The organism is Alkalinema sp. FACHB-956 (genome assembly GCF_014697025.1).
Taxonomy (GTDB): Bacteria; Cyanobacteriota; Cyanobacteriia; order Leptolyngbyales; family Leptolyngbyaceae; genus Alkalinema.
The window spans coordinates 576409-807094 of record NZ_JACJRC010000001.1 but is presented as its reverse complement, the minus strand read 5'-3'; the positions used below and the strand labels follow the sequence as shown (position 1 = coordinate 807094).

Annotated in this window: 163 protein-coding genes, 1 tRNA gene and 1 pseudogene (2 of these 165 running past the window's edge); 89 read left to right on the top strand and 76 right to left on the bottom strand. The window is 51.2% G+C overall.

Annotated features, from left to right (window positions below):
* A protein-coding gene (locus H6G21_RS03190) for a serine/threonine-protein kinase (RefSeq protein WP_190570341.1) crosses the window boundary here: on the top strand, positions 1-98 show its 3' end. The gene continues 1537 nt to the left of window position 1, outside the view; the window shows 98 of its 1635 coding nt (coding positions 1538-1635); its start codon lies beyond the left edge, outside the window; it ends in the stop codon at positions 96-98.
* Between the two features lie 161 nt (positions 99-259).
* Here H6G21_RS03190 and H6G21_RS03185 read toward each other — a convergent pair whose 3' ends face one another.
* The 4 genes from H6G21_RS03185 to H6G21_RS03170 all read right to left on the bottom strand — a co-directional run bounded on the left by H6G21_RS03185 (position 260) and on the right by H6G21_RS03170 (position 3829).
* Positions 260-751, bottom strand: a complete 492-nt coding sequence (locus H6G21_RS03185; protein ID WP_190570339.1) for a hypothetical protein — start codon at positions 749-751, stop codon at positions 260-262.
* A gap of 65 nt (positions 752-816) precedes the next feature.
* Positions 817-2202: a DUF4335 domain-containing protein gene (locus H6G21_RS03180; RefSeq protein WP_190570337.1), complete on the bottom strand. Its 1386-nt coding sequence runs from the start codon at positions 2200-2202 to the stop codon at positions 817-819.
* Positions 2203-2204: 2 nt separating this feature from the next.
* Positions 2205-2828, bottom strand: a complete 624-nt coding sequence (locus H6G21_RS03175) for a DUF3038 domain-containing protein (RefSeq protein ID WP_190570532.1) — start codon at positions 2826-2828, stop codon at positions 2205-2207.
* A gap of 308 nt (positions 2829-3136) precedes the next feature.
* Positions 3137-3829, bottom strand: a complete 693-nt coding sequence (locus tag H6G21_RS03170; RefSeq protein WP_347277967.1) for a diacylglycerol/polyprenol kinase family protein — start codon at positions 3827-3829, stop codon at positions 3137-3139.
* A 138-nt stretch (positions 3830-3967) separates the two neighbouring features.
* Here H6G21_RS03170 and H6G21_RS03165 point away from each other — a divergent pair, with 138 nt between their 5' ends.
* Positions 3968-4894 (top strand): TIGR01777 family oxidoreductase, encoded by a 927-nt coding sequence (locus tag H6G21_RS03165; protein ID WP_190570335.1) that lies wholly within the window; start codon positions 3968-3970, stop codon positions 4892-4894.
* A 96-nt stretch (positions 4895-4990) separates the two neighbouring features.
* Here the strand turns inward: H6G21_RS03165 and H6G21_RS03160 are convergent, their stop codons facing one another.
* Positions 4991-5236, bottom strand: a complete 246-nt coding sequence (locus H6G21_RS03160; RefSeq protein WP_190570333.1) for a hypothetical protein — start codon at positions 5234-5236, stop codon at positions 4991-4993.
* 242 nt (positions 5237-5478) lie between these two features.
* Here H6G21_RS03160 and H6G21_RS03155 point away from each other — a divergent pair, with 242 nt between their 5' ends.
* Entirely contained in the window at positions 5479-9933 is a 4455-nt protein-coding gene (locus H6G21_RS03155) for a S8 family serine peptidase (protein WP_190570331.1), read from the top strand.
* Positions 9934-10059: 126 nt separating this feature from the next.
* On the opposite strand, the gene H6G21_RS03150 is transcribed toward H6G21_RS03155, so the two are convergent.
* Positions 10060-10479: a tetratricopeptide repeat protein gene (locus H6G21_RS03150; RefSeq protein ID WP_190570329.1), complete on the bottom strand. Its 420-nt coding sequence runs from the start codon at positions 10477-10479 to the stop codon at positions 10060-10062.
* A 46-nt stretch (positions 10480-10525) separates the two neighbouring features.
* Here H6G21_RS03150 and H6G21_RS25935 point away from each other — a divergent pair, with 46 nt between their 5' ends.
* On the top strand, positions 10526-10651 hold the full coding sequence (locus tag H6G21_RS25935; RefSeq protein ID WP_277875230.1) for a hypothetical protein: 126 nt from the start codon (positions 10526-10528) through the stop codon (positions 10649-10651).
* A gap of 49 nt (positions 10652-10700) precedes the next feature.
* Here H6G21_RS25935 and H6G21_RS03145 read toward each other — a convergent pair whose 3' ends face one another.
* Positions 10701-11054 (bottom strand): iron-sulfur cluster assembly accessory protein, encoded by a 354-nt coding sequence (locus H6G21_RS03145; protein WP_190570327.1) that lies wholly within the window; start codon positions 11052-11054, stop codon positions 10701-10703.
* A 456-nt stretch (positions 11055-11510) separates the two neighbouring features.
* Here H6G21_RS03145 and H6G21_RS03140 point away from each other — a divergent pair, with 456 nt between their 5' ends.
* Positions 11511-13133, top strand: coding sequence for a hypothetical protein (locus H6G21_RS03140; protein ID WP_190570325.1), 1623 nt, complete (start codon positions 11511-11513; stop codon positions 13131-13133).
* Positions 13134-13287: 154 nt separating this feature from the next.
* Positions 13288-14484, top strand: a complete 1197-nt coding sequence (locus tag H6G21_RS03135) for a Coenzyme F420 hydrogenase/dehydrogenase, beta subunit C-terminal domain (protein ID WP_190570323.1) — start codon at positions 13288-13290, stop codon at positions 14482-14484.
* Positions 14485-14504: 20 nt separating this feature from the next.
* Here H6G21_RS03135 and H6G21_RS03130 read toward each other — a convergent pair whose 3' ends face one another.
* The 7 genes from H6G21_RS03130 to H6G21_RS03100 form a co-directional block, all read right to left on the bottom strand.
* The gene (locus tag H6G21_RS03130) at positions 14505-15080 is read right to left on the bottom strand and encodes a Uma2 family endonuclease (protein ID WP_190570528.1); all 576 of its coding nucleotides are present in this window, start codon (positions 15078-15080) and stop codon (positions 14505-14507) included.
* Positions 15081-15196: 116 nt separating this feature from the next.
* Complete coding sequence (locus H6G21_RS03125; protein ID WP_190570321.1) at positions 15197-15985, bottom strand: hypothetical protein; 789 nt, start codon at positions 15983-15985, stop codon at positions 15197-15199.
* An 85-nt stretch (positions 15986-16070) separates the two neighbouring features.
* Complete coding sequence (locus H6G21_RS03120; protein WP_190570319.1) at positions 16071-16625, bottom strand: NADAR family protein; 555 nt, start codon at positions 16623-16625, stop codon at positions 16071-16073.
* 122 nt (positions 16626-16747) lie between these two features.
* Entirely contained in the window at positions 16748-18691 is a 1944-nt protein-coding gene (locus H6G21_RS03115; RefSeq protein ID WP_190570316.1) for a response regulator, read from the bottom strand.
* Positions 18692-18717: 26 nt separating this feature from the next.
* Positions 18718-19167, bottom strand: a complete 450-nt coding sequence (locus tag H6G21_RS03110; RefSeq protein WP_190570314.1) for a response regulator — start codon at positions 19165-19167, stop codon at positions 18718-18720.
* Positions 19164-20633, bottom strand: a complete 1470-nt coding sequence (locus H6G21_RS03105; RefSeq protein ID WP_190570312.1) for a GAF domain-containing protein — start codon at positions 20631-20633, stop codon at positions 19164-19166. Before H6G21_RS03105 ends, H6G21_RS03110 begins: the two co-directional genes overlap by 4 nt.
* A 349-nt stretch (positions 20634-20982) precedes the next feature.
* The gene (locus H6G21_RS03100) at positions 20983-21846 is read right to left on the bottom strand and encodes a fructosamine kinase family protein (RefSeq protein WP_190570311.1); all 864 of its coding nucleotides are present in this window, start codon (positions 21844-21846) and stop codon (positions 20983-20985) included.
* 119 nt (positions 21847-21965) lie between these two features.
* On the opposite strand from H6G21_RS03100, the gene H6G21_RS03095 reads away from it, so the two are divergent.
* Together H6G21_RS03095 and H6G21_RS03090 are read left to right on the top strand one after the other, a co-directional pair.
* Entirely contained in the window at positions 21966-22487 is a 522-nt protein-coding gene (locus tag H6G21_RS03095; protein ID WP_190570309.1) for a hypothetical protein, read from the top strand.
* 153 nt (positions 22488-22640) lie between these two features.
* Positions 22641-23069 (top strand): hypothetical protein, encoded by a 429-nt coding sequence (locus H6G21_RS03090; protein ID WP_199306971.1) that lies wholly within the window; start codon positions 22641-22643, stop codon positions 23067-23069.
* A gap of 80 nt (positions 23070-23149) precedes the next feature.
* Here the strand turns inward: H6G21_RS03090 and H6G21_RS03085 are convergent, their stop codons facing one another.
* A complete protein-coding gene (locus tag H6G21_RS03085; protein WP_190570307.1) occupies positions 23150-23368 on the bottom strand; it encodes a hypothetical protein in 219 nt (72 codons plus the stop codon).
* A 631-nt stretch (positions 23369-23999) separates the two neighbouring features.
* On the opposite strand from H6G21_RS03085, the gene H6G21_RS03080 reads away from it, so the two are divergent.
* The 3 genes from H6G21_RS03080 (at position 24000) to H6G21_RS03070 (ending at position 26203) form a co-directional block, all read left to right on the top strand.
* Positions 24000-24545 (top strand): DM13 domain-containing protein, encoded by a 546-nt coding sequence (locus tag H6G21_RS03080; RefSeq protein ID WP_190570305.1) that lies wholly within the window; start codon positions 24000-24002, stop codon positions 24543-24545.
* A gap of 232 nt (positions 24546-24777) precedes the next feature.
* Complete coding sequence (locus H6G21_RS03075) at positions 24778-25548, top strand: glucose 1-dehydrogenase (RefSeq protein WP_190570303.1); 771 nt, start codon at positions 24778-24780, stop codon at positions 25546-25548.
* 160 nt (positions 25549-25708) lie between these two features.
* Complete coding sequence (locus tag H6G21_RS03070; RefSeq protein ID WP_190570301.1) at positions 25709-26203, top strand: quercetin 2,3-dioxygenase; 495 nt, start codon at positions 25709-25711, stop codon at positions 26201-26203.
* Positions 26204-26260: 57 nt separating this feature from the next.
* Here H6G21_RS03070 and H6G21_RS03065 read toward each other — a convergent pair whose 3' ends face one another.
* The 3 genes from H6G21_RS03065 to H6G21_RS03055 all read right to left on the bottom strand — a co-directional run bounded on the left by H6G21_RS03065 (position 26261) and on the right by H6G21_RS03055 (position 32437).
* Positions 26261-28840 (bottom strand): adenylate/guanylate cyclase domain-containing protein, encoded by a 2580-nt coding sequence (locus H6G21_RS03065; RefSeq protein WP_190570299.1) that lies wholly within the window; start codon positions 28838-28840, stop codon positions 26261-26263.
* Between the two features lie 114 nt (positions 28841-28954).
* A complete protein-coding gene (locus tag H6G21_RS03060) occupies positions 28955-31480 on the bottom strand; it encodes an S-layer family protein (protein ID WP_190570297.1) in 2526 nt (841 codons plus the stop codon).
* A 174-nt stretch (positions 31481-31654) separates the two neighbouring features.
* Positions 31655-32437, bottom strand: a complete 783-nt coding sequence (locus tag H6G21_RS03055; RefSeq protein WP_190570295.1) for a DUF928 domain-containing protein — start codon at positions 32435-32437, stop codon at positions 31655-31657.
* Positions 32438-32847: 410 nt separating this feature from the next.
* Between H6G21_RS03055 and H6G21_RS03050 the strand changes: the two genes are divergently transcribed.
* Complete coding sequence (locus H6G21_RS03050; RefSeq protein ID WP_190570292.1) at positions 32848-38634, top strand: CHAT domain-containing protein; 5787 nt, start codon at positions 32848-32850, stop codon at positions 38632-38634.
* A gap of 98 nt (positions 38635-38732) precedes the next feature.
* On the opposite strand, the gene murI is transcribed toward H6G21_RS03050, so the two are convergent.
* From murI to H6G21_RS03030, 4 genes are all read right to left on the bottom strand, one after another.
* Positions 38733-39596, bottom strand: a complete 864-nt coding sequence (murI, locus tag H6G21_RS03045) for a glutamate racemase (RefSeq protein WP_190570525.1) — start codon at positions 39594-39596, stop codon at positions 38733-38735.
* Between the two features lie 79 nt (positions 39597-39675).
* Positions 39676-41496, bottom strand: coding sequence for an N-acetylmuramoyl-L-alanine amidase (locus H6G21_RS03040; RefSeq protein WP_190570290.1), 1821 nt, complete (start codon positions 41494-41496; stop codon positions 39676-39678).
* 385 nt (positions 41497-41881) lie between these two features.
* A complete protein-coding gene (locus tag H6G21_RS03035) occupies positions 41882-43240 on the bottom strand; it encodes a cation:proton antiporter (protein WP_347277970.1) in 1359 nt (452 codons plus the stop codon).
* Positions 43241-43624: 384 nt separating this feature from the next.
* A complete protein-coding gene (locus H6G21_RS03030) occupies positions 43625-44437 on the bottom strand; it encodes a carbon-nitrogen hydrolase family protein (RefSeq protein ID WP_190570285.1) in 813 nt (270 codons plus the stop codon).
* Positions 44438-44876: 439 nt separating this feature from the next.
* On the opposite strand from H6G21_RS03030, the gene H6G21_RS03025 reads away from it, so the two are divergent.
* The 4 genes from H6G21_RS03025 to H6G21_RS03010 all read left to right on the top strand — a co-directional run bounded on the left by H6G21_RS03025 (position 44877) and on the right by H6G21_RS03010 (position 48324).
* Positions 44877-45362 carry a hypothetical protein gene (locus H6G21_RS03025; RefSeq protein WP_190570544.1) on the top strand — a complete coding sequence of 162 codons (486 nt, stop codon included), beginning with the start codon at positions 44877-44879 and terminating at the stop codon, positions 45360-45362.
* 60 nt (positions 45363-45422) lie between these two features.
* Positions 45423-47480 carry a P-loop NTPase fold protein gene (locus tag H6G21_RS03020; RefSeq protein WP_190570283.1) on the top strand — a complete coding sequence of 686 codons (2058 nt, stop codon included), beginning with the start codon at positions 45423-45425 and terminating at the stop codon, positions 47478-47480.
* 33 nt (positions 47481-47513) lie between these two features.
* Complete coding sequence (locus H6G21_RS03015; protein ID WP_190570281.1) at positions 47514-47735, top strand: hypothetical protein; 222 nt, start codon at positions 47514-47516, stop codon at positions 47733-47735.
* 160 nt (positions 47736-47895) lie between these two features.
* The gene (locus H6G21_RS03010) at positions 47896-48324 is read left to right on the top strand and encodes a hypothetical protein (protein WP_190570279.1); all 429 of its coding nucleotides are present in this window, start codon (positions 47896-47898) and stop codon (positions 48322-48324) included.
* Between the two features lie 144 nt (positions 48325-48468).
* Here H6G21_RS03010 and H6G21_RS03005 read toward each other — a convergent pair whose 3' ends face one another.
* Positions 48469-48657 (bottom strand): hypothetical protein, encoded by a 189-nt coding sequence (locus H6G21_RS03005; RefSeq protein WP_190570277.1) that lies wholly within the window; start codon positions 48655-48657, stop codon positions 48469-48471.
* Between the two features lie 127 nt (positions 48658-48784).
* Here H6G21_RS03005 and H6G21_RS03000 point away from each other — a divergent pair, with 127 nt between their 5' ends.
* From H6G21_RS03000 to H6G21_RS02990, 3 genes are read left to right on the top strand one after another with little or no spacing between them, the layout of a single operon-like run.
* On the top strand, positions 48785-51124 hold the full coding sequence (locus H6G21_RS03000; RefSeq protein ID WP_190570275.1) for a tetratricopeptide repeat protein: 2340 nt from the start codon (positions 48785-48787) through the stop codon (positions 51122-51124).
* Positions 51125-51168: 44 nt separating this feature from the next.
* Positions 51169-51435 (top strand): DUF4258 domain-containing protein, encoded by a 267-nt coding sequence (locus H6G21_RS02995; protein ID WP_190570272.1) that lies wholly within the window; start codon positions 51169-51171, stop codon positions 51433-51435.
* Positions 51425-51625, top strand: coding sequence for a DUF2283 domain-containing protein (locus H6G21_RS02990; RefSeq protein ID WP_190570270.1), 201 nt, complete (start codon positions 51425-51427; stop codon positions 51623-51625). The genes H6G21_RS02995 and H6G21_RS02990 overlap by 11 nt, the downstream gene beginning before the upstream one ends.
* Before the next feature lie 64 nt (positions 51626-51689).
* On the opposite strand, the gene H6G21_RS02985 is transcribed toward H6G21_RS02990, so the two are convergent.
* Positions 51690-52640, bottom strand: coding sequence for a bifunctional riboflavin kinase/FAD synthetase (locus tag H6G21_RS02985; RefSeq protein WP_190570268.1), 951 nt, complete (start codon positions 52638-52640; stop codon positions 51690-51692).
* 202 nt (positions 52641-52842) lie between these two features.
* Complete coding sequence (gene surE, locus H6G21_RS02980; RefSeq protein ID WP_190570266.1) at positions 52843-53628, bottom strand: 5'/3'-nucleotidase SurE; 786 nt, start codon at positions 53626-53628, stop codon at positions 52843-52845.
* 190 nt (positions 53629-53818) lie between these two features.
* On the opposite strand from surE, the gene pheS reads away from it, so the two are divergent.
* Complete coding sequence (pheS, locus tag H6G21_RS02975; protein ID WP_190570264.1) at positions 53819-54826, top strand: phenylalanine--tRNA ligase subunit alpha; 1008 nt, start codon at positions 53819-53821, stop codon at positions 54824-54826.
* A 329-nt stretch (positions 54827-55155) separates the two neighbouring features.
* Here pheS and trpB read toward each other — a convergent pair whose 3' ends face one another.
* Complete coding sequence (gene trpB, locus H6G21_RS02970) at positions 55156-56415, bottom strand: tryptophan synthase subunit beta (RefSeq protein WP_347277966.1); 1260 nt, start codon at positions 56413-56415, stop codon at positions 55156-55158.
* Between the two features lie 139 nt (positions 56416-56554).
* Between trpB and H6G21_RS02965 the strand changes: the two genes are divergently transcribed.
* The 5 genes from H6G21_RS02965 (at position 56555) to H6G21_RS02945 (ending at position 62016) form a co-directional block, all read left to right on the top strand.
* Positions 56555-56896 (top strand): translation initiation factor, encoded by a 342-nt coding sequence (locus H6G21_RS02965; RefSeq protein ID WP_190570260.1) that lies wholly within the window; start codon positions 56555-56557, stop codon positions 56894-56896.
* A gap of 146 nt (positions 56897-57042) precedes the next feature.
* On the top strand, positions 57043-58236 hold the full coding sequence (locus H6G21_RS02960) for an MFS transporter (protein WP_190570258.1): 1194 nt from the start codon (positions 57043-57045) through the stop codon (positions 58234-58236).
* Between the two features lie 95 nt (positions 58237-58331).
* Positions 58332-58880, top strand: coding sequence for a hypothetical protein (locus H6G21_RS02955; RefSeq protein ID WP_190570256.1), 549 nt, complete (start codon positions 58332-58334; stop codon positions 58878-58880).
* A 407-nt stretch (positions 58881-59287) separates the two neighbouring features.
* Positions 59288-59506, top strand: a complete 219-nt coding sequence (locus H6G21_RS02950) for a hypothetical protein (protein WP_190570254.1) — start codon at positions 59288-59290, stop codon at positions 59504-59506.
* Positions 59507-60135: 629 nt separating this feature from the next.
* On the top strand, positions 60136-62016 hold the full coding sequence (locus H6G21_RS02945) for a tetratricopeptide repeat protein (RefSeq protein ID WP_190570252.1): 1881 nt from the start codon (positions 60136-60138) through the stop codon (positions 62014-62016).
* Positions 62017-62514: 498 nt separating this feature from the next.
* On the opposite strand, the gene H6G21_RS02935 is transcribed toward H6G21_RS02945, so the two are convergent.
* From H6G21_RS02935 to H6G21_RS02915, 5 genes are all read right to left on the bottom strand, one after another.
* Positions 62515-63873, bottom strand: a complete 1359-nt coding sequence (locus H6G21_RS02935; RefSeq protein ID WP_190570248.1) for a recombinase family protein — start codon at positions 63871-63873, stop codon at positions 62515-62517.
* Between the two features lie 57 nt (positions 63874-63930).
* Positions 63931-64158, bottom strand: a complete 228-nt coding sequence (locus H6G21_RS02930; protein ID WP_190570246.1) for a type II toxin-antitoxin system VapB family antitoxin — start codon at positions 64156-64158, stop codon at positions 63931-63933.
* Positions 64159-64263: 105 nt separating this feature from the next.
* Entirely contained in the window at positions 64264-64653 is a 390-nt protein-coding gene (locus H6G21_RS02925; protein WP_190570523.1) for a VOC family protein, read from the bottom strand.
* 474 nt (positions 64654-65127) lie between these two features.
* Complete coding sequence (locus H6G21_RS02920; RefSeq protein ID WP_190570244.1) at positions 65128-65271, bottom strand: high light inducible protein; 144 nt, start codon at positions 65269-65271, stop codon at positions 65128-65130.
* Positions 65272-65443: 172 nt separating this feature from the next.
* Complete coding sequence (locus H6G21_RS02915) at positions 65444-67984, bottom strand: ATP-binding protein (RefSeq protein ID WP_190570241.1); 2541 nt, start codon at positions 67982-67984, stop codon at positions 65444-65446.
* A 1141-nt stretch (positions 67985-69125) separates the two neighbouring features.
* On the opposite strand from H6G21_RS02915, the gene H6G21_RS02910 reads away from it, so the two are divergent.
* From H6G21_RS02910 to H6G21_RS02875, 8 genes are all read left to right on the top strand, one after another.
* A complete protein-coding gene (locus tag H6G21_RS02910; protein WP_190570239.1) occupies positions 69126-70115 on the top strand; it encodes a DUF11 domain-containing protein in 990 nt (329 codons plus the stop codon).
* The gene (locus H6G21_RS02905; protein ID WP_190570237.1) at positions 70115-73780 is read left to right on the top strand and encodes an Ig-like domain-containing protein; all 3666 of its coding nucleotides are present in this window, start codon (positions 70115-70117) and stop codon (positions 73778-73780) included. Before H6G21_RS02910 ends, H6G21_RS02905 begins: the two co-directional genes overlap by 1 nt.
* Positions 73777-75870, top strand: a complete 2094-nt coding sequence (locus H6G21_RS02900; protein WP_190570235.1) for an OmpA family protein — start codon at positions 73777-73779, stop codon at positions 75868-75870. Before H6G21_RS02905 ends, H6G21_RS02900 begins: the two co-directional genes overlap by 4 nt.
* Before the next feature lie 40 nt (positions 75871-75910).
* Positions 75911-77557: a hypothetical protein gene (locus H6G21_RS02895; RefSeq protein ID WP_190570234.1), complete on the top strand. Its 1647-nt coding sequence runs from the start codon at positions 75911-75913 to the stop codon at positions 77555-77557.
* 160 nt (positions 77558-77717) lie between these two features.
* Positions 77718-78356 carry a pseudouridine synthase gene (locus H6G21_RS02890; RefSeq protein WP_190570232.1) on the top strand — a complete coding sequence of 213 codons (639 nt, stop codon included), beginning with the start codon at positions 77718-77720 and terminating at the stop codon, positions 78354-78356.
* 115 nt (positions 78357-78471) lie between these two features.
* A complete protein-coding gene (locus H6G21_RS02885; RefSeq protein WP_190570229.1) occupies positions 78472-83973 on the top strand; it encodes an ATP-binding sensor histidine kinase in 5502 nt (1833 codons plus the stop codon).
* A gap of 211 nt (positions 83974-84184) precedes the next feature.
* Positions 84185-89605: an ATP-binding sensor histidine kinase gene (locus tag H6G21_RS02880; protein WP_190570227.1), complete on the top strand. Its 5421-nt coding sequence runs from the start codon at positions 84185-84187 to the stop codon at positions 89603-89605.
* A gap of 307 nt (positions 89606-89912) precedes the next feature.
* Positions 89913-91718 (top strand): DUF3365 domain-containing protein, encoded by a 1806-nt coding sequence (locus H6G21_RS02875; protein WP_190570225.1) that lies wholly within the window; start codon positions 89913-89915, stop codon positions 91716-91718.
* Positions 91719-91758: 40 nt separating this feature from the next.
* Here H6G21_RS02875 and H6G21_RS02870 read toward each other — a convergent pair whose 3' ends face one another.
* Both H6G21_RS02870 and nrdR read right to left on the bottom strand, forming a co-directional pair.
* Positions 91759-93462: a hypothetical protein gene (locus tag H6G21_RS02870; protein WP_190570223.1), complete on the bottom strand. Its 1704-nt coding sequence runs from the start codon at positions 93460-93462 to the stop codon at positions 91759-91761.
* Between the two features lie 480 nt (positions 93463-93942).
* Positions 93943-94410: a transcriptional regulator NrdR gene (gene nrdR, locus H6G21_RS02865; protein ID WP_190570221.1), complete on the bottom strand. Its 468-nt coding sequence runs from the start codon at positions 94408-94410 to the stop codon at positions 93943-93945.
* A gap of 803 nt (positions 94411-95213) precedes the next feature.
* Here nrdR and H6G21_RS02860 point away from each other — a divergent pair.
* The 17 genes from H6G21_RS02860 to H6G21_RS02780 all read left to right on the top strand — a co-directional run bounded on the left by H6G21_RS02860 (position 95214) and on the right by H6G21_RS02780 (position 118522).
* Positions 95214-98672 carry a response regulator gene (locus tag H6G21_RS02860; protein ID WP_190570218.1) on the top strand — a complete coding sequence of 1153 codons (3459 nt, stop codon included), beginning with the start codon at positions 95214-95216 and terminating at the stop codon, positions 98670-98672.
* A 115-nt stretch (positions 98673-98787) separates the two neighbouring features.
* Entirely contained in the window at positions 98788-99822 is a 1035-nt protein-coding gene (locus H6G21_RS02855) for a hypothetical protein (protein ID WP_190570216.1), read from the top strand.
* Between the two features lie 36 nt (positions 99823-99858).
* Positions 99859-99929, top strand: a tRNA-Gly gene (locus H6G21_RS02850).
* A gap of 191 nt (positions 99930-100120) precedes the next feature.
* Positions 100121-100459 (top strand): CU044_2847 family protein, encoded by a 339-nt coding sequence (locus H6G21_RS02845; RefSeq protein ID WP_190570214.1) that lies wholly within the window; start codon positions 100121-100123, stop codon positions 100457-100459.
* A gap of 30 nt (positions 100460-100489) precedes the next feature.
* The gene (locus H6G21_RS02840) at positions 100490-102280 is read left to right on the top strand and encodes a trypsin-like peptidase domain-containing protein (RefSeq protein WP_190570213.1); all 1791 of its coding nucleotides are present in this window, start codon (positions 100490-100492) and stop codon (positions 102278-102280) included.
* Positions 102280-103287 (top strand): MoxR family ATPase, encoded by a 1008-nt coding sequence (locus tag H6G21_RS02835; RefSeq protein ID WP_190570521.1) that lies wholly within the window; start codon positions 102280-102282, stop codon positions 103285-103287. Before H6G21_RS02840 ends, H6G21_RS02835 begins: the two co-directional genes overlap by 1 nt.
* Positions 103288-103293: 6 nt before the next feature.
* A complete protein-coding gene (locus H6G21_RS25570; RefSeq protein ID WP_242041597.1) occupies positions 103294-106080 on the top strand; it encodes a formylglycine-generating enzyme family protein in 2787 nt (928 codons plus the stop codon).
* 87 nt (positions 106081-106167) lie between these two features.
* Complete coding sequence (locus tag H6G21_RS02825; RefSeq protein ID WP_190570212.1) at positions 106168-107475, top strand: SUMF1/EgtB/PvdO family nonheme iron enzyme; 1308 nt, start codon at positions 106168-106170, stop codon at positions 107473-107475.
* Positions 107476-107508: 33 nt separating this feature from the next.
* Positions 107509-108357 (top strand): formylglycine-generating enzyme family protein, encoded by an 849-nt coding sequence (locus tag H6G21_RS02820; RefSeq protein WP_190570210.1) that lies wholly within the window; start codon positions 107509-107511, stop codon positions 108355-108357.
* A gap of 533 nt (positions 108358-108890) precedes the next feature.
* Positions 108891-111803 carry a caspase family protein gene (locus H6G21_RS02815; RefSeq protein ID WP_190570208.1) on the top strand — a complete coding sequence of 971 codons (2913 nt, stop codon included), beginning with the start codon at positions 108891-108893 and terminating at the stop codon, positions 111801-111803.
* Positions 111804-112116: 313 nt separating this feature from the next.
* Positions 112117-113706 carry an S-layer homology domain-containing protein gene (locus tag H6G21_RS02810; protein WP_190570206.1) on the top strand — a complete coding sequence of 530 codons (1590 nt, stop codon included), beginning with the start codon at positions 112117-112119 and terminating at the stop codon, positions 113704-113706.
* 11 nt (positions 113707-113717) lie between these two features.
* The gene (locus H6G21_RS02805; protein WP_190570204.1) at positions 113718-114104 is read left to right on the top strand and encodes a hypothetical protein; all 387 of its coding nucleotides are present in this window, start codon (positions 113718-113720) and stop codon (positions 114102-114104) included.
* On the top strand, positions 114104-115012 hold the full coding sequence (locus tag H6G21_RS02800; RefSeq protein WP_190570202.1) for a hypothetical protein: 909 nt from the start codon (positions 114104-114106) through the stop codon (positions 115010-115012). Before H6G21_RS02805 ends, H6G21_RS02800 begins: the two co-directional genes overlap by 1 nt.
* A gap of 100 nt (positions 115013-115112) precedes the next feature.
* Positions 115113-115877: a tetratricopeptide repeat protein gene (locus H6G21_RS02795; protein WP_190570200.1), complete on the top strand. Its 765-nt coding sequence runs from the start codon at positions 115113-115115 to the stop codon at positions 115875-115877.
* 51 nt (positions 115878-115928) lie between these two features.
* Positions 115929-116129, top strand: a complete 201-nt coding sequence (locus H6G21_RS02790) for a hypothetical protein (RefSeq protein ID WP_190570543.1) — start codon at positions 115929-115931, stop codon at positions 116127-116129.
* Positions 116130-116390: 261 nt separating this feature from the next.
* Positions 116391-117299 carry a MoxR family ATPase gene (locus H6G21_RS02785; RefSeq protein ID WP_190570198.1) on the top strand — a complete coding sequence of 303 codons (909 nt, stop codon included), beginning with the start codon at positions 116391-116393 and terminating at the stop codon, positions 117297-117299.
* A 620-nt stretch (positions 117300-117919) separates the two neighbouring features.
* Positions 117920-118522: a PEP-CTERM sorting domain-containing protein gene (locus H6G21_RS02780; protein WP_190570196.1), complete on the top strand. Its 603-nt coding sequence runs from the start codon at positions 117920-117922 to the stop codon at positions 118520-118522.
* 158 nt (positions 118523-118680) lie between these two features.
* On the opposite strand, the gene H6G21_RS02775 is transcribed toward H6G21_RS02780, so the two are convergent.
* Positions 118681-121482: an SMC family ATPase gene (locus tag H6G21_RS02775; RefSeq protein ID WP_242041596.1), complete on the bottom strand. Its 2802-nt coding sequence runs from the start codon at positions 121480-121482 to the stop codon at positions 118681-118683.
* 208 nt (positions 121483-121690) lie between these two features.
* Here H6G21_RS02775 and H6G21_RS02770 point away from each other — a divergent pair, with 208 nt between their 5' ends.
* Positions 121691-122290, top strand: a complete 600-nt coding sequence (locus H6G21_RS02770) for a hypothetical protein (protein WP_190570194.1) — start codon at positions 121691-121693, stop codon at positions 122288-122290.
* 4 nt (positions 122291-122294) lie between these two features.
* On the opposite strand, the gene H6G21_RS02765 is transcribed toward H6G21_RS02770, so the two are convergent.
* Positions 122295-122699, bottom strand: coding sequence for a hypothetical protein (locus tag H6G21_RS02765; RefSeq protein ID WP_190570192.1), 405 nt, complete (start codon positions 122697-122699; stop codon positions 122295-122297).
* 5 nt (positions 122700-122704) lie between these two features.
* The gene (gene hisIE, locus H6G21_RS02760; protein WP_190570517.1) at positions 122705-123352 is read right to left on the bottom strand and encodes a bifunctional phosphoribosyl-AMP cyclohydrolase/phosphoribosyl-ATP diphosphatase HisIE; all 648 of its coding nucleotides are present in this window, start codon (positions 123350-123352) and stop codon (positions 122705-122707) included.
* A gap of 101 nt (positions 123353-123453) precedes the next feature.
* Here hisIE and H6G21_RS02755 point away from each other — a divergent pair, with 101 nt between their 5' ends.
* From H6G21_RS02755 to H6G21_RS02720, 8 genes are all read left to right on the top strand, one after another.
* Complete coding sequence (locus H6G21_RS02755) at positions 123454-124416, top strand: Dam family site-specific DNA-(adenine-N6)-methyltransferase (protein WP_190570190.1); 963 nt, start codon at positions 123454-123456, stop codon at positions 124414-124416.
* Between the two features lie 45 nt (positions 124417-124461).
* Positions 124462-125763 (top strand): glutamate-1-semialdehyde 2,1-aminomutase, encoded by a 1302-nt coding sequence (hemL, locus tag H6G21_RS02750; protein WP_190570188.1) that lies wholly within the window; start codon positions 124462-124464, stop codon positions 125761-125763.
* Positions 125764-125895: 132 nt separating this feature from the next.
* On the top strand, positions 125896-126681 hold the full coding sequence (locus tag H6G21_RS02745) for a DUF928 domain-containing protein (protein ID WP_190570185.1): 786 nt from the start codon (positions 125896-125898) through the stop codon (positions 126679-126681).
* A gap of 19 nt (positions 126682-126700) precedes the next feature.
* Complete coding sequence (locus H6G21_RS02740; RefSeq protein ID WP_190570183.1) at positions 126701-128311, top strand: filamentous hemagglutinin N-terminal domain-containing protein; 1611 nt, start codon at positions 126701-126703, stop codon at positions 128309-128311.
* 3 nt (positions 128312-128314) lie between these two features.
* The gene (locus tag H6G21_RS02735; protein WP_190570181.1) at positions 128315-130675 is read left to right on the top strand and encodes a CHAT domain-containing tetratricopeptide repeat protein; all 2361 of its coding nucleotides are present in this window, start codon (positions 128315-128317) and stop codon (positions 130673-130675) included.
* A 107-nt stretch (positions 130676-130782) separates the two neighbouring features.
* Positions 130783-131325: a hypothetical protein gene (locus H6G21_RS02730; RefSeq protein ID WP_190570179.1), complete on the top strand. Its 543-nt coding sequence runs from the start codon at positions 130783-130785 to the stop codon at positions 131323-131325.
* A 114-nt stretch (positions 131326-131439) separates the two neighbouring features.
* Positions 131440-133542 (top strand): C2 family cysteine protease, encoded by a 2103-nt coding sequence (locus H6G21_RS02725; protein ID WP_190570177.1) that lies wholly within the window; start codon positions 131440-131442, stop codon positions 133540-133542.
* A 248-nt stretch (positions 133543-133790) separates the two neighbouring features.
* Entirely contained in the window at positions 133791-133982 is a 192-nt protein-coding gene (locus H6G21_RS02720; protein ID WP_190570175.1) for a hypothetical protein, read from the top strand.
* Here H6G21_RS02720 and H6G21_RS02715 read toward each other — a convergent pair.
* Positions 133979-134710 (bottom strand): HEAT repeat domain-containing protein, encoded by a 732-nt coding sequence (locus H6G21_RS02715; RefSeq protein WP_190570173.1) that lies wholly within the window; start codon positions 134708-134710, stop codon positions 133979-133981. The genes H6G21_RS02720 and H6G21_RS02715 overlap by 4 nt on opposite strands.
* 331 nt (positions 134711-135041) lie before the next feature.
* On the opposite strand from H6G21_RS02715, the gene H6G21_RS02710 reads away from it, so the two are divergent.
* Positions 135042-135629, top strand: a complete 588-nt coding sequence (locus tag H6G21_RS02710) for a hypothetical protein (protein WP_190570171.1) — start codon at positions 135042-135044, stop codon at positions 135627-135629.
* Positions 135630-135645: 16 nt separating this feature from the next.
* On the opposite strand, the gene H6G21_RS02705 is transcribed toward H6G21_RS02710, so the two are convergent.
* The 5 genes from H6G21_RS02705 to H6G21_RS02685 form a co-directional block, all read right to left on the bottom strand.
* The gene (locus H6G21_RS02705; protein ID WP_190570169.1) at positions 135646-138141 is read right to left on the bottom strand and encodes a CHASE2 domain-containing protein; all 2496 of its coding nucleotides are present in this window, start codon (positions 138139-138141) and stop codon (positions 135646-135648) included.
* Positions 138142-138173: 32 nt separating this feature from the next.
* Positions 138174-139163 carry a DUF1822 family protein gene (locus H6G21_RS02700; protein WP_190570167.1) on the bottom strand — a complete coding sequence of 330 codons (990 nt, stop codon included), beginning with the start codon at positions 139161-139163 and terminating at the stop codon, positions 138174-138176.
* 73 nt (positions 139164-139236) lie between these two features.
* On the bottom strand, positions 139237-139887 hold the full coding sequence (locus H6G21_RS02695) for a sigma-70 family RNA polymerase sigma factor (protein WP_190570165.1): 651 nt from the start codon (positions 139885-139887) through the stop codon (positions 139237-139239).
* Between the two features lie 252 nt (positions 139888-140139).
* Positions 140140-142053: an ATP-binding protein gene (locus H6G21_RS02690; RefSeq protein ID WP_190570164.1), complete on the bottom strand. Its 1914-nt coding sequence runs from the start codon at positions 142051-142053 to the stop codon at positions 140140-140142.
* 81 nt (positions 142054-142134) lie between these two features.
* On the bottom strand, positions 142135-143007 hold the full coding sequence (locus tag H6G21_RS02685; RefSeq protein WP_199306968.1) for a phosphate ABC transporter substrate-binding protein: 873 nt from the start codon (positions 143005-143007) through the stop codon (positions 142135-142137).
* Positions 143008-143653: 646 nt separating this feature from the next.
* Here H6G21_RS02685 and H6G21_RS02680 point away from each other — a divergent pair.
* From H6G21_RS02680 to H6G21_RS02670, 3 genes are all read left to right on the top strand, one after another.
* Positions 143654-144445, top strand: a complete 792-nt coding sequence (locus tag H6G21_RS02680; RefSeq protein ID WP_190570160.1) for a response regulator — start codon at positions 143654-143656, stop codon at positions 144443-144445.
* Positions 144446-144468: 23 nt separating this feature from the next.
* Complete coding sequence (locus tag H6G21_RS02675; RefSeq protein WP_190570158.1) at positions 144469-147339, top strand: response regulator; 2871 nt, start codon at positions 144469-144471, stop codon at positions 147337-147339.
* 330 nt (positions 147340-147669) lie between these two features.
* The gene (locus H6G21_RS02670; RefSeq protein ID WP_190570156.1) at positions 147670-149121 is read left to right on the top strand and encodes a response regulator; all 1452 of its coding nucleotides are present in this window, start codon (positions 147670-147672) and stop codon (positions 149119-149121) included.
* Positions 149122-149314: 193 nt separating this feature from the next.
* On the opposite strand, the gene H6G21_RS02665 is transcribed toward H6G21_RS02670, so the two are convergent.
* Positions 149315-150607, bottom strand: coding sequence for a glutamyl-tRNA reductase (locus H6G21_RS02665; protein WP_190570154.1), 1293 nt, complete (start codon positions 150605-150607; stop codon positions 149315-149317).
* Positions 150608-150803: 196 nt separating this feature from the next.
* Positions 150804-151844: a class II fructose-bisphosphatase gene (gene glpX / locus H6G21_RS02660; protein ID WP_190570516.1), complete on the bottom strand. Its 1041-nt coding sequence runs from the start codon at positions 151842-151844 to the stop codon at positions 150804-150806.
* Between the two features lie 377 nt (positions 151845-152221).
* On the opposite strand from glpX, the gene H6G21_RS02655 reads away from it, so the two are divergent.
* The 11 genes from H6G21_RS02655 (at position 152222) to H6G21_RS02605 (ending at position 166497) form a co-directional block, all read left to right on the top strand.
* Positions 152222-153109 (top strand): hypothetical protein, encoded by an 888-nt coding sequence (locus H6G21_RS02655; RefSeq protein WP_190570151.1) that lies wholly within the window; start codon positions 152222-152224, stop codon positions 153107-153109.
* A 411-nt stretch (positions 153110-153520) separates the two neighbouring features.
* Positions 153521-154669 (top strand): acyltransferase, encoded by a 1149-nt coding sequence (locus tag H6G21_RS02650; RefSeq protein WP_190570149.1) that lies wholly within the window; start codon positions 153521-153523, stop codon positions 154667-154669.
* 331 nt (positions 154670-155000) lie between these two features.
* Positions 155001-155396, top strand: coding sequence for a universal stress protein (locus tag H6G21_RS02645; protein WP_190570147.1), 396 nt, complete (start codon positions 155001-155003; stop codon positions 155394-155396).
* Positions 155397-155715: 319 nt separating this feature from the next.
* Positions 155716-156654 (top strand): RluA family pseudouridine synthase, encoded by a 939-nt coding sequence (locus H6G21_RS02640; RefSeq protein WP_190570146.1) that lies wholly within the window; start codon positions 155716-155718, stop codon positions 156652-156654.
* 510 nt (positions 156655-157164) lie between these two features.
* Positions 157165-158460 carry a hypothetical protein gene (locus H6G21_RS02635; RefSeq protein WP_190570144.1) on the top strand — a complete coding sequence of 432 codons (1296 nt, stop codon included), beginning with the start codon at positions 157165-157167 and terminating at the stop codon, positions 158458-158460.
* Between the two features lie 173 nt (positions 158461-158633).
* Entirely contained in the window at positions 158634-160109 is a 1476-nt protein-coding gene (gene zds, locus H6G21_RS02630; RefSeq protein WP_190570142.1) for a 9,9'-di-cis-zeta-carotene desaturase, read from the top strand.
* A 208-nt stretch (positions 160110-160317) separates the two neighbouring features.
* A complete protein-coding gene (locus H6G21_RS02625; protein WP_190570140.1) occupies positions 160318-160767 on the top strand; it encodes an SRPBCC family protein in 450 nt (149 codons plus the stop codon).
* Positions 160768-160857: 90 nt separating this feature from the next.
* The gene (locus H6G21_RS02620) at positions 160858-163011 is read left to right on the top strand and encodes a hypothetical protein (RefSeq protein WP_190570138.1); all 2154 of its coding nucleotides are present in this window, start codon (positions 160858-160860) and stop codon (positions 163009-163011) included.
* Positions 163012-163138: 127 nt separating this feature from the next.
* The gene (locus tag H6G21_RS02615; protein ID WP_190570136.1) at positions 163139-163807 is read left to right on the top strand and encodes a cofactor assembly of complex C subunit B; all 669 of its coding nucleotides are present in this window, start codon (positions 163139-163141) and stop codon (positions 163805-163807) included.
* Entirely contained in the window at positions 163791-165881 is a 2091-nt protein-coding gene (locus tag H6G21_RS02610; RefSeq protein WP_190570134.1) for a hypothetical protein, read from the top strand. The genes H6G21_RS02615 and H6G21_RS02610 overlap by 17 nt, the downstream gene beginning before the upstream one ends.
* 106 nt (positions 165882-165987) lie before the next feature.
* Positions 165988-166497 (top strand): DUF456 family protein, encoded by a 510-nt coding sequence (locus H6G21_RS02605; protein WP_190570132.1) that lies wholly within the window; start codon positions 165988-165990, stop codon positions 166495-166497.
* 87 nt (positions 166498-166584) lie between these two features.
* Here H6G21_RS02605 and H6G21_RS26150 read toward each other — a convergent pair whose 3' ends face one another.
* Both H6G21_RS26150 and H6G21_RS26145 read right to left on the bottom strand, forming a co-directional pair.
* Entirely contained in the window at positions 166585-166950 is a 366-nt protein-coding gene (locus H6G21_RS26150; protein WP_347277969.1) for a DUF952 domain-containing protein, read from the bottom strand.
* Positions 166930-167358, bottom strand: a pseudogene (locus tag H6G21_RS26145) (VOC family protein); the annotation flags it as partial. The gene H6G21_RS26150 and the pseudogene H6G21_RS26145, both read right to left, overlap by 21 nt.
* Positions 167359-167493: 135 nt before the next feature.
* On the opposite strand from H6G21_RS26145, the gene H6G21_RS02595 reads away from it, so the two are divergent.
* Positions 167494-170724 carry an ATP-binding protein gene (locus tag H6G21_RS02595; protein ID WP_190570128.1) on the top strand — a complete coding sequence of 1077 codons (3231 nt, stop codon included), beginning with the start codon at positions 167494-167496 and terminating at the stop codon, positions 170722-170724.
* Between the two features lie 391 nt (positions 170725-171115).
* Positions 171116-171334, top strand: a complete 219-nt coding sequence (locus tag H6G21_RS02590; protein WP_190570126.1) for a hypothetical protein — start codon at positions 171116-171118, stop codon at positions 171332-171334.
* A gap of 150 nt (positions 171335-171484) precedes the next feature.
* Here the strand turns inward: H6G21_RS02590 and H6G21_RS02585 are convergent, their stop codons facing one another.
* The 11 genes from H6G21_RS02585 to H6G21_RS02535 all read right to left on the bottom strand — a co-directional run bounded on the left by H6G21_RS02585 (position 171485) and on the right by H6G21_RS02535 (position 187073).
* Positions 171485-174298: a PAS domain S-box protein gene (locus H6G21_RS02585; RefSeq protein WP_190570124.1), complete on the bottom strand. Its 2814-nt coding sequence runs from the start codon at positions 174296-174298 to the stop codon at positions 171485-171487.
* A gap of 430 nt (positions 174299-174728) precedes the next feature.
* Entirely contained in the window at positions 174729-177416 is a 2688-nt protein-coding gene (clpB, locus tag H6G21_RS02580; protein WP_190570122.1) for an ATP-dependent chaperone ClpB, read from the bottom strand.
* 155 nt (positions 177417-177571) lie between these two features.
* Positions 177572-179308: an iron uptake porin gene (locus tag H6G21_RS02575; protein ID WP_190570120.1), complete on the bottom strand. Its 1737-nt coding sequence runs from the start codon at positions 179306-179308 to the stop codon at positions 177572-177574.
* Between the two features lie 333 nt (positions 179309-179641).
* Entirely contained in the window at positions 179642-180208 is a 567-nt protein-coding gene (locus H6G21_RS02570) for an SgcJ/EcaC family oxidoreductase (protein WP_190570118.1), read from the bottom strand.
* A 231-nt stretch (positions 180209-180439) separates the two neighbouring features.
* On the bottom strand, positions 180440-180877 hold the full coding sequence (locus tag H6G21_RS02565) for an NUDIX domain-containing protein (RefSeq protein ID WP_190570116.1): 438 nt from the start codon (positions 180875-180877) through the stop codon (positions 180440-180442).
* Positions 180878-180910: 33 nt separating this feature from the next.
* Positions 180911-181549, bottom strand: coding sequence for a Uma2 family endonuclease (locus H6G21_RS02560; protein ID WP_190570115.1), 639 nt, complete (start codon positions 181547-181549; stop codon positions 180911-180913).
* Between the two features lie 1003 nt (positions 181550-182552).
* Positions 182553-183968, bottom strand: a complete 1416-nt coding sequence (locus H6G21_RS02555) for a hypothetical protein (protein WP_190570113.1) — start codon at positions 183966-183968, stop codon at positions 182553-182555.
* Positions 183969-184013: 45 nt separating this feature from the next.
* On the bottom strand, positions 184014-185957 hold the full coding sequence (locus tag H6G21_RS02550; RefSeq protein WP_190570111.1) for a ribulose bisphosphate carboxylase small subunit: 1944 nt from the start codon (positions 185955-185957) through the stop codon (positions 184014-184016).
* A gap of 106 nt (positions 185958-186063) precedes the next feature.
* Entirely contained in the window at positions 186064-186363 is a 300-nt protein-coding gene (locus H6G21_RS02545) for a EutN/CcmL family microcompartment protein (protein WP_190570109.1), read from the bottom strand.
* Positions 186364-186370: 7 nt separating this feature from the next.
* The gene (locus H6G21_RS02540) at positions 186371-186712 is read right to left on the bottom strand and encodes a carbon dioxide-concentrating mechanism protein CcmK (RefSeq protein ID WP_017290237.1); all 342 of its coding nucleotides are present in this window, start codon (positions 186710-186712) and stop codon (positions 186371-186373) included.
* A 184-nt stretch (positions 186713-186896) separates the two neighbouring features.
* On the bottom strand, positions 186897-187073 hold the full coding sequence (locus tag H6G21_RS02535; RefSeq protein WP_190570107.1) for a hypothetical protein: 177 nt from the start codon (positions 187071-187073) through the stop codon (positions 186897-186899).
* Positions 187074-187426: 353 nt separating this feature from the next.
* On the opposite strand from H6G21_RS02535, the gene H6G21_RS02530 reads away from it, so the two are divergent.
* The 4 genes from H6G21_RS02530 to H6G21_RS02515 all read left to right on the top strand — a co-directional run bounded on the left by H6G21_RS02530 (position 187427) and on the right by H6G21_RS02515 (position 193014).
* Entirely contained in the window at positions 187427-189292 is a 1866-nt protein-coding gene (locus H6G21_RS02530; protein ID WP_190570105.1) for an NAD(P)H-quinone oxidoreductase subunit F, read from the top strand.
* A gap of 88 nt (positions 189293-189380) precedes the next feature.
* Complete coding sequence (locus tag H6G21_RS02525; protein WP_190570103.1) at positions 189381-190904, top strand: NADH-quinone oxidoreductase subunit M; 1524 nt, start codon at positions 189381-189383, stop codon at positions 190902-190904.
* Between the two features lie 74 nt (positions 190905-190978).
* Positions 190979-192115 (top strand): CO2 hydration protein, encoded by a 1137-nt coding sequence (locus H6G21_RS02520; protein ID WP_190570101.1) that lies wholly within the window; start codon positions 190979-190981, stop codon positions 192113-192115.
* A 113-nt stretch (positions 192116-192228) separates the two neighbouring features.
* A complete protein-coding gene (locus H6G21_RS02515; protein WP_190570099.1) occupies positions 192229-193014 on the top strand; it encodes a DUF4058 family protein in 786 nt (261 codons plus the stop codon).
* A 22-nt stretch (positions 193015-193036) separates the two neighbouring features.
* Here the strand turns inward: H6G21_RS02515 and H6G21_RS02510 are convergent, their stop codons facing one another.
* The 3 genes from H6G21_RS02510 to H6G21_RS02500 form a co-directional block, all read right to left on the bottom strand.
* Positions 193037-193273 (bottom strand): 2Fe-2S iron-sulfur cluster-binding protein, encoded by a 237-nt coding sequence (locus H6G21_RS02510; protein WP_190570097.1) that lies wholly within the window; start codon positions 193271-193273, stop codon positions 193037-193039.
* Positions 193274-193578: 305 nt separating this feature from the next.
* Positions 193579-195051, bottom strand: a complete 1473-nt coding sequence (cobQ, locus tag H6G21_RS02505) for a cobyric acid synthase CobQ (RefSeq protein ID WP_190570095.1) — start codon at positions 195049-195051, stop codon at positions 193579-193581.
* A 76-nt stretch (positions 195052-195127) separates the two neighbouring features.
* The gene (locus H6G21_RS02500) at positions 195128-195532 is read right to left on the bottom strand and encodes an Npun_F0494 family protein (protein ID WP_190570092.1); all 405 of its coding nucleotides are present in this window, start codon (positions 195530-195532) and stop codon (positions 195128-195130) included.
* A 379-nt stretch (positions 195533-195911) separates the two neighbouring features.
* Between H6G21_RS02500 and H6G21_RS02495 the strand changes: the two genes are divergently transcribed.
* Together H6G21_RS02495 and sds are read left to right on the top strand one after the other, a co-directional pair.
* Positions 195912-197006, top strand: a complete 1095-nt coding sequence (locus H6G21_RS02495) for an S-layer homology domain-containing protein (protein WP_190570090.1) — start codon at positions 195912-195914, stop codon at positions 197004-197006.
* A 1115-nt stretch (positions 197007-198121) separates the two neighbouring features.
* Positions 198122-199093, top strand: a complete 972-nt coding sequence (sds, locus tag H6G21_RS02490) for a solanesyl diphosphate synthase (protein ID WP_190570088.1) — start codon at positions 198122-198124, stop codon at positions 199091-199093.
* Between the two features lie 28 nt (positions 199094-199121).
* On the opposite strand, the gene H6G21_RS02485 is transcribed toward sds, so the two are convergent.
* Together H6G21_RS02485 and H6G21_RS02480 are read right to left on the bottom strand one after the other, a co-directional pair.
* Positions 199122-199817, bottom strand: coding sequence for a 2,3-bisphosphoglycerate-dependent phosphoglycerate mutase (locus H6G21_RS02485; protein WP_190570086.1), 696 nt, complete (start codon positions 199815-199817; stop codon positions 199122-199124).
* A 124-nt stretch (positions 199818-199941) separates the two neighbouring features.
* Entirely contained in the window at positions 199942-200553 is a 612-nt protein-coding gene (locus tag H6G21_RS02480) for a Uma2 family endonuclease (protein ID WP_242041595.1), read from the bottom strand.
* 237 nt (positions 200554-200790) lie between these two features.
* On the opposite strand from H6G21_RS02480, the gene mfd reads away from it, so the two are divergent.
* The 3 genes from mfd to H6G21_RS02465 all read left to right on the top strand — a co-directional run bounded on the left by mfd (position 200791) and on the right by H6G21_RS02465 (position 209346).
* Positions 200791-204336, top strand: a complete 3546-nt coding sequence (gene mfd / locus H6G21_RS02475; protein WP_190570084.1) for a transcription-repair coupling factor — start codon at positions 200791-200793, stop codon at positions 204334-204336.
* Between the two features lie 240 nt (positions 204337-204576).
* Positions 204577-208137 carry an AAA-like domain-containing protein gene (locus tag H6G21_RS02470; protein WP_190570082.1) on the top strand — a complete coding sequence of 1187 codons (3561 nt, stop codon included), beginning with the start codon at positions 204577-204579 and terminating at the stop codon, positions 208135-208137.
* 102 nt (positions 208138-208239) lie between these two features.
* The gene (locus H6G21_RS02465; RefSeq protein ID WP_190570080.1) at positions 208240-209346 is read left to right on the top strand and encodes a tetratricopeptide repeat protein; all 1107 of its coding nucleotides are present in this window, start codon (positions 208240-208242) and stop codon (positions 209344-209346) included.
* Between the two features lie 75 nt (positions 209347-209421).
* Here H6G21_RS02465 and purE read toward each other — a convergent pair whose 3' ends face one another.
* The 6 genes from purE to H6G21_RS02435 form a co-directional block, all read right to left on the bottom strand.
* Complete coding sequence (gene purE, locus H6G21_RS02460) at positions 209422-209943, bottom strand: 5-(carboxyamino)imidazole ribonucleotide mutase (protein ID WP_190570514.1); 522 nt, start codon at positions 209941-209943, stop codon at positions 209422-209424.
* Between the two features lie 237 nt (positions 209944-210180).
* Positions 210181-210639, bottom strand: a complete 459-nt coding sequence (gene rplI, locus H6G21_RS02455) for a 50S ribosomal protein L9 (RefSeq protein WP_190570078.1) — start codon at positions 210637-210639, stop codon at positions 210181-210183.
* 160 nt (positions 210640-210799) lie between these two features.
* Positions 210800-211609 (bottom strand): inositol monophosphatase family protein, encoded by an 810-nt coding sequence (locus H6G21_RS02450; protein ID WP_190570076.1) that lies wholly within the window; start codon positions 211607-211609, stop codon positions 210800-210802.
* A 261-nt stretch (positions 211610-211870) separates the two neighbouring features.
* Positions 211871-212986, bottom strand: a complete 1116-nt coding sequence (locus H6G21_RS02445; protein ID WP_242041594.1) for a Tat pathway signal protein — start codon at positions 212984-212986, stop codon at positions 211871-211873.
* Between the two features lie 742 nt (positions 212987-213728).
* The gene (locus tag H6G21_RS02440) at positions 213729-214325 is read right to left on the bottom strand and encodes a DUF6151 family protein (RefSeq protein WP_242041593.1); all 597 of its coding nucleotides are present in this window, start codon (positions 214323-214325) and stop codon (positions 213729-213731) included.
* Positions 214326-214390: 65 nt separating this feature from the next.
* On the bottom strand, positions 214391-215122 hold the full coding sequence (locus H6G21_RS02435; RefSeq protein ID WP_190570072.1) for a class I SAM-dependent methyltransferase: 732 nt from the start codon (positions 215120-215122) through the stop codon (positions 214391-214393).
* Between the two features lie 447 nt (positions 215123-215569).
* On the opposite strand from H6G21_RS02435, the gene H6G21_RS02430 reads away from it, so the two are divergent.
* Positions 215570-222466 carry a PAS domain S-box protein gene (locus H6G21_RS02430; protein ID WP_190570070.1) on the top strand — a complete coding sequence of 2299 codons (6897 nt, stop codon included), beginning with the start codon at positions 215570-215572 and terminating at the stop codon, positions 222464-222466.
* 28 nt (positions 222467-222494) lie between these two features.
* On the opposite strand, the gene H6G21_RS02425 is transcribed toward H6G21_RS02430, so the two are convergent.
* Positions 222495-223661, bottom strand: coding sequence for an AI-2E family transporter (locus tag H6G21_RS02425; RefSeq protein WP_242041592.1), 1167 nt, complete (start codon positions 223659-223661; stop codon positions 222495-222497).
* Positions 223662-223855: 194 nt separating this feature from the next.
* On the opposite strand from H6G21_RS02425, the gene H6G21_RS02420 reads away from it, so the two are divergent.
* The gene (locus H6G21_RS02420; RefSeq protein ID WP_190570068.1) at positions 223856-224215 is read left to right on the top strand and encodes a hypothetical protein; all 360 of its coding nucleotides are present in this window, start codon (positions 223856-223858) and stop codon (positions 224213-224215) included.
* 56 nt (positions 224216-224271) lie between these two features.
* On the opposite strand, the gene H6G21_RS02415 is transcribed toward H6G21_RS02420, so the two are convergent.
* The 3 genes from H6G21_RS02415 to H6G21_RS02405 all read right to left on the bottom strand — a co-directional run bounded on the left by H6G21_RS02415 (position 224272) and on the right by H6G21_RS02405 (position 226509).
* Positions 224272-225333: a hypothetical protein gene (locus H6G21_RS02415; RefSeq protein ID WP_190570066.1), complete on the bottom strand. Its 1062-nt coding sequence runs from the start codon at positions 225331-225333 to the stop codon at positions 224272-224274.
* A gap of 184 nt (positions 225334-225517) precedes the next feature.
* Positions 225518-225946, bottom strand: a complete 429-nt coding sequence (locus H6G21_RS02410) for a VOC family protein (RefSeq protein WP_190570064.1) — start codon at positions 225944-225946, stop codon at positions 225518-225520.
* A 53-nt stretch (positions 225947-225999) separates the two neighbouring features.
* A complete protein-coding gene (locus tag H6G21_RS02405) occupies positions 226000-226509 on the bottom strand; it encodes a TIGR02652 family protein (protein WP_190570510.1) in 510 nt (169 codons plus the stop codon).
* A 155-nt stretch (positions 226510-226664) separates the two neighbouring features.
* Between H6G21_RS02405 and H6G21_RS02400 the strand changes: the two genes are divergently transcribed.
* Together H6G21_RS02400 and H6G21_RS02395 are read left to right on the top strand one after the other, a co-directional pair.
* On the top strand, positions 226665-227198 hold the full coding sequence (locus H6G21_RS02400; protein WP_347277965.1) for a gamma carbonic anhydrase family protein: 534 nt from the start codon (positions 226665-226667) through the stop codon (positions 227196-227198).
* Between the two features lie 192 nt (positions 227199-227390).
* Positions 227391-227516 carry a photosystem II protein Y gene (locus H6G21_RS02395; protein ID WP_190570062.1) on the top strand — a complete coding sequence of 42 codons (126 nt, stop codon included), beginning with the start codon at positions 227391-227393 and terminating at the stop codon, positions 227514-227516.
* Between the two features lie 119 nt (positions 227517-227635).
* Here H6G21_RS02395 and H6G21_RS02390 read toward each other — a convergent pair whose 3' ends face one another.
* The 4 genes from H6G21_RS02390 to H6G21_RS02375 all read right to left on the bottom strand — a co-directional run.
* Complete coding sequence (locus tag H6G21_RS02390) at positions 227636-228208, bottom strand: Uma2 family endonuclease (RefSeq protein ID WP_190570060.1); 573 nt, start codon at positions 228206-228208, stop codon at positions 227636-227638.
* Between the two features lie 75 nt (positions 228209-228283).
* Positions 228284-228859 (bottom strand): Uma2 family endonuclease, encoded by a 576-nt coding sequence (locus H6G21_RS02385; RefSeq protein WP_190570058.1) that lies wholly within the window; start codon positions 228857-228859, stop codon positions 228284-228286.
* 25 nt (positions 228860-228884) lie between these two features.
* Complete coding sequence (locus H6G21_RS02380; RefSeq protein ID WP_242041591.1) at positions 228885-230537, bottom strand: glycosyltransferase family 39 protein; 1653 nt, start codon at positions 230535-230537, stop codon at positions 228885-228887.
* Positions 230538-230664: 127 nt separating this feature from the next.
* A protein-coding gene (locus H6G21_RS02375; protein WP_199306966.1) for a glycosyltransferase family 39 protein crosses the window boundary here: on the bottom strand, positions 230665-230686 show its end. 1760 nt of this gene lie beyond the right edge of the window; only the last 22 of its 1782 coding nucleotides appear in the window; its start codon lies beyond the right edge, outside the window — the gene reads right to left on this strand; the stop codon is at positions 230665-230667.

Genomic DNA, 230686 nt, shown 5'->3' with positions numbered 1-230686 from the left:
GCAAACCAACTACTGGCACAAAACAGGCGGTTAGACAAGTTGCTATCAAGCAAAGCAGCCTGGATCAAAACCGTAATCCTGGGTTAGGCGCGCAGTAGTTAACTGCATCATCATCCAATACACCGTCATTCACTGCACCATCAGCCAATACGCAGTCAACCAATACGCAGTCAACCCAGCATATTCAAGTTCAAGTCAGCTAATTTTCAAGTCAACTTTCATTAGAGTCCGCTGCGATTCCATTCAGTCAACCGTTCAGTCAACCATCGTCAGCTAGCTTGGGACACCTAAGCGCAATTGCTTGGGGATCAAGACTGAGCTGCACCCGATCGCCATAGCTCAAATCGGGGATCAATGGAGCCACAACCTCCAAAATAGAAGCATCCTGAAAGTGATCGAGCTTCGTTTCGGGATGGGGATAGTAAACCCAGCCAAGATAAGTCATGTCTCCAGCCATAATCCCACAATGGCAGAAGGAGAAGGTTTCGCTGGCAAAACCTTCAACCCATTGCACATTGGGAAACGTATAAATAGGTTGCAGAATTTCAAAGGTATGGGGCGCGATCGACACATTTAACGTCCCCAGAAAGCAATTGGATAAGTCCAACCCCCGTGCTTGAAAAAACGGCAGTTGTAACTGGAGGGTTCCAGCGGGATAGGGACTGGTAGGAGAACGTCCAGACGCCACTTGATAACCTGGCACGATCGTCCCTTGCACCGTAAAACATTGGCTGGCAGCAAAGTCCACCATGGTTGCTTGTTCCGCAAAGGTTGCTTGTTCCGCAAATCCTGATGACTGGATCAGAATTGTTAGGATTAGGGTTGTTGTTTGATCGCGCTAACTTTGCCGTTGGGCTCCAATCGCAGAAAAATAGTACTGTTCTTCCCATCAGCCGATGCAGGGGTAATCGGTTCTCCTTCAACCAACCCTGTGCGATCGCGATAGGTTGTAGCCGCTTCATTGCGTGGGGTCACCGATTTCAGTTCTCCCGACGGATAGATCTCAAGAACGTATTCCAAGCCTTCGGATAATCCTTCGGGGGGCTTCCAGCGATTTTGTACATATTTTTCCACAGCCTCCGCTTGGGAAGTGTCCAACACCGGAGCCGATGGAGCCGACTTGCGCGCCGCAGACACAGACGGTTGACTGGTCGCAGCAGCCTCGTCACCACTAGCCGTGGCGTTATTAGAACCAATTTGATCCACAAGCGACGGGACTGGCGCTTCTTTCACCTGGGGTGGCTGTTTTGCGGCCTGACCTGCATTAGGCACATTCTCTAATCTGGCATTCGCAGAGGCCGGTGGATTTTGGCTGACGATAACCTGTCCCGGTGCCGGGTTATTGCCATTTCCTACGTTACTAGGAGAGTTCCCTGGAGGGGTTCCCGTTGCACCCGTGGGGGGAGCGGTGGAGGTGATGACTGGCGGAGGGGGGGAGCCGGGGTTAAGGGTTGTATTAGGGGGTAAAGCACCTGGAGGAGACAGTAGAGGCGAAGACGCGGGTGGGGGTTGCAGCGCGAGGCGCTGATCGCTACTGCTAGCAGGTTGGCTGGCGGTCTGGGGATTATTGTTCGATCGATTCAACCCGTTGAGCAGCGAGGCCGACAGCCCCACGGTGACGAGCGCAACCGCAGCCACTCGGCCCCAAGCCGCTGGAGACTGCACCCAAGCCGGTTGATTGAGGGTGGGCAGCGCGGTAACATCAGCGGCATATTCATCTAAGGCCGTAGCTAAGTCGGCCAATTGGGTAGAGGTGAGATGAATTTCCGGGCCAGATTGGTCATTGGCCAAAACCCCGAGGCTGAGCGTATGGGCTAGGAGTCCTTTAGGCTGTAGGGCAATGCCGTAGGAATTCGTCGGTGCAGCCAGGGTCGTAGTGAGGGGTTCGATCGTGGCAACCAGACCTGCGCCGGAACCGATCGCCTGGGGCAGTAACTCACTGGACTGGTTCAGAAAATTCTGTACATAGGTCGCTACGACATCGGCCAAGGCTTCCAGATGAACCCGATCGCCCCGCAGAATGACCCACTGATCTTCACTGACGCGGGGATCATCGAAGCTCAACTGAAACCGCACATTTTTCAACGCGGTATTGCCAATCCACCGGGACAGGGGCGAGGTCTTCGCGGCAATTTCCAGCGTACAGGTGGGCGGCGTGTACTTGCGCAGAACAGTGCTGTTAGGGGGGGCTTGGGTCATCATGGTTAGGAAGCTGAAGTCGGACGGTGGGTCGAACGATGGACCAGGGAGCGATCGAGCAAGGCCGACCACAGACGGCGAGCCCCTTGGTTGCCACCGTAAAACATTAAATCAATCAGGAGCTTGAGGGCGAGGTGCGTCAGAATCTCTGGGGAGGCGTCATCCCCCTCATCCATCCGTTCCTGGTAAGTATTTTGGAACGTGTCTAAGTAGTCGCCTAATAAAGAAGCCTGATGGGGGGGCTTATTTTGCTCAGTCAACTGTTCTAACAGAGCAACGGCGCGGCGGATGAGTTCTTGGTGTTGTTTGGCGAGATGGCAACTGATTAAAACCAATGCACGGGCTTCTTCGACATCCAGCTTTTTGCGCCCACCTTGGCCTTTGCGCAGGGGACTGGCCTGTCGCAGCCGCCACAGAGCCACCCGATCGGCCACTACAGATTCCAGGCCGAGTTGGGTCGCCGATTGCAGCATGGCTTCGGAGCCAATCCCAGCGATCGCTTCGAGGGCCAAGAGCACGAGATCCAACTGGGCCTTAATATTGTCAAGCTGTTCTGGATCCGGGGGCTGGGGCAGAGACAGTTCTGCAAAGGAGGGGGCAGCGGTGATGGGAATGACGGTGGAGTTCATAGGCGGCACAGGATACACATTCGAATGCCCAGGGTCGATAGGTTGTGGACTCATGACGCAGTGGAAAAGTTTCTTGAAGAACCGTTCATTCTTGGACTGCCTAACCAGCCAGCCCCTCAATTTGCCCCTGAGTTGGCCATTGGAGCAGGTACTCCGTCAGACTTCCGCCGGAATGCCTTCAGGGTATCATTTCCGAGGCTGCGCGTGGGACAGGCAAAGGAAATCCAACAAAATTAGTCCAACAAAATTAGTCCAGCAAAGCTAGTCCAGCAAACCGCCCAGCAAGGAGTCCAGCATTAGCTCAGCAATTACCCCAAAATCAGACTGATGGCATAGGCGACGGTAGCACTGCCGATCGGAACCGTGACATTATCCAGCCCCAGCTTGGAAAAGGCTTCTAACCCTGTGGCCACGATCGCGACTAAAACAGCAGAAATGAGCAATGGACTGAGGGGCGTTCCCACCGCAGCCAGTACGAGCAGGGTCGTAACGGCACTCATCAGCGCCATGGTGAGGGATCCTTCCCAACTTTTTTTCATTCCCCAAAGTTTGTAGGGGTGGGTGCCGAATTGGCGACCGATTAACCCTGCGAGTCCATCGCCCCAGGTCATGATGAGAATGCCGAGGACAGCGAACTCGGGCAAATTTTGTGGCCAAAACCAAGCGGCCAAGAGGCCAATACTGGTGGCATAGAAGAATGTGCCCAAACTTTTTCGCCCCACGCTATCAATGCTAGGCAATAACGGATAGAAAAAAGAGGCTAGGGCGATCGCGCCGAACAGAACCGCCGCCGCTAAAATCACCCAGGTGGGCAGCGCCATCCACCAAGCCAGCAGAATAATGTTGCCCGTGCCAATGTGAACCACCTTGCGCACGATTTCACTATCAGCACGGGTGAATTGTTTCACCAATGTGGCAGCTATGCCCACCAAACCCAGCCAAAGTGCTGCGATCGCGACTTTTTCCCCCAGGGTTTCAATTGATGCGAACCACTGAATCACCGCGTTTCTGACCTCCTTGCTCCCAGTTGGGTGGATGATCTGTTCCACAATCCTTTTTCACAATACTAGACAGACTGGATCGGTTCGCAGGAATTCATCCCGTAAGATGAACGGTGGAGATGATTGAGCAACACCACCATGAAAGTAGCTGTAACGGGTGCCACGGGGTTTGTCGGCAGTCGATTAGTCGAACAATTGCACATGGAAGGCCATGAGGTGATTGTTTTAACCCGCAATGCAGAGCAAGCCAAACAACGATTTCCTAACTCGGTTTTTACCAGGGTGACCGTGGTGGCCTATAACCCCAGGGAAGCCGGAGACTGGCAAGCTGTCATTTCTGGCTGCGATGGGATCGTGAATTTGGCTGGAGAACCGATCGCGGAACATCGCTGGACTCCGGAGCATAAGCAATTGCTGTTAGACAGCCGTATCCTCACGACGCAGCATTTAGTAGACGCCATTCACCAAGCAACCTCTAAGCCATCGGTGTTGGTAAATGCCTCGGCGATCGGGTTCTATGGCACGAGCGAAACTGCCAGCTTTGATGAAACCAGTCCGGCGGGTAACGATTTTCTAGCAGAGATTTGCCAGAAGTGGGAGGCAGCAGCGCAGGGGGTGACGGCGAGCGGCACTCGGCTGGTGATCTTACGGCTCGGTATCGTCTTGGGCATGGGTGGGGCTCTCGGCAAAATGCTGCCCCCCTTTCGTATGTTTGCAGGCGGACCGATCGGGTCGGGGCGGCAGTGGTTTTCCTGGATTCATCGGGATGATGTGGTAGCTCTCATCATGCAGGCATTAACCCAGCCAGAAATGCAGGGCATTTACAATGCAACGGCCCCCAATCCTGTACGCATGGAAGACCTCTGTCAGACCCTAGGGCAGGTACTCCAGCGCCCCTCCTGGTTACCAGTCCCCAGTTTTGCCTTGGAAGCCATGTTGGGAGAGGGGGCCAAGGTTGTTCTAGAAGGACAGCAGGTTTTGCCGAAGCAGACCTTAGCCAGTGGATTTCAATATACCTATCCCACAGTGAAACCCGCCCTGGAGCAGGTGTTAGCAGCGGGGTAGATCTATGAAGTAGGTCAGTGGAATAGGTCGGCGTCCTTGTTTGCGTGATTTTGACCGATCGTGCGTTTCCCCTAGGGGTACGATCGGTCAAGTGGGCTAAGCGTCTGGCTTCAGCTTGTGGGTAATCCAATTCACCACCCCGATCAGAATCGCCCCAGCCATCAGTAAACCCAGCGCAGGTTGCATGACTGGCTCCCAGAGGGAATACCAGAGATCAAAGCCAAGGTTGATTTGGTTATTGCGACCAATCAAGGCAACGACAAACCAGAAGAAACAGAAAAGCACGAAAAACAAATCTAACATCAAGATAAAGTTGAGGCTTCTAATCAGTTGATCTTTCATAGCGTAGGTTTGATCGGTTTGCGATGAGGCCGTGTCGGAGAATTTTCATCCTGGAATTTACAACTTGAGTTCACAGCAGGAACATAAAATCGTGAAAAAGTGGTGATTTTTCCTCCTATTTTACTATGAGTATTCCTGGTTTTCATGAACCGTCACCTGGGGAGTTTCAGTAAAAGCACTGCGGAAACTGACTCTTGATTTCGCTCAGAGTTAAGGTAGCCCTTTCTAGCCTCAGTTGAGATATGTTGACAGATAACGCAGGCAATACGTTAAGCACAGCGCGAGTGCTCCCAGTCAACAGCGGTAGCCATCGTCAAAGTCTTAGCGATCGTGTAGATAGTAGTGATTTATTTGATTACTACCAATTTCAACTGAGCATTAGAACTAGCATTAGTGCTTCGATTAATAGCATCACCGCAGATGTCAATCTTGACCTGCTCCAGAGTGACGGGACTGTTTTGCGATCGAGTCGTAATAGTCAGACGGCTGCAGAACTCTTAACCGTTACCTTAGAACCTGGTACTTACTACTTACAAGTCACCCCCAATGCCTCTGACAATACGGAAAGTAACTATACGCTGAATTTGTGGAGCAATAGCAATCCTCAAACTGAAATTCTCTGGCGACACCAAACCGTAGGAGCCAATGTCGGATGGCAGATGGCAGGCAACACTGTCGTTGGGGGAACTGCCTTAATGACGATCGCAGATCCAAACTGGCAACTAGTGGGATCAAGTGATTTCAATCGCGATGGACTATTGGATTATCTCTGGCGAAATCAGGTGTCTGGAATGACCCTCATTTGGCAGATGAGCGCTAACGGGAAAACTGATGTGATGTTGCCCACCGTCGATTCAGGCTGGCAAATTGCGACTCTCTGCGATCTGAATAACGATGGGGAAACCGACATTATTTGGCGACACAAGCATGTGGGTGTCAATGCCGTTTGGTACATGAACGGAACCACACCAATCGGAGGCGCAAACTTAATCACTGTTGCCGATCTCAACTGGCAAATTGCAGGTGGTGGCGATTTTAATACTGATGGTCGAACGGATTTATTGTGGCGACATTCTGTGAGTGGAACCAATGCCGTTTGGTTGATGGATAATGCCAAGTGGATGAATAGTGTTTATCTAGCGCCCGTCGCCGATAGTAATTGGGGAATTGCAGGAATTGGTGATTTTAATACTGATGGAAAGTCCGATCTCCTCTGGCGACACAGGACGGCAGGCATCAATCAGATTTGGTTCATGAATGGAACTGCGATCGCAGGTTCAACGTTACTGCCAACGGTGGACAATGGATGGCAGATCGCCGCTGTCACCCAGCGCAGAGCCGATCCAACCGTCGTTGACCTACCCGGAAATACCCTGAGTACGGCTTTTGATCTAGGCAACTTACAAGGCTTTAATGCTGAAGCGGGAAAAGGTCACTGGCAAGTCAGCGATCGGGTAGATGCAGCAGACAGGATCGATTTCTATCGCTTCAGTCTGAACCAAGTTACGGATGTGAATCTATCGATCAATTCCCAGGTTGGCCTGGAAATTTTAGATCAAGCTGGCAATACGATCGGACGATCGAGGGTTGCTAGTAACGACCTCTCCACTTGGGCCCAACGATTAACGGTGGGTAACTACTACCTCAAGGTCAGTTATACCGACAAGCCAAGCCCCTATACCCTCGTGCTATTGGCGCAGGAACGGCCAGCTACTCAATACTCATTTATTTATTACACAAATGGGTTTGACAATAGCGCAGATAGCTATAGCGGCTATGTATATGGTTATTCCAATCAATACCAAGTCAATACTTATTACGATTTCACACCCCAAACGAACGAAATCGCTTCAAACGGACGGTATTACATTACCAGCGCCATCACTGAAGGAACGGCTGCTGATTTAGGCAAAGTCATTGTCACCAGCTATTACGATCGGGAAACCAACCAAACGCTCTCCCCCTTCAGTGGCAGTGGCAGCAATTTTCTGGGAAGTGAGAGTGGTTACCTCACCAGCACGATGAAGCCAGAAGAAAAATTTGGTCAAGATTACTATGTGGCTGACTTTCCTTATTTAAGAAACGCTCAGTTGGGTGGACTAACTAATATATTTTTAGGAAATGCTTACACTCTGACTTGGGACGACAACCTGAGTGACAATGTTAAAGTTGAACTCCTATATCGGAATTCCCTAGGTCAAGATCAAGTCTACACCACGGTTAGTCTCTTGACGGAAAGCGATGGTATTTACAGTTGGGTCCCTGCTTTCAACCTACCCACTAGCAATATCTATCGTCTTCGGATTAGCAGTTTGAGCAATCCAAATTTATTCACACAAACGAATACTTTTACCACTACAACTAATATTTACAAATATAGTTTTAGCTACTTTTACAATGGAATTAGCAACAGTTCTGATTACTATACAGGATGGGTTTACGGAGATGCTGGGAAATATACCGTTGGCAATTTTGTCGATCCAAATCCTGGCTTGAATGAAACCGGAGCCAATGGCCGCTATCAAATTACCAACGCTGTCCTCGTGGGCAGTAGTCTTAATGCGATCGCCCAAGAACGGGGCAAAGTCTACATCGATCGCTACTACGATGTCGATGCCAGTGGCCAATCCTACGTGACCTATCACTTTGCCCGTAATTTAGCTTCCGGGACGAATGATCTAGGTACGGAACAGGATTTTATTAATGGCTATCTCAACGATAGTGACTATGACCTAAGCGGAGAAGGGAAGGAATTTGATGCCTTGCCCGATTTACGGGGTCAAACTTTCGATGTTGTACCGACGAGTGGAATTGCAGGCAATAGTGTGCAGGTGAATTTCCAAATTGCCAATCTCCAGCGGATGCGATCGGGGGCGTTCCGCACCTCCTTCTATCTCTCCACCGATGCGACAATAACCGCTAGTGATTACCTATTGGGCTCCCAGGAAATTTCCAGTCTCAGCAGCCTCACAGGCACGGGGCTGTTGAGCCAGATCCTGACCTTGCCCAGTGCGACTCATCCCGTTTGGCTCACTAGTGGAACCTACTACCTTGGGATGATCATCGATAGTACCAATGTCATCTCAGAAGCCCGCGAGACGAATAATGCTAACCAGGGCCAAGGTCAGGATTGGGATAGTCTCAATATTACGCTGCCCTCTATCTTCACCAACTTTGCAGTAACCGATGCATCGGGTGATGGGTCTGCCAATGTGGTATTCCAGCAGGGAGCCTTACAAGTGAGTTGGAATAGCAGTGGAGTCATTTCGAATACGAAACTCTACGCCCGATCGAATGCGACTGGAATCACTATCTTGCTAGGTAACATCACAAATGGGGGATTATTCAATCTGAATGGCATAAACCTAGCCGCTGGGAACTATTGGATCTATGCAGAAGGAACCGACAGCACAGGCAGTCTTACCCGATCGAGTGAATCCCTTCTAGAATTGCTTGCCTTTAGTTCGGCTAACAGCCAAAGTGTTGTGTTTGGTGATTTTAAAAACAATACCCACAGCTTTTCTGGAATGACCAAGGGTTCGGTATTCCTAGGCCGTGGCGGCAAAGATACTTTGAGTTTTCAGAATATTAGTTCTAACGATGTGACATTTCACGCAAATACCCGATCGATTTTTGGGGGGACGACCTTTGACTGGATACGCGTGAATTCCACGGGCTCTGAAGTCTACTTCCAAGGCTATGAAACCCTACAATTTAGCGATCGTAGCATTTCCCTAGGAATCACCCCCAATGATCCATCCTTTAGCCAACAATGGAACCTTCAAATGATGAATGTTTCCGGCGCTTGGCGATTTACGACAGGTTCAACAGATATTTTATTAGGGGTAGCGGACAGTGGATTAGCAATTGATACCAACAACAATCCCACCAATAATGATCTCAATGGAGGCCGAACCCTAACTAGTTCCAATGACTATGATGCAGACTGGGAAGGCCATGGAACTAAGGTTGCGACCATTTTGGCAGCGGATACCAATGATGGGGTTGGGATTGCTGGAATCAACTGGAATAGCGCAATTTACATTTCTCGCGTCTTTGGCAGCAATGCCATGGGCTTTGCCCAAGCGGCCCTGGAACAAATCCAATACGCCCAAGCCCAAGGCAAGAAGCTCGTAATTAACATCAGCGGGGAATACACTGAAAATTATATTGATACAGAGTTAGCACAGTTAATGCAACAGTATGCCGATACGGTGCTATTTGTAATTGCTTCGGGGAATTCCGCCTATCATCCCGTCAGTGAGGTTTCGCAACCAGCCACTTTTGCAGGCAGTTATGGCAATGTGATGGCGATCGGGGCGGCAGGAGGCAGCAATGGTACAAGCCTCGATCGCCATTGGTATTCGCAGTACGGGCCGGAACTTACCTTAGTCGCGACTTCCGGCATTCTGGCAACTAACATTAACGGTAGCCAAGAAACCGTGTGGGGGACCTCCTTTGCCACCCCCAGCGCTGCGGGTGTGGCATCGCTGGTTTGGAGCGTGAACAATGGGCTAACCGCTGCAACCGTGCGAGATATTTTGCAGGCCACGGCCTATCGGCAGTTTACGGCCTATAACGTCAATGAATATGGGGCTGGTATGCTGGACGCAGAGGCCGCCGTGCGGCGGGCAGACGCCTTGGCCCGAAATTCAGCCCTTGCCACCCTCTACACCCACCACGGTTTGTTCACATAAATCCAGCAAATTCTCAAAAAAATTAGAGGGCAACTCTACCCGTCGCCCCCGATCGCTCTCCTCGAACGCTGTCCTATTCACAATCCTGCAACGGATTGAAGGACGACTATTCCGTTTGAAGGACGACTATTCCGTCAGCCACTGCTTGACGCGCTCCATACTTTTCCAGTTAGGCTTGCGGGTCAGACCATCCTCAATGTTGTTCATGACCTCGTCCTGCAACTCTGAAACCGCCATACAGATTTGCTGGGCAATTTCCACGTGGGGCCGCACACCTGCCTTCTTCGTGTCCAGCATCGCTAGGGCCAAGTTAATTCGTGCTTGGGGATCCTGGGGATTGAGCTTCACAGCCTTTTGGGCAGTGGTCAGGGCAGCGGCGGGTTTATCTGCCAAGAGATACAACCAGGACAGACAAGTCCAAGCAGCACTCGCTTTTTTGGAGCGATCGCAGACTTCTTGGAACACCGGAATCAGCGTTTCTACCGATTCACCCGCTTTGTATCGTTCCAAGCCACTATCGAACAGTTCTTCAACGGTTTGAGTCATAAATTCAGCGTCGTCTAACCCTTTCTAGTTCAGTCCTCTGGGAGTAATGACCACAATCGCGACGGTTCCCCACACAATCCAGTTCCCCATGCAATCTGAGAGTCAACCTGTAGATATTAGCTTGGGACGGGATCCGGGATCAATGGACTTTTGGGAAGCGATCGAACTCTAGCGAACTCTCGAAGATTCGCCAGAGCAGGCCGCACGCTGAAGCGATCGCCTTAAGCCGAGAAGGATTTGCCACACCCACAGGTCTGGTTTGCATTTGGATTCGTAAACTGGAACCCACCGCCAATCAAGGCATTGCTGTAATCCAGCACAAGGCCGTAGATATAGAGCAAGCTCTTGGGATCACAAACCACTTTGAAGCCGTCGTAGTCGTAAACCTCATCCTCGGGGCGGATATTACCCACCTCTTCAAAGTCCATGGTGTAGGACATGCCCGAACAGCCGCCTCCCCGCACACCAACCCGCAGGCAAAGGTCTTTTCCCTGTTGATCCCGCAGCATTTTGACTTGATTGATGGCAGATTCAGTCATCTGAATGCCCTTTTGGGATTGTGTCGCTTGTGTCATGGGCTATTTTGCTCCCTTAGCGGTCTCTAACTGGCCCGATCGCAGCTTGAGCTTGCACCTGGAAACTAAACTTCCTGGCTTGGAATTGTCTCCTTGCGAGTGCCAAGTACTCGGGCCTTGCTAGCATTCTATCCTAGGGATTTAGTCGATCGTCGATTCGCATTCTCTATCGAGGCAAGCGAAAGATGGAATGATACCCAGAAAATTGCGTGATTTGGGTCGAGGGCATTGTTCCAATCTGTTATGAAATCTTTCTATTCCTAGAATGAAATGTACCAGCCGAGGGGCCAAGAAGTAAGATATAGGCTACTGTCTATCTTTTCTGAGTCCCGATCTCAGAAAAGCATGGTTGAGTGAAGAGGCATCCGCCAACAGACCTGTTAAGGATCGTGTTGTTGTGATGATTGTGTTCCCGCCACTGTTTGATCCCTTGTATATTCCTTGGATTTGGACTCTATGACTGCTTTGAATCATGCCACTCAACGACGGCTGCTCAATTTGCCGCAGATTCCAAGCGTCTGGGAAGGCGATCGTCGTTCACTGAGCACAGCAGAATTGAGTCTACTCTCCTCGGACAGCGCTTCGATGGGTGGTGGCCGTGCCGAGGGAGATTGTGTGCTTTGGGTGGATGGATCCCAAGGCATTGTTCGGGCGATGGATATGGTTGCCCCCACAGCAGGGCCTGAAACCGTTGTCCGCACGCTACTACGGGCGATCGAATATCCCCACAGTCCCGCCCAACCCGCACGGCCTCAAAAAATTGTGGTGCGCGATCGGGAAATGCAATTCTATCTTCGGGGAATTTTGCAGGAACTCGACATTGCTTTGGAATATGTGCCTGACTTACCGCTGATCGATGAAATCTTCCAAAGCTTCCAAACAGCCATGGTGGGCAAGCCCCCCAACTTACCGCCACAATTTGCCGAGGAATTAGTCAACAAAGCCCAACAGCTGTGGAACGATGCCCCTTGGAGCTTGCTGGGCGATCACCAAATCCTCGCGATCGAACTGAACCATTGGGATTTGGGCACCGTCTATGCCTCCATCATGGGGATGCTGGGCATGGAGTTTGGCATTTTGCTCTATCGATCGTTGGATTCTCTGCAACGCTTTCGGCAGCGGGTTCTGGATGATGACTCCATGGAACGGATGGAGGAAGCCTTTCTCAGTCAAGATTGCCTATTCCTCACCTACGAAGCGGAAGGCGGACGGGATTTTTCACCCCCAACCATGCTGCGCGTCTTGCCCCCGGTGGAAGATTACGAACCCGTCTTTGGCAGCCTCCATCCCCTGGAAGGCTTGCGATCGGCCCTCTATGAGGAAGAAGCCCAAGCCTTTGCCGTTGTGCTAGAGGCCCTGCATTGCTTTTTTGAGCAACATCACTCCAAATTTGCGGATGGGCAGTTCCCAGAAGTCTCCAGTCGCTATGACATTCCCGTCCCAGGGGTACCCGAGAGCCCCCTGTCGATCCAAGTATCCACCTTGCCGGATCTCGCAGAAGAACTGTTTGCGATGGCTGAGGATGAATCGGATCTACCCATGATTCGTGATGATTTAATCCCCGAAAATGCCTTTTTGAGTCTGGGGGTGATGCCCTGGGATACGCTGAAAATGGTGCGATCGCAGGTGAAGTATCACCAAATGGCAGACATTCCAGAAGCGGGGGAAGGGTTACCCGTCGTGTTGGTGCAAACTTCCCAGCCCAAGGCCAAGGCCCTGATTCAGGAACTGCAAACCTCCGGCGGATTGCGAGGGATTGGCTTTAACCCCGGTGCCGATTCCATGATGGGGGAGCAGTATGACTTAGGACTACTACAAACTGAAGATGAGACGCTGTTCCTGTTTGGTGAGTTTGGTGACAGCGATCCAGTCCATATCCAAGCCCGCAAAAAGTGGGATCAACGGTGCAAGAAAACCAAAGGATACTGCGGCCTATTGGTTGCTAAGGGGGTCACAGGCAGCAGCAAAGGCCAACCCAAAATTACGGATATGGTCGGTTTGTTCGAAGTCCATGCCCTTTCCGCTAGTGATCTGGGGCTGGGCGTGCTGGAACGGCAATTTTTGGCGGATTGGTTGTAGACGCGATGCTTGTAGACGCGATGCTTGTAGACGCGGATTGATTGTAGCCCCATTGAGTGGAGACAAGCCGGTAGGAATGCCAGGGAGGACGGGTTTTACGGTATTGTGAAACATGTATTGTCAATTTCACTGCTGTTTCTAGCCCCGTTTTCCCATGACCCTGGCGCAACCTCACAAAAAAGCAAAGGCTCTCAAACCCAATAGCCGCCGTCCTGCCAAGGATTTATGTAGTGAGTGTGGTCTATGCGATACCTCATACATTCACTATGTTAAGGATGCCTGTGCCTTTTTGAACCAGCAGTTCGATCGTTTGGAAGCCTTGGTGCATGGGCGCAGTCGCAACCTCGAGTCCGATCGTGAGTTGTACTTTGGGGTGCATCAGGACATGATGCAGGCGCGGAAAACGGAACCCATTCCTGGGGCGCAGTGGACGGGCATTGTCAGCACGATCGCGATCGAAATGTTGACCCAAGGCAAGGTGGAAGGGGTGGTCTGTGTGCAGAGTTCACCGGACGATCGGTTTACCCCCGTCCCCATCATTGCCAAAACACCAGAGGAAATTCTAGCGGCACGGGTGAATAAACCAACCCTATCGCCCAATTTAAACATTCTGGATTTGGTAGAGCAATCGGGATTAAAACGCTTACTCGTCATTGGTGTGGGCTGCCAAATTCAGGCATTGCGAGCCGTTCAGGATAAGATTGGCCTGGAAAAATTGTACGTTCTGGGAACGCCTTGCACCGATAACGTGAGTCGGGCAGGGTTGCAGAAATTTTTGGAAACCACCAGCCGATCGCCCCAAACGGTGGTGTATTACGAATTCATGCAGGATTTCAATGTCCATTTCAAATACGAAGATGGTTCCACGGAATTGGTGCCGTTCTTTGGACTGAACACGAAGGAGTTAAAGGATGTCTTTGCGCCCTCCTGTTTAAGCTGCTTTGACTATACCAATGCCCTTGCTGATTTAGTTGTGGGGTATATGGGTGGGGAATTTGGGTGGCAATGGATTGTGGTCAGAAATGAAACGGGACAGGAAATGCTGGATATGGTGCAAAACCACATTGAAACCAAACCCGTCATTTCCAAGGGCGATCGTAAAGCTGCCGTCCAGCAAGGCATTTCCGCCTATGACCAAGCGATGACATTGCCGATGTGGGTCGCCAAGTTAATGGGCGTCGTGATTGAAAAAGTGGGGCCGAAGGGTTTGGAATATGCCCGCTTTTCGATCGACTCTCACTTCACCCGCAATTACCTATTTGTCAAACGGAACTATCCTAAAAAGCTAGACCAGCATGTGCCCGAGTTTGCCAAGCGTATTGTCGCCCAGTACAAGCTACCCAAATCCTAAGTTTCAACGTCTAGCCGCATTTACTGGAACAGCATAGCAACACTCGTACTAAATCCTGGCAACAGGGGAGATGTCAACGTATCGTTCGCTAACAGGGTCGTCTCCAGTTGCAGCATTCCCTCACGGTGACGGTAAACTGCGATCGCCTGCTGCTGCCAGTCCGCAATCCAATATTCCTGTACTCCATGGCGGGAATAGAGTTTCAGTTTCAGTTCCCGATCGCGCTGCTGATTTTGTTCACCGGGGGAGAGAATTTCGATGATCAATTCCGGGGCAACGATGAGGTGTCCAGACTCGTCTAATCCGTTGGCTAAGCGATCGTGACTGATCCATACCACATCTGGAATCACAGCATCGGTCGGAGTAAAAATCACCCCTGGAACTTGATAGGGTTTTCCCAATTGGGTTTTACGCGACCAAGCTTCTAACTCAAAGTGAAAATTTCCGCTAGCACCTTGATGCTGAATGTGGGGAGCACGGGTCACGTAGAGTTCTCCATCAATGATTTCATGGCGTACCCAGCCACCGTCATCGGGCATGATGGTGAGGTCACGAGTTGTCCACTTGAGCGCATTAGGAACCGTGTTGGAAACCATGATTGGGCACCAGGGTAGACCGCTGAGCAGGCATTGCAGAGCTTCACTTGATTGTAAGCGATCGCTTTCAGTGAGGCGACTACCGTGAGAGGCCATCATGAGCAATCAACACTCGGCTATCGAGGCTCAGACTCGATGAATTGCAGAATTTTTTTGGCCCAACGCTGACGGGAGTAGCGAAAACTGAACATCGGGTACAAGGGGCAAAAGCGCACACATCCTCCCCCCTGCAACGTAATCATGACCCAATGCTTTTGATTGCCCCAGGTAACGCCCATTTCCTGTACGTGCACATGGCGAATTTGATTGAGGGCCCGATCGAAGGTTTGAACCCCAAACACACTATATTTTTTCAGCGTCAGGCGTCCTGTCCGGCGATCGAGATGCAACCGTTCCAGCCGACCAAAGATCGCCACAACGCCACTCCCCAAGGCCAAAAAGAGAAGACCCCCGATCCGGAACTGGAGTCGCTGATCGTCCTGTATCGTCAGGTTGGACTGAGTTGAATGGTGCAAAAATGACTGAATTTGGTTGACCTGCTTTTCTAAATACGCGGTATCCGTTGAACTTAAGGACAAAAATGCTTGGGGATCTGACTGCGTAATTAAGTAAATTTGGTAAATCGGTGCACCTTTCACGGTACCGGACTGGGTAAAACTGGCCCCTTGAATTTGGGCTAGAAGCCAATGGTTTTGTCGATCGGCTTCAAAGCTGTGATAGGTGGATACACATGATCCCTGGGTCGGTTGGCTCAGGTTACGGGTGCAGTGCAAGGTAACCCATGGCCCTTCTAGCAATATCCCAAACATCAGCCCCAGCGCGAGAATTAAGGCCGCAAATAGCATCGATCCCCAAGGGATAAACCATAGGGTTAGTTGCTTAGAGGGGCGTTGCAAAAAAGCCATAATCACTTAGGGAAGCGTGTCTACTCAGTGGGGGGAATCGCGATCTGGGGTGAAACAAGATCTGGGGTGAACCGCGATCGACGCCTTAGGATGCCCGAAGTTGCTCCCGAACTTGCATGAGCGCGAACCCCAACAGATTGAGTCCCGGCCACTTGCCAGGATGGGAGGCATCGGGGGAATGACGATCGAGGCCAATACCCCAAATCGCATCCAATGGACTGGCTTCGACCAGAATACGATCGCCCGTTTGCAAGAGGAACGTTTTTAACGCATCATGCTGGCTGAATTTGTGATAGTTACCGCGTATGACGATCGCACTTCGGTGCTGTTTCCAGAGATCGTCATTGAATCCTTTCGCGTTACGACCCAGGTCTTTTGCTTGCTTGGGATGGGTTGCCGCAATAATCAATTCAGCAGTTACATCATCCCCAAAGAGGCGCGCTTTTTCGGCCATCATGTAATGCTCAGCGGTCGCGTAGGTAACATCATCCACGACAAACGGCGATTGCTCCCACCACTGGCTAAAGCAGGATTGGGTAATGCTACCATCGGCAGCAGGATGGTGGCCCCAGAAGAAGAGGTATTTGTAGAATTGACCGCTTTCGATCGCGGCTATCAGTTGTTCTTTAGTTGTGAGCATAGAAGTTTTGCCGATAGAAGTCTTGGAGATAGAAGTTTTACAGATAGAAGTCTTGGAGATAGAAGTTTTACAGATAGAAATCCTAGAAATAAAAGCATTAGAGGATATGGAAAGTTCAGCAATTAACTTGCAATACATTTTTGTATAGTCTTTAGCAATTCCTGAGCTGTATAGGGTTTGGATAAAAATGCCTTAACACCCAGTTGATTTAATTCAGCAATTTGGCTGTCCGGAACCAAACCACTCATTGCAATCACATTCACATTGGGATTGATGGCATGCAGCATACGAATTGCAGTCAACCCATCCATGACTGGCATCATAATATCCATTAAGACCAACTGAATTTCCTGTTGATGTTTTTCATAGAGCGCGATCGCTTCCATTCCATCCTGTGCAATTAAAGTACGGTAATGGGAATCTTCCAATGTGGTTTTCGTGACTTGGCGAATCAGCGGTTCGTCTTCTACAACTAAAATTAGCTTTCCATTGCCTTCTAAGGTTGCCCATTCCTGAGGGGTCGTACTGCCAAGCGTCACGGTTTCCTTAATCGCAGGTAAATAGACGGAAAATTGTGATCCTTGCCCTACTTGGCTTTGGACTTGGATAAAGCCCCCGTGACTTTTAACAATGCCCAACACGATCGAGAGTCCTAAGCCGGTGCCTTTGCCCACTTCTTTGGTCGTAAAAAACGGATCAAAAATACGCTCTAGCAACTCTGGGGGAATTCCCACCCCCGTATCGATTATCTGAATCATGACATAGGCACCCGGATGAGCCTCTAGGTTAGATCGCACAAAGGCTTCATCAATTTCAACATTATCGACCACTAAGGTCAGTCTCCCGCCCTGGGGCATACTATCCCGAGCATTGACACAGAGATTCATCAAAACCTGGTGGATTTGGGTGACGTCCGCAGAAACTAACCAGAGGTGATCTGCCAGAAGTTCAATCTGAAGTTCAAGGTTTTTGGGAAAGGTTTGGCGAATAACTCGGCTAATCTCGGTTAACAGATGACGTAATTGCAGCGGCACCCGTACCCCTTCTTCCCCTCGAGCAAAGGCAAGCACCTGCCGGACTAAATCCGCACCCCGCCTTGCACTGTCTTCCACAATATCCAAGAGTTGCTGCGTTCGTTCATCAAGGTTAGGAAATTTTAAATGCAACAACTGCGCGATCGCTAAAATGGGCGTCAGAATGTTATTAAAGTCATGGGCAATGCCACTGGCTAAGGTGCCTAAACTTTCTAACCGTTGAGAACGGCGCAGGGCTTCTTCGGCGAGCTTACGATCGGTGATATCTTCGGCAATGCCCACCAGACGATAGGCTTCCCCGTGGGCATTATTAATGGGAAAACCGCGATCGCGAATCCAGTGAATCGTACCATCGGGATGCAGAATCCGATATTCCTCATCGTAGGTACCCGCAAGGGATCGAGTAAAAAACTGGGTTTGAATCCGATAGCGATCTTCCGGATGGATAGCCGCTAACCAGTCCAAAAAGTCTACGCCCCCATCTGGCTGACAGGGTTTTCCCCAAATCCGACGATAATTAGGACTGACATAGAGAAATTGCTGTCCCACAGGATCAGCCATCCAAAAGACACTTTCGACAATATTCTCTGCCAATTGCCGAAATCGCTCTTCACTTTCTCGCAGCGCCTGTTCTGCACTGTGGCGTTTCTGCCGTTCTACGGCTTCCCGCAGTTCCCGCTCTACAGCTGGAATCAGGCGAGCTAAGTTGCCCTTCGTGATGTAATCGTGGGCTCCTGCCTTCATGGCCGCCACCGCCGTTTCTTCTCCAATGGTGCCGGAGACGATAATGAAGGGTAAATCCTGCTGGCGTTGTTGCAACAGCTTGAGGGCATCGGGGGCACTAAACTGCGGTAGGGTATAGTCCGCAATCACGAGATCCCAAGGCTGTAGATCCAGGATAGTCTGCATCTCTTCCGCAGTCTCCACCCGCACAGAATCTACCCTATACCCACCCCGTCGCAACTCACGCAGGAGCAATACGGTATCATCCTCTGAATCCTCGACGACCAGAACCCGCAAGTGGGAACTCATGATGAACGACCTCTCCTTGGCTCATTCTAATTAGGTGGCGGCTCATTCATTAGCAACCAGTACATGCCCAATTGCCGAATAGCCTCGGAAAATTGCACAAAATCCACAGGTTTTCGGATGTAACTATTGCAGCCCAAGCTATAGCTATTGAGTAAGTCTTGCTCTTCGCTGGAGGTCGTTAGAACAACAACGGGTAACAGTTTGGTGCGATCGTCCTCGCGCAACCGCCGGAGGACTTCTAATCCATTAATGCGGGGCAATTTGAGATCCAGCAAAATGACGGTGGGTTTGATATTAACATCCCGGCCTTCATAGAGGCCCGTCCCAAACAAATAATCCAGGGCCTCTACACCATCATGGGCCACAACAATTTCATTACTGATATGGTGACGCTTTAAGGCACGGATTGCTAAAGCTTCATCATCAGGGTTGTCTTCCACCAGTAGAATTACTTTCTGTCCTGCACCACCACTCATGATTCCTCGATCCCTTCCATTAAGGTGAAATAAAAAGTCGCGCCTTGATTGAGGTGTCCTTCGGCCCAGACCCTACCGCCATGGCGACGCACCACTCGCTGAACCGTCGCCAATCCGACCCCATTCCCCGGAAATTCATTGATTCTGTGCAGCCGTTGAAAGGGTTGAAATAACTTATCCACGTATACCATATCAAACCCAACCCCATTGTCCCGCACGAAATAGACCAGTTGTTCGGGGGAAGTTGAGTCAATTGCCCAATTCAACTCAGGACGATTGACCTCTGCAAGGCGCATTGCCCCAAATTCGATGAGAGCTTGGGGTTGCTTGGAGGTAAATTTCCAGGCATTACTCAACAGGTTTTCCATCATCACCCGTAGTAATAGAGGATCTCCCTGCGTCACCACATTGGATTGAATCACACAGTTGATCGATCGTGACGGATCAATCTGCTGCAAGTCCCAACAGAGCTGATTGGCTAAGTAACTCAGGTCTACGGCATCCCGGCGCAGATCACTGCGGGTAACGCGCGATAGCATCAGGAGATCATCAATCAACTGCCCCATGCGTTGGCTAGCTGCACGAATCCGCTGCAAATAGTCCCGCCCATTGGAGTCCAAGTGCTCTAAACAATCTTCGAGTAAGGCTTGGCTGAATCCATCAATGCTGCGCAGGGGGGCGCGCAGGTCGTGGGAAACAGAATAGCTAAAGGCTTCCAATTCTTTGTTGACGGCCTTGAGTTCGACAATGGCTTGGCGCAATTCTTGATTCAGATTGTGGGCGCGTTGTTCCGCCTGTTGCCGATCGAGGATTTCCCTGCGCAACTCAACCATTAATTCTGCGTGGTACAGTGCGACCCCTAAATGGCCCGCAATTTGGGTCACAAATTCAATTTCCGTCGGATCCCATTGGCGTGGCCCACGGCAGTGATGAATACAAAGCAGTCCCCACAAATTCTGTCCTAGCAAAAGCGGCACCACTAAATTGGCCCGCACCTGAAATTGCGCGAGGACTTGAATATGACAATCACTCAATCCGGCATCGTAAATATCGGCAACGGCTTGGATGCGTCCGGCTTGATAGTGAACCGCAAACTGATCCCCAAAGCAATGGTCATGCACGGGTTCCGCGATCGCCGAAGAAAATTCCGGATCCACATCCTCTGACACAAATTCACCATCATCCCAGCCGGAGTCAGGATGGAAGCGAAACATGCCGACCCGATCGACGGCTAGCAATTGGCGAATTTCGATCGCGGTGGCTTGGAAAATTTCTTCTAGGTCGATCGGTTCCCGCAACCGAGTAATGACATGCAAGAGAGCCTTGTGACGCTCTAGTTGAAAATCAGCATTTCTCGCAGCTTCCTCCAGGGGGTGCAGTTCTTGGAGCAGCATTTGTTGACAGTTTTCAAATGCTGCCTCATCTCGGCAGTAAGTGCGGATTTTGTCCCAGAAGGCTGCATCCATGTACCATCCAACTCCTATCCTGTATGCTTGTTCGCTGAGAACCTGTCGTCAGTGAGCGACAATTAATTCTTACCTTTTACGAGAGGTTGGCCATAGGTGGACTTTAATGTGATTTAACAGAGATTGGTTACATATCGCAATAATACTTATTACATTCCGCAATAATCGTTGATTATTCGCAGGATGATCGGTGAGTATTTGCACACATTGATCGTAAAGTATCTCTAACTCTCCTCAAGCCATTCTTAAATAGTTTTTAAAATAGCTTTTACATCAGGTCTTCGATCGTGGTACTCGATCGACTAGTTGACTCAGGGGCGAACGGACTATCTAGGACGGGATGGGGTCTTTAGCGAATCAGTTGCGCAATCATACGATCGGCTTGCCCAGCATAGCTTCCACCGAACAAATTGAAATGGTTCAGCACATGGTAAAGGTTATAGAGAATTTTGCGAGATTCATAACCGGAGTCCAGGGGATAAACTTCGTGGTAGCCCTGGTAAAATTCCGCTGAGAACCCGCCAAACAGTTCGGTCATGGCCAAGTCCACTTCCCGATCGCCCCAGTAGGTTGCGGGATCAAAAATCACCGGTTCGCCTTCAGCGGTGACAGCGGCGTTGCCGCCCCAGAGATCACCATGGACGAGGGATGGATGGGGATGATGGTCGGCTAGGATTGCAGGAATTCGGTCTAGCAGGCGATCGCCCTGGGAAAAATAGCCGCCCCGCCGCCGCCCCAGTTCTAATTGGTAGCCAATGCGGTACTGTTGCCAAAAGGTAATCCAATCTGTGGTCCAGGGATTTTTTTGAGGAGTGGAGCCAATCGTGTTGTCGCGTTCCCAGCCAAAGGCCGTGGCTTGGCGGAATTGATGTAAGCGGGCTAACTGCCGCCCCATTTCCCGATCGGCAGACCGACTGCTGCGCCCTAGATCTAACCATTCCAAAACGAGGTAGCAAGCGGATTCTGCAACGCCAGAACAAATGGGTTTAGGAACACGAATGGTATGGGTTTCGAACATCTGTTGCAGGCCGAGGGCTTCCGCCTCAAACATCGCTATTTGCTCAGCACGGTTCAACTTGACAAAGTAGGAACGATCGCGGCTAACCAATCGATAGCCTTGGTTGATACATCCGCCCCCCACCGATCGCAGATCGACCAGTTCAAAGGGTTGGCCCGTGACTTGATGAATGTGCTGGCAGATGGGTTCCCACATGCGATCGGACTCCTTCCTCGTCTCCTTTTACCCGCAGTTACTAGATTAGCGCTTCCTGGCAACTGGAGAATCAAACGATGGTAGGATTTTGGCAGATCTCCTGCCTACCCGATTGATCTATGCTGACTTCGATCGTGACCTATGTTAGCCACCATGGTATTTTGATTGCAAATTCTGGCATTCCGCTGTTTAGTCAGAGTGTTTTTTACCAAGTTTTTCTGTTGATTCCAATCATCGCGATCGAGGCATTCATCCATCACCAGAAACTTTCTATCAGCATTCGCAGATCTGCTTGGCTAGCATTTTATACCAATATTATTTCTACATTGCTCGGAGGAATCCTGGTGATCATTCCGTTTGGTGCATTTTTAGGCCAGAGCCTATTGGGATCTTCGGTGCCCGTGCAACCGGGAGCCTTTCCCTTCCTGCCATTGGAAATTATGGTGACGCTGATTCCGATGTATGTTTTTTCGGCAGTGGTGGAAGGTTGGGTTGGGTCGTTGAGTCTCAAAAAAATCGATCGTCTCGATCGCAAAATGATACGCCGTTCCTTTTGGCTAGCCAATGCCTTTACCTATGGCATGTTGGAGGTATTAGCGATCGCGCAGTTGGTCAAGGGGTATTTAGAAGGGCGGGGCTAGACGGTTTAGCGATGATCAAGAAAGTCAGGAGAGAAGTAGAGAGGCATCGATCGCAGAGTTAGCATTTAACCTTAAAGAGAGATTAGAATTGAGGCATGGGTTGAATTCACCCTGAATAACATCTGCCGCATAACATCTTGGGAGGCCGAACTGATGGCAATTAGCTTACATAATTTTGAGTGGGAACAAGTGCGGTTGGTGCAGGTAGAAACGCAGCCGCATCATATTGCAGGCGTTCTCAGCGAAATTCGTGACGTATTGGAAGAGTCGGATTGTGAGTGGGATGATATCTATTCTGCTTATTACGATTGTGATGAGGATGAGACAACAACTTTCTATGAGGGCGAAAGTGCCGAGGAGGGAAGTCCTGGGATTTGGACCTATGTTGTGTATGAATGTGAAGCAGGGGAGGAAACCGTTATCACGAACGCGGACATCAATACAAGCCAACCTGCATTGCAATTACAAAAGATTATTGCAGATGTAATGGCTACTAGTACGCTAAGTGATGCAGAGCAAGTACAAAAATTAACCGCGATCGCGCAGGCCAATGGCATTGCCCCAGAGATTTTGATTCCCTAAGCTCATCGTCTCGGCTAAAAACCGGGATTTTTAGAAAATCCCGGTTTTTGTTAACCCTCGGGATCACCGATCGATCGCACTTACTCCAACGCCCGATCGCGCTGCATCTTGCTGACGTATTGCCAATCCGAACCGGGCACCGGCACCGGGGGACTCCAGCGAATTCGTTCAGAAAAACGCAACACCTGCAACTGGTTAATGGTGGACTGGACTTCCTCGCGGGTGCCGAGGAGGTAGAATTGCAGCGGTTTACGGGAGTCCTCGATCGCGCGATCGAGATCGTCAAAACCAATAAACATGGGGATTTCTCCTGGTTGTAGAGTCGGGAAGAAATCCCAAAAATTAAAGCCACCCTCTTTGCAGGACAAGTAGGGTGGCCCGATCGAATGTTACAATCCGTGTCAGACCGCCTTGCTGGTCTCGTCAGCTTGGGGGTTTAGCTGCCTTACGTTGTTGGTCGCAACTGGGGCAGCGCCTTAATTTTCGGGAGATAAGCTGATTGATTGACCTACGGTCGATCTTTGACCAACGGGGTGTTGAAACACGGTGGTACTCAGCTATGAGAAACAACCCTACAAATAAACTCGGGTTCTGTCAACCGTAGTCAGACATTTCGCAATGGTGTAAATCGGCAACATTATTTTCTACAGCTTGCTTCTCTCCAGCCAGCGATCGAGGCAACGCGCTCTCGATGAGAATTCCCTGAGAACCTCATAAATTTTTCCAGTGAAAATATGAAAAATAGGATGGCGATTCCTTAGGCTGCCATCATTTTTCCAGTTTTCCTAGCCATCATAATCAATGCATCCTCCTGATAAGTTTCATGCTGAAGATTTCCTGTTATCCATTGCTGCAATGAATTATTTTAGTAATGGTTGACCTTCCATGATTAGTTACATATTTTCCATTACAGCCAAAGACACCGTGATCATGAAATCTACACTTTTAGCAATTCTGTGCCTCACGCCCTTACTCATCCTAGGTTGCACCAGCCAAAGCCCCACCAGCACAACCTCGCCCCAAAATCGTAGCGAAGCCAGCCCGATCGATGGGGCAACTTCAGCCCCAGCAACCCCAACCCCCTCGACTAAAACCACAGCACAACCCGCTGCCACAAAACCGATTAAATCCGGGAGTTTCGTTTCCGGGGAACATGAAACGAAAGGCAGCCTTCAAATCCTGAAGCAGAACGGGCAGAGCACCTTAGTTTTAGATCAGACCTTTAAAACTTCAGAACTAGGCCCCGATCTCGTCGTGGCATTCCATCGCTCTAACAACGTCCTCGGCTCCACCAAACCGCCCGCCTACCCACTGAAAGAAGGCGACTACGTTGTCCTTGCACCCTTACAAAAATTTTCCGGTTCTCAACAATACGCCATTCCTAACAACATTAATCTCGCAGACTATTCATCGATCGTGATTTGGTGTCGTAAATTCAATGCAACCTTTGGCGTCGCTCAACTCACTCCTGGGTAAATTGTCCTCACAGCATCTGTTACAGCTTCCTCATCTGGAATTACAAGGAATCCAGGATTACCGCTCCTATTCATCCTTTATAGAGATCTTTCGTCTGCGTTTTGCCTGCCTTTAGGTCATTTCTTTAGCGTCCTAACTGTTGTTCGATCGCACATATCCATGCAGTTGTGCAAGACATTGCAGTTATGCAAGACATTGCAGTTGTGCAAGACATTCAAGCTAGGAGATTCCCATGAAACTCGCGGGCAAAGTTGCATTAGTCACGGGTGGCGATCAGGGCATTGGTCAAGCGATCGTGCTTCGACTCGCCGCAGAAGGCGCTAATGTGGTCATCGACTACCGTTCCGATCCAGAGGATGCTGAGAAAATCCTGGCTCAAATCGCAGCCCTGGGCCATCCCCCCGCCCATCTCGTGCAAGCTGATGTCAGTAAACTAGCCGACATCGATCGGATGGTTGCCGAAAGCGTTGACCATTTTGGCAAGCTGGATATTCTCGTTAACAATGCGGGCATTGAACGCCAAGCTGCTTTTTGGGAAGTCACTGAATCTGATTATGATGCTGTCCTTAATACCAATCTCAAAGGTGTTTTCTTTACAACCCAAGCGGTTGTCAAACATTTACTCACCACCCAACGTCCCGGTAAAATTATCAACATTAGTTCCGTTCACGAAGAGCTTTCCTTTCCCAATTACGCTCCCTACTGCGCCAGCAAAGGCGGCCTACGCATGTTAACCCGCACCCTAGCGACGGAACTCGGCCCCCACGGTATCACCATTAACAACGTAGCCCCCGGCGCGATCGCCACACCCATCAACGAAGCGACACTGAAGGATCCCGAAAAAGCCCAAGCCCTGCACCAAAATATTCCGATCGGGCGGGTGGGCCACCCCCAGGATGTCGCATCTTTAGTCGCATTTCTAGCCTCCGACGAAGCCAATTACATTACAGGCAGTACTTTTGTCGTTGATGGTGGCTTACTGCGGCATTACCAAGAACATTAAGCCCTGCATCATTCATGATTTTATTGATTGCTCCTTCAGTCCATTCTCAGGTGGCTATCATTTTCCCATGGGTTAATTGTGGGGAGTCCAATCCTCTGCATAACTCCGATTCCCCGCTGGCATACGTTCCTTACAGTTTTACGTCCCAGGAGAATACCCCATGGCCCCCCACTTGCAAGCGATCGTTCAACAAGAGATCGTTCAACAACCTGACCAAGGCGATGCCTACTGGGTTTTAGGCGACTTATATCGCTACAAGGCCCGCAGCGAAGACACCAACCACGCCTACGCCCTGCTGGAAATCACCATGCAGCCCCACAGCGCCGTCCCGCCCCATTGCCACAGCCACGAAGACGAATCCTTCTACGTGCTCTCGGGGGCCATGGAGTTCCGTTTGGGCGATCGAGTGATTGCCGCTCCCACTGGTACCTTTGTCCATCTCCCCAAGGGGCAAGTCCACCAATTTAGTAACGTGGGTTCCGAGCCTGCCACTTGCCTCTGTTGGGTCACTCCCGGCGGTTTAGAAAAATTCTGGGTAGAAATTGGCGTCCCAGTGGACAAAAATCAACCCCCGGAAGTCACGCCTGCGGATATTGAAAAGGTACTCGCGATCGCGCCACGCTATGGCCTGGAAGTGATTCCCCCTAGCAGCTAGATGGGTAGATGGGTAGGTGGGTGGAGGAGTCAGAGTGATTTCTGATTAGCCAATCTCCTAAGCAGAGGGCGCAGAGGTCGTTGGATCAGAAGAGATCGGGATAGCGGCTGCTTCTGAGGGATACTTCCGGGCACGGCGATCGCTGCGGAGTGCTTGTAGCAAAGTTTCAGCCGTGGGGGGGACGCGGGTAAATCGGAGGTAGAAACCCACTTCACTCCCGTTCGGTTTTTGAATGACCTTCGCATAAATTTCCTGGGGTTCACCCATTCCCTCTACCACGATCGCTGCGGATGGTATTTCCATTGCCGATTCCACCATAGCGGAAGAGACTGGTTGATCGTCTGACCGATGATCGTCGGTTTTACGATCGTCTGCTCTACGATTGGCTACCCTGCGATCGGGTTGATCATCTGGCAATTGACGATGGTGATCCTCCGCTCGGCGATCGTCGGCTCTACGATCATCCCTCCGGCGATCGTTTGTCTTGGGGAACCAGAGCAACAGTTTCAAATTCGTCAACGGCGCAGGGCGATGGTCACAGAGAATTTCCGCCCCATTCGCCGACAACCGCACTAATTTGCCCCAAAACTGTTCCTCCGACAAATGCTTCCCTTCCAACACCGCATACTGCAAGGGCAACGGATGCTTCAATTCAATAAAACTTTCCTGCTCTTCCCGTAGCTTCAAATTGTACGGCCCCGCCAACCCACTCACCTCATACAGCGTCACCGGAGCCGAGACGCCCTTCATCTGCGCTTGGGATTGACCATTTAAAGTCGCGATCGCCTGTACCTCGGCCCACGTACTTTCGGAAATTAAAATCTGTCCCCCCACCGTAAACGACTCAATCCGCGCCGCTACGTTCACATGACTCCCGATCGCGGTGTATTTCGTATGTTCCTCCGAGCCAATATTGCCGACCACCACTTCCCCGGTATTCACCCCAATGCCCATTTGCAGCGGCGGCAAATTCAGGGTTTGGCTCTGCTGATTCACCGCATCCATAGCCAACTGCATCGCCAACGCACAGGCCACTGCCCGTTCCCCATCATCGGGTCGCTGGATCGGGGCTCCAAAAAACACGACAATCCCATCCCCCGTCAGATCGTTAATCGTGCCCCCGTAGCGCTGGATAATCTTGGTCATAAAACCCAGGTACAGGTTGAGCAACTTGACCACCTGTTCCGGCGGCAACTGCTCCGAGAGGCTGGTAAAACCCCGAATATCGGACATCAGCGTCGTCACTTTGCGCTTTTCCCCCACCAGGGTCAATCCCTCGGGCGTTTCCAGCAAACTCGCCACCACCTCATCGGTCAAATAGCGGCCTAGGGTTTTTCGCATTTCCGCCGCCGTTTGTGCCAGATAGCCCGTCACTACGATCGCCGACCAGCCCAAACTCAGCAGCGCCGGAGCCACCGGAATCCACCACCCCAAGGTAAACGCACCATAGGTGCCCACCACCAAGCCCGCCGCCATCACCACCAAGCTCACCGGAATTTTGAGGGATTGCCACGCTTGGCTGAGGGGACTGTGGAGGCTGGCGAGGGTTTGGGACGCTTGCAACGATCGCTGTTGCCAGACCAGCAGCGCCCCGACGATCGCCCACCCCGCAATCCACAGCATTTCCCCCAGTTCCGACCAGGTTTTAAACAGCGGGCGTTGGTTCAGGGCGGAACTGAGGAGTTGACTGGTAAGATTGGCGTGGATTTCGACCCCCGGTGTGGGTTTGGTCAGTTGCATGAGCTGCACACTGTAGGGCGTGTAAAACGTGTCCCGCAAACTTTCCGCCATCGGGCCGACTAGGATAATGCGATCGCGGCCCCATTGGGCAGGCATTTGGCCGTCTAGCACCTGCTCCACCGACAGGGTAGAAAAATTGCCGCGCGGCCCCCGGTAGTTAATGAGTGTTTGAAACCCCTGGGCATTGGCTCGCACATAGCCACCGTCATTGGCTTCCACGGGCGTCAACAGCGCCTGACCCAGTTGAATGCGATCGTCCGGTGTGGCTTGGGGGGCAATGCCTTCGCGATCGAGGTAAAACATCGCCATGGCCATGGACAACGTGGGCACATTATTCTGCTCGCGATCTTCCAGGAACAGCAGGCCGCGCCGCAGCTTGCCATCACTATCCATCACCACATCATTGGCCGCCACTTGGCCCAGCTTTTTCAACGTGGGTGGAGGGGCGACCGCACCCAGGGGATCGGTGCCACCAATTTTCTGAATCCCCACGAGATTCGGCGTCGATTCAAACACCTTCGTCAATTGGGCGTAGCCCTGGCCCACGGGTAAATCGCGGTATAAGTCCAAACCGATCGCCCGAGGTTGCTGTTGCCGTACTCGATCGAGCACCTTGGCCAACACGTCATCGGGCAGCGGCCAACCATATTTCTGTAAATCCGATTCCTGAATGCCGACAATCACAATGCGATCGTCCGGGGGTTCGGGAGTACGCATGCGCATGTATTGGTCAAAGGCGGCCCATTCCAGCCCCTGCATCAACCCCGTCAGCCGTACTGCAATCACCACGCCGGTCACGCTGGGAGCCGCAATCAGCACACCCCGCCACTTCCACAATCGCTGCTTCCACGATGATTGTGATAGGGTCGATCGTCCGAATTTCCACAGCGTTCCCATGGTGGATATTACTCAGTAAAGGATCAATAAGAAACCGTCAAAACTCACTTCAGTCAAAACTCACTTTAGTCAAAACTCACTTTAGTCAAAACTCACTTCAGCACATGACGCAAGCTATCTCGACGCGAGGGCACAAGAAGCTGGTATCGCAGAAGGGGATGAGTTGGCAGCGACCAATTCAACCGTCCCTGTTTGGGGATTGCGATACCAAGCCGTCGCTTGCACGATCGCGGGGGTCGGGGTCGGCGTTTGCGCGATCGTGCCTGACGGGGAGGGCGATCGGAGATCAACCCAAGGATGAATGGGACTGGGCATGCGCTGCATCGGATTGACGGGCACACCGCCGCGTCCCGTGATCACAAAACGACTGCTTGCATTCGTCGGACATCCCGCTGCAATGGTCTGACTCGCATCGGTCAGGGTTGCGGGGAGTTCAACTAAGCCAGCATTGGGATCAACCCCAATATTGTTAATTTGCACGGTTCCATTGACATTGAATTGTGAGCTTGCCGTGATGTCATTCGTTAGATCCGTTCTCGGAACCAACGTATCGCGAAATTCTAACCCGATGATTCCTTGAGTTGCGATCGTGATATTTCCCCCCCGACCTTTAAAGGCATTAGCAATGATGTCACTATTGTCTAACCCAACCATAATCGGTGCTTGGATCGTCACGTTACCACCATCGCCACCGCCCCCGGCTGTCGCTGCAATCACACTCCCCTGCCGCAGGACTAACGTATGGGTTTTCAGAACAATATCCCCACCTTTTCCCGTTAACGTAGTCGCGATGAGATTCCCTTGATGATTCAGCCAAATCTCTCCCGCATTGACTTCCAAACTACCGGCTTTGCCATTGCCCTCATTGCGTACCGTCACAGTTGCGCCATCCGTAATTCTCAGGCTAGGGGTATTGAGAATTACGCTACCCGACTCCCCTTGCGACAGGAGATTCAGCGGTAATCCCAAAAATTGTTTGATCGCTTTATCATCCGTGATCGCCGATCGAATCTCAGTCGGGTTCGGTGCATTGGCCCCTTGTCCATTGACATGGATAGATTCCGAGGCATTCACCACAATACTCCCCGCATTGCCCGTCCCCCGACCCACCACCGAGAGCAGTCCTCCCGCTTTTACGGCTAAAGTGCGAGTGTTGATCAGAATGCTGCCCGCCGCCCCTGGGCCATTACTGGACGCCGATAACGCACTCGCCAGAAAACTAGGGACACCCGTCGTCATCCCGATCACTTCAACGGTGTCCGCATTCACCATTAAATTGCCGCCCGTTCCACGGCCAAAGGTTGCAACAGCGACATTAGCACCATCGAGCACGGCCACTTTTTGAGAGGAAAGCGTCACGTTGCCAGAGTTACCATGGCCAAAGGTGAGGGATCCCAACGTTGAGAAAACCCTTGCATCCAGCAAGGACACGCCACTCACCTGAATTAACTCGCGGGCCTGAACCTGAACATTCCCCGCTGCCGCAGAGCTAAAGGTTCTACTGACCAGAACAGCCCCTCCTTCAATCCCAAGTTGGGGCGTGGCAATGAACAGGTTGCTACTGGAACCTGCACTTAACGTTTCCGCCACGAGGCCACTGCGAATTTGTAGATTTGGGGTTGTCCCTTGCAGTTGCAACGCCTCAGACGCCTGAATGCGGATCGTTCCAGCGGCCTGGGGACCCCGATTTTGGCTCCAAATGAATGATCCGCCATCGAAACGGATGTGCTGCCCTTGCACCTGCACCGCCCCCGCACTGGCTCCGCTGACATTGATGAGCGATCGTTGGGAGAGTTGAATATCTTGAAACTTGGCGTTGGTGGGATAGGTGAAGGTGAATCCGGATGCACTGGGCACTAGGTTGACCTGAGTGTCACGCACACTACCTAGCTCAATTTGCCCCTGGGGAGCCGTGAGAATGCCGCCGGTGAAGACCAGGGAACCCCCAACTAGGGCTAAGGTCTTGCCGGATTGAACTTGTAAACCAGAGGAGGATGGGCCACCAATAATTGGTGCAGAAATGGGGTTTTTGGCGGTGAGGGTATGGCCGTTACCTTGAACTTGTATGGCACCAGGGTCACTGCCCAACTGCACCCCGATCGGTGCACTCATGGTTAGCAAAGGCGGATTGCTAGGATTCCCCGCGCTAAAGACTGCACCATCGGCAAACTGGATCGACTGCGCCGTGGTGCCGACAAAGGAACCGCCAATATTTAACGCCGCATTGGGCCCGAACAAAATCCCCGCCGGATTGAGCAGAAACAGATTAGCGCTGCCATTGGCCTGAATGATGCCATCAATGGTGGAAACCGTGCCCCCAGTGACGCGGCTGAAGATGTTTTGAACCGTCGGGGCATTGTTGAAAATTACAGATCCCCCCGTGGGCAGGGAGAATTCCTGGAAGCTGTGGAAGAGGTTGTTGCCGGAAGGGGTGCCGTTGTCGATCGTGAAACGATTCCCCGATCGCGTCACCAGGGTGTTCACCGTACCATCGGACACCACCGCCTGAGCGTGGACGGGCGCGACCTGCAAACTGTTGGGCAGAACGGTTTCAACAACGGTTCCCACGACGGCCAGTCCGATCGCACTCCCCCCGATCGCACTCCAACGGATGCCCCCTAACAACCACTTACACTTCATAAATCCTCATTACCAGCAAAAGTAGAGTCAATTCCCTGGGATAGCACCGTTTTGATATAGATTTCTATTGCGATCGCGTCACTACAGACTTCTTCTGCCACAGACTTCCTCTGTCACAGACTTCCTCTGTCACAGACTTCCTCTGTCACAGACTCCCTTTGCCACAGACTTCCTCTACTGTGCCTGACAGCATTGGGCAAAGGGCGCTTGGCTCAACTTTTCTAGCCCCGCCGATCGCAAGACACTTTCCCATTGCGTGCGCAGTTCTGCATTATTGGGTTGTTGCTGTTGCAGTTCTGCCAGACTGGTGAGCGTTTCCTGCCACAGCCCCGCTTCCGCATAGAGATAGGGTCGCCGTTGGGGATTGGCCTGGGGCAAATTCGTCGTTAACTGAGTTGGCAGATTCACCCGTTCTACCCAGCCGAGCGCTGTGATATCCGCCGATCGATCCTCTTGATCGCACACCAGTGACACCTTCCAGCGATAGGTCTGATTCACGGCCAGTTCCGGGATATCTGCGCCGATCGGTTGCAAGCGCACAACCCCTGCCGTCGCCGGAGCGGGAAACACCTGTTTGTAAAGGCGCTTGTTGCCGTCTTGGGTTTCAACCATCAGTTCGATCGTCTTAGCTGTAGACGCAGGCACATAGACAAACAGCGTCGGTTGCGCCGCTGTGGTCATGCCAAAGTTGCCCGTAGGCATCAGCGCCGCCAAAGTCTCCTTGGGTTGACTGACGCAGCTATTGCCCCGGCTAGCCGCACCGTTGGTGACCGGAGGCGTGCCCCGGCGGGGAGCTTTGAAGGTCAGGGGCGAGGCATGGAGGGGAAGGGGCGTACTGACGCCCAGGAGAGCCAGGGTAGACAGCGCCGCGATCGCAAAACGGGTGGTTCGGTAGAGTCGGCTTGGGCAGAATCGGGTTTGGCGGAATCGGGTTTGGCGGAGCGGGGATGAATTCATAGGATCAAACATTGCAACAACGGAGGAGAGCGACCCTTCCACGGTAGCGGTTGAGACGTATCGCCAAACCAGTATTCCCACGGTTTTGACCCTGGGAACAAAGCAGCAACATCGGTAAATTTCGACCCCTTTTCAACAATTTCACGGGGAAGATTACTCAGTTTCCGTGATCTCTATCGTTGACAAACCCAGGAAAATCTTGGATCAAGCCTAGCCCTCCCACGGGGCTCCGAAATCCGCCCCCGGACACCGCGTTACTCCCAAGGTCGATCGAGGCATTCTAAAGGAGCGATCGTCTCTAGAGATGCCCCTAGTGCCACCGCCATCTACCCAAACCCGGATCCTTGCAGAGAGCCATTTTTATGACGTCAGAGGTTAGTTCACGAACAGTCTTTAGGTTCAGTACAGGGGTGCCCCGGCGCATTCTGGTAATGGCTCTGACGATCGCGGCCTGTCAGGTATCCCCGCTGCAAGAAGCGGCCCAGGGACAGACGATCGCTCCCCGCATGGTTCCTGCAAATGATGGCACAGGCACGATCCTTCAACGGCAGGGCGATCGCATTGACATCACGGGGGGTCAACTGTCGGGAGATGGCACCAACCTTTTCCATAGCTTCCAGCGCTTTGGTTTAAATGCCAGCGAAACTGCCAATTTTCTCGCCAATCCCACCCTGCATAACATCCTGACCCGTGTGACTGGGGGCGATCCCTCCCGCATCGATGGCTTACTCAAGGTCACCGGGGGCAATGCCAATCTGTTTCTGATTAATCCAGCGGGGATTGTCTTCGGCTCCAATGCACGCTTAGATGTTCCTGGCGCATTTACAGCCACCACCGCGACGGGAATCGGGTTTGGCAATACGGGATTGAATGCCGGATTTAATCCTGAATTTAAAAGCTTACAAACTAACGATTACGCCAACCTCAACGGCAACCCTAGCAGCTTGATCTTCAGCATTAGTCAACCGGGCGCGATCGTCAATGCGGGGAATCTGGCGGTCAATGCGGGACAAGCCCTCGGGCTAATCGGCGGAACGGTCTTCAGCAGTGGCACGCTTTCGGCTCCGGGCGGCCAAGTGACGATCGCCTCTGTAGCGGGCAATCAGGTACTGCGGCTCAATGCTCCGGGCAGTTTGTTGGGTTTCGAGCTACAACCCCTCGCATCAACCCCGATCGCCTTCACCCCAGCCACCCTACCGCAGTTACTCACGGGCGGTGATATCCAGCAGGCCACGGGCGTCACGCTGCAAGCCGATGGGTCGGTTAAACTGAGTCATCTCAATCAAGCGATCGCGCCCGGTGATGTGGTTGTCAAACAACTTAACGCTGGTCAAGCAACGGTTACGGCAACGAATCAGTTAACGCTTCCGGATAGCCAATTACACACGAGTGGGGACTTAATTCTTCACGCAAAAAACAGCGTAGTAGCCAGAGATACGGCCCCCTATTCCTTTCTCGCTAATGCGGGGGGGGATTTAACGATTCAGGGCGATCGGGGCGTCGATCTCTGGGTGCTGAACTCCTCCGGAAATAATCAATTCCCCATTCAAAGTGGCGGTAATCTTAATTTAGTCAGTGATGGCATCATTTCCACCGATGCCCATTTCCAAGCGGGGAAAGACTTCTCAATTCGCAGGCTAGATAGTTCCTTAGCCAATTTTCTGAGTTTGAATGATCCCATTATCAATGTGGGCGGGAGTTATGGCGTTGGGGATTACATCGGAGCCTCTCTGCAAGTGACTGCGGGTGGCGATATTACCTATAACAACGTCACCATTAACGCGATCGATCCCAGCGTTCATCCCACCAACCCTGCTTTCTTCCTCAATGCAGGCGGCACGATCGCGGGAACGGGGTTAGTCACGACCACCTTAAATAATCTCCTCGTTGATTTCCAAGCCACAGGGGTCATCTCCACCCAAGGCATTAATAGTAAAGGCGGCAGCATCACCCTATCCGGGGCCTCTATCACCGCCAGCGCGCCCTACGATACGACCAATGCTGGCAATGCTAGTGGCAATATCAACCTCACAGCCACCAGCGGCGATCTGAACCTGGGACTGCTACGCGCCTCGGCCACGGGCAGTGTTGGACTCGTTGGCCCTGGCGGATCGGTCAACCTAACAGCCACCACGGGTAACATCACCGCCAACCAGATTCAAGCCTTTTCCCGCAATGTCGGGAGCGGTAATTCTAGCAATGGCGGGACTATCAGTATTAATGCTGCCAATGGATTCATTTTCACTTCAGGACTAGACTCCTTTTCTGAAACAACTAATGGAAATGCAGGGAATGGTGGCGCAATCACTTTAAATGCATTCAATTCAATTACGATAGATAGCGGTGGAATTAATACCCGATCGGCCAGTGCAGGAACCGGAACTGCTAGTAATGGTGGCATAATCACTGCAACGAACAGCAATGGCAATATTGCGATTGTGGGGAATTCAGTACTTTCGGTAGCTCGATCGTTTGCCGGTTCCGCTGGTTCCGGGGGTGCGATTAATATCGCCGCTGGCAATGGGGATGTGGTGATTGATCCAGGGGTAGCGGGACAGGTTGCCAGTCATGCAGCGGTTGAAAACGGTTCGGGGGTCAGCGCTGGCAATGGCGGTAATATCACGCTTTCTGGCAACAATGTCACCATTCAAGGGGTTGGATTACTCAGTGGGTCGGAAATTCAACGACGATCGACACTCACCTCTGGGAACACAGGCAATGGCGGTAATATTACTGTCAATGCAAGCAATACCGCCACTTTGCCTGGGCAGTTCCGCAGCGAATCCGTCACCCCCGTAGGCACCGCAGGTAATGGCGGCAATATTAATGTTAGCGCTGGTAATTTACTGCAATTAACCGCAGTCACCCCCAATGCCATTACCGCACTCTCTTCTGGCAATCTGAGTGCTGGGAGTGGCGGAACGATCGCACTGTCTGCGCCCACGATCGGCATTGCGCCCGGTGCCGCTACCCCCGGCAATCCCCTACGCTTCAATGCCCCCACCCAAATCAATCGTGACACCAGCACCGAAATTCCGTTTCCCCTCAGCAATCCCCTGTCTAGCAATGCGGTAACGATGACCGGCAATCTAGGCTCCGGCGTAGAGTTTATGGAAGTCTCTTCCAGCGCAGGCACAGTGACATTCAATGGCGATTTGAACCTCGCTAGTTTGAAAGTCAACGATCGGCAGTCCACGGCCTTTTACGGCAATCACCAAATTGGCAGTCTGGACTTAGTCGGTGGAGCAACAACATTACTCAACGGCAGCATTACCACGAACGCTCCCCTGACGTTGCGCAGTAATGTAGTTGTCCAGGGCAACTCATTTCTTAACAGTAACAGTAATGCCATTTTATTCAACGGTACGATCGAAGGACAGACACCAGATACCAATAGTTTGACGATCGATGCAGGCAGTGCACCGATTACGATTAATCAACCGATCGGTGCAACAACTTCCCTGGGCCAATTGGTCTTGCAAACTAGCGGACTGACGCAACTGAACAACACGATTCGCGCTGAAAGCCTCATCACCCAAGGCAGCGGTAGTACGGAAATTAACGGTAATATCACCACGACCAATTCCCAAACCTATTCAGAAACTGTCCAGATTAGCAATCCCAATCTCATCTTGACTAGTACCAATAACGGGGACATTAGTTTTGATGTCAATGTCCAAGCGATCGGGGATCTCACCGTTAACACGGGTGGTAACAGTAAATTCTTCGGAACGGTGAATGCCAGGAGTCTCACCACGGATAGCGCTGGCGTCACACAACTCTACAGCGATGTCACCACGACCCAAAACCAACTCTACGGCGATACCTTGCAAATTGGACTCCCCGCCGTCAATCTTCAATCCCTCAATGGTTCCTTGACTTTTGGGAGTACGATCGATGGGCGATTCGGCCAGAGAGCACCTGCGATCTTCACTGCCCAGGCTCCCAACGGAAGTCTAAGTTTTGCAGGAAGTCTGGGCGGCATCAGTCCACTACGATCGGTGACATTACTCGCAGGTCAGTCTCTCAACCTTGGACAATCGATCGTCACCACCGGGGGAGAGGTCAACCTAGCCGGGAGTCAAGTGACCACCCGCGACATTACCACCAACGGTGGAAATATTCTCATCAACAGTGGAAGTACAATTAACACACAAGCCGGAACTTTAAACACAACACCCAGCTTTGGAAGTGGAGGTAATGTCACATTAAATGCTCCCGGCGATATTACTACCGGAAATATTCAAACCAGTGCCAATGCAACGGCAGGTAATATTCAGGTAACCAGTGCCAATGGCATCATTACTAGCGGTGATTTAACTGCCACGGGGGCAGTCACTGGGGGCAACGTTACGGTGAATGCCCGGACTAGCATGAGCCTAGGCGCGATCGACACTCACTCCGACTTCGGCAATGGCGGCAATGTCCTCCTCGATCCGATTAATGATGTGGTAGTGAGATTCATCAATGCCCAAGGCCAGCAGAACGGCGGGACGGTAGACATTACCACCGGGCGATTTTTTAGGGCGACGGATAGCTTTGTCGATCGTAATGGGTTTACCGCCAGCATTTCCACCGCCGCTGACACCCTTCCCGGCACCATCACCCTGCGCCACTACGGCGGCTATGTCAGCACACCGTTTGAGATTGGTAATCCGGCCATTAACGGCACCGCAGGCGAAATTACGATGGGGCTGGATAATCGGTTAGAAATTGGCCAGTCTTTCCCCTATTTCTATACCCAGGGTGTGGGCAGCAATCTGATTCAACTCATTACTGCCAATGCCCCGATCGTGATCCCGATCGAATCCCCCCAACCCAACCTGAATCCCCCCAACAACTTCTCCTTACCGCTCTTAGAGCGTCCACCCAAGCCCCCAGAGTTTGTTCAACGGCCCATGGATGCCACCCCACCACCGATGTATTTAGATCCGGGCATTGGCAACCTGGAAGCACGGTTTAGCCGAGCGGTGCAGAATTACTACGGCCAAGCCAGCAAGCCGAATTTTCAGAATCTCGATGATATGCAAAGCCTCGCCCAAAACATTGAGAAGGAAACGGGGGCCAAGCCTGCTTTTGTTTACATTAGTTTTCTACCGGATCTCAGTCATTGCACAAATTTAGGGGGAAGTGAACAATGCTCTGGAAAACAGGAAACGGATAACTTAGAAATCATTGCTGTAACCGCCAAGGGAAATCCTATCCGCAAAGTTCTTTACAACGTGACCCGTCAGGAAGTCCTCCAGGTTGCCAAAGCTTTCAGATCCACTGTGACCGATCGGGATAGCAACGATTACCTCAAACCCGGACAACAGTTATACCAATGGTTTGTGGCTCCAATGGAAGCGGAGTTCCAGCAGCGGAACATTAACAACCTCCTGTTCATGATGGATTCTGGGCTGCGATCGCTCCCCCTCTCAGCCCTGTACGACGGCAAAGGGTTCTTGGTGGAACGCTACAGCGTTGGCATGACGCCTAGCCTCTCCCTCATGGATACGCGCTATCGGGATATTAAAGGCAGCAAGCTGTTTGCCATGGGGGCATCCCAATTTACCGATCAACCGGCCTTGCCTGCGGTACCTGTAGAACTCAGTTTAATTAGTCAGGAATGGCAAAACGGCCAAGTGGCACTGAACGATCAGTTTACGATCTCCAATCTGATGGAACAACGGAGCCGCAACGCCTTTGGCATCTTGCATTTAGCCACCCATGGAGAATTTCGTCCCGGACAACCCCAGCAATCCTATATCCAATTCTGGAATCATAAATTACAACTTAACCAAATTCGCGATCTGAAACTCCATGACCCACCCTTGGAATTATTGGTGCTGAGTGCCTGTCGCATGGCTGTTGGCGATGATGAAGCAGAATTAGGCTTTGCGGGACTGGCGACCCAAGCAGGGGTGAAATCCGCCCTGGCTAGCCTCTGGTATGTAGATGATGAAGGCACCTTAGCCTTGATGACGGAAGTCTATCGGCAATTGGAACAGCCGCAGGTCAAGATTAAAGCCGAAGCCCTCCGGCAATCCCAAATGGCGTTGATTCGGGGCGATGTGCGGATTAACCAAGGCGCATTGTATACGCCTGTGTTTGATAAACCGATTCCGCTACCCCCCAATGTGGGGCAAGGGGTCGATCGCACCTTCAAGCATCCTTACTATTGGGCGGCCTTCACCCTCGTGGGGAATCCTTGGTAAATCCAGCGGGTACATCAACGGGTACATCAACGAGTACATCAATCAGAGGGGGAGATTCCTGGGTTGAAATCCCCCTGATTAGGTTGAGGGGCACGGGACTAGGCCGCTTGGGCCGCTTCCATAAGTTCCGGGAGGGAAACATGCTGCACCGTCGGCGTAAAGCCTAGCCACTGGCGCGATAGTCTCACAAACGGAGCGGGATCGCCACTGACATAGAACTGCGTGGGCAACGCCGCATGGAGATTGCGCAGGTTCAAGCGTTCGAGTTCTTCCCCGGCAACTTTGGCCGTATGCACCGCTGGATCAACCAACTGCACGGTACTGGGCAGGATCGATCGCAGCACCGGCGCAAGGTGGGGGTAGTGGGTGCAACCATAGACCAGGGTATCAATCTGGTTTTGAATCAAGGGTTCTAGGTAACCCTGGGCCACGGCATAGGTTTCCGGATCCTGGACTCGGTTGGCCTCAATCAGCGGCACAAACTCCGGACAGCCCACCTGCCACACTGCTGCGTTGGGATCGGCATCCACGATCGCCGATCGATAGGCATTACTTTTCGCAGTGGCGGGCGTTGCAATCACCCCAATGCGCTGTCCCACCTGCGCGGCGGCTTGGGCACCGGGCTGGATCACCCCCAGGATGGGAATGTTGTACTGCGATCGCACTTCCTGCAAAGCCAGCGCCGAACTGGTATTGCAGGCCATGATCACCATCTTGACCCCACGCCCCAGCATCCAGTTCAAAATTTCATGGACAAACTGGAGAATTTCCTCTCGGCTGCGGGTGCCGTAGGGCAAACGGGCCGTATCCCCAAAGTACAAAACCGACTCATGGGGTAACTGACGGTAAATCTCCCGCAAAACCGTCAAGCCCCCCACACCACTGTCAAACACCCCGATCGGCAGGTTGCTCTGGTGGCCCAGCGCTAACAGAGATGCCGCAGGGTCAAAGGCTGAATTCAGGCTCCTCACACACAATCCTCACACACGGTACCGATAGTTATATCAGGGGAATGGTTTCTTGAAAATGGCGAACCCATCCCTAGCCACCACCTCGAATGTAGAGCAGAATACCACGGGCAATTCCTTCTGCCATCTGCCGCCGATAGCCCGAAGTGGCCAAGCGGGAGGCATCCTCCTGCCCGGTGACAAATCCCGTTTCCACCAACACCGAAGGCATACTGGTCCTGCGAATCACGTAGAAACGCGCCTTCCGCACGCCGCGATCGCGCGCGCCCGTGACCTCGATCACACTGCGGTGAATCGACTGCGCTAGCCCCAGCCCACTGTCGTAGTAGTAGGTTTCCAAACCACTGATATCGGGGCGGCTCATGCTGATGGCATTGGCGTGGATGCTGACAAACACCGTGGCGCGAACCTGCTCCGCAATGTCCACCCGAGGTTGCAAATCCAAGTCAATATCATCCTGGCGGGTCATCACCACCGAGACACCCTGTTGCTGTAGGATGCCCGCCACCTGACGACTAATATCCAGGACGATTTCCTTTTCCTGGATGCCGCCGATGCCAACGGCACCGGGATCGGGGCCGCCATGGCCGGGATCAATGACCACCACCACTTGCCCTGCCGGAACCCGAGGAATGGTGGGGGTGGGCACTTGCTTCGGGGGCGGGACGGGGATTTGGGTGCCGGGATTGGAGGGCATGGGGGGCACCGTGGACAGGCCACGCCGCAGTTGTAACGTCACGGTTTGGGCGTTGGGCTGGTTCAGTTCACCAATCTGGATGCCAGCCGCTGGGGTAACCAAAATGGAACTCGTCTGGGCGTTGTCCTGCCGCAGTCTAATCTGCATGACAGGGCTGTTGACCGCTAATCGTGGCCCCCGCACATTGCGATCGAACTGGCTGCTGGGAATGAGAATGCGGTAGGCTCCGGTGAGGCGATCCCAGGTTCCCGTATAGGTCAGGCGCTGGTTGGCCCGAACAACGATGCGATCGCCTTCTAAATCCACGGCCTGAATCGTCGCGAGGCTGGTGGATCGGGGTTCCTGGGCTTCGTCGCGGGGTCGGGGATTATTGGTACCGATTGGCCCACTGTCCGGTAGTTTGGGAATCACGACCACCCCGCCCAAGTTGCTGTAGCTGGCCTGCCAATCGGCTCCATCGGGCTGCACATTCAGCACCAAGCGAGCGATCGGGGGATTGCCGGACAGTTGGCTGATCTGGGCGCGACTGACGCCCCGCTGATTGACGATCAGATCCCGAGGGCTGAGGCTGGGGGACAGACTCGTGGCGGGCAGATCGACATAGACTTGCCGACGATCGTTGCTGCGGGTGACCTGGGGCAGGGGCGGTGTGCCCGTGGTGCGCAGGTAAAAGCCATCGCCCGTGATGCGTACCGATTGCACCTGGGTGCGGGCAATGCTGGGCAAGGGAGACTGGCTGGGTGGGCTGCTTTGGGTCGGCGGCAGGTTAATCGTATTGGAAGCTTCGGTGCCGACAAATCTCACTGGAGGCAGCTTCACCCGCCATTGGCGCGGTGTCACGCCTTCAAAAATGACCTGGGTGGGATCGATCGAATAGCCAGGAACCAATTCCAAGACAATCCGCGCGGTCTGAGGATCAAACTGGCCGACCCGCAGGGACTGGACTCCCTGTTGGCCCGTCACGGGTTCGATTAATTGCTTGCGACCAAACACCGTCCCTGGGAGATCGATCACCAAGCGGCCTGGGTTGGTAATAAATTGCGCACGGGGCTGCACGCCATCCTCAGTACTAAACTCCAGTTGGCTGCTGCGAACATCAAACCGCCATTGCAAAAGCCGTCCGGCCTGGGCTGGGAGGGCTGAGATCAGAAAAGAGAAGACTGCTAGCAAAAAGTAGAAAGAGATCTTACGCTTCATGGTGCTTCGAGCAGAGGTCTGCGGAGAAAACCAACACGAGAGAAAACGGGAAAGATTGAATGACGAATGATGAAAAGCAATAGGAGAATAGCGAAACTTAGTAGATGGCTGGGATGATCGATGGTCTGGGTGTACCCCCTAGCAGGTATCACGAGGGATCAAAACCGTGGTACACGTTATCACAATTTCTGAAGAATCGCCCGTTGCCAACCAGCCAGGTTTGCGCCCAGCTCGCTATCCTCTTTCCCAACCAAATCGAGCTTTCTGGACGGTTCGTCCGGAGGAATGGGCCGAAAACGTCCTAAAAAAATCGCGTCGAATGCACTCATGGCTCTGCGACGCGATCGTAGAAATTGATGTTTCCAAAGTTGGGATAAAGATTGGGCTAGTCAGCTTGACTGGTGAGTTCTGGCGTTAGGCTGCTGGCAAACACGAGGCGCAACAGGGGCGGAGCCAGGAAGGTGGTCAAAATCACCATGACGATGATAGCCGCTTGTAAGGACGCATTCAGGACGCCGCTGCTGGCCCCGTAGGCGGCAAAGACTAGGCCCACTTCGCCTCGGGGAATCATGCCGACGCCGATCGCCAGTCGATTGATGCCCGGTTGCCCAAAGACGGTAAAGCCGGTGACAACCTTACCGACGATCGCGACGACGATCAGAAAGGCGGCAATAATTAAGCCTTCTCGGTTGCTGGGGTTAAAGGGATTCAGGACGCTGACATCGGTTCTGGCTCCGACGACAACGAAGAAGACGGGCACCAGCATATCGGCGATCGGGATGACCTGTTCTTCCAATTCCTTGCGGCGATCGGTTTCGGCCAGAATCAACCCGGCGATGAACGCGCCTAGGATGGCTTCCAGTTGGATGACTGCGCCAATGTAGGACAGGGTGAAGGCAAAGATGAGAGAACTGATCAGCAGTTGGCCTCGGGTCTTGAGGTTGGCTACGAGGGACAGGAAGAAGGGCATGAACAGCCGTCCGGCCCAGACGCCACCCACCAGGAAAACGGCGGCACTGACGATCAGATAGATAACGTTGCTGATTTGAATTTCGCCCGTTTTGACCAGACCGCCAACGACGGCTAGGACGATAATGCCGAGGACATCATCCATGACTGCCGCACCGACGATGATTTGGCCTTCCCGCGAGGTGAGACGCCCCAGTTCGGATAGCACTTTGGCGGTGATGCCGATGCTGGTGGCGGTGAGGGCGGCTCCGGCAAAGATGGCGGGAATGGCCGCGACGCCGAAGAAGCTCATCAAGCCTGCGGTGCCGAGGCCAAAGGGGACGACAACGCCGACGACCGCGACGATCGTGGCCTGAACCCCGACCTTGAGCAGTTCCTTGAGGTTAGATTCGAGGCCAATTTCGAAAAGTAGGATGACGACGCCCAGTTCCGACAGGACGGAAATGACTTCGCTTTGGGCTTCGAAGGTGGCTTGCAGTTCCGGCAGGCTCATTGCCGTAGAGCCTTGGAGCAGTTGCATGATCAGCGACATGCTGGCGTCGATGCCTTGGCCGGGGAAGATCAGCAAATGCAGGGCGGAGATGCCCACGAGCACTCCAGCGACTAATTCGCCGAGGACGGGTGGCAGGTTAATGCGATCGCAGATTTCGCCGCCGAGTTTGCTGGCCAGATAGATGACCACGAGGCTCAGTAAAACGGCTGCCAGGACTAAGGAGGGATCCGCAGAGGCAGATTCAGTCACGGTTTCCGCGAGGGCTGGTGCGGTGGATTGCACGGCGGCCAGCAGGGACGAGGGTAACCCATCTTGCGCAAAACCCACTTGCGCAAAACCCAGTGTGGGTTGACTTGAAGGTTGACTAAGGAGATTCAATAAAGGACTTGCTGTTGGCATGATCACACCAATGTCACACAACCGAGTCTGAACACCCTAGTATGGCTAAATTTTGGGGTGGGAACAAATTTAAAGAGGGCAGATCCCCCCTTGGCCTCTTTCAAGATCCGCCTTAACAAGGCAGATCCCCCCTACCCCCCCTTAAAAAGGGGGGAACTGGAAAAGGGGCGAAAAACGATGATATTGGTTCAAAAATCAACCATTCTCTCAAAGTCCCTCTTTTGTAGCTCTGCTTCCCGAAGGGTAGGGGGATTTAGGGGGATCGACTTACACGAAGACGCGGTGTTGTAGGGAGGGCATTTGTCGGCGGACTTGCTGGATGCGGGTGGGGTTGATTTCCGCGATCGCGAAGCCGGGTTCGGTGCCTGCGTCGGAGAGGACGGTGCCCCAGGGGTCGATGATGAGGGCGTGGCCGTGGGATTGGCGGATGCTGTTGTGCCAGCCGGTTTGGGCGGGGGCGATGATGTAGCAGGTGTTTTCGATCGCGCGGGCTTGTAGCAGGACTTGCCAGTGGTCTTTTCCGGTGTAGGCGGTGAAGGCGGCGGGGACGAAGATGACATCTGCGCCTTTTTGGGAGAGGTGGCGGAAGAGTTCTGGGAAGCGAACGTCGTAGCAGATGGAGAGGCCGAGGTTGCCGAAGTCTTTGGAGGGGTAGATGGCGGGCAATTTGGTGCCGGGGACGACGGTGGCGGATTCGAGGTAGGTGTTGCCGTCGGGGACGTTGACGTCGAAGAGGTGGGCTTTTTCGTAGCGGGCAGCTTCTTGGCCGTCGATATCAACGAGGAGGGCGGTGTTGTAGACTTTGCCGTCGCCTGCGGAAACGGGGTAGCCGCCGCCAAGGATGGTGACTTGGTAGCGCTGCGCCATGATTTTGAGGAATTTTTCGCTTTCGGTGGCGATCGCTTCGGCTTGGTCGATTTTGGCGGCTTCGTCTCCGAGGAAGGAAAAGTTTTCGGGGAGGCCAATGAGTTCTGCGCCGCGTCGCACTGCGAGGTCGATGAGTTCTTCAGCCTGGGCCAGATTCTTTTTCAGATCGGGCACACTGGTCATTTGAATGGCAGCCGCTAGGTAGGATTTCATGGAGTTTGTCTGCGATCGCACGAATTACGTCAATGGGAGTGAGGGTCAGTAGGTCGAATAGTTCGTCGCTAGGGTGGGTTGGATCCCCCTAAATCCCCCTTAATAAGGGGGACTTTGAAGCTTTTGTTTCCCTTGTTCTAATTCCCCCTTTTTTAAGGGGAGTTAGGGGGGATCGAATTTTACGGCAGATAGGGGGATCTCAATCCACTTGGCGATCTACTGAGGTTGCAATGAACCTTATCTAGTATCCCCTCAAAGTGAACCGGGAATGCAGGGTTCTGGGGGAAGGGATCGCTGGGTTAACGCTTCTGGGAGGAAAACGCTATGATCTGTCCAAGTTCTTCGGTGGCTGGGTCTGGGTGGGTGAGGTTTGCCTGGATGGCTGCGGGGGGGCTGGGGTTTGAATTTTTATGGGTCATTCCGATCGAAGGGTAGGGATATGAGTGACTGGCAACGGGATTTGGCGGCGGCGATCGAGGGCATTACGGAGCAGGTGACGGAGTTGGTGTTGGAGGTGTCGCAGGAGATGGCGGAGACGGTGGATGAGCTGCTGGATCTGTCGGAGGATGCGGTGAGTCAGTTGCAGTCGCAGGTGAAGGGGCAGGTGGAGGCGGTTCTGGATACGGAGTTGGAGCCGTTTTTGAATGGGATTTTGAATCCGTTGTTTGGGTTGTCGATCGCGGATTTGTTGGAGCCGCCGGGGTCGGATGCGGCGACGGTGGGGGAGGGGTTGATTCAGTTTGATTTGAGTGAGGATTTGCATCCGGTGTGTCGGGGGTGCAAGCATTTCCACGGGCAGGTGTATGGGGGGAATTTGCTGGTGTGTGGGATGCATCCCTATGGGGTGCCGGAGGGGGTTGATCAGTGTCCCGATCGGGAGGTGGTGGATTTAAGCCAACCAGGAACCCGCGATTGGTGGGATTAATTTTCAGAGATAAAGATTGAGTGAGCAATACATCAATCCATACAAGAGATGATGAATCACATGACCACAACGAATGAGGATGTTCTAAAGTTCCTGGACTACTATGTCAAGCTGGACAACCCAGGTTATGCCGTTCTATTGACAGGGCCATGGGGCTGTGGAAAAACCTATCTTGTGAAGGAGTATCTGAAGACAAACAAAAATGTTAAGGATCAATATATCTATGCCAGCTTATTTGGCATTTCAAAGAAAGAAGAGATTGAAAATATATTTTTTACTGAACTCTTTCCATCTTTGAATTCTCCAGGAGTCCGTTTGGTCAGTGGACTAATGAGTAATCTGATTAGCTTAACAGTTCGACAGTCTCCTGATTTGTCGTTTTCTGTTAAGCCGACTCATGCATCCTTAGGAATTAAAGAATTGCTGACAAATTTGACTAATAAGATTATTGTTTTCGATGATTTAGAAAGATGCAAAATTGATCAAGCTGAGCTTTTTGGTTACATCAATGAGCTAGTTGAACATGAAATGTGTCGAGTCATTCTCATTGCGAACGAAGAAGAGCTTAAAAAACGAGAAGATTTACAAAGACAGTCTCAGCTTAGTGATATCCAACCACAAGAAAAAGAGTCGCAAACGACACCATATCTCCAACCAACTCGAGTAAGCAGGTCACAAGAAAAAGAATTAAAAGAAGCTCTGAATCCTTTACAGGCTCAATCACCCACAACATATACATCGATTAAAGAAAAGCTTGTTGGACATACATTAAGATTTGAATCATGTGCTTCACAAGCACTAGATAATTTCATCAGCCAAATCTCTTGTGGGGAAGTTCGCGCTTTGTTGAAAAAAATGAAAAATGATATTTTACAATTGCACGAGAAGTCAAAATCACAGAACCTCCGACACCTAAAACAGGCAATTCGCGAATTTGAACGTTTATATCATGAAATTAAGCTTCAAGAACTCTTGAAAGACTTACACAAGGAAAATAAAGAGGAACAGAAACAGAAAGTCATCAGTTATCTAGCAAAACTCCATATCATTCTTATTTACGAATCTCGAAGTGGGTTACACAGGGAGCAACTCCAGGAATTTATAAAGGCTTTACATTCTTTTGTCGATGACAACTCCAAAAGTAGTGTATCTCAACTGGCGAAAAAATACGAAGAACATTTTCGTAGACAGGAACATTTAATTGATGACTACCTGTGGAAAGAAATAATTTACGATGGGAAAATCTCGTGTGATTTGATTAATCAGTCAATAAGAAAGACATCTTACTTTTATAAAGAAGAAGTTCCCGATTGGTTAGAAATACTAGATTTATCTAATCTGGAAGATAACAGGTTTTGTGAACTTCTGACTTCGATCGAGAAGCGTTTTTTAAAATCTGATTTTGATTCTGATTTTGGCTTTGAAAATGTTGGAGAGCTATTGCATGTAGCTGGAGTATTTCTTTTTTGCATTCAAGAAGGAATCAATTCACCGTTTCCTGAAGCAAAAATTGTTGTAGATCAAGCTAGATCAATTCTGCAAGATGCAAGAGATGGATGGAAACTATCTGAACGTCCAGTAGGGCAATTAAATCGCGGCGAAAATAGATCCTATGCCAGGTATGCATATCTTTGCGAGAATTCTGATGATTTTAAAGATCTTATAGCTGCTGCGAATCAATATGAAATAGCAAAGTATGAGCATGACAAAATTAGTTATGCTCAATATCTTCTGAAACTCGTTCAGACAGACCCAAGACAGTTTTTTTCTGAAGTCACCATACCTAATCCCAGTATTGGGGGAAGTAACTTTGAGACATTAGAAAACTATGCAACCATCCCTATTTTACATCTTATTGATTCCCAAGAATTTGTTGATAAAGTCGTAGCAATGCCAAGGAAGACAGCAGGAATAATCTTTGATGCATTGAAAGAAAGATATCAGTCAGGCTCCCTCAATAACAAGTTAAAAGATGAAGCAGAATGGATTAAAACTGTAAAAGAACTTTTTGAGCAGCAGGTAACATTGAAGTATGGCACTCTTTCAGGTTGGTGGCTTAAGAGATATGTCAAAGGTTCTTTCGAGCCGATTATTGAATCAATTCACTCATCTGACTAAACTTATCTATTCAAAAAACTTTTGGGAGTAATCATGCATATCACGATCGACCTTCCTCAAGATCTCGAACAACATCTACTTCAACAGGCCGAACAATCCAACATTTCACTGCAAACCCTAGTGCTCCAAGCACTGCACCAATTTATTCAAACGCAAACCAAACCAGTTTGCCAATGGCCCGATAGCATTCTCAACTACCCAGGCGATCCAGAATTTCCCGCCTTCGAATCCTATCGCAACGAACTTCTTCCCTAACTCGTCCCAACCATTCTACTTAAGCCCGACGGGTATCAAATGATACCTGAAACAAATTCCTAAAATACGATTGACAGACCCTAGGTTTCTTCGTAGGCTATTTTGTCATAGCGACTCCATGAGACATCCTTCTCACAATTGACCTAATTGACGATACGGCATGAAGCATGGAAGCGCTGGGTTCACCCAAAAATTAGAGCACTACCCGTTGTTGCTGCAAACAACTCCGGGTAGCTATCCCCCCAAGCTGGAACAGCAGCTGGGAGGCTTGTTGAGAATTTTAACATTCGATCGAGCCACCCTTCGTTGTGATGTCAACCGGGGTGGCTCTAATTTTGGGCTTTTTCCCTCTACACCCCAGGAGAAGCTCAATATGTTTACAGGTTCTAGCGACGATCACGATCGCTCGATCGAACGGTTTCGCCCCTACTTCCGCCTACAACTCTTCGGCACCCAAGAAACCGTCCAATCCATCATCAACCAACTCCACGCCCTCGGCTTCGTCGATCGTGTCTACTGGGGCAAACCCATGCCCGTCCCCGGCGTCGAAGGCGAATGGGTCAGCGTCCTACACCGCCGCTGGTCATAAATACCGTCAACCATGGCGAGGAACCCCATGAAGGTTAAAGACCCTGGCAGCACCTGACCCAATGCCTCAAGGCAACTTACTTGCAAAGCGCCAGACGTTGACGAGCGATCGCGCCTCTGCCAAAGCACGATCGCTCTAATCTACCTAACGATACGATCGAGCATTCATAATCACCTGCACCAATCCCGTGAGGCTAGCGGTAAACGTAGAAATCAGAATGGCGATCGCTAAAATCACTGCTGTTGGAGATTCAGATTGGGCGATCGGGGTGGGATCGATCGGAGCAATCTGCGAAGTAGCTTGATGGGTTGATGTGGGCTGTTGTTGATTCATTGGAATGACCTTTTGAATTTGATGTTCCAATTCTCGCAACCCGCTTCAGCCCTGTCGTTACGAGAAATTCCGAAAAAGTAAGGTTATGATCGAGATGATTTTCCTTTCTCACGTCTTGCAGTGAGCCATGCCCCCAGAAGAAGCCATCCAGGTTGCCGATGAAGTACTGCTTGCTCATGCTGGCACTCCTTTAACGGATATCCAGCGCATGATTTTGCGAGATTCCCTAGCTGGTAAAGGCTACGGGGACATGGTTGGCTACGATACTCAACACATCAAAAATGAGGGCAAGAAACTGTGGGACTTGCTTTCCCACGCTTTAGAGGAGAAAGTCAGCAAAACCAGTTTTAGAGGCGCGTTAGAGAAACGTTGGAAGTTAGGCAAGCTGCCCCCCACGCCGCCGATGCTGTCGATTTACAATCCGCAAACTTGGGTGGGGCGCAAGACAATTATTGATAAGTGTCTGCCTAAACTACAAGGACAAGCCAGAATCCTATGGATTACGGGTATTTCCGGGATCGGGAAAACGGCATTGGGAGAATGTCTCGCTAGCCAAGCATGGGAGAGCAATCCGACCTTCCAATGGCTGTATCTAGAGATTTTGGAGGGACAAAGTCCGGAATTCATCTCGGTTGCGGCGGATCTGCTGGCGAAGTTGGGAGATGTCGATCTAGATTCGCAGGAACGGAATGACCCGAAACGTCTGATAGAGCGGCTATTGCGCAAGCTGAAAGTCAGTCGCTATTGGCTTCAGGTGGATTCGTTAGAACGATTGCTCAGTTCTGAAAAGCTGACTGAGACAGAATTTGTCGATCGGCACTGGGTGACTTTTCTTCAGCAGTGTTTGACGGAACCAAATTTTGCCAGTCGGTTGGTGTTGACGGCGCAAGCGTTGCCGAGTTCGTTGGCGGAATTGGAAGAGCGCTATCCCAATTGTTGGCAGGCCATTACGTTACAGGGGTTGTTAGCGCATCAGTCAGATGATCAGCAATCGAATGAACATCTAGCGCTATTCGCTAAGAATGGCTTGAGTGTAGATAACAGTAGTGCAAGCCATTTGCGACGCATTGGGCAAATCTATGAAGGTCATCCTTTGGTGTTGCAGGTAATTGCTAAAGAAATTCTGGCTGCACCGTTTAATGGCAACGGGTTGATGTATTGGGATCGCTATGGCAATGAGTTTGAACAGGTTGCACGGGAACTACAAGCGGAACGGGTTAGCCCAGAACTCTATAATCAAGCCCTACAAAAGCGAGTTCGTCGTCGGGTGGAACTGTCGCTGAAGCAGTTGCCTACTGATGCGTTGGAGTTGCTCTGTCGGAGTTCGGTCTATCGTCGTCCTGTTCCTGAAACGTTTTGGCTATCGATGCTTGAAGAGAAGACCTCTCAGCAACGGCAGCAGGCTTACCAGATTTTGAATGAACGGGCTTTTGTGGAACGAGAAGGAATTCATCAAAATCAGTTTTTGATTCGCCAACATAATCTTGTGCGGGCAGTTGCCTATGATTTGCTCAAGGCTGATACTCACCTTTGGCATCAATCGGAACGGCAAGCGGCTCACCTTTGGCTGACGGCTTATGCATTGGGCTTTGAGACCCCAAATCTGGAAATAGTGCGTGGCTACCTGGAAGCAGTTGAGCACTACTATGAGGCGGGGAATTGGAAAGCAGCTAAAGAGATTCTTTTAACACCTCTAGATTCTGTTAGTAAGATGCATATTCTCCAACAATTAGCATTCTGGAGTCTACATCAGGAAGGTATCCAGGTCTGTCAAAAGATTTTAAAGAAATTTACTTTTGGCACAGATATTATCTGCCTTGTTGGTATGTTAGGCAACTACTACTTACATTTGGATAATTACTCAAAAGCACTTGACTATTATGAGCAAGCCTTGAAGATCGCGCGGGAGATTAGAGATTGTCAGGTCGAAGGCGCGGCTTTGAACGGGCTGGGAAATGTATACAAGAAGTTGAGACAGTATGAACAAGCGATCGACTTCTATCAGCAACACCGAAAGATCGCGCAGAAGATTGGAGATCACCAAAGCGAAGGTGCTGCCCTAGGTAATCTAGGAGTTGTGTTCTACGATTTAGGGCAATATGAACAAGCGATCGACTTCTGTCAGCAACACCGAAAGATCGCGCAGAAGATTAGAGATCGTTGGAGCGAAGGCATTGCATTGGGCAACATGGGCGCAACCCAACTCAAACTAAAGCAGTATCCAGAATCATTGACCAACACGCAGACAGCACTGAAGATTTTTCAAGAGATTGGCTTTCGATTTGGTGAAGCCGAAGCCCTCAAACAGTTGGCCGAACTGCATCAAGCTTTAGGCAAAGTCGAAATGGCACAGCAGTATTGTCAGCAAGCGTTGGAATTAGCGACAGAGTTGGGCATTCCGCTGGCAGAAGAATGCGAAAAATTGCAGGAAAGCATTACCAGTAGCATCTCAATCTTGTCGGGATAATCTACCCGCCTTCACTATCCTTATATAAAACTTGGCTGACAGCAATGCAAATCGTTTGGACAAAGCACGCAGAGGAGCGTCAACAACAATGGCAACAACGACTCGAAATTACCCGCGAGGAAATCGAAACCGTCCTTACTCAACCCCAACAAATCGTCACCGAAGATGAAGTCCGCATCGCCCAATCCCTGCGAGGCGACGGACTACTCAGAGTCGTCTTCACCGATATCGGCAACACCCGCCGCATCATCACCCTCTACTGGACAAACCAAATCAACCGCTATTGGCAGGAGGAACCCCATGAAAGTTAAATACGATGCTGAAGCCGACATCCTCATCTTCGTTCTACTCGACCAGCCACCCGCCAACGCGATCGCCGAACCCGGCGGCATCATCGTCAGCTACAGCGACACCAACGAACCCGTCAGCATCGAATTCCTTAACGCCTCCAAACGCCAGCTCTTTAACCCTGCCGAAATGAACCTGACCATTTCCACATAGGAAGTCCTTGAACTATCCAGTGATGTAACTACTGGCAGAACCTGACCCAATGCCTCAAGGCAACTTACTTGCAAAGCGCCAGACGTTGACGAGCGATCGCGCAATCCGTCGTGATTTGCGCCTTCAGATCATCCAAAGACAAGAATTTCTGCTCCATGCGGATAAATTCCAGGAGTTCCACCGTCAGCGTTTGGCCGTACAGATCCCCACTCCAATCCAGCAAATGCACCTCGATCGTTTGCTGCACCCCATCCACCGTCGGACGATTGCCAATATTCATCACCCCTAACACCGGATGAGACGTCCCCACAATCCCCGACACCCGCACCGCATAAACCCCTTGATGGGGAATCAACTTCCGCGCAGGCAACGCCAAATTCGCCGTTGGAAACCCGATCGTGCGACCCAACTGCTGCCCCTTCACCACCTCGCCCACCAAACTGTAGGAACGCCCCAGCATCCGGTTGGCAGTGGCCAAATCTCCCGTTTGCAACGCCTTGCGAATCGCAGTGCTGCTGATCCGCTCCCCCTGGAACGTTTCCAGCGCCACCAAAACCACCTCAATGCCATAGGTCGCCGCGATCGCCCGCAGGTCTTCCGCCGTCCCCGATCGGCGACAACCAAACCGGAAATCCTCCCCAACGCTGACAAACCGCGCCTGCAAATTCTGGACTAAAATCTCCTGCACAAACTCCTCAGGCGTTAACCGCGCCAAGGCATGGTCAAAAGGCAACAGAACCAGTTGATCGACCCCCATCTGTTGGAGTTGGTAGGCTTTCTCGTTCCCCGGCGTCAACGTAGGCACCGTTTTTCCCGAGAAAAACTCCACAGGATGGGGCGAAAAACTCACCACCGTCGAGTAAATACGCTCAGACCCATGGGCAAGCGTTTGCCCGACCGACTGGGTCAAAATTGGCTGGATAACCTGTCGATGTCCGCAATGCAGGCCATCGAAGTTGCCCAAGGCAGCAACAGTTGGCTTAAGCACAGTCTTTATAGATGACGAAATCCGCACGCTTTACATTTTGACATAATGACTTTCCCTATTGTTACCGATGCCCCCACCCATAGCTCATCCTCCAGATGGCTGAAAAGACTGTAAAGATACGGTATCTAGGTGAATTCAACAATTAGCTTGCCCCAAAACAGCATCGGGTGACCTCCATTCCACCTAAATAGGTAAATCCACCCATTAAGTCCGCCTTTTCCCGCCCCCGCTAGGGCTGCTCTAGCCAATTTTCGAGGGACTTCAAAGTTTTGTGGGACGTTAAGTTGTACTGGAGCGGCGTGATCGTGATGAAGTTTTGGCGAATGGCCTCGACATCGGAGGGGATTTCATGATCTGCCTCGGGATCATCCACCTCCTCGATCGCTTCCCCGGCCAGCCAGTAGTAGGTCTTACCCCGTGGATCCTGCCGTTTTTCAAACACTTCGATATAGCGCCGAATGCCTTGGCGGGTGACGATCGCGCCCTTAATTTCCTCGGCGGCCACTGCCGGAACGTTGACATTGAGGAGAATCATTTCCGAGAGGGGCGTTTGGGCCAATTGCCCCAACAGCGTTTTGGCATAATCAGCGGCGGGCTGAAAATCCTTCGCAGCGAAACTGGTCAAGCTCATGGCAATGCTGGGAATCCCTTCGATCACGCCCTCCATCGCCGCCGAGACGGTGCCGGAATACAGCACATCCGTTCCTAAATTCGCCCCGTGGTTAATCCCGGACACCACAAAATCCGGCGGGTGATCCAGCAAAGACCACAGCGCCAGTTTGACGCAGTCCGACGGCGTCCCCGAGCAAGACCAAGCCGTCACCTGGGGATGGAAAATGCCTTCCACAGGATTGGCACGAATCGGTTGGTGCAGGGTCAAGCCATGGCCCGTGGCCGATCGCTCCCGATCGGGGCACACAACCGTCACCTCATGGCCTGCCGCCGCCAAGGTATTCGCCAACGTCCGCACCCCGATCGCAAAAATGCCATCGTCATTACTAATCAAAAGCCGCATAAAACTTGCCGCACAAAACTGAAGGTAGTGAGTCCCAAGTGAGTCCCAGAGTTTCTAGGGTACAGAACTTTGGGCTGATCGGGGGGCGATCGCGAGTCAATCCCCAGCGAATCCTTCAACGAATCCCGACGACTTTCCTCTACACTGGTATAGTTCAAAGCTATAAGTCCTAAGGCGTTCCATTCCTGGTATGACGACGGTGCAAATTTCCGATCTTGAAGCCCAATTGGAGTTGATCAAACAGGAGGCGCAGGCCACGATCGCCGCTGCCACTGACTTAGATCAACTGGAACAACTGCGTGTGAAATACATGGGCAAAAAAGGCCCGATTCCGCAGGTGTTGGGAGGTATGGGCAAATTGGATCCCGCCGATCGGCCTAAAATCGGTGCGCGGGCCAATGAGGTCAAGGAAGCCATCCAAACGGACTTGGACAACCGCCGGACGGAACTGCAAGCGGCGGCCATCCAAGCTCGATTAGAAGCGGAAACCCTGGATGTGACGATGCCGGGGACCTATCGCCCCCAAGGTCGTATCCACCCGCTCCATGGCACGATCGACACGGTTTTAGACATTTTTGTGGGCATGGGCTATGCCGTAGCGGAAGGCCCGGAAATGGAAACCGACTACTACAACTTTGAAGCCCTCAACTTCCTGCCGGATCACCCCGCGCGGGACATGCAGGACACGCTGTACCTCCCCGATGGCAACCTACTGCGCACCCACACCTCTACGGTGCAAGTGCGTTACATGGAGAACAACGAGCCACCCGTGCGGATTGTGGTGCCGGGACGGGTCTATCGCCGCGATACGGTGGACGCAACCCACTCCGCCGTGTTCCACCAGGTGGAAATTTTGGCAGTGGATGAGGGGCTGACCTTTACGGATCTGAAGGGCACGATCAAGGTGTTCTTGCAGCAATTGCTGGGGGATGACCTCGAAGTGCGGTTCCGGCCTAGCTTCTTCCCCTTCACGGAACCGTCGGCAGAGGTGGATGTGAAGTGGAAGGGCCGCTGGTTGGAAATTCTGGGCTGCGGCATGGTGGATCCCAATGTGCTGAAAGCCGTGGGGTATGACCCGGAAGTTTATACAGGCTTTGCGGCTGGGTTCGGCGTGGAGCGGCTGGCGATGGTCATGCACCAGATCGACGATATTCGTCGGCTTTACAACAGCGATCTACGCTTTCTCCGCCAGTTCTAGTTCGTCATCACAGACCAGAACATAAAAAGACCAAAACATAATAAAGAGGGAATCGAAGCATCATTGGCTTGAATTCCCTCTTTTTGGCTATTCAGGTTTGTCTATTTTGAACGTGATCTCAACAACACAAGTGTCCCTCACAAATCCCCTGTCCTTAAAACGCAGAATTTACTTTCGGGGGGTGTCGGGGGAGTAGAGTCCCCTGACGTCGCAGGGGGGCGGGGAGAAGTTCCCCGATCTTCGCTGCGGAGCAGCCCCGACGATCGCGCCCCCCATGAACCCACGCTATGCAGGGTTAATCGTTAAAAGTCCCACTTGCAAATACCCAGTTAGGGATTCAACAGTTTCGACACGCTTAATACATCCTTATCCCCACGGCCAGAACAGTTGATGACAATGCGGGGACTGCCTTCCAGTTGCGGACAGAGGGTTTCCAGATAGGCGATCGCGTGGGAGGTTTCCAGCGCCGGAATGATGCCTTCCAGTTGCGATAAGCGTTGGAACGCATCCAGCGCCTGCTGATCGGTGACGGCGTAGTATTCGGCACGGCCAATGTCCATCAGGTAGCTGTGCTCAGGGCCAACACCGGGATAGTCCAACCCAGCACTGACAGAGTGGGGTTCAATCACTTGGCCATCCTCATCCTGGAGCAGGTAGCTCATGGCCCCATGTAGGACGCCCACCCGCCCCTTGGTCAACGTGGCGGCGTGCTTACCCGACTCCACACCAAAGCCCGCTGCTTCCACGCCAATGATGCGGATTGAAGCGTCTTCGATAAATTCATGGAACAGCCCCATAGCATTGGAACCGCCACCCACACAGGCCATCAAAATATCCGGCAGCCCGCCCCATTTTTCCTGGCATTGCCGCCGGGTTTCCTGGCCGATCACCGCATGGAAGTCCCGCACCATCATGGGATAGGGGTGGGGGCCAGCCACAGAGCCGAGAATGTAGTGGGTGGTTTCCACGTTGGTGACCCAGTCGCGAATCGCTTCGGAAGTTGCATCCTTGAGGGTTCCGGTTCCGGCTTCCACGGGCACCACTTCCGCACCCATCAGCCGCATCCGAAAGACGTTGAGGGCTTGGCGTTCCATGTCATGCACCCCCATGTAGATGATGCATTTGAGGCCAAAGCGGGCGCACACCGTTGCCGTGGCTACACCGTGCTGACCGGCTCCGGTTTCGGCAATAATCCGCTGTTTGCCCATGCGTTTTGCCAGGAGGGCTTGGGCCAGGGCGTTGTTAATTTTGTGGGCACCCGTGTGGTTGAGGTCTTCCCGTTTGAGGTAAATCTGGGGGCCGCTGCCATCGGGACGGGCGTAGTACTCCGTCAACCGTTCTGCAAAATACAGCGGGCTGGGACGACCAACGTAATCCTTGAGCAGTTGCTCCAGTTCCGCTTGGAAGTCGGCATCTTGGCTATAGCGACGATAGGCTTCCTCTAGCTCAAACAGGGCTGGCATGAGGGTTTCGGGGACGTACTTTCCCCCAAATTTGCCAAAGCGACCTAGGGAGTCAGGACGATGTTCGATCGCGGTTGGGTTTGAGGCCGTTGGGTTTGAATTAGTGGGAAGCGGAGTCGTAGTCACAGGCCCATGTCTATGTAGAGAACAATCCATATTATAGGATGCGGGGATGGTGGCCGTTGGCGATCGATTCTCCACAGGAATGCCGCCCAAGAATCAGTAAGATGAATCAGGAAGTGGGTAAATCTGGAAAGGTGAGGCCATGGGCAAGGCGAAGGATCAGAATAATCGCACGGTGTATCGCGAGTTTGGCAACGATAACGAAGCGGCCTTTGAACGGGCGGTGCCGGATCTGCCACCCAATCAGCAAAATTTGCGCATTCAAGCGTCTCGCAAGGGGCGCGGGGGCAAAACGGTGACGGTGATTAGTGGGTGGCAACATTCGCCGGACAAATTGACAGAATTAGCCAAAAAGCTGAAGGCCCAATGCGGCACCGGCGGCACGGTACGGGAAGAGACGATCGAGATCCAAGGCGATCACAAAGAAAAGCTATTGGAAATTCTCGTCAAGTTGGGCTATAAGGCCAAAATTAGTGGTGGCTAATAGGCACTGATGGTTGGCCGTTGTGTCGTGATCAGGAACGCACGATCGGAGACCCGCAAACGTAGACCCGCAAAGTGGCCTGGGGATCGCCAAACGCGGGTCATTCTCTAGTAGGCTGATGGTCTGTTCTCTCACTCTCGATCGCGATGAACCGTAAGTTTTGGATTGCTGCACTGATTACTTTTATCAATGCATTAAGTGCGACGATCCTGATTCCGACCATCTACCTATACGCCAAGCAATTTCATCTGACGGATTTTCAGGCAGGTTGTCTGTTGTCAATGTTTGCGGTGGCGCAGTTTTTTGCAACGCCGGTGATTGGAAAGCTGTCCGATCGGTTTGGCCGTAAGCCGTTGTTGATGATTAGTTTGACGGGGACGGTGATTGCGAATTTTCTGGCGGGGACGGCTCCCAATGCGATCGTCCTGTTTTTGGCGCGGGGGCTGGATGGGATTACCGGGGGGAATGTGTCCGTGGCCCAGGCGATTATTTCCGACGTGACGAAACCGGAGGAGCGCGCCAAGGGGTTTGGGATTTTTGGGGCGGCGTTTGGTTTGGGATTTATTCTAGGCCCGGTGATTAGCTTGTTGGCGCAACAGATTTCGCTGGGGGCTTCGTTTTTGGCGTCTTCGGGGATGGCGGCTATCGCGCTTTTGCTGACGATTACGCTGCTACCGGAAACCCTCGCACCGGAGGGTCGGAGTCGTCAAATTAATTTGTTTGACCTAGGGTTTTCTGAACTGATTCGGGGCTTTACGCTGCCGAAAATTGGCCTTCTGTTGCTACTGAATTTTCTCATTGGCACAACGTTTACGATCTTCACCTTTGGCTTCCAGCCCTATTACATCAATGTGTTGAAGCAGGACAACCGATCGTTGACGTTGCTGTTTTGCATGATTGGAGTTCTGGGCGTTTTGGCGCAGACGAAGGGGGTCAGTTGGCTAACTCAGCGAACGACGTTAACTCGAATTTTGTTTGCGGGGATTCTGGTGCGGGCGTTGGCGTTTTTGTGTATGCCGCTGTGGCCGGATATTCTTTATTTTGTGGAAGTGAGCATTGTGTTTGCCATGTTCAACGCCATGGTGCAGCCGATGATTAGCACGTTAATTTCGTTGAATGTCAAAGCAGAGGAACAGGGCATTTCTTCTGGGTTGAATGCTTCTTATTTAAGTATTGCCAATGGCATTGGGCCGATTATTGCAGGGTCAATGGTGAATGAACAACATCCAATCACCTATAGCTATCCGTTATTTTTAGCGGGCTTTCTGAATTTAGGGATTCTGTGGCTAGCGGTGAAAACCCGGAAGCAATATACCCCAACCGCGATGGTGAGGCAGTAAATTAATAGGGTAGGCAGTGGAGGTGAGATGCATCATCACTTCTACTCTCCCACCCGCCATCAACCTGTCTAAAACAATCCTCTCACCCAATTGCTATGAACAAAGATTCCTGGATTCCTGAAACGCGCCGCAGACCTGACACCAATCTGCCCAAGGGTTGGTTGCCGATGATGATTTGTGGGTCGTTGGGGGCGATGACGATCGGGTTTGGGATCTTGGAAATGGGATTTGGTCGGATTACGACGCTGAGATGCCAACGATCGAAGACGAGTATCAATTGTGAAAAGACGACGGAATCGGTTAAGACAGCGCCTATGAAGGTGATGGTGAAATCTCTGACGGAGGCGAAGGTAGAACAGACGGGACGTAAGTTTAGAAATGCCTATCGCGTTGTGTTGGAAACGCCTTCGGGAAGGATTCCGTTAACTGACCAGTTTCGATCGGATAAGAATGAGAAGGAAGACACGGCGGAGGCGATTAATGATTTCATTGCCGATCGTCGCCAGGTTGATCTGACGATCGTGGAGGACGATCGGCCCCAGAGTAATTTGTTTGGTTTAATTTTTATCGGGGCGGGCAGTTTGTTTGTTTTGATGGCGTTTGTGGTGCGGTTGGCGATTCGCAAATCAGCGAAACCTTCCTAATATTATCCAGACAGAGCAAGGTTAATATTTTTTGATGTTACGGGGTTGACTTGGAAGGGGTTTGTTCGTAGGCTGGTTTTTCATAGCGGTTGCCATGGACATCCTTCTTTCGCGAGACGGTTTGGTAGGAAGCATGGGGCCGCTGGGATCCTGAAAATTTAGGGCACTACCCTTTGTTGTTACCGCAACTCCGGGTAGCTATTCCCCCTCGCTGAAACAGCAGCAAGGAGGCTTGATGAGGATTTTAGCATCTGACCGAGCCACTCTTGTTTGTGATGTCAAACGGGGTGGCTCTAAATTTTTGGGCTTCTTTAGACCCTCATCCCCGGCCCTTCTTCCAAACGTAGGAGAAGGGAGCAAGATTGTAGCAGGGATGAGATTCACTTCAACAAGGAGAAGCTCACATTATGGCGAAAGGTTCTAGCGATCGGAGCGATCGTGAAGTTCAACCTGAGAAACAACGCTTACAGATCCACTTAATCGGTCACAAGGAGTTCGTGCAGGATACGATTAATCAATTCCATGCCCATCGGATTGCGGACAGGATTCACTGGAGTCAACCGATGAAGATCGTGCATTCCGACGGGCAATACATCAGCATCCTCAGTCGCGAACGGCTGCGGTAATGGTCAAGCTTAGGTGCCCCGCAGATGGCATTGTTTTTTCGGTCTGTGGGCACCTCGGCTACTCTGTAAATTTTCATAAACCGAAGGTTTGACTCTGAGGAGATAGTTATACTGAAATCAGTTTATCTATGATGTAAACATCAGATGATAGATAGACATCTCAGATGCCTGATACTTATTTTTGGAGGCTAGATAATAGTCCTGCTTCCTACAATCCCAACTATTGAGGCTGGCAACTAAACTTCATCTAGTCAACTAGCCAATCGCAACAAACATTCTACATGGGTTCTATAAACTCAGTCGCATATATGTAATACAACTAGTCTCTAAGTTACTTTCAAGCGGCATTAATCAAACTACTTCTGCATAAGCAGATGAAAGATAATAACTCCTCATTTCTTTCTTGTAGTTGTTATCAACAAGTAGTACAGCCAAAAACTGAAATTTCGGATAGAAAAAGGCTCTTTTGTAGAGTGTCACCCCCTAATCAACCTAAAAATAGAAGGAGAGGTAATTATGGTAAGTACGATTACAACCATCCTACCTACATTGTTTTCTGCATTCAAGACATCTAGTCACATAATTATTGAATTGTTGTAATTAACTAACGTAATACAAGAGGTAGTTTTATGTCTCTCAATAATCAGGATATACTAACACTTACTTCAGCCAAAAAGTTTATAGTCTCTCTTTTTCGCTTTACACCTACAATTGTTATTACATTATTGGTTGTAAGTCAGTCATCTTGGTCTTACTTGAGTTCTTCCACTTCTTTAACCTCCCCAATATCTTCTCCCCTAGCATCGCCCATACCAGACTCCTCTAAAAGATTAACCAATGAAGAAAAGACTGAGATTGAGAATTTCCTGCAACACAGTAATACAGTCCATGACATTGTACAAGATGAAGTAGCGGATTCCCTTGACCGCTTTACAGCTATTTTGGGGTTATCCGGTGCCCTTGTAGTTCTTGCAGGAACCTATTGGGCAAGGAAAACAATGAAAGAACAGCTTCAATTAGTTAAGGAAGAGATGAAGTCTGAATTTCAAGTAGAATTTCATGATAAGTCGCTGAAGTTAACAGATGCTACATCAGGACTATTAGGGCTTGTTGTTTCCATGGAAAATATCAAGTTTCTGTCTGATCTATCATTTAATCCAATTTCTACAGAGTCACGCCAAGCAATTGAGCATTACCCTGATGTCCTCAAAAACTTTAAAGAGCATTTCAAGCTACAAACTCTTCCAGCAGGGTTTCATGTCAAGCTAGGAGATGTACTCTCTTTATTAGGAAGGTATCAATTAATAGAAGCAGATTCGAACCATGATGAAGATGCCAGAGAAGAAGCAATGCAAAAGTTTAATAATGCAATAAGTGCTTATGATGAAGCTATTAATAGTAAGCCCAAAGAAATAGCACCAATAGATCGAAGATTCTGGGCTGAAGTTTTCTGTAAAAGAGGAAATTCTTTTGCAGGTTTGGGGGAGTATAACCGAGCAATCGCAGATTATAGAGATGCACTAGCAATTAATCAAGATTGTTATTGGGCTATTCATTCTCAGGGAGATGCACGCTCCTCCTTAGGAGAATATGAAGAGGCAATTCGTAAATACAATGAAGCTCTCAAAGTTTCTAAAATTCCTGAAACTTGGTATGCTGAGACTCTTTACAAAAAGGGAATTACTTATGCCAAACAACTTAAGTATCATCAGGCAAAGAATTGTTATGAGGATTCGTTAAAATTCAACCCTAAAAATAGTTGGGTTTTACATAGCTTAGGCGATTCACTCACCAGTTTAGAGGAATATGAACAAGCAGTTGAAAAATATGAAGAAGCTCTAGCTGCTAATCCACGTCAGTATCAAACTTGGAGAGCGTTGGGTGATGTTTTATACCTTATGGGTGGACATTTAAGTTATGAAAAAGCTCTCGAGAAATATGAACGTGCATCAGAAATTGCATCTGAAGATGGTGTTGGTGACTATGAAATTCATAGAAAAATCGGAGACACGTATCTCCGATTAGGAGAATACTTTGATGCAGTACGTCACTATGATGAAGCAGTCAGTCTTAAAAGTGAATCTTTTCGACTATGGGCTTGTCGAGCCTATGCTAACGAGCAAATTCTGAAATTAGACGTACTTTCTGAGGAAGAAAAAGACGAATACGAACAAAAAGTGCTTTCAGATCGAAATATCGCTCTTCACAAGGTGACTGATAAACATCATAGATTTTCCAGGAACCACAAAAATCATGATATCGAGAAAGGTGATTTCTTCTATGAACGGGCTATTTGCTATGCACTAGCAAACGATAAAAATAGAGCCATTCAAGATTTAGTTCAAGCTATCTCACAAGACGAGAAATATATCAAATGGGCAAGCAGAGAGATAGGCTTTATTACAATTCAGTCAGATTTTGAGTTCAAGAATTTAATGGAGAAAAGCTACCACTTGAGTACTGTAGGTACGAGTGGATTAAATAGTACTGAGTCATCAAATGCCGTCTGATGTAAACTCTGAGCTAGACAATGTCAATCCAAAAAGCTGAAAAGCCAATCAGGATTGGTTTGTGTAGACTAGAGATCCGCATAAATTAAGCATTTTAGGTTAAAAAACCTTCATTATCGGCTCTACTGGCAGTCATTCACTTTGAATGGACTATACGACGTGAAATTATTGTCCTCGGCACTTCTACCAATGTGGCAATACGTACGCTGACTTGAAAGTGAGTTCGATATCCCCTACCCCTATACCCACACCAGCGCTCCTCCCTGGTCTAGTTGGGCTAGGTGTCGCAGCGTTCAGGAAGAAACGCAATAGTGAAGAACCTCAGTTGACAGACGAGATCGAAGTTTAATTCGTCTAACCTCTGTTTTTCCCTCCTACATAATCTGTAGGAATTTTTTATGAACAAAGGAAGTTCAGAGACCATTGGATATCAGTCATGGCAGAGTAGAATATGTAGAGTATTCAATCTTAGCCGCAGCACAGGTAATCCAAACCTGCTCAAAAAATAAAAATCAGTTTAATTGACCAGTTTTTACCATCTCGCACTAGTTCGATCGAACGCAGAAACTCACGAAAATAAAACCGCCGCTCCGACTCCGATAAATCCAACCAAAACTGCGGCAGCGAAACCGTTTGCGCGATCGCGGGTAAATTCACCGGCGGCAACTGAGCCAACCGACTTTGTAACGCAGCCATTTCCGTGCGTAACTTGTATTCCCGTAACTGCGCCGTTTCCCCATCCAAAATACCACTGGCAATTAACCCCGGCAATTGCTCAATAATCTTCTGCTTACCCACGATCGCCCCATTGATGCCCCGCTGCACCTGTTCCAAATCCGGCAACTCCAACGCCGCCACCGCACGGGGTAAGTCTTCACAAATCCGTTCGATCGCCTGTTGCAGAATTGTTTCATAGGCAATCGCCTTACATTTCGGCTGAAGAGGACAAGCCGTAGGCCGCAGGTAGAGATACTCCTTCACCTCCTTAGCATTTTTCCGCACCACCTTGGGCGGCACCACCCGCGTCACCGTCATCGGCGACTGGCACCCTTGGCACTGCACCAACCCCGCCAGCGATCGCGGCGCACTCGCCGTCCGACTGGGCAACCGTCGATTTCGCCGCAACAAGCGATCGATTTGAGCCGCCTCCTCCCGCGACACAATCGCTTCGTGGGTATCCGCCACCACATCCCCACCCTTAAATTCCAAATCCCCTCGATACACCGGATTTGTTAACCAGCGCTGCCCCGTAGAGGGCGAAATTTTCTTACCATACTTCTTGGCAATGTAGCGCACTGCCCCCCGCAGCGACCCAAAGAGTAAAAATTGCTCAAAAAACTCCTTCACCACCGGAGCCGTCGTGCGATCGACCACATAGCGATTGCGACTGCGCCGATACCCATAGGGCGATCGACCAGGGGGCGGAGCCGCCTTCATCCGATTGCGGGCATGGCCTTGCTGAATCCGTTGACTGCGCTGATTCCGTTGTAATGCTTGAATCAGTTTTAAAACGTCCGATCGAATGTGACCATCCGCAATCACGTCAGGATTATTCTCCGAGCTATCTCCGGCAGTATCCACTGGATCGATCGTCACCACCCGAATCGATAACTGTTTTAATTCCGACAACCGATCGCCGATCGCCTGAACCGAATCCCCCAATTCTTCCAATCGCCTTAATAACAAATAATCAGCAGGTTGTGTTTGGCAATCATTGAGCAATTGCTGCAACTGCGATCGAGCATTCCCCTCTACAGCAAAATCCTGATAGACCCGATCGACCTCCCAACCCCACAAAGCCGGGTCAGGACTCGATTCCAATAAAGGATCGCTATAGAGATACGCCAAAATCCGCATCGATTTCCACCACTATCCACCTCTCCCATTAACCCAGAATGCTCCAGCCTCCCCACCCTAATTCCACACAGAAGATCCATCAGCAGGATGGCTTATTTCGCATAAAGCTTTGTGGTCAAAGTCGGAGCAAAACTGAATTTGTCCTGCAAGATCCAGTAGATTTTTCTTGCGGCGGGATTTCACAAGCTCTTTCAACGCTAAGTTCAATAGCTCCTCCGTCATTAATTGCGTCAGTTGTAGAGCTTCATTCATTAAAGCTTCATCGAGATTCAACGTGACTTGCATAGTGCGCCCCTGGAAATGGACATCGCTGCATCATAGCCCTCAAATTTTAACCCGCATCTTAACTTTAACTGTTGCACCTAACAATCATGAGGAATCTCTCTACCTTCAATTCTGCACCTCTCCCAACTCAATGACATGGCCATCCGGATCTTGCACAAATAATGCCGGTCGTCCCGATGCACTCATTTGATAGACATAACCTGCCCGATCGAGCGTCGCTTTAACCCCTGCCAAATCCGTCACCGCCAGCGCCAAATGGGGATTCCGTCCCCACTTTTCGGCCCAGGGGATCGATCGCACCGGCAGCTCCGGCGCTCCATCAACAACCGCTGCCTGCATTAAATGAATTTGTATCCCCGCAATCTCATACCAAGCACCGGGAAACTTGAGGTTACGCTCCACCTTCGGTAAGCCCAACACCGTGCCATAAAAATGTTCCGATCGAGCCAAATCCGTCACCACGATCGCAGTATGTAAAAAATGTGTGATTTGAATCATCCTGTCACCTCATCATCCCAACCTGATGCCATCATCCTCTACCATAGATTATTCAATCTAGCCAACAGTAGATCCATCAATGGCTCCAGCCCTTAAGAACTTATTAAATATCCGCCAAATTAGCAATTTTTTCGTTAGGGTAAATGTAAAGATACCTCCTAACTGCGTCTCCCGCCCCGATCGAATTGTTGCTTCTTTTCAAAGCCAGTCGCAATTTGACGGGGTTTTAGTTTTTCCCCAGCCGTTCCATCGCTGGACTCAATCAACCTGAACTCAATCAACCTGGCAATCGACCAGACAATCCATCAGGCAATCCCGCAGCCAATTCATCGGACAATCCCTTAGCCAATCAACCCCTCACTCCACAACAAAAAACCTGGAGCGATTCACTCCAGGCTGATTAGATCACGTAGGCTTTTCTTGAGTTTCAACCAAAGGCTTTCTAAAATCCGGACTGAAACCGGCACAACCTTACATCAGACCTAGTTGAGCCAAGATGCCCCGGCCTGTCAAAAGTTCAGTCGCGAACCCGATCGCCAGACCCAGCATCGCCAAACGACCGTTCCAAGTCTCAGCAAAATCGGTGAAACCCATTTTTGATTCTTGCTTCTGCATGTCCCAAATCCTCCAGTCGTGGATCGAGTTTGTAAATCAATATTAACATTTGTAACAGAAAGTGACAACTAATCGTTTTTGGATGGATTGCATCAACCCTCCGCGATAATTGCCCCGGTTTATCCCCCAAGCAGCCCCCGATTTATGCCCTGATTGCCCCTTCAGGGCTCCATCATGCCTCCTCGACTCCCCCCTCTCCTCCTTCCACCACCGGCAACGTCACAATAAACTCCGCCCCCTGTCCCCACTGACTTTGAAATTCCAACTTGCCGTGGTGATGTTCCAGAATTTGGTAGGCGATCGGGAGCCCCATCCCCGTGCCTTGCCCCACAGGTTTAGTAGTAAAAAAGGGATCAAAAATCCGCTGGTGCAGTTCCGGCGGAATCCCTGGCCCATTATCCCCAATGCAAACCTGGAGTGTTTTCCCTTGAGCCACCGTCTGAAGACGGATCGTGGGTTCCCGATCGGGGCGTTCCTCCACCCAGTAGCGATCGATCGCTTCGATCGCATTGAGGATCAAAATCATTAACACCTGATTCATTTGGCCTGGATCGCACGGCACCACCGGGAGGGCGGGATCATACTGCCGCACCACTTGAATCGCCGGACGCTGAGCCGTTTCCGCTAAGCGCGCCCCCAAGAGCATCATAATCGTTTCCAATGCCTGATTGAGTTGGGTCGGCTTCTCACCCACTTCATCCAACCGCGCAAAACTCCTCAGGGCAGACACAATATTACGAATTCGCTGCGATCCCGTTTGGATCGATTTGAGGAGTTTAGGAAAGTCCTGCAATAGAAAATTAATATCCAGGGCATCCGCCTCGGCTAATTCTGGGATTGATTCTGGGTAATGCGATCGATAGATTTTGACAACGGATATTAAATCCTGGATATAGTCTTCGGCATAGACTAAATTGCTGTAGATAAAACTGATGGGGTTATTCAGTTCATGGGAAATCCCAGCCACCAACTGCCCCAAGCTAGACATTTTTTCCTGCTGAATCAGTTTGACTTGGGTCTGTTGCAGATGGCGCAGGGTCGTCTCCAGTTGTTGGGTTTTCTGCCGTAGCTGAATTTCCGATCGCCGCAGGGCCGTTTCCGCTTGCTTGCGTTCCACGAATTGCCCAAATTGCTGGACGATAGTTGCCACCATTTGCATCAGATTTGCATCCAACTCCACCAGAGCCTGGGCATAGAATGCCACCACCCCAAGAACCTGCGGCCCCTGCAAAATGGGAAATCCCACCGCACTTTGAATGCTGGCCTGCCGCGCCAAGGCCAGTCGTCGTAATTTGGGCAATTGCGTCACATCGGCCACCCAAATTGGCTCGTTGCCTTCCGCCACACAGCCAGGAAACCCTTCTCCTATAGACAGATGCAACACTTGCGCTTCTGCCAGAAAAGCCACTTCACCCTCGGATGAGCGCTGCCAGGTTTGTACACAGTGCAGTTGGTGATTCTCCGGCTCGACCATCCACAGTTCGCCAAGGGGCCAGCCCAAACAGGTTGCGATCGCCGTCAGGAGATACTGATTGGCTTGATGTTGCGTGGGATTGGCTGCTAGCATTTGGGTCACTTGATGCTGGAGCGCAAGGCGCTGATCAAGTCGTTTGCGATCGTCAATATTCCGCACAACCCCTTCATGGAACAGCAACTGCCCCGCTTCACCTCGCACGGCTCGCACATCTTCTGAAATCCAGATACAGCAGCCATCCTTACAGTAAATTTGCGATTCAAACTCCGTCACCTGATCCTGCACACTCAGGTAAGCCATCAGCTCTTCCCGTCGATCGGGCTGCACATAGAGCTGTTCCTGAATATTAGTCACCGTGGCCAATAATTCCTCCGGCGAGTCATAGCCATACAAGCGCGCTAAAGCGGAGTTCACCCGTAGATATTGCCCCTCCCAGGAGGACTGGAACATCCCATCCACGGATTGTTCAAACATGGCCCGATAGGTATTGCCTTCCTCCTGGGATTGCCGCAACTCTTGATGAAACTGAAGATTTTGGGCCGTGAGCGTTCGCAACAGGTTACTCACTTTCAAGTGATAGGCCACCCGAGCCAAGACTTCCTCCTGCTGAAGCGGCTGCACTAGGTAGTCCACGACCCCACCCTCCAAGGCCCGCAGCTTCTCCGAGAGCGTCTGCGCCCCCCCTATGACCATGACGGGAATGTCACACCCAGCCTCCAGATCCTGCAAGCGCTTACAAATCTGATGCCCCCGACTATCCGGAAGGGTCATATCCGTCAGAATCAAGCGCGGACGTTTCATTTGCACGAGTTCGATCGCTTGGGTCAGACTCTGGCTCATCATTTCAACGCTGTACTCTTTCCGGACTAGGGCCTGGGCCAAGGAGCGCAATGACTCCGGGTCAGCGGTGATGATCAAGATCAGCCCCTGGTTCACGGTGGATTGAAATTTATAGCCTAAAAGCCAAAAAATTTGCGCTTCTAACTTTTGCAGATCCAGTCCATACCCCCCCGGACGGGCCGCAAGGGCCTGATGGGCCAGGGTCAGGCGCTCTAACTCCTGGACAGCACGGGTCACTTCCTCCGGCTCTAGGTAGAGACTTTCCAGGACTTGGTTTAAATCCCCCAGGGGATCCGCTTCCAATGCAGCCCCATGACGCACGATCGATCTCAGCCGTTCCCAATTCTGGCGTAATAGTTTTCGCAGATAGTAAGCCGTAGTAGGGGACAACTGAGCCATAGAGGGAAAGACTTCACCAAACAACAGCGATGAACGAGATTAAATCTAGTATCAACCAAAGATCACTGAATCAGGGCACTCTCCACCCATCAAATCTCTCCCATCCCTGAAATTCCTGCGATCGCAGCCATCAGAGAAAGGATTCAAAAATTTACCCCCCAAGATTTATCCCCTAAGATTTACTCCCCAAGTGAGTTCCTATTCCAAGTGAGTCCCTATTCATCGTCAGGATGTAGCCAAGAAATCACACCCCGTTTTTAGGTTGCCCAACAGCACGCTCGTTTCATCTCAGTATTCCTCTCACCCCTCCCCTTGCGGACCCACTCCAGTCCCAATCATCACTGGGATAGATGCAGACAAAGATAGATACAGGCAAAGAATTTAAACAATACTCACAATGTTTCCAGTCTTAGCCTGCTGAAAGGCTGAGCAGACCCGCTAAATCTTGAGGGGAACGATCGAGACTTCTGCCATAGACTCAGCAAACGTGATCTAGATCAGCTTCAGTGAGGGAAAAAAGTTGATTTTCTATCACCTTTAGAACCGTCATCTTGCCCCAGGCAGAGGGTTCGTATCCACAACAGAAACTTATCAAACTATCCGTAAAATTTTGCAAGAAAGTTCCATGAAGCTCGTGCTAAATCCGTATTATCCAGTAATCTTGAACAATAGAGAGTCAATAAGTGTCTATCAAGACTAGGAGGAAAATCATTCAGCATGCAGGGCAGGGCTATTTATTTGATTGCTATTCACTTAATAGGCAGTCAATCTGGGCAGTCAATTTCACTGACCTAAACCATTTTCCCTCGTCAATTTTACTTGTCAATTTCACTGTTCAATTGCATTGCTCCATTTCTTAATTTAGTGGTCAGCCCCCTTGCTTTCGACGCTGAGGCAGTTTCGAAGCACTGAAATCAAATCAAGAGTTTACCAGTCATTTATTAGGATGAGCCATGGTGACTTACTATTGAAACTGTTGTGACTGAGCTGTTGTTGCCGACTCTGACAATCGATCTACTACTGAAGTATTACCTTAACTTAAGTATCACCTTAAATGGGGTTCAACTTCTCTTAAATTGGGTGCATTCCTTTACAACTTTTAAATCAGGGCGTTTATACCATTTTAATTGGGTGATCTTCGATGAATTTTCCAACGCATTCGTTGGGTAAATGGTGGCTCTGTGGTTTTGGCCTTTTGATCAGCCTCTTGATAGGGAATTGGGAGTTACCCAGTCATACTGCTGAAGTACCCATTACTATCAACAACACTGCCACTGCTAACTTTCGCACAACGCTGAATGGCCCTAGTCCTGTAGGCGTTAATTCCAACCCAACTCAAGTTCCTGCGATCGTCTCCATCATCAACCGTCCTGCTTTAGAAATTATTAAAGCAGGCGATCGAGTTGCGGCAGAACCGGGCGATACCGTCATTTATCGCTTGTTGATTCGCAACACGGGCTCCGCCAATGCCAATGACATCACAATCACCGATACGTTACCCCAAGGGTTACAATTTTTGCCCAATACCGTGCGGGCAGGCATCAGTAATACTAACGGCCCCCTCACGCCGTTGGAGAATGTCACTACAACCGTTAACGGTCGGGTAGTCACCTTTCGCTATCCTGGAACACTCGTTCCTCAGCAACAAACACTATCGCTGGTCTATGGTGCCTTGGTCACCCCCGATGCCATACGCGGCAATGGTCGCAACCTGGCTGTTTCGGAAGGCACCGATCCCCTAGGCCGCTATGTCAGCAATACGGCCAGTCACCAGCTCCAGATTCGGCGCGGGATTCTGTCGGATTGCGGCACGATCGTTGGTCGGGTCTTTGTGGATAAGAACTTTGACGGGCAGCAACAGCCGGGAGAACCGGGCGTGCCCAATGCGGTTCTGTTCATGGAAGACGGTAATCGCGTCACCACCGATAGCAATGGTTTATTCTCGCTCAGCCAAGTTCTGGCGGGCACCCACGTCGGCACGCTGGATCTAACCAGTTTGCCCGGTTATACGATCGCCCCCAATCTCTACCGCATCGAAAACAACAGCACCTCCCGCATGGTCAACCTGGCTCCCGGTGGCCTCGCACGGATGAATTTTGCGGTCACACCCACCTTTGGGGAGGGACGATAATGAAGGCTTCTACCGTTTTGATCAGCCTCCTAGGCACCTTCGCACTTAGCTTCGCCAGCAAACCTGCCGTCGGTCAAACCCAAGCCACCGATCGACCCCTGGGCTCTCAATCGGAAGCGACGACGGCTTCACCTGTCTCCCTGGAGGAAGCACAGGCAAATTGGGGCAGTTCCAACCCCGCCGCTCTGCTGGCCCCCATCAGCGACGATACAGCACAGCCCACAACAGAATCGATCGCAACGGAACCGATCGCAACGGAACCGATCGCAGCCGGAGCAACGCTAGCCCAAAGCCCTCCACTGGATCCACCCATAGCCGTACCCAGCAGCTCGCCAACGGCACCGGCGATTCCCACCGTCCTGCCCCCCAGTCAGATCGAACTGAAGCCCAGCAGTGATTCGCGGATTCCCGCCGATGGCCGATCGCGGGTTAGCTTAACAGGTCGCATTCTGGATGCCAATGGCACCCCCATCAGCCAAGATGCCTTGGTGACGCTGACCACCACCGCCGGGAAGTTCATCGGAGCTGATTACGACACGGATTTGGCCGGATTTCAAGTTATGGCCCGCAATGGCGAGTTCAGTGTGGACTTGCAGGCCAATCTCATCCCCCAAAGGGTGAGGATCCGTGCAGGGCTCGATCGAGTGATCCAACCCCAGCAGAACGCTAAAATTCCGGCAGCAAAATTTTCCCTACCGCCGTCCACACCTGTGGAAGTCTACACGTCGGTGGAGTTCATCACCAACCTGCGGCCTGCCCTTGTCTCCGGAACCCTGAATCTGCGGATCGGGGCAGCGGGAACAAACTACTACGGCAGCTTTCGGGATTTTCTGCGGGATGATTTGACCGGAACCGCCGTGGAAGCCAACGCTGCGGTCTTCGCGATCGGCACTGTAGGCGATTGGCTTTTTACCGGAGCCTACAACAGTCAACGCAACCTCAACGAAACCTGTTCAGGCACCACCAGCTTATTCCGAGCCGATCAGTTTTGCGATCAGGTCTATCCTGTCTATGGTGATAGCTCTACGGTTGATTTCCTAACACCGTCGATCGACAGTGTGTTCCTCAAGTTTGAACGCACTTCTCCGGTGCCGGATGCAGGTTCGGACTACTTCATGTGGGGAGATTACAAAACCGACGAGTTTTCCCGTCCCTCTCAACTGTTCACCGCCACGCAACGATCGCTGCACGGCTTTAAGGGTAACTACAACTTGGGCAACCTGCAAGCCACACTGATGTATGGCAATAACTTGCAGGGGTTCCAGCGGGATACGATCGCGCCGAACGGCACCAGCGGCTACTATTTCCTATCGCGACGCTTAGTTCTAGCCGGGAGTGAAAACGTTTTCATTGAAACCGAGGAGTTAAACCGTCCCGGCACTGTTGTTAAACGGCTAAATTTATCCCGCAATCGCGATTACGAAATTGATTACGATCGCGGCGCATTAATCTTCCGCAAACCGGTTCTACAAACGGAGGCGGATCTATTTGGCCAAACGTTGGTGCGGCGGATTGTCGTGACCTATCAGTACGATGGGGGAGATAATGACACCAAGCTCTACGCCGGTCGATTGCAATACAATCTCGCCCGAGAACTGGGTCAGGAAAGCTGGTTAGCCACATCCTACCTGCGGGAAGATCTGGGGGGACAGGACTTTGAACTCTACGGAGCCGATGCCCAAATTTCCCTCGGTAAATCCAGTCGCATTGTGGCGGAGTTTGCCCGATCGAATAACAATTCGCCCTTTGGCTATGTCAGCGGTAGCGCCTATCGCGTGGAAGCGATCGCGCAGTTTTCGCCCGATATCGCCGCCCGCGCCTACTACAAATCCGTAGACGAAGGCTTTGCCAACAATGCCACCTTTAGCTTTGCGCCGGGACAAACCCGCTACGGGGCCGAGTTCGCCGCCAAAGTGAGCGACTCGACGCAGTTCCAAGCGCGGGTCGATCGGGAAATTAACTACGGCATCGCCACCCAGGTACGCACAGTCTTTGAGTCGCTGTTTGAACCGGGAGTGCAAGCGCCTCCCGGTAGTCCGGTGGATAATTCCCTGACGACAATTAGTGCGGGCGTGTCCCAAAAGTTTGGCACGGCCTCCCTCAGCCTGGATTGGGTCAATCGCACCCGCGACGATCGCATCGCCAATCGCCTGACGGAGGATAGCAACCAACTGGTCTCCCGGTTTACCTACCCGATCACCGATACCTTGCTATTCCGAGTCCAGAACGAACTGAGCCTCGGTGGGCAGCGCGATCCCCTCTATCCCGATCGCACCACCGTGGGCCTCGATTGGAAAGCTTTCCCCGGCGTCACGCTGCGGGTGGCCCAGCAGTTCCTCTCCGGCGGAGACTTTGCCCGCAATTCCCTGACGACCTTTGAAACGCTGGTCGATCAAAAACTCAGCGAAGATACGACCCTAACCGGACGCTATTCCGTGTTGAATGGGATTAACGGTTGGTCGAGCCAAGGGGCGATCGGCTTGCAGCACCAGTTCAAGCTCTCGCCGGGACTGCGGATGAATCTGGCCTATGAGCGGATTTTCGGCGACATCTTCACCTATACAGGCACCGGGCAACAGTACGCCCAGCCCTACGCCGTCGGGCAGAATGCGGCGTCCCTGGGCGTCACCTCTGGGGATAGCTACAGCATTGGCTTTGAATATACTGACAATCCCAATTTCAAGGCCAGCGCCCGCTTTGAAAAGCGCAACTCCAGCGAAGGCAACAATATGGTGATTTCCGCTGCCGCCGTTGGCAAGGTGTCACCCGCCCTGACTGTGCTGGGACGGTTCCAGCAGGCCAATTACGCCAACCAAACGATCGTGGGCCTGGGGGATACGAAAAATCTCAAACTGGGACTGGCCTATCGCGATCCCAACGACGATCGCTTTAATGCTCTACTGCGCTATGAATATCGCGAAAATCCCGACATCAGCCCCAGTACGTTGCTGTTTGGCGTGGGGTCGGGATCGAAGGTGCACCTGGGAGCGGTGGAATTAATCTACGCCCCCAGTTTCCGCTGGGAGTTCTACAGCAAATTCGCCCTGCGATCGACCACCTCCTACCTAGCGCGGGATCTGGTTGGCAAAAATACGACCACGCTGACGCAATTCCGGGCAGGCTACAAACTGGGCTACAACTGGGATCTGGTCGGCGAAGTACGCTGGATTCACCAAACCCAAACCAGTAGCGATGAGTTGGGCTTCCTCCTGGAAGCGGGGTATTACATCACCCCCAATCTGCGGGTAGCTGCTGGCTACAGCTTTGGACGCACCGATGATGTTGATTTTGATGGCTCGCGATCGCGGGGTGGGCCGTATGTTGCCCTGTCCGTGAAGTTGAACGATCTGTTTGGCTTCGGTCGCCAACGCATCGCGCCCAAGCAACAGCAGGAATCCGTGGTGACCCAACAGCCGAATGCAGCCTTCAACGTTTCGGAGGCTTCCTTCAGTCCGTCGTCGATCGTGCCGTTATCGCCACCGCTATCCCAATCACTGTCCCAATCACTATCCCAATCACTGTCTCAATCACTATCCCAGGCATCACCGGGACAATCCATTATTCCATTGTCCCAATCGATTCAAACCCAACCCAAATCTCTGGCTATCCAGCACTTTAGTGGGTTGACTCGCATGGAAAAACTGCTGGCGGAGGGTGCACGATGAAGGTTCAATTTCTAGGGTTACTAAGTTTGTTCGGGGTATTCGGCCACCTGATGCCCCTGGGAGTGCTGACTAATGCAGCCAGGGCTAACCCGATCGACGCGGCGGTGTTAACGGTCAATAGTGCAGACGACACGATCGCGCCGGATGATCGCTTGACCCTGCGGGAGGCCATCAGCGTTGCCAACGGCGATCTGGCTCCGGAGAAACTCAGTCCAGCGGAACGGCAACTGATTACGCTCCCCACAAGTCCCTCCGGGCAACCGCCACTGGTGACGATCGGGTTCCAGCTTCCTTCGGGACAAACCGTGATCCAATTACAGCAAGCCCTGCCGGAGATTAAGCGGTCTTTGACGATCGACGGCACCACCCAAGCGGGCTACGCAGGCGATCGGGTGATCCTGGCCCAAAATGCCAACCTACGCCAACCGATCGTTGAACTGACCCCAGCTGCCGGAGTCGAGATTCTGCGCGGGCTGACGATCACCAGCGATAATGTCACCATTCGCGGTTTGAGTCTCTACGGCTTTACCGCCAGCCACGGGGAAACTGCCAGTACGCCGCCAGCGGATATTTTTATCGCCCACCTTGCGCCCCCGCCGGATATTCGCCAGCAGCAACCCCCTGCCAACAATGCACCCTTTTACGATCGGGATATTCCGCCGAAAAATATCCTGATTGAAAACAACTGGCTGGGGATTCGACATGACCAATCCATGCCCGATCGCACCTCGGCCTTTGGCGTGTCTGTGTTCAACAGTACGGGAACCACGATTCGCAATAACTGGATTGCTAACCATGACGGCAGTGCCATTATTACCGGAGTCAAAGCAGAAAATACATTAATTACGCAGAATGTGATTACTGGCAATGGCATTGCGGGAATGCCCGATGCTATTCGCTTGGAAGGTAAGGTCGATCGTACGGACATCACTGGCAACCACATTTGTGGTAACGATGGTAGCGGCATTTATTTATTCAAACCCGACGGATCAATCAACATTTACGAAAATTCGATCGTGTACAACGGTCGTCGGTTACGTCGTGCTGCGGTTTACCTAATGGGCAATCGGCATCACGTGACTCAAAACACGATTCAGCATCAAACCGCTGCGGGGGTTGTTGTCGCTGCCGCCCCTGCGAGTGTGGGTAATTTGATCGAGCGCAATCAGTTCAGTGATCTGGAAGGGCTGAGCATTGATCTCAACACCCAACACAATACCGATGTCTCCGATTATCAACGGGGCGATGGATTAAATCCCGATCGTAACAGTCCCAATCGTCGCCGCGATACGGGTAATGCAGCGATTAATGCCCCGCAATTTGATCAACGGCAAATTCCAATGCAAGGCGATGCCGTTGTCCTATCCGGTACTGCCGATGAGGGGTCTACCGTTGAAATTTATCAAGTCAAAGACAAACCCACAGACGCCGGGGCGCTAGGAACCTTGCTGTTAACCATTAGCGAAATCAAAAATGGTAAGTTCTACGCCACCGTTAAAAGTGGGTTGAAAAATGGCGATCGCATTAGCGCGATCTCCCACCACCCGCAATACGGCACCTCGGAACCGGCGATTAACGCGACGATCGGCCAAGCGATTCCCGATACCCCTACTCCGGCGACCCCACCCGTTTGCGTTTCGCCCCCAGACCCTCCCAAGCCCCCCGTACAGCCACCGCCTGTACAGCCACCGGAGCCGATTCGCTTAAAGGTTCCCAGAAATATTCACTTTGCGCTGGATCAATCTTTCATCAGCGATCGCAGCGCCCAAGTCCTCGATAAAGTGGTAGCAGTGCTCAAAGCCAATCCCACAATCATCATCGACCTCCATGGCCACACCGATCCCCGCGCCAGTGATGCCTACAATATTGAACTGGGCAAACGCCGTGCCTTGTCTGTTCGGAATTATTTGCTCCGTAAGGGCATCGACCCCAGCCGCATGACCATTCGCACCTTTGGGGAACGGCAACGCCTCTCCGACGGTTCCCGGAAACTCGATTACGCCCGCGATCGGCGAACGGAAATTATCTACAAAGATATTCGCGACATTGAAGTCATCGTGCAGGAAGACGACCTGCAAATCGAACCGTGAGGATGGAACTGTGAGAAACCATAAGTCTGTGCAACACCCTGTGCCACGCCTGACTCAGCCACGCCTGACTCAGCCACGCCTGACTCAGCCACGCATCACCCGGTTATTCGCCCTGGTACCCTTCGTCTGTGGCCTAGTGCTCCTCCCGCGATCGGCCCAGGCCCAAACCCTCCTATTCCAGGAAACCTTTACGGGCAGCACCTTAACCAATCCAGGGCTCTATCGCATTGTTGGCAGTAATAATACCAATACAGTCGATGGCGTCATCAAAGGCCCCAGCGTTTGTCTCACGGGGAACAACAATCCCTCTGATCCGTTCTTACCGGGCTGTGCCGCCGGACTGGATGGACTCCCCCCCAGTGGCGTGGATGCTCTCAGTAGTGGTGCTCTGCGGCTCACCTCGAACCGCGTTGGCTTTATTGATCAAGGCCCTCCCCCTCGGAACTTCAACACGCAGGGAGAACGGGGATCGATCATTCTCAACCAGGCATTCCCTACCAGTAACGGACTGCGCATTGAATTTGATTTCTTTATTTACAACGGACGTAGTAATGGCGCGCCCCCTGGAGCCGATGGCCTCAGTTTCTTCTTACTGGATGGGAATGTGACCAACCCGACCCCAGGGGCCTTTGGTGGATCCCTCGGCTATGCTCAGGAAACCCTTGCTGGCGGCAGCTCCAGTGATACCCCTGGAGTAGCGGGGGGCTATATTGGCATTGGGTTTGATGAGTTTGGCAATTTCTCCAATGGAACCCAAGGCCGGGTGGGTGGAATTGGCCAATCTCCCGACTCCGTGGTACTGCGGGGAGCAGGCAATGGCTTGGGGGGCTATGCTTACCTTGAAGGCAGAAATTTGGGCCCCAGTATTGACGATGCAGCCACGGTGAACACCAATACTCCACGATCGGCGGTCACCCCCCGGCGAGTTCGCATTACCCTGACGCCCGACAGCATTCTGACCGTCGAAATTGACTTTACGGGCACTGGAACCGCCTATCAAACCGTCGTCAATCAATTAGATCTCAAAGCTGTACCCGGTCAGCCGCCGGTGCCCGCTTCGCTCAAAGTTGGGTTTGCAGCTTCAACGGGCTTTTCCACCGCCATCCATGAACTGCGTAACTTAGCGATTAGTGATCTCACCACCCCGCCACCGCCACCACCCCCACCACCCCCACCCGACGGTCAAGTCGTGCAGCGTTTACGTCTGGTGAAACGAATCACTGCCGTGATTCGCAATGGAGTGCGCACAGAATTTAACCAATTCGTGAATGATCCCAGCACGGAAGACGACACGGCCTTAGGGTGGAATCAACTGTCCACAGGGGCTCCGATCGGCCTGCTCAATGTTAATCCTATTGATGCGTTGCGATCGGGGGACGACATTGAGTACACCATCTACTACCTCGCCGACGGCAATCAACCGATTTTTAACGTGAACCTCTGCGACCAAATTCCAGAAGGCACCACCTATATTCCAGGCAGTAGCCTCCTCAGCCAAAACAATAGCGCCCCCACCGCAGCAGGATCCTTTTTAAGTCCCCTGCAACCCTTACCCAGCGGGAACGCTTGCACCAATCCCAGCAATCCCAACGGCTCACTGGTCTATGGCTTGAATACCATTTCCAGTAATCCGGGGGCTAATTTTGGCTTTACGCGGTTCCGCAGCCGTATTAGAAGTCAGGTTTAGCCTCTGTAGGTGAGGTTCTTTTAAGCCACCTTCGCTCGCTTAAGTCGCTTTGTCTTAAGCCAGTTTTGCCAGCAATCCTAAGCAATCCTGAGATCGGATCTTCCATAGCAACAAATCCTATGAGTATGATCAACAGGCATTGTTTGCAGGCGTTCTGGTCGTGGCTTACCGTTACCTTTTATTTCACAAACCCTACAACGTTCTCAGTCAGTTCAGCGACAATAGTTCGCCGGAGCAACGCCGATCGACCCTGAAGGATTACATTCCCGTGGAAAATGTCTATCCCGTCGGGCGATTGGATCACGACAGCGAAGGATTGATGTTGCTGACCGATCATGGTGCACTGCAACATCAGCTCAGCCATCCCAAGTTCCACCATCCCCGCACCTATTGGGTACAGGTCGAAAACATTCCGACTCCGACCGCGATCGACCAATTGCGTAAGGGCGGCTTAGTCATCCAAAACTATCGCACCCGGCCTACCCAAGTCCGGCTTTTGGAGGAGGAGCCCCCCTTCCCCGATCGCGATCCGCCGATTCGCTACCGCAAATCGATCCCCACCGCTTGGATCGAAATCACCCTCACCGAAGGCCATAATCGCCAAGTTCGCCGCATGACCGCTGCCGTCGGATTTCCCACTCTGCGCTTAGTGCGCGTTGCGATCGGCCACCTGCAACTCCAAGGACTCGCCCCTGGCGAATGGCGCAATGTCACCTCCGAAGAACTACGATCGCTCCTCCATTGGATGAACCAAACCCAGCCTCGTCCCCGTCTCCGTACACCGCGATCTCATTGTTAACAACCGCTTAAGATTGCGCAATTTCCCAGGTTAGATCCCTAGAGCCGTCGGGCATATTGGAAAGTAATTAGTCGGCCAGTGAGTGTTCAACCAGATCTGGGATAGAGGCGTCGGTATGCAAACCATTATCAAGGCAAAAACATTATCCGGGTATCGTCTCGTCGAATGTTTATACCAAGGTAGCCGCACTGAAGTGCATCGCGCCATTCAAGAACTCGATAACCAGCCGACCATTATCAAGTTTCTCCGCGCGGACTATCCCACTTTTAACGAACTCCTGCAATTTCGCAATCAATATACGATCGCGAAAAATTTAGACAGTGCGGGCATTATTCATCCCCAGGATCTCATCTCCCACGGCAATAGCTACGCCATGGTCATGGAAGACATTGGCGCTATTTCGTTGCGGGACTATCTCGAATCCCACACCTTAAGTCTGCACCAGGGACTCGAAATTGCCATCCAACTCAGCGACATTCTCCACGATCTCAGTCAAAACCAAGTTATTCACAAGGATATCAAACCTGCCAATATCCTCATCCAGCCCACCACCCACCAGATCAAGCTGATTGACTTCAGCATTGCATCACTTTTATCCAAGGAAAATCAAGAAGCAACCACACCCAGCGGATTGGAAGGCACCCTTGCCTACCTCTCCCCCGAGCAAACGGGACGCATGAACCGGGGAATCGACTATCGCAGCGACTTTTATTCCTTGGGCATCACTCTGTTTGAACTGCTTTCGGGGCAACTTCCCTTCCAGTCCAATGACCCCATGGAGTTAATCCATTGCCACATTGCCAAGCACCCCCCTCGGCTGGATCAAGTGACTGGGGACGGCAAAACCAGCCCGATTCCTTCAGTTGTTGCGGATATTGTTGCCAAATTGATGGCTAAAAATGCCGAAGATCGCTACCAGAGCGCCCTGGGGCTGAAGTATGACTTGGAAATTTGTCTCCATCAACTCCAGGATAGTGGAGCCATTGCGCCCTTTGAACTAGCCAGTCGCGATCGCAGCGATCGTTTCACCATTCCCGAAAAACTCTACGGTCGCCAAGAGGAAGTACAAACGTTATTAGCCGCCTTCGATCGCGTGGCCCAAGGCGGAGCAGAAGTCATGCTGGTCGCCGGATTTTCTGGCATTGGCAAAACGGCGGTCGTACATGAAGTGCATAAACCGATCGTTCGACAACGGGGCTATTTCATTAAAGGCAAATTTGACCAATTCAACCGTAACATCCCCTTTTCTGCCTTCGTGCAAGCCTTTCGGAATCTCGTTGGCCAGATTCTCAGCGAAAGCGATGGTCAACTGGAAGCGTGGAAACAGAAAATTCTGACCGCGATCGGTGACAGCGGCCAGGTGATTATTGAAGTCATCCCCGAACTGGAGCTTCTAATTGGCCCACAGCCCCCTGTTCCTAGCCTGTCCGGCAATGCCGCCCAAAGTCGCTTCAACGGGTTATTTCAAAAATTTATTCAGGTCTTCACCACACCAGAACACCCGCTCGTCATCTTTCTAGACGATCTGCAATGGGCGGATTTAGCCTCGCTTCAGCTGCTCCAACTGCTGATGGAGAATACCCAGTATCTCCTGTTAATAGGCGCTTATCGAGATAATGAAGTCTCTCCGGTGCATCCTCTCATCCTAACGGTGACTGAGCTGGAAAAATCCGAGGTGAGTACGCAGACCCTTACGCTTCAACCCTTAAGTCAGCCGCATATTCTTCAACTGATCACCGATGCTTTAGCCGGGGTGGGAGCAACCCCCAACGCCCAGCTGGCTGAACTGAGTCGATCGCTGACAGAATTGGTTTACCGCAAAACGAAGGGCAATCCCTTTTTCACCACCCAATTGCTGCAAGCTTTATACGAAGAGGGGGGATTCCAGTTCAATGCCGCAACTGGCGAATGGCGATCGGATCTCTATCAAATTAAATCCCAGGTACTCACCGACAACATTGTTGAGTTTATGGCGCAGCAATTACAAAAACTGCCCCAAGACACTCAAACCATGTTGAAGCTAGCCGCCTGCATCGGCGCGCAGTTTGATCTCCATACTCTAGCGATCGTCTCCCAACAGTCAGAAGTCGAAGTAGCGACTGCCCTGTGGAAGGCCCTGCAAGAACGCCTAATTTTGCCCGTCAACGAAACCTACAAATTTTTCCAAGGCGACAGTAGCGTAACTGCCACGCTAGATTCCATCAAAGTCCCCTATCGCTTTCTCCACGATCGGGTGCAACAGGCCGCCTACTATCTGATTCAGGCCGATGAAAAATTAGCGACCCACTTACAGATTGGTCAACTTCTGCTGCAAGACTGTACTCCAGACGATCTCCACAGCAATAAAGTGTTTGCAATTGTCAATCACTTGAACTGTGCGATCCAATTGATTGGGAATCCACAGGAGCGGCAACAACTGGCCCAACTGAACCTAGCCGCAGGACAACAAGCCAAACGCTCGACAGCCTATGCCGCTGCTGCCGATTATTTCCAGCGGGCGATCGAATTGTTCACGCCTAAACTCTGGCAGCAGGATTATGCCTGTGCTTTATCCCTCTATACCGAGGCCACTGAAGCCTATTATCTGAAGGGCGATTTTGCCCCCATGGATCGATGGCTGGCGGAAATCGATCGCCATGCAAAAACCGATCTCGATCGGGTTCAGGCACAGGAAATTCACATTGAAGCGCTTGTAGCCCAAGGAAAATTGTTGGAATCCGTGCAACTGGGCCTGCAAGTCTTAGAACAATTTGGCATTCAGTTTCCCAAAAACCCCACCTTTGAAGACTATACAAACGCCCTAGCCGAAGCCCGCCAAACCCTAGGCGATCGCCAGCCCGCTGACCTCATTCATTTACCCCTGGCAACGGATGAACGCGCGATCGCCATCACCCGCATCCTCGCGAAACTGGCCGCCCCCACTTACCTATCCGCCCCCGCCCTGTATCCCCTCTTACCTTACTGTGGATTGGTGATTAGCCTCCAATTTGGTGTGTGCCCCGCATCCACTTACCTCATTTCATGCTACGGGTTACTCCACTGCGCCATGTTAGATGAATATGATGCGGGACAGGCCTTTGGGCAACTGGCGGTCGATATTTGCAACAAGTTGGGCGATCGTGAATTTCGGCCACGCGCCTTCTTAATGAACGGGTTATTCATCACCCATTGGAAAGAACACATCCGCAATACCTTACCTCAACTCCAAGCAGGCTATACCTATGGCTTAGAAGGGGGAGATTCTGCTTACACCGCCTATGCGGCCTATACCTACTGCTTCCATGCCTACGCCCTAGGGCAGCCGCTTCCCAACCTGATTTTAGAAATTGAACAGTATGAACAGGTCTTAGAACGACTCAATCAAGGAGCCATCCTGGGGTATCAAAAGATCTACCATCAAATAGTGCTCAACCTCATTACCCCGGCAGCCGATCCTTGCCGCATCCTCGGTACGATTTATAACGAAGATGAGATGCTAGCTCAACACCAAGCTGCTAGCGATTACGTTGCTCTGGCACATTTGTTGATTAATAAACTGATCCTCAACATTTGGTTTGAACGGTGGGACGACGCGATCGCCAGTTCAGACTTCGCTGAGCAGTATCTCGGCGGGGCGGCGGCGTTAATCATGATGCCCCTCTACTATTTCTATGATTCCTTGGCGAGACTCGCTTATCTTCAGTGGCAAACCGATCACGAACCTTCCAAGCAACGGTTAGAACAAAACCTACAAAAATTAAAGACTTGGGCACACCATGCCCCCATGAATTACCAACATAAATTAGATCTCGTCCAGGCGGAATACTGTCGAGTCTTCGATCGGCAGGTCGAGGCCATTGACCTGTACGATCGCGCGATCGTCGGGGCCAGAACCCATGGCTATATTCAGGAAGAAGCCTTTGCCAATGAACTAGCGGCCAAGTTTTACCTGGGTTGGGGCAAGGAAAAAATTGCCCAAACTTATCTGCAAGATGCCTACTATGGCTATGCCCGGTGGGGGTGTACTGCCAAAATTTATGACTTGGAGAAACGCTATCCTCAACTGTTGAAGTCCATTCTGCAAAATCAACCCCTTGACACCATTACCCGACGATCGACCACAGCCCAACAGACCTCTACCCTCGTCACCCAAAGCAATCCCACCGTTATTTCGAATCATACCTCCCTCTCCGCAGCCCTCGATTTAACCGCGATTCTGAAAGCCTCCCAATCCCTGTCGCGGGAAATTCATTGGGACACTTTGCTGCAAGCACTGATGACCTTAGTGTTACAGAATTCAGGGGCTAAAAAAGGAGCACTGATTCTCCCTCGGGACAATCAATGGACGATCGAGGCCATGACCTCCGTCTGTCCTAGCACGGGAGATTACCAAACGATCCTCGCTGAAACCCTTCTGGAAGAGAGTGCCGATCTCCCGATTGCGATCGTGCAAACTGTGAAGCACACGCTAAGACCAATCGTGCTCGATGATGCCACGAAAACCGACTCAGGGATTGTCGATCGCTATCTCCAAACCCAGGAACCCAAAAGTGTACTCTGCACTCCGATTTTGAATCAAGGGAAACTGATTGCACTGTTGTATTTAGAAAATCGCATCACCGCCGGAGCCTTTACCCGCGATCGCTTGGAAGTTCTACAACTGCTCACATCCCAAGCCGCCATCTCCCTAGAAAATGCACGCCTGTACAACAACCTAGAACAAAAGGTTCAGCAACGAACCCAAGAACTCCACGAGAAAAACCAACAGCTATCACACACTCTCACAGAACTGCGCCAGACCCAGGCCCAACTGATCCAATCAGAAAAAATGTCCAGTTTAGGCCAATTAGTCGCTGGCATTGCCCATGAAATCAACAATCCCATCAGCTTTATCTACAGCAATTTAGATCATGCTGATAGCTACTATCAAACTCTCATGGAAACCTTGGAGTGCTACGGAGAAACCTATCCCAACCCCAATGACGAACTGGAATCCTACTTAGAAGATATCGAATTTATCCGCAAAGATTTCCCCTCGCTGCTGAAGTCGATGAAGGTGGGCGCTACCCGGATTCGGGAAATTGTTCTAGAACTGCGTAACTTTGCCCGTCTCGACGAAGCGGAAGTGAAGCCGATCGATATTCATGAAGGCATTGAAAGCACCTTGTCTATCATGCACCATCGCTACTCCGCAAGGGCCGATCGACCAGCCGTGCAAATTGTCAAACATTACAGCCAGCTACCGTCTATTACCTGTCACGCGAAACAAATTAATCAGGTCATTATGAACGTTTTAATGAACGGTCTGGATGCCCTAGATGCAGTGCCACCCCATCACTGGAATGAACATCAGCAACCCACGATTACGATTCGTTCCGAATTACGTCATTCAGACAGTCATGACGATTCCACATCACAACAGGGTATTGTGATTCGGATTGCTGATAACGGAATTGGAATTCCTGAAAACATTAAACATCAGATATTTGATCCCTTCTTTACCACCAAAGCCATTGGGCAAGGGACAGGATTAGGACTATCCGTTAGCTATGCGATCGTTGCGAAGCAGGGAGGATCGATCGAAGTCGTTTCTGAACCCAATCAAGGAACTGAAGTGATTATTTTCTTGCCACTGTAGTCATTTGTAGTCATTATTCATTACGGCTCTCTCCGCGATCGATCTTGCTCAGGTGAATCCCATCCGAATGCTGGCAATGAATGATGAAATGCAGCATGATTGAGTTGGGCAGTGCAGCTTCAGTTGCATCATTGGCGTGCATTTACTAAAAATGAATGGGGTACTCTAACAATGATTCAACTGCGCGCAATCAACGATAGGGTTACTCGAAATGCTGGAACTCGCAGGCTACAAATTCCTAGAAACGCTGTATGAAGGAAGCCGGACAGTTATCCATCGTTGCCTACGAATTGCCGACCAACAGACCGTCGTCATCAAATTCCTGCGCCATGAATATCCTTCATTTAATGAATTAGTTCAATTTCGGAATCAGTACAGCATTGCCCAGGAATTAAATGCCCCTGGCATCATCCACACCTACAGCCTCGAAGCTTACAAAAATGCCTACGGTTTGGTAATGGAAGATTTTGGAGGTGTGTCACTGACGCAATGGCTCCAGGAGAGCCAGCCCTGCTTGGTGGCCTTATTACCAGTGGCGATCTGGCTCTGTGATACCTTACAAGTTCTCTACCAAAATCGCATCATTCACAAAGATATCAAACCTGCAAATATTCTGATTCACCCTGACACGCAACAAGTTAAACTGATCGACTTTTCCATTTCCTCCCGATTGCCCCGCGAAACCCAGGAGATCCTCAATCCCAACATCCTCGAGGGCACCCTTGCCTACCTGTCGCCAGAGCAAACCGGACGGATGAACCGGGGCATTGATTACCGTAGTGATTTTTATTCCTTTGGAATCACGTTATACGAAATACTGACGGGGCAGCCACCGTTCCCAACGGATGACCCGATGGAATTAATCCACTGTCATTTGGCCAGCCAGCCAACACCAGTCCATACTGTCAATCCAGCAATTCCCGAGGCATTGTCTAACGTAGTCAGCAAACTGATGGCAAAAAATGCCGAAGACCGCTATCAGAGCCCCTTGGGTATCAAACATGATTTAGCCACCTGTTTACATCAATTAAAAGAAACTGGCACGATCGCAGTTTTTCCCCTGGGTACCCAAGATGTGAGCGATCGCTTCACCATTCCCGAAAAACTCTACGGTCGCCAAGAGGAAGTGAAAACGTTATTAGCCGCCTTTGAACGAGTTGCCCAAGGCGCAACAGAATTGGTGCTAGTCGCCGGATTTTCTGGCATTGGCAAAACAGCGGTCGTGAATGAAGTCCATAAACCGATGGCACAGGGGGCCCGCAGCACGACCGTCAAACAGCAGGGCTACTTCATTAAAGGCAAATTCGACCAGTTCAATCGCAATATTCCCTTCTCTGCCTTTGTCCAAGCCTTCCGCGACTTAGTGGCCCAACTGTTGAGTGAAAGTGATACCCAACTGCACACCTGGAAAACCCGGATTTTAGACGCCCTCGGCGACAATGCCCAAGTGATTGTTGACTTAATTCCGGAACTCGATCGCATTCTTGGCCCCCAACCCCCCGCCCCGGAACTCTCCGGTACTGCGGCGCAAAATCGCTTTAATTTACTCTTCCAACGCTTCATTCAGGTCTTTACGACCGCAGAGCATCCCCTAGTCGTTTTCATCGATGACTTGCAGTGGGCGGATTCAGCATCGCTCAACTTAATGCAGGTGTTGATGGCGGAGGCCAAGACGGGCTATCTCCTGATCCTGGGAGCCTATCGGGATAATGAAGTCTTTGCAGCCCATCCCTTGATGTTGACACTGGAGAGCATCGCCAAGGTGGGAACCCCCATCGAGACCATCACCCTCCAACCGCTCAATGACCAGAGCTTAAATCAATTGGTGGCAGAGACGTTACATGCAGCGGCATCCGTTGCTCAACCGCTAACGGAACTAGTGATGCAGAAAACCCAGGGCAATCCTTTCTTTGCTACGCAGTTTCTCAGGGTGTTACATCAGGATCAATTAATTACCTTCGATCGGGCATCGGGCCATTGGCAGTGCGAGATTGGACAAGTTCGAGATGCAGCTTTGACCGATGATGTGGTTGAGTTAATGGCAAGGCAGTTGCAAAAATTGCCAGAATCGACGCAGAATGTCCTTAAATTCGCTGCTTGTATTGGGGCCCAGTTTGATTTAGAGACGCTGGCGATCGTGGCTGAACAATCCCAAACGGATGTGGCCAACACTCTGTGGCAAGCCCTCCAAGAAGGGTTGATTATACCGACCACGCAAGTTTATCAGTTTTTCCAGTCAGTCGATCGTGAGAAATTCGATCAGCAAACTCCCCAAACTACTGTGAATCCGGCTTATCGCTTCCTGCACGATCGAGTGCAGCAAGCTGCCTATTCACTCATTGCCACCGATCAAAAACAGATCACACATCTCAAGATGGGGCAGACACTTCTCTGGGAGGCTTCCCCCCAGGAACGGGAAGAACGACTATTTACCATTGTCAATCACCTCAACCTTGGCAGCACATTCATTACATCGCCTCAAGAACGAGAAACCTTAGCTGACTTAAACCTAGCAGCAGGACGCAAAGCAAAAACTGCCACTGCCTATCAAGCCGCGATCGCGTATTTTGAGCACGGCATCCAGCTTTTGCCTACAGATAGCTGGCAGACCCACTATGACCTCAGCTTGGCACTTCACGAAGAAATTACTGAGGCCAATTATCTCACCTCTAATTTTGTAGAACTGGAACGCTGGGCTACTTTGGTTTGTCAACAAGCAAAAACCTTGCTAGATACCATTAAAGTACAGCAACATCGAATTCTTGGAGCCAGTGTACAGGGTCGGCTCTTAGAATCGTTACAAATAGGCTTGGAATTGCTACGAACCCTAGGACTAGAATTTCCAGCCCAGCCCACTCCAGCCGATATTGGACAAGCCCTCAGCGCAACGAGAGCACTATGGGCAGAGAGAGAGATTCACGATTTTCTAGAATTACCTTCGCTGACCGATCCTCATTTACTCGCACAACTACAAGTAATCAGTGGATTATCTGCCAGTGCTTATGTTGTAGCCCCAACTTTAATGCCATTACTGATTTGTAAGCAGCTTGAAATCTCACTTCAGTTTGGTAATTGCCCCATCTCTGTTTTTACTTATAGCGACTATGGTGTAATTCTCTGTGGCGTAGTGGGTGATATTGAAAACGGCTATGCCTTTGGAGAATTAGCGCTAGCTTTACGCGATCGCTTACATCTGAAGAATTCCTACAGTCGTAGTGGATTTATCAATTACTATTTTATTAAACATTGGAAAGATGCTTTATCTACCGTAGTTCCTGCATTGGAACGAGCTTATCAAGACGGAATCGAAACAGGGGATTTAGAAGCCGCAAACCTCAATGCGGGTACCTATTGTGCCTATGCTTATTTCCAAGGTCATGTACTTTCAGACTTACTCCCGAAAATGGAAGCCTATCGGCAAGTCACCCTAAAGCATGAACATCTACATTCCCTGCTGTTAGAAATAACTTACCAACAAGCTACGTTGAACTTACTGGGCCACAACCAGCACCCAGCAATTTTAAGTGGAGAACTCTTTGATGCAGAGACTCATTTACCAGCACTGAAAGTGAATAGTAATTTCACTGGATTGTTCCACTGGTATGTCAATCAAGCAATCCTGTATTATCTTTTTAACGAGTATCAGCAAGCTGCACGCATTTCTCAAGAGGCGAGGGAATACCTTCACGGGGGAACTGCAACATTTACCGTAGTTCTCTACGTTTGGTTTGATGCCCTCATTCAACTTCGCTGCTATCCCAATGCAGGTTCCGAGGAGCAACCGACTATTTTGCAGCAAGTCCAACAACAACAGGATCAGTTGCGGCATTGGGCAACCTTCGCACCCACCAATCACCACCATCGCGGGGAACTGGTTGCGGCAGAATATTATCGAGTCTTAGGTGATATAAGGGAAGCGATCGATTATTACGATCGCGCGATCGCGAGCGCCAAAGAGAATGGCTTTATTCAAGATGAAGCCCTAGCCAATGAACTTGCCGCTCAATTCTATTTGGATTGGGGCAAAGACAAAGTCGCCGCAGGCTACATTCAGGAAGCCTACTACTGCTATACCCGCTGGGGTGCCCAAGCCAAAGTGGCTGACCTAGAGAGCCGCTACCCCCACCTGCTACATCCCATTTTGCAGCAGGCAGATCCCTCAGCGGGCTTATTCAATACCCTGCTGACCCTCTCCCCAGCCACCGTCACCGTACATTCTAACCATCGCACCAGTTCCAGCAGTGCTAGCATCAACTACCCTTTGGACTTTGCGGCCATCCTCAAAGCCTCGCAAGCTCTCTCTAGCACGATTCAATTAGACGAACTACTCCATCAACTCAGCCAAATTATTCTGCAAAACTCGGGGGCCGATCGCTGTGCTTTGCTCCTGCCGAACGACACTGGAGACTGGCAAGTGCGGGCGATCGCAACCGTCAATCAAACGCAGCTTTGTACTGAAGATCTAACGGATCATCCCCTGCTTCCCGTCAAACTGATTCAGTACGTCAAAAACACCCAGGAACTAGTTGTAATTGACGATCTAGAGACCGATTTACCCGTCATTGGCGACTATCTCAGACAACACCAACCCAAAAGTGTGCTGGGTTTACCCATGTTCAATCAAGGCCATTTCATTGGGATTCTCTTCCTAGAAAATCAATCCACCAGTGGGGCCTTTCCCCCCGATCGTGTTCTGGTGTTGAATTTTCTCTGCACGCAAGCTGCCATTTCCCTGGAAAACGCCAGACTCTACCAACAAGCCCAACACTACGCCCAACAATTGGAACAGACTCAATTACAAATTGTGCAAAGTGAGAAAATGGCATCCCTCGGTAACTTAGTCGCTGGGGTCGCCCATGAAATCAACAACCCGATCGGATTTCTGAGCGGCAGTATTACCAATGAAAAGGACTATCTCAAAGATCTACTGGCGCATTTAGATCTGTATCAAGCGCATTATCCCCATCCCCATCCAGCGATTCAAGGGCACGCTGAAGACATCGATTTAGACTTTCTCCGTCAAGACTTTGTAAAACTCATCAATTCCATGCACGGAGCCACCGATCGCATTAAATCGATCAGCACCAGCCTGCGAACCTTCTCGCGGGCAGACATGGAGCATACCGTTAGCGCTAATCTGCATGAAGGGATTGATAGTACAATCCTTATTCTTAAATATCGTCTGAAAGCCAATGAACATCGCCCCGAAATCGAAGTCCTGCAAAACTATGGAGACCTTCCTGAGATTCAATGCTTCCCAGGTCAACTGAATCAAGTATTTATGAACATTCTCGCTAATGCAATCGACATGTTTGATGAAATGGCACAGGAAACAACCTATGACAATCTAATCGCCAATCCGCAACAAATCACCATTCAAACCGCAATCAAAGGAGGCAATATCGTTGAAATTCAGATGCGGGATAATGGCAAAGGCATGGGCGAGGCTGTAAAAGCTAAAATCTTTGACCATTTATTTACAACCAAAGGTGTGGGCAAAGGAACCGGCTTAGGCTTAGCGATCGCGCGGCAAATCGTTGAAGAAACGCATGGTGGAGATTTGGCGGTACAGTCAACCCTAGGCCAAGGAACAACCTTTACCATTACCCTACCTATCAAAGCGAAAAATTAAGAATTCAAACACTACCAAAAACAACCATTTGTCCCGCACTCAAGAACGTATTGATGTGATCAATACGTTCATTTCAGCTTGGCAATTTTTCAATCAAAACGTTACTCATCCTCCTCACAGAGGGTACTCTAGCGGCAAGCCCAGCGGTCAAACCCTGCATCATCAACCTGCATCTATTCTCAACATTGTCCCCCCTTCATTCATCAACCTGATCAGTTCTAGACAGAGTAAGAAAGCTAGCTGATGCCTCTTCCGATTCCCCTCACTCCGTTTGATCCCACAACGTTTTGTCCGATCGATTTTAACCATGCACCCATTCCTACAAAAGTTACGGGATGTCCCCAGACGCCTTTCTTTACGTCTGAAGTTTATTGCAGTCATCGGTTTATGCCTAGTTGTTTCCGTAGCGGTAGGAACTTGGTATTTAGAAGGTATTCAATCCAACACTTTTGAACAGGAAGCTCGGAGCCGCAGCGAAATTGTCTTAAATTTTGGCGAGGCGAATCGCAAGTTTGTTAGTAAAGATCTCCGTCCTGCCATTGAGGCATACACGAGTGATTTTGTGTTGGAGGCAATGTCAGCGACATTTTCAACTCGCAGAATTTTTGAATATTTTAACGAACTCCTTCCGGAATATCTTTATCGGCAACCAACCCTTAATCCCCTTAATCCAACGGATCAAGCCGATGATTTTGAAACCCAAATTATCCAGAATTTTCAGAACGATCGCAGTCTCAAGGAAACAACGGGCTATCGGACATTGAACCATCAAGAAGCTTTTTACATTGCTAAACCGATTCAAGTCGAATCCAGTTGTCTCAAATGCCACTGGAGCCCAGACACCGCACCCGCCAAACTCGTAGAAAAATATGGACGGAATCAGGGTTACGGCTGGAAAGTAGGCGATATCATTAGCACGCTGATGATTTATGTGCCAACCCAGGATTTGCGGGCCAATCAAGCGGCCTTAACCCACACCGTATTAACCACATTTGCCGCCCTTGCCATTGTTTTAATTGGGTTGATCTATATCTTTTTCGATCGCTTGGTCAACCGCCGCTTACAAAGTATGATTCGCGTGATGGGACAGGTCGCTGCCACGCCCAACTCAACCACCCGACTCCACGATCGCTCCCAGGATGAACTGGGACTGCTGGCCCAAAGTTTTAATCGCATGGCCCATTCCTTAGAGGGAGCCTACACCGACCTAGAGGAAAAAGTAAATGAACGCACTGAAACGCTGGCCCAAACCCTCACGCAATTACAGCAAGCCCATGTTCAAATGGTTCAGGCAGAAAAAATGTCGAGTCTCGGTCAGTTGGTCGCGGGGATTGCCCATGAAATTAATAACCCTTTGAGCTTTATCCAAGGCAATATTAAACATGTTCGCACCTATACCCAGGATCTCTTAGCCCTCACCACACTCTATCAGAACCACTATCCCAAACCAGACCCAACCATTACTGAAACCATTGAGACGATCGAACTCGACTTCATCAGCCAAGATTTACCTGATCTCTTAGTTTCCATGCAAACTGGCACCGAACGCATCCAACAGATTGTGCGATCGCTCCGAACCTTCGCCCGTCTGGATGAATCGGAATTGAAAACGGTTGATCTCCATGAGGGCATTGACAGCACGCTGTTGATTCTCCAAAGTCGCCTTCACCCCAATCCCCATTGTCCACCCATTACGATCGTCAAAGATTATGGGGAATTGCCGTTGGTGGAATGCTATGCCGGACAACTCAACCAAGTCTTTATCAGCATCATCAGCAATGCCATTGATGCACTGGAAGAAAGCGTCCATCCAGGATCCATGACAGCCAACCCATCCTTCCAGCCAACCATTCAGATTTGCACTCGCACAGGGGATCGCGATCAAGTCATGATTCAAATTACTGATAACGGCCCAGGGATCTCGGAAGACATCCAGAAGCGTCTATTTGATCCCTTTTTCACGACAAAATCGATCGGAAAAGGAACTGGCATGGGACTCTCCATCAGCTATCAAATTGTGACCCAAACCCACCAAGGGCAATTAGACTGCATTTCGTCGATCGGATCTGGCACAACTTTTAGGATCACCATTCCAAGGCACCAAGCTCTTTAGTCACTTTGCAACGCTAGTTGGGAGATAGGTCAGCCTGCCCCTAGGGCTCATCATCCCTCGGCACTGACAGGGGAGGCGCATCGGGTTGGAGAACCCATTGAACCGCTAAGCCAATACCTACGGATAATCCAAACGTCGCAAAACAGATCAAACCTAAAATGAGATACATCCGACGGCGATCGACCGGCTGTTGGACAGCAATTGGATCACCAGGCTCTGTGGCTTTCTTGGGCAGTGTACTTTGCAGCAAATAGTTAAGATTATGCTGCGTCACCGCTAAGGCTAACGGATCGGGTAACGTCTTACGCAACTGGGCCGATCTCGATAAAGCATCATAGGCCGTTGGAATGGCCTCTTCACACAAGGCCCGCGTCCCCAATTGGTGCCAAGCCCAAGCCTCCGCCGATCGATCCTCCAACTGCTGGGCCGCTTGGAGCGCAAATTGTAAAACCTGCCGCCAGCAATCCCATCGAGCGGCTAATACCAGCGTATGATCCAGCGATCGGGCCAGCCGCAAAACCTCGGACCACAAGCCTTCACCCACCGCCCACTTCAAGCTATAGAGCAGCAAAGGTAACTCCTGCCCGATCCCATCCACATCCTGCTGGTGAGCTTCGGCCCAAGGTAGCACATGGTCTAAGACCCGTTTCATCCAAGGCTGAGCCTTAAAGTTCCGCCCTAGAACTTCCGCTACCCCCGCAGACGCAGCATAACGATCGCCCCATCTCACCACCAAATCACGATCGAGTAATGATTGCAGCATGGGCTCCGGATTGAGGGGCCCAGTGATCTTGGCGATCTGCTCTGCCGCTAAACTGACGCTAGGGCCTAACGCTAGCAAGACTGCCAAGATCCAGCGCTCCGGGGTTCCTAAAGGAGCCAGCACATGTTCCAATAAACTGAACTTTGGATCCGATTGTTTGAGAAATTGCTGAATCACCGAGAGGTTAGGCCCAGCGGTGATCAGGCGGCGCACCATTTTGAGCAGTACCTGAGATGATCCAAAATGGTGTTCAATTTCGGCCCTTACTTGCTGCTCTATCCCTTGCTCATAACTTGGCGAGCCCTTCCCATGGCTGTCAGAGGCAACCAGATCCCCAGGGGTCATCGTCCTCCAGCCGATCGTAGAAAATGCCGATTGCCCCTCGCCTAAGTCCGTCACCCCAGCAACGATCGTACAAGCGGGTAGATGAGATTGCATCGATCGCAAGTCTTCTGGAGTCCAAAAAGATGCTTCTAGAAAAATCAGGCATTCTAGAGACCCTAGCACTTCCTGCAATTGCCTTGGGCGAAGGCGGGTCGTGGGACAGGAGTAGGCAACCAGCGTGACCAACTCCTGCAAACAATCGGCAACAGTCATCGATTGACTGATGTAAATCAAGCCATCCGGGTGTGAGGTTGTAATACTGGGATGATGGGCCAGGTTTCTTAAGAAGGCTGAAAGTTGATCCCAATCGGTTAGACTCAGAACCACCGACTGGCGCTGCACAATCGTATGAATCACTTCATCGACCCATTGCCGATTGCTCAGGGATAAATTCAGTCCACCGAGGGAAGAGGGGGGAGGTAGCGAAAAATAGGGCAATCTCCGGCGGGCGATCGTCGCCGGTTTGTCCAAAACAGTGACCAACGCACCATGGGCTGCTCCAACTAGGACTTTGCTTCCTCCCACAGTAAGACTGCCGATGATACTAGGGTGAAGTTGTTGTTCTATTTCCGAGGCCATGTCAAGCAAAATCTTCATTCCCTAAGTTACATAGGTTGGTCTAGCCATCCTGCCCCGCCCGACTTGATCCAGTCATCTCCTGATCGGATGTCAAAAATTACCTAGACTAAAGTTCATCAGAGGACAAGCCCTCAGGGGTAGATTCTGTGTTTCACTTGGATACTACCACTCTCAAATCACCATCACCAGCTAGGGAAGACCCCCGACCCTGTGGTGAATCAATACAACCCATTCACGACCCATGATTGTCACGGAACCGCACCAGTTAGACTAAGACGACACCCACAATAACACCCACTTAGTAGGCTATAAGTAGCCTAACAGTCCTTCTTTTCATTCACTAACTGTTTATACTAATTAAAATCGTTGGGAAGACCAACCATATTTCTCAAGATCTAATATTTAGCTGTTTTAACTTTAGTTTTTTGTCCGACTGGCTAGACCAATAGACCGGGATCAGTCCCGATCCCTTTGACCTGATCCCTTTGAAGCGTAAGGTTACTGGCTGAGTGCTTCTGCTTGTTTAAGCTGGTTAAGCACCTCTAGAAAATCGTCTAATCCTTGAAATTGGGAATAGACAGACGCAAATCGAATATAGGCGACTTCGCTGATCCGCCTTAAATGATTCAGTACCAGTTGTCCAATTTCCACACTACTGACTTCCCGAGAGGCACGTTGCTGTACTTCAGATTCTACGGATAGGACCAAGTTTTCTAGAACCGATTCAGTGACACCGGACTTTTCACAGGCTTTGATGACTCCCTGAAGCAGCTTTTGCCGATCGAAGATCTCACGGTTCCCACTGCGTTTGATTACCGTGATTGGCACAACCTCGATCCGTTCATAGGTTGTGAAGCGATGACCACACTTCAAGCATTCTCGGCGGCGACGTACACTCTGTCCAGAGTCAGCCGATCGGGACTCTAACACTCGGTTCTCAAGGTGATGACACACTGGACAGCGCATAGGAAATTGACCCAAAACCCACAGGGTGCAAGAACAAGCAGAAATCGGTAGAGGTAAAACAGCCTAGGAGTCAATCACTCCAGAGCCAACTTCCCTTCATGATACCTATAGTGTGGGAAATGAAGCGATTTGTTTTTCCTTCGCTATCTGTAGTGCAAGCGTATTCCTAAACCTCAGCTTTTCAGGTATCCTGATCAAACCCTTGATCCAGAGAAGAATAGAAGAGAGACAATCTGCTTAAATTATTTTTCAGTGGATCATAGTACAAGAGAATTAGTTTGCCAGCTATTCTCCAGAAAGTTCAAAGCATCCGAGGGAAATTAACTCAGCAATTGCCTGTGGTCTTTCAAAAACTGTGGTTTTACAGATGGATTTCAGAATGACTTGTAAAGGCTGTCCTAGGCAATCAATCCCAGAATTTGCTTGGGGTCGCTTGAAAATACGATCGAGAAGTGGAGGATGTACTGTAGAACTACGGAAAAATAGCGCCTGTTGGTGATATTCGTCACTTAACTTTCAGGGAGTCGAGTTAGAAATTCACCTGAAGTGGGCAAGTTTGATTAAGCAGAACTTGGTTGGTAAACTACCTTGGAGCCACCAGTGGACAGAATTGATGTTTCCCTTAGTCAATGGCAAACCCTACGGGGCCTTGCTGATAATCAAAACATAGCTAGTCCCATCCGGCTACTATCTCAACGGTATGCAGAACGTTCTAGCATCCTTTCTGGTTGTTCAATCAGGGTGTTTCATAATCAAGTTCAACTAATGTCAACAGAAATGCCCTTGCAGCAGGAGCTTGGTGCATGGTAGCTCGTGATAGTAAAAAGCAGAAGCTCTTGGTTGTCGATGATGAACCTGACAATCTGGATTTGTTGTACCGGACGTTTCATCGAGAATTTAGGGTACTGCGGGCCGAGAATGGGCCAGATGCACTCAAAATCTTAGAAGAGGAAGGTGATATTGCAGTCATTATCTCTGACCAGCGCATGCCTCAAATGAGTGGTACAGAGTTCCTCAGTCTGACTGCACAAAAATACCCTGATATCATCCGCATCATTTTGACCGGTTATACGGATGTTGAGGATCTGGTTGAAGCCATTAACTCGGGTAAAGTTTTCAAATATGTCACTAAACCCTGGGATGATGAGCAACTAAAGCAGGTGGTTCGTCAGGCAGCGGACACCCATAATGTTCTGAAAGCTCGAACGGAGGAGCTTCGCCGCAATCTCCGCCGAGAGACGTTGCTGAATGCGATCACAAGTACGATTCGTAGTGCCTTAAGCTACCAGGAGTTACTGAAGACGATCGTTGGCGTTGTAGGACAGACCTTTGAGGTTAGCTATGGGGTTCTACGACCTTGCCAGAATGGCCAATTGGAGGAAGATGCTTTTGTTTACGATCGCCAGTTAGGTGCGGCAGAGGCGTCTTCAGAGGGAAATTTGCAGTCCTCGCTGCAAACGCAGGCTGTTTCAGGTCAGACGGTGTCGGGATTGCATCCCTTGGCTCGAACGGTGTGGCCCTTAGCAACGGTTGCAGTCATCCAGGATGTGGCAACTAGTCCCGTGATTGCTGAACAGCCAGACAGTTTGCACCAGGTCTATACCGATGCGGGAATTCAATCTAGCCTATTGGTTCCACTCATTTGCCAGCAGGAACTGATTGCTGTTCTTGCCTTGCACCAATGCGAATCGGGGCGGGGATGGCAGGAGAGTGAGGTTGAGTTAATCGCCATGGTGGCGGATCAAGCAGCCCTAGCCCTGTCCCAATCCCAAGCCTACGAACGGGTGCGGGCGCTGGCTAAGCGGGAAGCCCTACTCAACACGATTACAACGGCTATTCGATCGTCGTTGGATCCCCAGGAGATTTTTTCGGCGATTACTCAACAATTAGGGTTGGCGTTGCAGGTGGATGGTTGCGCGCTGTCGCTGTGGACCGCGGATGATCAGTACGTGCAATGTGTTGGTTTATACGAGTCAGGCTCTCAAGAGGTGCGCACCTTTGCGGAGGATGCAGATGCTCACTCACGGCTATTGCCTAAGTCCCAAGTGCCGATCGAAGGCAACCCGGTACTTCAGTACCTTCTGACCAATCAGCGGCCCGTTGTCCTGGAAGATCTGGCCCATTACCCAGAGATGCATGCCCCAGAATTTCGATCCCCTGCACGGGCGTTGCTGGTTTTGCCCCTGTTGGTGGATGGTCGCATTATTGGCAGTATTTCACTGCGCCAGAATCGTGAACCTCGCCTCTGGAAACAGTCGGAGATCCAACTGGTAAAGTCCGTTTCCGAACAGGCGGCGATCGCGGTGCAGCAGGCACGCTTGTATCAAACGACCCGTCAGCAAGCGGAAAAGCTGATGGAACTCGATCGGCAAAAAACCGAGTTTTTCCAAAATATTTCCCACGAGTTTCGGACTCCCTTGACGCTGATGGTGGGGCCGCTGGAGTCTGCGATCGCCCAGAAGCAAGGTCTGTCCTATGACCAAGCGGGCATTGCGCTGCGTAACTCTCGACGGTTGCTGCGCTTAGTCAATCAACTCTTGGATCTGCAACGCTTGGATGCTGGACGAATGCAGGCAACGTTCTGTCCTTGCGATCTGGCAGATTTTGTCCATCAGATTGTGGAAACCTTTCGCCCCTACTGCGAAAAGAAGGGCATCAGCCTTGTGACCCAACTCCAGCCCTGTTCTCTGATCTATCTGGACTTGGAGAAGTTTGACAAGGTGGTCTATAACCTGCTGTCCAATGCGATGAAGTTTACGCCAGCGGGGGGGACGATTTCGGTTAGCTTGCTGCACAATTCCCAGACCGATCGGGCAGTGCTGAAGGTGCGGGACACCGGTATTGGCATTCGGGAGGATCAAATTCCCCATCTCTTTGAACGGTTCCGGCAGGCGGAGGGATCGGTGAATCGGAGCTATGAAGGGACGGGACTCGGGTTGTCTCTGGTGAAAGAGTTGGTGGAAATGCATGGGGGAGAAATCCAGGTTTCCTCGGTCTATGGTCAAGGTAGTACCTTTGCGATCGCCCTCATTCTAGGGGCGGATCATTTACCAGCGAATCAAATTGTCAATGAACATGCGGAGGTGCAGGCGAGTCGGGCTGCGGTGGAGCTGGCTGATATTCAGGCCGAGTTGCAGGATCTTGAAGAGACTGAGGTCGAAGTCATTTCTTCAACTGTGGAACTGAATGGGCTACGGGTGTTGGTGGTGGATGATACCGCTGATCTGCGAACCTATGTCTCTGGGATCTTGCGGCAGCAGGGCTACCAGGTCTTTACTGCCCGTAATGGAGAAGAAGGATTCCAGTCGGCTCAGATGCATCGGCCCCATTTGATTGTGACGGATTTGATGATGCCGAAGGTCTCCGGTTTAGACATGATTCGCATGATCCGTTTGGATGATGAGTTGCGGGGGACTCCGGTGATTCTGCTAACGGCGAAGGCCGATGAAGATACCCGCCTGGAAGGGGTGGAACGGGGAGCTGATGCCTACCTGTCGAAGCCCTTTACCGATCGCCTCCTGTTGGCGGAGGTGCGGAACTTGCTGGCGCTGAAGGAAAAGGAACAGCGCATGGTGGAGCTGAACCAGTACTTAACGGAATCGGTGCTGAAGCGCTTCTTGCCCCAGAGCTTGGTGCAGCGGGCTGCGAAGGGTGAACTGACGCTGGATCTGCGGCCAGAACCGAGGATGGTGACGGTGTTGTTTAGCGATATCGTGGGCTTTACTCAACTGTCGAATACGTTGCGATCGCGGCGGGTGGCGGAATTGCTGAATGAGTATTTGGCGACCATGACCCGCGCGGTGTTTGAGAATGGCGGTACGGTGGATAAGTTTATGGGGGATGCGATCTTGGCGCTCTATGGTGCGCCGGAGGAGTTGACGCCGAATGAACAGGTGAAGCGGGCGATCGCGACCGCACGCCGGATGTATCAATCCTTGGATGAGTTGAATCAGAAGTGGGCAGAACAGGGCTTGCCAAACCTCAAGTTCCGTTGTGGGATTCACCAAGGCACGGCTGTAGTGGGGATGTTTGGCGGCAGTGAGCGATCGGACTATACGGCGATCGGCCCCAGCGTCAACATTGCGGCACGCTTGCAGGCGGCGGCGGATCCTGGACGTATTCTGGTCTCGGCGGCGGTGGCGGATTATCTGGAGGATGAGGAAATCATCAAGGGCATGCCACTGCAACTGAAGGGGATCGATGAAACGGTGTTGACCTTCTGGGTGGAGCCATTGCCGCACCTATCGCCCCAAATGGCCTAGAACGGGCTGGGGACGGCACACGTCCCCAGATCTGTTGCAATTTCGGTATCCAAAATTACGGCTTGGACAAGCTTCGTTACACTGGGAGTAGTCTTCCAGTATTTCGCTGTTTACTGTGCAATCTTCGACCCCTGCCGCTCTACCGTTTCGCCGCCGTCCGGAACCTGTTCAGTTCTGGTTAGCGGTGTTTTGTGGTTCTTTGGTGCTGCATTCGGGGCTATTGCTGGGGGTGCGGCGCTGGGGAGCGGATGTGTTGGCAGGCGGAGGGGCTGGGGACTCGATCGCGGTGGAACTGGTGGATGCTCCGACCCAGCCGACAACGCAGTCGGACTTTGTTGCCCCAAAGGGGAATCCAGAACAACCCCGATCGGGCTCTAGCGTGGCATCTCCCCCACCTGAAACGGCGTCGAATCCGGAACCACAGGTATCCCAACCGTCTTCTGAAGCCTCTGTGGATTCTGTGGATCCTAAGCAGCCGAAGGAGGAGAAGCCCATAACGCCGCAGACATCGCAATCGAAGCCGCCGAATTCAACGAAAAAAACGCAAGATCCCAAGACGCCAGCGACCCAGAAACCAAATCCTCAGAGGCCAAATTCTAAGCCGAGTACAGCCAAGCCTGCGGGGGAGCAGCCTAAGGGAGGCAAGCCGAATGGGAAACCGAGTTCCGGGGATCCCAAGATACCGGCAACGGGCGATAGTCCTGGGGGAGGGAAGAATAACGGGGATGGCCCGCCCAATGTCCCTAAGGGGCAGTTTGAGGTTGCTGTGGGAACCGCAGGCTTAGCACCCAAGAGTGGCAATGATCCCAGCTTAGGCAATCCGGGGCTGAAGATTCTGCAAATTCAGCAGGGGACAGAAATTGTTCTGGCACCAACGATCCAGCGGGGGCAGACCTTACCGACGATCGTGAAGGTGGAAGTGAGTCCAATTCAAGGGGGGCAGCCGGGGTCGATCGTATCCGTGGAGGTGCAACCGGAGAGTCCGGCGATTCAATCGGGGATTTTGGGGCAGGAGGCGTTGCAGGATCTGGCAGAAAAGGTGTTGAAGGGGGCAACCTGTGAGGTGATCTCGGATCCCAATGCCACCTACAGTCCCGCGAATAAGCCGTCTACAATTTGGCTGGTGACGGTAAATCTCAAAGTTCTCTAGACATTACAAAAAGTTGTGCTAAGATAACAAAAGTCTGCGGGCATAGTTTAGTGGTAAAACCATAGCCTTCCAAGCTATTGATCCGGGTTCGATTCCCGGTGCCCGCTTTTAAGAGAATCTTTTAGCTATTATTCACATGCAGTTACTTGTGTGGTGGCTGACAAGTTTTGATGAATGGGTTCAGGAAAATATCTGGATTAGGTGTATCTATCCGTAATTTTGGCAGTTAGAATCATTGGCAAAAGGATAATCAAGCGATCGCGCCAAGATTCTAAGTAATAGTTATTGCAGATTTTCTATGACAAAGCGGTTACTTAAATTTCACCTAGATGATGGAACACCTTATTTTTTTGAAGTGGAGGATGTTTCATCGGGAACTGGTACTGGGCCTTCTTTATCTGGACGGTCTGCCAAAGATTTGGCTGTGGAAGCTAGCAAAACCTTAGATGAAGCGCTGCGCGTGGTGCAACCCGTGACTAAGCAGGTGGTCGATCGCTTGCGTTCCGGGCTGACGAAGGATGCCAATGAAGTCGAGGTCAAATTTGGGCTGAAGCTGACGGCGGGGACGGATGTGATTTTTGCCTCTGTTGGTGGAGAAGTGAACTTTGAAGTGACCTTGAAGTGGAAGCAAGACTGAGGTCTTCAGTGTACGAGTGGATAGGGATTGATGGACGATCAGGCGTTGCTGGATCAGGCGTTTGTTAGGATTTATGGAGACGATGGGGCGATCGTTGGGGCCGGTTTTTTGGTTGCACCGGGCTACATTGTCACCTGTGCCCATGTGGTGAATGATGCGTTGAGGCGCGATCGAACAGAGCGTAAGAAACCAGAAGTTTGCCAAGAAATCAGCGTGGACTTCCCATTAGCGCCACGGTCACCGATCGTTTCCTGTTCTTCCGTGCAAACCCGAGTGCTGGGATGGGCACCCATCGATTGCTATACAGCCTTTCAAGATATTGCAGTTCTGGAGCCGATCTCGAATATTCCTGTCCAAGCTCGTCCAATTCCCGTAGAGCTGCATTGTGCAAGCTCGCGATTGATGCTGAAGGGGTTTCCGGAGGGATATAACGATTCTGCGATCTCTCCGGAGGTTGTTGTTGTAGGCAAAACTGCACGGGAGTTATGGCAGCTTCATGATCAAGCCCAAGCGGGTGTATTACTACAGCCTGGTTTTAGTGGTGCGCCTGTGTGGGATAGGGAGCAACAAGCTGCTGTGGGGATGCTAGTGCTTACGGCACCTGATCAAGACTTTGCACAGATGATCTCTGCTTCAGTGTTGCAGTATGTGTTTTGGATTGTGATATTACATTGTGGGTTGGATGTAACCCAAACTGCTACTAAAAAAATCATTGAGCAAGCTTATTACTATGCAATGCCTGAAAACTGGATACGATCGGAAGGGGACTGGTCTTTTGATCAGCTGCTGCTAGAACTTGGAGATACTGTTGATTCTGAGATTGTATTATCAAAGTTTTCTGCGTATCTCTTAGCGTTTTCAGAATTTTCTGATGATGCGTTAAGAAAACAATTTCAGAATTGGTGTAATCAATATTTAGAAAATTTTGATGGAATTTATCAACAAGCTGTCAAGGATGTTGCACAGCAGTCTGAACAAAGGCGATCTCGGGAACAGGGGGAGATTGAAGCTCACTTGCTGGTGCTGATTCAACCAGTGGCGGATAGGTATCAAGTCAGTGCTTGGCGAATTCCTGATTTCAAGTTCTATGATGTTAGGAACTGTGAAGGGTTTGATCTATGGCGGCAAACGGAGGAGGCCATTAAGCGACATCAAATTGCCGATGTGTTTTGTCGATGGATGCAGGAAAGCTCGGTTGATTTGAGTCATACGCTGATTGAATTTTGTGTTCCGTTGGATTTGTTGGATGAGCCGATCGATCGCTGGGAAGTTGAAGATGAATTTGGTATTTCGCTGCCCTTGGAAGCAGAATATCGAGTTGTGCTGCGAAGTCTTGAGCGAACGATGGGCTATGCTAAACGGGATGACTGGCTACAGTATTGGCAAAATAAAGATTTGCAAGCCAATTACCAAGCTTCTGAGGTTTTAGTAGAGGGCTGTCTGGATGTGAAGGCGCTCTTTGCCTCGTTAAATATCTGTCAGCCCAAGGCGGCGATGCCTTTGGGGTTTCGACTGTCTGACTGTCCCGATCGTGTTGGGAAGGGGAGTGTTTTTGCGTTGCTGCTGCGGACGGGCCATCCGATCGCGGTATGGCTGCGGGAGAGCATCCCTGAGGTAGACTGTCGTCAGGAATTAGAGGCGATTTTGCGAACCCCTGTGAAGACCTTGCCATTGGCGATTCAACAAGCTCGGAGTGCTGCTTTAAAGAGTGGTGCCAACTGCTCGATCGGTCGTCATATTGGCATTCTTTGGGAAAACCCCCATCTGCTACCCCCGATCGAGGATGACAGTGCAAATTTAAGTAATCGGAGCTTGGGATGATGAGTAACTGGCACATTTTTACGGGAAGCGGGGAACCTGATCCGCAGCGAATTGAACAGTTACCGCCGCCACCCAGTTGGCGTCAGTTTCATCAGCCCGATCGGGAGGAGCCTCAAATTTCGCCTCGGAAGCGGCGTGGGATGACCTTTAAGGCGAGAAAACCGGAAATTGATGCGGTGAATGCAGCTTTATATCTTCGCCGTCCGCTGTTGATTACGGGTAAGCCGGGAACAGGGAAAACCTCGTTGGCCTATCGGGTGGCTTATGAGTTGGGGTTGGGGGAGGTGCTGGAGTGGCCGATTACGACCCGATCGATGCTGAAGGATGGGTTGTATCGCTATGATGCGATCGGGCGTGCCCAGGAGCAGGGGGGCAGTTTGAAAAATATTGGTGATTATATCCAGCTAGGCCCTTTGGGAACGGCGTTGATGCCCTGCGATCGACCGCGAGTGTTGTTGATTGATGAGATTGATAAAAGTGATATTGACTTGCCCAATGACTTGCTCAATATCTTTGAAGAAGGGCGGTTTGAGATTCCTGAGTTGGCCAGAATTAAGGATAAGGAAATTGATGGAGAGTCGATGCAGCACGTTAGGGTGACAACGGCCTATAGTGATGCAACGGAGCCAACGTTTGAGCACGATCGCACCTACGAAGTCCCCAATGGTATTGTTCGTTGTACGGCGTTTCCGTTAGTGATTATGACCAGTAATGGGGAGCGTGATTTTCCGGCTCCGTTTTTGCGGCGGTGTTTGCGGCTGACGATGCAGACGCATGGCGAAAGGGAATTGCATGAAATTGTGCAGCGGCATTTGGGGGATCAGATCGATGCAGACAAGGTGTCAGCGCTGATCCAGGAGTTTGTGAGGAAACGCGATCGGGAGCAGAAGGAATTAGCGACCGATCAGTTGCTGAATGCGGTTTATCTGACGACGGCGGAACGGGCACCGGAGGGAGAGACGAAGGAAACATTGATTCAGTTGTTGCTGAGTGCGTTGAATGAGTAGGAAACGATGAGTCTTTCTGAGTCGCCATCCCTAGTCCAGCAGTTGACCCAGGTTTTGTTGGGGACGGTTTGGGATGGGGATGCGTTGGCGGCGGCGGAAAGTCTTTGGCTGGTTGATCAGATTGCAAAGGCGGAAGTTGTAGTTTCTGAAGCGTTTCAGGAAATGGCAGAGGCGGAAAAGCCGTTGAATGATGATCCTCCGGAACCAGAGCCTTTACCGTCAAACTCTACGCAGGAGGTAATGCCATCCTCGCCGATCGCGGAGGCCGTTTTGCCGTCTGGGAATGCGGAGAATGAGCCATCGATCGAGGAGAGTGAGGACGAGGATACATCACGACCCTCTCCGTCACCGCCCCCTGCGCCCCCTGAACGCAAGCAGACCGTGGGGAGTGGTCGCGATTCGATTCCCATTATTGTTCCGTCGGCTCCTGCGTTGCGGAATGCGTTGGAGTTGTCGCGCGCTTTGCGGGTGTTGAAACGTCTGATCGCGTCGATGCATCAACAGGCGATCGATGAGGAGGCGACGGCTTGTCGGATGATTGAAAGTCGGGTGGCGAATCAGGTGTTTTATGGGCCGGTGATGGTGCCTGCGCTGGAGCGGTGGTTGGAAGTGGATGTGGTGGTTGAGGAGTCGAAATCGACGTTTTTGTGGCGGGATTTGATTGATGAGTTTCGGCGGTTGCTGGAGCGGGAAGGGGCGTTTCGCAATGTGCGGACGTGGCAGTTGAAGGCGCTGTCTGGGGGGGAGGCGTTGTCTGGGGCGGAGGATGGTGCTCTGGATGAGGGGATACAGCGGCGCTGGGGGTTGCAGGCGTGGGGTGGGCAGGCGACGCAGTGCAATCGACCGAAGTCGCTAGTAGATCGGACGGGGCGACGCTTGATTTTGCTGGTGAGTGATTGTGTTTCGCCGGTTTGGTATGGGGGGGAGATTTTGCCGCTGTTGCAAGCGTGGGGGAAACAACAACCGATCGCGCTGGTTCAGCTATTGCCGGAGAATTTATGGCCCAGGACGGCGCTGAAGGTGGGGATGGGGGTGCAGGTGCGGAGGCCGCAGCCGGGTGGGGATTTGGAGGTTGTGGGGACGGAATGGTGCGATCGGGCGGGGGACGATGGGCTGGGGCGGAATGTGGTGAAGTTGCCGGTGATGGCGTTGGAACCGTATTTGATGAAGCGCTGGGCCAGGATGTTGGCGGGGGTGGGGAATCAGGCTGCGATGGGGGTTGTGTTTGATGGGGTGGTGCGGGGCCAGGAGGGGCCGTTGGCTGGGAGTGGGGATGAAGAGGAGAATGAGGCTGAGCGGGCGGCGTTGTTGGTGCGGCGTTTTTTCTTGATGGCGTCTCCGTTGGCGAAGCGGTTGGTGCAGTTGATGGCGGCGGCTCCGGTGAGTTTGTCGGTGGTGTATTTGATTCAGGAGACGATGCTGCGGGAGTCGTGGCAGGTGCATGCGGCGGAAGTGTTTATGAGTGGGTTGATTCGGGCGGTTCCGGGGAGTGAGCCACTGGAGTATGAGTTTGTGCCGGGGGTACGATCGGAGCTTGCGAAAATGGTGCGGGTTTCGGAGTCGTTGTTGGTTTTGGATCGGTTGTCGGAGTATTTTGCGAGTCGGGCGGGGCTGGCGGTGAAGGGGTTCCAGGCGTTGCTGGTGAGGCGGGAGTTTGATGGGGCGGTGCGGCAGGCAGAGTTGTTGCCGTTGTTGCGGGTGATGCCGGAGGTGTTGTCTCGGTTGGGGAAGGATTATGTGGATTGGGCGGAGCAGGCGGCGAATGTGCTTCAGGTGGTGAGCACGGCGACGGAGATTGATGCTGAGGCTGGCTTTCTAGCGGGGTTGCTCGATTTTGAGTTTGAAATCGCGGAATATGTTGAGGAATCCAGCACGACTGAACCGGAGATTCAGACGTTTGAATTTGAGTTGTTGACGTTCCAACAGGGTGAGGCGGCGGAACTGGAGGACGTTCCAGATCCGTTGGCGGAGTTGAATTGGCGGCGCTTTACGTTTAAAGTGGCGACTGTAGATCGACAAAAGCATATTACGACTCGTCCAGCGGCTGCTTGGGAATATGTTGAAACTATTCAAGTCAATCGTCTGAGTAAAGGCAGCGGTATGACTGTCGAGATGGAAATGGTGGCGATTCCTGAGGGGCAGTTTCTGATGGGAAGCCATGAATATGATGAACAGCCGGTTCATCCAGTTAAGGTTGCGCCCTTTTTGATGGGGAAATACCCGGTAACGCAGGCGCAGTGGCGCTTTGTAGCAAAGATGGAATCCGTAGATCGTAAGCTAAATCCCGACCCTGCCAGATTCAAAGGTGATAATCGACCTGTAGAACAGGTTTCCTGGCATGATGCTATGGAATTTTGTGCGCGGTTGTCGCGATATACGGGGAGAGAATATCGGTTACCGACGGAGGCGGAGTGGGAATATGCCTGTCGAGCAGGAACACGGACGCGATATCACTGTGGAGATGAGATTGCGAATGAACTAGCGAACTATGGTCGTGCAAATTCAGGGACAACTGCGGTGGGACAGTTTTCCTATGCCAATGAATTTGGTTTGTTTGATCTGCATGGAAATGTGTGGGAATGGTGCTTGGATAACTGGCATTGGAATTACAGAGGTGCTCCTGGTAATGGCTCTGCTTGGCTTGATCCAGAGTCTTTCGAGAATGCTCAACGAATTTTGCGTGGCGGCTCCTGGAGCGACGATCCTAGGCTTTGTTGCTCTACCTCCCGCTTTGGATTCGATGCCGACGACCGCTACATCAACTTCGGTTTTCGAGTGATTTCCTGCGCGTAGCTTGCTTTCCGAAGTGTAGCTTTTTTGTAGCTCTTTACTGCGTTTTCCCTTTACCCTCGCGCGAAGCGCGTGCAATCTTTGAATCCTATGGCTGCAATTACACAACTGATGGATTTTACTTTGGGGTTTGCGGAGGCCGATCGACCTTGGGCGGAATGGATTGCCTGGGTACTGGAAGCTGAAGGCTATACGGTGGAATTGCCCCAGGGTGGAGTGGCAGGTGAGCTTCGTCCTGCGGGGCAACATCTGATCATAGTTTATTCTCAAAGGTTTTTGCAGTCAGAATCATCTGACTGGCTGGAATTGCAGGAACGTTTTTTATCCAGTTCAGAACACAGGGTCTTACCGATCGTGGTTGAATCCTGTGATGTGAGTGCTGTTGCTGGAGCCGTATTTCCAGTCAATCTGGTGGATTGCGATCGCACCACTGCTAAGCAATGGATTTTAGAAGTAGTTCAGGTGCAGCCCCTTCCATTCCAGCCACCCCCAAAGCCCCCCTTCCGCAAGCCTCAACCGCCCTTTCCAGGCAAATCCCAGCAGCAAGGCTGGATTCAGATAAGGGAACGACAGACAGCCCAAGGGTATATTGAAAAGCTGGGAGATGCCCTGACCCTGGAAATGGTGCAGATTCCTGGGGGCAGTTTTATGATGGGGCAAACCGAGGCGGAAAAGGCACAGTTCATAAGTGTATTGGATGAAGAGGGCTACCAGAATTACTATGCCTGTGAGTTGCCTCAGCATTCAGTAACAGTTCCCTCCTTTTTCATGGGACGGTATCCAGTGACACAGGCGCAGTGGCAGTTTGTGGCGGGGTTGGAACTTGTTGATCGTGAGCTAAACCCTGACCCTGCCAACTTCAAAGGCGACAATCGCCCTGTCGAGCAGATTGCTTGGCATGACGCGATCGAATTCTGTGGGCGACTTTCCCGCTATACAAACCGAGAATACAGCCTCCCTAGCGAAGCCCAATGGGAATATGCTTGTCGTGCGGGGACAACGACGCCTTTTCATTTTGGAGAGACGATTGATTCATCAATTGCAAACTATGATGGGAAGTACGCTTATGGACGGGGGCACAAAGGCATATCCCGACGGCAAACCACTACAGTAGGTTTATTCAAGGTTGCAAATGCTTTTGGCTTATATGATATGCATGGAAATGTGTGGGAATGGTGTTTTGATCACTGGCATGAGAGCTATCAGGGGGCTCCGACCGATAGTTTTCCATGGATAGATGTAGGTGGTTCTGAGAGTACTCCTAGGATGTTGCGTGGTGGTTCCTGGGATGATTTTCCGGGATATTGCCGCTCTGCTGCGCGTTCTAGGGCCAGGGCTGACTACCGTATCACTGATATCGGTTTTCGAGTGATTTCCCACGCGCAGACTCTTTCGTAGTCCCTACTGACTGATTAGGCAACTAATTTACGTATGGCTCTAGTCCTCCAACGTCGCTCCGGCACTGCCAAATACTTCACCCAGGCGCTTCCCCAAGGGCCAGGAATCGATATGGTTTACATTTCCGGTGGCAGCTTCCTGATGGGTTCCCCAGACACCGAGGAAGGTCACCAAGAGTGCGAAAGTCCCCAACATACCGTCACAGTTCCCGCCTTCTTTATGGGCAAATATCCCATCACCCAAGCCCAATGGAAAGCCGTAGCCGATCATCTTCCCCAGATCCATCGCAAGCTCAGTCCCAAACCCTCCTACTTTGAAGGCAATCACTATCCTGTTGAAAGCGTCTCCTGGCACGACGCGATTGAATTCTGTGCGCGACTTTCCAAATACAGCGATCGGGAATATAGTCTCCCCAGCGAAGCGCAATGGGAATATGCCTGTCGTGCTGGAACCACAACGCCCTTTCATTTCGGAGAGACGATCGGTTCCGATATTGCCAATTACCGAGCCCAGGATTGGAAATTGGGTGAGACAACCTATTCCGGTAAGTATGGCCAAGGTCAACTAGGCGAATTTCGTAACAAAACCACCCCGGTTGGTTCGTTCAAGATTGCGAATGCATTTGGTTTGTACGATATGCATGGGAATGTTTGGGAATGGTGCTTAGATTACTGGCATGAAACCTATGAAGGTGCTCCAGTGAATGGCTCTGCCTGGTGTAATTCAGAGGCTTCAGAGAATGCTCCACGAGTGCTGCGCGGTGGCTCCTGGTTCGACCTTCCCAGGCATTGTCGCTCTGCTTCTCGCATTAGGTACGATGCCGTCGACCGCAACCTCGATATCGGTTTTCGGGTTATCTCCCACGCAGGGACTCTTTTGTAGCCCTCTACTCTCTTAACCCTTTCACTCTCTACTCTTCTTTCCCTTTCCCCTCGCGCGCAGCGCGTCGAAATTTTTTTCAGGACTCCCAGAGATCGGCTGACGGCTTGCAGAGTCGATCGACCGTACCTGGTTCAAATGGGAAAAAATAATGTGGTTGAACGGCAAGGGGCCGATTGGTGACAGAGAATAGTGCAGGATCAGTAAGTTGAAAAAATCGTCGATCGCGCATCTTTGATCCCCCCTAGCCCCCCTTAATAAAGGGGGAACCGGAAAAATATATTCAAAGGCTCCCCTTTTATGGGAAGAACTAGAACCTCAAAGTCCCCCTTATTAAGGGGGATTTAGAGGGATCGAATTTATGGGAAGAACTAGAACTTCAAAGTCCCCCTTATTAAGGGGGATTTAGAGGGATCGAATTTATGGGAAGAACTAGAACTTCAAAGTCCCCCTTATTAAGGGGGATTTAGGGGGATCGAAGACCCGCGATCGACGAAGCATAGTGATTTGCTCCCTCGATCGGAGGACTGGCCCCCATGAGCCGAGATGCCTTGATTGTTGGTATTAACACCTATCAACAGTTGCAGCCCCTGCAAGCCCCTGCCGTTGATGCAGAAGCGATCGCCCAACGCTTGGAACAATTGGGAGGGTTCCGTGTCCTGCGATTGCCGGAATTCCTGGATCCCTTTGAGGACGATGCGCGGCGGATTGCCCACAATGCAGAGGTGACCCTAGAGCAATTGGAATCGGCCCTCGTCCGCTTGTTCAAACCCACGGGTAAACATGTGCCGGAGACTGCACTGCTCTTCTTTTCCGGCCATGGCTTACGTAAAGATCGGGGCATTCAGGAGGGTTTCCTGGCCACGAGTGATGTCAATCCGGCGGCGGGTAACTGGGGCTTGTCGTTGCAATGGTTACGGCGACTGTTGCAGGAAAGTGAGGTGCGGCAGCAGGTGATCTGGTTGGATTGCTGCTACAGCGGGGAATTGCTCAATTTTGACGAGGTGGATCCGGGCGATCGAGGTCGGGGCCGCGATCGCTGTTTTATTTCCGCCTCCCGCGAGTACGAGGTCGCCTTTGAATCCACAACGGGGCAGTACAGCTTGCTGACGGAGGCGCTGCTGACGGGCTTGGATCCCGCTAGTCGTGCCGATGGCGTCATCACCAATTTCAGTTTGACGGAATTTATCCAGCAATCCCCTGCCCTGCGATCGGCTCCCCAGCAACCGCTGTTTGCCAATTCCGGCGGCAAAATTTTGCTGATTGGCCGATCGCAGCGAACCCCCTCCCAGACAAGATTTGGGGTCTGTCCCTACCGGGGCTTGGCCTATTTTGATTGCAATGACGATGATCCCCAGTATTTCCATGGCCGCACGGCCCTCACCGATGCCCTGCTGGAAAAACTCCGGGAAGGTAACTTTCTGGCGGTGCTGGGGGCTTCTGGTAGCGGCAAGTCTTCGGTGCTGCGGGCAGGCTTGGTGCATCAACTGCAATTGGGCCAGCGGCTCTCGGGCAGTCAGAACTGGACGATTCACCTGGTGCGGCCAGGGGAGCATCCTTTGCAAAGTTTGGCCTTGGCCTTGGTACAACCCGATGCCTCGCCGATCGATCGGGCGACCCAACTGGCGAAAATTGAGCAATTGCTCAGTACCGGCGCGATCGGGTTAGCCCAGTTAGCCCAGGCTACGCCCCACCGTTTAGTTTTGGTGATCGATCAGTTAGAAGAAGTTTTTACAGTGTGTCAGGATGACCTGGAACGTCAACAGTTTTTTGCCTGTTTGCTGGGGGCTTTGGCCCAGGCTAGTCAGAAGCTGTGCTTAGTGGTGGGAATGCGGGCCGACTTTTTTAGCAAATGTCTGGAGCAGGACTACAGCGGCTTGGCCCAGAAAATTCAGGCGAATTTGGTGACGGTCAGTCCCATGGTGGCGGAGGAATTACAACAGGCCATTATTGAGCCTGCCCGTCAGGTGGGATTGGAAGTGGAGCAGGAATTGGTAACGCAAATTCTGACGGATGTGAAACAGTCACCGGGAAGTTTGCCATTGCTGCAATATACGCTAACGGAATTGTGGAAACAACGATCGGTGAATTGGTTAACGTTAGCTAGCTACAATCAGTTGGGGGGCGTCCAGGGAACTTTGCAACAACGGGCTGATGCGGTCTATACAGCCCTGTCGGCGGAGGAACAGGCGATCGCGAAACATATTTTCCTGGCCTTGACGCAACTGGGGGAGGGTACGGAAGATACTCGGCGGCAGGTGATCAAGCAGGATTTGCTGACTCCGACCTATGCAGCCGACGCGGTCGATCGGGTGATTGGTAAACTGGCGGGTGAACGACTGATTGTGACGGCGCAGTTACTGGCCAAGGGTGGAGCGGGCGATCGGGTGGATGTGGTGGATGTGGCCCATGAAGCGTTAATTCGCCATTGGCCCCAGTTACGGCAGTGGATTGAGGATAATCGCCTGTTACTGAAACAACAGCGGGATCTGGAAGCGGCGGCGGCTCTCTGGCGCGATCGGGGTAAGCCGAAGGATGTGGCCTATCTGTTACAGGGACGCAAATTGCAGGAGGCGGAAAGTTTTGTGGCAACGACTGGGACAACGGTTTCGTTATCTGTTTTGGCACAGGAGTTACTGCGATCGAGCCAACGGGTAAGGCAATGGTCACGTATCCGGCTGGGTGGAAGTTTGGCGGCAGGGTTGCTGATTCTGTTAACTGCCGGGGGATTGACCTGGTATCAACAAAGCCAACGTCGCTTTGCGGAAATTATTCGGGATACTTCTCTGAATCGGGTGCGTCCGGAACTCCTGCCGATCGCCGCTGAGTTGCAACAGGAAGCCGATCGCTTGGCTGCTAACGGTAAGGTCGATGATGCCCTGACCAACTATCGGGTGATTCTCACGTTCACTCAGTTACTGCAAGCCAAAGCCGCTCAGAGTGGTACTCAGATTGATCAAAAGTTGCTACAGAAAACGACTGCCGATGCTGAAACGGCTCTGCTGCGCTTGATTCGGGAACAACGCTTGCCTCAGTTGGCCAAAGAGCTAAGCCAGCAGAAATTCGGTACTCGTAAATTAACTTATGATCTACGGGACTTTGAACAGCGCTATTCTCCCGGTGCCCTCAGAACGACCTATCTTCTCTTGAATCGGGAACTGGGAGCTAAGGCAGATTGGAATGATGATGGGCAGATTAATACGAAAGCGGAAGCCGATCGAATGCCTTGCGAACTGTTAAAGGACATTGAAGAATTATGGCGAAAGGCAACCAAAGGTTACTGTGGCTGGTATAGTCAGACGAAAGCGACCTATGATGCCTACGATGCTCCTGCTTGTCGTCCGCTCCAGAAGCAAACCCTAACCGAGCGAATCTTTAATGACCCGTATGACTCCGTTGTGGAGCGGTTGAATTCCTGCAAAATCTCACCTAAGTCATTAGAACCCTAAACCATCGAGGAGTGCTGTCATGGTAAAAGGAAGGATTGGGACACAATCGGGAGAGATTCAATTTAACAAGGGATCAAAGGTCAATATACCAAAACCTAACGAACTCGACTCTAACACATCATTAATCTGTTCCAATGGTGCATCGGCATCCATTTACTTGTTCGGGCAGAACAAGAGTAGCACCCGCTGTAAAATTCAACTATCTGGAAAAGCCAAGCGCAGTACCTATACCTGTCCCTGTCAGGTTACAAACGGATTGACCATTGCCGCTTGGCTCGGTCCGCCGCCAGGGAGCAAGAAGTCCCTCCAGAAAATGGGCTGTGATTCTCTGGTGGTTCATATTCAGAACGATAGTACAGGTAAACTCTTTGTTCCCTTAGTGGATTCTAGTGGGGGAGAGGCTCCGGCAGCGGTACCGTTGGCATCCTCCAAGCCACCCTCAGCGCAAGATCTGGCCATTCAAAATCTAGTGGCTCGCAAGATTATGACAGGCTACCCAGACGGGGATCCCCGCCCGAACGAATCCGTCACCCGAGCCCAATTTGCCTCACTGGTGTCTGCGGCGAATTTGTATTGGCAAAGACCCCTCGTCAATCCCCCTCGCCAATTTAACGATATTGCCAATCACTGGGCCAAGGATGCTATTGCCCGTGCCGCGCGCCTGAACTTTCTATCGGGCTATCCAGATGGGCGATTTGGGCCAGAAGACCGCATTCCCCGGCAACAGGCGATCGCTGCTCTGGTAGGCGGATTGGGGTTACCCATTCCCAGTGATACGCAAGGTGTCCTCAATAAGCGCTATCAAGATGCTAACCAAATTGATAATTGGGCCAGGGCTAACATTGCCGCTGCGGTTCAGGCGGGTTTGCTGAACGACACCGGCACTGATCTTGACAGTCCCCGACTCAGCCCCAAACAAGCAGCTACGCGGGGTGAAACCGCCAGCTTGATTGCCAAGTCCTTCGACCTTCCGGCTCTCACAGCGGACAGAGATGTGTTTGGACAGCCCGATCCTGATCCGAACGAACCAGCCTATCGGGGGCCTGAGGTGCGTATTTCTCCACAAACTACGGATGTCACCCTAGTGCAGGTGGATGCCTCGGAAGAATCGGGAACCATTGAGGTCAACAGTCTGACAGGTCTCGTCAAGGTGACGGCTCAAGCCAGCCCCAATGCTGTGCCTATGATTGCGTATCTACAAGCGGGGCAACGGTTCCGCTATGAGATCCGAGATGAAATTCAACCTGACAAGAAGACAGTTAGCCGTTACGAAGGATTCAAAACGGTGATTGAGCAGAAAGATCGCCGATCGATCATTGAATCGCCAGAAATGCAATCCTTTCTGGATGACTGGGTGCCGGAGGCGGAAGCGCTCCCCAGAGCAGAGTACGAAAAGCTGTTTAACGATCGCCTCCTGACTCGGGATCCCAAGAATTCTCTGAATGCCGCGATCGTCCAAGCCATGAAAGATTTGGGCAAGTTTAGCACCCTGCCCTTCATCGCCCCCACAGAACCAGGAAAACCTCCCGCACAACCGGGTGAGAATTCCTGCGGGTGGGCGGTCAATCAGGTGCTGGCTCAGGCGCGCATTGAGAGCCTCGATACCTACGTTCCCAGGGTAAGGAAGCTGCTCGATGGTGAGCCGGGAAAAACAGATTCACGGGGAACCAAGATTGACCCCAAACAAGCGCAAGCAGGCGATATTGTAATTGCTCCCCCAGAGTTAAAAAATGGGAAGATTGTGCCTGATAGTGAGCCACACATGGGAGTTTGTATCTCACCCACCACTGTCCGTTCTGCCTCTAAATCTCAGCCCAATCGTCCATTCGGTTGGGAGACCAACCTTAACTTTGATGGTTATTTTGGAACCACACCCAGCACCATTTATCGTCTCAAGTCCTAAGGAACGGCACTATGGCATTTAAACCAGACGATGTGTTAGAGGGTGCGCGTTGCATTCGGCCCTACCTACCGGATTTATTGGGCGCAGCGGCGGCGGAGTGCGATCGTCAACTGGCCGATCTACTTGCCCAGGCCCAGCAAGGGCAGGCGGTGGATGGGCAAATCCTCACCCTATTGAAAAGTCACCCTAAAACGCTGCAATGGCTTAAGGAATTCCTGGCAGCTAAGGCAAATAGTAAAGGCTATGAACCGCTACCGGGCAGCAGTGGCGCGATCGCGGCCCAGAAATATGTCTGTCCCCAGGGCGATTATGTTTGGTATCAGCGATCGGCGGGTATTCCGGTGCCCACCTGTCCGACCCACGGTGAACTGCAACCGTTTGGAGAATCGCGATCGTAATGCCGACAAAATTTCTGGAAGGGATTGGTAATAAACTAGTTGAGCAATGGGTCGCGAACTTGCTCACCCCAGCATTTATTTTTTGGTTGGGGGGCTTCGTGGCCTGGTTGCAGAAGTTTGGTTGGACGGGGTGGCAGCAGTGGTTTGCCCAACTGGTGGAGCCGCTTCAGTTGGCGGTTCTCTTTGCCAGTTTGCTGCTGGTGGCCACCTCGGCCTTTGCCATTCAGCGTTTGGATCTGGTCGTCTTGCGCTGGTTTGAAGGCTATTGGCCCACCTGGATGAATCCCATTAAACAAGAGTTACTCAACCGACAAAAACGAAGATTGCAACGCTTAGATCAACGCTGGCAGGAATTGGCTGCGAAACGGGATCAAACGGGGCAATTAACGGCTGGGGAAATGGATGAGTTTGTGCAGATTGATTGGCAGTTGCGTCAGGTGCCCGCCCAGCCCGATCGCGTCATGCCCACGAAACTGGGAAATCTTCTGCGATCGGCGGAAAGTCATCCCAGTGATAAGTATGGTTTGGATGCAATTATTTGCTGGCCTCGCTTGTGGCTGGTGCTGCCCGACGGGGTGAAAAAGGAACTTCAGGAGGCCCGATCGGATTTGAATACCGCCGCGCGGGTTTGGCTCTGGGGGGTGTTGTTTGCGGTGTGGTCGATTTGGGCCTGGTGGGTTTTGCCGATCGCGCTGCTCGTGACGCTATTTGCCCACCACTGGATGTTGAATGCGGCTGCGACCTATGGGGATTTGCTGGAGTCCGCCTTTGATCTCCATCGCTTTGAGCTGTATAAAGCCCTACATTGGCCCCTGCCGACGAATCCAGCGGAGGAGCAACAATTGGGTCGCCAACTCACGGAATATCTGTGGCGCGGCAGTCATCGGGATACGCCTCAATTTACCTGACCAACATGCATGAAAAAAAGCGTGACGTTTTGCGGAGGCGATTACCTGAGGGGCTGTGCTAGCGTGGAACGGTCGGTCAAGCTGTGGTTGTTGATAAGCCATGGATCAGCAGATTCTTACGCTTCAAAGGCAAAGTTCAAACGATGGGTTTACGCCAGACACGGGGACGGCTCCGGTGGGGGGAATGGCAGGGGGCTTGTTGATCCTGGGGGCGATCGGGGTGGCCTGTTTGTGGGCTAGTCGGAGATCGGCGGGGCGGGGTTCATCCCCAGCATCCCGTCAGGCGTTGCATTGGGTGGCGCAGGGCAAGGCATTGGAACGATCGCAGCAGTACGAAGCGGCGATCGCGGCCTATGATGCGGGGTTGCAGGAACATCCTCAGGATTATCGGCTCTGGCATGAGCGGGGGTTGGCCTTGGCGAAGTTGCAACGGTTTGAGGCGGCGATCGAGAGCTACGATCGGGCCTATGAGATTTGTCCGCAGCAGTCGAATTTGGCCCATGAGCGGGGGGATGCGCTGTTGGAATTGGGGCGCTATGAGGAGGCGATCGCGTCCTTTGATATCTGTCTGCGTTATGGGGAGGATGGGCATATTTTGACCGATCGGGCCTATGCGCTGATGCAGTTGGGGCGGCATGGAGCGGCGTTGCCGGTGTTGCAGCGGGTGTTGCAGCAGGCGCAATCGGGGCGATCGATCGATCCTGAAACGCTGAGTCGGGCCCATTACTACCAAATTGAGGTGTTGTGCGAGTTGCAGCAGTGGCAGTCGGCATGGCAGTCGGCGTTGACTGCGGTGAGTCGGTATCCTGACCCGTATTTTAAGAGACAGTTTGAACAAATTCAGCAGCAGTTGGCGCGGGCATAGGGGGGCGGGGCGGCTAGAATGGAAGGAAAGTTGTAAAGTTTTGTATTGGCCATGGTGACTTCCCAGATGGTTCAGGAGCAAGGGCAAACAGCGCAAATTCCAGCGGCGGCAAGTTCTGCTAATTCGATGAGTTCTGCAACTTCGCAGACAGATACGGCTCCAGCGGAGAAGGTTCTCTGCCCCCATTGTTTGCGGACAGCGACGAATGGCATTAAATGTCAGGGGATTTGTGTGGCGGATAGTAATTACTAGCGCAGTTGAGAGAATGGTTGCTAGGGATGAATGAAGTTTTCCCACATAGTTAATGAAACAAGAATTGCAAATTTAAACAACTAATTTAAACAACTGGAATTCAGGAATCGTTGGGGGCTCACCAGCAAGGTTGCAACCATCCCACTCCTGGTAAATGGATCCGCCAAAAAATCCTTAAAAGAAGAATAGTTGGGAAGAGGGAGAATCCCCGACTTTTGGGCATTCTGGTTATGATGAATCCAGTCTGTTCGGGGTCACACCATGCGCGATCGTATTGAACAACTCAATCACAATTTGCATCAGGTTATTGTCGGTAAGACTGAGTCGATTCGGCTGGTGTTGGTTGCGTTGCTGTCCGGTGGCCATGTTTTGCTAGAAGATGTGCCGGGGGTGGGAAAAACGCTGTTGGCGAAGTCCTTGGCAAAGTCGATCGAGGGGAAGTTTCAGCGGTTGCAATGTACCCCGGATTTGATGCCGACGGATGTGACAGGAACCAGCATCTGGAATCCGAAGACTGGAGAATTTGAATTTTTGCCGGGGCCGGTGTTTGCCAATGTGTTGCTGGCGGATGAAATCAACCGTGCGACGCCTAGAACCCAATCGGCCCTGCTGGAGGTAATGGAAGAGCACCAAGTGACGATCGATGGGGTGTCGCGTCCGGTGCCCGATCCGTTCTTTGTCATTGCCACCCAGAACCCGGTGGAATACCAAGGTACCTTTCCGCTGCCGGAAGCGCAGATGGATCGCTTTGCCCTATCGCTTTCCTTGGGCTATCCCAGTGAGTCTGAGGAATTGCTGATGATCCAGCGGCTCCAGAATGCCCAAAACCAACCGGCCTTACAGCCCTGCATTACCCTAGCGGAGGTGCAAGCGCTGCAAGCCCAATGTCGGCAAGTGCAGGTGGAAGCTTCACTCCAGCAATATATTTTGAATCTCGTGCGAGCCACCCGCGCGGATGAGGATGTACTGCTGGGGATCAGTCCTCGGGGAACCGTTGCGCTGGTGCGGGCGGTGCAAGCGTTTGCCTTTTTGGAAGATCGGGACTACGCTCTTCCCGATGATGTGAAGTTCCTTGCGCCCTACGTGCTGGCTCACCGCATGATTGCGGCTGGGGGGCGTCGATCGCGGGCGATCGTGGAACGGTTGTTACGAACGGTGGCGATCGCTTAGATCGGGTGCGGTATAGCAGTACGTTAGACAGCGCGTCATCCCTATCGCTGGACGGTTGATCGTTCAATTTCTAGGGGTGCTGCAATTTGTCAATTCGTATTTTTACGGAAACAATCGCGTCGCGGAGAAGTCATGGGAAATAACGACTGCGCGATCCTGCTAGGGAGGGATCTGGCTGATTAGTGCTTCTGCGGAGCAATCCGATTAATCTTTGTCAAAATTTTAATAATTGCAGGCAAACTTTACGGATTTTTCTCAGATGGTCGTGAAAAGTGAGAAGAAGCCCGATTGATTTCAGGGAAATCACGGAAAGTCTAATGAATTGTTGCACTCAAAAATTGTTACACTCACGAAATAAATTGATTCTCCGAATAATTTGAACAAGTAACTAGGCAATCTCAGGCTCTATCTTATTTCTATCGATCTACCAATTTTTCTCAGGGCGCACTCATCTGCTAGCAACACGATCGTAGTGATTGGTTTGATCCGATCGATCGTGGGGGATTGTGTTGGCGGCTAGGCTGCTATGCCAAAAGCGATCCGGCAACGTTCATTCAACTGAGAAATTGCGGAGATAAGTAATGTATTGTTGGCAAAAACTCTGCCTATCTGTTGTAGGCATGACAATAGCTTCTTTGGCTGTAAGTTTTCCGGCAACAGCAGTGACCCTCACCTTTGATGATGGTGTACTCAGTACCCCTTTCCAAAATCCTGGGATCTTTATCCCGGAAGGATATGGGGGATTCAATTGGAACACCATGGCTGTTGTAGATGGAGGCTCGATTCCGAGTTCTGGTTACAATAATGCGATTGTCTCCGGTGATAATGTTGCCTACAACAGTGGCGGTACGGCAGCCCAAATTTTTCGTGTCGATCGGGGTACATTTACCTTTAACAGTGCCTACTTTACGGCTGCTTGGAATGATGGTTTGCAGATAGCTGTTCAAGGTTACTTGAATGGTCTGCTCAAATCAGAAATGACATTTCAGGTAGATACGGATGATCCTGTGCAACAAACATTTAACTTTATTGGAATTGATGAGCTTCGATTCTACTCCTTCGGCGGTATACAAAATCCTAAACTAAGTCTTTCAGGAACGCAGTTTGCGATGGATGACTTTGTTTACAACGAACCCATTCCAGAACCCATTCCAACACCGATGCTGTTGCCTGGGGCGATCGTATGGGGATTGCAAGTCGTTCGTAAACAGCGACAAAAATAAATCGAATATCTGCTAACAATAAATTAAATACGTTCTAACGTTGGTTGATTCGGCGGTAGAACTTTATATTGCCAGAATGTATTGCCAGAACGTATTGCCAGAATGTATTGCTAGAACGTATTGCCAGAATGTATTGCCAGAATGCTAGGGTTCTGGTTCTATTCCCGTTGTACAAAAATAATGTTTTCCGTAACCTGCTCAAAAGTATCATCGTGACTAATCACAAATAGTTGACGGAAAGTTTTAATATTCGCGATCGCTTCTGCAAGGCGCACTCGACGGAGGCGATCCATATTGGTTGTCGGCTCGTCAAAGAATGCGATATTAATGTCCGCTAATACTTTCAACAACGCGAGACGAACAGCCATGGCTGCACACATCTGCTCCCCACCGGAGAGATTCACAAAGCGGCGATCGTTGGCCCCTTCCCGCACGATGATTTCATAGTCCCTCGTCCATTGCAGGGCGACGTTGGGGCGGTTGAGCAGTTCGCGAAATAAGCGATCGGCCTCACGGGAAATATTTTGCACATAGCGCTCGGTAATGCGGGGCCCCGCTTCTTTATAGGCTTTGCGAGCAAACTTGATAAATCGCTCCACCCGCTGTTTCTGCTTCAGTTCAGTCTGAGCTGTAGCCAGTTGCGATCGCACGGTTTCCAACTTTTGTAGTTGCGCTGCATACTCGGCCAGTAACTTTGCATTAATGGGTAGCTGAGCGCTTAACGTTGCTTGCTGGGTTTGGGCAGCTTGGTAGGCGGCTTGTAGCTCGATCGCCTGCTGGGGATCAAACGTAATGGTGAGTGCTTGTTTTTGGGACTCTAGATCGGTAATTTGGGCTGTGATTTGGTTGAGTTGTAATTGGGTGGCTTCCAATTCCTGTTGGCGTTGGCGGTAGCTATTGGCAAGTTCCCGATGCTTGAGATAGAGGGTATAATCCGATCGATGAGTTTCCCGTTGGGTTTGCTGTTGCTGTATTTGATCTGCTAGATCAGTGTAACTTGCGAGTTCTGTGTCGATCGTCGCAATCTCTGTGGCGGTCGATTCTAGGGATTTCTGTAACTCCTGTAGCTGTTTCTGAAGTTGCGGTTTCTTCTGAATCTCCTGCTGAAGTAAACGGCTACGTCCGCGTGGATCGTCAAGCTGGTTTAGCTGCCCTTGGATTTTTTCGATTTGCGTTTGTAAATAAGGTTCATCGGCAAATTGGGCTGTCATTTCTTGGAGATGGTGCTGTACCTCGGCAATTTCCCGATCGAGGGTCGCCAAGGTTTGCTCCTGGCTAGGCAGCGTCAAAAATTGGGCCTGCTGTTGTCGCGCTTTTTGCAAAGCTTGTTGAACTTCTTGGAGATGGTGTTGGAGCCGATCGACCAAAACCTGTTCTGCCAAATCTTCCAAAATGTCCTGTAAATCCGTTCGCAGTTGTGCTTGTAGGTGAACGCCCGCTTGAAGGGTCGATCGTACCTGATCTAACGGATTGGCCCACAACGGAGCGGCCTGTAGCAGTTCGTCTAAAATGCCTTCAGCGGTTTGTAACTGCTGACTATGGATGTGACCGCGTTGATCGGCCTGCCCGACAATCTGGCGCAGATCGGTTTCAAATTGAGTCGCAGCAGCGATGCGGCTCAATTGCTGTTGATAGCGGGTCTGTTGTTCCTCTAGCTGGGGAATGGTTGCGACTGCATCGGCCAGCGATCTCAATTGGTCGATCGTCGTTTGCAAGCTTTGCCGCCGCTGGTGCAATTGATTGAGGCGTTTTTGTTCGCGCAGTTGGGTTTGCCGTCCGGTTTGGCACGCTTGCAGTTTCTGCCGGATTTCCTGTTGCTGGGCTTCTAACTGGAGCTGTTGATCAATCAAAGGGGCCAAGGTTGCTAGGGTTTGCTCGGCGGCATGGCAGCGATCGAGTTGGCTGGAAATTGTAGCTAACCGGGCTTGGCGATCGCTACTGGCTTGAATTAAAGTTTGCTTATTTTGCAGTAAGAGTTGTTGCTGCGATCGTTGTTGCTCTAGAACTTGCAAGGCTTGTTCCGCTTCTTGAAACAGCCGATAGGGTTCCCGTCGTACCGTGCAGATATCAACGGCTTTTTGAGCGGCGTGTAATTCCTGCTGACGTTGTTCTAGTAATTGCTCATAGGTGTGGGCTTGGGCTTGCGATCGTTCGATCGATTGATTGAGCGTTTGTAGTGTTTGGACTTGCTGCTGGGCTTGCTGTTGTTGCTCCTGGAGAGTCTGGAGTTGCTGATTGCATTGGTTCAGATCTTGCTGAATCGTTTTAATTTCTTGGTTGAGATTATTGTGTTTAGTGGTGACATCATCCCAGTCTTGGAGTAAAGTTTGATATTGTTCGATTTCGCGGCTGAGGTGTTCCGTTTCAGCTTTGGCGTGCTTTTCCAGACTATTCAGTTCCTTATAGGTTTTTTGGTACTCTTCCACCTTCAGTACTTGGTCAAAGGTGGCTTTCCGCTTACTAGGTTCCAGCAGAAAGTCAGCGGTAAACATGCCCTGGGGAACCCCGATCGTATTGGCAAATAAATCCGCTAAATTAGTACCGGGGGAAACGCCTAAATGTTGCCGCAGCCAGGGTAGAACTTCTTCCTTAATGCGGGTGTAGTTCAGTTTTTGCCCCAGTTGGGGATCGTAAATGGTATAGCCCGCTTTGGTGCAGCGCTGGACTTCGTAGGTGCGCTGGTCGCGGCTGGAAATGAACTGTACCCGAACTTGAGCGGTGGTGGCTCCATTCCGCACGAGATCTTCCACACGATAGCTACCACGATGGTCAAACAGGACCCAAGCCACCGCTTCCAAGATACTGGTTTTCCCTGCCCCGTTTTCGCCGCAGATCGCATTGGTTCCGGGCTGAAAGACAAAATGTCGATCGCTGTGGGCTTTGAAATTAGTGAGGCTGACTGACAGAATTTCCATGGGAACCAGAACCAAGGGTGCGGCGGATCGCGTTGAATACCGCAAATCTCCTTGTCAAATTATGACGGATTTTATAGAGATTGCTGCGGGGATACCTGGGATTTGGCTTGATTTTAGCCTGGTTGATCCCATGAAGAGGTTTTCTAGACTGGCTCCTACCCATTGCCGTGGACAATCGGGTACGATCGTCGGTATCATTCCCACCATTCTTGGTCTGGATATTAAATAGGATTTCCGTCCTTGGAGAGGTTGTATGGCATACAGTGACTTCACCACGATCGCAAAAGTTCAGGCATTAGGAATCAAAGTTATTGAAGCTCAATTCCTCCCAGACATTACTCCGATCTCGCCCAGCGACTATCTCAAGGAAGCCCTCCGCCTTGGGCTGCCGTTGGTTTTGGCAAGAGGATCGGAAAAAGCTCGATCGGAATTGTTAATTGCCCCGATCTTGCTGGAGGTGAGCCGCCATCTCAGCCAACAGGCCAGTTTATTTTCCGGAGAAGATTTCACCGTTGATCCCGCTAGAGGTCTCAACGGACTCTGTGACTTCTTGATTAGCAACTCTCCGCAACAACTGGAAATTGAGAAGCCCGTGATCGTGATTGTGGAGGCCAAGAAGGTTGATCTCAACAGTGGTCTAGCCCAATGTCTGGCGGAAATGGTGGCAGCCCAACAGTTTAATCAATCTGAAACAGAACTGATTTATGGTTGCGTGACCACTGGAACCGGCTGGAAATTTCTGAAATTGCAAGGGGCGATCGCCAGCGTTGATGTGTTTGAGTATTCGATTCCTCCGGTGGATTATGTGTTAGGGGTTTTGGTCTGGATGGTTCGACAGTTCGCAGCAGCCTAGGGCGTCAGGGCTTCTGCAAGGACTTGGCCCATTCCACCGCGATCGCCACTTCCGTAAAGGGAATCTGGGTCGGTGCGGGAGCCGTTTCCGTCAGCAGTTCCAGCACGATCGTTTTGCCTGTTTCCGGTGGTTTCGCTAAATCCACCACCTGACCATCCACCCGTAACTGCACGGTTTTCACCGTTGGCAGGGTAAGTTCCTGGCGATCAACCAATCCCTTACGACTCGGCACGCCCCAGACTAAGCGATCGCCCGTTTGACCCAAGGCCGATCGAATGTCGTATTTGGAACGATCGAACTGCTGCGCCCATACGCGATAGCCTTCGACCTTTTGGTATTCATTCCAACCGGCCCAAGCCAGCCAGAGAAAGACGCCCAGTAGCGGAAACCAAAGTAATCCATGCAGCATTGTGTTTAGCGTCTCCGTTCTTGTAATTTCCGATAGACAGCCTTGATGTCTACCTTGTGGGCGGCCATGGCAACTAAGGTGTGGTAGAACAAATCAGCCACTTCCCCTGCGATCGCTTCAGCATCGTCGTCCTTGCAGGCCATGACCACTTCCGCTGATTCTTCCCCCACCTTTTTGAGAATCTTGTTATCCCCACCCGCGAGCAATTTGCAGGTATAGGAATCGGGATTGGGATTGTCCCGCCGATCGCAGATGACTTGAAACACTTGGGACAACGTATCTGCGGGCGGGGGAGTAATGCTGTGATCCACTTGGTGGAAACAGCTCCGTTCACCCGTATGGCAGGCAATATCGCCAATCTGTTCAACCGTCACGAGAATGGCATCGCTATCACAATCGTAGCGAATCGATTTGACGTTTTGTGTATGGCCGGAGGTTGCTCCCTTATTCCAAAATTCCTGCCGCGATCGGCTCCAGAACCAGGTCGTCCCGGTTTCCAAGGTCTTCTGCAACGACTCCGCATTCATCCAGGCCATCATCAGCACCGTCCCATCCAGATAATCCTGCACGATCGCGGGTACTAACCCCTGCTCGTTATATTTAATTTTCTCAACAGGAATGGACTGGGCAGAAACAACGTCAGACATGGCGATATCCTGGAAATGACCAAATCAATATTATTTCACAGCCCTCCTCCCCTTTGAAAGTTCTTCTTGCCTTGCCCGTCTCTCCGTTGTGATGTGAGTGCTCGCCCATGCTGCCTTGTTCTGTCCGATCGGTGAAAGCCCCGCCCATTAAGTGCCAGGGCATCAAAACGAAGCTGGTGCCCTTTATTGCGGCTAATCTGGCTTGGCAACCGACACCAGAGGCCCGTTGGATCGAACCCTTTTTGGGATCCGGGGTCGTGGCGTTTAATCTAGCTCCGACCCATGCGCTGCTCTGTGACACTAATCGCCATTTGATCCAGTTCTATCGATCGATCCAACAGGGGCAGATGACTCCTGGCCAAGTGCGCGAATTTCTCACCCAGGCGGGGGAACAGTTGCGCAGTCAAGGCGAAGCGTACTACTACGCGGTGCGCGATCGCTTCAACCAGCACCCTGATTCCTTAGATTTTCTCTTTTTAAATCGCTCCTGTTTCAACGGCCTGATGCGATTTAACGCCAAGGGAGGATTTAATGTGCCCTTTTGCCGCAAACCCCAGCGCTTTACCCCGGCCTACATCACCAAAATTGTCAACCAAGTGGCTTGGGTGGCCCAGCAAATGCAAGGGAAACAGTGGCAGTTCCAAGTAGCGGACTGGCGGGAAACGCTGGCTCAGGCGCGATCGACGGATTTTGTCTATCTCGATCCACCCTACATTGGCCGCCATACGGATTACTTCAACCAATGGTCGATTGCTGAAGCCGAAGCCCTGGCAGAGATCACGAAAAATTTGCCCTGTGGCTTTGCCCTCTCCATGTGGCTGTCCAACGCCCACCGCTACAACACCCATCTGGCGGACTGTTGGGGCGGATTAGACCTGCGATCGACCCAGCATTTCTACCACGTCGGCTCCTTTGAAACCCTGCGGGGGGCGATCGCCGAAGCCCTCGTGATTGCGCCGGAATGTGCTGCCCCGATCTCGTCCTCGATCGCGCCCCCGATCGCTTCCCCGGTTGTGGGGGGTGTTCCTGAGACGGGCTGCGATGCCGCACACTCCAACCTCGTGGGATAATTCAAAACAGACCCTCATTGCAGACGCACTTTTAAGGAGAGAGCTTTGATCACGGGGACTTTCAAAACAACCAAATCAGAAGAAATCTTTGCGGCGGCCCAGAAGCTCATGCCCGGTGGTGTGAGTTCTCCCGTTCGAGCGTTTAAATCTGTGGGTGGCCAGCCGATCGTCTTCGATCGGGTGAAGGATGCCTACGCTTGGGACGTAGATGGCAACCAATATATTGACTACGTGGGTACCTGGGGGCCTGCCATCTGCGGTCACGCCCATCCCGACGTGATTAAGGCCATCCAAGCCGCTGCGGAAAAAGGGACCAGCTTTGGTGCCCCCTGTGCGCTGGAAAATATCTTGGCCGAAATGGTGATCGACGCCGTTCCCAGTGTGGAAATGGTGCGCTTTGTAAATTCCGGCACCGAGGCTTGTATGGCGGTGCTGCGCCTGATGCGGGCTTATACCCAACGGGAAAAAGTCATCAAATTTGAAGGCTGCTACCACGGACATGCCGATATGTTCCTGGTCAAGGCGGGATCCGGTGTGGCGACCCTCGGCTTGCCCGATTCCCCTGGGGTGCCCAAGTCCACGACGGCGAATACTTTGACTGCGCCCTACAACGATCTGGATGCAGTGCGGAAGCTGTTTGAGGAAAATCCTGGCGAAATTTGCGGGGTGATTCTGGAGCCGATCGTGGGGAACGCGGGATTTATCACGCCCGATGCAGGGTTCCTGGCGGGTCTGCGGGAACTGACCACGGAACATGGTGCTTTGCTGGTGTTCGACGAAGTGATGACCGGCTTCCGTATCTCCTACGGTGGGGCGCAGGCGAAGTTTGGCATTACGCCTGACCTGACGACGATGGGTAAGGTGATTGGCGGGGGGCTGCCCGTGGGAGCCTACGGCGGTAAGCGGGAGATCATGCAACTGGTGGCTCCCGCTGGCCCGATGTACCAAGCGGGTACGCTGTCCGGCAATCCCTTGGCGATGACTGCGGGGATCAAGACCCTGGAAATCCTGAGGCAACCCGGCAGCTATGAATATCTCGATAAGATCACCACAAAGCTGATCAACGGCCTACTGGCGATCGGGAAGGAAACGGGCCATGCCATGTGTGGCGGATCCATTAGTGCGATGTTTGGTTTCTTCTTCTGTGAAGGCCCTGTGCACAGCTACGAAGATGCCAAGAAGGCGGATACTGTCAAATTTGGCAAGTTCCACCGTGCGATGTTAGAGCAAGGGGTTTATCTGGCTCCGTCCCAGTTTGAGGCGGGCTTTACCTCCTTGGCGCATACGGATGCGGATATCGATCGCACCCTGGAAGCGGCGCGCACCGTGCTCTCCAAATTGGCTTAATTGAAAATCCTCCCTACCCTCAGCCTCAGCGGGGGTGGGGGATTTCAAGCAGGGTGTCTGAGAAGTGGGGGGAGTCCCAGCGTGCAGCGATGGCTCCCCCCGCACAAGACGATGGGGTTTCTGGGTGAACTTATGAATCGTTCTAGTTGGCTACGGAAGATGAGCAGCCTGCCCTTGTGCCTCGTCGTCTTCCTGACGGCGATCGTTCCGCAGGCGGCCCTGGCTCAACCCGTTTCCCTAAAGCAATCGCAGAAAGCGCGATCGCCGAAAGTCAGACTCAAATTACCCAAGCTCCCACCGGGGGATCCTCCCGGTGGCAGACGGCGCGGTGGGGGTGGGCGCGATACTTGCCCGGAGGCGGGGGTGCCTCTGACGGCATTGGTCCCCGTGACGCCGCGATCGCGCAATGGCAAAGTCATCGAAGATGTTTGGGGCCTCACTGCATCAGAAAAGCCCAACTTTTGGTTTTATAGTCCCTATCCGCAGGGCGATCGCTTCAAGACCTACTTTGTGCTTCGTCAGAAAAATAAACATGGTGACACGATCGCGCGTTTGCCGATTCAATTACCGTCCCGTCCGGGTTTGTTGAAGGTCACGCTGCCGGAAAAAATGTCTGCCTTACAGATCGATCGGTCTTATTATTGGGCCTTGTCGATCGATTGCCGGGAAGCAGGCAAAGGCGTTCCCTTGACCGTGGAGGGCATGGTGCATCGGGTGAATTTACCAGACACTGTCAAGCAACAAGTTGCAGCGGAGGTCAGCCCAATCGGCCAAGCCCAAACGTATGCGGAACAGGGGATTTGGTTTGAAGCGTTGGATTTGCTGAGTGATTGTGAACAGAATGATCCGAATTTAAAGGCCAATTGGGAAGCGTTGTTACGATCGGTGGATCTTGACCCGACTCAGTTTGGTTTGTAAATCATCCAAGGTTTAGATCATGGGATTTCCCAAATATTGGCTCTGGAGTCTTCCCCTTTCGCTGCTCAGCTTGGTGGGGCTACTCGGTTTACCCGGTTTAGCTCAGGTGAGTGCGGCGGGGGATGGCATTGGTACGATCGTCAATAACAGTCCAACGCCCAATCAGTTGGATATTACGAACGGGACGAGATCGGGAAATAACTTATTCCACAGTTTTCAGCAATTCAATCTTGGGACGGGGCAGACGGCGAATTTTGTGGTGTCGCCAGAGGTTCAGAATGTGTTGGCGCGGGTGAGTGGGGGAGCCGCTTCGATCGTCGATGGCCGCATCCAACTGACGGGGGGCAATAGTAATCTTTACTTGATGAATCCCGCTGGAATTGTATTTGGTAATAATGCAACATTGAATTTACCCGCAGCATTTGTGGGGACTACGGCCAATGGCATTGGTTTTGGCAATGGCCAATGGTTTAGTGCCAGGGGCCAAAATAATTTTGCGCAATTATCGGGCGTGCCAACTCAGTTTGCTTTTACAGAAAGTAACTCCGGTGTGATTGTTAATGCAGGAAAGTTGAGTACCCAGAATGATCAGCCCTTAGCGTTGATTGGGGGGACGATCGTGGCGACGCAGTCTTGGGAAAATAAAGGGGCATTGGCGCTGGTGACCGTTGAAGGGGCGCAGGTGGTGGAGCTGACGTTGCCGGGGGGACTCTTGAGACTGGCGGTGAAGGTTACCCCTATGCAAGTGGGAAATGCGATTCCCAATCGCTGGACAACCCCGATCTCGACTTTGCCCGAATTATTGACGGGGGGCGATGTTCAAACTGCAACCCAAATTACGACGGATGGGACTGGTCGTATTATTTTATCTGCTACGAATCCCCAGCCCATCACGATTCGTTCGGGTGATATTGTTGTGCATGCAATTAAGATTTTGAACAAAAATAGGCAGGGTGATGTTTATGATATTTGGGTTGATGCACAGAATACTTTCCGAGCCGTGGGCATATTGCCCCAGCAATTTGTAAATACCAATAAAAGTAATGGAGAGAATGTCTCGCTTCCCATCAGTATCCGTACTATTGGAACATTAACTATTCGCCATAGTGGTGCCCCTTTTGTCGAAGCGATCGGATATCAACGTGACACAAGCGGTGTGGTGTTACGGGATCAGCGTGGGCGCAGGGTTTTATTGAATGGGCAGCGTAATGATGACTCTAATCAGCCGGAAACCCTATTCAAATATGAGGATACAGGGCTGTCGTTTGATCAGGATGTGAATGGGAGCTTAACGACATTTATTGACCCGACTTTTAATTTAAGTCAGGATGATAGTCTAGCGAACTATGCCAAGGGGCTGGTGATTGTGCAGGATTCAGAAGGCAATGGGGCTTTACTGGGAAGTCTGCAAGACAGTAGCCTTCGCGGGACTCGTGATATCACAATTGTCACCACCCTGAGACCCAAAGGGACTGTGACATCCCCACGCCCGCCGGAAATTAGTTGTGCCGTTGGGCAGAATAGGATTGCGAAGGCTCGATCGAATAACAATAGCGTCACTTGTACTTCGGATAAAGTTGCACTCCCCGCCCAATCTGGGCAGATTCTTCAGATTGTGCCAGCACCGTAAGTTATGAAATGTAGCCGTGGTCGATCGATCGCATTGCTAAGCTTTCTATTACTCAGCTTCCATTGCTTACCCACGATCGCGGTAACGGCGAACCCTGATCCAGATATCGTCTTCCAGCAGGGGGTTAATGCCTATCAGAAGGGTCAGCTAGAACAAGCGGCCCAGCTTTGGCTCCAAGCCTTCCAGTTATTTCAAGCCAATCACGATCGAGAATCCAGTGAGGCGATTCGATCGAATCTTCGTGTTATCCAAGCTGACTTGGAAAACATGACGCTGAGAAAAACGGCGATCGGGGATTATCAATCCGCTTTGAGTGCAATTCAGATAGCCTTGACGATCGCGACAACCTTACAAGATGCCCTAGGCCAGATGCAGGCGATGAATAGTTTGGGCAATATTTACGTTTACCTAGGAGAGTATGAAGTCGCGATCGTACAGTTTGAACAAAGTTTAACGATCGCGAAACAACAATCGGATTGGGAACATCAAAGCAAAGTAATGGGGAATTTAGGGGTTGTCTATGCGGCTTTGGGGGATTATCAACAAGCCTTGATCCAGTATGAGCAAAGCCTTAAACTCCAACGAAATAATCCCTTAGGGCAAAGTTCAACGTTATTGAATTTGGGCAATATCAAGCAGGTGCAGGGGCAATTTGCTGCTGCGATGACTGATTATCAGCAAGCGCTTACCCTTGCTCAAACCCATCAAGATTTCGTCCGAATGCGGCAGGCGCTCAATAACATGGGGCTGGCCTTGGCCTATCAAGGCGATTACAAACCCGCGATCGACTACCTGCAACAAAGTTTAAAAATTGCCCAGGATAGCCAAGATATTGTGACGCAGACGGCAGCGTTGAATAATTTAGGCCATGCCTATTTGGGAGATCGACAGTTCGATCGGGCAGAGGCTGCTTTGCGACAAGCGGTGCAATTACGCGACAAACTCCGCCAAGGCTTGAGCGATCGGCAACAGATCGCGCTATTCGATACCCAAGTGGCCACTTACAATTTGTTGCAGCAGGTTTTAATGGCTAAAAAACAGCCGGAACTGGCCTTAGAAGTCTCAGAACAAGGTCGGGCGCAAGCGTTTGCCAAACAATTGGCCCAGCAAAGAGCAACGACGGGCGCACGATCGGCACGATTGCCTAATCTTGATCCCAGCAATCTTGCGCCAAATTTAGCCCAAATCAAACGCATTGCCCAAGCCCAACAAGTCACGATCGTTGAATATGCCTTGGTTCCGGATGAGGCTTTTCAATTTCAAGGCAAACAGCGGGGGCGATCGGCGGGCTTATATATTTGGGTGGTGCAGCCGAATGGGACGGTGCAGGTTCGGACGGTCGATTTAACGTTTTTATGGCAGCAGCAGAGTGATTTTGCTGAGTTACTAGAGGTTGCCCGTTGTGGCATTATGCGATCGGCTAGCGATCCGGAGACCTGTGGTCAGCTGTTGACAACCTTGCGCCAGGAATTTCCGCCACCCGACAAGGGGGAAGTGCCATACCATCCAGCCCTACAAAAGTTGCATGAGCTATTAGTTACCCCGATCGTCGATCTGCTGCCGCCCGATCCGGCTCAAACTGTTGTCTTTGTGCCGCAGGAGCGTTTATTTGTCTTGCCTTTTGCGGCCTTGCAAGATCGACAAGGCCGTTTTTTGATTGAGCGGCATACGATCGTCCATGCGCCTTCCATTCAAGTCCTAGATTTAGCGAGTTCGCCTCAAAAAACGTCTCCAACCGCCACAGCAGCAGCCTTGATTGTGGGGAATCCAGTCATGCCAACCACCTGGAATTTAGCGACCAACGCAGCGGAGCAACTCGCCAATTTGCCCTTTGCTGAAAAAGAAGCGATCGCGATCGGACAACGGTTACAGGTGCCTGTTCTGACCCAAGCCCACGCGCTCAAATCGACGGTTCTGTCCCAAATGCCCCAGGCTCAACTGATTCATTTCGCTACCCATGGCTTGTTGGATGATCTCCGGCGATCGGGAATTCCCGGTGCCCTCGCGCTTGCGCCGAGTGCGGGCAATGATGGGTTTCTATCCAGTGATGAAATTGCTCAACTGCGGTTGCAAGCGGATTTGGTGGTGTTGAGTGCCTGTGATACGGGGCAGGGAACGATTAGTGGGGATGGGGTAATTGGTTTGTCGCGGGCCTTCATGATTGCGGGGGCGAGGCGGGTGGTGGTTTCGCTGTGGCAGGTGCCGGATGATTCAACGGCGGAACTGATGCAGCAGTTCTATGCAGAACGACAGAAGGCTCCTGATGCTCAGGCTCTGCGATCGGCGATGTTGGAAACCATGAAGTCCTATCCAGAACCGCTGAATTGGGCACCGTTTTTGATGATGGGGCACGATCGGCGTTGATGCGATCGCTGCTGCTGAAAAATGGCTCAAAAAAATTTCAAGACTTTGCATAATGCCCAGCCATTGCCCTGATAGGTGACTATCTTTGCCAATGGAGAAGCCTCCCTATGAAATTTCAAGCTCATTGCTCGATCGCGTTTTTAACGGGTTTGCTCGGCTGGAATTTGGCCGCAACTTCTGCCCAAGCGATGTGTGCCAATCCGCTCAAAGATAGCCGCTTTGAAGAACAGAAAATTGGCCGGATTTTGCCCCCTTGGGTTGCGGAAGGCCGTGCTGGAATCGATATTAATCAAGGCTATAGCTATGAAGGGCGCAATAATGCCTGGTTGCGCAATACATCGGGTTGGAATGCACTCCGGCAGAAGGTGCGGTTAGTCCCGAATCGCAACTATGTCATTCGTGCTTATGTCAGGACTTCGGGCAATGTGCAGGATGGCTATTTTGGGGTGCGCCATGGGAATCAAGCGGTTTTGGCGGAAGTGAAATTTGGGCCACAAGCGCAGTACAAACAGTTAACGGTTCGCTTTCGTACAGGGGACGCCACGGAATACAACATTTTTGCTGGCTTCTGGGCACCGGGCGCGGATGCTTGGGTGCAAGTGGATAACCTGAGTCTGGAAGGAAGCAGCGATTGCCCTGATACGGAATAGCAAAAAAAAATTAGCGATTTTGCGTAATTCTCGATCGCGCTCCCGATAGGTCTTTAACTCAATTCAATTCTTCAATTTTTGCCCTCCATACTCACACCCAATAGGAGTCCCATAATGGATACCCTCATGAGATCGAGCAATCCCTTAAATGCCACAACACCGCTGCAAGCGTCCCCCATCACCGCACTCAGCCCCAGTGATTTAAGCGCAATTAGCACCTTCAAATCCAATGCAGCAAGTTCCTTGTTAGACGTCGGTCAGGGGACGGTACTTAAATACGATCGCTATGGGGACACGTTTGCACAAGCGGGGACTCCGCTAGCATCCACGATGGGTAACCGTCAATGGCAAATGAGTGATGCAGTAGGGGGGGTTGACCCGATCGATATGCTCAAGTTTAATGTTCCGCTCTACCACATGGGGGGCGCTGACATTCACATTAGTCTTTCAGGGGATGCGAATATTCACTTATTCCGGGATGCAAATGGCAATCAGCAAATCGAAGAGGATGAGATTCTGGGCCGTGCGTGGGCAAGGAACAATACTATTGACGCAACGCTCGATTTTTCAGGGATGTACATGGGTGAGTATTATCTTGAAATTAGAAATACCTCCCCGATCAGTCGTGATTACAAGTTGAAGGTGTCCTATGAACAATTCAATGATGTGCTAAGCAGAGAAATGAATTTCACAGGTGCCACGATCGCGAGTGGAACTGTTAATAATTCCAATAGCTCTGACAGTTATCATTTCACGCTCGATCAACCTCAGAACTTCCATCTCAGCCTAACTAGTGCATCAAACACGACAGATTTCCGGCTTGTGCGTGATGGGAACAATAATGGTCGGCTGGATGAAGGAGAAGTCGTTGCTGACTACTACTACCAAGGTCAGACCAATCAGCCAATCACCTTGATGCACCGTCAATTAGGGGAAGGTAGCTATTTTCTGCAAGTCAATCAAAGCCAGATGTATAGCAGTGAGAGCAACTATCAGATCATGATGGGATGTGATTGGTTTAGTAATTCCATCACGGATGACGCAATTTTAACAACGGCTCGGGCAGCTTATATCGGAGATGGCGTAATCAGCCATACTGAAATGCGCGATATTCTGCGCCAAGCCCAAGACGCATTCATTGTAGATGCCACGGAACTGGGGGATCTCCAGAAAATCGTGAATCAAGGCAGCAACCTTGGAATTTCAAAATCCACTCAGGTCTTAGCCAATAAAGTTTTGAACTGGAACCTGGCCAATGATAAGTCGAATCTGGGTGGATTTGGGGCTGGAAGTAGTGCGGCCCATTTGGAACAACTGATTGAGAAATGGTTTTTAGGAACCGATCGACCCGGAATTCCCAGGACGATTGATTCAGTTACATTATCCACAGAAAACGGTGTGCTACTGCCTGTATACCATCAGGCTCCGATCGCTTACCAAAAAGCTGAAGGCTCACTCTTTCAGAATGGGATTAGCTACTTCGATATTGATCAAGGTGCAGTCGGTGATTGCTATTTCCTGGCTAGCCTTGGCGCGGTTGCGTTACATGCGCCCAACCGAATTGCTGATATGTTCACAGATAACGCTGATGGTACTTTCACCGTCCGTTTCTTTGTTGATGGCCAAGAAAACTATGTGACCGTCGATCGCTATCTGCCAACCTATGAAGCAAACGGAAAGTTTGTCTATGCCAATGATGCCTCGGGCTTGGGTTATTGGGATGACCGGAATGAACTCTGGGTCGCCTTAGCCGAAAAAGCCTACGCTCAACTCAACCAAGAATCTTTTAACCTGCCAGCCCTAGGCTTATTGGGAATTAGTCAAGATGGTAGCAATACTTACGAGGGTATCTCAGGGGGCTGGGCATTCAATGCACTGACTCACATCACAGGACTCAATGCGATGCCACATCAGGATCTCAGCAGCGGAGCCTTATTCTGGGCCAGTAATACGATCGCTGAAATGATGACCGCATTCAATCAAGGTCGGATGGTGGTCGTCAATACCACTCGGCCCGACAATGCTGATGTTGTCGGAAAACATGCCTATATCCTCGCTGGGTATGATGCGAATACGGGTTACTTCAGTCTCTACAATCCCTGGCACAGTAATCCAGAAAGCGCAAACAACCCAACTGGTCAATATCCCATCGTCTACAAGACAGCGAGCCAGCTTCTAGAGGACTTTCATAGTTGGGATGCCACAGTCACGGCCTAACCTTGCTGTATTGAATTGTTGTCCCAATCGTTAGCTCGTTCGATCGGACTCTTACCAATTTGGTGAAAGTCTTATCGGACGGGCTTTTTGCAGGGTTAACCATCTTGCAGGCAAAGTGCAAAAGAGATTTTTGAGATTTTTGCGTAATACCTGAATCTCAAGCCGATAGGTGTCTATCTGGAGCAAAGCAAGACTTCCCCAGAGACTCCCAACAGCTTTGACTCAAATGATCAAGGAGACCCAGAATCATGAAAATTGTACGTTGTTTAATGGCTACCCCGATCGTGTTGATCGCGTTGTATGTTTGTAATTTATCCAATGCCAATAGCAACAATCCTTCAGCATCGCGCACAACAGAGATGACCACGACTCAAATAACCGTTAGCAATATGACAAACTCTCGTTGCAACCCTTATCTCACCTGCCCCCTACGGGATTAGGGCATAGATGGTTTATAGGGTTGACGAAGTGGAGGAGTTCCTCCATTGATCAGCGTGATTGAGTCTTGGGCTTCCTCGCCCACCGCCCACCACCCGGAGAGGATTGTACGATCGGTCTGTGCCAGTACTTGCAGCTTGGGTAATGCCTCCTTGGTTTGGGTCGCACCCGCAGCAAAACAGGCCCAAAACCTCACCTCAGCTTCCGTATCATCCAACGATTGAATCATTACATCCACTGCTCGCTGATATAGATTTTCTGGTAATTCCGTGGAGAGCCGATTACCAATTCCTTCTAATGCTTGCGCTCTAATCACAGAAGTATCCGCCTTGTTGGCTACTATTTCAATCAGCGTACTAATTACATCCTGTTCTCTTTCGCGATTTGCTAGAAACGAAAGTGCATACACCACACTGTTTCGTTGTGTCGGATCAGAACTAGTCACGAGAATTGATAATAAGGATTGGATGTGCTTCCCAGTTGCAATGAGACTTAGGGAGGTCGCTGCTTGTATGAATAATTCACGACGGTGACCAGACAAAATACTGATCAGGGCATCAGCGTCTCGATCGTCACCGACTCTTCCGACTAACCAGCAAGCTGTCTTTGCCTGCTCCAAGTCAAGGGTATCAATCCAATCAAGACTGCGCGAGGCGAACCCTAGATTTTCAAGTGCCTCGATCTCAGCTACCGCTTCTGGAAATTGATGCTTGACTTCTTGAAGATTCATCGATCGATCAGGTCTTCTGTTTCACCTAACGCCTATTCTAAAGGACTTTGATGGACGCCATGAGCGTCCGCAAAATATTTCTCAAAAACTTTTCTCAAAAACTTTTCGATATTTGCGTAATACTTGCCTCTCACTCCGATAGGTAGCTATCTGAAACAGATTACACGCAAACCACCTCACTCTAAAACATACCAAGGAGATTTCCATCATGAAGATGACTCGTTTCTTAGTCGCAGCCCCGATCGCTTGAGCAAATCTCTCAATCATTCCCATCCTTCCACACCTTCCCACCTGCCCACACGTTTAAACACAACTTTGGAGACTTCCCATCATGTCCTATCAAGCATTTATCAACCGTACGATTAGCCTTCCCACCCTTGCACTCCTCACCACCGTCGGCATCATTGGCTTTGCGCCATCGACGATGCCTGCCCAGGCCCAATCCACCGATCGCGATCGCCCCACGTTGATCCAAAGCAACGAAATTAAAGGCACCCTCACCCGCCAATCTGACGTTTTCTTTGGGTTTGATGCCAATGCGGGCGATGTCAAAGTGACCATTGACCTCAAACCTTCCACAGGCAGCATTGCCGTTGCCTCTCTCCAGTTCTACGATGACAACAACAATGAACTCCTTCCTGTCCCCCTGATGCCGACTGCCAATAGCCGCAGCGGCGATCGCAAAACTGTCACCTTCCAGATCTCCCGTCGTCAACGCATTCTCATGCGCCTCACCGAGGGCACAGGCTACGGTGGCAATTACAAAATCAAACTAGAAGGCGCGATCGATCTGAACCAAGCTAGTGCTGGAAAAGTGGTTCCGCTGCCGAGTCAAGGCAAACTTCGGGTTGAATTAAAAAACGGAATTGTCCAAGAATTTGACCTTCGTGACATTCAGCAAGCGGTAATCAAACCCTAATCCAAAATTATTACGTTTAGCGGTTACTTTCATAATCCCCCAAATGTTTCGGGCTGACTACCAGGATTAACGTAGCCAGCCCGATTCCTGCGATGGGTGGCACGACAGGAACCCACAGGCCCCGCAGCAGCAAAGCATACCCCCCGAACAAAAATCCACCCCAAAACACTCCGAAAATCGCGATCGTTCCCAAAATAGAATGCTTGAGCCAACAGTGTTGCACGCAGGAAATCAAACCAATTCCCACCACTGTCCAACCCAGTATCCAAGCAATTTCGTCCCCCTTTGACCAACTGTGAATTAAAGGCCGCCGATCGAGTACATGATTCAGAAGTTGACTCGTCATGTGGGCTTGAATCACGACGCCTTGTAACTGTGCATCCGTCGATCGTCCCAGCGGTGTCATCCAATAATCCCCAGCACTGGTGGCAATCGTGCCAATCAAAATTACGCGATCTTTAACTAACTCTGGCGCAACTTGGCCCCGCAAAACTTGCATCAAACTAACTTGCTGAAACGGTCGATTCCCACTGCGATAATTTAATAAGATTTGGCCACCCCGATCGTCGATCGTTTGATAGCCCCCCATCGGACGGCGAATGGTCGGAATCAACGTTTTGCCAAATTGCAGTTTGCCATCGGGGGTAAATTCAGCTTCATGGCCTTCTGAAAATAAATACTCGATCGCCAAGCGTGTCCCAAATCCATAGGTCGCTAAACAAGGGGATGCTGGGTCAGGATTCATGAACATCAATTGCCGTCGTAAAACGCCATCCCGATCACTAATGAAATCACTAAAGCCAACCCGTTCGATCGGGACATCCGGTGAAGCTGCAATGCCTGCTTGCTTTCCTTCAGCGTCACTATGCTTACAGAGGGTGATGAGATGATCCAATTGTTGCAGTTGTTGCTTGAGCTGGAATGGTTGTTTAGGTTGTGATTTCTGTTTAGGTTGTGATTGCTGCTTAGGTTGTAATTGTTGCTTGGATTGTGATTGTTGCTTGGTTAGCTGCTGGACATTCGTGGGAAAATCGCGATACAAATCTAGCCCGATCGCTCTGGGTTGGTAGGAGGTTAGCTGTTGCAATAGTTGATTTAATGCCGTATCGGATAGCGAACCTTGGCCCCGATCGGGTTGTTCTTGAATATCTGTTTCATCGATCGTGACTAACAAAATGCGGCTATCTGTGGGTTCCGCCGGTCGCATTCGCATCATCCTATCCAAGGTTTGCAACTCCCAGTCTTGCAATGCGCCCAAACTCCGTAAGGCCAGCATTACACACCCCGATAGGAAACCCAATCCCGTACACCTAAGAATTTGGGAAACTCGATGGGCGTTGGGCGAGCCTGCTGCGGGAATCGGTGGAATCGGGGAAATGTTGGGAATTGGGGAAATTTGGGGATCTGGCACTAGATCCGCAGGGTCTACTTTACCCTGACACAGACTCTGCCAAGTGGGTGGGGTGTGGGCAGGATTTTGAAATAAAACGGGTAGCCAGGTCGCACAGGGCGCTTCGTCTTCTAATGCCTGTAAACGCTGCCTTGCCTGTCGCACCGATACACTGAGTGAATCCCCTTGGGAAAAATGACTGAGAAAATATTGCAAAAATTTCTGGGCTACTCGATCGGGTACCATCTCCCGCATCACAATCAATTCTGGAATCTTGAGGGTAGCTAATTCCTGCGCCAAACCTAACCCATCACAGGAATTGAAAATGGCAAGCTCTAATCCGGCGTTGAGTGCGCGTTCTAAGGCATATTTCAATTCACTCAGACTTAAATGATCCTGCGCGTTAATGGCTAAACGTCCCTTAGCGCGATCGGGCTGGCTCGAACTGTGACCCGCAAAAAATAAAATATCCCAAGTCTGTTCCCACAACGCATCGCTCAACTGACGCCGGGACGGCTCTTGGAGCACTTCTAAATCAACCTGTGGGAGTTGTCTGAGTAACTCTACATCAGTGGTTGTATCAATCCCTTCACTGTTGCCAATAATGACTAAAATACGAACTTTATTCGATCGTTTTACGGTTGGAGCAATCCGATCAAAAGAGGGCCGACTCAGCGCAATTTCCGCTTGACCATACCGTTGCACAATATCCCACAGATGCCAAGGGAGACCTTGAACGATCGAATCAGCGGTTTGCAAAACCACCCGAACGGCTTGATCACTGGCCAATTTTTCCAACCAGGTTTCCCGAATTCCCCGAAAAGACTCTGCCGTTAACCATTGTTGAAATTCGGCTTGGAGTTGTTGGGCTAGCTGCTGCAAGCCTGAAGTACTCGGAATTTTTGTAGTTTGTCCAAGCTTGGCGGAAAGCCGTGGGGTATGCACGAGGGCTTGATAGGCCGCTTGCCATTGCCCATAAAGTTGCGGCAAATGGGGATTCGCGGGAAGTTTTCCGGCCATTTCTGTGGTGATCGCCTGTCCTGCCTCAGCGATCTGCAACACCACTGGAAACCCCTGTTCCCAACTGCCTTCTGTAAACTTTAGGACAACTAAGGCCGCCATTAGATTTAAAAGAATTTCAAAATTTCTTACAGCTAGATTTCAAAGTGCTCCACAATCATCTCACCTTGGTAACCCAATTGCACTGCAAAAACCTCTCCCCTCTCTCCCTCAAATACTAGTTGTAATCCCCGATCGTGATGACCAGAAACCGTCTCCAGAAAAACATGACCCATCTCATCCAAGACTTGCAGCCGCAAATCCTGGGGGAGATTGCTAGTTGGCTCGATCGCGAAAACTTGGATGCGTATCCTCACGGCTTCCGGTAATTCGGCCACCCCCGCAATGAAAATCACTGGAATGTCTCCCCGCTGCCAATCTAACCGCTTCGCTTGAGTGACAAATTCGACGGTATCTGGATCTTGTGGGTCATGACGCACGGCATAGGCGGGAGCCAGTTGTGCGGGGGATAACAACTGTTCGATCGCCTGCCAACCCCTGTCCACCCACTGATCCAATTGGTCTAACCATTGGGTTAACTTAGTTCGCTCCAGTGATGCTTGGGCCATTGTTGAACTTGTTTGAGTTTCTGTTACCGACTGCGTGCGTAATGCAAATAAATGGCTCAATAGGTCATCGATCGTGCCCAATTGACTCAAGGGCAAATTTTCTTGGGTGACCGCAGGAACAAAACCCAGAATTAAACCTTCTTGTTTGACATCCAGATCAAGATGAACAACGACATAGCCAATGCGATCGTGCCAAACATCGGCAGGAATATAGCAATCAGCGGGGAAATCAGTGACAGGCCGACATTCCAAACGCCCCACCCCAGGAATGACTAAATCCGCAACATTGCTACAGAGTTGGGTCACGGCATTCCAGCTATCACCGTCTGAGACAGCAGTCGCAATTCCCATTAAATGCAGATAGTCCGCCACCACTTGCACGGCTAAGGTATTGTGGCGGACTTGATCCCGCTTGCTGCCCGATGGTTGAGCTGCTGCAAAGCGATCGGCGATCGCGAAAGCGCTCTGGGTTAACGGCATCGGTAAGGCAATTTCCTCAAAATATTGGGCATTCATCTTGGCTTTCTCCTATGCACTCAACAGCCTGCCTACCCGTCATCCTCATCTCCCTGTGATGAAGACTCATGGGCTAATCGATATATCCCTCCGCTGCCCCGAATTTACGCAAACGGGTCAAACATTGCCGTTGATAGAAACTACTCAACGTCGAAACCGATACCTTAAATTCTGCCGCCAACGCCTGCCAACTGCTTTCTGGGGGGAGCCGTCGCAAAATTAAGAGCTGGCAGTTCACCTGGGGATGCCCTTCGATACAAACTTGACGTAACTCTCCCGTTGCATCAGCACTGGCCCAGGTCTGCACGGCTTCGAGAATGGGGGGAATGCTGTCCGGTGCTGGCAAATGATCGATCGGGTCAACCACGTCCCCCTCGCCCCCCGATCGTTCTACTCGGGCGTAGGCAGATGCGGTTGTGATCTTTTGGTGTTGGGCTTGGGTAAATCCATCTTGGAGCCGTCGTTTGAGGTAGTAGTTCAACCAAGTGACAACGCTCCCTCGCTTTGGGTTATACGCTTCTCCTGTACCCGCTTCACAAATGTTTTGGCAGAAGAAAACCCAAGTTTGCTGCAAAGCATCTTGATAATAAGGGACTGATTCTCGCCATAATCGCGGCGAAATCAATCGAATTCCTTTCGTGAGATATCGCTGTCGTTCTAGACTTCCCGGTGGATGACTACAAGCAATTTGGATCAAAGACTCCACGTTATCGACTTCTGGCATGGTGCGTTTTAGCGAGTATGTATTTGATAGATGCTTGCAACTCAGACTGGATTGCTAGAGATTCCACAAATGATAGAACATTGATCCGTAATAGAGGCAAATCACCTTGTAGAGTTCTCTGTAGAGATCCTACATTCGCTAACTTGTAGATTCAGGGCGTGTGCAGACACGTCCTTTTTTGATTGCGGATATGTTTTTGGGATTGCGCATATAGTTTATGGTGCTGTTTTACGGTTATTTGATGGCGCTCTTTTACGGTGCGTTCATGGGAATATCAGCGATCGCAGTTCTTTGGGGATTGTAAGGCAGCAGAATCTTAAACTCACAGCCATTGCCTGGGGTCGATCGGCAGATGAGGTTGCCATGGTGCTTTTCAGTAATGATTTGGTAACTAATCGACATGCCCATCCCCGTCCCCTGGCCGACCGGTTTGGTGGTGAAAAAGGGGTCAAAAATTTGGGATTGAATGTCCTCCGGAATGCCTGGCCCATTATCGGCGATTACAATTTTGATGCGATTTCTTTGAGTGAATCCCGTCGAAATAAAAATATAGGGTCGCGTAAAGCTAGGGTCGTTTTTTAGTCGGTCTTCCAGCGCATCGATCGCGTTGGTCAAAATGTTTAGAAAGACTTGATTGAGCAACCCCGGATGGCACAAAATGGGCGGGAGTTCGCCATAATTGCGTTCTACTTCAATTTGGGGCCGAGTTGGTGTTGCATTGAGCCGATGGCGCAAAATGAGGAGTGTACTCTCCAAGCCTTGGTGAATGTCGGCCCATTTGGTTTCCGCTTCATCTAGGCGTGAGAAGTTGCGTAACGACAGGACGATTTCGCGAATCCGTTGGCTCCCAATCCGCATCGAATTCAGCATCGCTGGGATGTCTTCCCGCAAATACTCCCATTCAATTTCCGCAATGCGAGCTTCAATTTCAGGAGGAGCCTGGGGGTAATACTGTTGGTAGAGATCAATTAATTCCAAAACCCGCTGCGTTGCAGGATCCAAATGCTCTAGATTGCCGTAAATAAACGTTACAGGGTTATTAATTTCGTGGGCGATGCCCGCCACCAGCTTGCCCAGACTCGACATTTTTTCAGCCTGAATCATTTGCGCTTGGGTTTGTTTCAGTTGGCTGATGGCTTTGGACAGTTCCTGGGTGCGTTCTTCGACCCGTTGCTCTAGCTGACTGTTGGAGGCTTCTAGGACAGAAAATAAGTGCCGTAGCTGTTCTGCCATTTGGTTAAAGGCGTTGCTGAGCTTGCCGACTTCATCCGATCGATCGACGGGCAGGGCGCGATCGAGATTGCCCTCTGCCAAGGATTGGGTTGCCTGGGTGAGGGCTGTAATGGGCCGAACAATCATCTCAGCAATCCGGAGGCCGAGCAAGGTAATCAAGGTTCCTCCCAGCACGAGCACCCCTAACAGTCGGAGCCAGAGGGTTTGTTTAGCGGCTTCTAAGGGTTGCGTGGAGGAAAGGACAATCCCCGTGAGGGGCTGATCGCTCAAGCGGGGAATGTCAAAGGAGACGGTCAAAAAAGTTTGTCCTTGGATTTTGACTCGCTGCTGGGGCAGGGGCTGAAAGGGAAGGCGATCGCGCAGCGATCCCACCATGGAAGCCGCTACCTGTGGGCCAGAGATCACGATAATTTGTTTGGATGAACCTTGGGCAATGTGGGTCAGGCTATCCTCTGTCATCTCTTGGCCCAACACCAGTCCCCCCATCAAGGTCTTGGTTTTGATGGGTACGGTGACAACCCCCAAAATGCGGGAGTTATCAGGTGTACTGAGCCAGTCGTCTAGGGTAACGCCCTTGGCTGCACTGGCAAAAATTTTGGGATCGAGGACGCCTTTCTGCTGGATGGTCTCATTGGTCAAATCAACCAAGCTTTGGGACTGGGTATTGATGACTTTGATCCAATCCAACTTGAGTTCAGCCTTGGTGGGGATCAGGATCTGCATTAAGGCCGATCGATCTTGACTCTCTACGGCCTGCTGGAGAGCGGGTTGATCGGCTAGCACTTGGGCTTTGGCAAGTAAGGCGGCTTGATTGGCTTGGAGGTCGGCTTGTACCCGCTGGGCAAAATCCTTCAATTCCACATAGCGCTGTTCTTCTAGGGTCTGGGTGAGCCAATAGCCGATCGCCAACGACCCAATCAGCAAAATTGTCATAAAGACTGCGAGAAAGGGCAAGACGATTTGCTGTCGTAGGCTTAAGTGTCTATACGTCCTCAGAAACTGCATCATTGACCCCTAGCGCGTGGGAATAAACCCTTTAGCTTGCAAAATGTTGTCTGCCTCGGGACTAAAAATAAATTCCACAAACGCTGCGGTTGTTGGGGAAGGTTGTTTATTCCAAACGATGCCCATTTGTCGCGCCATGGGGTAGGTTCCCTGTTTCCAGTTTTCTGGGCTGGGTTCCGCATTGTCTAATCGGAGGGCGTTGACGGGTAATTGTTTGACTTGGGCATAGGCATGGGAGAAGGCTCCGATCGCGTAGGGCGTTTCCCGCAAGCTCTGGATCAGTTCGCCTTCTTTTTTGAGAAGGATTGCCTTGGGGGTGGTGGGGGTCTCCCCTAAATAATGTTTGCGGAGTAATTTTTTGGCGGATTCATCTTCGGGGCGATCGAGGACGATGATTGCGGCATCCGGGCCACCGAGTTCCTTCCAATTCTGAATCGTACCGCTGTAAATGCCTTGCAATTGGGCTTTACTGAGGTTCTGCACGCCCGTAACGGAAGGATGGGTGGCCACCATCAGGGGATCTTTGGCAATTTCCCGGTACTGCAATTGGCCATTGTTTTCTTCGGGTTTGAGGGGATGGCTACTGCCTGCAATTTCGACGAGATTGTTGGTTAAAGCTGCGATCGAGCTTCCCGATTGGTTGCTGGTGACAAATTCAATTTTGACGGTGTTAACTTTGGCTTGATAGGCTTCCGCCAAAATTTCTAGCAATAGCACTGTTGAACTAGAACCAGAAATTTTAACGATCGTGGGCGTCTGGGATTGGGGGGAAGGTTGGGGTTGACTGCCCTGAGACTGTTCGGATCCAGTACGATTACTCACCGGGCTGGGATTACAACCGACGAGGCTCAAAAGAACAAGGCTACTGAACAGTGAGGACAAAAAAATTTTCATAACAGTAGAGAAGGAGTGCGGTGAAGCCTATGGGCGATCTGATTCAGCCTACGGGCAATCCGGTGTGCGAAGTGAAATGGCAAGGTAGAGTCTTGAGTCAGGGGTTGAATCTAGGGGCAGCCAATCGAGCCGAGTGGGTCTGGTCTGAAGGTGTTTTATTCAAAGCGTTTTATTCAAAGCGTTTTATTCAAAATATCCAATATTCTCGGTGGATCAACAGAATGCGTCAAAAACGTTAATGGGTGAAGCCTCCAGGATCTAAACGTTAGGTTGCCCATGGCCCTCATCTCAATTGACCTTATCGCTTACGATTTCCACTTTCTCATTAACTATGTCCACTTCTGGACAAGATGTCTACTGCAACCCAAGACTTTTACGAAAAAACAACATATTTTACCGAAAAATCCTTTATTTTGATGGATTTCATATGGATCTTATTCAGTAGATCATGAAAGATGCCTATCCTGTGGTTCGCTTGATGGTTCTTCTTTTTTTGAAAGCGAGAAAAGCTGCTAGCTATTTTGGGTGGTTTTGCATAGACTATCCAGCAGGATCTTCGGGAAAGTGACCTCCTTCGGGCCGATCGATCACTCCCTGCTGCATAGCGTTTCTTCGTTTTTGGTTCAATGGTACTATGCCTGCTGCTAAAAAGCCTGTCATTATCTGCGTTGACGATGAGCCAATGGTGCTCGCTAGCTTGAAAACTGAGCTAAAACGAATTTTGGGAGATGCCTACCTCATTGAAACGACGGAAGACGGGGAAGAGGCCCTTGAGTTGTTTGGAGAACTCCAGGTCGATGGCTATGAAGTTGCGGTAGTGTTGGCTGATTACATCATGCCGGGATTGAAAGGGGATGAACTCTTAGAGCAAATTCACGATCGATCGCCCAACACTCTCAATATTATGATCAGCGGACAGGCGGATCTAGAAGGAATTTCGAATGCGATCGAGGGAGCACAACTCTACCGCTATATCCTGAAGCCTTGGAAATCAGAAGAACTCGGTGCAACGGTTTCCGAGGCTTTGCACCACTATCTATACCAGAAAAAGCTAGAAGCGCAAGCTACGCAATTGGTGGAAGTGAATTGCTATTTGCAGCAATCTCTCAATGAGTTGCAAGGTGCCCATCAGGAAATGCAACTTTTGAATACTCGGTTGGAGAGTCAAGTTCAAGCGCAGACCACAGAACTGCACCAAAAAGATCAACAACTCCAAGCCTATCGTCAACGTATTGTGCAGGAACTCCGGCCTACGGTGGCGGACAGTTTGGAAATCCTGCAACAGTCCCTCTATGGGGAACCAAATGCACCGATCCCGTCCAACGTTCCGATGCCAAAGGCCAAGCTGGAAAAGTTGGTGGCCCTGAGCAAGTTGCAACTCAGCATGCTGGATCAATTACTGGCCATTCAGTCCAAGACTGAGTAGCGTTGGGAGGAGGAGGTTGCAGCGTGGTTCGATGGCGATCGCTCCGGGTTCCTTTAAATTGGGTATTGAGTCTGACCTGGGTTGTGCAGATTTTGGGCATTGTTGGCTTGGTGGGGTACCTGTCTTTCCGCAATGGCCAAGCAGCGATCGCAGATCTGTCCTTCCAGTTGCTGAGGAAGACGGGGGATCATTTGGATCAGGCCATCCAACAGTACCTGGCCATTCCGCAGACGATTAATCAGATGAATGCCCAGCAGTTGGCGACGGGCCAGCGGTCGATCGTTCAGCATGCAGCCCTGCGACAAAATTTTTGGCAACAGCGGCAAGCCTTTAATTCGCCGAGTGTGTCTGCAATTTACTTTGGCAGCGAAACGGGATCCTTTGTGGGGATTGGGTTACAGTCCGATCGAACTTGGCATGGCAGTTTGGTGAATGACTCCACAGACTATCGGTTTCAGGACTATCACTTAACCCCTGACGGGACGCTGGGGTCGCTCATTCAGGTAACGAAGCCCTTTGATCCCCGCCGTCGTCCCTGGTACCAGCAGGCGATCGCCTCCCATCAACCCCGCTGGAGCCAGATCTATATTGATTTTTTGGAGAAGCGGCCCAAAATTACGGCCATCCAAGTGGTCCGGACGCCCCAGGGCCAACGCCTAGGGGTGGTGGGGGTGGATTTTGTGCTAACCCACATTTCCCATTTATTGCAAAAACTGAGTTGGGGCGATCAGAGTCGTTTGTTGATTCTCGATCGTTCAGGACGCTTGGTCGCCACTTCGATCGCGCCTGCGGCTGCTCAATCAACTTCTCAACCAGCGTCATCTCTGATGTTGGCCACCCAAAGTCCCGATCCCCTTACCCAATTGGCCGCTCGGACGACGCTGAGTCAATTGACCGTTCAGCCGTTGGATCATTCCTATACCGATCGGGTGGAACTGAATGGCCAGAAACATTTTCTCCGTTGTGTGTCTCTCTCACAGACCACAGGATTGGATTGGATGTTGGTGGCAACCATTCCCGAATCGACGTTTATGGCGAAGATTCAGGCTAATACCCAGCGCACGATCGTGCTTTGTGGTTTGTCGCTGGGCGTGGCGATCGGGGTGAGTTTGTTACTAGCCCACTGGATTACAGCCCCGATCGAGCGTCTGAGTCAGGCCAGCCGGAGCGTGGCAGCAGGTCAGGCATCTCCACCGTTGCTTCGATCGAGGATCCAGGAACTTGCCGTCTTGATGGCGGCCTTTCAGCAAATGGGGCAGGACATCCAAGAGGCGCGTCAGCGTTTGGAAGCCTATGCCCGATCGCTGGAGGATAAAGTTCGGGAACGGACCTGGCAGCTAGAGCAGGCGAAACAAGTGGCTGATGCCGCGAACCAAGCCAAGAGTCGCTTTTTGGCCAATATGAGCCACGAACTGCGATCGCCCCTGAATGGCATTCTGGGGTTTGCCCAATTGCTCGATCGGGATCCCCTGGTGCCCCCGCCCCAACGCGATCACCTCCGGATGATTTTGACGAGTGGCGAGCATTTGTTGACCTTGATTAACAACGTGTTGGATCTCTCCAAAATTGAGGCGGGTCATGCAACGCTGAATTTGGGCGATTTGGATTTGGATCAATTGCTCACCACTTTGGAGGACATGTTTCGGCTGCGGGCGGCGGAAAAAAACTTGGCTTTGCAGGTGGTGCGATCGTCCGAGGTGCCCCGCTGGGTTCGAGCAGATGGGGTCAAACTACGGCAGGTATTGATCAACTTAATTAACAATGCCATTAAGTTTACGGAACAGGGGTCGGTGCAACTGCAAGTCCAGCCGGTTCCAGTCCAGCCGGTTCCAGTTCAGCCGGCTCCAGTCCAGCCAGGATTAGCCAGCGATGCCCCAGGGGCGGCGGTTATATGCCTCCAGTTCTCTGTTGTGGATACCGGAGCTGGGATTGCGCCGGAAGACTGCGATCGCTTATTTCGGGCCTTTGAGCAGACGGCCACCGGACAGCAACAGGGGGGGACGGGATTGGGCTTGTCGATTAGTCAACAGTTTGTGGCATTGATGGGGGGCTGTTTGACGGTGAGTTCCACACTGGGTCAGGGATCCTGTTTCCAATTCCAGATTCCCATGGAGCCGGTTGCGCCATCCCCGCCCCCCGCGCCTCAAGGGATGAGAACGGTGGTGGGCCTTCAGCCAGGTCAACCGTCCTATCGCATTTTGGTGGTGGATGATTCCGAGACGAACCGTAAGCTTCTCCGGCATTTGTTGCAACCGATCGGGTTTGAAGTGCGGGAAGCGGCCCAGGGTCAAGCGGCGATCGAAGAATGGCAACGTTGGCAGCCCCATTTGATTTGGATGGATATGCGGATGCCGGTGATGGATGGATACACGGCGACCCGGCGCATTCGGATGACGGATCAGGGCCAAGCCACTGCGATTATTGCCCTGACGGCCAGTGTCTTTGAAGAAGAAAAGTCCCTGATTTTATCGGCAGGGTGTGATGATTTCCTGCGCAAACCCTTTCGGGCTGCGGAGATTTTTGCCACGATGACGACCCACTTAGGGGTGCAGTATTGTTATGAAGACGAAATGGTTGGGGCAGAGGCTGCTGCGTCTGTGGATTTAGAGGCTGCTTTGCCTACGGATTTATCGGCATCCATTCCGATGCAATGGTTGACCCTCACGGCCCAAGGACTCCAACCCTTACCGCCCGAATGGTTACGATCGTTTTATCAGGCTGTGATGACGATCGATGTAGAGACGATCGAGCAACTGTTGAGTGATTTGCAACCTCAATTTCCGGAGGTCATAACCAAACTCCGCACCCTAATCGATCAATTTGAGTACGACGTTATCCTGCACCTCATCACCGAGGTCATTCCAATTACCCAGGAATCTACTGTGCAAGGATAGGATAATTTGGGATTGATTAATATTAAATGCACCTAAATGCACCTAGCTAAATTGCCACCTATTGACTTTCCACCTAATTGACTTGCTACCTAATTAACTGGCCATATTAACTGGCCATAGGGTTGGGGGTGACTGGCCATAGGGGATTAACTGGCCATAGGGGATTAACTGGCCACCTCCTTGACCCCAGAGCCTTCCCCAGCCAAGCTTAGAGCCTCCAGCCAACCCTAGATGCAAGCCAAAGCCCCTCCAATCCCATCCCACCGAATTCCACCATAACGCCCATTCCCCACTTCCCCAGCCCCCCAACCACCAGCGCGATCGCCCTCTATGACTTCTTCCTCCTTAGCCAATATCCTAGTTGTGGATGATACGCCTACTAATCTGCGGCTGTTGATGACCTTATTGACTCAGCGAGGGTATACCGTCCGTCCCGCCGTGAGTGGCAAACAGGCGATCGCAGCGGCCCAGGGATTACCGCCTGACTTGATTTTGTTGGACATCAGTATGCCGGAAATGGACGGCTATGAAGTCTGTCGCTATTTCAAAGCCGATGCCCGGACTCAAGATATTCCCATCATTTTTCTCAGTGCTGCATCGGATGTGTTGGATAAGGTGAAAGCCTTTGAAGTGGGAGGGGTGGACTACATCACCAAGCCCTTTCAGATCGAAGAGGTGTTGGCGCGGATTACGACCCATTTGCAACTACGATCGCTGCAAAGCCAAATGCAGGCTCAGAATTCTGAATTGAGCCAAGCCTTGACCGAACTCAAAGCGACCCAAGCCCAGTTGATCCAAAATGAGAAGATGGCCGCCTTGGGGGAATTGGTAGCTTCGGTGGCCCATGAAATGAATTCTCCGTTGGGGGTGATTCGATCGTCGGCCAAAAACGTAGACCAATTACTGACGCAACGATTAACAACGCTGCCGACCTGTCTTCAAAGCCTTTCCCCGGAGCAGCAATCGCTGTTTTTGAATCTCCTGGCACGATCGCGGGAAAATACGCCGAAAATTTTGCAGATGTCTAGCCGGGAAAAGCGCCAGTGGCGACGGCAGATCATGCCCCAGTTAGCTGAGCAGAATATTGCTGCCGCCGAGGAAATTGCTGATATTCTCGTGGATCTTGGGATTTTGCAAGATTTGGATCTCTTTGAGCCGCTGGTCACGGATCCCAATGCGATGGAGATTTTGGAACAAGCCTATATGCTGGCTGGTTTTCATCGCAGTACCCAAACCATTTTGGAGGCGGTGGATCAAGCGGTGACAGTTGTCCAGGCTCTGCGTCGCTATGCCTATCACCGAGACTACACGGTCCCGATCGAAGCGGATGTGACGGAAGGGATTGAAACCAGTTTGACCCTGTATCACAACCAAATGAGACACCATGTGGAAGTGATTCGCCATTACCGACCGTTGCCGCCCCTGCGCTGTTTCCCTGAGGAACTGAATCAAGTTTGGAATAATTTAATCCACAATGCGTTGCAGGCGATGAACTACCAGGGTACTTTGGCGGTCACTACGAAGGAAGTGGATCAAGCGATCGTGGTACAAATTACCGACAATGGGCCTGGGGTTGCTCCAGAGATTCAGGAAAAAATTTTTGAACCGTTTTTTACCACGAAGACGGCGGGTAAAGGGACTGGCTTGGGGCTCAGCATTGTCAAAAAACTGGTGGAGAAACACAGTGGCCAAGTGACGGTGATGAGCCAAGCTGGGCAGACGACGTTTTCCGTGCTGTTGCCCTTAAATGCCTCCTTTGAATCCTGTGACGCTCCGGTTTAGCCTATCCAATTTAACCGATCCGATTTAACTGATAAGCTCACGAGTAAGCTCGCGATCGGAGTGTTGGCTGATTGGATCGATCGTGCTTGGATCAACAGCAATTGGGAAAATCCGCCTGGAAAACGGTTGCATCCCCAGGGTAGAACGCAATTTCCCAATGGAATCTCCCCAATCGCTGGAATCGCCGGAATCACTAAGCCCGGACTTCCTGTTGCGCGTCTTCCAGGTTAAACAGGACGGTGAGGGCTTGCATGGCTTGCCGTCGGGTATCGACATCCTTTTGGGCCCGCAATTGCACCATGGGATCATGCAAAATTTTGTTGACGATACCGCGAGTCAGGGCCTCAACCACTTCCTTATGCTTATCCCCAAAGTCGTTCCCTAGGCGGGAGAGGGCTTTTTCTAGTTCCTGGGTGCGAATGGCTTCGACCTTGTTGCGGAGGCTGCTGATGGTGGCGACGGCATCGAGCGATCGCAGCCAAGTTTCAAAGGCTTCCACTTCTTCTTCCAGCAGGGACTCTGCTTCCATGGCCATTTGACGGCGGCTTTCTTGGTTTTGGGCCACGACGGCCTTGAGGTCGTCTACGTTGTAGGCTTTGACGTGGGATAACTCGTTCACATCGGCATCGACGTTGCGAGGAACGGCAATGTCAATGAGAGACACTTGACGCTGCGGGTCTAAGACGGATTCTAATTTTGCCCGATCGAGGATAGGTTCCGTCGCGGACGTACTGGTGAACACAATATCCGCTTCTGCAAGTTGTGCCATCATCTGATCCATCAGGCCCAGCTTGAGATGGGCTTCGGGGAATTCCTTGGCCAGTTCCTGCGCCCGTCCCATGGTGCGGTTCAGGACGGTCATGTCTACCGCATTTTTGGACACCAAATGCTTGACCAGGAGGCGGGACATTTTTCCTGCACCCAGGATGAGGATTTTGTAGGGAGCCAAATCCCCCAGCTTCATTTGGGCCAATTCCACCGCTGCGGAACTGATGGAAACGGCCCCAGTGCCAATGCTGGTTTCGGTGCGCACGCGCTTCCCAGCGGCGATCGCCTGCTTGAATAACTGATTCAGCGTCCGTCCCACACTGGTGCATTGCTGCCCTGCTTGGTGGCACTGCTTGACCTGCGCCAAAATTTGGCCTTCGCCGAGGACCAAGCTGTCTAGCCCCGAGGACACACGCATCAAATGCATGACCGCATCCTGGTGCAGCAGGGTAAACAGGTAGGGGCGGAGGGTGGAAATCGGAAGTTTGCTATGGTTGGATAAAAATTGAATGACTTCGCGGACGCCTGCATCCACTTCGCGCAGGACTAAGTAAATTTCTAAACGATTGCAGGTACTGAGAACAGCTACCTCTTCAATGTTGGGACAGGCACAGAGTTCGGCGATCGCCCCTTCGTACTGAGGCTCTGGGATACTCAACTTTTCCCGCACTTCAACGGGCGCTGTTTTATGGGTCAGTCCAACAACCGCGATATTCATATTAAATCGTTGATGTTTTAGAAAAGTCCGAAAGCGTGTAATGAGGGGGACGGGGGATGCATTGGCGAATTCGTTACCGTGGCCAACGATCTCCCATCCCATCTACTAACAGAGCATCGATCCTCGCCATGGGTTCACAATGCTCTGGATCCCTGTAAACCTGGCCTAGGGCATTGACAGGGCAAAGGGTTGATCCTTAGCGCAGTTGAACGCTCTTGGGATGTCCGGCCATGTGGATGGTGTCCACAAAGCGTGCGGTTTTGGATTGGCTGGAAATGACCAGGGTTTGAGTCCGGATCCCACCGCCAAAGAAGCGAACGCCTTCCAGCCAGTTGCTGGAGGTGATCCCCGTTGCAGCAAACATGACGTTCTCGCCCGAAGCCAGCTCTTCTGCTTCATAGATCTTGTCGGGATCGGCGATGTTCATTTCCGCCAAGCGAGCTAGGTTGCCTTCCTTGGTCATGTCAGCCCATTCCTTGGTTTGCACGATCGCGGGATCGTACACCAGCTGGCCTTGGAAGTGACCACCCAGGCAGCGCATGGCCGCAGCCGTGATCACCCCTTCAGGAGCCGCACCAATGCCCATCAGTGCATGGATGCCCGTACCCGCAAAACCGCAGTTGATGGCTGCGCCAACGTCCCCGTCTCCAATCAGTTGGATACGAGCACCGGCTTCGCGGATTTCTTTGATCAGGTCATTGTGACGATCGCGCTTCATGACGACTACCGTCAGTTCTTCGATCGCCCGATCTAAGCACTCGGACAGGATTTTGAGGTTTTCGGTGGCAGACTTGCGGATGTCTACTTTGCCCTTTGCTGCTGCTGGAGCGGCCAGCTTCTTCATGTAAAAGTCGGGGGCTGCAAACAGGCCGCCTTTTTCAGAAATTGCCAGCACTGCGATGGAACCGGGTTGACCATAGGCACAAAGGTTTGTACCTTCGCAAGGATCCACAGCGATGTCGATTTCGATCAGTTCTTCTGGGGTGCAGAAGTCTGCGGCGTTGGGTTGGTTACAGATACCGACTTCTTCACCAATGAAGAGCATGGGGGCGTCATCCCGTTCCCCTTCCCCGATCACGATCCGACCACGCATGTGGATTTTATTCATCCGTTCCCGCATGGCTTCTACGGCAGCTTGGTCTGCACCGTTTTTGTCGCCTTTGCCGACCAACCGAGCCGACGCGATCGCGGCTTGCTCGACGACTTCGATAATCTCTAAACCCAGCGTGCTTTCCACTAAGCGTCCTCCAAACTGCTGATGTTGCGCCAACGTTACAAAGATGTCAGCGACTTCAGTTATCAAGTCTATCAAAGGGGCGTAACACGCTTGAAGGTGCCGAGGTTCGCTCCGGTGTAAAGTTTTGTGCAGGGGATTAACGAAAATGCCTGGAATTCTCTGGAAAACCCGGACTTTCCTGCGAACGACCTCTCCGAAATTTCGTCAAAATAAATGTAGTCAGCTACAGAAAATTGTAGTTAACGACAGATCCCTTCATGGCTTCCGGGGCGAGTCTCTACAAGCTCTTCCCTAAAGGTTCTTCCCTAAAGGTTCTTCCCTAATAGTTTGCAGTTTGCTCTCTTGAGAAAATTGCGTTTTGCGAAATGGTAACGAGTATGAAATCGACAGTTTTTCTGATTTTGGCAATCGTGGTGAGTGGGTTGCCTGGGGTGGGTGCGATCGCCCATCCATCCATCGAATTGAGCGATCGCGGGGGTATTAGCTCGTCTCATCCAGGGTTGACTCCTGGGAATGCTATGGGGTTCACTGATCCATCCCAAACCCCTCAAAGGACAAGTCTGGCAGCAGAGCCAGTGACGGTAACCGAGGAAGTGGTTAAGTTTGTGCGCGATCAGGGGGATGCCCTAGGTCGTCGAGAGGCGATCGTCAAGTATCCGAAAATTTCGGGCATGGCTGATCCGGCACTTCAGGAAAAGGTGCAAGCAGCGATCGGGCTGCAACAAGCCTTTGGCAAATCTGTGGAGGAGATGCGTGTTGAGTTTGAGGACTATGCTTGGCTGAATGAGTTGAGTTATACCGTCAACTATAACCAGCACTCCATTTTGGACATTACCTACCGTGGCTGGGGCACAGGGGCGTATCCGTCGGGATTTGAGCGCTACCTTGCGGTTAACCTGAAAACAGGGACGGTGATCTATGCCCACCATCTGTTTAAAACGGAAGCGCTCGGTCAGGTGGCTCGGTTAGTCAATCAGGTAATGCAGGCGGAAATTCAGAAAAAAATGGCGGAAGTGAAGCAAGACTATGGGGAGGAGGAAATCGATCTGAAAATCTATGCAGCGCACCAGTTTCGGGTGAAAGATCTGAATCACTTTACCATTACCGATCGGGGCATTATCTTTCACTATGAATACGGGTTCCCCCATGTGCTGAAAGCTGCTGAACCTGAGGATAGCTATCTACTGAGTTATGACCAACTCAAACCGTTTATTCGATCGAATGGGGTTCTCAGCCAATTACTAGGTGAGCAGAACGCACCCTAGATCCTGCGTAAAAACAGTAGAGGAGATCGGTGATATCAAGAATCGTATCTCAAGCAGCTCAGAACTTAGGGCGCAATCGCTTCATCAAGGCTATTTTGCGTGGGTTCTGTGGCATGGTGGGATTTGTGATAGCAGTTCTGATCTATCTCTACTGGCCACGCTCCCTTCCAGCACCGCCTGCATCATTGATTGTAGAACGAATGGTCAGGGGATTACCCATCAGCAAAGTATGAAATATCTAAAGACGTTAGATGTTGGCTATGGCTATTTCGAGTTCCTCTTCAATTCCTGACTCTGCGTTCTCTCAAACATCTACGGCAATAGAAATCTGCATCAGGGTAGATGGACGATTTGTAAAGGATTCGAAATAGTTAGGCAGAAAGCGATTAATAAAAGTCTTTGGGTGCATGTATGGCTTCTGTTCATCCTCCTGCTTCTGCTCATCCTCCTTCTAGAGATCAAGGCTTAGACTTGCTCAAAGCGCTTAGTATTATTGCAGTTCTTCTGTGGCACTTGCAGCCTATTCAGCTGGTGAATGTCCAAAATCAAGTGACCAGGAACTTTAGCTATTTCATTGATGCGATCAACCAACAATTATTTCTATTGGCAGTTCCACTGTTTTTTGTGATTTCGCTCCATCTGTTTCTTAAAAAAGCAAATTCCAACTCCCAATACCTCTATACAAGACTGACAACCTTAGCGAAGATATTTACTTTCTGGACTGGGTTTCATCTTGTCTTCTATTGTGTGACTCAATTGATTCTTGGGGAAGCCTCTGGGGTTCGATCGTTGTTAACTCAGAATCCAATTCGAATTTTAATAGGACTTTATCCTAGCTTGCCGTTGGTTGGGGATTCGGTATTTTACTTTCTGTTTGACTTGATGTGTTTGGTGGGGTTGGCCTATTTCTACCGAAAAGTTCAGGCTGGGAAGAGAAAGATTTTCTCAATTTTAGTGATTGTGGCATCAACCCTGTACTTTGAATATTTACTCTTGACTGGACAATCAATTTCCTATTATCGACTTGACAACTTTTTTGTATATGTTGCAGTCGCTGATTTATTTACGACTGCTTTGTCTTCGACTACTTTGTCTTCGACTACTGTATCTTCGATTGCTCAGACTCCGGCGAAACTTTCAAATTCAGGCATAAGAAGTTATGTTCTAGGAAAGTTTAAATATTTATCTCTAGCACTGTTTGTTGCATTTTCAATGCAAGATATTATTCTCAGGATGATGGTCTGGGAGACAAGTCTCTATGGAAGGGCTTCTGTTCTCTATGGTTGTTTAATGGTTCTGGGATTTATTTATCCTATGCAGGCGAATTTGCAAAATAACTTCCTGCTCCAACGCTTGGCTCAGAATTCTTTAGGATTCTATGCATTGCATAAGTACTGGTTGTATTTGTTCCTACTGCTGGCAAATCATGTAGATAGTTGGGCTTTCTTGCTAGGTGGGGTGGTGCCGATCGTGCCTTTGATTGTGTCGGTGTTGGTTTTAATTGCGACTACCATCACGATTGATTTGTTGAAGAAAACCCCTCTCCAACAATTTCTTTAGTGAGATGCTGCCCGTGGGAATTGTGTGAGGCCGTGGATGGAAGGTCAATTCTTAAAGGATCCAACGGGGGATGCTCTCAGCAAAAGGAGATGCGCGGGAGGATTGGGTGTCTGGGTGAACCTTGAGGTGATGGATTGTTGCCTTGGTTACATTACATTGGGTTTACATCTGATGAAAACGGGGTCTGTATGCGGTAGTTTCAAATGGGGGGGCAGGAACTTGGAACAGTTCTTTGAATCCTCCCAAGTTCGATCGGTTCCGTTTTCATAGGCTACGTTTTCATAGGCTACGTTTTCATAGGCTACGTTTTCATAGGCATTGTGCACAGGCTATGTTTAAGACCATTTTGTTTCCCATCGATCGCAGTCGTGAATCCCGTGAGGCGGCCAATTTGGTGGCGGAGTTGGTGCAGCAACACAAGAGCCGGTTAATCATTCTCTCAGTGGTGGAGGATGGGTCGGAGGATTTGGCCATGGCGTCAGTGAATGCGGTGGATGAGTTGCTGAAAGGGGCCAATGAGCTATTCTCTCAACAGGGAATTAAAGCGGAAACGGTGGAGCGGCAAGGTAAGCCTGCCTTTACGATTTGTGATGTGGCGGATGAGATGGGTGCAGACTTGATTGTGATGGGCAGTCGAGGGCTGGGTTTGACGGGAGAAGGGGCGCAGGATAGTGTGACGAATCGGGTGATTAGTTTGTCGCCTTGTCCGGTGTTGGTGGTTCCCTAGATCTGAAACGATCGATCAATTCCGATCGGATGTGGGGGCGATCGATGCTGATTGATCTGGAATGCCGTTTCTTCCCCACTGTTCGATCGGACTAACAACCGACCAATTCAGGTTGAACCGATGACGATCGTATTGGTGAGTCACCGTTAGGATTGATAGCTCTGCAAGATCACTCACACTACTATTGTCACTTCAGATTCACCTTTCAAATCCATAGAATGGGACGCTAAAGTTACATCTGAGTGAACTCTGCTAAGTTATTCATCTAACATTCCGATTAGGTGCGGGAGGATAGAAAAATCTTTCTCAGCAATTGCCCATGAACCAAGGCTGGACATACCACGATCGCATCAGTAAGCAACAAGTAGGACTGACGGTTCTGCAATACTATGCGCAATACTATCGCCACTCCAGCGCCAGCGAATGGCAAACCAAAATTGCGTCTGGACAAGTGCAATTAAACGATCGTTCCACCACCCCGGATACTCCCCTGCAAAAAGGCGATCGTCTTGCCTACCATCGTCCCCCTTGGCAGGAACCGATCGTGCCCCTGACGATCGAGCTGCTTTACGAAGATGCCGATCTACTGGTGGTCAATAAACCCTCCGGATTGCCCGTCCTGCCGGGAGCCGGATTTTTGGAACATACCCTGCTGCACCAAATCCAAAAACAATATCCCCAGCAGCCCCCCGTGCCCATCCATCGCCTTGGTCGCGGCACCTCCGGTTTGCTCTTACTCGCTCGATCGCCCTTAGCCAAATCCCACCTGACTCAGCAAATGCGCGATCGGGCCATTCGTAAAATCTATCGCGCCTTAGCCAGTGGGACGGTCAGCGCTGACGAATTGACCATCCAGGAACCGATCGGCCCGATTTCCCATCCCGCCCTGGGCACCCTTTACGCCGCTACCCCCACGGGCTCCTTCGCCCAGAGCCACTGCCGCGTCCTGCAACGCAATCCCCAAGACACCCTACTGGAAGTCACGATCCTGACCGGGCGTCCCCACCAAATCCGCATCCACCTTGCCGCCGCTGGTTTTCCCTTGGTGGGTGATCCCCTCTATGGCGTCGGTGGGTTGCCGATCGTGCCTGCCCAGCCGAATGCCGATAACGTGCCAGTTCCAGGCGATTGTGGCTACTGGCTCCATGCCTATCAGCTAGCCTTCCAGCATCCCCGATCGCAGGAACCCCTCTGCTTCACCTGTGAACCAGACTCTTCCCAATTGCGGGTTTCCGCCATCCAAAACGTCGCAAATTAACCCTGCTCCCCGGAATTCACTGACCTGTCCCTGTAATTTCTTGATAGACAGTGTAAAAACTGTCATCAACGCCCCATAAATCTAACCTCAGAGTCTTATATATTTCTGAGATAATTCTTTTTACCCCGGCGATCGAACTTGGCGATCGAACAGTTAGCAGCTTCACCGACCCTGATATCACAGCTCAATTCTCCATTCCTAGAATCATTCCTACATGTATTGCTGTAATTTTCCGTACTCATTGTTATAGGTGTTGATAAAAGTGATAGTTGACTCGTCGCCAACGGCAATTTTCCGTCAAAATGGCGGATTTATTGCGAAATTTCAATGATTGACTTCAAGAATGCAAGACATTCTAGTTGGAATAGTTGGAATAGTTTGGTTGACTTGCCCTTTGACTTGTCCTTTGCCTTGCCCTTTGACTCGTCCAAGATCGCACCCCTCGTTGTTCCCTGGCTGTCTGGTTTCGTCCCTCTGTGCTCTGTGGATCTTTCTTAAGGTGGCTCTACCATGAATTTCTATCCTTCCAGGTTGCCTTGGCACCAGGATGCTGAATCCCTGTATCAGCACCTGTATGAGTTACGGTATTTGCCCTTTCCCAATATTCTCGATCGCCTCACTCAATTGTTTATTGAAGGGACTCAATATCATGACCCAGAAATTCTAGAAATAGTCTATCGTTTAGTGGCTTCAGAACAGGCCGATCGGGAATTTCTCAATGTGCTCAATCGCTGTTGCTATATCTTAATCAACCATTGGTGGTCACGATCGGACTTGCGTTACACGGCGGGTTTTGTCCTCATTTTTCAACGCAAACCTACACAGTTAAGTCGGGTTCCGGTGATCGATCGCTTACGGAAACTGGTGGCGCAATTTACGCAGTCTCCCCAATATACGGCGCTGCTCGATCGGGTCAATGTGGCGCAAACGGAGGATGAGCCTGAAGCGTCGAATCATCGGCGATCGGTGCAAGATGAATTGCGGCGGTACCCGTTCCTATATCCCCATATCCTGTTGAATGAAGACACGAGCGATAGTGGACAAGAAGCGGTTTCGCATCTCCAACGGCAACGGGAACATCACTATGATCAATGCCTTGATCAATATCTACGGAATGCCCTATTGCGCAACCACACCGGAGAATTTTCGACGGAGCTGCAACGGCTGACCGGGCTAGAGGAGCCACAGCTCCGATTTGCCATCAAACACTATGCGGGTAAATCAACAGCAGCGGGGCGCTATCGCGAGAGTGCTCAGAAATTCTTGCTGGCTTGGGACGGAGCCACTGCCCACCACCAAGCGGTTCAGCACCTGTCTACCTATTTGAACACCAGCATCCAACAGTTTGCCCAGCAGGCCCACCATCCCCATTGCGGAGCCTCTGTCAGTCAATGGCTGGAGATGCAATTGAAAACGATCGCCTCTCCCAAAGGCTTTTTAGGGCAAAGTGATTTATTGCTCACGGAAGTCAGTTGGCAATTGCTCGACACATTGCTGGCCCACCCCAAAAGTCACGCTGAGCAGCATGTTCGCTTTATGGGACTCCATGGCGGCTTGGGCGCGCCCTTTACCGTGGGCCTCCTGCTCAAGCTCGCTCTGGTCTGTCGGCGCAATTGGCAGCACACCTGCGATCGCATTGCCAAACGCTTTGCCGCACTGGTGCAGCACTATCGCCAGAGCTTTCAGGAGGATCTGCGCTGGCTCCTAGAGATCCTGAATTACTGGATGCTGGCTAAAACCCTGCATGGTCACTCTCCCGAAAGTCGCGCGGGTCGCACGGCCTTGGAGTACGCGTACCTGCTGTAAAGCCTGTCTGTTGTAGAGACGGTCTGTTGTAGAGGCTGTCTGTTGTAGAGGCTGTTGCACCCAGAATCCTCTGCAACGACTTTTTTCCCGACCCGCAAACCATTACAATCTGTAAAGCTGTCTGGACAGTCGGCCTTTACAAGTTCTTAGGTAGCGTATTTTTAGGTGGCGTAATGCGTGTTGCGATCGTTGGTGCGGGTTTAGCAGGGTTGGCGGCGGCTGTTGAGCTGGTGGACGCTGGCCATGAGGTGGAAATTTTTGAGTCCCGTCCCTTTGTCGGTGGCAAGGTGGGAAGCTGGGTGGATGCCGAGGGTAACCACATCGAAATGGGCCTGCATGTCTTTTTCAACAACTATTACAACCTGTTTGCCCTGCTGAAAAAGGTGGGGGCCTACGACAATTTGCTGCCTAAGGAGCATGTCCACACCTTCATCAATCGCGGCGGTCAGATTGGCAAGCTGGATTTCCGCTTCCTAGTCGGTGCACCGTTCCATGGCCTCAAGGCCTTTTTCACCACGGGTCAGTTAACGCCTCTAGACAAGGTGCAGAACGCGATCGCCTTGGGAACCAGCCCGATCGTGCCGGGTTTGATTAACTACGAAGTGGCGATGAAACTGATCCGCAAGCTGGACAACATCAGCTTTGCCGATTGGTTCCGCAGCCATGGTGGATCGCAGAATAGCTTGAAGCGCATGTGGGATCCGATCGCCTTGGCCTTGGGATTCATCGACACCGAGGAAATTTCCGCCCGCTGTATGCTGACGATCTTTATGATGTTCGCTGCGAAAACGGAAGCTTCCCGGCTGAATATGCTGGCCGGATCGCCGGGGGAATATCTCAGCAAACCGATCGTGGATTACATCACCGCTAAGGGCGCTAAAATCCACACCCGTCGCCAGACCCGTCGGATTCTGTTTGAAGGGGAAGGCCGCAATACTAAGGTCACAGGATTGGCGATCGCCGATGGCGCGGAGGAAGCAATCGTCACCGCCGATGCCTACCTAGCAGCCTGCGATGTGCCGGGAATCCAACGGCTTCTGCCCCAGGAATGGCGCAGCATGGCAGAGTTTGACAATATCTACAAACTGGAAGCTGTGCCCGTGGTGACCGTGCAGTTGCGGTTCAATGGCTGGGTGACGGAAATGCAGGATGAAAGCAAACGCAAGCAGGCGATCGCCGCTGGCATTGACAACCTGCTTTACAGTGCGGATGCAGACTTTTCCTGCTTCTCTGACCTGGCGCTGTCCAGTCCCAAGGACTACTACCGCGAAGGTCAGGGTTCCTTGATGCAAGTGGTGCTGACCCCTGGTGATCCGTTTATCAAAATGAGCAACGAAGACATTGCCCAGCACGCCCTCAAGCAACTGCACGATCTGTTCCCCTCCTCCCGCGATCTGGAGATGACCTGGTTCAGCGTGGTGAAATTGGCACAGTCCCTCTACCGCGAAAAACCGGACATGGATCCCTACCGTCCTAACCAAAAGACCCCGATCGCCAACTTCTTCCTCGCCGGTAGCTACACCCAACAGGACTACATCGACAGCATGGAAGGCGCGACGATTTCCGGTAAACAAGCGGCTGCGGTGATTTTGGAACCCTTGGGCCAAAAGGTGGAAGGCAAAGGTCTATTCCGCTACTCCTACGCCTAACTGGGGGATCTATATTCAGCCAAGACGATCCAGATCTTGGTGACAGACCCTGGTTACCGATCTCGGTTACCGATCTCAGTTAGGAAAACCGTTCCTTTCCTAACGCCGCGCATCTGAGTGGGTGCGCTACGCTGGGAGAAAAGATCGATTCTTGATAACAGATCTCCCGCTACCCACTGCTCCTCTCACCCTTACCCCCGTTGCCGCTATGTCTGACTGGCTTGAGCACACCGTACAGGTTGAAATTCCGACAACGATCGAACATGTCTGGGCACTCTGGTCAGACCTGGAGCAAATGCCCAATTGGATGAAGTGGATTGATTCCGTCAAGGTGCGGCCTGATAACCCGGATTTGTCCGTGTGGAAATTGGCTTCGGGGGGCTTTGAATTTTCTTGGCAGTCTAAAATTGTTCGCCAAATCCACCATCAGATTATCCAGTGGGAATCGGTGGATGGTTTGCCGAATAAAGGCGCAATCCGCTTCTACGATCGCGGGGCAGAGGGCAGCATCGTCAAACTGACGGTGGCCTACTCGGTACCCACGGTGATTCGGCAATTGATGGATGGTCTGGCGTTGGGGAAAGTGGTGGAATCCTCGCTGCAAGCAGATATGAACCGCTTCCGCGACTACGCCCTCAAAGATGCCCGATCGTCCTGAGGGAACATTAGGACGATCGGCTTTGCAGGAATGGGGTGAAATAATAGGTCCATACCGAACGGTTCCCAGTCCATTTTGCCGAGCGTCCTTATGATCAGCACCGAAAAGCCCTTGAGGGCTCGCCAGTCGTTGCAATCCTCTCCGCGATCGCCCTTTCCCCCTGGCAAGTGGGGCCTTGTTGGGATCCTTGTTTTGCTGTGGAAAGGCTGGAGCTATTGGTTGCTCAACAGAATGCAGCATTCTGGGGAATCCCTACCCGTTAGTGCGTTGTATCGCGGGGGGGATATGGAATATTACCCGTTGATCAACGCGGTGGGGCAGTTGCAATGGGGCGAATTTGCCCTGTGGGAAAAATTAGAAACTGGGGTGGGGGCTTTTCCTTGGGTATCCGTCAGTTTCCATGGACTGCTGGAGCGATTTTTGGGAATCCATGGTTTTTGGGTGGCGGATGGGCTCGTTACGATCGCCTACTACAGCTTGATGACGCTGGTTCTTCGGGCATTTGGGTTGGGGTTGGGTTGGGAGATCGGCTTGGCGGGATTGCTGACGACCGGGGTTATTGGGGGGGTGCTTGCTGAGGTTTCTGATGTCATCTTTAACCATCTCAGCCAAATTCCCTCAGCCGCTTTCAATCGCTTGCTATTGGTATTGCTCATTGGGTTGGGTTGCATTCTCAGCTATGTCACAGTTCGATTTACCGCGTTGGGCTCCCGGAGAAACCAGTGGTTCCGATTGGCGATCGCGGCGATGGCACTGACTTTTCCGGTGCTATTTTCGTCGGTGGTCATTCCCTTTTGGGGCGGACGCATTCCCCGGCCCTTTGTTACAGAATTATTCTGGTTGTTCCAGCTTGGCAGCTTGGCTGCATTATTTGTGCAGCGGGAACGGTATGTCGGCCATTGGCGAATTTGGGCTGGTTTAGGTATTAGTTTTAGCCTGCTCCTCCAAGGCGATTTCCATTCTGCTGTGGTTCTCGCGATCGCAAATAGCACAGTCATGATCTGTTTATGCTGGCAATTGCGACAGCAATCCGGCCAGCAACGCGCTTGCATTCAAGGTATTGGTGTGAGTTTTCTGGCGGCTATGGTTACCAGTATTCCCTTTTGGATACAACGGAGTTTGGCCAATCCGGATGCGACCACCCGGTTGGGCGTCTTTCCGGTCGATCGGGGACATCTGCTGTTTCTGCCCAGCGAACTTCCCTACTATCTGTTGGTTGGATTGTTGTTATGGGGGTGGTTTCTTGGGTTGGCGGGCGATCGATCGGCCCAAAGCCGACGCGGTTTGGGATTGATTGCGATTTTGAGTGTGGCGGCCTGTTTTGCCTTACCTATTTCAACGGTGATCCTGGGGCAAACTGTACAAATTTATCAATTTTTCGATCGCTTCCTGCGGGTGATGGGCTTTGGCCTGGTGATCTATGGCAGTTACGGATTACGGCAACTGTTCCAGCGGGTGCAGCCGGAGGGATTGCCGCAACGCTGGCGGGCGATCGGGCTGGCGACGGGCTTAGCCTTAGCGCTGCTTTTCCCATTCCGAGAGGCGCAGGCACTGGTTAGCAATGGCCAGCACGTCCGCGCTGACTTCCCTGAATGGCAAGCTCTGCCTGATTATCGCCACAACTTCAATGCCTTGGTGGCGGAACTGGCTAAACCCGAATATCACTCGGCCAAGGTGCTGGGAACCTTGGATGTACAAGTGTATGCCTGGTGGGTGACCTTTCAAAATGGAGCCTCCTATTTGCCGGAAGCACCCTTGACGACGGTGAGCGATCGGGAGATTGAAGCCCGTTTACTCAGCTTTTGTAAGTTGTTGAATTTGTCTCCCCAAGCGTTTGTTGGGTTGATCAACCGTTCCTATACCAATTTATTTTGGTTGGGCCATGGGAAGTACCAAGCTTCGCGCGCCTATACCTATGCGCCTTTATCCGATTATTTTCCCGCTGTGCAGCAGCAAATTGGGCGAACGGGATTGCTCAATTCTCTGAGTGTTGCGTTACCGATCAGTGAACAGCGTCGCTTGTTGGAAACCTATTGGCAAACCCCTGGGCCGACTGGATCAAACTCAAAGTTAGAGAGCTCAAAGTTAGAGAACTCAAAATTAGACAGCCCAAGATTGGACATAATTGTGTTAACCCAGGATGCCAGTCTCCAGGGGGCCAGTCCGATCGATCCAGACTTTGAACTGACCTATGAAAATCCGGCGTTCCGCCTGTGGCGACGCAAAGCATTGAATTCTCCATAATTGCTATTCTCCATAATTTCCAGGGTTCACCTAGCGTTGCAACGGCCAGACTGATTTTTTGTTACAATCCATGCGATCTCCCTAATACTCCGCCCGCAATCCGGGCAGTAAGGCAATTTGAGGCAATATGGCAAAGCCCGATCAAAATCAAGTGCTTCGACGATTACCGATCGTGGCGGGAACCGTGGCGGGTGTTTTACTGCTGACCAACCGGGTTTTGACTCCGGAGTTGAGTGATTCCCAAGCGCGATCGGATGCCTTGGGGGTGATCCTGAGTGCGTTGCTCATCCTAACGGGCCTGCTCTGGCAGCAGATCCAGCCGAAATTGCCCGATCGGGTACAGCTCGTGGGGGAAGAGGGCTTTGACCTGGATAAAACGTTACCGGAAGCGGTACAGGCGGAACTGGCCTGGGTCTCGCGGTTACTGCTGACGAATACAGTGACTAAAACGATCGTGCTGTATTACCAAGGCAAAGTGCTGCTGCGACGGGGAATTTTGCCCGCTACGGCGGAACTGACCCCAGGGCCGATCGTGCAGCGGGTGCTGGATAAGCAAAAGCCGATTTATCTCGTGGATGTGAAAGCCTATCCGGGACGGATTGAGTTTGACTACTTACCAGAGAATATTCAAGGGATTATCTGTCAGCCGATCGGGGCAGATGGCGTTATGATTCTCGGGGCGAATGCACCTCGCAGCTATACCCAACAGGATGAAACCTGGATCGCAGGTGTGGCGGAGAAGCTGAGCTATACCCTGAGTCAATCCCTCCCGACAGATCATGCCACCGATCGTTGAATTGCTTCTACCCAGTGCGTTTGTTGTTCTCAGTTCTGCTTGGATTGCGGCGAAGGGGTTTCCCCGACAGGTGGGCGCTGCGCTATTGCTGTTGATTGCGCTGGTGTTGGGGCAGATTAGTCTGATTGAATTGCTGCTGGGGGTGAGCCATCTGCTCTATCCGATCGGGGAAGTGATTGCTGCGCCGATCGTGAGTCTGGGGCTGGTGGGGTTGAGCCAGTTTGGTTTGCCGCGTTGGCTGGCTGGTGCGACGGACGCGATCGCTCCGGAACAGGTATTGGCGGAATCTGGACTGGCAGAACCGGAGATTGAGCCGGAGATTGAGCCGGAGCGGATTTTGCGGCCTCGGGGGCTGGCGTTGCTGGGGGCGATCGGGCTGGCGCTGTTCCTGCCGCTACGATCGCTGCTGCAAGAGTGGCTGCAACAAATCCATCAAGTCCATCCCCTCAGTTGGGATGTGGTGAGCTTCCATCTGCCCAATGTGGTGAATTACATGGATGGGGGCAACCTGTGGCGTGTTCATGGCACCTATGGTCACTATCCCGGCGGGAATGAGTTGCTCAATCTGTGGAGCATGATGCCGCTACGGTTGGATGGGGCTTTGGGCCTCACAACGGCAACGCTGGGGGTGGGCTGTTTGTTAGCGTCGGTGTTGCTGTTATGGCAAACCTTATCGCCGTCCTCGTCTCAGTCCTCGTCTCAGTCCTCGTCTCAATCACCATCTCAGTCCTTGTCTCAATCACCGTCGCGGGTCGGGTCGGGCATTGCTGCGTTAGTTCTGCTGGCGGGATTGCTGAATTTGCCGACTCTTCAGGAAATTTTCTTTGATATTGGCCGCAACGACATTTCCGTGATGTTTTGGGAGTTGCTGGCGTTGTGGGCGCTGTTCCAAGCGGTGCAACCCCGATCGATGACAGTTCACCTGCGATCGCCGCTGTGGCTCTGGGGGGTGGGGATCAGTTTGGGTTGGCTGATTGGCACGAAGCCGAATGGGCTGTATTACCTGGTGGGCATGGTGGGGCTAGTGACGCTGCTGCCTTGGCAAGACCAGATGGGGCAGGGTTGGACGCTGCTGCAACGGGGAAGGCTAGCGTTGACTCGGGTGTTGCTGCCTGCGATCGGGCTGGGTGGCTTTTGGTATTTCCGAAATTTGGTACGGGATGGGCATCTGTCGCCGCCGGATCAATTGCAATCGGCGATGGAAGTCAGCATGATTCGCAATCTGTTGAATCCAGAACTCTATAACTGGAATGCACCTTTTGCGATGTTTTTGGCGAGTTTGGGGATCACGATCGTGACGTTGCTGGCGGCGCGATGGCAGCCGACGCGGTTTCCGATTGGGGTGCAACTGGTGGCCTGGTGGAATGCGATCGCCCTGGGGGCTTTGGTGTTAACGCCGAGTGGTGCGGGCTATTTGGCGGGTAGTGGGAAGGTGTTTTTGATTCAACTGCGCTACAGTGCCATTATTTTCCCGTTGACGCTAATTTTGGTACTTTGGCTGCTGGGGCAATGGCTCGGTCAGCGATTGCAGGCACGATTGACCGATCGATCAGACCTACGATCGCTGGCACAATCGTTAGAAACGATCGACCCAGCAACCCGCGAACCATCGGGATCAAAAACCTTACCCTGGCTGGGTGGAGCGGGGCTATCAGTGCTGTTGCTGCTGCTGCTCCAGGTCAACAGTTACCAAGCGCCTCAAGGCTTGCCGGGGCACGATGGCATTCTGTTTCCCGTGGGGCCACGACCCACTGAGCTTTATCAATGGGTGCAGCAGAATCTAGATCAGGCCAAGATTTACTCTGTTGGGTTACGGCCCTATGGACTCTATGGGTTTCCCTACCGCAATCAGATTGTGGCTTCTAGTCTGGGATCGGAAAATTGGACGTTGGCGGAGGGTTTGGCAGTGATTCAGCGGGAGCATCCGCAATATTTAGCCATCAGTCTTGATCCTTTTAGTCGTCGGGTGCCACCGGGAATCCTGGAAGTGGCAAAAAATCCCCAATTCTTTCAGGTCGTGTATCAAGATAATCTTGCGGTGGTTTTCCGTATCACAGAGAACGTGAAATCCTGACCCAAATCACCGTAAGCTATAGGCATTCTCTGGGTTGGGGTGGCATCGCAAAAACGGTTTATTGCAACTGATTGCGCGAGATTGTTTGTTGGTTGTGGGAATTCCTATGCTGATTCTGTATTGGGTTTTGGTTGCGTTGATGGTGGTGGGTGTTGCGGGGGCGTTTATTCCCGGTGTGCCGGGGCCGTCGATCGTCCTTGCGGCCATTGTTGTGTGGGGTGTGGTGACGAGTTTCCAGCAGGTGTTGTGGGCGTTGATTGCCGCGATCGTGATTTTGGTCTTTTGTTTTGGGGTGGATTTGCTGGCGGGCTATCTGGGCGCTAAGCAAGCGGGAGCCAGTAAGTGGGGCCAAATTGGTGCGGTTGTTGGCATGATTGTTGGCTTGATCGGTGTGATTCCGTTGCCTGTGGTGGGTATTTTGGGGTTGTTAATTTGGCCGTTGATTGGTGCGGTGATTGGGGAGTTTATTTACTGTAAGGATTGGAAGCAGTCGCTGAAAGCAGGTGTGGGAATTGTTGTCGGTTCTGTGGTTGGTAACATTATTCAAGGCGTTTTCACGATCGTTCCACTTGTAATTTTTGTGTGGACAACTTGGTCACAACTAGGTTCATTCTGATGACTGAGTTTACGCCACTAACAGCCACTAATTACTTCCGTCTTGATGATCTCTTTACTCAACGCGATCAAGTTGTTATCTAATGAGTTAATCAATGGGTGGGTTAGATAGCAGGGTTTCTAGGGTGTGGGATTGGAAGGGGAAGGCTCGCACGATCGCGGTGCAGTTCAGTTCGCCGTAGATGTGGGGGAAGTTGCCGAGGTCGGGGACGGGGTCGAATTGCCAGGGGGCGGTAATTTTTTGGGGGTCGATGCAGAGCAGGATGAGGTCGGGTTGGTCGCGGTAGAACTGGTGGGCGACCCAGAGAATTTTTTCGCGGGTGGAGCAGTGGATGAAGCCTTCGGTGTCGAGGCTGGGGGCGCGGTAGGTGCCGCTGGTTTGGGCATGTTGCCAAGCGGGGGCGGTGGTGATGTGGTAGATTTCGTCGATGCGATCGCAGCGGATTTCGATCATGAAGCCGTCGGGGTCGAAGAAGTAAATACCGCGTCCGGTGGGGCGAGAGATGGGGCCTGCGTCGATCGGGATGTGGTTGGCTTTGAGGATTTCGACGGCGCGATCGAAGCTTTCTGGGTGGATGTCGAAGGCGAGGTGATTGGCGCGGGTGAATTGCTGGGTGGGGTCGGGGTTGGGGGGCTGGAGATCGGGTTCCCAAAAGAGGTCGAGGATTAGGCCATCGGGGGTTTTGAAGTTGGTGACTTTGCCGTTGGCGACGAGGTCTTTGAGGGTGGAGGGGATTTCGTCGCCGGAGAGTTGGTGCAGGCCGAGGAGGGTGCCGTAGAAGTGGCAGGAGGCTTGCATGTCTTTGACGTTGAGGGCGATGTGGTGGACGGTGCGGAGGGTGTTGGGGGGGAGGGTTGGCATGGGGGGAGTGGGAGGGTAGGAGGGTGTTTTTATTTTAGGGGATGGGTGTTGGGGAGTGGGGAGTAGGAGAGTGGGGGAGTGGTGTTATAACAGGGGGTAGTTTCCTTCTGTCATAGCGTTTTGGGATTGATTGGTATGCCTACTCCACGGCCTAAGTCTCCTAAAGAGCGGCGTGATGCGCGGAATGCTCGATCGTTTGTTGGGAGGTTGGTGCAGCAGGATCAGTTTCGACGATCGCTGTTGGAGCCGGATCACAGTGAGGCGAAGATTATTTTTGGGATTTCGGGGCAGGGGGGCGTGGGGAAGACGACGCTGCTGAAGGAGTTTCGGCGGATTGCGGAGGAGAATGGGCATTTGGTGGCCTATGTGAGTGAGGGGGTGGCGACGAATTTGGTGAATGATACCCCGGAGGCGATGCATCGGCTGGTGGAGGATTTGGAGCAGCAGGGGTTGAAGTTTGATAGTTTCCGTAAGCGCTATCGGGAGTATCGGGTTAAGAAGCAGGAGCTAGAAGCGAGGCCGGAAGCGTCTAAGAATTTGCTGGCGGATGTGGTGCGGGGAACGACGAAGATTGCTTTGGATGTGGGAAAGGCGTCGATTCCGGTGGTGGGCGGCATGATTGATAGTGAGCCGATCGCTGCGCGGGTGGGGGAAATGGCGAATGCGGGCTGGGAGAGTTTGCAGGGCCGGGATGATGAGCGGTTGATGAAGGAAACGCTGGAGGAGTTAACGCCGCTGTTTCTGGAGGGGATTAATCGGATTGCGGCGGAGAAGGCACTCGCAGAGAAGACAGTGGTTCTGATGCTGGATACCTATGAGGTGACGGGGCCGTTTTTGGATGGGTGGGTGCGATCGTTTTTGAATAATGAGTTTGGTGAGATTCGGGTGGGGTTGTTGTTGTGTATTGCGGGGCGGCAACCGCTCGATCGCAATGCTTGGGAGGATTGGGATGATTGCATTGCCCGATCGCCGTTGGAGCCGTTTACGGAGGAGGAGGCGCGGCGGTTTTTGGCGAGTAAGGGGATTATGAGTGAGGCGGTGATTGGGGAGATTTGGCGGTTGTCGGGGGGTGGGTTGCCGATGTTGGTGTCGATGATGGCAGATAGTGCTCCGACGACGGTGGATGCGGTGGTGGATCCCTGTGAGGAGGCGGTGGAGCGGTTTTTGAAGTGGGAGCAGGATGGGGCACGGCGGCAGTTGGCGCTGGAGGGGGCCTGTGCGCGGGTGTTGAATGAGGATGTGGCGGCGGTGTTGGGGGATGGGGCGTTTGAGTGGTTGAAGGGTTGTGCGTTTGTGGTGCGGGATGGGGCGTGTTGGCGCTATCACTCGGTGGTGCGGGAGCAGATGGTGCGCTATGGGATGCAGCGGTCTGGGAAGCGCTGGGCGGAGGTGCATGGCAAGTTGGTGGGGTATTACGCCGAGCGGCAGGGGGCGTTGGGGCTGGAGGCGGGCAAAGAGGCGAAGGATGAGGTGTGGCGGGAGTTTGCGTTGGAGGGGTTGTATCACGAGTTGTGTGTGGCTCCGCAGGGGAAGGTGGGGCTGGCACTGAATGGGTTTTTGCGGGCGTTGAGGCAGTCGCGGGCGTTTGCGCAGGAGTGGGCGGGGGTGATGGTGCAGGCGGGGCAGGAGGCGCGGTGTGAGGGGTTGCGGCGCTGGGGAGAGCGGCTGCGGGAGGGGCTGGTGGCGCAGCAGGAGAAGCGCTATGGGGAGGCGATTCCAGTGCTGACGGCGCTGTTGGCGGAGGCGGGAATTGAGGAGAAGTTACGGGCAGTTGCGCTTTATCGGCGAGGGCGTTGGTCTCGCTGGAATCAGCAGGAGGAGGCTGCGCTGAAGGATTTTCAGCAGGCGGTAGAGATTGATGGAGAGGATTCAGACTATTGGTTTGATTTGGCTTCCACCTGTCAACACTTGAAACGGTGCGAGGAGGCGATCACGGCTTACCAAAGAGCGATCGAACTCGACCCGAAATTTGCCTCTCCTCACAAAAACTTAGGCAATGTCTACAGAGAACAGAAACGGTATGAAGAGGCAATCGCGGCGTACGAAAGAGCGATCGAACTCGACTCGAAATGGGCTGCTCCTCATCACAACTTAGGTATTCTCTACCAAGAACAGAAACGCTATGGGGAAGCGATTTTGGCGTACGAAAGAGTGATTGAACTTGACCCAAAAAATGCCATGACTTACTACAATTTAGGTATTCTCTACAAAGAACAGAAGCAATCTGATAAAGCAATAGCGGCTTACCAAAAAGTGATTAAGATTGACTCTAAATTTGCTCCTGCTCACAATAACTTAGGCAACATCTACCAAGAGCTTAAAAAAAATGATTTAGCTATTCAATCATATCGTCAAGCTCTTGAATCACCAGACTTATTAAGTGCTCATACATTTGCCTACAGTAATCTAGGTGATGTCTACAGAGAGCAAAAAAAGTATGGTGAAGCCATCACTGCTTACGAAAAATCTATCGAACTAGATCCGAAATACAAATCGGCATTTGCTAATAGAGGGAAAACCTATCAATTGCTGGAACGATATGATGAAGCATTGCAGGACTTTGACCGTGTGATCGAACTTATTGATAGTGATACTATTGAATTTGATGATAGTTATACTTCGGTATTTGCTAATAGAGGGGAAACCTATCAATTGCTGGAACGATATGATGAAGCATTGCAGGACTTTGACCGTGTGATCGAACTTATTGATAGTGATACTATTGAATTTGATGATAGTTATACTTCGGTTATTGTATCTCGTGGACAGACTTATCAAGCGTTAAAACGCTACAAAGATGCATTAAATGATTTTGAATTAGCTCTAAAAAATAATCCGTCTGATATTACTGTTCAGGAGCAAATTGGCCATCTTCAATATAAATTAGAACAATATTCAGAATCTTTATTATCTTTTCAAAAAGCATTAGATCTACAGCCGGGAAATTTAGCCTTTCGTAGTAACTTAGGATATCTAAACTTGCTTCAAGGTGATTTCAGAACAGCAGAAAGTTTGATTAAGCAAGTAATTGAAAAAGAAAAATTCGATCGAGCTTGGCTGAATTATGGTCTTGTTAAAGCTCAACGAGGCGAATTAGACGAGGCGAAACAATCCTGGCACAAAGGACTAGATTTGATGGTTGCTGATAGTGATTGGGATCAGGCTGTTCATTGCGTATTTACAGTAGCATTGGGCAATACCACCGATGGCTTCGATCGATTAAATAATCTGATCCAATCCTGTACCGATAAATTTGCTCTGAGAAATGCTCTTAATGACGCAACTATCCTTTCACGTAGTCCACAAGCGATTACTGGAGTTGATCAGGTAATTCAACTTTTACAAGCTGCTCTTGCAGCAGATTAAACAATCAGTTTCAGAGTTCAAGTTGCTTGACCACAGAATCGGGATTGCTCAAGAGCCTGCCTTTAATCTCAGTCGATCAATGTTGCCGATCGCCATTGTTGCGAAGTGTCTCACGAGGCTTGACAGTTCCCCTCGTTATCCGTAGGCTTGTTTCTCATAGCTGATTACAACCGTGTTTAACTTCCCGATTCGATCAGCTTGTCTCCCAAAAATTAAGGCGCTGCCTAAGTTGCTGGTAACAACGGAAGGCAGCTAAACCCCCAAGCTGTTACGGCCAGCAAGGCGGTCTGACACGGATTGTAACATTCGATCGGGCCACCCTACTTGTCCTGCAAAGAGGGTGGCTTTAATTTTTGGGGTTTCCTCCCATCCCTACACAGGAGAAATCCCCATGTTCGTTAGCTTTGACGATCTCGATCGTGCGATCGAGGACGATCGTAAACCCCTGCAATTTTATCTCTTGGGCACCCGCGAAGAAGTCCAATCCACCATCAACCAATTGTACGTGTTGCGCTTCAGCGATCGGGTGCGCTGGAGTCCCCCCGTTCCCGTCCCCGGCTCCAATTGGCAGTATGTCAGCAAAATGGAACGCGATCGGATGACAGAATAAGTGTGATCGATCTGTTGTCCCAAGGATTGCATAAAAACCGGGATTTTTAGAAAATCCCGGTTTTTGGAGAGTTGCGATCGACGTTAGATTCAACACTAAAAAGAAAAAACGAATCACATGTAGAAACATGTAGACAAATGCTATTTTTTCTTAACTCGCCTGCCTACCCTGCACCCGATCCAAATCGATCGGAATTTCAATCACAAACTCCGCTCCCCCCTCTGGCCCACTACAGCACCGCAACCGCCCCTGATGTTTCTCCGTCACAATCTGATAGCTAATCGATAGCCCCATCCCTGTCCCTTGACCCACGGGCTTCGTTGTAAAGAATGGATCAAACAACCGCGATCGATGCTCCGGCGCAATACCACACCCATTATCCGCGATCGTAATCTTCACCCATCCCGGCTGACTCACCTCCGTCCGAATCGTAATCTTCGGTTGCTCCATCACCTCCGGTTGCACCCTCGGAAACTTCTCCAACACCGCATCGATCGCATTGGACAAAAGATTCATAAACACCTGGTTCAACTGCCCCGCATAGCAATTCACCAGTGGCAGATCCCCATACACCTTCTCCACGTGAATACTCGGTTGATCCGCATTGGCCTTTAACCGATGCTGCAAAATCATCAACGTACTATCCAAGCCCTCATGCAAATTTGCCGACTTGCAATCCGCCTCATCCAACCGAGAAAACGTCCGCAACGACAACACAATCTGCTTAATCCGTTCCGCCCCCTCCTGCATCGATCGCAGCGTTTTAGGAAAATCCTCAACGACAAAATCCAACTCGATCGCCTCAGCCCAAGCTTGAATTGCTGGCTCAGGCTGCGGATAATGCTGCTGATACAACTTCAACAAACCTAAAATGCCCTGGGCATAGGCTTCCACATGGCCCAAATTGCCGTAAATAAAACTCGTCGGGTTGTTAATTTCATGGGCTACCCCCGCCACCAACTGCCCCAAGGACGACATCTTCTCACTTTGGACTAACTGCGTTTGCGTCCGTTTCAACTCCTTAATCGCGATCGCCAAATCGATCGCCTGCCGCCGCGATCGGGCCTCCGACTGTTTCAGCGCTTCTTCGACCTGCTTCCGCTCCGTCACATCAAACAAAAAACCATCCCAAATAATGTCCCCATTCTCCCGCTTCGTTGGAATGGATTGCCCTTGAATCCATTTCATAATGCCGGAAGCCGTCCGAATTCGATGTTCCGAAAACCACGGTTCCAAGGTTTGCGCTGACACCATAACGGATTGATTCAGCGCTGTAACATCCTCCGGAAGCACCAAGCTCCACAATGCATTCGGATCAGCAACAGCCATCTCCGGCGCAACTTCATACACATCCCAACACCGGGGACTGACATAGACAAATTCTTGTGAGCCATCTGGACGCAACAAAAATTGGTACAGAATGCCCGGAATATTTTTAGCCAACTGGCGAAATTCCCGTTGTTGTTGCTTCAGCGCCCGCTCCACCAACTTGCGATCGCTAATATCTCGGATCACCGACAAAGCATGGGGTTTCCCTCGATATAAATAGGGCGTGCCAATCACCTCCACATCCACGATCGAGCCGTCCCGCCGGAAATACTTAGACTCCGCAGAAAAGGGTTGTCCTTGGTCAATACAATCAAAAAATCGAGTCAACTGAAATTGATATTCCGGGACAATGACATCTTTGGTATCCAGGCCAATTAATGCCTCGTAGGGATACCCATAGATACGACAGGCCGCTGGATTCGCTTCAACCACATGATGCGTTGCCAGATCCGTCATCACAATCCCATCCGTAACCGTTTCCACAATGCCCCGGTATTGTGCCTCCTGCTGCCGTAAGCTGGCTTCGGTTTGCTTGCGCTCAATCTCAGCCCCCACCCGCGCCGCAAAAATCCGCAAAATCGACTCCTGGGTGCGATCGTCCTCATTCAACGGTTGGGTGCCCAACACCCCCATCGTGCCGAGTAAACGACCCTGGCTATCCACCAACGTAATACTTAAATAACTTTCGACTCCCCACACCGTTAAATCGTGATCCTCAGGAAATCTCGTTTGTAGAGAATGGGGAAACCGGGCAAACCCCTCCCGAACTGTAACGGCACAGGGGGTTCCCGCCAAATCATATTCAAAATTCTCAGCAAAATCCTTCCCAGCCCAGACTGCCAACATTCTTGCCCGCGATCGCGTGTCATCAATAAATTCCGTAATGAACGCAAACGGCATCCGCAAAGCCTCTGCCAAGAATTTCACACACGATCGAAAAAACTCATCTCCGGTACTTGCACTGGTTCCATCTACAACCAACCGCAAAGCTTCCTCGTGGCGTTTCCGTTCCGTCCAGTCAAAGGCAGTTCCAATCACCCGATAGACCCGATCTTGCTCATCCTTCACTGGATTCAAGGTCGTCATCCACCAAGTGACTTTCCCTTGGAAAACCAGAGATTCCTCATACTGCAACGGCAACCCCGTCTGCACTACATGCTGCAACCGCTGCCGCGCTAATGCTCCCGCTTCGACCCCATGAATGGCCTCCGGCGTTTTGCCCATCACCTCTGCACTGGATAGCCCCGCCACCTGTTCCGCCGATCGATTCCAGCTTGCATAGCGGAACTCATCCCCGCCTATCACATCAATCACAAAGATAGGATAATCCACACCATCGTAAATCGATCGCAAAAACTGTTCCTGCTCAGAGGGGATGGGTTCTTGCCAACTCCTATCCCGAGGTTCTTGTTTATATCGTTGTAATTCATAGCGAATACCTGCCGCTCGCGAAAATGCTTCTGAAATGCCATCTCGAGTACTGATCGTTTTAAGTTGTCGTTTTGCAGCGATCGCCAACCGATCGTACGCTTCCCGTAATGCTTCCTTCATCCATTGGTTTTCCTGTTCGAGCAGCATTAATTGCTGAGAGACAGAACTCAGTTCATCTGATTGAAGTGCGGAATTAAGAAGCATACTAAAATCTCGCAGAAACTCAAGAGCGAAGATAGGGACAAGGCAATTGTGGCAAGCGAGTGAGAAAAATTTAAAAAGGACAAAAGAGCTGCTGAAAAATCGTAAAATTACTGAACTGTGAAAATACAATTTTCAAAAAATCAGAGAACTTACGATTTCAACACCTTAAAAAATTCGACAAGTTCAAGATTAATCAACCTAGAAATGATTCAATAATTGATCGATCCTGAATGTGTTGATCTAGACTACCCATTCTGCAATAAGATCGACCTCTAGGACTTCAGCAAAAACTATAAAAAAACTAAAGTTATACAGTAACAAAAACAATAGAGAACAAGGAGGGACTCTTGTCACCAAAAGTCCCCCATAGGTCATTCATCTTCAAGTCATTAATATTGAGATTCTGCATATTCAGGGAATCGAACTCGCCCTAGGAAATCGGGACTTCTTCCTTCTTGTCAGCTCTCACCTTGCGACCAAACGTTAATTTCCCATCCTGACAGTCAATCACGATCGTATCTCCTGCTGCGAAGGCATTTTCTAGCAACTTCGTCGCGATCGGGTTCTGTAACTGTCGCTGAATCGCCCGCTTCAGGGGGCGTGCGCCATAGGTTGGGTCATAGCCTGCATCGGCAATGTGCACCTTCGCCGCATCCGTAATTTCCAGCGAAATCTTTTGATCCGCTAACAAGCCCGCAATCTTTTGAATCTGCAAGCCTACAATGCTGCTCAATTCTTGGCGACTCAAGGGATGGAACAAAATCGTATCGTCAATCCGATTCAGAAATTCTGGACGAAAATGCTTTTGCAAGGCCGCCATCACCCGAGCTTCCATTTCGTGATAGCGCCCATCATCTCCAGCAACTTCTAAAATGTGTTCGCTGCCAATGTTACTCGTCATCACAATCACCGTGTTGCTAAAACTGACGGTGCGGCCCTGTCCATCGGTAATTCGCCCATCATCTAACACTTGCAGCAGAATGTTAAACACATCCGGGTGCGCTTTTTCTACTTCATCAAACAGGACGACCGAATAGGGTTTGCGCCGCACGGCCTCGGTGAGTTGCCCACCTTCCTCATAACCCACATAGCCCGGAGGGGCACCAATCACCCGCATCACCGAACTTTTGTCCATATATTCCGACATATCCAGCCGGATCATGGCATCTTCTGCGTCAAACAAAATTTCCGCCAAGGCCCGCGCTAACTCCGTCTTGCCGACGCCCGTAGGCCCCATGAAGAGAAAGGAGCCGATCGGACGATGGAGATCCTTCATACCCGATCGGGCTCGCCGGATTGCCGCTGCCACAGCTTCCACCGCATCATTCTGCCCAATCACCCGACCGTGCAAATGCCGTTCTAGGTTTAGTAACTTTTGCCGCTCCGATTCCATTAACCGATTGACGGGAATGCCGGTCCACTTGGCTACAATCTCTGCGATATCCGACTCCGTTACCTGTTCCCGTGCCAGGGTCGAACCCTGCGCTTGTAGCTTAGTAATCTCTTGTTCCCGTGCAGCCCGTTCCGATTCTAATTTCTCCAACTCATAGCGGAAACGATACATGTTGTTGTAATCAAACTCTCGCTCTGCCTGTTTGATTTGATTGCGTAATTGCTCTTCCTTTTTCAGTTCTTCATTGCGTTCATCTAGCAATCGCTTTTCTGACTCCCAACGACTGCTGAGATCATTCTTCCGAACTTCTAGTGTCGCAATTTCCTTCTCAATCTTCTCGACTCGACTCTTGGCCGATGCCGATGCCGTTGGGGACTTGCTCTCATCCTCTAACGACCGCTTCTCCATCTCTAATTGTGCTAACCGCCGCTCCAACGATTCCAACGCCGCTGGTTTCGAGGTCACTTCCATGCGTAACTTGGCCGAGGCTTCATCCACCAGATCGATCGCCTTATCCGGCAAAAACCGATCGGCAATATAGCGCGAAGACAATTGCGCCGCTGCCACTAAGGCCGAATCCGCAATTTTCACGCCATGGTGCGCCTCATAGCGCTCCTTCAGTCCCCGCAGGATCGAGACTGTATCATCCACCGTCGGCTGCTCCACCAAGACCTGCTGGAATCGTCGCTCTAAAGCCGCGTCTTTTTCAATAAATTGACGGTACTCATTCAGCGTTGTTGCGCCAATGCAGCGCAACTCACCCCGCGCCAACATTGGCTTCAGCAAGTTGCTGGCGTCCATAGAGCCTTGGTTGCCCCCCGCGCCCACGACGGTGTGCAACTCATCAATGAACAGCACAATTTGCCCTTCCGAGGCCATCACTTCCTTGAGCACCGTCCGCAACCGTTCCTCAAATTCGCCTCGGTACTTGGCCCCCGCAATCAGCGATCCCATGTCTAGGGAAATCAACTGTCGATCCTTGAGTGACTCTGGCACCTGCCCATCAATAATCCGCTGGGCCAACCCTTCCACGATCGCCGTTTTGCCCACCCCCGGTTCTCCAATCAAGACCGGATTATTTTTACTCCGTCGCGAGAGAACTTGAATCACCCGCCGAATTTCCTCATCTCGACCGATCACGGGATCAATCTTGCCCTCCCGCGCCAGTTCCGTTAGGTCACGGCCAAACCGTTCCAAGGCCGAAGTGGGGCCATTGCTAGACCCGCCACTGGGTAAACCTGCCACTCGACCCGTATCCCCTGCCGCTTCCAGGGCCTTTTGAGTGGCCTTGGCTTCCTTAATTGCGACTTCTAATTGCTTACTATCTAGATTGAATGCCCGAAACAGCCGAATCCCCAAGCGCGGGTCGGTCGTAAAGCCCAGCAGCAAGTGCTCCACACCGATCGTGGTTTCCTGGGCTGCGTTCCGGGCAATTTCCGCCCGATCGAGGAGCTTCTCTAGGCTATAGCCCACATATAATTGGTCAACTGCCCCTAGCTTGGGTTGGCGCTGGGTAAAGTCATCAATTTGCTGGAAGAAGCGGGTCACATCTACGCCCGCCTTGGTCAGAACTTTGCCCACCAGACCATCAGCCTGTTCCAGCAGTGCCACCATCACATGCTCAGCCTCCAAGTTCTGGTGCTTGTAGCGACGAACAACATCTTGGGACTGGACAATGGCTTCCCATGCCTTTTCGGTAAACTTGCTCGGATCAGTCGGTTGCATTGGCTCCAGGGAATGACGGGTCAGTGAATTGAGAGAGTCAGTAGACCGCCTAGGGTCTAGACATCCTATTTTAAGGGCAGTCGCCCCTTCAGGAACATCCACCCGTTCAACATTCCAGGATCCTCAAAACTCACCTCCGGTCTCAAAACCCCGTCTCAAAACTCAAAGGTCATCCGTAAAGACCATTGCCACACCGTTGCTCCCTTGCGATTATCTGGATTGGTCAACACCATGACCGAGGGGCTGAAGTTAATGTAGTCATTTAATAACAAGCCAAAATAAGCTTCCACATTCGTTTGGGTTGCATTGCCCAAATCCTTCGTGACAAATGGCTGACCGATCGCTAACCCTGCCTTGGATCCCGGAATCACAAAATTCCGTAAAATGCCTCCGATCGCCCAGGTTTTAGGATTTAAATCCAAATCATCTCCCAGCGCTCGATTAAAGCCTTGGTAGTGGCCGATTCCCACCCGTGCAAATACACCAAACTGACGGTTGACCGCCCATTCAGCATTGGCTCCAAAGGCATTAATCACACTGCCGTTGACATTGCCGTTGGTATACTGCAAGCGTAGGGTGATGGGTTGGTCAAACTGATACTCGGCTTCTATCGTGCCTTGATAGCGATCGTGGAATAACCCTTGTGTCGGATCATTGGCATCGGCCCCCACAAACAGTCCCCGCAGTGTCAACGCTTCCTGTACCTGCCAACTGACCGCAACCCCTGCTCCCCCAACGCGATCGATTTCATTTTGCACAATCAGCGGATTATTGCTGAAAAAGCTGGAAATGAAGTTCTGCCCGGAGTCATTGGCAAAGGTATTGTGATCCACAAAAGCGCTCGGCGGTAAAGCGGTGCCCACGGCCACCGTCAAGTTCTCGATCGGTTGGAAGCTATAGTACAGCTTGCGCAGGCGTATCCCGGCTTCACTGGTCACTGGATCCAATCCGCCACCATCAGCTAAAATGCCTAGGGTTTCCAGCACGCCCCCTTTTTGCCGTTGATTTTCCGAGATGGCATCCCGACCCTGGTTTCCCGCTTCCAATTGCGTCACCAGCAGATCATTGCCCAAAAAACTGGTATTTAAATTCAGCCGAGTCCGGGATACGAACGTGGCTTTCCCCCGAGTCCCATTCGTCAACAGTTGGTCACTGCGGATGCCCAACTTGGTGGTGGTGGAGAACTGCTGCCTTTCCAACTCAGCGGTCAAGGGTTCGATCGTGTTAGTCAGACGGTTCTGTAATTCATCAAACGCCTCTTGATAAAAATTCTGGAGATTCCTGACGGTCGCTAAGTCTCCCAAGGCTCCTTCATTTTGGGACTCTTCAATAAACTGCTCAATGCGATCGCGCAATTGACTCAGGATCGCAGCAAATTCATACCGATTAATCGGTCGATCGCCGCGAAATGTCCCATCCGGATACCCTACGACAATGCCATACCGCTCCACCAATGCTTTGACCGCTTTATAGGCCCAATCCGAAGGCTGAATATCTGATAGTTCGGAGACGAGGGGTAACTGGGAGAGAGCAGGATCCACCCCTGTCTGATTCCCGGTTCCCGGTTCAATCTGGTTAAGGGTTCCCGGCTCAACAGTTCCCGGCTCAACAGCTTCCGGTTCGACAGTTCCCGGTTCGACGGTTGCGCTGTTCTCAGGAGATGGGTTGTTGGCAAGTGGTTGATTTGCCAGATAACCTGGATCCTCGATCGGGTCTGGTCGGGCAACTGGCGCACTGATTTCTGCGCAGCTAACGTCTAAGGTCGGGCAGGGTAAACCCGCCGCCCAACTGGCGCTCGGCCCTGCGACTAGGCTACCCAGTCCTACGATCGCCCATGAATTGACCCACCACTGGTTGACTGTCCACCGTTTGCCGCCCTTCACAGTTCTCACTCCTCCCGCCTCTCCACACAAGATTAAACCCGATCTCAGCAATTTTGGTTGGCTGAATTCCCACAAATGCACGATCGTTGTCCACAGTTTGATCTGTAGTTCGATCTACAGTTCGATCCATAGCACGATCTATCGTGTGATCCACAGTGCGCCACTAGCTAGGGAGGAGGGGGGAGGAAAGTAGGAGAGCAGGAGGGTGGAATTAGAAAAAAAGACGTTTCTACAGGCCAGTCCTGCAAAAACGTCGGAAGTAACTGGTAGATCGTTAACAAAGTACGATCGACTGCACGATCGCTGAACTTTGAAAAACTGGCGTTCTAAAATCGGGGTGGGTTATTTTTGTCCAGATTTCACCTCGGTTTTTTCAGGCCGAACGGAAGAATGGTGTTCGATAATCAACCAATCATTGCCGCGTTTTGCATAGACAAATGTGTAGCGAGCAGGAACAAACACACGCTTACCATTTTCAATAAATGAGAATGTGTATAGTCCAGAATTGGTTGCAGTGTCGTTGTCGAGAATGCGAATGTTTTGCTCATCAAATTGAACTTGCAATCCTTCTCGCTTGGTTAAACCCACAAAATAGTTATGGATTTCCGTAGGGGTGTCCAATTCGTTTGTAAATGTTGCTAGAAGAACGGCTTCTTTATCGTATAAAGCGTGGATCTTGTGCGGATCGCGACTGGCCAAAGCCTTGCCCCAAGCCGTACCCAACGCTTCTACCGCCGCTGCTGAGGGCATCGTTTCTGCGTAAATTGTCTTTGCACTGGTTTCTTTCACCCCAGAAGTGGTTTTGCTGGGCATGGCCTGCATAGGCGCTGCAAAACCAACAACGATCGCAACTGCACTTGCAACGCAGGAACGCACAATAAAGTGATTCCGATTAAATTGAATTGTCATAGAAAAATTACGCACTGTGAACAGGTGAATGCATTTATTTAGATGTAGGCGATATTGCCCTCTCTATAAATACCGCAATTTGCGCACTGGCTGGCCCGAGAACGATTGTGAATTCTCGAATCTGGGTCTGAGAAATTTCTATGCATTAAAAAACTGAATAGGTCTATCGATTTCAGTTGACTGATTCAATCTCCGGCTTCTTGCCACCGACTGCTACTAGAAATGAGGAGCCTAGCCCAACCATTGGATCAGCGCTTCTGGAACCAACTGCCTCTGGCTAACCTGGAGTTCTTCTAGACTTTGCCAGCGCGCGATCTCGGGGGAGCTGCCATCATCATGCTCGCACCAAGCCACTTCACCTTGTTCGTAGAGTGCGCGATCGACAAATTCTGCATCGTAGACAAATACGATTTCATGCCCTAGTGTGCCGTTGTAAACAAAGCGATTTTCCAAGACGCCTAGCAGTTGGATATTCTGGATGGTTTGTCCCGTTTCTTCTAGGATTTCCCGCGCGATCGCGGCTTCGCTGGATTCCCCAAACTCAATGCCTCCCCCAAGCGGTCGGCAAAAATGGCTCTGCTTGACCGGATCAAAACCTTCAGAGACCAAAATACGTTGACCCTCTCGAAATAGACAAATGGCGATCGGTCGAATGCGGGAGGTTCTCATAATCGGTAATTATTGCGTTAGGACTTCTGACCTTCACAACTTAGCTTGCAATTCGTCTAAGGCTTGTAAACTAACGACTTGCCATGCCCGATCGATCGCTTGTTCCACCCATTCCACCAAAGGCAACTGAGGAAAAAGGCCACTTGTGGCGGAAGGAATATAATTTCCAGCTTGCAGCAAGTCAATAGTTAAATGGCCGTTGGCATAGATCCAAACTTCGGGCACTGCGATCGCTTGATACGCGGCAAGGGTCGTTGCTGAGGTCACATCCGTTTCAATGGCAAGGTCTGGAGGGGGATCGCCAGGTTCCAAGCGACGCCGACCAATTATTCGCTCACAGTTTTGGATATCAAAACAAGCATCGGGTTCTACCCCTGCGAGGCCCTGTTGCTTGAAGGTGGTTGAGCCAAAGGGTTGATAGCGGGTTCCCGTCGATCGCAGCAGCAGTTTGACGATATCGGCGATTAAGTCAGTCGGAATTTCATGCTCAGGCAACGGCACCATGATTTCCAATGTCCTGTCACTGTAAGCAATGCGGGCTAAGCGCTGATTGCCCAACTCTTGCAAAATCTCCTCAAATTCCTCCCAACTGACCCCAGGAATTGTTACACGGCTACCGGGAGCCAGTTGAAGCTGACTGATCGGTTTACTGACAGGCACAGAAAATGTCATAAAAGTGCCAAACCTGAAGACTAAAAACGAAGATTGAGGCCACTGATCAAGACAAGTAGATTCTACCGAAGAACTCCATTGATTATTTCAAGTGATGGGGCTACTTAATTCAGATAAGCACGAACAATTGCAGAAGAATTCATCCACCACCCGTAGTGTAGACGCTATATATAGCCCTTGTAGTTTATATACACAATAGTTGTCAGTTGTCAAAAGTCTCTTTAGAATAGATCCCTAGCTGGATGGTACACAATATCTAGTTGGTATCGCTACAGTGGGTGCTCTAGTTTTCTGTGTATAAGACCCCAGAAAATCGAGGTAGACACTATCCGTAGCATTGTGGAGAAGTTCAAGACTTTCAACCTTTTATTCTGTCCAACATCTTATGCTATCTGAAAATACTCAAGAAGTTATCCAGACCGCAGAGCAGTTGATTTGTACTGACAATGTCTTTTCTTGTCCCGATCGACACGGCCCGAATCGATGGAGTCGCTATCGCGAAATTCACCAGACCTGTATGATGCAGTTCAAGTCGTCAAAATACAGTCATTTCGTCGATTGTGACTCTCTGACATTCAGCGAAGATACAGAGAAAGGAATCCTTTTGAGTGGAGAGATAGCCTGCTTAGGAAAAATCTTGATTCGTGCAGAAAAGAGTCTTCGTACCCTTGAATGCCTTAACGGGGACCGCATTGTACAGACAGTTTGGTATGCCTACAATGCTTCAGTTCAAGACCATGGCAACATACTGCGCTACGATAACCAAGACCAAGATTGGTATCGACCAGGCCATCTCGATGAGCACCACAAACATCTCTTCGACTGGCAGAGTGGCCATGAAATAGGTATCCAGTGGATCGGAAAGTGCAAATGGCCTACTTTAGGGGATTTGATCCATGAAGTTTACGTATGGTACCTAAATAACCAAGCCTTCCTGCCATCTCCTAGAGAATATGCAACTCTCAAGTGTCGAGGGCGATAGCTGACCCAATACTTTCAGCTTTTACCGTCCCATCATTTTGCCAAGCATTTGGTTCACGTAGGCTTGACCATAAACCTGCTTAGGGGTCTTAGGAACTAGGGCATCCGTGGGGTCTTCTGGGTTCGCAGAGGGATTGGGGGGAACGTTAGGCTGAGCGTTGTTCTGGGAATTGGGCTGTCCCCAGGAGGCACCCGGTTGCGTAAACCCATTGGGCACTCCGATGGGCGCTCCGATCGATGCACCAGTCCCATATCCCCCCTGCATTTCTGTGTCCGAAAGATCCGACTCACTGTGGTTGCCAGAGCTGTAACTACTAGAGCTGTAATTACCAGGGTCGTAATTACCAGAGTTGTAATTACCGCCGATCGACCCGTTCCCTTGCCAAACTTGGCCTGTTGCGTGGGTGGGTTGAGGATGGGCACTAATGGGCGACGGATCGCCATCGTTCAACCAGGAATTGGTTTGCGTGGATGTGGCAGGTGGGTTGGGATAGGACGAGAAAAACTGAGTGGAATTGGGATGATTCGGTTGGGGGTGGGCACTCGCCGGAGGAGGCGTCGGATCAGCAAAGGGGCTGGCCGTCGAAGGATTCGGATTACTGGGATAGGGCGGGAACGGTGCAGAATGGGGCCGATCGCTCCAGGGATTGGCCTCAAAGGGTTCAAAGCTCTGATCCGGCATGGAAACCCGACAGGTTGTTTCCCCCGCTGGATTATCTGTTGGATCCCATGGATTTGGGTCACAGGGTTGCCAGGGTTGGCCAGAATTGTCGGTTACGCCCCGAGGATTTTCAGCGATCGGATCCTGCGATGAAGGGATGCCCTGTCCAGAGGTTGATCCAGAGGCTGAAGCGCTTGTAGGGTCAGCTTCAGGGGTTCCCCAGGGATCGGAAAAGTCTAAATTTTGGGCTGCGGGGGAATTGGCTTTTGATCCGGCACTAGACGGGCTATAAAACCCGCTACTGAAATCCTGCTGACTGAAAGAAGCGCTCTGGGAGCTCTGATATCCATGGGCTGAGGTGCTGTCCGGTTCAGCGTCATTCATGGGAATGCCATTCAGCAGCGCATCCAAATCCGTTTGACGGCTACGATCGCCGACAACCGTTCCCGATTCTAGAATGGTTCCCGCATTGACTGTGGCATCTAACACCGTCACCGCAGACCCTAGACAGGCCCGCGCCCCGATCGACACATCCCCAATCAGCAAAACCCCTGCCCCAAGATTAGCCCCTTCATTGATGGTGATGGTGCCATGGTAGGCATGAATGACTGACCCTAAGCCGATACAAACTCCAGAGCGAATAATAATCCGACTGCCTGGATCAGCTTGCAGCAAAACACCCGGCGCGATCGCAGCCCCTGGATGAACCACTACATCACCGCTAACGCAGTACTGCGTCGTATTAATCGGTTCAAAGTGGAGGGACTGCGGAAACATCGCGATAGGCTCAAAATGAAGGAACTACTTCCCAGGGTTAAGGAACTATTTCCCAGGTTTTTGGATAACGGCTTCCAGCACCCGACGCTTAGACCCGTCGGTGCCGATGATGCGGACGTACATGCCAGCATAGTCAGCCAAGATCGCCTCTACATTGGCGATCGCGCCAGACTCATTGCTTGCCTGCACGACGCCCGCCGTTTGCCAGGAGTTGATCCGGAAACGACGTTGGTCAGCGTATTCCAGCGTAATCTTGTGACCAGCGCGCACCAATTGGCGAATCTGATCCACAGTCTGGGCACTCAAGCTGCCTGCGGAAACCGGAGCACTGGCTGCCGGAGCACTGTAGCTAGCCCCATAGCTGGCGCTGCTAGCTGCTGCGGGCGCTTTCGCACCGGGACGATGCACCACGACTTCAGCCAAACGCTTCTTGGCACGGGTATCGACCCCAATCAAGCGAACGTAATCATTGCCGTGCTGGGCAATAAAGCTACTCACGGCGTTGGCAATCTCACCGGCGCTGCGACCTTGGATAGGCGGAACCGTTGTCCAAGAAGACGCACGGTAGCGGCGCTGATCCGCGTATTCCAACCCAATTACCGCACCTTGATTCAGCAATTGCTGAATTTGACCGGCTAAATCACTACTGGCCGCAGGCGCAGAAACACTCGCCGCGCTAGAGAATCCATTGGAGGAGGCAGAAGACGTGCTCACCGTGGCTTGTCCATTGGGACGCTGCACGATCGCTTCCAGCAGGCGTTTCTTCGCCACCGGATCAACGCCGACAATGCGAACGTAATTGCCCGCTTGCTGAGCCAAGATGCGATTCAGTTCTGCCACCACCCCAGATTCCCCAGAAGCTTGGAGAAATCCAGCATTCTGCCAAGAGGAAGTCTGGAATTGGCGCTTGTTGGCGTACTCGACCGCAATCTTGCCGCCGCGACCCAGGACTTGCCGGATCTGAGCCGAGAGAGAGCTATCGACCGCTGCTGCCGATGGCTTGTGGCCGTTGGAAGCATAGCTAGGAGCTGCTGTATAGCCATTGCTGGAAGCGGCACCGCTAAAGGTCAAAGGTGCATCCTCTGGGCGTTGAATGATTTTCTCCATCACCCGTTTCTTGGCTTTCGCGTCGATGCCAATCAACCGGACGTATTCCCCGGCGTGATCGGCTAAACAGGATTGAAGTTCACCCAGCACCGCAGATTCTGCAGTGGCTTGAATGGGAGAACAGCTCTTCCATCCACCGTTCTGAAACTGACGCTTGTTAGCGTGCTCGGTACCGATGCGGTAGCCCTGCGCCAAGAGTTGACGCACGTGATCCACCACTTCCGCTACTGGACTTTTAGACTGATAGGTAGTAGCCATGTCGTTTTTAATCGGAAGGATACAAGCAGTGTCTTCGGCGCAGTGATAACCCGATCGCAGCGCTTCGTTAATTCCAATCACATGCTTAGCGAAGTGCTTGTCCTGCTCCTGCACGTCTGGCAGGCGATCGGCTTGCTGCTGGTTGGTAATGATTGACCCAGAGGGAACATATTTCCCAGGCGGAATTTCCACATCTTGGATGAGACAATGCATCATCACGATCGAACCCGCGCCTACCCGTGCGTTAAACACCGTAGAGCGAAAGCCGATGAAGCAATGATCGCCGACGTAGGCAGGACCATGCACCAAGGCCATGTGTGTGATGGATGAATTGTTTCCGATCCAAACCGAATAGGATTCACCGTCGTCTCCCAGGACGCGACCTTGATCAAGGCCGTGCACCACGACCCCATCCTGCAGGTTGGTATTGCGACCAATGTGGAATGGGGTTCCTTCATCTGCCCGGACAGAGGTACCCGGTGCAATGAGTACATTTTCTCCGACCCGCACGTCTCCAATTAAATTGGAAAAAACGTGCACATAGGCAGACTCGTGAATTTTTGGTTCCGCTAGGGTGCGTGACCAGGGAGTCGGCGGAGCCGCAAAAGAAGTTTGGGCTGCCATGTTCAAATTTTTTCTCCCTGCTGCAATGCAAAAACACCGGAAGCACAGGGTAGGTCAGCTCCGGCGCTATCTCACACAGGAATTACTGTTGTGAATTACCTGTGGATTACCATTGGGTGCCTTTGTCGTAGAGGCGCTGATTATCAACCGTGACTGTGTCAATAATGGCCACTACGGCGGCGTCGATCGGGCGATCGCGATGTCCTTCAACGTTGCGAGAACCACTGCCTCGACTAATCAGCACCCACTCACCTACCCCAGCGCCTACTTTATCAGCAGCAACTTCGTAGACCGGCAACGGACTACCTTCTTCATCTAAAAGCTGCACTAGGAGAAACTTGACGCCTCCTAAATTCGGCTCTTTCTGCGTACTGACAACGGTGCCGCGAACTTTGGCGATTTGCATTACGGCATTACGGACGGTTCAGGGGACGGATACCACTTACGCTCTCACGAAAGGGTTCCACCGCTTCGGTGTAGCGAATGGGCAGAACGTATTCCAGGTTTTCGTGGGGACGAGCGATGATGTGGGTAGACAGGACTTGACCACCGTTCACACGCTTCACGTTTTCAATCCCAGCAGCAACCGAAGCTTGCACTTCAGAGACATCACCGCGAACAATCACGGTTACACGGCCAGAACCAATCTTTTCGTAGCCAACCAGGGTCACGCGAGCCGCTTTTACCATTGCGTCTGCGGCTTCCACCACGGCGGGGAAACCCAAGGTTTCAATCATTCCAACTGCAATAGCCATCGTAATAACTCCCTTCCAATCAGTTCGTAATCGGCACCGAGGTGCTTACTGAAGCGACAAAATCCCACGGGAAGAACCACGATGTTGAATTTTGTCTTAAGTTTCAATCTTGCTCCTATTAAGAATAGATGGGTGGGAACCCCTTGGCAATATAAAGTTCGATGATAGTTGTAAATCTCGCGCATTAAATCCGCTGATTAATTCCCAGGTCTGGATCACGATCGAGCGCTGGGGGATGGCATGGGGCGATGGGAATGTCTTGTGCAACGGGTTCTGCCGTCCAGAAGGCAACCTGTACCCAGGCAAGGATGGGTGAAATGGCCCGAAACTGACGGGCGATCGCGGCTCTGAGGGCGGACAAGCTGCGCGACCGCAACAACGTCTCTGTGACCTGGGTAAATAACAATCGATCGGGACAGATTGATAGAAGAAAAGTTATAGTCTTGATAAGATTTTTGTCTAAGTTTCAGGAAAGCTATCTCCAGCCAACTTTCCGCCTCTATCCAGCCTGCCTGAACCGTTTTGACGTTTTACTTTCGCAGGGGCAGGCGGTAAGGTGATGGTTAGATCTATCACGTTCTGGGATTGAAAGTATTTAGTTGGTTCAATGGTCAGAACGGTTTAATGGTTGCTCGCTGCGTTGCTTAACTTTGAAGGATTGCAGTAGGGCTTTTCAACTCACCGAAGAAATCACGACTCGCCAAGGGCAGTTAGATGCATCAATTTCTCATTGAGACCAGCTGGCTGATTCCAATCTACGGACTGATCGGCGCATTGCTTACCTTGCCTTGGTCTACCGGTATTATCCGAAACAGCGGGCAACGGCCAGCCGCTTATATAAACATTGTGACAACGCTGCTTGCCTTTGTGCATGGGCTGTTTGTTTTTAACGCAGTTTGGGATCAGCCACCTCAACAACTCGTGCTGCCCTGGTTCCAAGCGGCTGACTTTAATTTAACCTTCCATGTCCATTTAGACTCGATTAGTGTAGGGGCGATGGAAACCATCACCCTCCTGAGTCTGTTGGCCCAAGTCTATGCCATTGGGTATTTAGAAAAGGATTGGGCCTTGGGTCGCTTCTATAGCCTCATGGGGTTTTTTGAAGCAGCCATGAGTGGGCTGGTGATTAGTGACTCCCTCTTTCTGACCTATGCGTTGTTGGAAATGCTGACCCTGTCCACGTACCTTTTGGTTGGGTTTTGGTATGCCCAGCCCTTGGTGGTGACTGCAGCGCGCGATGCCTTTTTGACCAAACGGGTTGGCGATGTTTTGTTACTGATGGGGGTGGTGAGTCTGGCTGTCTTTTCTGGCAGTCTCAACTTTGAGGATATTTATCGCTGGTCTGAAAACTCCGGTCTCACTCCGATCGCCGCTGGAGCCTTAGGACTAGCCCTCATGGCGGGGCCCACCGGGAAATGTGCGCAGTTTCCGTTGCACCTGTGGTTGGATGAAGCCATGGAAGGCCCCAACCCTGCCTCGATTCTACGAAACTCGGTGGTGGTGGGCTGTGGAGCCTATGTGTTGATTAAGCTACAACCGGTGCTCACGATGTCCCCGGTAACTCAGGTGGCCTTGTTGACCCTGGGAACCATGACTGCGATCGGGGCTTCTTTGGTGGCTCTGGCTCAAATTGACATCAAACGAGCTTTGGCTCACTCCACCAGTGCATTTTTGGGACTGGTCTTTATTGCAGTGGGAATGCAGTGGACGGACTTTGCGTTGATTCTTCTGTTTACCCACGCGATCGCCAAAGCTCTCCTCTTCATGAGTATTGGCTCGATTATTGCTACCACAAGTTGTCAGGATATTACTGAACTGGGTGGACTGGCTCGTAAAATGCCCGCTACCACCCTGGCCTTTAGTGTTGGATCCCTCGGGCTGATTGGGCTCTTTCCGCTAGCGACTTACTGGGCTATGTTGCGTGGGGTAGAAACCTTTTGGAACGATGGGGCTTGGATTGTCGGCGTCATCCTGCTGGTGAACGTTCTGACGACCATTAACCTAGTGCGCGTCTTCCGACTCGTTTTCCTAGGCGAAGCACGCCCCAAAACGCGCCGTGCCCCAGAGGTGCCTTGGTCGATGGCGGTGCCCATGGTCACTCTGAGTGTTGCAACGCTCCTGTTGCCCTTAGTGATGCAAAAGCTAGAATTGCTGCCTGATCCCAGCGATGTCAACTACGGGGCTGCTGGCCTCCTCACCCTCTCGGGCGTGGTTGGGGTTGCGATCGGGAGCGCCCTCAAGTTAGAGCATGCCTGGATGCGATCGATTCAAGCGCCGGTGCGGTTTTTACAGGATTTGTTAGCCTACGATTTCTATGTGGACAAGTTCTACAAAATCACAGTGGTTTGGGCCGTCAGTACGCTGTCTCAGTTCACCTCTTGGTTTGATAAATACATCGTTGATGGGTTTGTCAATTTAATCGGTCTGGCTTCCATTTTTGGGGGAGAGAGCTTGAAATACAGTGCTTCAGGACGATCGCAGGCTTATATGCTCACCATCCTATTAGGCATTGCCTTGATTGGCCTATTTCTATCTTGGTCAAAAATCACTCTGACCGGATGGCCTGTACCCGGCTTGTAGTTGCCTTGTTTTGACTTTAGCCAGTTTGGGGCCTTGTTCTGAATTTTCTCAACAGCTCATCCATTTTCGTTTCCTCAGGTTTCCGCCTATGCTAAGTGCACTCATCTGGATACCCATTCTCGGGGCAATTATTATCGGTTTACTTCCCCTAGAGAGCCAAAAATTGCGGTGGGTGACCCTAGCCATCAGCTCCATTCCCTGCCTCTTGTCTGGGGTTTTGATGGGACAGTTCGATCCCAGCTTGGCGGATCTGCAATTTTTGGAAAACTTACCCTGGTTGGAGGATCTAGGGCTTTCCTATCGGCTTGGGCTAGATGGATTGTCCCTGCTGTTGGTGATTCTGAACGCCGTCCTGACGGTTGTGGCGGTTTACATCTCGCCCTCAGATATTCTCCGGGCAAGACTGTACTATCCCTTGGTGTTATTGATTAATGCAGGGGTGGCCGGGGCATTTCTTTCCCATAACTTGTTGCTGTTCTTCCTGTTCTATGAACTGGAATTGATTCCCCTCTATCTGCTGATCAGTATTTGGGGGGGCGAACGGCGGGCCTATGCGGGGACTAAGTTTCTGATCTACACCGCCATTTCTGGAATCCTGGTTTTGGCCGGATTTTTGGGGCTGACCTGGTTGAGCCATGCGCCGTCCTTTGAATACAATCCGCTGATCAGCCAAGGGTTGCCCATGACCGCCCAGTTGCTGTTGTTGGGGGCGATTATTGTTGGCTTTGGTATCAAAATCCCCCTGTTTCCTTTCCACACTTGGCTGCCGGATGCCCACGTAGAGGCTTCTACGCCGATTTCTGTCTTGTTGGCAGGGGTGTTGTTGAAACTGGGTACCTATGGGTTGCTGCGGTTTGGCCTAGGTTTATTCCCGGAAGCATGGGCAGTGCTATCTCCCTATCTGGCTTGGTGGGCTGTGGTTAGTGTGTTGTTTGGCACCTTGGCCGCGATCGCCCAAACCGACATGAAAAAGATGGTGGCCTATAGCTCGATCGGTCATATGGGGTTTGTTTTACTCGCAGCGGCGGCAGCGACTCCCGTAGCTCTGATCGGAACCGTATTCCAAATGGTGGCCCATGGTTTGATTTCCGGTCTCCTGTTTCTCCTGGTGGGTGTTGTTTACAAAAAGACGAAAACCCGCGACATTACGGTACTGAAGGGACTCTTGAATCCGGAACGGGGGTTACCGCTCATTGGGAGTTTGATGGTGCTGGGTGTGATGGCCAGTGCTGGAATGCCTGGAATGGTGGGCTTTATTTCGGAATTTTTGATTTTCCGAGGCAGTTTTGCAGCCTATCCTGTCCAAACTTTACTCTGCATGGTGGGTACGGGATTAACGGCGGTGTATTTTCTCCTGTTGGTCAACCGCACCTTCTTCGGTCGTCTGCCGGAAGAATTTACGAACTTGCCCGCCGTCTCTTGGGGAGAACGTATTCCTGGGATTGTTCTAGGGTTGGTAATTGTTCTGCTGGGTCTGCAACCTTCTTGGATGGTGCGATGGACAGAAACAACCATTACCGCCATGGGCAACGATGCCACGATCGTCGCCAACCGAATGGCTCTACCGAAAGCGGCTGCGCTGTCGGCACCTGACTCGTTATTGATTGACTAGCGGTTGAACCAGTGGGGTATACCCCATTGGCAGGCCCATCTCAAGACCCAACACACCCTTCTCTGCCTGTTACTATGACCACTGTCGTTTCCCCTGCCACACCCCATCCCTTTGAAGCTGTGATTCAACGGCTGGAACAAGGACAATCGATGCTGCCGGATAGCCCCACCAATCTGCTCGAAGTGGTGGGGATTTTGGAAAGCTATGGCCGTGTGCTGAATGCCTACGAAATTAATCTGCGCTACATCGCCGATCAGCAATTTCTGGTGTTGTTTCCCTTTTTCAAATACATGAATGGGGATGTGACCTTGCCGCGATTATTGAAGCATTGGTGGCACGATCGCATTAACTATGAATTTTCTGAGTATTGCATGAAGGCGATGCTGTGGCATGGGGGCGGTGGCTTGGATGCCTATTTGGATAGTCCAGAATTTATCGAACGGGCGAATCAAGCGATCGCGGCCAAGACAGCGGGGAATTTCATTGTCCAAGGCTTTAATAAACTCTCACCGGAGTTTCTCCTGGAGCAGGTGCGGCAAATGTGCTACTACCGAGCTTTGGGGCAGTTCTGGGAAATTATGAGTCGGATGTTCTTGACTTTGGCCGATCGCTACTATCGGGGAGAAATCAAGTCCATTCCCGATGTCGTTCACCATGTCAAAGATGGGTTGGTCGCCGATGCTGCAACGCCTATTACCTACACGGTGAATATTAAGGGCAAAGCCTACGACATTATTCCTAAATCGGTTGGGCTCACTTTTCTGGTAGATACGGCCATTCCCTACGTAGAAGCGGTGTTTTACCGATCGCTGCCCTTCATGGGTACCTTGTCCTACAATGCCCAAGCCCAGCAAGTCCCGTCGGATCAGGGGGATTTTGTCTATGGCGCGTTGTATGCCGATCCGATTCCGGCAGGGGGGGCGGGCATTCCACCCACGTTGCTCGCGAAGGATATGATTCGCCATTTGCCGCCCTATCTTTTGGAGTATCACAAAACCTTTGGGCGGGGCGAAAGCGATCTCTCGGTAAAGGCGATTCAGAGCTTCCAGAAATCTATGTTCTGCGTCACCAGTGCTGCGATTTTGGGGTTGGCTCCCCATCCTTGGGATACGGCGGATCCTGCTGAACGGGCGACTAACCGGAAGCATTTCGAAGCCTGGGTCGATCGCTTGGTGGAATCGGGTTCACGCCTGTCACGGGTACAAGATTAAATTGAATAGTCAATTTTGGAGTGAGCTAGGGCAGGGCGATCGACCATCACCCTGCCCTAGGCATTTTCAACAAACGCTACAATTGAGCCAGTCCAGTTGCCGAGTACTGTGCTATGCCTTCCCCGCTACCTGGCATGAATCCTTTTCTCGAAGCCCCAGAGCTATGGTCAGAATTCCATAGCCGGATGATTGTTGCGATTGCGGATGCGTTGGATGATGACCTGAGCCGGGATTATCGCGTCGCAGTGGAAAAACGGGTTTATCTGGATCAGGGGGATGAGACGGTCTTAATTGGGATACCCGATGTCTCTGTGATGGCTCCGCCCACTGTGAAGACAGTAACGACTGCGGTGTTGGATGCGGTGTTGGATACGCCGATTACGGTGGAAATTCCCTTAGAAGAAACAGTGCAGGAGCGGTACTTAGAAATTCGGGAAGTAGCAACGGGAAGAGTCGTCACCGTGATTGAACTACTATCCCCGAAGAATAAACGGTCTAAGGTTGGACGAGAAGCCTATTTACAAAAGCGTCGTCAAATCATGCTGAGTCAAACTCATTTGGTAGAGATTGATTTATTGCGAGGTGGCGAAGCGATGCCGATGACCGGGGCCGTTGAGTCAGATTATCGAATTTTGGTGAGTGCTAGTGAGCATCGGCCTAAAGCGCAATTGTATGCGTTTAATTTGCGCCAAGTCATTCCTGAAATTGCGATACCGCTCAATGCCGATGCCACTGTTCCACTAGCATTACAGCCCTTGTTACATCGGGTATACGATAAGGCGCGGCTGGAATTGGCAATTAATTATCAGCAGTCCTTGTCTCCGAAGCTATCCGATGAAGATACTGCCTGGATTTTGAGTCTTGTGAATCATCATGAAATATCTCCAGCTAAATTTTAAGGCTGGTGCTGATCACCGTGGGTTACCAAGAGGGATCGCTGAACAAGTTAATTGTGATTTCATCTTGGCCGGGAGGAATGGCGGTAATGCAACTGCGGACATCTTCGCCCGCCATTTCCACCTCGCAGGCATGGCAGGATCCCATCAGACACCCCGTCGGAATCAAAACATCCGCCCGTGCCGCGACTTTTAACAGCGACTCCCCTACCTCTGCGTCAACAGTGACATTGTCTGGAAGGAAATGAACACGTACAGCCATAACGTAAAAATAAAGGCAAATCTAAAGACAGTCTAAACGGAGGGCGATTTCTCGCAAATCCCCCTTACTGTAAAAGTTAAGGACAAACGGGTACGTTGCACCGAAAGGGTTAGGGATACAAAGCGCACAAAGGTTTGGCTTGTGCGCTTCTTTTTTTGTAGGCTTGTTTGATTTGGTAGGTTTGTTTGCCTGGGTCTGGTTATCCGATCGCTGCGATGGTTTGATCCCAGCACTAACGATCGGTTCAACTCGTTAACGACCCGAATTCTTGGCAAGCCTAGCTGGACAGAATTGACTTGCAGAACTTACTTCAGGAACGGCTTGAGGTTCAGGTGTGGCTCGATCGCGTCGGCGAGACGATCGAGGTAGGCTTCCCGCTGTTCCCGGTAATTGGGAACGCCCGTGGGGAGCGATCGCAGTCCCCGTTGCAACCGCAGACGATTTAACCAAGCCCGTCGCCAAGAGCCATTGTCAAAAATGCCGTGCAGGTAGGTACCCCAAATCGACTGGGTTTCATCCACTAAGCCCAGATTGGCATCATCAAACAACGCACTGACTTTATCCTGCTCTTCTTCAATCACCCGCGTGCGGCCTTGGTGGATTTCGTAGCCAATCACCGGGAGCCCTTCTTGGGGATAGTTGGACGTGACATTGCGTTGCCGAGCAATCTTTTGGCCCGCAATCACCGTTTTCAGCGGCAAAAGTTTTAATCCCGGGAATCGTCCTTCCTGACCTTCCACCCCTTCCGGATCGGCTAGGACGCGACCCATCATTTGGTAGCCACCGCAAATGCCCATCACTGTTCCGCCTGCGGCCACATATTCTTGAATTTGCTCAATCATGCCGGACTTGTGCAGCGCAATCAGATCGGGGATCGTGGTTTTTGAACCGGGTAGGATGACTGCATCGGGATGGCCGAGGGTGCCTTTCAGGCCCACATAGCGAACAGTGACCGAGGGTTCCGATTCCAGGGGATCGAAATCCGTGAAATTGGAAATTCGGGGTAACCGAATCACCGTAATATTAATGTCATTTTTGTTGGGACTTTGCCGTCGATCGAACAAGCTGAGGGAATCTTCGGCAGGAAAAGCTTCCTCTAACCAAGGAATGACCCCGACTACCGGAATTCCGGTGCGTTGTTCTAACCAATCAATTCCAGGTTGCAATAATTCTCGATGACCTCGGAATTTATTAATCACAAACCCCGTAATGAGATCTCGTTCATCGGGATCCAGTAGTTCCAATGTGCCAACAATATGGGCAAAGACCCCACCCCGATCGATATCGGCCACGAGTAATGTGGGTGCCTGAAGGTATTTGGCGACCCGCATGTTCGTCAGGTCGCGGTGCTTGAGGTTAATTTCCGCTGGACTGCCTGCCCCTTCGCAAACCAGAAAATCAAACTCTTCGGATAATCGCCGCAGAGACTCTTCGATCGCCTGCCAACCCGTGTCAAAAAACTGCTCATAATAATCGGCTGCACTGACCCGACCCACAGCTTTGCCCTTGAGGATGACTTGCGAGGTCATGTCGCCTTGGGGCTTGAGCAAAATGGGATTCATTTCCACCCAAGGATTGGTTCCCGCTGCCCAGGCTTGTACGGCTTGGGCATGGCCAATTTCCCCTCCGCCCGCCGTGACATAGGAATTGAGGGCCATGTTTTGGCCTTTAAACGGGGCAACGCGCCAACCCCGTCGGGCTAAGATGCGGCATAGAGCCGTTGTAATGAGTGATTTGCCTGCATGGGACGTTGTGCCCACAACCATGATGGCTTTCATGAACGCATCTCCGGGAAACTGTGAAGGTGGCAGACAGTCCAACCCTTAGAAGGAATCAACAGAAGGAATCAATGCCTTAGAAGGGGAGTCTCAGCCAGCGACTCACTGCATTGTATAGGCGATCGCGGAAAGTGGCTGATAGCTCTACTTTGCCCAAATTATGCCACTTGTCTACGAGTTGGCGTCCGAGGGGGGTCACCCGGAAACTATTGGTTAAGCCTTGGCCATCGACTTCGCGACGCAGCAGTCCCACTTGAATCAGCCACAACAGTTCGGCTTCGACTAATAATTCCGTCATGGGTTTACGCACATAGCCATGGTCAACCCCCGATCGTCCACTGATTTCCGCTAGATCAACACTGCGGATAATCATGGTCTGGTAGAGCGATAACCGAAAGGGTGCACAGCGGACGGCCCGTTCTGCTCGATCGAGCGTCCGTTGGGGATAGCGCATAGAAGAGCGGGAAGTCGCGATCGCCATAAACCACACTGCAATCAGATAAAGATTTATTTACATCCTAACCTGCTCTATCCCGTCCTGTGGCCTCCCCCCGCCTCAACGTTGCTCAATCCCGTTTAGATCAAGATTGACGGTTGTAGTTGGGGATGCGTTGATTTGGCTCAATTATTAACAGTTTCCGCACAATCTGCTTGATAAACAGGATGGTCGTTTAGGATAGTCACCATCCCGGTTGTTTTACCAGTCTACGGTTTGCCTATTTCGTAGGAGTCCTTGAAGGGGCTGCTGGATAACGGTTCGCTGAATAATAGCGGTTTGCTAGACGCCGTTCATTCAATGCAATTCTGTTCCCGAATTCAGTTTGTCAGGTTTTCAGTTTGTCAGGTTTGTGGTTTGAGCTATGACTGATTTACCCCCAACAGAAAATCCAACATCCAATCCGCCAGACAAGACCGATGTTCCACCAGCAACCGATCGTCAGCGCCTCACATCGGACGAACTGATTGCACTGTTTGTTGCTTTAGTCGGGATTGGGTCGATCTTTTTCTGGATCATTTACCAGAAACAATCCCCGATCGATTTTGCTGCCCTGACTTCTGGCGCACCTTTTGCCAACGGGACTGCGCCTGATAACGCAACGGGCAATTCAGCTGAGTCTGCGATCAATTCATCGCCCCCCAGTGCAACTCAGCCGCCTGCAAATGCCAATGCCGCGATCGACCCAACGGCTCCTGCGACCGAAGATGCATCCTCCCAAGCTCGCCGTCCAGAGATTGATTCCCAGACGCCAACCGCTGGGATCTCGAACAGTGGAGTCAACCCGCTAGCCAATGGGCAACTCGGCAATGCGCCTCAGGCGATCGCGAGTTCTGCCCCTCAACCCTCCGCAGCCCCAACGGCGACGACGCTGGTTCCTAGCTTAGAAAACCCAGGTAAACCCAAAGCCTTTACCGATGTGCCCGAAACCTTTTGGGCAAGGCAGCCGATTGCGGCCCTCTCCAGTCGAGGGATTTTGGATGGCTTTAAGGATGGTAGCTTTCAGCCCAATAAGCCCATTACCCGCGCAGAATTTGCGGGGATTCTGGGAAAAGCGTTTGAAAAAGCTAAAACTAAGCCTGCGATTCAATTTCAAGATATCAAGCCAGATTATTGGGCAGCGACTGCGATCGATGAATCCATCCAAGCGGGATTCATGACCGGGTATCCCAAACAGCAATTCAAACCCGATCAACTGATTCCTCGGGTTCAAATGTTGGTGGCGATCGTTACGGGGCTTGGTTTAACGCCTTCTGGTGATCCAATGCAAGTGCTTGCTAAGTACCGTGACGTTCAGGACATTCCCAAGTGGGCGATTCCTAAAGTTGCCGCAGCAGAAGCAGCAGGACTGTTGAGAACGTCCCAAAACACTCTGACCCCGAATCAACCGGCGACCCGTGCGGATGCAGCGACTTATATTTATCAAGCGCTGATCAAGGAAGGCAAAATTAAGCCCTAGCCTTTTTCGATCGCTAGACTATATATAAGTATCGCCAGACTATTGCATCGCTAGACTATTGCATCGCTAGACTATTCCCCAGCCTATTACGATGACATCGGCTAAAATTGCGTCGGCAATGACACGAGTCCTTACAACAGAATCATCACTCAGACAAAGATCATTACTCAGACAATTGCGCAGATAGCAAAGGAGACTGAGCCGCCCGAAAGCCTATATTTACGATCGCTCCCCATTTCACACCGTTAGTCAAGAGGGCTGAGCCCCCTCAACTTACACTCGTCTTCGCTGCACTACGGTCAACAGGCCATAGACTAGCAACAGGTAGCCCGCAGCAAGCAGAGGAATTAGCACCGGAACACGATCGATCATGGCAGTACCTGGTATAACGTGTGGGAGGAGAAGCGGAAAGAAGCCAAACGGGATCTGAAAGATCGGCAAAAAAGTATGCAAAACAAGGTCAGTTACTTTTCCAGGGGCAAAAATCCCATGGCAAAGATGCTGACGATGTGTCCATGTCGCTAGAGTCGAAAAATTCGCCAAACCGCAATAGCTAACTCGATCAGATCCAACAGGGCGAGCACTGTATCAATCCAAGGTCGCTACGGAGCATAGCAGATAGCCCCATAGAACCTCCTCTCGATTGAAAAGAAGCTCCATGAGCCTAGCCAGCAACTCCAGTCACTGCTGTCAAGAGTCTTTCACCGCGAAACGGGTTGCTTCGCAAACTCTTTGATCGGTTCAGGACAATCCCACTGAAATCTTGGGGTGGCTTAAGAAATTGACATTCATCAATTTCTGCTGCAAAAACCTCGATCGCAATAATTCTAGCCGTGACACTAGCCGTTTTAAGGTCGAAACCCGCTTTGACCTAAGCGCCCCTGCTGTCCTGATTTTTCCAGTCAGCTATGCAGTTGTTGAATGCTTTGAATCTAGCGTAGCACAAGCTTTTGGGGATTGTGGTGTAAACTGAGCCACAATTCAAAATTTTTAGATTTTTTTCTAGAAAATTTTTCCAAACTGACTCGCCCTATTCCATGGACTTGCCCCATCGCTTAGAATAGTTACAGAACCTGTAAAGTTTCTTAACCTTTAGCCATCACTGGTTCGCACTCATGACTTCCGTAGCCTCCCTTTTTGCCCCAGTTGAAGCCGACCTCTCTGTCATGACAGAGAACTTGAAGCAGTTGATTGGTGCGCAGCATCCGATTCTCTACGCGGCAGCGGAACATTTGTTTGGGGCAGGCGGGAAACGGGTAAGACCCGCGATCGTGCTCCTTGTCTCTCGAGCAACTCGGGGGAATCAAGAGATTACCCAACGCCACCGTCGGTTAGCTGAAATCACTGAAATGATCCATACCGCTAGCCTTGTCCATGACGATGTGGTGGATGAGTCGGAATTGCGACGGGGGATTCCAACGGTACATGCCAACTTTGGGACTCGGATTGCAGTTCTCGCAGGGGATTTCCTCTTTGCCCAGTCTTCCTGGTACTTGGCTAATCTGGATAATCTGGAAGTGGTGAAATTACTCTCGGAAGTGATTAAAGACTTTGCCGAGGGCGAAATTCAGCAGGGGTTGAACCGCTTTGATACGGAGTTAGACCTCGATACCTATCTGCAAAAGAGCTACTACAAGACGGCGTCACTGATTGCCAACAGTGCCAAGGCTGCTGCTATTTTGAGCGATCGCGCCAGTGCAGAGGCGGAAAACTTCTACCACTATGGCAAGCATTGGGGATTGGCCTTCCAGATTGTGGACGATATCCTGGATTTCACCGCTTCGACGGAAGGGCTAGGCAAGCCAGCGGGTTCCGATCTGCGCAGTGGTAATTTGACGGCTCCGGTACTGTTTGCGATGGAACAAAAGCCCTATCTGAAAACGCTGATTGAGCGGGAATTTTCGGAAGAGGGTGATCTAGAGCAGGCCCTTGATTTAGTCAACGCGAGCGATGGCATTGCCCGATCGCGGGAATTGGCGCAGTACAATGCCAAGGCTGCAATGGCCTGTTTGAATGAGATTCCTGCATCGGAGTCGAAGGAAGCATTGCTCAACCTCTGTGAGTTTGTACTCAGTCGGCTGTATTAGGTCAAGACTGTATTAGGTCAAGGCTGTATTAGGTCAAGACGGTTTTATGCGTCACATGGCCCGTCTGATCGATTTCATAGACGATTGGAATCCCTGTTGCCAGTTCTAAACCGGTGACAGCGGTTTCATCTAAACGATCGAGATTCATGATGATCGATCGGAGGGAATTCCCATGGGCTGCAACCAGCACATTTTCGCCCTGCGTGAGGTGGGCTAGGATACGGGATTGGAAATAGGGTAGGGTGCGTTCCAGGGTGTCTTGCAAGCTTTCGCCTGACGGGGGACGGGTGGCAAACGATCGTCGCCAAGTGTTGACCTGATCGACTCCATATTTCTCGATCGTTTCGGCTTTGTTCAAGCCTTGCAGGGTACCGTAGTAGCGTTCATCCAAGGCTGCACTGGGAAAAATGGGCAACTCATCCGCTGGATTGCCCTCATACTGGTTCCAGCCGTGCCAATCGGGATCGTCAGCCTCGTGTTTGAGGATGGGACTTTTGCCTGCGCAAACTTCGGGGTATTCCGTCAAGCAAATGACGGCGGTTTCGATCGCGCGGATCAATAAGCTGGTGAAACAAATATCAATTTTGTACTGGCGTAGTTTATAGGCGGCTTGGGTGGCTTCTAACCGTCCCAGTTTGCTCAGGGGGACATCGACCCAGCCGGTAAATTTATTCGCGGCGTTCCAAGTGCTTTGGCCGTGACGAATCAAAATTAAGGTAGCCATGGCAATCCTCACCCTACGATCGAACCCTTACGATCAAGCCCTTGCGATCAAGCCCTTGCGATCAAATTCCTGCCATTGCATCATGCCCCATCCCATCATTACCCTAAGTTTGGAGGCTTGACCGTTAACCAGCTAACACTTGGGCGACTGTTAATTGCAATGCTGGCAACAATGCCGAGACAATGACCGCATCCCCCGCAAAAACATAATCCGTGTAGCCACCGTCCTCAAAGACGCAAACCGTGACCTGCTGGGCGATCGGATCAACAATCCAATATTCCGCAATTTCCAGCACACAATATTCTGCATGTTTCGATCGGTAATCCTCGGACTTGGTAGATTCGCTGACCACTTCAACGACTAACAAGGGAGACGGTTGATCGAGGGGAATTACCGCTTGGAGATCGGTCATTTCATCATATTGCTGCACTGACATAATCATCAGATCAGGAATCCGGCAAGTATCCCAGCGACGACCTCGGGGTGATTGAACCCCCATCAAGCTTGCTAAGACGATCCAAGGTTGTTGCGATCGAGCAATCTCAGCCTCTAATGTTCGGTCTAAGAAGCGAATAATTTTGCTATGTTTCGTCGATCCTAGAGACATCAGCTTTAGCTCCCCATCCACCAATTCGTAACGGTTATCTGTGCCATCGTGGTAGTTCAGAAAATCCTCTAGCGTGAGTTTTTGGGTTGAGTTACTTTTCCCTTGTACAGAAGAAGTCGTCATCGTCATGAACCAAGCCTCCAATACAGTACTGCTGAGTTGACTGCCAATTTTCTAACCAGTCGCTTCAAACCTTCCTTGCTACACCAGACCTGAGTTGCCCTATTTTAAGTATGACAGGGTTTTCTGTGACCCAGGGTGGGGATGGCGGTTTACAGTCTGAAAACATTGGGGTTCCCATCCCCGATCGGTCAAAACTATGTCAAGATCAGAAACTATTCTGCTGTTGACCTTCGGCTATAACGTATGGCTTTCTCATCGGTAACTCGCACCCTTGGCAAACTCCCCATTACTGGAGAACTGTTAAGCAAACTGGCGCAACAGCAGGTTCTCCATTTATCTGGACTGGCACGGCTACCCAAGGGCATTGTTAGTTCCACCTTGGCGCAGGCTGCTAATCGTCCTTTGCTCGTCATTACTGCCACGCTGGAAGAGGCGGGACGTTGGGCGGCCCAATTGGAAGCTATGGGTTGGCAAACGGTGCACTTCTATCCCACCTCCGAAACGTCGCCCTACGAACCCTTTGACCCCGAAGCGGAAATGGTCTGGGGACAGTTACAGGTGATTGCGGATTTAGTGGCTCGTGCAACTACGATCGCCAACAGTCCCGAAACCGCAAACAATGCTTCTCGCTTTGCGATCGTCACAACGGAACGGGCATTGCAACCCCACTTGCCGCCGGTAGAGGCTTTTGCGCCTTACAGCATTACTGTGGAGAAAGGTGCAGAAATCAAATCGTCAATACTGGGACGACAATTGGCACGATTGGGTTATGAAAAAGTTGCGCTCGTGGAAAGTGAAGGGCAGTGGAGCCAACGGGGGGACATTATTGATGTGTTTCCGGTGTCCGCAGAATTGCCCGTGCGCTTGGATTTATTCGGTGATGAATTGGAGCAATTGCGGGAATTTGATCCGGCTACGCAACGATCGCTCGATCGCCTCGATCGTTTAGTTCTCACGCCCACCAGTTTTAGTCCGATTATTCAAACTGCGCTTTCCGATGAGAACTGTCGGTTGTTGCAAACCTATTTGAATGAAGAGGATTGGGAACAGCTGGAACAAGGCATCCCGATCGAAGGATTGCGCCGCTTTTTGGGCCTTGCTTTTGAACAACCCGCTTCCTTACTGGATTATCTCCCGGATAGCACGATCATTGCCCTGGATGAAGTGGAAATGGCTGCGGCCCATAGCGAACGCTGGTTCGAGCATGTGCAGGAACATTGGGACGAGCTAGGTCAACCCGAGGCTATGCCTGCGACCCATCGCCATTTCACAGAGACGATCGCGCAAACGGAAATTTTCGATCGCATTTACCTAACGGAAATTGCGGAAGTCAACAGTGGTTTGAATCTCTCCAGTCGTCCGATTCCGGCGGTACCCCACCAATTTGGCAAACTGGCGGAAATTCTGCGGGGAGAACGGGAGAAAGGGTTTGCTATTTGGTTGGTTTCAGCGCAACCCTCACGATCGGTCGCATTGCTACAGGAACACGACTGTCCGGCTCAGTTTATTCCCAATCCCAAGGACTTTCCCGCGATCGATAAACTGATTACCTATCGCACCCCGATCGGGCTGAAATATTCCGGTTTGGCAGAACTGGAAGGCTTTATTTTGCCGACGTTTCGGGCGGTGGTGGTGACCGATCGGGAATTCTTTGGGCAACATACGTTAACCACACCGACTTATATTCGCAAACGCCGACAGGCTACCTCGAAACAGGTTGATCCGAATAAATTACAACCCAATGATTATGTGGTGCATAAGAACCACGGGATTGGTAAATTTATCAAACTGGAAAGCCTGACGATCAATGGTGAGACACGGGAATATCTCGTGTTGCAATACGCCGATGGTACGCTGCGGGTTGCGGCAGACCAAGTCGGTGCGTTATCGCGATTCCGGCCAGCGGGTGATCGTAAACCGGAATTGAATAAAATGTCCAGCAAAGCCTGGGAGAAAACTAAGAGCAAAGTTAAGAAGGCCATCAAGAAAGTGGCGGTGGACTTGCTGCAACTCTACGCCCAGCGAGCCCAACAGCAGGGCTTTGCCTACCCGGATGATAGCCCTTGGCAATTGGAAATGGAGGAATCTTTCCCCTACCAGCCTACGCCGGATCAGCTCAAAGCGGTGCAGGATGTTAAGCAGGACATGGAAAGCGATCGACCGATGGATCGCTTGGTCTGCGGGGATGTCGGTTTTGGCAAAACGGAAGTGGCTATTCGAGCTATTTTCAAAGCGGTTACGTCCGGTAAACAGGTGGCGCTGTTGGCTCCTACAACGATTTTGACCCAACAGCATTACCACACCCTGAAGGAACGGTTTGCGCCCTATCCGATAAAAATTGGCTTGCTCAACCGCTTCAAGACCACCAACGAGAAGAAGGACATTATCCAACGCATGGGTACGGGCGAAATGGATATCGTGGTTGGTACCCATCAGTTGCTGGGGAAAAATGTTGGGTTTAGAGATTTAGGATTGCTGGTGATTGATGAAGAACAACGGTTTGGAGTCAATCAAAAGGAAAAAATTAAATCACTGCGAACCCAGATTGATGTCTTAACGCTGAGTGCAACGCCGATTCCTAGAACCCTGTATATGTCACTCTCTGGTGTGCGGGAGATGAGCCTCATTACCACACCACCGCCTTCCCGGCGTCCGATTAAAACCCATCTGTCTCCCTACGATCCGGAAATTATTCGATCGGCCCTGCGCCAGGAACTCGATCGGGGTGGCCAAATTTTTTATGTTGTGCCGCGTATTGAAGGGATTGAGGAAATTTCCGCTAAAATTCGCGAAATGATTCCCAGTGCCCGCATCGCGATCGCCCATGGGCAAATGATGGATGCGGAATTGGAAGCGACGATGCTGGCTTTTAGCCAAGCGGAGGCGGATATTCTGGTGTGTACAACGATCGTGGAATCGGGGCTGGATATTCCCCGTGTCAATACGATTTTGATTGAAGATGCCCAACTATTTGGCTTGGCGCAGTTGTATCAGTTGCGGGGCCGGGTGGGACGGGCCGGAATTCAAGCCCATGCTTGGCTGTTCTATCCCCGCCAGAAGGAACTGACCGATACCGCGCGCCAACGGCTCCGGGCACTCCAGGAATACACACAGCTGGGGTCGGGCTACCAATTGGCGATGCGGGATATGGAAATTCGCGGGGTGGGTAACCTGCTGGGGGCGGAACAGTCGGGACAAATGGATGCGATCGGCTTTGACCTGTATATGGAAATGCTGGATGAAGCCATTCGGGAAATTCGCGGGCAGGAAATTCCTAAGGTTGATGATACGCAGATTGACCTCAGCCTGACGGCGTTTATTCCTGCGGATTACATTGCCGATGCGGATCAAAAAATGGCCGCTTATCGAGCGGTGTCCACGGCGGCGGGTAAGAAAGAACTGGCAGAAATTGCGGCTGATTGGGTCGATCGCTATGGGCAAATTCCCGTTGCGGCTCAACAGTTGTTGCGGGTGATGGAACTGAAACAAATTGCCCGCACCCTTGGGTTCTCCCGCATTAAACCGGAAGGTAAACAACATGTGGTGTTGGAAACGCCGATGGAAGAACCGGCTTGGAATTTGCTCAAGGAGAATTTACCGAATCATTTGCACAGCCGCTTTGTCTATCAGCCTGGGAAGGTGACTGTGCGGGGGTTAGGGACGCTGAAAGCGGATCAGCAATTGGAACATTTAACCAACTGGCTGAACCAAATGAAGGGTGCGCTGCCGGAAGCGGGGCAGGGTTCGATCGGGACTCCGTCATCGGATACCTCTCTCCAGACGAACTAGTGCCCAAGCTATCGCGAACTCGTTACGAACCCGTTGTGAATCTATCGAATAGTTGTCAAGGATTCGCAATGGGTTGTCACTATAAAATTGACTGAATCAATTGACTGAGTATCAGTTTAACTGAGTATCAGTTTGATTGAATCTCAATTTCCTAGGAAATTTTGCAAAAATAGCAACATTTCTCTGATTTTCAACCTATGATTTTTAATATAAATAGATTGAAAATCTTCTGCAAGCCCCATGCCCTATCAAGTTGGTGGCAGTCTTCCTCCAGATGCTTCGACCTATGTGTATCGACAGGCGGATGATACTTTATTCCATGCTCTGAAAACGTGTAATTTCTGCTATGTGTTTAATGCAAGGCAGATGGGGAAGTCCAGTCTGCGGTTGCAAACTGCCCTGCGGCTACAAGCTGTGGGTGTACATTGTGCCACGATCGACCTGACGGAAATTGGCACACAGCGCATTACGATCGACCAGTGGTATGCTGCGATCGCGGCTTATTTGCTGAAACGCTTACAGATTTCCTTTGCTTTAGCACCCTGGTGGCAGGAACGGCAGCACCTGTCTAATATTACTCGTCTGAATGATTTAATTGAAACGATTGTTTTGCCCAGTATTGATGGCCCCATTGTCATTTTTATGGATGAAATTGACAGTGTGCTGGGGTTGAATTTTCCAACGGATGATTTCTTTGCCTGGATTCGTCATTGTTATAACCATCGGGCAGATAATCCCCATTACCAACGGCTCACCTTTTGCTTGATTGGGGTGACGACGCCGAGTCAGCTAATTACAGATAAATCGCGGACGCCCTTTAATATTGGTCAAGCGATCGAACTTCAGGGGTTTCAATTCGATGAATGCCATCCTTTACTCCAAGGGCTAGCAGAATTTGCCGACCCTGGGACAATCCTGCAACGCATCCTAGATTGGACGAATGGCCAACCCTTTCTAACGCAGAAATTATGTCAGTTGATGAAAACCTACGACTACATCACAATGCAGGATTTCTCCCAGGACGCAACACTTGCATCGGCTGTCAATTCCTGTAATGAATGCTTACAGCGTTGGGTAGATGAGGTTGTGCAAAGCCAAATCCTCGATCGTTGGGAAAATCAGGATGAACCGGAACATCTGAAAACCATTCGCGATCGCCTGCTGCAAACGCCGCAAACTGCGCCTCGCCTCCTAGGGTTGTATCAACACATTCTGGACGCTGAGGATGGGACAAACCCAAGGCAAGGGGTGGCAGGCAAAGCGATCGAAGGCAGTCTGGAAGAAACGGAATTAATTTTGACGGGGTTAGTTGAAAAACGGCAAAATCGCCTTCGGATCAAAAATCCAATTTATCAGCAGGTATTCACAACCACCTGGGTTTGCCAACAGCTCAGTAAATTGCGCCCCTATGATAAAGCCTTGAGTGACTGGGTGGCCTCTGGCCAAACCGATGAGTCTCGGCTGCTGCGCGGCCAAGCGTTGATGGATGCCCAGCTATGGAGCCAAACCCAGAGCTTAAGCGATTTGGATTATCAATTCCTGGCAGCAAGCGAAAAGTACGATCGCTGGGAAATGCAACAGATCCTCGAAGCAGACCGAGCTAAGGCTGTGGAGTCGGAATTAGTCGCGGTGACCAAAGCCGCTAAACTCCAGCAGTCTTTTTTAGGAGCGATGACCACTGGACTTTGTATTTCCACGATTTTAGGACTCACTGCATTCTTTCAGTCCCGCCAAGCGATCGGGAATGCCTACCAAGCCAAATTGAACGAAGTCAAAGCCCTCGCCTCCTCCTCCCAGGGGTTGTTTGCCTCCGATCGACAACTGGATGCCATGATCGATGCGATTAAGGCAAAGCTACGGCTCCAAGAGCTGCAACGTCTTAACGATGGGCCGATCGATCCCGCCATTCAGACCCAAGTAGAGACCGTCCTCCAGCAAGCCATCTATAACACTAACGAATTCAATCAATTACAGAGACACCAAGGGGGCGTGTTGGCGGTAGATATCAGTCCCGACGGACAGTTGATTGCTACGGGTAGTAACGATAAAACGGTCAAAATTTGGCGGCAAGATGGCACGCTTCTCAACACATTGCCTCATTCAGCCACGATCCATCGTCTCGCCTTTGGGCCAGATAGCCAGTACCTCGTGACCGGAGGCTTAGATGGCACAATCAACCTTTGGCGTGTAGATGGCACCTTGGTAAAAACCATCCAAGGGCATCCAGCCCCCGTGTGGGGGGTCGCCTTCAGTCCCAATGGGCAGTTGCTGGCCTCCGCCAGTGGCGATAGCACCATTAAAATTTGGCACCTTGACGGAACCTTAAAAGCCACGCTACGCGGCAACCAAAAATCGGTTTGGGGGGTAGCTTTTAGTGCGAATAGTCAGTACCTCGTTTCGGTTGGGGTCGATCGCACGGTGCGGTTTTGGACGGTGGATGGAAAACTACTCAAAACCCAAACCGATCACCAAAATGCGGTGTGGGATATTGCGTTATGCCAAGCATCAAATTTGTTTGTTTCTGCCAGTGGCGATCGGACTGCAAAAATCTGGCGAGCCGATGGCACCTTGGTGAGAACCCTAGTAGGTAACCATCCTATGCTCGGCGTGGCTTGTAGTCGCAACGGGGAATACATTGCTACCAGTGGTACTGATAATTGGGTCAAAATTTGGAAATCCGATGGCACCTTTATCCGCAATCTTAAGCAACACAATGCGGTGATTCGGGATGTGTCTCTCAGTGCGAATGGTTTGATGGCGGCATCGGCCAGCGATGATACGTTGGTCAAACTCTGGCGACGCAATCAATATTTGTTGACTCCAATGAATGGCCATCAAGACATCGTTTGGGAATTGGCAACTAGCCCCAATGGCAAACTGATTGCAACGGTGAGTGGTGATGATACTCTCAAACTTTGGCACACGGATGGGAGACTCATCCAGACGTTGCAGAACGTGGACTCTGGATTTCGGAGTGTTACGTTTAGTCCAGATAGCCGAATGATGATTACGGTGGGGAATAGCCTCAAGGTGCACCTGTGGAATTTGGGCGATCGCGATCATCCTCATATCCATTTGCTGCGATCGTTTCCTGGTCACACAGCCAGCATTTATGCCGTTGCCATCAGTCCCGATGGTCAAACGATTGTGTCTGCGGGGGATGACAATATGATTAAATTCTGGTCGATCGCTGGCCAATTGCTCCACAGCATTAAGGCCCACAAAGAACGCATCTGGAAGTTAGCCTTTAGTCCCGATGGTAAGCGCTTGGCTTCCGCTAGTGAAGATGGGACGGCCAAGCTCTGGTCGATCGACGGCAAACCGATCGCCACTCTACGGGGACAAGGGACTGTCTGGGGCGTGGCCTTTAGTCCCGATGGTCAAATGGTGGCGTCCGCCAGTCGCGACGATACCTTCAAACTGTGGCGACTCGATGGCAGTTTGATCCAAACGGTCGTGACCCAGAGTCAAGGGATCACTCGCATTGCGTTCAGTCCCGATGGCAGCACGATCGCCACCGCCGGGGTCGATAACACGGTTAAGCTCTGGAATCTCCGTGGGCAGTTACTCAGAACTTTACCAGGGCACCATGGAATTGTTTCCAGCCTCGCCTTTACGCCCGATGGGAAGCGTTTAGTGTCTGGCAGTGACGACAGTACGGTGGTTTTGTGGGATTTGCCGAGGATTCAGGCCCTCGATGAATTGGAGACAGCCTGTAACTGGGTTAGAAGTTATCTGCGAACCAGTCCTAAGTTTACAGAGCCGGAGCGCCAATTATGCCAGTTCCCAAGGAAACCCTAGGATGCCCCACAGAATCGTCGAGCCTTGCGAATTTTGGGCTAGACTTGGGCATTCTTACACCATAACGTTGCCCTCCCATCTCCGAAACCCCATTCCTGCGCTATGGTGCAAACGCAAGATGTCAACACTGAAAGCCTCCTTGAACAGGCCCTTGCCCTGAGTCAAAAGGGCGATTATTCCGCTGCGATCGAATTATTCAACCGAGTGCTTGAAACGCGCCCGGATTCCCTGATTGCCTGGAGCGAAAAAGCCAGCACCTTGCTGAATGCGGGCCAGCAGGAAGCTGCCATGACCTGCCTGAACAAAGCGCTGACGGCTCACCCTTCGTCGCCCTACTTGCAGTACCAACGGGGTTGGATTGCCCATGTGGCGGGCCAGTATGCCGATGCGATTCTGAGTTTTCAGCGCGTCTTGCAACTGCAACCGAACTATCCCAACACCCATTACAGTTTGGGCCTCTCGCTCTATACGATCGAACGCTACGAAGAGGCGATTCCCTACTTATCTAAAGCGTTAGATTTGGATCCCCAATCCGCCGATGCCTGGTACCTGCAAGGGGCTGCGCTCTACGCTACGGGGCGCTACGAAGGAGCCATTACCCACTTTAATCGGGCCTTGGAAATGAAACCGGACAATGCGGATGCCCTCAGTGGTCGGGGCAATGCATTGCTCTGTTTGGGGGACTATGAAGCCGCCGCTTCCAGTTATGCCCAAGCCCTCGCGATCGACATTGAAGATCCCGTGATTTGGTACCATCGCGGCCTTGCCCTCAAGCAAATGAACCGCCACGAGCCCGCGATCGATTGCTACCAGAAGGCCATTAAACTCCATCCCGACTATGCCTCGGCTTGGTATGGCCAAGGCTTTTCCTGTATGCGGTTGGAGGACTATGAAACGGCTCTGGCCAGCTTTGACAAGGCGCTCGATCTGCAACCGAACTATTACGAGGCTTGGTACAACCGAGGGGTCATCCTAAAAACCTTAAATCGCTTGGAGGAAGCTCTGGTGAGTTATGACCGAGCGATCGAGTTACGACCGACAGATTTCCGGGCTTGGAACAATCGAGGCGGCTTATTGGTCAGCCTGGGCCAATTAGAAACCGCTCTCAAAAGTTACGATAAGGTGCTGGAACTGCGCCCCGATGACCAGATCGCCCTGAAGAATCGATCGGCGGTGTTGCGGAAGTTGCAATCCCAAGCCAGTGCTTAATCCCAGTAACTTAATCCCAGTAACTTAATCCCAGCACTTCAGCTCAGCGTCACTCCTCCGATGCTGTGCGATCGCCTAGGCCATGTTCTGCAAGTATTGCTGATAGCCGACTTGATCCAGTTTGGCTTGTTTTTCCATGACCATGTCTTTCAGGCTGGTCTGGTAGGCCAGCACTTTTTCCAGTAGGGCTGCATCGTGGGTCGCTAGAATCCGCACGGCGAGTAACCCTGCATTCCGTGCATTGCCGATCGCCACCGTGGCCACGGGAATGCCCGCTGGCATTTGCACAATGGAATAGAGGGAATCCACGCCCTGCAAGGTGCGGGTCATGACGGGTACCCCAATCACGGGCAACGGCGTCAGCGAGGCAACCATCCCCGGCAAATGCGCAGCTCCCCCAGCTCCGGCAATAATGACTTGAATCCCTCGTGTATGGGCAGTTTGGGCGTATTCCACCATGCGCTCTGGGGTACGGTGGGCTGAGACGATCGCCACTTCATGGGCAATGCCAAATTCTTCACACACCGCGATCGCGGCTTGCATCGTGGGCAAATCGGAATCGCTACCCATAATGATGCCAACGATCGGCGGTTCCATCGGGTTTGTCATAGTTTCTCCCTGTAATGTCTCCCTATCATGTCTTCCTGTCATGAACAAGAAAAATCCCCTGAGCGATCGTAAAGAACACTGAGGGGAGTCTCCAAGCAAAATTAAATCTCAACGAACTGGATTCCGGCTTCCTTCGGGGTGCTTAGCCTAGCAGCAGATGGCTAAGCCACGGGCTGACTAATTGATCCATGAACGATCGCCGGAGTCCGTAATCATTCCGAATGGTTACGCTGCAACCACTGCAAAGGCCACGGAGACAGATACTTCGGGGTGCAGTTTGATTTCAGCGTTGTATTCGCCCAGTTTTTTGACTTCAGGAACATCGATATCCCGACGATCGAGTTCGATGCTGGCGGCAGCCTTGATCGCTTCAGCGATTTCTTGGTTGGTCACCGTTCCGAAGATTGCGTCGTTTTCGCCCACTTGTTTAGCGATCGACAATGTACCTGCTTTTTCCAGGGCTTCTTTTTGCTTCAGAGCTTCTACTTTCAGTTCAGCTAGCCGCTGACGCTCCAGTTCCTTCCGGCGCTCAACCTGTTTGAGGATGCCGGGGGTCACGTTGGTGGCAACCTTTTGGGGGAAGAGGTAGTTCCGTGCGTAGCCAGGGGCCACATCCACCACATCACCCAGTTTGCCCAGTTTGCTCACGTCCTTGGTGAGGACGACTTGAACCCGTTTTGCCATGATCGTTCCTACTTAACGCTTGTTTCCGTCTCTGCGGAGAAATCTCTAAGCCAATTTTTCGCAGCCAAATATCTAAGGATACCAGAGAGGAGATCTTTTTGGAAGGGGCTGGTGAAAGGTAGCTTCTGGTGAAAGGTGGATCGGAGAGCATGTGAGGCGATCATGTAAGTCCTTGGCGAACTAGGGGTTCAAAGATGGCTAGCAAGTCTGGATGGCTGACCACCAGGCTGGGATAAGCGTGGGATCCATAGTTTTCTTCGGGCTGGAGGGGAAAGGCGGGCTCCTTGGCGAGAAATTTCCAGGTTCCCCCGGCGGCCTGGACGATCGGCCAGGTTGCGGCAATGTCCCAAATTTTTGGGGTGGCTTCTACTCCGCCGAGGGCGGCTCCCATGGCGATGGTGAGAACGTTGTAGGTGGCGACGCCTAACATGCGGATTTTGGCCGGGATGGGATTTTTGAGAACCCCGATGCTGCGGGCGCAGAGGTTGAAAAAGTGGCTACCGCTGAGGGCATCGGCAGAGACTTGGATGGGTTGACCGTTGCAAAAGGCTCCGCTGGGCATGTCTAGGCCGGAGTTGCCTGCCCAGTAACCGTAGAAGGATTGGCCCAGGGGCGGCACGTGGACATAGCCGAAGACGGGGGTGCCGCGATAGAGCAACCCGATCGAAATGCCCCAGAGGGGCAGGCCGCGCGTAAAGTTGGTGGTGCCGTCTATGGGATCAATGATCCAGCACCATTCGTTGGGTGGGAAGATGTGGACGGTTTCTTCGCTGAGGACGCCATGGTCGGGGAAGGCTGCTTGGAGCGATCGGCGCAGTTCTGCATCGGCCCATTGATCGGATTGGGTCACGAGGGAGCCATCGGCTTTTTCGATCGCTTGCATGTGCCCGAAGTCCTGAAGTAAGCGATCGCCCACCTGCTGGGTTACGGCTTGTGCTGTCTGCAATACCTGCGTCCAAAAATCTGTCATAGTCAGCCTCTGGCAAAATCTCACATCTCAGCATAGCGTTATGCTGAGGAAAAGTATTGAGCGGTGCTAGGGGGAAGAGTTTGCTGTTGATGGGACTGATGATAGAAGAGAATAGCTAAATTGCAATGGAATGATAAATAAATCCAAAAACAAATCCAAAAACTATTGGAAATCCAAACAACTATTAGAACAGGAAATGCAATGTTGACTAATCAAACGATTCGGCTGAGGTAATATGTAAGATTGTATGTGAAATATTACTCATAGTAATACTGATTCAATGGGTCGCCGCAATGATCGCCGAGTTTCAGGGCCATACCCAAACCGCACAACTAGATCGGGTCTGAGATTCCCAATACCGAGATAACTGGCGAATTGTGGCCGCAATGATAAAACCTCGGTTGGCTGATTCAAAAATGCATTTTTGATGCCTAGGGCAGTTGCTTGCAGGGCGAATCGTTCGTAGCATCGTCCTGTTTCAATCCAATGTTCCTTATCATTACGTTCAGATACAAAGATAGCAATTCCCGCAGAGCTACGAATCTGTTTAGCATATTTATCATTTTCACTGTTGGCTGTAAAAAATACATTTAACAATCTCATCCCCAGCCAGCGAGGGACAATAGGATTGCCTGACGAACCGGCAAATAGTCCATCCCGGTGACTCAAGACTTCGTTATAGCTGAATCTAATCCAAGATTTTAGTTCCTCAATAAAAGCTCGATCGTTCATCTGTGCTGTATTCCCCTGAACGACATATTCCAGGATATTCTCAGTTTGTGCTTTGTCAGTGAGCAGTAATATCCTCACTCCATTGCCTTGCCCTGCTCTTTCAAGGGTGGCTAAGTCAGCATTACTTAATGTTTTACCGTTATATTCGACTCTGCTGCATTGACGGTGGGGAATTGCCTTAAAGAGGTCAGAATCTATTGCTTTTGAGGGGGCTAAGCTGACTGTGACCCTATCATCGATAGCAAGGTCAAAACGGGCAACGCCATGCTTGCCAAATGCCTGTGCTGCTTGAATCAGATTTTCCGTAGCACAGCCTAAACTCACAAACAGATGATGGTCATCCGGATCAACCGCAGGACATCGCCTTGTCCAGTCTGGCAAAATTGAGATGGTTTGATCGGTGAGCATTGACGGGGAGACTGTGCCGATCGCGAATTTCCAGCATTGCGTATTATGACTTGATGCAGCTAAGGTCGCGTAGCGCACCAGTTCGCGAGTGACTGCTGTCAGATCCCTTAATGCTCGATCGGACGTGTGTCGCCAAGTATCATGGACGGCATGGGTGTATTGGCGGTTAGACTGATGAGCAGAGCCTATGGCGTAGGCCATTGTTCCTCCTGTCAGTGCGGTCAGCCCTAAAATCATTCGTCTTCGACTCAGCATTAGTTAAACCTCAGTCTGATGTTTGCAGTGATCCCCTACGAATTTTTGTAGCGATGAATGGGGATAACATTAACCAAATTAAGCCAATCGTCATTAAGCCACCTTGCGATAAATCATAATCCGCACCCATTTGCTGCCATGAATAGTTGAAGACAAAGATCCCTAGGCTAATCTCGAATATCACAGTTAGCAGTAGCCACAGTAGGCCAATGCCAAATAACTGAGAAATGTTGGATGTATGAAGCCATTGGATGAATACTGTCGCGATCGTTAATATCAATATTGAACCCATAACAAACGAAATTTGATGGGCTATGGGGTCACCGAGTAGTGGCATTAGCCAAAAGATCCGAGCAGCTCCATTCAAACTTTCTGCAAGAATAAAAACGAGCCAAATTACGATGCTTTTCAGGATGATTGTGATCATAGTTTGCATCCTTAGAATCCAAGTTATCTCTAGTTATGAGAGTAACGCTGAAAGCTGAGGAACTGGTGAGGACTGAATTTAACGCCGATCGCGACTCTCCAAAAACCGGGATTTTCTAAAAATCCCGGTTTTGATTCAATCCTTGGGAGAACCGATCGAACTCACTGATTCTGTCATCCGATCGCTGCGATGCATGGTTCAACCTTTATTGGAGATGGTGCGGGGGCGTTGCGAGATCTGGCGTCGGTGATGCGGGAGGTTTGGGTGAGTTAAGCCAGTGGGGGCGAAGGGAATATGTTATCCAACATTCTTTACGTTCTTCAACTCCTCAGCGTTGAGCACTTTGGGAACAACAATCGGAGTGCTGGATTCCATAACAAAGAAGGGGGTTTGTTTATACCTGCCGTCACAACGCGCTTTTAGCATCATCCCCATCACGCGCAAGGTGCCAGATAGAACGCCTGCCGATTTTGGCTTGGTTTCCCCGATCGCCGATTCGGTGTTGACGTACATTCTGATCGGCCCAAATACATTTTGCAACGACGTTTGATCTAAACTCAAGCAGGTATGGATAACCCCAATGAAAGATAGGTTGGGGGTTGCAAGCGTATTCCCGATTGGCGTATTACAACACGCAGCGTACCATCGCAGCATCCCAGTGTCTGTAAGACGCATACAGGTCAAATTCTCGATGCCTTCGGTAAACGTGATATTAGCAGGGAGGGTCTGAATGATGTTAGTTCCTCCCATTTCGTCGAGTATTTCATGCTCTCGCTTGAGGAAACGGGCAAAGGCTTGGCAATCGGCACAATAGCACACACATCGGCTGACGGTTTGACTGTGGTTCAGTGTGCCTTGGAGTTTGCCACAATGACAACGAATTGATTGGGGCATAATTTTGTCCTCTTCTTGAAGAACCTGTAACTTTGAGATCCTTGGAGATCCACGGGTGCCTATCCCTAGGGTTTCCGCGCAACAAAAGCAGCATGGGCAGGTGGTAATTCAAACTCGCCATACTGATGAATAATTTGAATCCGGAATCCGGCATTGCGCAAAATCTTGGCGACATCCACCGCAGAATATAACCGCAGTTGATGCACAATATCTGCCCGCTGATATTGCTCCTCCACCTTGCGGAGGGTCGTAATCCGACGGGTCAGCATCGATCGCCGTAGATCTTCTTCCTTCTCCACTAGGACAATCCAATCACTCCCTTCCTGAAAACTTTTGGTTGTACTGCCTTGCATCACCTGTCCTGGTTCTGCAATATCAAAAATAAAAACACCACCGGGAATCAAAGCATCGTATATTCGATCGAATAGATTTTTCAACGTATCAGAGCTATGATTAGAATCAAATAAATAATTTAAACATTCCCCGATCGAAATCACTGCGTGACAGGATGGAATGTCAGTTTGAAATAAAGACTCCACTCGAAACTCTGCTTCGGGGACTCTACGACGGGCGATCGCAATCAGGGCCTCCGATAGATCAACGCCCAACACCTGGTAATGGGCCTTTGTCAATGCCTGAGCAGACAGACCACTCCCACACCCCAAATCAACGACCAACCCCTCTCGAATTTCATATTGGGCTAGAATAGCAAGGATTCCTGGCACCGATTGGAGTGCGTAATCACGATGCCCAACATCATGCACATAGGCGAGGTCCTCGGGGTATCCATCTTGCATAGCTGTGCTCCAATCCTATGACTCCTCCAACTGAAGTGTAACGTTTCCACCAATGGAATCGCTATGATTTCTCATCTTGGATATTCCTTGTAGGTTATCTGCCCTGGTAATTATCCCATTGTAAATATCCACCTTTCGATCGTCCCAGGGATGAAGCTGTGACTGATTCTGAAATGACGATTCTGAAATGAGCTGTAATAATTGATAGCTTGAGGTGTGGTATCTTAAAAACCTGTAATGAATCAGCCTTAGAACGCATTCCTTCTGGCAAAGTGGGTACAATAAAAGATGTTGTCTTTTCCCGAAGCAATTCATCCCACTTGATAAGGTGCTTTATTGAGGTGATTTTCAGTTGATTTCACCAAATATTTAGTCAAATTTAGTCAAATTTTGTATGAGCTTTCTCTGAATTGACTGACGATATCGACTAGCGATTGGCTGTTGCCCATGGATCTCCGAACTCGCTCACTCCCTCAAGTTGATTTACGGTCGATCATTCTTCGAGAACCCCTCGTTGCGGATGCGAGCACAACGGTGCTCCAAGCGATCACTCAAATGAGTTGCGTTGCAACCATGGTTCCGGCTTTAGACTCGCTCAGGCGATCGCGCTGTGTGGTAGTGCTGGATGGTGAGGAAGTTCTTGGGGTGGTGTCAGAACAAGCAGTGTTACGTCTTGTGGCGCAGCAAGCTCCGATCGCGCAAATCCCCCTGAGCCAACTGCTGCCGTCGCCCGCCCTTACCCTGAAGGAATCAAACCTAACGGATTGGGTCACGGTGATCCAATTCATGGAACAGCATCAGATCAGCTATTTGCCGATCGTGGATGTCCACGATCGCTTAACGGGTCTACTTTCCTACGAATGTTTGCAGCAGCTTGCCCAGTTTAGTCAGCAAGCCAGTACCCTGATTGATCAATGCAATACCACCAACGAGCAATTACAAACGGAATTGGTTGAACGGCACCAAACCACGATCGAACTTCAGGCTAGTGAACAGCGCTATGCGGCTTTGGTCGCGGCGTCTCCTGTGGGTATTGTGCATACCGATAATGAGGGCATTTGCACCTATGTTAACGATCGCTATTGTGAAATTTTAGGTCTCGATGCAACGGCTCTACTCGGCCAACCTTGGTCTGTGGGATATCGGCCTGAGGATCTGGAACATATCGTCGAAGAATACGAAAAGGCCCACCGTGAAAATCGTCTCTGGGCGATCGAATATCAAATTCAACGGCCCGATGGCTCAGATGCCTGGATTTATGGTCAAGTAGCCGTTGAGTACAATGCTGAGGGGCAGGAAATTGGTTTCGTTGGCACGATTACTGATATTAGCGATCGCAAACGGACGGAATTCCTGCTAGAGAGTCAGCATAAAGTGCTCGAACGCATTGCGAAATCGGAGCCACTGTCCGATATCTTGGATGCGTTACTGCGAACCACAGAATTTCACCTACCGGGTACACTGTGTTCGATCCTGCTGTGTCAAGGAGGACATTTACATTGTGCAGCAGCTCCCAGTTTGCCTCTGGCCTATTGTGCTGCGGTCAATGGAGCACCTATTAGAGAAGGGATTGGTTCCTGTGGTACGGCGGCTTTCCGGCGGGAGGTGGTGATTGTTTCTGATATTGCAACGGATCCCCTCTGGCGGGATTATCAGGCGTTAGCGTTGACCTACGATTTGCGCGCCTGTTGGTCTGCCCCTATTGTCAGTGGTGAAGGCACGGTTCTGGGGGTGTTTGGAATTTATTATCGTGAACAACGAGTTCCCCAGCCCCAGGATCTAGATCGGTTGCGGCAATCCGCCCACATTGCAGGGATTGCGATCGAGCGGTCTCAGGCGATCGAAGCCCTGCACCAACTCAACCAGGAACTAGAATGCCGGGTGGAAGAACGCACGGCTGCGCTACAGGCTAGCGAAAACCGTTGGCAACTGGCGTTTAATGGCTCAAAGGCAGGGATTTGGGATTGGGATTTACAAAATAATGTGAAGTTCTATTCCCATGGTTGGAAGCAGAACCGGGGCTATGAAGATGAGGAAATCAGTGATTCAGTGGAGGAATTCTTTGCGCGGATTCATCCCGATGACTATGAGAATCTGATGGTCATCATGGCTGCGCTGCGATCGGGGGAAACGGATGTTTTCGAAGTTGAGTATCGCAGTTGTTGCAAAGATGGGTCATATATTTGGGTGCTCGATCGGGGGCAGGCATGGCGAGATGCCTCGGGCCAAGTGGTGCGCATCCTAGGTACAGAAATTGACATTACCGATCGTAAACACATTGAAGCCGCGTTAGCCGACAGTGAAGCCAAGTTCCGACGGTTGATTGAAGGGGGCCAGGATGTTATCTGGTCGATCGATTCCCAGGATCGCTTTACCTATCTTTCGCCTCAATTCAAAACGGTGTTTGGTTGGGAACCCAGTGAGTGGATTGGTAGGCCATCGCTGGAGGCTGTCTATCCGGACGATCGCGAGTGGTTAATCCAGCAACGCTTATTACCAGCCATCAACACCGCCCAAAGCTATCTAGAATTCCGCCATTGCCACCGCGATCGGCCCTATGTGTGGGTCAGAGCCAGTACAACGCCCGTCATGGATGCTACCGGACAGGTTATCGGTTACCAAGGCATTTTAACGGACATTACCGATCGCAAAATGGCTGAAATGGCCTTGCAAGCGAGTCAGGCTCAGTACCAACGGCTGACGGAAAATATTCCAGGGGTGATCTATCGCTATGTCCTGTATGCGGATGGGCAGGATGCTTATACCTATCTGGGTGCATGTCTCTATGATATGTTTGAACTAGAATCCGAAGCAGTTCTGCAATCAACTCAGCCACTGTGGGACAGGGTGCATCCCGACGATATCCCTCACTTGCAAGCGATCATTCTGCAATCTGCCCAAACCTTGCAACCCTGTAACAAGGAATTTCGGGTGATCCTCGCGCATGGGAGGATTAAGTGGATACAATTCATTTCGCAACCCGAACAACAGAGTGATGGTTCGTTGGCTTGGGATGGCATCTTTTTCGATGTCACCGATCGTAAAACTGCTGAAATTGCGTTACAAGCCAGCGAACGACGTTATGCCAGCCTTGCCGCTGCGGCTCCTGTTGCCATTTTCCGCTTTGATGCCCAGCTTAACTGCACCTATGTCAACGATCGCTGGAGCGAGATGACGGGTAGACCCGCTGAGTCTGCCCTAGGGCGAGGTTGGCTCAATGCATTACATCCTGAAGAACGAGAACAGACTCGGGAGACTTTGGCGGAGTTGCAGAAGAGCCTGGACTTCAACCTCTCAAGTTTGGCCACAGGGGAGGGGCGTCATTTGAACCCTGATGGAACGATTAACTGGTTTTATTCCAAGATTGTCCAAGAATTTGATGATTCGGGGCAGATGATTGGGTTCATTGGGACATTAACGGATATTACCGATCGCAAAACGATCGAGCAAGAACTCATCCTCAAGAAAAAGCATCTCACCGCTTTACTCAACAATATTCCACACATCGCTTGGATTAAGGATGAGCAGAGTCGGTTTATTGCCGTTAATCAACCCTTTGCTGAAGCCTGTGGTGTGGCTGCGGACGATCTCATTGGCCAGACTGACTACGATATTTGGCCTGCTGACTTAGCCGAAGCCTATCGTGATGATGATTTTCAGGTTTTGCAATCCGGTCAACGCAAAGTTGTGGAGGAGCGAGTTGCAATGGCCAATGGCACATTAGGCTGGCTAGAAACCACGAAAACGCCTTTTCGAAACGTTAATGGAGCGTTTGCTGGAACGGTTGGAATTGCGGCGGATATTACCGATCGTAAAACCGCTGAAATTGCACTGCGGGAAAGTGAGCGCCGGTATGCTAGTTTGGCCGTTGCGGCCCCTGTTGCTATTTTTCGTTTTGACGCGCAGCATAACTGCACTTACCTCAATGATCGCTGGAGTGAAATGACTGGACGTCCGATCGAATCGGGCTATGGACTAGGTTGGCTTGAGGCGATTCATCCCGACGATCGCTCCAAGTTAGCAGCTCTTGTTTGGTCTGAAGCCAATGTGCCAATTGCTCCAGAAGCGATGTCCCTCAGTAGTTGGGAGGGTCGGCATTTACATCCCGATGGCACCATTACTTGGTTTTATGTTCAGACCGTGCGGGAGTTGGATGAGTCGGGGAATCTCCTGGGCTATGTTGGGACGTTGACCGATATTACCGATCGTAAGCGCATTGAAGCAGAACTCGCAGAAAGTGAGGCCAAATTCCGACGCTTGGTGGAAGGTGGGCAAGATCTCATCTGGTCAGCGGATGCTGAAGATCGGTTTACCTATCTTTCGCCTCAATTCAAAACGTTGTTTGGTTGGGAACCCAGTGATTGGATTGGCAGATTAGCAGTCGAAACCGTTTATCCAGACGATCGCCCGTTGTTTCTTGAACACCAATCCATTGAACACGTAGGTACAGGCATTGGTTATCACGGGGGGACAGGCATTGGTTATATGGAGTTCCGTCATCTCCATCGCGATTTGCCCTATATTTGGGTCAGAGTGAGTGTCAAGCCTATTTTCGACCCAGAAGGTCAAATTGTAGGGTTTCAAGGGACTTTATCAGATATTACGAGTCTCAAAAATGCAGAGCTTGCTTTGCAAGAAAGTGAACGCCGCTATGCCAGCCTCGCTGCCGCAGTACCTGTGGCGATTTATCGCTTTGATTCCCCTTTAAATTGTGTGTATGTCAACGAGCGTTGGAGTGAGATAACGGGTCGCCCGAGGGAATCCGCCCTCGGACAAGGTTGGATCGATGGCTTACATCCTGACGATCGCGATCAGCTCCTCGAAACCTGGGAAAATCTATGGCAACAGGCTTCTCCCAGCACCCAATATTTTCAAGTAGGCGAATGGCGGCACTTACGACCGGATGGCACGATTAATTGGTTTTATTCACAGGTGGCCCAAGAGTTGGATTCGGATGGCAATGTCATTGGTTATGTCGGGACATTGACCGATATTACCGATCGTAAGATGGCAGAACTGGCTCTGCAAGAGAGTCAGACCCAGTTCCACCGAATGACAGAAAATGTACCGGGGATGATTTTCCGCTATGTGCTGCATCCCGATAAAACCGATGAGATAACCTATGTCAGTTCTCAGGTGAGGGAGATCTTTGCAATTGAACCCGAAACTGCCCTCCAAAATGTTGCTGTTCTTTGGGAGCGAGTTCACCCTGATGATTTGTCTGCGGTTTTGGCGGATGTTCTAGTTTCTGCCCAAACGCTGGAACCTTTTGCAACTACCTATCGCTTACTCCTACCCGATCAGGGAGTGCGTTGGGTGCAACATATGACCCATGCGGAACGCCTGGAGAATGGGGATGTCATTTGGGATGGAATTGTGGTTGATGTGACCGATCGTAAATGCATCGAAACCCAATTAGCTCAATCGCGCCAGAAATACTACAGCCTGATTCAGTCGGTTAATGGCATTGTTTGGGAGTATGATCTCCAGACCGATCGCTTTATCTTCGTTAGCCACAAAGCAGAAGAAATTCTTGGCTATTCCATCTCTGCTTGGCTTAATGAACCTAATTTCTGGCGGAATCATGTTTATGAAGCTGATTTAGAAAAAGTTGAACAGCAGTTTAATCAAGCCATTTGCGCTCAACAAAATTGTGAAATGGAATATCGCATGATTGCGGCGGATGGCAGCTTGGTCTGGGTCTATGATGTTTCAAGTCTCAATTTAGATGAAAATGGCGAATTGACGCGATCGAGTGGTGTTTTAATCGATATTCGCGATCGCAAACAAGCAGAACAGGCGTTGCAAGCCCTTGCAGAACGACTGGATTTTGCCTTGGAAGGGGCTAATATCGGTATTTGGGAATGGAGCGCAACCAGTAATCGTTTAATTTGGGATAGCCGGATGTTTGCTCTGTACGGCATTCAGCCCGAGGAATTTTCCGGTCAATACGAAGACTGGTTCAATCGAGTCCATCCCGACGATCGAGCCTATGTACAACAGGCAGAACAGGAATCTCTACAAGGTACAAGAGATCCCCTAACAGAATTTAGGATTACGTGGCCCGATGGCACCGTTCGCTTTATTGAATCCAGGGCATTTAAACATCGTAATAACCAAGGCGAAGTCATTAAGGCAGTGGGTTTAAATCTTGATATTACCGATCGCAAAAAAGCTGAACAAGCATTGCAAGCAAGTCAACACTTTATCCAAAAAATTGCGGATGCTTCTCCGAATATTCTATTCATCTATGATTTGCAAGAGTCGCGCAATATTTACGTCAATCATGCAATTACACCAATTCTTGGCTATACCGAAGAACAAATTCAGGTGCTGGGCACGACTCTATTTACCCGTTTGATGCATCCTGAAGATCGGGAACGGCTGCCAAGTTACATTGCTCAACTGTATGAAATGCAGGATGGTGAAATTCGGGAATTTGAATACCGGATGCGCCATAGCAATGGGGAATGGCGTTGGTTGCATAGTCGCGATTCAGTGTTTAGCCGGGACGACCAAGGTCGTTTGAAGCAGACGATTGGAACTGCGCAGGATATTACCGATCGTAAACAAGCTGAAATTCAATTGCAGCATACTAATGAAGAATTGCTGCGAGCTACACGACTGAAGGATGAATTTTTAGCGAATATGAGTCACGAATTGCGGACTCCTTTGAATGCGATTCTCGGAATGTCAGAAGCGTTACAAGAGCAAATCTTTGGGACACTGAACGATCGACAACTGCGATCGCTCAAAACCATCGAAAATAGCGGACATCATCTTCTAGCGCTGATTAACGATATCCTGGATGTCGCGAAAATTGAATCCGGGCAAGTTACGCTAGAGTATCAATCTACAAATATCAAATTACTATGCCAATCTAGCTTGACATTTATTAAACAGCAAGCCTTCAAGAAAAACATTCAGATCGATCTTCAATTACCCGACCAACTGCCGCAATTGTGGGTAGATGAACGTCGTATTCGACAGGTGTTGATTAATCTGCTAACAAATGCTGTTAAATTCACGCCGGATAATGGACAGATTACCTTAATGGTTAATGCCCCAATTGACGCTAGTACCATTGAAATCAGTATTATTGATACTGGTATTGGAATTGCACCGGAGCATCAGTCTAAGCTGTTCCAACCGTTTATTCAAATTGATAGTGCTCTGAATCGGCAATATTCTGGCACAGGGTTAGGATTGGCCTTGGTGAAACAGATTGCTGAACTCCATGGTGGTGAAGTGCGCTTAACCAGTGAGGTGGGGGTCGGCAGCTGTTTCACGATCGAACTTCCCTGCCATCCCCCCTCGGAAACCCTGGTGCAACCTGAGTCGTGAAGCAACCCACTATTCGTGAAGCAACCCACTATGAAGCCTCGATCGGGCCTTCCGATTCTTCCGTTGTTAAACGGGTTTCCACGATCGCGGGTTCCATGATCGCGGGATTGTCTCCTGTAGCTGCGATCGCTGGGGTCGGGGCTTTCAGGGCCCCTAAGGCGGTTTTAATCACCACGGCGGTGGGCACTGCAATAATGACTCCCAACAGACCGCCCACGCGTGCTCCCGTCAAAATGGAAATGAATACCCACACTGGATTCAAGCCTGTAATGCTGCTGAGAACGCGGGGCGCAATGATGTTTTCAATAATTTGCTGCACTAACACCGCCGTTGCCAGCACCTTAACGCCTAGCCAGATATCCCGCAGCGCAACGAGTAAGGTGACTAACGCAATACCCACAGATCCCCCGAAGGGAACCAGTGCCATGGTTCCGATCGTCAGCCCAAACAAGAGGCCAAAGGGGACCCGCAACCAGAGAAAGGCGAGGGTCAAAATTGAACCCAAGGAAGTCGCCAGAATGAACTGACCCAGGAAAAAGTTCTGGAAACTGACTCGCAACGTTTGGGAAAAGGGCTGACGAATGCGAACGGGCAACCAATCAATTAGACTTTCCCACAGTTCATCGCCATGCTGGAGTAAATAAAATGTCAACACTAACGTTAACAGTGAATCCAACAGACTGGTAACGGTAAACAGTGCCAGATTCAAAACCTTTTCGGTAATGGCCTGTAGTTGACTTTTTAACCGATCGACAATTTGTTCCGTCAGCAGATCCAAATTGATCGGGAAGCCCATGTTCTCCAACTGCATATTTAACAGCAGCAGTTGTTGCTTCCCAGAATCGATCCATTTGGGCAAACTCGAAATTAATTGTTCAGCTTGGGCTAGGGCTAACGGAACCAGCGTCACCCCCAAGGCCAGCAGTAGGGAAATCGACAGCAGGAAGACAACGATCGAAGCCCGTTCCCGATTATTTCCCTTCAGTTGTAGTAAAGTAACGGGATAATTGAGCAAAAACGCCAATAATGACGCAGCAATGACAATGACAAAGAGGGAGTTAAAGTATTCAAAAATGGTTGAAACTGCCCAAATATTCACTACCAGCAGCGGAACTGCTAGTGCGATCGCTAACACCTTGCCTAGCGGTGAAATGGTTTCCCACCAAGTCAACCATCGATTGGTCTGCTGCATCATGCCACCGAGTTGAACCGTGCCAATGACTCCGTAACTGTTCTAGCATCTGTTCTCACAGCTCTAGCCAAGCCGCTACGAAGTCCTGCCTTCATTATCACGAAAATTTGAGTTTAAGGCACGCCAGGACGGAAAGGAGAGGGCAAAATAGAGCAAAGCTGACCACTGACGTTACCCACTGCTGAACTGAGGGATCCATGAATCGAACGATCGATGCCATCGACAAAGATGAACTCAAGAACCTGACGCTGCTGCTCTATCTGATGCCTGTGTTTGGGGTTGGCCCTGCGATGTGGACGCTGAGTCGGCCCGATCGCTCCAAGCAGGAACGCGCCCTCAGTCGTTTGGCGATCAAGTTGGCGATGGCTTGGTTTGCGGGGACGGTGATGTTGGATCTGGGGGTGAACAATTCCGACACGATCAAAGTGCCGTTGCTGTTGGCCAGTAGTTTACTGACTTCGGGCTACTTTGTTTTGAATCTGTACCTTATGCTGCGGCTGTGGCAACGTAAACCCGTGGAGGTGCCGTTCTTTGGTCGGGTCAGCCGGATGTCCTAGGGGAAACATGGGTTTGATGAATGTGGGGTGCGGCACGATCGTCAGATGGCTCTTCCTTAGATGGCCATTCCTTGCTGTTGTAGGACTTGCTTAAAGTGACGCAGGGACAAGGGTTTGCCGTCTTTTTGGGCCTGTTCGATCGCCCGTTGACAGATCGATCGAATTTCCGTCGGGGCGAGGTCTAACTGTGCTAACCGTTTCCAGGATAAATTTCTCACCCGAGGAAAGTCGCTGGGCACTGCTTGCCGCCAGATCTGTTCTCGATCGGGGGTTCCCGGCGATGATTCTACTGTTGGCTGAATTAACAGTGCTGCGGCTGTCTCTGGTGCTGCGGCTGTCTTTGGTACGACTGCTAGATCCGGCGCGACGGTTAACGTTTCAATTGACTCCAGGAATGGGGGCGATACCAGGGGCTGCTGGATACCTCGCAGGAGAGCCGGGTGGATGTCTGGTAGCGGGGGTTCGATCGCTGATGTCGGTGGCACCAGCTTGTCCAGCCATCCCGTCTCTGGCCGATCGGAGAGTAAAAACGTTACCAAATCATCGGACAGCTTGATCGATCGCTTCAGCAAGGGCCCTGGCTTGTCTTCCAAGAGCTGAATTAAGCCTTGAAAGGGTTCAGTCAGAAACTTTAGTCGCCCTTCTCGCCAGGCCTGATCACTCCGACACAACAACCGTAGTGCCAGATCTACTGTCGGTAAATTTTGCTGGCAGAGGTATTCCAGTAAATCACTGTAGCGATGGTGAATTTCTGGCGCTAAGGCCAGCAGCAACACTTGCTTTTCAAACCGCGACAAAGCGAGGCGATCGCACAATTGCGGTAGGGCCAGGAAAATTCCCTGTTGTGCGGAAGCTTGAATGCGCGTTTCTAACTGTTCGTGGTAATTGCCTGAAGTTGCTGAATGGGCTACCACAGGCCGAGGGGAATCATATCCGCCTTTTTCCACTGTGATCACGCCTTTCCACCAATGGCTAGTGGCCCGATCACCTCGTGTTTTGGCGATCGCGTCCAGTTCTTTGGTTTCTTGGCGTTGTTTGGCAACGGCCATCATCAGCAACCGTTCTAACCAATTCAATTCAACTTTGAGATAGGCCCAATTGTCTGAAAAGGCATCCATAGTAGAGGGCACCGGGTAAGTAAGCTGCGGGGCAGTGAGCCGCAGGTCTAGCTGTCATTTTAATCGCTGAGTAGGTTATTAATGGGCGATGAATTGCCAGATATGATGGCAGTCAATTTAGTAGTCAATTTAGTAATGAATTTAGTAGTGAATTTATAAGTTGCAGCAATTTATAAGTTCCAGTTTACCCAGGGATACGGGCCATTTCCCGCAGGAACTCTAGGGGTAATCCATCACTATCTGCTACAAACGCCACTTCATAGACGCGATCGCCAATCATCTGCTGTTGAGGGGCTAGCAGAATTGTCAAAGGTTGGTCGATCGCTGCGAGTTTGGCTTGGAACTCGGCTAGCCAACCGGATAAATCTGGGGTTAACTCGGTCAATTCGAAGGAAAGATGGTAGTACCCCACGTAATGCTCATCGCCAAAGGCATCGGCGGCGGGATTGGGCTGGGGAATCTGCATCAGTTCAATGCGTCCGCCCAGCCCCTCCATCCAGCAGGCAAGGGTGTAGCCCGCTGTAAACCGTTCGCACACCGCAAAGCCCAACTGCTCATAGAACGCGATCGCCCGAAAAATGTCTGCCGTCCGAATCGAAGCGTGGTGGAGCATAGCGTTGTCTGGTCTACCTAACCTTTCCAGAATTCAAAGACTCCGGTTAATCATTACTCCAACAAGCGGAAATAGGGATAACGCACAGGGGCCCCTGGTTCCTTTTCTAAATCAAAGTTGATCACATTCCAGCAGGGTTCATCATCCGGATCCGGACTAAATTCTACAGGCAAGCCATAGAGTCGGGGTTTTTGGGAATCCGTTTGGCCACGCCAAGGGGTGCTGCGTTCCAGATAGGTGCTGATCAGCTCTTGGTAGCGCTTGGCAATGATGACCCGTGTGGCTCGGTAGCCTTGGGTATACAGGCGATCGAGGGCTTCGTGGATCTCAAACCGAATGCCATCGGGATGGGTGTGCTGGCGGTACCAGTCCCCATTCCACAGCCGCCAGTGCCGACCAGATTGGAGATGAACCAGTTCGCCAGTTTTGGGATCCGCCTCAAATGCCCCGTGGCGAGGACACAGATAAGTATCCGTCAGCGTCAACGCAGGAATCGTTTGACGACAGTGGGGACATTGGATCTCTGGCCCGAAAATCGGATACTGCGAGCCTAGGCTATTCATGGATTCGGGGATTTGATACGGCATGCGGTTGCTAACGTTTATTATAACTAGGGGCAAATCCTTGTCTCTAGGTCATCCTGCCATCTTCGTATAGAAATTCTCAGGAACTGACCGAAAATTTTTGGAATTGCAAAACGTTTCTTGATATCAATCCCGTGGTGCAACCTTCTTCGTTCCCTTCCTATTGGCCTCCCGTTGATACGTCCCAAGCCGCGTTTGTCGCGGATAATGCCACTGTGATTGGCCATGTAACGATCGCCGAGGGCGCTAGTATTTGGTACGGCGCGATCGTGCGGGGGGATGTGGAAAAAATTACGATCGGGCCCCATAGTAATGTGCAGGATGGGGTAGTCCTCCATGGGGATCCGGGGAAGGAGACGATTTTGGAATCCCATGTGACGGTTGGCCATCGGGCGGTGATCCACAGTGCCCATATCGAATCCGGCTGTTTGATTGGCATTGGGGCGATCGTGCTGGATGGGGTGCGGGTGGGTGCAGGCAGTATTGTAGGGGCAGGGGCAGTGGTGACGAAGGATGTTCCACCGCGATCGTTGGTGGTCGGCATTCCTGGTAGACCGATTCGGGAACTGTCGGATCAGGAAGTGGCGGATCTGGTGACCCACGCAGAGCATTATGAGCAACTGGCCCTCGTCCATGCAGGCAAAGGCGCTGATTTAGGATTTTGCTGATTCTAGGATTTTGCTGATCCAACGATCGAGTTGAGCCCGAGGGGGCGATCGAACCGTCAATTCCCTGGAAGGCGGGGTTCTAATGTCTTCACGCTATCTTAAGGTCTTCGACCAAATGTCTTCCCCTGGGGCGCGTAATCGGGTAAAAATTAGTAATAACATTACCTAGCTTTTTAAGAGAGACAGGGAACTATGGATTTCGACTTTCGTGTTTTGGCGGTTCTGGCACCCGTAGGACTCGCACTCGGTTGGGCCGTTTTCAATATTTTCCGTGCCGCTCAACAACAGTTGGACAACTTCTTAAACAAGAGAGCTTAGTGAGCGTTAGGTTCTAGTCGAAATATTCTTGTCAGAAAAGAAGTTTTGGACTCTGTCCAGTAGGCTAGTCAATTGAATTTTTTTCCAGTCGATCGTCCTTGGGCGATCGATTTTGGTTTTTAAGGGAAGATTTGCCCCAAGTCTAGGGTCGCTGCTGCAAATCCAGGTACGGCCAAGGGTTGACCCACCAGAACGATGTGGCGGGTTTGGTAGGAGCACTGGCCTTGGGCCGATCGGTAGGGCTGGCTGTAACACTCCATTTGCCGACTATTCACATCAGCAATCCAATAGTGGGCAATGCCTGCTTCGGCGTAGAGTTCCAATTTGACGGTGCGATCGTAGTCCAAGCTGGAATCCGCCACTTCGATCGCCAACAGGACATCCGCTGGATAGGGATGATGATCGAGATAATCCGTATCCCTGCCCTGGGTAATGACGATATCTGGCTCCGGCTGACTGTCCGGTGGAATGGCGATCGGTTCCTGGCAACGTAACGTGACCGCCTCACCCAGCAACCGATCCAACAGCCGAAACAAGCGCATTGTACAGAAGCTATGGGCAGTGCCTTTGGGTGACATGGACAGCAATTCTCCCCGGATCAGTTCAATGCGATCGCCCGCACGCAGCAATCCCACTTCCCCTAGGCGATGGTAATCGGCGATCGTGAATCGTTTTGGTGTGATAAGGGTCATGACGCTAGGGCAGAAAAAAGGCAGAAAAAAGTTGGTGATGGCTAATTCATACAAGAACCGTTAGCCAAGGAAAAACTAAGGAAAAATGGTCGCTAAGTCCAATGCGACCGTCGCAAATCCGGGTACAAGCAGGGATTGCTCGACCAACACGATTTGGCGGGTTTGATAAGCGAAAGTTCCCTGGGCCGATCGGTAGGGCTGGCTGTAACACTCCATTTGCCGACTATTCACATCAGCAATCCAATAGTGGGCAATGCCTGCTTCGGCGTAGAGTTCCAATTTGACGGTGCGATCGTAGTCCAGGCTGGAATCCGCCACTTCGATCGCCAACAGGACATCCGCTGGATAGGGATGATGATCGAGATAATCCCGCAGGGAACCGCGAGCAATAATCAGATCTGGCTCAGGTTCGCTCTGGGTTTGCGGCAGTGTGATGGGTTCCTGGCTCCGGATGGCCCCTTGGTTCCCCAGTAACGTCAGCAACTGAGCCTGGAGCAAACCATTGCAAACAGAATGGGCAGTGCCTTTAGGTGACATGTGCAGCAGTTCTCCCCGGATCAGTTCGATGCGATCGCCCTCACGCAGCAATCCCACTTCCCGTAGGCGATGGTAATCAGCGATCGTGAATCGTTTCGGTGTGATGAGCGGCATAGAATCACCTCCCGGTCTGATCCAATTATGCGCCTTTGCTGCCTTCGCGGGGACGGGGGAAGGGTTTGATCTGCTCCTGCGCGAGGAACACATGGAAGCGATCGACCACCACACCGCCTCGGTAGAGCGGCACTTCGCCCACTTTTTTCAGCGAACGGAAATAGGGGATATATTCTGCGGCGGAATCTTCCTGGGATTGGTACTCGTTGGAAGTCAGGTACAGCCCCGTTTTTCCTAGCCAATCGGTTGCCTGGGACCAAAAGGCAAACCCCCGCATATCCCGTTTGTCAAAGCAGGTCACTGGCAGCGATCGCAAAGGTTTTAGTGCCATGGCAATGTGGCCGGAGAGATGGAAGCGATTGCTGAAAACAAAGTCCGATCGCTGCAAAGCTTGCATCAGTTGGGGCTGCTGGGCAAAACCTTGGCGTAGTTGGGCAATGTCCACCAGTTGCACGGAGGCATCTCCCTGGGCCGGGATAAAGCCCCCGAAGAGGGCGGTATTGCTTGGTGTTTGCAGGGTGCCAGCCGCGACATGGGACAGGGCTAGGAGGAGTAGCAAGTTGACGGCGATCGCGGAGCCTAGCAACCACCGACGAATGAGTTTGGGTGAAGGAATTTGCCAGACAGCCACTTTCTGGGCCAGCAGAATCGTCGCGATGAAAAATCCCGGCATGGCCCAAGTGGGCAGCACCGATCGATAGCCGCCGATCAGGGTAAACAGCAGGAATACTGGAGCCGATAGCCACAGAACTAACCGTTGCTTAATGCGAATATCCTGGTGGGTGTCCCGAATCCGGCGGACAAAGGGAGAAAGGCTCTGCGCCACCAAGACCCGTAGGCTAACCCACCACAGCGGAATCCCGATCGTGGGGAACAGATAACCCACTTCCTGCAAGACCAGCCCAAATAGTTTACCCAAGCTGTAACCCTTGGCCGGAACGCTGCGCCCTGCTTGGAAGGTAAAAGAAATCCAGTCATGCTGGGCATTCCAGACCAGCACTGGGTAAAGCGTCGCAAAAAAGGCCACAAAACTCGCCAACGCCCAGGGAGAATAGAGGGCCCGTCGGTGCTCTCGGCTGGTAAGGCAAAAGCCCACTAAGCCAGCCCCCAGCAAAAATCCGTGGTACTTGCTAATGCAGGCCAGCCCGACGAGTAAGCCCAAAATGGCAAGGCGATAGGTCGGGCGGTAGCGTTGGCCGTCTAACGGAAAAAACTCCTCCGATGCGCCCCACAGTGTGGCTGTCCAAAAGAACATCAAGGGCACATCCGGCAGCGTCATAGTGCCAAAGGCGACTTGGAAAATCGGCACGATCGAGGCCAAAATCAGGGCCAATAGCCCGACCCGAAAGCCAAACAACCGTCGTCCCGCCCGATAGAGCAGGTAGAGTGTCCCGGTGTACAGCAGCAAACTGCCAATGCGGATCGTGAACTGCGACACTGTTTCGCCACTGAACCACAACCCGATCGCTGTGGTGATGGCGACTAAGGGTGGGTGGTCAAAAAAGCTCCAGTCAGGATATTGGGTGTAGAGATAGTAATAGGCTTCGTCGAAGCCGGGTTGCAGCCAGAAGGCAAAGATGGTGCGAAGGAATAATCCAGCAGCCAAAATCCAGGTGACTTGGCGATTGATGGGCACACTCCACCATTTTTGGGTTGTTTGCAAAAAGGTATGCATCATCTTCTATTACTTCCATTCCCCCCTCTGTTTTAGGGGGGCTAGGGGGGATCGAATTGAAGGATTGAGGGGGATTGCCCGAAATCCTTTGTATCGAGACGAGTATCGAGACGATCGAGTACAAGGGAGACTAGTCGAGCGGGAATCGTACC

Bases quoted from the DNA above. Each gene is read 5' to 3' on its own strand.
- H6G21_RS03185 (WP_190570339.1), bottom strand. From the start codon at position 751: ATGGTGGACTTTGCTGCCAGCCAATGTTTTACGGTGCAAGGGACGATC.
- H6G21_RS03180 (WP_190570337.1), bottom strand. From the start codon at position 2,202: ATGATGACCCAAGCCCCCCCTAACAGCACTGTTCTGCGCAAGTACACG.
- H6G21_RS03175 (WP_190570532.1), bottom strand. From the start codon at position 2,828: ATGAACTCCACCGTCATTCCCATCACCGCTGCCCCCTCCTTTGCAGAA.
- H6G21_RS03165 (WP_190570335.1), top strand. From the start codon at position 3,968: ATGAAAGTAGCTGTAACGGGTGCCACGGGGTTTGTCGGCAGTCGATTA.
- H6G21_RS03160 (WP_190570333.1), bottom strand. From the start codon at position 5,236: ATGAAAGATCAACTGATTAGAAGCCTCAACTTTATCTTGATGTTAGAT.
- H6G21_RS03155 (WP_190570331.1), top strand. From the start codon at position 5,479: ATGTTGACAGATAACGCAGGCAATACGTTAAGCACAGCGCGAGTGCTC.
- H6G21_RS03150 (WP_190570329.1), bottom strand. From the start codon at position 10,479: ATGACTCAAACCGTTGAAGAACTGTTCGATAGTGGCTTGGAACGATAC.
- H6G21_RS25935 (WP_277875230.1), top strand. From the start codon at position 10,526: ATGACCACAATCGCGACGGTTCCCCACACAATCCAGTTCCCCATGCAA.
- H6G21_RS03145 (WP_190570327.1), bottom strand. From the start codon at position 11,054: ATGACACAAGCGACACAATCCCAAAAGGGCATTCAGATGACTGAATCT.
- H6G21_RS03140 (WP_190570325.1), top strand. From the start codon at position 11,511: ATGACTGCTTTGAATCATGCCACTCAACGACGGCTGCTCAATTTGCCG.
- H6G21_RS03135 (WP_190570323.1), top strand. From the start codon at position 13,288: ATGACCCTGGCGCAACCTCACAAAAAAGCAAAGGCTCTCAAACCCAAT.
- H6G21_RS03130 (WP_190570528.1), bottom strand. From the start codon at position 15,080: ATGGTTTCCAACACGGTTCCTAATGCGCTCAAGTGGACAACTCGTGAC.
- H6G21_RS03125 (WP_190570321.1), bottom strand. From the start codon at position 15,985: ATGGCTTTTTTGCAACGCCCCTCTAAGCAACTAACCCTATGGTTTATC.
- H6G21_RS03120 (WP_190570319.1), bottom strand. From the start codon at position 16,625: ATGCTCACAACTAAAGAACAACTGATAGCCGCGATCGAAAGCGGTCAA.
- H6G21_RS03115 (WP_190570316.1), bottom strand. From the start codon at position 18,691: ATGAGTTCCCACTTGCGGGTTCTGGTCGTCGAGGATTCAGAGGATGAT.
- H6G21_RS03110 (WP_190570314.1), bottom strand. From the start codon at position 19,167: ATGAGTGGTGGTGCAGGACAGAAAGTAATTCTACTGGTGGAAGACAAC.
- H6G21_RS03105 (WP_190570312.1), bottom strand. From the start codon at position 20,633: ATGGATGCAGCCTTCTGGGACAAAATCCGCACTTACTGCCGAGATGAG.
- H6G21_RS03100 (WP_190570311.1), bottom strand. From the start codon at position 21,846: ATGTGGGAACCCATCTGCCAGCACATTCATCAAGTCACGGGCCAACCC.
- H6G21_RS03095 (WP_190570309.1), top strand. From the start codon at position 21,966: ATGCTGACTTCGATCGTGACCTATGTTAGCCACCATGGTATTTTGATT.
- H6G21_RS03090 (WP_199306971.1), top strand. From the start codon at position 22,641: ATGGCAATTAGCTTACATAATTTTGAGTGGGAACAAGTGCGGTTGGTG.
- H6G21_RS03085 (WP_190570307.1), bottom strand. From the start codon at position 23,368: ATGTTTATTGGTTTTGACGATCTCGATCGCGCGATCGAGGACTCCCGT.
- H6G21_RS03080 (WP_190570305.1), top strand. From the start codon at position 24,000: ATGAAATCTACACTTTTAGCAATTCTGTGCCTCACGCCCTTACTCATC.
- H6G21_RS03075 (WP_190570303.1), top strand. From the start codon at position 24,778: ATGAAACTCGCGGGCAAAGTTGCATTAGTCACGGGTGGCGATCAGGGC.
- H6G21_RS03070 (WP_190570301.1), top strand. From the start codon at position 25,709: ATGGCCCCCCACTTGCAAGCGATCGTTCAACAAGAGATCGTTCAACAA.
- H6G21_RS03065 (WP_190570299.1), bottom strand. From the start codon at position 28,840: ATGGGAACGCTGTGGAAATTCGGACGATCGACCCTATCACAATCATCG.
- H6G21_RS03060 (WP_190570297.1), bottom strand. From the start codon at position 31,480: ATGAAGTGTAAGTGGTTGTTAGGGGGCATCCGTTGGAGTGCGATCGGG.
- H6G21_RS03055 (WP_190570295.1), bottom strand. From the start codon at position 32,437: ATGAATTCATCCCCGCTCCGCCAAACCCGATTCCGCCAAACCCGATTC.
- H6G21_RS03040 (WP_190570290.1), bottom strand. From the start codon at position 41,496: ATGAAGCGTAAGATCTCTTTCTACTTTTTGCTAGCAGTCTTCTCTTTT.
- H6G21_RS03030 (WP_190570285.1), bottom strand. From the start codon at position 44,437: ATGAAATCCTACCTAGCGGCTGCCATTCAAATGACCAGTGTGCCCGAT.
- H6G21_RS03025 (WP_190570544.1), top strand. From the start codon at position 44,877: ATGAGTGACTGGCAACGGGATTTGGCGGCGGCGATCGAGGGCATTACG.
- H6G21_RS03020 (WP_190570283.1), top strand. From the start codon at position 45,423: ATGACCACAACGAATGAGGATGTTCTAAAGTTCCTGGACTACTATGTC.
- H6G21_RS03015 (WP_190570281.1), top strand. From the start codon at position 47,514: ATGCATATCACGATCGACCTTCCTCAAGATCTCGAACAACATCTACTT.
- H6G21_RS03010 (WP_190570279.1), top strand. From the start codon at position 47,896: ATGAAGCATGGAAGCGCTGGGTTCACCCAAAAATTAGAGCACTACCCG.
- H6G21_RS03005 (WP_190570277.1), bottom strand. From the start codon at position 48,657: ATGAATCAACAACAGCCCACATCAACCCATCAAGCTACTTCGCAGATT.
- H6G21_RS03000 (WP_190570275.1), top strand. From the start codon at position 48,785: ATGCCCCCAGAAGAAGCCATCCAGGTTGCCGATGAAGTACTGCTTGCT.
- H6G21_RS02995 (WP_190570272.1), top strand. From the start codon at position 51,169: ATGCAAATCGTTTGGACAAAGCACGCAGAGGAGCGTCAACAACAATGG.
- H6G21_RS02990 (WP_190570270.1), top strand. From the start codon at position 51,425: ATGAAAGTTAAATACGATGCTGAAGCCGACATCCTCATCTTCGTTCTA.
- surE (WP_190570266.1), bottom strand. From the start codon at position 53,628: ATGCGGCTTTTGATTAGTAATGACGATGGCATTTTTGCGATCGGGGTG.
- pheS (WP_190570264.1), top strand. From the start codon at position 53,819: ATGACGACGGTGCAAATTTCCGATCTTGAAGCCCAATTGGAGTTGATC.
- H6G21_RS02965 (WP_190570260.1), top strand. From the start codon at position 56,555: ATGGGCAAGGCGAAGGATCAGAATAATCGCACGGTGTATCGCGAGTTT.
- H6G21_RS02960 (WP_190570258.1), top strand. From the start codon at position 57,043: ATGAACCGTAAGTTTTGGATTGCTGCACTGATTACTTTTATCAATGCA.
- H6G21_RS02955 (WP_190570256.1), top strand. From the start codon at position 58,332: ATGAACAAAGATTCCTGGATTCCTGAAACGCGCCGCAGACCTGACACC.
- H6G21_RS02950 (WP_190570254.1), top strand. From the start codon at position 59,288: ATGGCGAAAGGTTCTAGCGATCGGAGCGATCGTGAAGTTCAACCTGAG.
- H6G21_RS02945 (WP_190570252.1), top strand. From the start codon at position 60,136: ATGTCTCTCAATAATCAGGATATACTAACACTTACTTCAGCCAAAAAG.
- H6G21_RS02935 (WP_190570248.1), bottom strand. From the start codon at position 63,873: ATGCGGATTTTGGCGTATCTCTATAGCGATCCTTTATTGGAATCGAGT.
- H6G21_RS02930 (WP_190570246.1), bottom strand. From the start codon at position 64,158: ATGCAAGTCACGTTGAATCTCGATGAAGCTTTAATGAATGAAGCTCTA.
- H6G21_RS02920 (WP_190570244.1), bottom strand. From the start codon at position 65,271: ATGCAGAAGCAAGAATCAAAAATGGGTTTCACCGATTTTGCTGAGACT.
- H6G21_RS02915 (WP_190570241.1), bottom strand. From the start codon at position 67,984: ATGGCTCAGTTGTCCCCTACTACGGCTTACTATCTGCGAAAACTATTA.
- H6G21_RS02910 (WP_190570239.1), top strand. From the start codon at position 69,126: ATGAATTTTCCAACGCATTCGTTGGGTAAATGGTGGCTCTGTGGTTTT.
- H6G21_RS02905 (WP_190570237.1), top strand. From the start codon at position 70,115: ATGAAGGCTTCTACCGTTTTGATCAGCCTCCTAGGCACCTTCGCACTT.
- H6G21_RS02900 (WP_190570235.1), top strand. From the start codon at position 73,777: ATGAAGGTTCAATTTCTAGGGTTACTAAGTTTGTTCGGGGTATTCGGC.
- H6G21_RS02885 (WP_190570229.1), top strand. From the start codon at position 78,472: ATGCAAACCATTATCAAGGCAAAAACATTATCCGGGTATCGTCTCGTC.
- H6G21_RS02880 (WP_190570227.1), top strand. From the start codon at position 84,185: ATGCTGGAACTCGCAGGCTACAAATTCCTAGAAACGCTGTATGAAGGA.
- H6G21_RS02875 (WP_190570225.1), top strand. From the start codon at position 89,913: ATGCACCCATTCCTACAAAAGTTACGGGATGTCCCCAGACGCCTTTCT.
- H6G21_RS02870 (WP_190570223.1), bottom strand. From the start codon at position 93,462: ATGAAGATTTTGCTTGACATGGCCTCGGAAATAGAACAACAACTTCAC.
- nrdR (WP_190570221.1), bottom strand. From the start codon at position 94,410: ATGCGCTGTCCAGTGTGTCATCACCTTGAGAACCGAGTGTTAGAGTCC.
- H6G21_RS02860 (WP_190570218.1), top strand. From the start codon at position 95,214: ATGGTAGCTCGTGATAGTAAAAAGCAGAAGCTCTTGGTTGTCGATGAT.
- H6G21_RS02845 (WP_190570214.1), top strand. From the start codon at position 100,121: ATGACAAAGCGGTTACTTAAATTTCACCTAGATGATGGAACACCTTAT.
- H6G21_RS02840 (WP_190570213.1), top strand. From the start codon at position 100,490: ATGGACGATCAGGCGTTGCTGGATCAGGCGTTTGTTAGGATTTATGGA.
- H6G21_RS02835 (WP_190570521.1), top strand. From the start codon at position 102,280: ATGAGTAACTGGCACATTTTTACGGGAAGCGGGGAACCTGATCCGCAG.
- H6G21_RS25570 (WP_242041597.1), top strand. From the start codon at position 103,294: ATGAGTCTTTCTGAGTCGCCATCCCTAGTCCAGCAGTTGACCCAGGTT.
- H6G21_RS02825 (WP_190570212.1), top strand. From the start codon at position 106,168: ATGGCTGCAATTACACAACTGATGGATTTTACTTTGGGGTTTGCGGAG.
- H6G21_RS02820 (WP_190570210.1), top strand. From the start codon at position 107,509: ATGGCTCTAGTCCTCCAACGTCGCTCCGGCACTGCCAAATACTTCACC.
- H6G21_RS02815 (WP_190570208.1), top strand. From the start codon at position 108,891: ATGAGCCGAGATGCCTTGATTGTTGGTATTAACACCTATCAACAGTTG.
- H6G21_RS02810 (WP_190570206.1), top strand. From the start codon at position 112,117: ATGGGCTGTGATTCTCTGGTGGTTCATATTCAGAACGATAGTACAGGT.
- H6G21_RS02805 (WP_190570204.1), top strand. From the start codon at position 113,718: ATGGCATTTAAACCAGACGATGTGTTAGAGGGTGCGCGTTGCATTCGG.
- H6G21_RS02800 (WP_190570202.1), top strand. From the start codon at position 114,104: ATGCCGACAAAATTTCTGGAAGGGATTGGTAATAAACTAGTTGAGCAA.
- H6G21_RS02795 (WP_190570200.1), top strand. From the start codon at position 115,113: ATGGATCAGCAGATTCTTACGCTTCAAAGGCAAAGTTCAAACGATGGG.
- H6G21_RS02790 (WP_190570543.1), top strand. From the start codon at position 115,929: ATGGTGACTTCCCAGATGGTTCAGGAGCAAGGGCAAACAGCGCAAATT.
- H6G21_RS02785 (WP_190570198.1), top strand. From the start codon at position 116,391: ATGCGCGATCGTATTGAACAACTCAATCACAATTTGCATCAGGTTATT.
- H6G21_RS02780 (WP_190570196.1), top strand. From the start codon at position 117,920: ATGACAATAGCTTCTTTGGCTGTAAGTTTTCCGGCAACAGCAGTGACC.
- H6G21_RS02770 (WP_190570194.1), top strand. From the start codon at position 121,691: ATGGCATACAGTGACTTCACCACGATCGCAAAAGTTCAGGCATTAGGA.
- H6G21_RS02765 (WP_190570192.1), bottom strand. From the start codon at position 122,699: ATGCTGCATGGATTACTTTGGTTTCCGCTACTGGGCGTCTTTCTCTGG.
- H6G21_RS02755 (WP_190570190.1), top strand. From the start codon at position 123,454: ATGCTGCCTTGTTCTGTCCGATCGGTGAAAGCCCCGCCCATTAAGTGC.
- H6G21_RS02745 (WP_190570185.1), top strand. From the start codon at position 125,896: ATGAATCGTTCTAGTTGGCTACGGAAGATGAGCAGCCTGCCCTTGTGC.
- H6G21_RS02740 (WP_190570183.1), top strand. From the start codon at position 126,701: ATGGGATTTCCCAAATATTGGCTCTGGAGTCTTCCCCTTTCGCTGCTC.
- H6G21_RS02735 (WP_190570181.1), top strand. From the start codon at position 128,315: ATGAAATGTAGCCGTGGTCGATCGATCGCATTGCTAAGCTTTCTATTA.
- H6G21_RS02730 (WP_190570179.1), top strand. From the start codon at position 130,783: ATGAAATTTCAAGCTCATTGCTCGATCGCGTTTTTAACGGGTTTGCTC.
- H6G21_RS02725 (WP_190570177.1), top strand. From the start codon at position 131,440: ATGGATACCCTCATGAGATCGAGCAATCCCTTAAATGCCACAACACCG.
- H6G21_RS02720 (WP_190570175.1), top strand. From the start codon at position 133,791: ATGAAAATTGTACGTTGTTTAATGGCTACCCCGATCGTGTTGATCGCG.
- H6G21_RS02715 (WP_190570173.1), bottom strand. From the start codon at position 134,710: ATGAATCTTCAAGAAGTCAAGCATCAATTTCCAGAAGCGGTAGCTGAG.
- H6G21_RS02710 (WP_190570171.1), top strand. From the start codon at position 135,042: ATGTCCTATCAAGCATTTATCAACCGTACGATTAGCCTTCCCACCCTT.
- H6G21_RS02705 (WP_190570169.1), bottom strand. From the start codon at position 138,141: ATGGCGGCCTTAGTTGTCCTAAAGTTTACAGAAGGCAGTTGGGAACAG.
- H6G21_RS02700 (WP_190570167.1), bottom strand. From the start codon at position 139,163: ATGAATGCCCAATATTTTGAGGAAATTGCCTTACCGATGCCGTTAACC.
- H6G21_RS02695 (WP_190570165.1), bottom strand. From the start codon at position 139,887: ATGCCAGAAGTCGATAACGTGGAGTCTTTGATCCAAATTGCTTGTAGT.
- H6G21_RS02690 (WP_190570164.1), bottom strand. From the start codon at position 142,053: ATGACAATTTTGCTGATTGGGTCGTTGGCGATCGGCTATTGGCTCACC.
- H6G21_RS02680 (WP_190570160.1), top strand. From the start codon at position 143,654: ATGCCTGCTGCTAAAAAGCCTGTCATTATCTGCGTTGACGATGAGCCA.
- H6G21_RS02670 (WP_190570156.1), top strand. From the start codon at position 147,670: ATGACTTCTTCCTCCTTAGCCAATATCCTAGTTGTGGATGATACGCCT.
- H6G21_RS02665 (WP_190570154.1), bottom strand. From the start codon at position 150,607: ATGAATATCGCGGTTGTTGGACTGACCCATAAAACAGCGCCCGTTGAA.
- H6G21_RS02655 (WP_190570151.1), top strand. From the start codon at position 152,222: ATGAAATCGACAGTTTTTCTGATTTTGGCAATCGTGGTGAGTGGGTTG.
- H6G21_RS02650 (WP_190570149.1), top strand. From the start codon at position 153,521: ATGGCTTCTGTTCATCCTCCTGCTTCTGCTCATCCTCCTTCTAGAGAT.
- H6G21_RS02645 (WP_190570147.1), top strand. From the start codon at position 155,001: ATGTTTAAGACCATTTTGTTTCCCATCGATCGCAGTCGTGAATCCCGT.
- H6G21_RS02640 (WP_190570146.1), top strand. From the start codon at position 155,716: ATGAACCAAGGCTGGACATACCACGATCGCATCAGTAAGCAACAAGTA.
- H6G21_RS02635 (WP_190570144.1), top strand. From the start codon at position 157,165: ATGAATTTCTATCCTTCCAGGTTGCCTTGGCACCAGGATGCTGAATCC.
- zds (WP_190570142.1), top strand. From the start codon at position 158,634: ATGCGTGTTGCGATCGTTGGTGCGGGTTTAGCAGGGTTGGCGGCGGCT.
- H6G21_RS02625 (WP_190570140.1), top strand. From the start codon at position 160,318: ATGTCTGACTGGCTTGAGCACACCGTACAGGTTGAAATTCCGACAACG.
- H6G21_RS02620 (WP_190570138.1), top strand. From the start codon at position 160,858: ATGATCAGCACCGAAAAGCCCTTGAGGGCTCGCCAGTCGTTGCAATCC.
- H6G21_RS02615 (WP_190570136.1), top strand. From the start codon at position 163,139: ATGGCAAAGCCCGATCAAAATCAAGTGCTTCGACGATTACCGATCGTG.
- H6G21_RS02610 (WP_190570134.1), top strand. From the start codon at position 163,791: ATGCCACCGATCGTTGAATTGCTTCTACCCAGTGCGTTTGTTGTTCTC.
- H6G21_RS02605 (WP_190570132.1), top strand. From the start codon at position 165,988: ATGCTGATTCTGTATTGGGTTTTGGTTGCGTTGATGGTGGTGGGTGTT.
- H6G21_RS26150 (WP_347277969.1), bottom strand. From the start codon at position 166,950: ATGATCGAAATCCGCTGCGATCGCATCGACGAAATCTACCACATCACC.
- H6G21_RS02595 (WP_190570128.1), top strand. From the start codon at position 167,494: ATGCCTACTCCACGGCCTAAGTCTCCTAAAGAGCGGCGTGATGCGCGG.
- H6G21_RS02590 (WP_190570126.1), top strand. From the start codon at position 171,116: ATGTTCGTTAGCTTTGACGATCTCGATCGTGCGATCGAGGACGATCGT.
- H6G21_RS02585 (WP_190570124.1), bottom strand. From the start codon at position 174,298: ATGCTTCTTAATTCCGCACTTCAATCAGATGAACTGAGTTCTGTCTCT.
- clpB (WP_190570122.1), bottom strand. From the start codon at position 177,416: ATGCAACCGACTGATCCGAGCAAGTTTACCGAAAAGGCATGGGAAGCC.
- H6G21_RS02570 (WP_190570118.1), bottom strand. From the start codon at position 180,208: ATGACAATTCAATTTAATCGGAATCACTTTATTGTGCGTTCCTGCGTT.
- H6G21_RS02565 (WP_190570116.1), bottom strand. From the start codon at position 180,877: ATGAGAACCTCCCGCATTCGACCGATCGCCATTTGTCTATTTCGAGAG.
- H6G21_RS02560 (WP_190570115.1), bottom strand. From the start codon at position 181,549: ATGACATTTTCTGTGCCTGTCAGTAAACCGATCAGTCAGCTTCAACTG.
- H6G21_RS02555 (WP_190570113.1), bottom strand. From the start codon at position 183,968: ATGTTTCCGCAGTCCCTCCACTTTGAACCGATTAATACGACGCAGTAC.
- H6G21_RS02550 (WP_190570111.1), bottom strand. From the start codon at position 185,957: ATGGCAGCCCAAACTTCTTTTGCGGCTCCGCCGACTCCCTGGTCACGC.
- H6G21_RS02545 (WP_190570109.1), bottom strand. From the start codon at position 186,363: ATGCAAATCGCCAAAGTTCGCGGCACCGTTGTCAGTACGCAGAAAGAG.
- H6G21_RS02540 (WP_017290237.1), bottom strand. From the start codon at position 186,712: ATGGCTATTGCAGTTGGAATGATTGAAACCTTGGGTTTCCCCGCCGTG.
- H6G21_RS02530 (WP_190570105.1), top strand. From the start codon at position 187,427: ATGCATCAATTTCTCATTGAGACCAGCTGGCTGATTCCAATCTACGGA.
- H6G21_RS02525 (WP_190570103.1), top strand. From the start codon at position 189,381: ATGCTAAGTGCACTCATCTGGATACCCATTCTCGGGGCAATTATTATC.
- H6G21_RS02520 (WP_190570101.1), top strand. From the start codon at position 190,979: ATGACCACTGTCGTTTCCCCTGCCACACCCCATCCCTTTGAAGCTGTG.
- H6G21_RS02515 (WP_190570099.1), top strand. From the start codon at position 192,229: ATGCCTTCCCCGCTACCTGGCATGAATCCTTTTCTCGAAGCCCCAGAG.
- H6G21_RS02510 (WP_190570097.1), bottom strand. From the start codon at position 193,273: ATGGCTGTACGTGTTCATTTCCTTCCAGACAATGTCACTGTTGACGCA.
- cobQ (WP_190570095.1), bottom strand. From the start codon at position 195,051: ATGAAAGCCATCATGGTTGTGGGCACAACGTCCCATGCAGGCAAATCA.
- H6G21_RS02500 (WP_190570092.1), bottom strand. From the start codon at position 195,532: ATGGCGATCGCGACTTCCCGCTCTTCTATGCGCTATCCCCAACGGACG.
- H6G21_RS02495 (WP_190570090.1), top strand. From the start codon at position 195,912: ATGACTGATTTACCCCCAACAGAAAATCCAACATCCAATCCGCCAGAC.
- sds (WP_190570088.1), top strand. From the start codon at position 198,122: ATGACTTCCGTAGCCTCCCTTTTTGCCCCAGTTGAAGCCGACCTCTCT.
- H6G21_RS02485 (WP_190570086.1), bottom strand. From the start codon at position 199,817: ATGGCTACCTTAATTTTGATTCGTCACGGCCAAAGCACTTGGAACGCC.
- H6G21_RS02480 (WP_242041595.1), bottom strand. From the start codon at position 200,553: ATGACGATGACGACTTCTTCTGTACAAGGGAAAAGTAACTCAACCCAA.
- mfd (WP_190570084.1), top strand. From the start codon at position 200,791: ATGGCTTTCTCATCGGTAACTCGCACCCTTGGCAAACTCCCCATTACT.
- H6G21_RS02470 (WP_190570082.1), top strand. From the start codon at position 204,577: ATGCCCTATCAAGTTGGTGGCAGTCTTCCTCCAGATGCTTCGACCTAT.
- H6G21_RS02465 (WP_190570080.1), top strand. From the start codon at position 208,240: ATGGTGCAAACGCAAGATGTCAACACTGAAAGCCTCCTTGAACAGGCC.
- purE (WP_190570514.1), bottom strand. From the start codon at position 209,943: ATGGAACCGCCGATCGTTGGCATCATTATGGGTAGCGATTCCGATTTG.
- rplI (WP_190570078.1), bottom strand. From the start codon at position 210,639: ATGGCAAAACGGGTTCAAGTCGTCCTCACCAAGGACGTGAGCAAACTG.
- H6G21_RS02450 (WP_190570076.1), bottom strand. From the start codon at position 211,609: ATGACAGATTTTTGGACGCAGGTATTGCAGACAGCACAAGCCGTAACC.
- H6G21_RS02445 (WP_242041594.1), bottom strand. From the start codon at position 212,986: ATGATTTTAGGGCTGACCGCACTGACAGGAGGAACAATGGCCTACGCC.
- H6G21_RS02440 (WP_242041593.1), bottom strand. From the start codon at position 214,325: ATGCCCCAATCAATTCGTTGTCATTGTGGCAAACTCCAAGGCACACTG.
- H6G21_RS02435 (WP_190570072.1), bottom strand. From the start codon at position 215,122: ATGCAAGATGGATACCCCGAGGACCTCGCCTATGTGCATGATGTTGGG.
- H6G21_RS02430 (WP_190570070.1), top strand. From the start codon at position 215,570: ATGGATCTCCGAACTCGCTCACTCCCTCAAGTTGATTTACGGTCGATC.
- H6G21_RS02425 (WP_242041592.1), bottom strand. From the start codon at position 223,661: ATGATGCAGCAGACCAATCGATGGTTGACTTGGTGGGAAACCATTTCA.
- H6G21_RS02420 (WP_190570068.1), top strand. From the start codon at position 223,856: ATGAATCGAACGATCGATGCCATCGACAAAGATGAACTCAAGAACCTG.
- H6G21_RS02415 (WP_190570066.1), bottom strand. From the start codon at position 225,333: ATGGATGCCTTTTCAGACAATTGGGCCTATCTCAAAGTTGAATTGAAT.
- H6G21_RS02410 (WP_190570064.1), bottom strand. From the start codon at position 225,946: ATGCTCCACCACGCTTCGATTCGGACGGCAGACATTTTTCGGGCGATC.
- H6G21_RS02405 (WP_190570510.1), bottom strand. From the start codon at position 226,509: ATGAATAGCCTAGGCTCGCAGTATCCGATTTTCGGGCCAGAGATCCAA.
- H6G21_RS02395 (WP_190570062.1), top strand. From the start codon at position 227,391: ATGGATTTCGACTTTCGTGTTTTGGCGGTTCTGGCACCCGTAGGACTC.
- H6G21_RS02390 (WP_190570060.1), bottom strand. From the start codon at position 228,208: ATGACCCTTATCACACCAAAACGATTCACGATCGCCGATTACCATCGC.
- H6G21_RS02385 (WP_190570058.1), bottom strand. From the start codon at position 228,859: ATGCCGCTCATCACACCGAAACGATTCACGATCGCTGATTACCATCGC.
- H6G21_RS02380 (WP_242041591.1), bottom strand. From the start codon at position 230,537: ATGATGCATACCTTTTTGCAAACAACCCAAAAATGGTGGAGTGTGCCC.